Origin of the sequence: Bradyrhizobium elkanii USDA 76 (genome assembly GCF_023278185.1) — a bacterium.
Taxonomy (GTDB): Bacteria; Pseudomonadota; Alphaproteobacteria; order Rhizobiales; family Xanthobacteraceae; genus Bradyrhizobium; species Bradyrhizobium elkanii.
In genome coordinates this window covers 4,680,638-4,900,922 of sequence record NZ_CP066356.1, presented here as the reverse complement: position 1 = coordinate 4,900,922, position 220,285 = coordinate 4,680,638, and the positions used below count along the sequence as shown (strand labels likewise).

Here is a 220,285-nt window from a genome sequence, read left to right as displayed (position 1 = left end):
CGCCATTGGCATCCCGGCGCGGCGAGCCATCCGCGGCATAGACCGGGCAGTGCGCGCCGAGCCAGGTGGCGTGCCGCCCGCCCGAGGCAAACGACCAGACCCCGGTGACGCGGTAACCCCCCTCGCACTCGATCGCCCTGACCTTCGGGCCGGGGCCCCAGGCCAGCACGGCACGCGGGTCGGCAAACACCTCCTGCGCGACCGGCAGGTCGAGATAGGCCGCCGACATCGCACAGCCGCCGGCCTGGCTCAGGCACCACGCCGTCGAGGCATCCGCCTTGGCGATGGTCTCGATGGCATGGAAGAAGGTGACGGGATCGGTTTCGATCCCGTTGGTTGAACGCGGCAGCAGCAGGCGGAACAGCCGCGCCTCATGCAGCCGGTCGAGCAGGTCGGGCGGCAGGCGGCGCGTCGTTTCGATATCGTTGGAGGCGGCCGCCACCGCGTCCCTGATCGCCTCGGCGCGGGCGATCACGTCGCGATCACCGGTAAGGTCGGCAGAAGTCACATTCATGTTCGCCTCCCTCAGGCGCGCCGGATCGTTGCGGAGGCCGCGACGTCAGCCGTCGCGTTGAGCTCCTTGTCGATCTGCTCGATCGATTTGCCACGGGTCTCGAGCCCGAAGAACAAATAGACGGCACCCGCCATCAGGAACCAGCAGCCGAGATAGACAAAGGCGGTCGGGATCTGGGTCAGTGGCACGTCGGGCTTGAGATAGTTGTTCGAACCGACGATCAGCGCCAGCCCGACCGGCCCGATGATCTTGCCGATGCCGCCGAAGCCATAGGCCGAGCCCATCCCCGTGGTGCGCAGATGCGACGGCCAGACCTCCGCCGCGTAGGGACCGACGATCGCAAAGCCGCCATCGGCGAAGAAGAACACGGCGGCCAGCAGCAGCCAGAACGCCGACATGCCGAACAAAGTCGCGTCGTAGTGGTAGCCGGCAATGATCGTCAGCGCGCCGGCGCCGAAGCCGAGCAGGCCGCCGGCAACGCGCCGCCCCAGCAGCTCCGAGAAATAGGAGAACGAGATGCGGCCGAGGAAACCGGTGACGCTGAGCAGGATCATCATCTTGGCGGCTTCCTGCGGCGTCACCTTCAGCAGCAGCACGAACAGCGCGGGCGCCCATAGCGTGATGCCGTAGACGCCGGTCTGCGCGCCGGCATTGCCAAGCCAGGAGACGATCAGGCTGCGCGGATATTTGAACAGGTCGAACCAGCTCGTCGTAACGATCGGACCGGCGTCGGCCGCGCTCGGCAACGGCAGTTCGGAGGGCTGAACCTGTAGCGCCCAGGCCAGCGACTTGCGGGCTTCGTCATAGCGTCCTTGCCGGCACAGCCAGCGCGGCGACTCCGGGACCCAGATCCGAACCAGCAGCACCAGGACCGACGGCAGCACGCCGATCGCAAACAACAGCCGCCACTGATCGGTTCCCATGACGGCTCCCAGCACCGCGCCGAGGCCGACGCCGAGCGGGATCACGCAGGTGACGAGGCCCCCGACCCAGCCGCGCTTGTGCGAGGGCATGAACTCCTGCACCAGCGGCAGGTCGACACAATAAAGTCCGCCGACGCCGGTGCCGACGAAGAAGCGCAGAATCGCCAGATAGACCCAGCCATTGTCGGGCGTGAAATAGAGCAGGCCGGTCGCGATCGAGAAGTTCAGCACCGTACCGATGAAGACGATACGCCGCCCGACCCGGTCGGCGAGCCAGCCCCAGAGATAGGCGCCGAGGATGGCGCCGATGCCGGAGCTCATCAGCACGGTGGCCGACTGGCCGAAGGTGAGTTTCCAGGGCCCGATCAGGAATGCGAGCACGAAGCCGATCAGGAAGTAGTCGAAGAATTCCAGCGCATCGCCGATGATGGCCGCCGCAAGGATCTTGATCTGGTTGCCGGTCAGAGTCGTCCGGCGATCGAGAATCTCGAACATGGCGCGTCTCCCCATGGCGCCTGTTCATTATTGTTCGGAGCGTGCGTCGCGCCAGCGCATCGCCCATAGGCTGAGGCTATCCTCGCGCCAGCGCGAACGACAAGCCCGCGCCGACGCGGGGCTCATCTGCATTGGCGCGATAAGCGGTTCGGCTTACTGCTGCGCACAAATGGTGGTGCGAAAGCCCGATGGGGGCCGCCGGAGCCGTTGACTTCTGCAATGTCGATCGCCCACGTTTGCGTGGACGAAGCGGGGAGCAGCCGGGTGGACGAAAAGCGCAAGCATCCGCGAACCGAGGTCAATGAACCCGGCTATGTCTCGTCGGGCGGTTCGGTCATGCATTGCACGATCGTGAACATCTCGCCGGAGGGGGCGGCCATCGAGGTCGAGAATCCGGCCTTCGTCCCGCACAGATTCCGCCTGGTGATGGCCCGCGACGCCTCGGTCGTGTATGAGTGCCAAGTGATCTGGAGCAAGAAGACGCGAATTGGAGTGAGTTTCGTGGCGACCGCCTGAGCGCGGCAATCTCGATTGGGGACGCCCATGAACCAGCGTGCCAAGGGGACCCGGGTTCATTGCTGGAACAGCAGGTGATCCGCCGATGACGCCGGAACCCGCAACGATCTGCCTTGGCTGCTGGCAAAACCTGCATATGCCGATCCCGTTGCGCGGCCCCTTGTCGGCGCCGTTTCGTCTGTTCGGCGTCGGGCCGAGCCGCATGAACCCGAACACATGCACGATCTGCGAGATGGCCTTCTCGAAAATCATGAAGGCGCGCGCCGTGACCATCGACGCCACCATCCTGTTCGCCGATCTGCGCGGCTACACCACGCTGACGCAGACCATCGCGCAGGACGGGCTGACCTCGCTGCTCGACGCGTTCTACGACGACTGCGCCGCCGCGATCTGGCGCTATGACGGCATCCTCAACAAGACCATCGGCGACGCCGTGTTCGCGATCTTCAATTTCCCGGTGCGGCGCGACGATCATGCCGTGCAGGCCTTGCTCGCGGCACGCCAGATCCAGCGCAGCTTTCGCGACAGGCACGACGCGCTGGTGCGGGCGATCGGCGCCGGCGACATCGAGATCGGCATCGGAATTGTTTCCTGCGTGAATTGGCTTTCGCGTGAATTGACGCGGCGCAAAAAAGACGGCTCCAGCGTGCAACTGCGCGCCGAAGCCGTCGGGGATGGTCGTTTGCCGATTACGAACGGCGCCTCAACGCGGGCTAGTCACGTTCGTTCCAGGCCCCATCAAGAATCGTTCGGGGCCGCCATTAGCGCCACATGCCGCGCATCCGGGCACCGATGTCGATCGGCGGCGCGCGGTTGGCCGGGGATGCTTGCGCGGCCGCGGCGCGCGGCCAGGTGGTCCGCTCGAACATCGGCAGCAGTCGTTCCGGGATGAAGCGGGTGCGCGAGGCGTACATGTGGCGGTCGCCCTTGGCGGCCTGGCCGTGAACGAAGAAGCGCTGCGGAACCAGCAGATGCAGATCGTCCTTGGCGCGGGTCATCGCGACATAGAGCAGGCGGCGCTCCTCCTCGAGTTCGGCCGACGTGCCGGCGCCGAGGTCGGAGGGCATACAGCCGTCGACGACATTGAGCACATAGACGGATTTCCATTCCTGCCCCTTGGCGGAATGGATCGTCGACAGGATCAGATAATCCTCATCGAGCAGCGGCACGCCAGCCTGGTCGCTGGTCGCATCGGGAGGATCGAGCGTGAGTTCGGTAAGAAAACGTTCGCGTGACGGGTAGCCGGCGGCGATCTGCTCGAGCTGAATGAGATCGGCGCGGCGCACCTCGCTGTCCTCGTGGATGCGATCGAGATGCGGTTCGTACCAGAGGCGGGCGCGTTCGATGTCGACGGGCCATTCCGAGTAGCGGAGGTTCTCGATGGCCTCCACGAACAGCCGCCAGTCCGCACCGGCGCGGGGCGGAGCGGGCAGCGCGACGAGCGCAGCAATCGGATCGGCGGCCTCGGTCATGCGGTCGAGCACCCGCTGCGCCGAGGCCGGGCCGACGCCGGGCAACAGATGCAGGATGCGAAAACCTGCAACCCGGTCGCGTGGATTGGCGGCGAAGCGCAGCAGCGCCAGCATGTCCTTGACATGCGCGGCGTCGAGGAATTTGAGGCCGCCGAATTTCACGAACGGAATGTTGCGGCGGGTCAGTTCGACCTCCAGCGGCCCGCTGTGCGAGGAGGTGCGGAACAGCACCGCCTGGTGCTTCAGCAGGGTGCCTTCCTCGCGATTGGCCAGCACCTGCTCGACGATGTAACGGGCCTGATCGGCCTCGTCGCGGATCGTGACGAGCAGCGGCTTGCGCGTCGAGGTCCGGTCGGTCCACAGGTTCTTGGTGAAGCGTTCCTTGGCGAGCGAGATCACGCCATTGGCGGCCGAGAGGATCGGCTGTGTCGAGCGATAGTTGCGGTCGAGCGTGACGATCTCGGCGGCCGGGCTGAACTGGGCCGGGAAGTCGAGGATATTGCGCACGGTGGCGGCGCGGAACGAATAGATCGACTGCGCGTCGTCGCCGACCACGGTGAGCCCGCGTCCTGTGGGCTTGAGTGCGAGCAGGATCGAGGACTGCAGGCGGTTGGTGTCCTGATATTCGTCGACCATCACATGGTCGAAGCGGCCGCCGATCTCCTCGGCCAGCGCGGCGTCCGTCACCATCTGCGCCCAGTAGAGCAGGAGGTCGTCGTAATCGAGCACGTTCTGCCGCTGCTTGGCTTCGACATAGGCGCCGAACAGCTGTTTCAATTCACTGGCCCAGCCGGAGCACCACGGGAAGAACTGGCCGAGCACGGCCTCGATCGGCATCTCCGCGTTCACGCAGCGCGAATAGATCGCAAGGCAGGTGCCCTTGGTGGGGAACCGGCTTTCGGTGCGGGAGAAACCGAGGTCGTGGCGGACCAGATTGATCAGGTCGGCGGAATCCTCACGGTCATGGATCGTGAAGGCCGGGTCGAGGCCGATACGCTCGGCGAATTCGCGCAGCAGCCGCGCGCCGATGCCGTGGAACGTGCCGGCCCAGCTCAGCGCATCGGTCATGACCGAGGCGCGATCGCCGAGCACGCGGCGCGCAATGCGCTCGACGCGGCCGGCCATCTCGGCGGCGGCGCGCCGCGAAAAGGTCATCAACAGGATACGGCGCGCATCGGCGCCGGCGACGATCAGATGCGCGACGCGATGGGCGAGCGTGTTGGTCTTGCCGGACCCCGCGCCCGCGATCACCAACAGCGGCGCGCCGACGATGCAATCCTTGCCGACCCCGTGCTCGACAGCACGGCGCTGCTCGGCATTGAGCGCATCGAGATAGGCTGTGTTGGCAAGATCAGTCACGAATCACCCCCACGAAACGCTAACAGACATTGCGATTCATTGGGGCCGACGCACCGAGGCGGATGCAGAGAAATTAGATTGACATTAACGCAGCGCGGCGCACAACCCCGCCATGGGTGACGTATCCAAATCCGACACGCCGCTGAAGGCGACGTTCAAGGTGCGGCTGAACGGCGAGACGGTGACGCTCGCGACCGTCGGCCAGGCCTATCGCTTCATCAGCAATCTCAGCGCCGTCGAATGGATGGAGTTCCGCTCGCTGCATGACGAGGCGCTGGTTGCGCTCGAGAGAGCGGCCGGGAACGCCATGCTGACAGTGCAAGCGACCAACGCGTTGCGGATGCTGTTCGTCCGCGCGAAATTGCTTTGAAAAGAAATGGGCCGCCCTGGTGTTCCCTTGGCCCTCCAAGGCGGCCCGAGAGTACGGCTGAAGTGCATTGCGCGCCCGGCCGTCGCGTGTACCGCCGTTACCTTGTTTGCGGCCATAACGAACAGGGCCTTACGCAACATCAGTCGATTCGGCTGTAGCCGCCGCACCACAATCAGGAGCCAACGTCGTCGACCAGGCGGTCGTACACGAGCGCGGACCGGAGGTTCATGGTTGCGATCTTCAGATAACCCGGCTCGCGCATGGCGTTGTTGAACATCATGATCGCCGTCTTCCAGTAGCCGCGCTCACGCTGATCCAGGTTCAGCGCGGACAGGTAGTCCGCAGCGTCGCCAACCGTTGCGAGCGTTCGCCCGTCCTTCAGCGTAATCGGGAACGCAAGCGGCGACCGCTTCTCCAGCTCCAGCACGTCAGGCTCCCCCAGGACCAAGCAGCAATAGGACAACGCAGCAATAACAGGAACAGACCTAGCTGCGCCGCTATATCAAAGCCTTAAGGGGACGTCCGGCCCGGTTGGGGCGGACGGTTCAGAAAGAATCCGCCAGCGCGATCTCCGCCTTCAGCGCATCGATGCGCCGTTCGGCTTCCTCGGACGTCAGGTCGCGCGCGTACTGGTTCGGCTGATAGGCCTCCTCGGCAAGGCTCCTCAAGCGCAGCGCCTGGGCACGGGTCATCAGCCCGCCAAGGCGCTCAGCAACCCCACCATATCTTACCGCTGCCACGCTCATTGCTTGCCTCGTTTGCTGGATCGTGACTTGACAATATGTTCTATTTTTGTTCTAAAACGCCATGGACAACAAAATCAATGAAATTCGGCGTAAGATCAGCACATTGCGAGCTGAGATGACCCTGATCGAGGCGTCGATCCGGGATCAGGTCAACCGCGACCTCGATTGCAGTGAAGCGTCGTACCGGCTGATGGCGATGCGAGCCGAAGTGGCCGAGCTCATCGTCCGGTGGAAGGCCGCCGGCGGCGGCGAGCGTCTCCCCACGGTACGCGAGCGGCTCAGCCGGAGCTTCGAGGATCGCGCCGGTGCGAAGGTCAAGGTGGACAAGGCGAAGAAGCCCGGGGCCAGTCACAGCAACGCTCGGGTGTGATCGGGCCGTTCGACCAAAGAAGGGAGCCTCGAACACCGGCTCAGGCCCAAATCAGGTTTCAAGGCTGGAACCCGAGCCGCAGGATCTGCATTTTCTTGTGGTGAGAGCCAACACGATAGCATCGCCCAGCGCCATGATCGCCGATCCGACCGCGCCACCGCGGGCATCGATGAATGACGATCGCAGTCCGCTGCTGACGCTGATCTCCTGCATCAGCTGCATCAGGACGATGCGGCTCGAGAGCAGCCATCCGGGTAGCGAGGGCAGGGATATCCTTCAGTACCGCTGCGAGCAATGCAGCCGCATCGAGCGGGTGCAATTGGTGCGGCGAAGCTGGCCGGCGGAACGCTAAAGCGTGATGAGATCAGGTTGAACCATCATCGCGCTTTAGCTCCTTGTTTGAGCATGATCTCCGCGCAAACGCGTCCCGCGTTTGTCGCGAGGGAAAACCGCTTCGCACTTTTCCGGATCATGCTTTAGCCCTTCCATTTGAACTAGGAGCGGGCTTTCGCCTTTGGTCTGGCCGCGACGTCACGCGCGATGGCATCGAACTCGCCCGAAGCGTCGGCGGACGGGCCGCTCGTCGCGCTGTCGACCCCATGCCCCGTCAACTTCGCGAGTTCGCGGCTGAGGTCGTGGATGTGGTACGGCTTGCGCAGCACCGGAAAGTCGGACCTCACGTCGCGCGCGCTCTCGCTGTAGCCTGTCGTCAGCAGGATCGGCAGCTCGGGCTTTCTGTCCCGGATCGTGCGCGCCAGCTTCAGTCCATCAATCCTGCCGGGCATGACGATGTCGCTGAACACCACATCGATCCCGTTGGCGTCGATTTCCGACAAGGCTGCCTCCGCGTTCGAGGCCCAGCGCACGGTGTAGCCGAGCTGTTCGAGCAGGCCCGTGCTCGCATCGGCGACGGCAGGATTGTCCTCGATCAGCAGGATCGTGGCCGAGCCGGGCGCGCGGTGCCCCGTAGCCGTGCGCTGTGCGGGCGCGGTCCCCCGCGGGAGATAGATGCTGACCGTCGTGCCCTTGCCGAGCGCGCTTGTAATCTCGACCCGGCCATCCGCCTGGTGCGCGAAGCCATGAACCTGGGACAGCCCAAGGCCGGTCCCTTTGCCGACCGGCTTGGTGGTGAAGAAGGGATCAAAGACCCTGTTCATGACATCGTCGGGAATGCCTTCGCCGGTGTCGGTAACGCTGACGACCACCTGGGCGGCTTCCGGGACATTGCGCGCCTCGATGGTCAGCTTGCCGCCGCCGGCCATCGCATCCCGCGCATTGACCACGAGGTTGATCAGCGCGGTCTCGAATTCTGTCGGATCGACGAAGATCGGCCAGAGATCCGCTCTGATCTCCATGTTCAGCTTGATCGCGCCGCCAAGCGCGCTGGTCAGGACCTCGCGCACCGCGGCGATCCTGTCAGCGACGTTGATGATCTGCGGATTGACGCTTTGCCGACGCGCGAAGGTGAGGAGCTGCCTGGTCAGGGATGCGGCACGCTCGGATGCGGTTTCGATCGCGCCGAGTGCAAGCCTGCCCCGTTCGCTCGTTACCTCGCGCTTGATCCGGTGCAGATTGCCGGAGATGATCATCAGCAGGTTGTTGAAGTCGTGCGCGACTCCGCCCGTCAACTGACCCAGCGCATCCATCTTCTGCGATTCCGCCAGCTGACGCTGCACCTGTTCGAGCCTCTGTTGCGCGTCGCGCCGCTCGGAAATGTCCCGGGTGATCTTGGCGAAGCCGACCAGGCTGCCGTCGCTGTCGCGGATCGGATCGATCACGACGCTCGCCCAGAAGAACGAACCGTCCTTGCGGACTCGCCAGCCTTCCTCCTCATAGTGCCCGGTCTCTTGCGCGATCTTGAGTGCGCGGGCCGGCTTGCCGGCGGCCTGGTCGGCCGGCGTATAGAACCGCGCGAAGTTCTGGCCGATGATCTCGCCGGGCGAATAGCCCTTGATGCGCTCGCCGCCGGCGTTCCAATTGGCGACGATGCCGGCCGGCGTCAGCATGTAGAGCGCATAGTCGGTGACATTGCTCACCAGCAGACGGAACTGGCTTTCGCTGGCCTCGAGATCCGCGCGCGCCCGATGCCGCTCGGCGATGTCGCGGATGACCATCACGTAGCCGACGAGCTTGCGCTTCTCATGGATCGGATCGATGACCACAGCGGCGTAGAATTGCGATCCGTCCTTGCGGAGACACCAGCCTTCGGCCGCTGAGTGCTTTTCCTTCCGCGCCATCTGCAGCGCTTTCGCCGGAACGCCGGATGCGCGGTCTTCGGCAGGATAGAAGACCGAGAAGTGCTTGCCGAGGATCGCCTTGGCCGGATAGCCGGTGATGCGCTCAGCACCCTTGTTCCAGTTGATCACCCGTCCATCGGGCGCGAGCATGCAAATGGCGTAGTCGACCACGCCGCCAGCCGGCGGCCGAAAATCGCGCCGGCTCGCAACGATTCCCCGTTCGAGCTGTTCTGATTTCTTAACCATCACCGATCCTGCCCCCGCCGAAACGCGCGGGGGAAGCCAATGTTCCATGCGGACACGAGGATCGCGGGGTAATCCGACCGGCTTGGGTCGGCCTTCAGAAAAGTCCCGCCGGCGGTTGGAACTTTTGGTTCCAGTCGCGATTAAGGTACTCGGTTTGCGTCAGAAATTGCGGCTTTGGCGTTTTCCCGCTTGAATAGATCAAGGGCAGTCATTCTTATGGTCGCACTGGCCTTTCCGAGTCTCTGGATTCGCGGCCAGCGCGTAGGGGAAATTACATGACCGATCTCGGTTCGCCGCCTCGTCCCCGTGCTGATACACGCCACGCCCAATCATCCAACGGAAGCCTCGATTCCTCGCACGACCTGCTGCAATCGCTGCAGGCGATGCGCGCCGGCGACTTCTCGGTTCGGATGCGCGGCGACTATCTCGGCATCGACGGCAAGATCGCGGACGCCTTCAACGAAATCGCAGCCGCCAACGAGCGCATGGCGCAGCAATTGGCGCGCGTCGGCCAGGTCGTCGGCCGCGAGGGACAGACCCGCCAGCGCGTCAATTTCGGCCTCGCCAGCGGCGCCTGGGCCGATATGGAGAGTTCGGTCAACACGCTGATCGACGATCTGCTGTGGCCGACCCGCGAAGTCACCCGCGCGGTCGCCGCGGTGGCGCAGGGCGACCTGCTGCAGACCGTGCAACTCGACGTCGAGGGCCGGCCGCTGCGCGGCGAATTCCTGCAGTCGGCGAACATCGTCAACACGATGATCAAGCAGCTCTCGGTGTTCACCTCGGAGGTCACGCGCGTGGCGCGCGAAGTCGGCACCGAGGGCAAGCTCGGCGGCCAGGCCCAGGTGCCGGAAGTGACCGGCGTCTGGAAGGACCTGACCGAGAGCGTCAACTCGATGGCCAACAACCTGACCGGCCAGGTCCGCAACATCGCCGAGGTGACGATCGCGGTCGCCAACGGCGACTTGTCCAAGAAGATCACGGTCGACGTTCGCGGCGAGATCCTGCAGCTGAAGGAAGCCATCAACACGATGGTCGACCAGCTGCGTTCGTTCGCGTCGGAAGTGACGCGCGTGGCGCGCGAGGTCGGCACCGACGGCAAGCTCGGCGGCCAGGCGATCGTGCCCGGCGTCGCCGGCACCTGGAAGGACCTCACCGACTCCGTGAACGCGATGTGCGGCAACCTGACCGCCCAGGTGCGCAACATCGCCAACGTGACCACGGCCGTGGCGCGCGGCGACCTGTCGCGCAAGATCACGGTCGACGTCAGCGGCGAGATTTTGGAGCTGAAGGACACCATCAACACGATGGTGGACCAGCTCAACTCGTTCGCGTCGGAAGTGACGCGCGTAGCGCGCGAGGTCGGCACCGAAGGCAAGCTCGGCGGCCAGGCCCAGGTGCCCGGCGTTGCCGGCACCTGGAAGGACCTGACCGACAACGTCAACTTCATGGCGTCGAACCTGACCGCGCAGGTCCGCAACATCGCCGACGTCGCGACCGCGATCGCCGGCGGCGACCTCTCGAAGAAGATCACGGTCAACGTGTCGGGCGAGATCCTTCAGCTGAAGGAAACGCTCAACACCATGGTCGACCAGCTCAACGCCTTCGCGTCGGAAGTGACGCGCGTGGCGCGCGAGGTCGGCACCGAAGGCAAGCTCGGCGGCCAGGCCAACGTGCTCGGCGTCGCCGGCACCTGGAAGGATCTGACCGACAACGTCAACTTCATGGCGTCGAACCTGACCGCGCAAGTCCGCAACATCGCCGCCGTGACGACGGCGGTCGCGGGCGGCGACCTCTCCAAGAAGATCACGGTGGACGTGCGCGGCGAAATCCTCGAGCTGAAGGACACCATCAACACGATGGTGGACCAGCTCAACGCCTTCGCGGGCGAGGTGACGCGCGTGGCGCGCGAGGTCGGCACCGAAGGCAAGCTCGGCGGCCAGGCCGAGGTGCGCGGCGTCGCCGGCACCTGGAAGGATCTCACCGACAGCGTCAACTCGATGGCCTCGAACCTGACCGCGCAGGTCCGCAACATCGCCGAGGTCGCGACCGCGGTGGCGAAGGGCGACCTGTCGAAGAAGATCACGGTGAACGTGTCGGGCGAAATCCTTCAGCTGAAGGAAACGCTGAATACGATGGTGGACCAGCTCAACGCCTTCGCCGGCGAGGTGACGCGCGTGGCGCGCGAGGTCGGTACCGACGGCAAGCTCGGCGGCCAGGCCGAGGTGCCCGGCGTCGCCGGCACCTGGAAGGACCTGACGGACAGCGTCAACTCGATGGCCGGCAATCTCACGGCGCAGGTCCGCAACATCGCTGAAGTCGCGACCGCGATCGCCGGCGGCGACCTGTCGCGCAAGATCACGGTCGACGTGCGCGGCGAGATCCTTCAACTGAAGCAAACGCTGAACACGATGGTCGACCAGCTCAACCGCTTCGCGGGCGAGGTGACGCGCGTGGCGCGCGAGGTCGGCACCGACGGCAGCCTCGGCGGCCAGGCCAACGTGCCCGGCGTCGCCGGCACCTGGAAAGACTTGACCGACAACGTCAACTCGATGGCCGGCAACCTAACCGCGCAGGTCCGCAACATCGCCGAGGTGACCACCGCCGTGGCCCGCGGCGACCTGTCGCGCAAGATCACCGTCGACGTGAAGGGCGAAATCCTCGAGCTCAAGAACACCATCAACACGATGGTGGACCAGCTCAACGCGTTTGCGGGCGAGGTGACGCGCGTGGCGCGCGAGGTCGGTACCGAGGGCAAGCTCGGCGGCCAGGCCGAAGTGCCCGGCGTCGCCGGCACCTGGAAGGATTTGACCGACAACGTCAACTTCATGGCGTCGAACCTGACTGCGCAGGTCCGCAACATCGCCGAGGTCGCGAGCGCGATCGCCGGCGGCGACCTCTCCAAGAAAATCACGGTGGACGTGCGCGGCGAGATCCTGCTGCTCAAGGACACCCTGAACACGATGGTCGAGCAGCTGCGCTCGTTCGCCGCCGAAGTGACGCGCGTGGCGCGCGAGGTCGGCACCGAGGGACGGCTCGGCGGCCAGGCCGTGGTGCCCGGCGTCGGCGGCACCTGGAAGGACCTCACCGACAACGTCAACCTGCTGGCCGCGAACCTGACCACCCAGGTGCGCAACATCGCCGAAGTCACCACCGCGGTGGCGCGCGGCGACCTGTCGCGCAAGATCACGGTCGACGTGAAGGGCGAAATCCTCGAGCTCAAGAACACCATCAACACCATGGTCGACCAGCTCAACGCCTTCGCCGGCGAGGTGACGCGCGTGGCACGCGAGGTCGGCACCGAAGGCAAGCTCGGCGGCCAGGCCGAGGTGCGCGGCGTTGCCGGCACCTGGAAGGATCTCACCGACACCGTCAACGTCATGGCGGTCAACCTGACCGAGCAGGTGCGCGGCATCGTCAAGGTGGTGACCGCGGTCGCCAATGGCGATCTGAAGCAGAACCTGACGGTGAAGTCGAAGGGCGAGGTGGCCGCGCTCGCCGACACCATCAACAACATGACCGAGACGCTTGCGACCTTCGCCGAACAGGTCACCAGCGTGGCGCGCGAGGTCGGCGTCGAGGGACGGCTCGGCGGTCAGGCCAACGTGCCCGGCGCGGCCGGCACCTGGAAGGATCTCACCGGCAACGTCAACCTGCTCGCGGCCAACCTGACCTCGCAGGTGCGCGCGATCGCGGAAGTGGCCACCGCCGTGACCAAGGGCGACCTGACGCGCTCGATCCAGGTCGACGTCCGCGGCGAAGTCGCGGAGCTGAAGGACAACATCAACACGATGATCGGCAACCTCCGTCTCACCACGGAGCGCAACACCGAACAGGACTGGCTGAAGACCAATCTGGCGCGCTTCACCAACATGCTGCAGGGCCAGCGCGATCTTGCGACCGTCGGCCGGCTGCTGCTGACCGAGCTTGCGCCGCTGATCAACGCGCATATGGGCGTGATCTACCAGGTCGACAATCCCGAGACCGCGCAGTTGCGTCTGTTGTCGGCCTATGCCAGCGACAGCAGCAATCCGCATCCGCAGATCGTCCAGTTCGGCGAGGGATTGATCGGCCAATGCGCGCTCGACAAGCGCCAGCGCCTCGTCTCCGAGATTCCCGGCGATGCGGTGCCGATCAATTCGGCCTTGATGCGGATCATGCCGAAGAACCTCGTCGTGTTTCCGGTGCAATTCGAGAACCAGGTCAAAGCGGTGATCGAGCTGTCCTCGATCTCCTCGTTCACGACCTCGCAGATCACCTTCCTCGAACAGTTGACCGACAGCATCGGCATCGTGCTCAACAGCATCGAGGCGACGATGCAGACCGAGGCGCTGCTCAAGCAGTCGCAACAGCTCGCCGGCGAGTTGCAGACCCAGCAGAAAGAATTGCAGCAGACCAACGATCAGCTGGAGCAGAAGGCCCAGCAGCTTGCCGAACGCAACGTCGACGTCGAGCGCAAGAACCAGGAAATCGAGCAGGCGCGGCGCGCGCTGGAAGAGAAGGCGACCGAGCTGTCGCTGACTTCGAAGTACAAATCCGAATTCCTCGCCAACATGTCGCACGAGTTGCGGACGCCGCTGAACTCGATCCTGATCCTGGGCCAGCAGCTCACCGAAAATCCCGACGGCAATCTGACCGGCAAGCAGGTCGAGTTTGCCCGCACCATTCACGGCGCCGGCACCGACCTGCTGAACCTGATCAGCGACATCCTCGATCTCTCCAAGATCGAGTCCGGCACGGTGACGGTCGAGGCCGAGGAAATCCTGACATCGAGCCTGCTCGAGACCGTCGGACGGCCGTTCCGGCACGAGGCGGAGAACCGGCATCTGTCGTTCAGCATCGATGTCGACGCCAATCTTGCGCGCAGCATGGTTACCGACTCCAAGCGGCTGCAGCAGGTGCTCAAGAACCTGTTGTCGAATGCGTTCAAGTTCACCGCGGAAGGCGGCGTCAGCCTGACCGTGTCGGCCGCGCTCGGCGGCTGGAGTGTGGAGCACCCGATCCTCAATGCGGCGCCTGCGGTCGTTGCGTTCGAGGTGTCGGATACCGGCATCGGCATTCCACAGGACAAGCAGAAGCTGATCTTCGAGGCGTTCCAGCAAGCCGACGCCGGCACCAGCCGCAAATATGGCGGCACCGGTCTTGGACTGGCGATCAGCCGTGAGCTCGCGGGTCTGCTCGGCGGCGAGATCCATCTGCGCAGCGCGCCGGGCAAGGGCTCGACCTTCACGCTCTATCTGCCGCTGAAATATGCCGGACCGTCGGTGGCGCTGCGTCAGCAGGCTCAGCCGCTCCCGATGCCGCACACGCCGGCACCGGCGCTGCAGGCGTCTGGCGCGCAAGAGCGTGTGATCGAGCAGCTTCCGGACGACCGGCTCGATCTCGAGCCCGGCGACACCATCCTGCTGATCGTCGAGGACGATCCGCATTACGCGCGGGTGCTGATCGATCTGGCGCGCGACAAGGGCTTCAAGGTGCTGGTCGCAAGCCGCGGTGCCGAAGCGCTGGATCTCGCCAAGCAGTTCCAGCCGAGCGCGGTGTCGCTCGACGTCTTCCTGCCCGACATGCTGGGTTGGACGGTGCTGAGCCAGCTCAAGCACAATCCGCTGACCCGTCACATTCCGGTTCAGATCATCACGCTCGACGAGGACCGACAGCACGCGCTGGCGCGCGGCGCCTTCTCCTTCGTCAACAAGCCGACGACGACGGAAGGCGTCAGCGCGGCGCTGTCGCAGATCAAGGAATACGCCAGACCGCGCCGCAAGCGCCTGCTGATTGTGGAGGACAATGCGGCGGAGCAGCTCAGCATTACCGAACTGCTCGGGCACGAGGATATCGAGATCGTGACCACCGGCACCGGGGCAGGGGCACTCTCGACATTGCGCGAAAATCCGTGCGACTGCGTCGTGCTCGACCTGCGCCTGCCCGACATGAGCGGTTTCGAAGTGCTGGATCAGATCCGCAAGGACGAGGCGCTCTCCAATATTCCCGTTGTCGTGTTTACGGGCCGGGAACTTTCGGCCGAAGAAGACGCGGAACTGCACACGATGGCGCGCAGCATCGTCGTCAAGGGCGTGGAATCGCCGGAGCGCCTGCTCGACGAAACGTCACTGTTCCTGCACCGTGTGATCACGGAATTGCCGGTCGAAAAACAGAGGATGCTGGAGAAGCTCAATAGTTCCGACGAGGATCTTATTGGCAAGACCGCACTGCTGGTCGATGACGATGCCCGCAACATCTTCGCGCTCTCGAGCGTGTTGGAGCGGCGAGGTATGAAGGTGTTGACTGCGACAACCGGTCACGAGGCCATCTCGCTGGTCGAATCCAATCCCAAGATTGCCATCGTGCTGATGGACATCATGATGCCGCAGATGGACGGTTACCAGACCATCGGCGCCATCCGGCAAAACTCCGCCTTCGCGCGGCTGCCGATCATCGCGCTGACCGCGAAGGCGATGAAAGGCGATCGAGAGAAATGCCTGGAGGCAGGCGCGTCCGACTATCTGGCGAAACCCGTGAACACCGAGCAACTGCTGCTGGCGATCCGCATGTGGCTGCACCGCTGATCGGCGATCGAACATGATGGACCACGAAAAGGTAAACATCCTTCTGGTCGATGACCAGCCGGCGAAGCTGCTGGCCTATGAGGTCATCCTGAAGGAGCTCGGCGAGACGCTCGTCGCCGCGTCGTCGGGCCGCGAGGCGCTGGAGTTCCTGCTCAAGAACGAAGTCGCGGTCATCCTGGTCGACGTCTGCATGCCGGAGCTCGACGGCTTCGAGCTCGCGGCGATGATCCGCGAACATCCGCGCTTCCAGAAGACCGCGATGATCTTCATCTCGGCGATCCAGGTCAGCGATATCGACCGGCTTCGCGGCTACGAGATGGGCGCGGTCGATTACGTGCCGGTGCCTGTCGTGCCCGAGGTGCTGCGGGCAAAGATCCGCGTGTTCGCCGAGCTCTACCGCAAGACACGACAGCTCGAACGCCTCAACGCAGAGCTCGAGGATCGCGTGCGCGCGCGCACCGCCGAGCTCGAGCAATCGACCACGCGGCTGGTCGAGAGCGAGGCGCGCCGCAGCATGGCGATTGCAGCCGGCAAGATGGGTTCGTGGGACTGGGATTGGGTCAACGGCGACTGGATGTGGGACGAGGGGCAATACAAGATCTTCGGCGTCGACCCGAAGTCCTTCAAGCTCACCTCCGACAATATACAGGCGCTGTTTCATCCCGACGACGTCGAACACCTCCGGCAAGCCTGGACCGGCTTCGGCAAGGGCCAGACGTCCTACGAAACCGAATTCCGCGTCATGCGGCCGGACGGCGAGGTGCGCTGGTGCGTCGGCACAGCCGCGGCCACCAGCGACCGCAACGGCAAGGTGGTCCGGGTGAGCGGCGTCACCGTCGACATCACCGATCGCAAGAAGGCCGAGGAGCGGCAGAGCCTGTTGACCCGCGAGGTCGATCATCGCGCCAAGAACGCGCTCGCGCTGGCGCAGTCGATCGTGCGGCTGACGCGCGCCCAGAACGTGACCGCCTATGTGCGGGCGGTCGAGGGCCGCATCACGGCGCTGGCGCGCGTTCACACCGTGCTGTCGCTGTCGAGCTGGCAGGGCGCCGAAATCCGGCGGCTGGTCGCCGAGGAGATCGCGCCGTATTCGGAGGCCGGGCAGATCCAGATCGATGGCGCGGAGGTGCAGTTGCAGCCCGCGACCGCGCAGACCCTGGCCTTGGCGCTGCATGAGCTCGTCACCAACTCCGCCAAATATGGCAGCCTGTCGGTGCTGTCGGGCCGGCTCGCGATCACCTGGGAATTGCACGACGACACGCTGATCCTGGTCTGGGTGGAATCCGGCGGACCTCCCGTGACCAAGCCGAAGCAGAAAGGTTTCGGCACGAGAAGCGTCATCGCCAGCATCGAGACCCAGCTCGGCGGCCGCGCCGACTTCGATTGGCGCGTCGAGGGCCTGGTGTGCCGGCTCACGGTTCCGCTCAAGGCGATTGTCGGGGAGACGCCGGCGTTCCGCGAACCGTCGGCAGCCGAACGCAAGCCCTTGGTCAGTTCCAGAGCCGTGTAGCGCCTCCCGGCCGAACAGGAACCAAGCGCCGGACGCTGCGGTTAACGAAGCTTGACCGCTCCGTTCGTGGCTTGAGGTGCTGCCGTGGATGCCCAAACCCGTGAGCGCGGGCCGTCCGCGGAGAAGCCGCGGCAGCCTGAGCACAATCCCGAGCAAGAAACGCGACCCGACCGCGAATCCTCTCCGCAGCAGGACACCGGGCGCAAGCCATCGATGCGTGATCGGCTGCGCGAGCACTGGCTGCTTGCCACAGTCAGCGCCTGTCTGCTCCTGCTCGCGATCGTCGGTGGTGTGAGCTATTGGCTCAATGTGCGTCACTATGAATCGACCGATGACGCGTTCGTGGCCGCGCGCAGCTTTGCGGTGGCGGCAAAGGTCGGCGGCTACGTCGTCGAGGTCCCCGTCACCGACAACCAGCACGTCAATGCCGGCGACCTCCTCGCGAGGATCGATGAGCGCGACTACAAGATCGCCGTCGATCAGGCCAGCGCGCAGGTCGCGGTCGCAGAGGCCAATATCGCCAATGTCGAGGCCCAGATCGACAGCCAGCACGAGCAGATCAAGGAAGCCAAGGCGCAGCAGCAGCAGGCCGAGGCGCAATTGAAGTTCGCGCGGGAGGAGGCGGAGCGCGCCCAGAACCTCGTCGAGAAGGGCGCGGGCACGGTGCAGCGGCAGCAGCAGACGCGCTCGGATCTCGACGCCCAGCAGGCCAATGCCAGCCGCGCCAGGACGGCGGTGACTGCCGCCGAGCTCGGCGTCAAGACGCTCGAGGCTCAACTCAAGAGCAGCAAGGCATCGCTGGAGCAGGCGCAGGCACAGCTCGATCAGGCCAAATTGAACCTGCAATATACAAGCATCGTTGCGGCGCAGTCCGGGCGCGTCGTCAAGCTGAGCGGCGCCGTCGGCACCTATGTGGCGCCGGCCCAGAGCGTCATGATGTTCGTTCCTGACGAGGTCTGGATCACCGCCAACTACAAGGAAACGCAGCTGACGGACATGCGCCCGGGCCAGCCGGTCGAGATCAGGATCGATGCGTATCCGGGGCGCAAGCTCACCGGCCGCGTGGCGTCGGTTCAGCCGGGCTCGGGCACGGCATTCAGCCTGCTGCCGGCGGAGAACGCGACCGGCAATTTCGTCAAGGTCGTGCAGCGCGTTCCCGTGAAGATCGTGATCGACGATTGGCCGAATGACGTTCCGATCGGGCCGGGCATGTCGGTCGTGCCCTGGACCAGGGTGCGATGAGCGACGTTGCGGCAGGCGGCGGCGCGGCCTGGTCGCCGGAGCGTTCGGCTGCCGGCGGACATAATCCCTATCTGATTGCCTTCGTCGTCTCGATCGCGACGTTCATGGAGGTGCTGGACACCACGATCGCCAATGTGGCCTTGCGCCATATCGCGGGCGGCCTGGCGGTCGGCATCGACGAGAGCACCTATGTCATCACCAGTTATCTGGTCGCCAACGCGATCGTGCTGTCGATCTCGGGCTGGCTCTCGACCGTGATCGGCCGCAAGCGCTTCTACATGATCTGCGTCGGCACCTTCGCATTTGCGTCCCTGCTGTGCGGACTTGCCTGGAGCCTGGAGGCGCTGGTTCTGTTCCGGATCATCCAGGGCCTTGGCGGCGGCGGGATGGCGACGAGCGAGCAGGCGATCCTCGCCGACTCCTTTCCGCCGGCCAAGCGTGGCCAGGCGTTCGCGATCTACGGCGTCGCGGTGGTGGTCGCTCCCGTGGTCGGGCCGACGCTCGGTGGCTGGATCACCGATACCTATAGCTGGCACTGGATCTTTCTGATCAACGTGCCGATGGGCTTGCTCTCGCTGTTCCTGGTCGGGACGCTGGTCAAGGAGCCGTCCGGCGCCGAGCAGGAGCGCAAGCAACTCCTCAAGGACGGCTTGCGCGTCGACTACATCGGCTTCGTGCTGGTCGCGATCGGGCTCGGTTCGCTCGAATTCGTGCTCGACGAAGGCCAGCGCAAGGACTGGTTCGGGTCCAATATGATCGTTGGCTTCGCGCTGGCCTCGGCGTTTTGTCTGATCGCGCTGATCCCCTGGGAGCTGACGCGCAAGGAGCCGATCGTCGATCTCCGCCTGCTGGGACGCCGCCAGTTCGGATCGTGCTTCCTGGTGATGCTGTGCACCGGCGCGGTCCTGATCTCGTCGACGCAGCTCCTGCCGCAGCTGTTGCAGACCGAGTTGAACTATACTGCACTGCTGGCAGGGCTCGCACTTTCGCCCGGCGGCATCGTCACGCTGATCTTGATGCCGGTGGTGGGCCATCTCGTCAGTCGCGTCCAGCCGAAATATCTGATCGCGATCGGCGGCTGCATCGTCGCATTCTCGATGTGGCACCTGACGGGATTGAACGGCGACATCACCTATGGCTATGCCGCGCTCGCACGCATCTTCCTCTCCGCCGGGCTTCCGTTCCTGTTTCTGCCCGTCACGACGGCCTCATATGACGGCGTGCCGCCGGACAAGACCAACCAGGCCTCGGCGCTGATCAACGTCGCGCGCAATATCGGCGGGTCGATGGGCGTCGCACTCGCCCAGACCGCGCTGGCGCAACGCCAGCAATTCCACCAGAGCCGGCTGATCGAGCATGCCGCGCCGTCGGATCTCGGGTATCGGCAGACCATCGACACGATGACGCGATTCTTTCAGGCACAGGGGTCGAACGCGTCGGACGCCGCGTCCCAGGCGGTCGCCTGGGTCGGCCAGATCCTGCAGCGGCAGGTCGACCTGCTCGCCTATATCGACGTGTTCTGGATGCTCTCGATCATCGGCCTCGTGATGATCCCGCTGGCGCTAATCATCAAACCGGTCGATCTGACGGCGCCGCCCAAGGGACATTAAAGCAGACGAAATTGTGAACGCGGGAGCGGCCGAACGGCGCTATGAACGGCGTGGCCGAAGGAAATCGCGCGAGGAGCTTATGCCCAGGACGAGTCTTGCCGGTGCTGGTCTGTCGGCCGTCTTCCTCGCGGCGGTCAGCATCACGCGGTCGGGCGCCGAGCCCGTGCTGAAAGGCGCGGAAGCCTTCGGCGACTGGCAACGCGACAAGCCGGGCACGGTGCGCCTGATCACGCCGCAGGACTTACCCAAGCCCGGGGCAACGGCGTCGAGCAGCAAGTTTCCGCGCGTCATGCCGAGACCCGCATCGGCCGCGCCGCAGGTGCCGGCAGGGTTCAAGATCGAACTGTTTGCGAGCGGGCTCAGCGGTCCGCGGATCATCCGGACCGCGCCCAATGGCGATATCTTCGTGGTGGAAACCGGCTCTAGCCGCATTCGTATCCTACGCAGCCCCGATGGCGCCACCAGGCCTGCGACCAACGAAGTCTACGCAACCGGATTGAACCAGCCGTTCGGCATCGCGTTCTTCCCGAGCGGTGACAATCCGCAATGGCTCTATGTCGCCAACACCGACAGCGTCGTGCGCTTTGCCTATCGTAACGGCGATCTCAAGGCGTCGGGAAAGCCCGAGACGATCGTCGCCCGGCTGCCGCCGGGCTACGCCCATTCCACGCGTGATATCGTGTTCACGCCGGACGACAAGCGGATGCTGGTATCGGTCGGCTCCGCCGGCAACGCAGGCGAGGGGCTGGGCCGCCCGCCGAAAGGGATCGAGGCCTGGAGCCGCGACCATGCGCTCGGCGCTGCCTGGGGCGACGAGACCGACCGCGCCGCCGTGCTCGCCTTCGATCCTGATGGCAAGAACCAGAAGCTGTTTGCCACGGGGATCCGCAACTGTGTCGGACTTGCGGTCCAGCCCGGAAGCGGTACGCCGTGGTGTTCGACCAACGAGCGCGATGGTCGCGGCGACAATCTTGTGCCCGACTATGTGACACGGGTCCGCGAAGGCGCGTTCTATGGCTGGCCCTGGTATTACATCGGAAGCAACGAAGACCCCGCGCATGCCGGCGCGCGGCCCGACCTGAAGGACAGGGTGACAGTCCCTGACGTGCTGTTGCAGGCCCACTCGGCGTCGCTTGGCCTGACCTTCTACACCGGCAGCAGTTTTCCGCCGGAATATCGTGGCGATGCTTTTGCCGCCGAACACGGCTCGTGGAATCGGTCGAAGCGCACCGGCTACAAGGTCATCCGCATCAGGCTGAAGGACGGCGTGCCAACCGGCGAGTACGAGGATTTCGTCACCGGCTTCGTCATCGGCGACAATGAGGTCTGGGGCCGTCCGGTCGGCGTGACGGTCGCGCGCGACGGCGCGCTGCTGGTCTCCGAAGACGGCAACGGCACGATCTGGCGCGTCAGCCGCGACTAACGCTGCAAGCGGCGCGCTAGCCGAGCCCGTCCTTGAGGCCATATTGCTCGTAGATGGTCAGGGGATCGGTGTCGGGAAACAGCCGGCACTTGGCCTGCGCAAGATGCAGCGTGACGGCGCCGGCCTCACATCTGGCGGTGAGGATCTTTCGGACATCCTCCATATGCGCGCGCGGCTGATGCTTTGACGGCAACTGTTCGAGCGCCACCAGCGCTGTGGCCAGGGCCTCCGTGACCACCCATTCGTCGTGTCCGGTAATTCCCTTTCGCGGCATCGCCACACCCTCCGTAGCACCGGCTGCGACATTGTAGCGCGAGATGGGTGGGGGATGTCATCAGCCAACATGGGCAGGGCAGCGGGGAACCGGTTCGCGTGGCCCTGCCACGATGCGCCGCAGGGAACCGGCGTGGCGGCGCGCGGAAGCAATGATTAGAACCACGAGGCTCGCTTCTTGGTCCTCGGTCAGTCCACGCCCAAATGTTCGCTCCCTATCTCTCGGCTTGGAGTCTTGTCGCCGACGGCGACCCGATCGTGACGCACGCCGCACGGTTGCTGCCGGTGCGCCGGCACGGGGAGCCGGCCATGCTCAAGCTCTCGCACGAGCCGGACGAACGCCTCGGTGCCGTCGTGATGGAGTGGTGGGACGGCGAAGGTGCGGCGCGGGTTCTTGCCCGTGACGGCAACGCCCTTCTGCTCGAAAGGGCGATGGGTTCGGCTTCGCTCGGCGAGATGGCGCGAACCGGCCGGGACGACGAGGCCTGCAGGATTCTCTGTGCAACGGCCGATCGGCTTCACGCCGACAGAGCGAAGCCGCGGCCGGATCTGACGCCGCTGACGCACTGGTTTCGTGAGTTGTGGCCCGCGGCGAGGGCGCATGGCGGCGTCCTGAACCGGTCGGCGCAAGTTGCCGAAGCTCTGCTGGGCAATCAGCGTGAGATCGTGGTCCTGCATGGCGACCTGCACCACGACAATGTGCTCGACTTCGGCGCGCGTAGCTGGCTCGCGATCGATCCGAAGCACCTCGTCGGCGAGCGCGGCTTCGACTTCGCCAACATCTTCACCAATCCGGATCTTGCGGATCCGACACGGCCGGTCGCAACCGAACCCGGACGCTTTGCCCGGCGGCTCGACATTGTCATTGAAGCCGCGCGGCTGGATCGCCGGCGCCTGCTGTCATGGATTGTGGCCTGGACCGGCTTGTCAGCGGCCTGGTTTCTGGGGGACGGCGATCCACTCGCCGAAATCGACCTTACGATCGCACGACTAGCGGCCGCCGAGCTCGATGGGATGGCGTAGAGCGCGCAGCGATTACGCCGCCGCGGCGCTGGCTCCGCTCAGCGACACGCTCAGAATCCGCCACTTCGAGATATCGAAGAAGTAGGCGGCCTTGATGCGCGCGGAAGCGGGGTCCGGCGCCTGAATCGCCGTGTGGAATTGCCGCGTCCCATCGCTCAGCGAAATCCGGAATGTCTGCATTGGTCGAACCTCCACGCGCGGATGCTGCGGCACGGAGCGTTAACATCCGGTTGCTGTTGATGGCGTGCGTGACACGCGCGCTTTTCACTCAGGTGAAGCCGGCGGCAGTCGCACCATCGTGTCTTCCGCGCCAACGATGCGTCCGTCCTGCGCGCGCAGCTCGAGCCGTCGCACCGGCAGCCCGTTCTTGCGGTCGACCAGCAGCACATGCGCCTCGTCGGGCTCAAAGAAGAAATCCTCACCCCACTGGCGGAGCGCAACGAGGAGCGGGAAGAGCCCACGTCCCTTTTCGGTCAGCACATATTCCTGGTAGGGGCTGCCGTCGCTTGCGGGCACCGTCTCCATGATGCCGTGCGCCAGAAGATTGCGGAGCCGGGCCGAGAGGATGTTCTTGGCAAGCCCGAGGCTCTTCTGAAACTCGCCGAAGCGGCGCAGCCCGTCGAACGCATCGCGGACAATCAGCAGCGACCACCAGTCGCCGATCGCATCCAGCGGCCGGGCGACACCGCACATCGAGTCCCTGTGGCTCACTCGCTTGGCCATCGTGATCCTCAATACATTCCCTGGGGTGATCGGCGCTCAGTGGCGCGGCCGGAAAACCGCCCGGATCATTCGTTCGATATATTGGTTGCAAAGTAAAACCTCAAGCGTTAGGAACTGGTTTTAAATTGAAACCATGCAAGGTCAAAGCCGTGATCCAAGCTGATGCCACGTTCCCCGGCACTTTTCCGTTCTCGCCGCATTTCAGCGCGGCGCCGGGCTTTCAGATGCATTATGTCGACGAAGGTTCGCGGGACGGCGAGGTGGTGCTTTGCCTGCACGGCGAACCAAGCTGGGGCTATCTGTTCCGCCACCTGGTGCCGGGCCTCAGTGCGACGCACCGGGTGGTCGTTCCGGATCACATGGGTTTTGGCAAGAGCGCGACGCCGGCGCATCGCAGCTATTGGCTGCAGGACCATGTCGACAATCTCGAAGCGCTGGTCCGCGCGCTCGATCTCACCAACATCACGCTGGTCATGCATGATTTCGGCGGCCCGGTCGGCATGGGGTTGGCGGCTCGGCATCCGGACCGGATTCGCCGCATCGTCTCCGCCAATGGGCCAACGCCGTTCGGGCAGAGCGATCTGTTCGATCGCGTCGCCGCCAACGCCCGGGTCTCACCGTGGTTTCAATGGATCGCAAAGGCCGAGGCGAGCGGCGACCTCGAGCCGGTTCTCGGACAGCTCGGCTTCAACATCCTGAGCACGCTGAAGCTCAACGGATTCGAGAACAACGCCGTCATCACGGACGCCTGGCTCGCCGCCTACGGCGCGCACTTCGCCCGTCCGGCGGACTGCCTCGGCGCGATCGGTTGGGCCAAGGGCTTTGCGACCGGCGCGCATCAATTCCAGACGCCCGATCCCGCCGCCGACCGTCTGATTCGCAGCAAACCTGCGCTCGCGATCTGGGGCGAAGCGGACCGTACGCTGCGCGCAGAGCACTTCCTGCCGCTGTTCTCCGCAATCTTCCCGACGGCACCGGTCAGGCGCCTCGCCGGTGTCGGGCATTACTGTTTCGAGGATGCGCCTGAGGAAATCGCCAGCCTGATTACGGAGTTCATCCGGCAGACGTGACTGCACGTCACATCGTGCATTCCGCCGAGATCGCCGCCTCAAGTGCCGGCACCCAGGCCTTGTAGGCGGCCGCGGTGAAGTGAATGCCGTCGCCCATCTTCGCGCCGGGCGGCAGATGCGGGTCGATGAACCGAACACCACGCGCAACTGCGGCGGCTTCGATCGCGCGGTTGGTCCGTTCGTCAGCTGCGACGGCGATGACCACCAATGGCCGCGTCGACAGCGGCTTGACGGTCTCGATGAGGTCCGTGAAGTCGCGTTGCGCCGTTGGCGATCCGGCGTCGTTCGCGCCCACCGCGAGGACGAGCAAGAATGCGCCCTGGTCCTGCAGCATGCGCCCGGCGAGCTGCTTTGCCTCCGGGATGGTCTGACCGCCAACGCCGGCATTGATGACCGGACGTCCGCAGAGCAGCCGGGGCAGCGGAGCCATTTCGGTGATGCTATCGCCCAGCACGACGATCGGCGCCGGTGCGTCGGTGAGCGCGGCTCGTATCATGAATTCGCGCACCGCGGCATGATCGTGAAAGGCGTGCTGAGATACTTCACCGAAGCGGTTGCGCATCCTCTGCAGCTCCGCAAAGGAAGCGACAAAACCAATCAGAAAAGTAACGGCCAAAACCCAAGGTAGTGCGCGACGCATTGCCCGTCAGAGCTACCATCGCGGCTCCAGCCCGAGCAATATTCAGAAACAACCGCACAACGCCGGAGCGATCACTTTATGCGGATCACGTCCTGCGGGAGGTTACCGGATACGGCGGCGCGCAACCCGTTACCATCGTCGCGGCCATCTGGTGATTGGCTGTCGCGCAGCCGCTTCAGTCTCAGCTCTGAGCCCGGCCGAGTGCGCGGTGCTGAATCGCTCGGTATCGACGCCGTGACGCCGGCCTGATCGAGGGTGCCACTGTCCCAGGAAAAGACGCCGCCGGTCTCACAAATACACGCCCGGCGGCGTTTTCTTCCTGGACTGGGACACTGAAATCCCCAGCACCGTCAAACGTGCAGAGATGATGCCATCGCGGTTCGCGCGGGACGGCTCAGTACGCATGCCGCATCGCTGGATTCCTTGACCTAGATCAAGCCCCATCCATCGAAAACAGCGTCACATGCGCGCCCCCTGTCATTTCAATAGGAGGGTAGCATGGCAGTAGTCGTGCAGTATGTGGTCAAGCCGAATCCAGGCGGCGACCTCGCAGGAATACTCGAATTGGCAAAGGAGAGCGCCGGGCTTTGGCGCAAGCACGGTGGCAAACCAAGGTTCTGGTCTGTCGCCGTCGGTGAAGCCGGCAATTTCGTTTTCTCAGTGAATTTCGAGACGTTTTCGGCTTACGGCGCGGCGGTTGACAAACTAAACGCCGATCCAGCCTTCCACACCTGGCAAGCGAAAAGATTGAAAGCGGGCCTGACCACCCTCGTGCGCGCGAACATGGCGATCGAGATTGAACTTTGAGTGAGCAGTACGCGAAAATTACGCCGCTGGGCTCGAAATGGTTTGTCCCGGCGGCGTAATTTCAGCTGGTCCGCAATGCCCAGCGTCATAACAATAGTGGGATTAACGGCCGCATCGACGCCGCTATCAATACGGCTGTGCGTTCTCGCCCCGCGGGCCGGATCTATTGGGCAGCGATGCTGCTGAAGCTCGGCCTGTTCGGCTTGATGCTTTGTCTTGCGGCGTCCAACCGATTCTGGCTCGTTCCGGCCTTGGCGAAAGCGCCAGCCATCGGCCAGTCCGAGTTCGTGCTCGGGAGGCTTTGCCGTCACATTGCCGCCGAGCGAATCCTCGGCCTTCTCGTCGTGGGAATTGTCAGTCTGCTGGGGACATTGTCCCCGGCGGTTCAAGGCTCGTGAGCCATCCCAGCATATCTAGAGCCGGTCCGATCGACCCACAGCCGTCCGGCGCTCTCTTTTTGCTCCCACGATACATTGATTTGACGCAACGGAGAGGCCAAGACTGAACGTCTTCGCTAAGAATTCCACATTGTGCTTGCGTTGGAGACGATAGAAATCCACCGCGAGAAGCGACTGATTTAGATCAACGGCCGCGCGCGGTGCCGGGGCAGGATGATTCCAGTAAATCCAGTCAGGAGACGCCGATGATGGAATATTGGATGTATGGCTACGGTCCTGGCCATTGGCTGTGGTTCATCGTGATGATCGCGGTGGTTATTTACCCGGTGGGCCGTATTCTCAGCCGCATTGGCTTCTCACCGCTATGGTCGATCGTGATGTTCATCCCGCTGGTCAATCTGATTGCGCTTTGGATTCTTGCATTCACAGAATGGCCAGGCGGAAGAGCAGAGTAGGCCCGCGGATACGCAACTCTGAGGCGCCGGTTTGATGGGAGAATACCTTGCATTTCGGGCGTGGTCTATCGCGCGAGTTGCTGGCGGCCGGCATGCGCCGCATCGTGAGGGAATACAATGCTCTGGTCAGGCGATGCGAGATGCTTGTCGGTTTCGGGGCACGCCAGGCGGGAGACTAGGTCGCGGATGACGTTGAGCCGCGCAGCCCGTTTGTCGTCGGCGCGGACCACGATCCATGGCGATTCCCGGCTTGACGTCGCCGCCAGCATCCGATCACGCGCGACGGTGTAGTCCTTCCAGTGCTTCAGCGCGACAGCATCGATCGGGCTCGTCTTCCATTGCTTCAGCGGATCGGTCTTGCGATCTCGCAGTCGCGTCTTTTGCTCGTCTTTGCTGATGTCCAGATAATATTTCATGATCTGAATTCCGGAGCCGATCAGCATATGCTCGAAGGGCAGCACCGCACCGAGGAAGTCCTCGTACTCCTGGTCGGTGCAGAATCCCATCACATGCTCGACCCCGGCGCGGCTGTACCAGCTTCGGTTGAACAGGATCATTTCCTGCGCGGAAGGAAGATAAGGTACGTATCTCTGGAAGTACCACGACGCACGATCATGGTCGGATGGCTTTCCGAGTGCCACGACGCGGGTCTCGCGTGGACTCAGATGCTGGACGATGCGTTTGATCGTGCCGTCCTTGCCGGCAGCGTCCCGCCCCTCGAAAATGACCAGGACCCTGTGGCCGTGCTTGATGATGTGTCGCTGAACCTTGACGAGTTCGACCTGCAGGCCGTGCAGCGCGGCGCGATAGGTCTTGCCGCTTGCGTGATGTGCGGTTCGCGTTTTGGATGATTTCGGCATTTGCTGACAGCTGATGGCGCAGCTTGGAGGATAGCTTGCGCAGGACGTCGTGTCAGTCCTTGGTCGAGACGCCAACCGTCTCCTTCTTGCACGTATGGTGAGGGACCACGGTCTTCGGTCCGCCCTGATAATGATGGCCGTTCTTTTCGGTGTCGGAGCTGGTCTGCGCAATCGCGGGCAACGCGATGAGCGACATGGCGGTCGCAGCGGCAATGATCTTGCGTGTTGTCATGTTTGCTTCTCCATCGTGACATGTGAGCGACGAGATGTCGGGTCGCGACCTTGCGTCGACCCGATTTGGAGCATGCACTACCCTGACCGCGGCCCTTGTCGCTGTGAAGAAATTCCACATCCTGAACGCGTCGAGGACGATAGAAATCTGCCCCGGGGTTTCGCTTCCAGGGTTGACTTGCATCAATCGATAGGCGGCGAAAATCGGCAGTCATAACAACCGCTCAATTGATCAGTGGAAGGAAGACCATGAAACCTCTGACACTGGCTGCTGCATTACTGCTTGCAACGGTGAGCTCTTCGTCTTGGGCGCAATCGCCCGCCGATCACGAAGCTCACCATCCCGACCAAAAGGAGCCGCCGGCCGCCACACAGCCCGCGCCGCCCGCCGGCCAGCCCGGGATGATGGGTCAGGGCATGATGGGTGGGCCGCAAGGCATGATGGGCGGCAGGGGCATGATGATGGGCGGCGACATGCCCATGGCGAACATGATGCAGATGATGGGGATGATGGGGCAGTCGGGCGCTGAAACCGGCTGCGCCGGTATGACCGGCATGGCGACCATCGACCGGATCGAAGGTCGGATCGCTTTCCTGCGTACCGAACTCAAGATCACCGATGCTCAGTCGCCTGCGTGGAATGCCTTCGCCGATGCGCTGCGGGCCAACGCAAAGAGCCTCGGCGAGGTGCGGTCGTCGATGATGCAGGGCGGCGCAACGCAGCACCTGACTGATCGCCTCACCGTGCAGGAGAAATGGCTGGCCGCGCGCCTCGAAGGAACCCGCGCCATCAAATCCGCCCTGACAAACCTGGTCGGCACTCTGTCCGATGACCAGAAGAAGACGGCCGATGAGCTCCTCGCGCCGCACATGGGTATGGGCATGATGGCCGGCATGCAGCCCGGGCAGATGGGCGCCGATCAGATGCAGCCGGGAATGACGACACAAGGGCAGGGGCGGTAGGGCTCCGGCTTCCCGTGATGGAGGCTGCCGTGAGCCACGCCTTTCTCCCTGAGCCCATCCGCGAACGTGGGTCGCAGCTTGGTCCTGTGGTCAAGCCGCTGGCAGGGGCCAGCGAACTGGGCGCCGGTGCTGCTCCGACGGTCGCAATCGGCGTGTGGCCCGGGAACTGGTCATCCAGCTCGCTGGTTCCGGATGACATCCTGGCCTATCAACGCGACGTCTGGGAGCGAACTATCCTGTTCTGGGACACGCTTCGGCAGCGCGCCGACAACATGATCGCGCACGAGCGGGCAGGGAAGCCGCCGCTGCTCGATTTCAACTACGTACTCATCCTCGGCGACGGCCGGTTCGATGGCGCCTGGCTGGTGCAGAATTTCGAGAACCTGAAGCCGAAAGAGGTGTGGGAAAAATACGCCAACCTGTTTACTCACCTGGACGAGGAGCGAGAGCGGTTTCTCAAGTTCGAGCGCTGGTGGAACGGCTTCTATTTCCTGAGCCGTGAGGAGATACTGGCGATTGTCGAGAACCTGTTCATCGGCAACACCTTGGAGCAGGGCAAGCTCAGGATTTGTCCCAACTGCGTCGTTGATCTGCGCCGGATCCGCAATCCGCTCATCATCTTCGCTTCCTACGGCGACAACATCACGCCGCCCCATCAGGCGCTCGGGTGGATCCCGACCGTCTACGGCGGCACCGACGATCTGAAGCGGGCGGGCCGGCGCATCGTCTATCTCATCAATCCCCATATCGGACATCTCGGCATCTTCGTGTCCGCGAGCGTCGCGGGCCTTGAGCATCGCGTAATCCTTGACAACCTGAGGAAGATCGAAGCCCTTCCGCCGGGCTTCTATGAAATGAAGATCGACAACCCGACCGGCGATCCGGATTGCGGACATGACGCCTATTCGGTCCGCTTCGAGGAGCGACGGGGCGAAGATCTGAAATTTCCGGAGAGCCGTCCCAATCCCTGGCTGCGGGCATGGGCTCCCATTGCGGCGTCGATCGCGCGGGATCGTCATGCAGTCGCTGACGTCAATCCGCTCAAGAATGGCGAGATCGAAGCATTCGACGCTGTGCGCGATCTCATCCCACGGGCTCGTGAGCTGCGCGATCAAGGCTACGAATTCTGGTTCGAAGCGCTGTACGGACGAGGCGCGGCCGCCGAGCCTGCACCCGTTAGTCCGCCATCTCCAACGATTTCTGAACCCGCATGCGGGAGTATGAGATGAGCGCAAATGTAAAGGAGCTTCCTGCGCGGCGCCCGGGGGCCGCGACGCAGCAGATGGTCCAGAGGAGCCACATAGAGCTACGGATCGGGGGCATGGAATGCGCCCATTGTCCGCCGGCGATCGAGAAAGCTATTGCCGCGATCCCCGGGGTTATCTCGGTCAGCATCAATCCGAGCACCAAGATGGCGAGAATTGACTACGGCTCTGCGCGGACTGAGGTCGCCGACATCCTGCACGCCGTCCGTTCCTTCGGCTATGCGGTCGGTACCGCCACAATGCGTGTGCCGATCGAGAACATGCACTGCGGCTCCTGCCTCACACATATCGAGCTTGCGCTGCAAAAGGTGCCGGGCGTTGTGTCGGCGCACGCGGGGCTCTTACCCAGCGCGGCAGATATCGAGTATGAGCCCGAGAAGGTGGACATCCCGAAGATTCGCAAGGCAATCGAATCGAGCGGATATCACGTAGCAGAGCCGAAGATCGAACCGGGCGCGGAAATCCTTGATCCTGCCGAAGCGGCCAATGATCAAGAATATCGCAAATTGATGCGGAAGTTCTGGTTCGCAGCCGCAATTTCGGTGCCGGTGATGGCGTTGAGCTATCCGGATCTGGTTACGGGATTGCGCGACTGGATGCCGATGGGGAGTACCACGCGTCGGATCGTCTGGGGTCTTCTGGGGGTAATTAGCCTACCGGTGATGGTCTGGGCGGGTTCGCAATTCTTCACGGGCATGTGGGACGCCCTCAAGCACCGCGCCGCAAATATGCATACGCTGATCGCGATCGGTATCAGCGCCGCCTTTGCCTATTCGGTCGTCACCGTGGCGTGGCCGCAATTCTTCCCGCGCATGGCGCTGGCCGAAGTGTTCTGGGACGTGACGGACGTTGTCATCGCGTTGGTCGTCCTCGGCCTTGCGCTTGAGATCAAGGCAAAGGGCCGGACCTCTCAGGCGATAAAGAAGCTGATCGGTTTGAAGGCCAAGACGGCGCGGGTCGTTCGCGATGGCGGGGAGAGGGACATTCCGGTGGAAGAGGTGCTGGTCGATGATGTCGTGGTAGTCCGGCCGGGTGAAAAGATCGCCGTCGACGGCGAGGTGACAGGCGGAACGAGCGCGGTCGACGAATCCATGATCACTGGCGAATCGATTCCGGTCGAGAAGCAGGTCGGCGACGAAGTGATCGGCGGTACACTGAACAAGACTGGCAGTTTCAAATTCAAAGCGACTAAGGTGGGCAAGGACACCGCGCTCGCAACCATCATTCGCATGGTCAAGGATGCGCAGGGCTCGAAAGCCCCGATCCAGCGCGTGGTCGACACGGTCTCCGCCTACTTTGTGCCGGCAGTCATGATCCTCGCAATTCTGGCGTTCATCGCCTGGTACAATTTCGGTCCGGAGCCGCGTTTGGTTTATGCGACCATCGTGTTCGTGACCACCCTGATCATCGCCTGCCCATGCGCGCTCGGCTTGGCGACGCCGACGTCTCTCACGGTCGGCATCGGCAAGGGGGCGGAAAACGGAATCCTGATCCGCTCCGGTGATGCCTTGCAGGCATCAGAGAAGCTCAACGCTATCATTCTGGACAAGACCGGCACGATCACCAAGGGCGAACCCGCTCTGACAGACGTCGTTGTAACTCAGGGCAACGCCGAAACAGAGGTTCTGCGCCTCACGGCTTCGCTGGAACGGGGCTCCGAACACCCGCTCGGCGAGGCAATCGTGAAGGGCGCAGAAGCGCGCAGCCTGAAGCTGTCGGAGACCGAAGAATTTGCGGCTATTCCGGGCCACGGCGTCAGCGGCCGGATTGACGGACGGGAGGTTCTGTTCGGCAACGCCAAGCTGATGCGCGACCGAGGGATTGCGATCGACACACTGCAAACAGACTGGGAGCGGCTCGCCGAAGAGGGCAAGACGCCGATGTATGTGGGCATCGATGGCAAGGCTGTTGGACTGGTTGCTGTCGCGGACACGGTCAAGCCCGACTCGAAAGCCGCCATTGATGCGCTGAAGGCGCTCGGAATCGAGGTCGTCATGCTGACCGGCGACAATGAGCGCACGGGGCGGGCGATTGCTCGCCTGGTCGGCGTCGAGCGGGTGCTCGCCGAGGTGCTGCCCAACGACAAGGCGCACGAAGTCCAGAAGCTCCAACTCGAAGGCAAAGCCGTCGGAATGGTAGGCGATGGCGTCAACGATGCGCCCGCGCTTGCGCAGGCCGACGTTGGCTTCGCGATCGGCACTGGCACGGACGTAGCTATCGAGGCGAGCGACGTCACGCTGATCAAGGGCAGCCTCGTGGGAGTGGTAACCGCAATCGAGATCAGCCGCGCAACCATGCGCAACGTTCGCCAAAACCTCTGGGGAGCCTTCGGCTACAATTCGCTAGGGATTCCGGTCGCAATGGGGGTGCTCTACCCATTCATAGGTCTCTTGCTGTCGCCATTGATTGCGGCCGCTGCCATGGCGTTCAGCTCGTTGACTGTCATCACCAACGCCAACCGGCTCCGCCTGTTTCAGCCCCGAAGGATTGCATCATGACCCCTGATCGTTGGATGGTGACCGTCACCGGACTCGCGCTGATCGGGTTTATCGTCTGGTTCTTCTGGCTCAAACGGTCGATCGGTTTTCACGCCAGCGAGACCAGCAGTGGGTATCAGGAGGCAATGATCTTGGTAAAGGGTGGGTACACGCCCGACACCATCGTCGTTCAAAGCGGGCGACCAGTCCGTTTGAACTTCCGCAGGGAGGAAACGGCGTCCTGTTCGGACAAGGTGATTTTCGCCGACTTTCAAAAAAGTACCGTGCTCCCGACCGGGCAGACCGTCGCGGTCGAGTTGCTGCCCAAATCCCCCGGGGAGTTCGGCTTTGGGTGTCCGATGGGAATGTTTCGGGGCAAGCTTATCGTCGAATAGCGGCCAGCGTGCCGCGGGAAAGGGCAATTCTTGATTTGCGTCAACAAGCCGGCCGGTCGGCAATCTAGTCTAACTTAGGAGCTTGCCAAATGTCGGTGCAGGATCAGTCCGGTCATCACAATGGGGCACGGCAGGCCATGTCCATGAAGTCCAAGGCCGGTTTGGTGCTGGCCGGATTTCTGGCGATCGCCGGCGTGCTTCTCTTCACTGAGCACAGAGCGCATGTGCTCGGTCTTCTCGTCTGGCTCCCGCTGCTCGCTTGTCCGCTTATGCATGTGTTCATGCATGGAGGTCATAGCCATCGCGGCGGCCAAAGCCAACAGAACAACCGGGGAGGGGCGTCATGAACGATGCAGCACCTGCCTACGGCTTGTGGAGCCTCGTGGTCGTCAATTCCGCGATCTTCATCTTTTTCGCATATACCTTCTTCAAGCCCCAAACGGCCAGGGACTGGCGCTCTTTCGGCGCCTTCAGTGCATTCTTGGTGGCCCTGTTCGCTGAGATGTATGGCTTTCCACTGACGATCTATTTTCTGTCCGGCTGGCTGCAGTCTCGATTTCCCGACATCGACTGGTTCTCGCATGATGCCGGTCACCTCCTGGAGATGATCTTTGGCTGGAAAGCCAATCCGCACGCGGGACCGTTCCATATCCTGAGCTTTATCTTCATCGGGGGTGGGTTCATTCTGATCTCAGTCGCTTGGAAAGCGCTCTACGAGGCTCAACAGACGCGCTCGCTTGCTACGACAGGGCCATACAGCTATGTGCGCCATCCGCAGTATGTCGGATTCATCTTGGTGATGTTCGGCTTTCTGCTCCAGTGGCCGACGATTCTGACGCTGGCGATGTTTCCTGTGCTGACCATAATGTATGTCCGGCTGGCAAGAAGCGAGGAAGAGGATTCACGGGCCGAATTTGGTGTCGCTTACGACAAATATGCAGCTGACGTGCCCGGGTTCATTCCGAAGCTGAGCCGGCTGCTCAGTCAGGAATCGAGGGGAGGGTATCACCATGGCTAGTAGGCCAGCTTTGGTTGCCCTTCTTGCATCGTTTGCGTTTGTCGGTTCAGTGATGGGCCCAGCCAGCACCCATGCTGTTGCAGCGGAGTCCGAGCTATCGAAAACGGTCGGTGGCCTCACCGTCTATCTCGGCGTCGTCCCGGCCGAAATAGTCAAGGGCCTTCCCGCGAGCAGTACCACTGAGCGGCCGATGCACGGCCGAATTCCCAAGGGACCACACGAATATCACCTTGTAGCTGCCGTCTTCGATGCGACGGGTGGCACGCGGATATCGGACGCCATCGTGACGGCGCAGGTGTCTGGTCTCGGATTATCCGGCAGCAAGATGAAGCTCGAGCCGATGCAGATTTCCGGCACGACGACCTATGGCGGCTTCGTCGACCTGCCCGGACTTGACATCTACACGGTGAAGCTGACGGTTGAACGCGGCGGCGCAGCTCCGGCCGTTCTGCAATTCAAGTACGACCATCGCCGTTAGCGGCCGGACGCGCTCCTGTTTTCCTTAGCTCGACTCACGGCGTGTCCCGGCGTGGTGTTAATGCTGTTTGACGGAAGATCAATCCGTTCCGCCAAGATTATGGCCGGCCTCTATGTGAGGGAATCGTACTTTGTCCTGGAGCTGAATGCTTGCTCCGCTGTCTCCCGCAACGTTGCGAGCAGGTAAAATGGCGACAGCAGCGATCACGATCGCGGCCGCAATCGATATCATGAAGGCACGCATCGACGCTCCCTAAGGCCTGATGCGATTGAACAGGAATGCAAGCAACCCGAGGGTCGCCGCAGCGGCGAGATTCCACAAGACCAGACCGGTCACGAATGTCAAAGGCGTTGTGACGGCAGTGCCGAGGTCGATATCGACGTGCAGGCCGTACTTCATGGCTAGCGTTCTGATCTGAGGATAGACGGCGACGGCGGCAAAGCAAACTACGTAGACGATGCTGATCCATGCCATGCCGACTTTGATGAGATGCCGTGTGTTGAGCATGAGCTGTCTCCCTCGAAAAGGCGCTCGCGCCCAGCGCCCCATGAAGACCGATCGCACGGTCTCACACTTTCAATGGGCGTTCTTCGCGAACATTCCGAAATAGACCGCGGTCGCCATCGCCGCCGGGCAGGCGAGGAGCAGGACGATGATCAAGGCCGTCTGCCACGAGAAGCCAAACACCAGCGGCACGACGCCGCTCAGCGCCAGCATGACCGGCAAGCACAGCCAAGCCGCACGGTAGGCTGCGGGTTGCCGGTCCGATTTCAGGTCGATCCTTGATCCCGGGGGCCTTTTGGCAGCACTGCCACTCATTTTGAACCTCCCTCTCACGCCAACGTCACCTTGGCCCTCTTCAGCAGCGCCGAGTTGACGATCACCGATAGCGAACTCAGCGCCATGGCCGCTGCGGCGACGATTGGATTGAGGAAGCCAAGAGCCGCGATCGGAATGCCGATGGAGTTGTAGACAAAAGCCCAGAACAGGTTCTGCTTGATCTTGCGGAGCGTAAGGCGCGACAGACGAATCGCGATTACCACTTCGCGAACGTCATCCTTCATCAGGATGATCCCGCCTGTTTCCTTGGCGACGTCCGAGCCCGAGCCGATCGCGATCCCAATGTCGGCCGTAGCCAGCGCGGGAGCATCGTTGACGCCGTCGCCGACCATGGCTACCATCTTCCCCTCGCGCTGCAGGCGCTTGATGATCTCGGCCTTGTCGCCCGGTAGCACCTCAGCGATGACGCGATCAATGCCGAGCTGACGGGCGATCGCCTTCGCCGTGCGCTCGTTATCCCCGGTGAGCAGGACAATCTCGATCTGTTCGCTTTGCAGCGAGTCAATTGCCTCGCGGGCTTCCGGTTTGAGCGTGTCAGCGACGGCAACGATGCCCATCGGCATGCCGTCGACGCCGACGATCATGGCCGTCTTGCCTTCCTGCTCGAGCAGTTGCATCTGTGCGTCAGCATTCGCAACATCGATCGACTGGCCATGAAAGAAGTGCCTGTTGCCAAGCAGCACTTGATGGCGGTCCACCTGACCGCGGATCCCCTGGCCGGCAACCGCTTCGAAGCCGGCCACCTGCGGCAGAGAGATTGCGCGATGCTTGGCGGCGCGCACGATCGCTTCGCCAAGGGGGTGCTCGGAGCCGACTTCGACGGCGGCCCCCAGTCGCAAGACCTCTGTTTCGGTAGAACCGTCGAGCGGCACGATGTCCGTCACATTCGGTTCGCCTTTGGTCAGCGTGCCTGTCTTGTCGAAAACCACCACGTTGAGTTTGCGGGCCCTTTCCAGCACTTCGGCGCCCCGGATCAGAATGCCGGCTTCGGCTGCCTTGCCGACACCGACCATGAGAGCTGCCGGCGTAGCCACGCCCAGCGCGCACGGACAGGAGATGATGAGCACCGCAATGAAGGCCAGCAGCGCTTGTGGGAAGTTGCCGGCCAGCCACCATCCTGCGAAAGCGATAAACGCGACAATTACGACGGCGGGGACGAAATAGGCGGTGGCCTGATCGGCAATGCGCTGAACCTGCGCCGTGCTCGCCTGCGCCTCCTCAACCAGCTTTATGATCTGCGATAGCGCTGTGTCCTTGCCTACCCGGGTAGCGCAACACCGGAGCATGCCGCTGCGATTGAGCGTGCCGCCGATGACCTTGCTGCCGGGACACTTCTCGACCGGCATTGATTCCCCGGTGAGCATGGATTCGTCGACCGATGACGCGCCTTCGAGCACGTCGCCGTCAGTCGGGATGCGGTCGCCGGGGCGCACGACAAGAACCTCGCCAGCCATGATCGATTCCGCCGGCACCTCGACTTCGGTGTCGCCGCGCACGACATGGGCGACGGCACGGCGCAGGTCCATGAGCTTGCGCACGGCAGCGGAGGACCTCTTCTTGATGATCTCCTCCATATACTTGCCGAGGAGCACGAAGGCGATGATAACCGCCGAGACCTCGAAGTAGACCTCGCGCTCCTCCACCTTTACCGGCAAGATATTGGGCGCAAATACAACGGCCACGCTGTAGGCGTACGCCACGGTAGTGCCGAGCGCGATCAGGAAGTCCATGTTGATCTTGCGACTTCGGATCGCTTGCCAGGATCCGACGTAGAAGCTCCATCCGCCAATGAACTGCACGGGCGTCACAAGGATGAACAGCCAAACGCCCCACGTGAACCAAGGGAGTGCCGGAATTGGCGCCCAGGTCAGGAGCGTCGCCCCGGCGGCGAGCGCAATGAAAGCCCCGGCGCGCAGGATCGCGAGTGCCAGAACGCCTGTGAGCGCGATGGTCACGCGCCTGCGCATTGAGGAGAGTTCGCGCTCGGGGTCCTCGAAGGTGCGCTGGCAAGCGGCGCTGCAAAAATAATACGTCCGCCCGCTGCGCTCCGCGGTGAGGGCGGTGGCCTTGTCGACCATCATCCCGCAGATGGGATCCTTGGCGAGTCCGGACGTGGCCGCTGGGGCAACGCTTGCCGGATGTCTGTGGGAGTAGCTTTGCACAGTCATCATCGCCTCACCACATCATGAACTCTTTGGTGATGGCGCCCGTGCGGCGCACGCCGCGCATGCGCTGATTTCTTGGCCCGCTCTAGAGCCAGCTTCGGTGCTTAAAAGAAATTTATTCGATCGGCGGCAAGTAAATTTGCGATAGATCAAAGATTTCGACGCCGTTTACCGTGAACTTTCAAAAGGAAATTTGGAACGACTCACCACGGTGGCGAGGCGGGTGCGACGGATAGTTATCGCCGTGAGGCGGTTCAATGAACGCTGTGGTCCACCCCCATGTTTGAACTTGTCATTTCGCGGCTGGACGTTGCTGACGAAGTTGAAGTCGTCGAGCGTAAGGGCCTCGGCCATCCGGATACTATCTGCGATGCCCTTGCCGAGACGTTGTCCCGCAACCTCTGTCGAGAGTACCGGAGCGGGTTCGGCCGCGTGCTGCACCACAACGTCGACAAGGCGTTGTTATGCGCCGGCAAGGCCGTTCCGGCCTTCGGCGGCGGCCGCGTGGTCGAACCGATCAGGATATTGCTGGCCGGGCGGGCGATCTCGGACGAGGCCATACCTGTCGCGCAGATCGCGGTCGAAGGCTCCAAGTCGTGGTTGAAGGCAAATGTTCACGCGCTGGATGCGGATCATGATGTCCGGATTGAGGCTCTGGTTCGGCAGGGGTCGCAGGACCTGCAGGCACTGTTCTCACGCCGCGGTGCGGAAGGCCTTCCGCTCGCCAACGATACCTCGTTCGGGGTCGGGCACGCTCCGTTAAGTGCGGTCGAACGGCTTGTATTGGCCGTTGACCAGGAACTGCACGGCCGCGCCCGCACGCACGACCATCCAGCCTGGGGCGAGGACATCAAGATCATGGCTGTGCGAAAAGGTGCGCGGCTCAAGCTCACGGTCGCCTGCGCCATGGTCGGACGCTATCTTGCCGGTGTCGACGACTATCTCGAGCAGAAGGCTGCCCTCGCGGCGCGGGTTCGCGATTGGGCTGGCGACCGTGGGTTTGCAGAGTGCGAGGTCATCGTCAATGCGGCGGACGACATTGAATCCGGAAGCGTCTATCTCACGGTGACCGGCACGTCGGCGGAAGGCGGGGATGATGGCCAGGTCGGACGCGGCAATCGCGTCAACGGACTGATCACGCCGTGCCGGCCGATGAGCCTGGAGGCCGCTGCAGGCAAGAACCCCGTCAGCCATGTCGGCAAGATCTACAACGTCTTGGCGGCGCGGACGGCCGAAAAGCTGGTCTCCCTGGTTCCGGAGGTTAAGGAAGCGCGGTGTCTGTTCGTCAGCAGGATCGGCGCGCCGGTAGACAACCCGGCCCTCGTTCATCTCCATCTGGCGACGCGGGAGAGCGTCCCGCTGGAGCAGGTGCGAGGGCGGACCGAAGAAGTGGTCGCCGCCCAGCTTGACCGAGTTCCTGAGCTCATCCACGAGTTGGTTGCCGGAACGATCGGGGTCTTCTGAGCCCCACGCTCTGCCGATTTTCCGCGGCGCACCGTACGACCGAGGCCAAAGGCACTCTGAGGTAAATCAATACGGCACGGCCGTAGGCGTCGGACATTAGCTCCGAAGGGAGAGCCCATGAGCCAACCTGTCTTCACCGCCGAGGCCCTCACCAAGACCTACGTCTCCGGCGAGGTGAAGGTGCATGCTCTCAACAAGGTAGACCTCGAGATCGCGGAGAAAGAGGTGGTGGTGCTGCTCGGGCCTTCGGGCAGCGGCAAGACGACCCTGCTCAATATCATGGGCGGGCTCGATCATCCGACCGGCGGCAGGCTATTCTTCCGCGACCAGGAACTGACCCGCCTCAACGACCGCGACCTTACAAGCTATCGGCGCCGATATGTCGGGTTCGTGTTCCAGTTCTACAATTTGGTGCCAAGTCTCACCGCGTATGAGAATGTTGCGCTGGTCACCGAGATTTCCGACCGCCCGATGCGCCCCGACGAGGCGCTCTCCCTGGTCGGGCTCGAAGCGCGGATGCACAACTTTCCCGCCCAGCTCTCCGGTGGCGAGCAGCAGCGGGTCGCGATCGCGCGCGCGATCGCCAAGCGTCCCGCGGTGCTGCTCTGCGACGAGCCGACGGGTGCGCTGGACTCGAAAACGGGTATCCGGGTGATCGAGGCGTTGCTCGGCATCAACCGTCAGCTCGGCACCACGACAGTGATCATTACCCACAATGCGAGCATCCAGGAGGTGGCGGACCGCGTGCTGTTCTTTGCCGACGGCCGCATCTCCAGGATCCTGCAGAATGAAACGCGCCAGGAGGCGGCGACATTGAGCTGGTGAGACGATGTCTGCGCTGGATGTCAAACTCTTTCGGGATGTGCGGCGGCTCTGGGCGCAGGTGCTGGCGATTGCGCTGGTCATCGGCGGCGGTGTTGCGACACTGGTGCTGGCGGTTGGCTCGCATCGCTCGCTCGAAGATACGCGTATCGCCTATTACGAACGTTATGCGTTCGCGGACGTCTTTGCGGTGGTGAAGCGCGCGCCTAAGGCACTGGTCGGTCAAATTGCGCAAATCCCGGGCGTCGCCGCTGTCGATGCGCGCATTGCCAGGCTCGCATTGCTTGATATCCCGGGCTTTGCCGAACCCGCTACCGGACAATTCGTTTCGCTGCCGGACGTCGGCGAACCCATGCTCAACCGGCTTTACGTTCGGGCCGGACGCCTGCCCGAACCCGGGCGAGCCGAAGAAGTCGTCGTCAACGAGAGTTTTGCGCAAGCGCACGGGTTCGCACCGGGCGGCCGATTTTCTGCAATTCTCAATGGCAAGAAACGCGAACTCGTCATTGTCGGCACCGCGCTGTCGCCCGAGTTCATCTACACCGTCGGGCCAGGCGACCTGATGCCGGATGACCGCCGCTATGCCATTGTCTGGATGTCGGAGAAGGCTCTCGCGAGCGTGTATGATCTCGACGGAGCGTTCTCTTCCGTCTCCGTGAAGCTGCAACGCAGCGCATCGGAGCGCGAAGTCATCTCGCGGCTCGACGCGTTGCTCGACGGCTATGGCGGGCAGGCGGCCTATGGCCGCAAGGATCAGACGTCCCATGCCTGGCTCGACCATGAGCTCGACATGCTCAACAACATGAGCCGCACGCTGCCACCGATTTTCCTGCTGGTCTCAGCGTTTCTGGTCAATCTTACGCTCAGTCGGCTCGTGGCGCTGGAGCGTGAGCAGATCGGGCTCATGAAGGCCTTGGGTTATCGCGATGGGGCCGTGGTGCTGCACTACCTCAAATTCGTTGCGCTCATCGTCCTGACCGGAATTGCCATCGGAAGCATCGTGGGGACATGGCTGGGGTTGCGGGTCACCGCGCTCTTTGGAGACTTTTTCCATTTTCCCTTCTTGGTATTCGCGAGAGCACCCGATCTCTATGTGGTTGCCGGCGTGCTCAGCGCGGCGGCAGCCTTCGTCGGCGCAATCCGTGCCCTGCGCGATGTGGTGCGCTTGCCTCCGGCGGTTGCGATGCAGCCGCCCGCACCCGCGAGCTTTCACCGACTCGTGCCCGCGTCAGTCTCTCTTGAAGGAGTTGTTTCTCAGCCGGCGCTGATGATGCTGCGCAACATCTCACGACATCCAATTCGCTCAGCTTTCACGGCGTTGGGAATGTCGCTCGCGACCGCGATCCTGGTGGTCTCGCTTTTTCTCCGCGACACGATGGAGCAATTGATCGATGTGACCTATTTCCTCGCCGATCGACAGGACGCGACGGTGAGCTTCATCGAGAAGCGGAACGAGAACGTGGTCACACAGATGGCCCGACTTCCGGGCGTTCTGGCCACTGAGCCGTTTCGTGAGGTGCCAGTCCGGATCCGGCATGGCAACATTGAGCGCCGTATCATGATCAGTGGACGTCCGCCTGATGCGGACCTCCGTCGCATCATTGATGTTGATCTGCGGCCAGTCGTGCTTCCGTCGACAGGGCTTGCCATCTCCGGATGGCTGGGAAAAATCCTGGGGGTTCAGGCGGGGGATTGGGTTGAGGTCGATCTGCTGGAAGGCGCGCGGCGAACGGTAACGCTCCCGGTCCTTGCCCTGGTGGAGGACTATTTTGGCATCAGGGGCATGATGGACCTGGACGCGCTGACGCGCCTGATGCGCGATCCTCCGGTCGTCAGCAGCGTCAACCTCAGTCTCGACGACAACAAGAGGGAAGGGTTCTACGCAGCCGTCAAGGCGATGCCGACCGTCAGCGGCGTGGCGCTCCAGCGCACTTCGCTGGCGAATTTCCGCGACGCGGTTGCGCTGATCATCACGACAATGGCCAGCATCTACACCGGGCTGGCGGCAGTCATTGCTTTCGGCGTTGTCTACAACAACGCCCGGATTGCGCTTTCGGAACGGGCCCGTGAACTCGCGAGCCTCAGGGTGCTCGGTTTTACCCGAGGCGAAGTGCTGCGGATTCTTCTGCTCGAACTTGCGATCCTGACCTTGATCGCCCAGCCGTCTGGATGGGTCATGGGCTATGGCCTCGGGTGGATGATGAAAACCAATCTGGCCGGTGAAATCATGCGCGTGCGCGGTGTCATCGAGCACTCCACCTACGTTGCCGCCAGCGCGATCGTCATTCTTGCCGCGGTCGCCTCGGCCTTCATCATCCGGGACCGCGTCAACAAACTGGACCTCGTCGCGGTCCTCAAGACGCGAGACTAGCCATGCCGGCAAAATGGGCCAAACGCATCATCGGCGTCGCGCTCCTGGCCGCGATCGCAGGGGGATTGGCGTGGTTCGCCTGGCCCCGGCCGGCTCTCGTCGATCTCGCGACCGTCGCGAAAGGCCCAATCGAAGTCACAGCGGACGATGACGGCAAGACCCACGTGCGCCACGTTTACACGGTCTCGGCACCCATCGCGGGAAAGGTCCTGAGGATTTCGCATCCGCTCGGAGAGCAGGGACCTTCGCTTCACGTCGGCGACGAGGTCGTCGCCAACAAGACCGTCGTCGCCCTGATGCAGCCGACGCTGCCGGGCTTCATCGACGTGCGCTCGCGCGACCAGCTTCAGGCCGAGGTCTTGGCCGCGGATGCCGCCATCCAACAGCAGGAAGCCGAGGTGCAGCGGATCGAAGCCGCGCTGGACTTTTCCCGGACCGAATTCCAACGGGCGCAGACGCTGTTGCGGACGCAGTCCACCTCGGCCCAGGCCTTCGACAAGGCGAAATTCGACGTGGCCACGAACGAGGCTGCCTTGGCGAGCGCCAAGGCTCAGGTCGACATGCGTCGCGCGGTGCGGACCAGCCTGGCGGCCCGGTTGATGGACCCGGCCAATGCCGCCCCGTCGGCGGAGCCGACGTGCTGCGTCCGGGTGCTCGCGCCGGCGAGTGGAAGGGTGCTGAAGATCGTCCAGGACAGCGAGGCGACAGTCCCGCCCGGAGCACCACTGGTCGAAATCGGCAACCCTCTCGATCTGGAGATCGTGGCGGACCTGCTCTCGACGGATGCAGTCCAGATCAAGGTGGGCGCGCCTGTCCGGATCGACGGCTGGGGCGGCCCCCCGATCAAGGGCAAGGTCGTGCGCGTGGACCCCGCCGGCTTTCTGAAGGTGTCGGCGCTAGGCATCGAGGAGCAGCGCGTCCGGGTAACGATCGACTTCGCGGATGCGCCGGAGGTGTCGTCCCAGCTTGGCCACGACTATCGTGTGGTCGTCCATGTAACCACGTGGAGCGCCGCCGACGCCCTGACCGTCCCGGTAACCGCGTTGTTCAGGAAAGGCGACCAGTGGGCCGTTTTTGTCGACGAGAACGGCCGTGCCAAAACGGTGCCGGTGAGCATCGGCCACCGGAACAACCGGGGGGCGGAGATTCTCTCCGGGCTCGCTGCGGGGAACCGGGTCGTGCTGCACCCAAGCGACCGGATTGCTGACGGAGGAAAGATTGCGGAGCGAGTGCGACGGTAACGATAGTGGCTTGAGGGTGGCAGCTCGCAGCGAACCTCGACGATCAGGTAGAGCCCGTCGCCGTCAGCATATTGCCGGGCTTCGTTTCGCGTTCGACGTCGAGCGGCTTGAGTTTTCCAGCCACGTGTTCCTCCAATCAAAACCATCCTCCGAACCTATGGTCCCAAGCTACGGTCTGCGCCTTGATTGTGAGGAACGACGGCGAACTGAGGAATACAGTCTGCCGAAGAAAGCGCTGATTTTACTGGGGATTCCGAACGGTGGAGAACAATGGAGAACACTATATTGGCGGAAGGGGTGGGATTCGAACCCACGGTACCCTTGCGGGCACGCCGGTTTTCAAGACCGGTGCCTTAAACCACTCGGCCACCCTTCCGGATCGATCGGATCAGGCCCTTAGCGTAGGGCAGCGCCGAACGCAACGCGAACTTGGCAGCGAAACCCGGGCCGGCCGGTCATTCGCCCGGTCCCTGCTGAAGGGGCAGGTAATCCGGGCCGATTTTACGAATCGCATTCGGCACGTTGTTGTCATCGCAAATGGGACGGCAATGGGCACTCAACTGCAACTCCGGAGCGAGTGCAACGAGGGTCACACATGCGGCAGCCCCGCGCCAACGCAGGCGAGGCCGATAATCAGCAGCGCGCCTGCGCACGCTTGCAAGATGACTGAACGATGCCGCCTTGCATAAAGGGCGAGCACGGATCCCACGATCGTGCTCGCGATACCGAACTCCACGATCATTGATTTAAATCGCTGAACTTTGGCAATTGGCTTTGACGAAGAAAAAATGAAATATCTCAGACACTACACGACGCCACGTCGGTGCGGGCATCGGTTTTCGGCTTAACGTTAAGGCGGCGAACCGTGGATTTGCGGATACACCGCCAACCCGCTGTTACTGTCGGGGTGATCTGCACCGCACTATTTTTGTCGATCGCGCCTGCTGCTTCGAAACCCGCGGGGCAGCCGCGGCGATTGTCATTCCGAACTAATCCTAACCAACAAACTGGCAGGCAAATGGCGTGCGCAAAAGTAGTAGCGCGCCGCAGCATTGCGGTTCGTGGTGGATAGAAATTGGGAAAAAGGCGCAATGTAACGTCGTGGGCGGAGGGTGGCCGCTACAGCCTCCGAAGCCGCGTCAGTCCCAGGTCAATCCGCCTTCCAGCTGGGCGCACCGGACGGGGAGGGAGATCTTATGAAGTCAGCGCTCTTGGCATTATCGCTCGTTGGTCAGCCGCCCGTACAAATTTCAGACAGTGTTCCCAACTTCGATATCAAGGCGCTTTGCGCGGACGTTTCCGTTGACGATAAGGCGTCGGGACTTCCCCAGGACGCAAGTAAGTGCGTGAGTGACGAGACGGTTGCGCGGCAGCAGCTAAACTCGATCTGGCTAACCGTCCCGGCAGGACCGCGTGAAAGTTGCGAACTCTTGGCGGGGGCAGGGCAAGTACAAAGCTATGTCGAACTCCTCGTTTGCCTGAAAATGATCGACTGGGACTCGCCATCGACGGTGCCCTCTCAGAGGCCCAAGCAAGGTTCGAAAGCGCTAGGCAATTGAGCGCCATTCGATGAATTGCGGTTGAAAGAGGCCGCCGATTGAGGCGGCCGGAAACGCTTCAATTGCGGTCGAAGATCAAAGTCGCACCGCCGGTCGCTGGCCTGCTCGACCAGCCACTTCCGGATCGTCTGCCCGGCTGGGCAGCGGCCTGGATCTGAATTGGCAAAAATGGCGCGCCGGGCCGTGAACCGGCATCGACGGGCCCGGTCTCGGCATCAAGTGCCCGTGAAATGTGAGGCGGTTCACACTCGATCATCGCGAGTTGGCCTAATGCACGAGCGGGTGGCAGCTCGGTGTCGGAGAATCGTGATGCCGTTTTTCAGCAGCCAAAGCTTGCCGTCGGCAGCCGCCGCTTCAGTGCTCAGTATTCTCGTCGTGGGAGCGGTTGCCTTTTCGGCTGTTGGTTATGTGGAGTGGTCATCGGGCGTTAATCTGACCCATTTCATGGGCCGGACTGCCGCGGATGCTTCAACGCCGGTTCTACCGCTCAAGGGGCGAACAGGTTGCGAGCAGGGCAATAGGCCGCTGCCCGCGCTTTCTCTACCGCTCGAATGACGCCGACCTAAAGCGACAGCGCCCAATCTCCCAAGGCGACTAAACCGCCAGACGGGCAGGCAGGGCAATCGCGCCAGCTTGCTGTGCGAGGAAAAGACGCCGCCGGTCTCAAAAATACACGCCCGGCGGCGTTTCCTTCCTGAACTGGGACAGTGAAATCCCCAGCGTCAATTTAACTGCATGGGTCGTGCCGCCAGGGGCCTCAGCGCCTGCTGGCGACGTGCATCGGCGAATTTGTGCCTGGCTCGGGCGCCCCCATAGCTGCCCATACGGCAATGCCGATGGCCAGCGCTAACAGCACGGTCTTTGTAACAATCTTGTTGCCAGACATCTCGAGACGCCTCTCATGCGTCAGCGCGGCAAATCTCAAAAATTACGCCGCCGGGCCCGAAATGGTTTGTCCCGGCGGCGCCCTGTCATTCCCAGCGCTAGGGCCCTGAAATTCCCAACGTCACTTGCTTAGCAGGTACCTGGAGTGACGGCTGTTGCCTAACTCACACAAGGTCCAAAAGAGGAGCCGACGCTCAGGGCCGGCGCGCCAGCTCCTCCGAAACGTGACCGTGCTGCGTCCCCAACGGTCCCGTCCCTCAGAGAAGCCTGCGCCGATCACGTTGCTGATTTGCTAACGGGTCCCATTTCCGGATGCGCCCTGTGGGGTACCCCCTGAGACCTCGCCAGGCACGCTACGACATCGAGTACAATTCAGACAGCCGCGGATGTACCGGCGCTCTGCTGAACCGAGGCGGCCTGCTCACTGGCGCCCGCGCCCCCAGCAGACGGAATGACGGCCTCAGCAACCCACGCTGGGGCCGTTTTCGGTTGCGGCCCGCTGCTCAAAATTGGCAGCGCAATTGGCACCCAACTCAACGGGACGGGCAGGGATGATTGAGGGCTGGTCGGTTCCGTCGTTTCAAGAAACCCCGGGCCGGCCCGTCACTCGCCCGGCCCATGAGCTGAAAGAGACCCATGCTCGCAACACTGTTGACCGCGAGGGCCCACGTTGGCCATCATGACGCCCATGAAGCGTGTCCTCTTTCTCTGCACCGGCAATTATTATCGCAGTCGATACGCAGAGGAATTGTTCAATCATCTTGCAAGAGCCGAACAACTGGCGTGGCGCGCGTCCTCCAGAGGCGCGGCCGAGCGGGGTTCGCCCGACAATGTCGGGCCCATGTCAGTCTTCGCCGATGATCGTCTTCGCGCCAGCGGCATCGTTCCGGAGGGCGCAGCGCGCTTTCCGCAGCCCTGTTCGTCGGCCGACTTCGACGACGCCGACCTCGTGATCGCGCTCAAGGAGACCGAGCACCGTCCGCTGATCGAGCGCCGGTTCCCCAAGGTCGCCGACAGGGTGACCTACTGGCATGTGGACGATATCGACTTTGCTCATCCGTCAGTCGCGTTGACCATGATCGACGATCACATCCGCGCGCTGGTTTCAGCGCTCAGGTCATCGGTTCGCGCTTCAGGAATATCTCCAGCGCAAACGTAGCCGGGCGCGCGAGCATGCCGCTGATGCGTTCGAGGTCGTCGATGGCGACGATCTCGAGGCGGCCTTCGGTCACCGTCAATTGGTCGATGGGCACCTCGCGCGCGAGGAACACCTCGCCGCGAAGCGTGCCGTTTGGCGTTGCATGATCGGGACCGGAATAGCGGCCGATCAACTCGAAACGCTCGGGCGGCAAGTAGTAGCCAATCTCCTCGTGGATCTCGCGCACCACGCATTCGAGGAAGGTCTCGGCGCCTTCGCGCCGTCCACCAAAAAGGCTGATCTTTCCCCGATCGGAAACGTGCGGGAGGTCGTCACGCAATTGCATCAGCAGCCGGCCATCTGTGCTGACGAGAAGGGCGGACGTTCCCTCCCTGACACTGCCGGTCATCCGTGTTTCCTCTCTTCTTCACCGATCCAGATCATCTCGCCGTTAGCCCAGCTGCCGCCATCGGCCGCCGGCTCAAGCTGGAAAGTCCGGGTAATGCTGTCAAGACAACCAAGGCCAACGTGGCCAGAATCGACAATCGCTGGTAAAATTATGCATTGTGCAGACAGTGATTTGGGGCGTCTCGCAACGACTGGGACTTCCCCTCTGGCCACAGGGCATCATCGAGCCAAGGGCATTGTTTGATGGCTGACTACGTCTTCGAGGGCTTCAAGTGGGGCTCCAGCGCACTTGGAACCCCTTCCGGCGAGATTGATTGGAGCTTCGCCGCAGCGAACTTCACTGGCCAATTCATTCAGTTCGACAGCTTCCTGACCGGAATGTTCCAGACCGAGATCAGGGAGGCATTCGACCGGTGGGAATCGGCGGCCAATATCGACTTTCATGAAGTCTCTGACGCCGCCGGGAATCAAATACGCCTTGGACTGAGCCACATCGACGGTCTGAACAACGTCGTCGGCGAGGAGCAGAGCTCCTATACGGGCGGTTCGGAGATTGCAGCTGATATTACGTTCGACATGGATGAGGGTTGGCATCTCGTCAATGGTGAGCTTGTCAGCAATGGCGGAGTCTCTTTCTACGTCGTAGCGCTGCACGAGATCGGACATAGCCTCGGACTGGACCACTACAATGTCAGTCCGGCGATCATGAATGCGGTCATCAATCCCGCAGTCACAGATCTCACTCAATCGGACATCGACGGCGTGCGAGCCCTTTATGGCGTGGTTCCCGGCATCGCCGTTTCGACTGCCGCCCAGCTCGCCGACGGACGGCTGGATTTCCTGCAATACAACTCGTCCGGCCATCTCGCCGGTTCATCCCTGACGCAGCAGGCATTCTGGAAGGTCGTCGGCAACGTAGATTTTGCGTCGAACGGAAATCCTGCCGTCGTTACCCAGTCCAATGGCCAAATTGATTTGCTTAACTTCAGTGCAGGGCAACTATCGAGCTCTTTGCTGATGACGGGGAGCTATTGGGACGTAAAAGGCGCCGGTCTGTTCAGCGGAGCCGCGAACGCCGAATTCGTCACTCAGTCGTCGAGCGGACAGATTGATTTCCTGGGTTTCAATAGTTCGGGCAAGCTCACCACGAGTGCGCTAACGAACCTGGCATTCTGGAATGTCGTCGCGGTTGCAGATGTCAATGGAGACGGGCACGCCGACATCGTGACGCAGTCTTCGTCGGGCCAGATCGATCTTCTCTACTTCGACAACTTCAAGTTCGTTGCAAGCAATTTGCTGCCGGGCAACTACGACCCGGTTCTCGATGTTACCGATATGAAGAACAGCTCGGCGGTTTTTCTGACTGAGAGCGCATCGGGAACAACGACCGAGCTGGTATTCGACGGCAACCACATCACAAGTACACATCAACTGGATGCGGTCGGCCTTTCACTTGTTCATGCCTCAGGTGCGGCCGGCCACTTGTTCCCCTGAGAGTTGGTGGGCGACGACGGAAGGCGGCCCTTGGGCGCGCCTCAAAAACGTTCAGCCGAAAGCGAACGCCAGCAGGCTCGAGCACAGCAGCACCAGGCTCGCTGCGGTCAGGGTCAGAAACCCGTCGGAGACCAAATCGTGATTACGCATGATACACCTGCCTTCAATCGATGCTCATCCGAATTGATTAAAGCTTTCCGAACATTCACTCCTGGAAAGAGGTGACGCGTCCTTCCGCCTTCAACGGACTGTCAGGCCCGGTACCGATAGCCTTCCACGGCGTGCGCCAAGAAGATCGCCGCACTCACCAGGCCCATCACCGCTGTAACCGTCTCGATCATCGCAAACTTCCTTTGCGCCCCACGCGGATGAGAAAACGATTGCAGCCTTGCACAGTCAAAAAGATTCAATTGTTGGAATCCAAGATGCCCCCCGACTGATGATTTGCTGCAACAGTGTGTCTGATAGCGGGACAGGCGAGGGCGTTTGGCGGGGGCGAAGGTCAGTAGAACGACGGAGGAGGCGCAACAGACCATTCACCAAGACGCCACCGCCGACCGGCTCTCCCCATTTCCGCCGTGTTCCGGTTGCGATATCGTCACGCTCTGGTGCGGAGGTGGGCCGCACAGCGACGGAAAGGACTTCGACGCCTCGGAGTAGGCGCAGGTCCGGCAGAATGGTACTTGGGGCAGATGGGGACTAGACGGCTAGATTCGATGATCCGGACGGCGCGCGGCGCCGTTGCGGTGGCGACGTGCCTCGTCCTCGCCAATTGTGCCTCCTCGAACAAGTTCGCCAGCCGGGTCGACCCCAAATACGGGGTGTCGTCGAGCCCGCGCGTGGTGGCGCTGGGTGATCCCGTGCCGAAAGGCGGCGGCACCTATCGCATCGGCAAGCCTTATGTGGTCGCCGGCCGCACCTATGTGCCGGAGGAGAACGCGAACTATCGCGCGGAGGGCATGGCGTCCTGGTACGGCGACGATTTCCATGGCCGCCTGACCGCCAATGGCGAGGTGTTCGACATGGGCTCGCTCACGGCCGCCCATCCGACCTTGCCGATGCCGAGCTACGCCCGCGTCACCAACCTGAGCAATGGCCGATCGCTCGTCGTTCGGGTCAATGACCGCGGCCCCTACCACGGCAATCGCCTCATAGACGTCTCGAACAAAGCCGCAGAACTACTTGAATTCAAAGGCAATGGCGTGGCGCGCGTCCGCGTCGAATATGTCGGCCGGGCGCCGCTCGAAGGGTCCGACGACCGCCAGCTGATGGCGACCTTGCGCACCGGTACTCCAGCGCCGTCCCCGTCGATGGTCCGGGTTGCCTCCGCACGGCCGTTCGTGCCTGAGATGTCGTCCTCCTCGGGCCGGATCCGTGGCGACGTTCCGTTGCCGGAGGGACGGCCCTACAGCCTCGGCAACACCCAGGCCGATTACGCCTCGGTGAGCGCCACTTCCGAAATGTCGGCCTCGAGCCGCTCGCACCGCCGCGCCCTGAACAACCCGCGTGAAGTCTCGTATGAGGGTGACGCGCGCTATGCCGCGAGCCCGAGCCCGGCGGCCGCCTATGTCCCGATCGACGCGCGGGGGCCGGCCGAAGTCCTGAGCGGACGCGGCCTCTACTGAGCCATGCGGCTATAGATCAGGCTGTTGGCCCGATCATTTCAGAAACGCGGTCAGCGCCTTGTTGACCTCGTCGGGGCGCTCCTGCTGAATCCAGTGGCCGGCGCCCTCGATGATCAGCTTCTGCCTGAGGTTCGGCAGCACGCGCTCCATGTCCGCGACCCGCTTGGCGCCGATCAGCCCGGTGATCACCGAATCATTCGAGCCGGCGATGAACAGCGACGGCTGATGGATCTGCGCGTCCTGCCAGGGCGCGGTCAGCTCCCAGTTGCGGTCGAGATTGCGGTACCAGTTCAGGCCGCCGCGGAAGCCGGAGTGCCGATAGCCTTCGGCGAATTCGGCAATGTCGGCCTCGGTCAGCCAGGCCGGCAACGGCATTCCTGCCGGCAGCTTGCCGAGGAAGCCCCTGGCCTCGTCGACGAACATCGAGCTTGGATCGGAGACGCCACGCCCGAGCACCAGCCGCATGGTGTGGGGGATGTCGCGCTCGAACTCGGCCTCGGCCACGCCTGATGGCTGGAAGTACTGCCAATAGAAATTGGTGATGCCGCTGTCGCGCAGGGTTTCGAGCGGGCGACCACGGCCGCGGAACGGCGGCGGCACGCTGAGGCCGGCGACTTTCGTGAAGATGTCGGGACGGAACAGGGCCGCGTGCCAGGCCACCGGCGCGCCCCAGTCATGGCCGACGATCATCGCGCGTGTCTCGCCGAGCGCGGCGACCAGCGCCACCATGTCTCCGACCGTATCGAAGATCGTGTAGGCGCCGACCTCGGCCGGCGCGCCGGAGTGGCCGAAGCCGCGCATGTCGGGCGCGACGACCCGAAAGCCTGCTGCGGCCAGCGCCGCGATCTGGTGCCGCCATGAATAGGACAGTTCCGGCCAGCCATGACAGAGCACGACCAGCGGGCCTTGCCCGGCCTCGCGCACGAACATGTCGATGCCGTTGGCGGAAATGGTGCGGGAGGATGACATTCGCGTTTCCGCCTTGTTTGCCGGTTCTGCTGACGTTAGCTGGTTTCAAGGATACGGACGTTCAACGCAGGCGGCAATCCAGCTTGCCGTGCACAAGCGCAAAAACCTCAGTTGTTTGCGATACTTCCAGCTGTTAGAACGCAGTCTTTCAGGACATCGCCGATGGCAGCCCCAACCGCAGTTCCCCGCACGTTGTCAGCTCGCGCCGGGCGCTGCTGGCGCGGCCTGGTCGCGGCCGCGGTCGCGCTGGCGATCGGTTGCGGCGGAATGGTCTATGCCGCCAACAACAGCGTCCAGGGCGCCAAGAAGGAAGAGGGCGGGTTCGACGGCGATGCGCCGACCGCGATCCTGGTCGAGGCCTCAAGCGGCAGTGTGCTGTTCGAGAAGAACGCCGACGAGTTGCGCGCACCCTCCAGCATGATGAAGCTGATGACGGCCGAGGTGGTGTTCGACGCCATCAAGAAGGGCGACATCAAGCTCACGGACGAGTACCGGATCAGCGAGAACGCCTGGCGGCGGGGCGGGGCGCCGTCCGGCACCTCGACGATGTTCGCGGCGATCAACAGCAAGGTCTCGGTCGACGATCTCCTGCATGGCGCGATCATCCCGAGCGGCAATGATGCCTGCATCGCGCTCGCCGAGGGCATTGCCGGCAATGAGCATACCTTCGCGACCGACTTCATGACCAAGCGCGCCCGCGAGCTCGGCATGACCAAGTCGACCTTCGGCAATTCCAACGGGCTGCCCGATCCGGCCAACAAGATGACGGTGCGGGAACTCGCAACGCTGGCGCGCCACATCATCCTGACCTATCCGGACAGGTACAAACTGTTCGGCGAGAAGGAATTCACCTGGAACAAGATCCGCCAGCAAAACCGCAATCCGCTGCTGAACGCCTTGCCCGGCGCCGACGGGTTGAAGACCGGCTACACCAAGGAAGGCGGCTACGGCATGGTCGGCTCGGCGGTGCAGAACGACACGCGGCTGATCGTCGTGGTCAATGGCCTCGAGGATTCCGAAGACCGCGCGACCGAAGCCAAGAAGATGCTGGAATGGGGGTTCCGCAGCTTCGAGACCCGGACCCTGATCGCGGCCAACCAGCCGGTCGGCTATGCGCGGGTGTTCGGCGGCGAGAGCCGCTCGGTCAAGCTGGTCAGCCCCGATCCGATCAAGGTGATGGTGTCGAAGAACGGCAACGACAAACTGCTGGCACGCATCATCTATAGCGGCCCGGTCAAGGCGCCGATCACCGCCGGCCAGAAGATCGGGGTGGTGCGGGTGTGGCGCGGCGCCAATGTCGCAATGGAAACTCCGGTCTTCGCAGCGGACGCCGTCGGCACCGGATCGACGATGCGCCGCGCGCTCGACGGCGCCCAGGAGCTGGTCATCGGGATGTTCCGCGCAGGGGTCGAGAAGCTCTGACATGGCGGAAGCAGCAGTCCAACGGCCGAGCTTGCGCGGTCGCTTCATCACCTTTGAGGGCGGCGAGGGGTCGGGGAAATCGACCCAGATCCGCAAGCTTGCCGAACGGCTCGATGCCGCCAAGCTGCGCGCGATCGTGACCCGCGAGCCCGGCGGCTCGCCAGGGGCGGAGATCATCCGCCACCTCGTGCTGTCGGGGATGGGCAAGCTGCTCGGGCCGGAGGCCGAGACGCTGCTGTTTGCCGCCGCGCGCGACGATCATGTCCGCACGGTGATCCTGCCGGCGCTCAATCAGGGCATCTGGGTGCTGTGCGACCGCTTCTTCGATTCCACGCGGGCCTATCAGGGCCAGCTCGGGCAGGTGTCGCCCGAACTCGTCAACGCCATGCAGCGCGTGACCATCGGCGATCTCAAGCCCGATCTGACCTTCATCCTCGATGTGCCGGTCGAGGTCGGACTGCAACGCGCCGCCGCGCGCCGCGGCAACGCCACCGCCGATCGCTTCGAAGCCGAAGGCATCAAGTTCCACCAGGATTTGCGCGACGCGTACCGCCGGATCGCGGCCGAAGATCCGGCGCGCTGCGTCCTGATCGACGCCACGGCCGATCCGGACACGGTCTCGGCCAGGATATGGGCCGCGCTGCGCGAACATCTGCGCGCAGCGCTTGCGGCGGACAGTCCCGCATGAGTGCGCGCAAGGTCGAACAGGAGAGCGCCGCTCGCCATCCGCGCGAAACGCCGGATTTGTTCGGGCATCGCGAGGCGGAGACCGCCTTGCTCGATGCCTATCGCAGCGGGCGAATTCCGCACGCCTGGCTGATCGGCGGCGCGCAGGGCATCGGCAAGGCGACGCTGGCCCACCGCATGGCGCGGTTCGTGCTGGCGTTTCGCAATCCGAAATCGTCCCAGGTGCAGCAGGCGCCGACGCTGCGGGTCGACCCGGCCGACCCCGTGGCGCGGCAGATCACGGCAGGCGCCCATGGCGGGCTCCTTGTACTCGAGCGCGGCGTCAACGACCGCGGCGTGATGCGGACCGTCATCACGGTCGACGAGACGCGCGAGACCATCTCGTTCTTCGGCTCGACCGCTGCGGTCGACGGCTGGCGCGTCTGCATTGTCGATACCGTCGACGAGCTCAATCCGAACGCCGCGAACGCATTGCTGAAGATCCTCGAGGAGCCGCCGCAGCAATCGCTGTTCCTTCTGGTCAGCCACGCACCGTCACGAGTGCTGCCGACCATTCTGTCCCGCTGCCGCAAATTGCTGCTGCGGCCGCTGGAGACGGACGATGTGGTGCGCGCGGCCGCGGCCGCAACCGATATCGAATCGGACGATCCGGCGCTACTGGAAGCCGCCGCAGCATCCGAAGGCAGCGTCGGGCGGGCGCTGTCGCTGCTCGGCGGCGATGCGCTGAAACTGCAGCAACGCACGGCCGCGCTGCTCGCGACGCTTCCGAGCGTCGATCCGCGCGAGCTGCATGCGCTGGGCGAAGCGCTCGGCACCAGCGACCGTGTCGCGCTCGCCGCTTTCATCGACGGCATCGATCGCTGGATGAGCGAGCGCATGCGCACGGGCGATGCCAATGCCAACCTGCCGCGCCTTGCACGGCTGGCGGAGGTATGGGAAAAGATCGTCCGCGCCGCGCGCGATACCGAAGCCTACAATCTGGAGCGCAAGCCGCTGGTTTTCTCGGTGTTTTCGATGCTCGCGGATGCGACCCGATAGACACCGCGTCTGACAACACATCCGTCTGACAACACTCCCGACAATCTCGTTTCGATCTGCAAAGGATTCCGTGGTGGCGACCGCTAAGAAGACATCGTCGAAAAAAGCCAAGAAGACGAAAAAGGCATCGCCCGCTCGCGCGACCAGCAAAGCCACGGCGAAATCGCGCGCGGCCAAGAAGGCCGGGCGCGTCGCCAAGAAAGCAAAGAAGGCCGCCAAGTCCAAGTTCAAGTCCAGGACCGGAGCCAAGGGCGCCAGCAAATCGGCGGCGAAGAAGGTCGTCAAGAAGGCCGCGAAGAAGACGGCCAAGAGCACGGCCAGGAAGGCCGCAGCGAAGGCCACCAAGGCTCCGCCGAAGAAAGCAGCCGCAGCAGCCGTCGCACCCGCGGCAAAGAATCCCGCTCTGCCGACGGCTTCCGTTGCCGAGAAGGCGCCGACGCCGGCAAAAGCTCGCGCGCCGAAACAGCCCAAACCCGCAGCGGCTCCTGCGACCGCATCCGTCGCGGTGTCCGCCGCGGATCGCGGCAACATGTTCTACATCACGACCGCGATCGCTTATCCGAACGGTCAGCCGCATATCGGCCACGCCTATGAGGCGATCGCGACCGACGCATTGGCGCGCTTCCAGCGGCTCGACGGCAAGGACGTGTTCTTTCTGACCGGCACCGACGAGCACGGACAGAAGATGATCCAGACCGCGGCCAGCGAGGGAATGACGCCCTACGATCTCGCGACCCGCAACGCGGCGCGCTTCAAGGAGATGGACGAGCGCCTCAACGTCTCGTTCGACCGCTTCATCCGCACCTCGGAGCCGGCGCATCACCGGTCCGTGCAGGAAATCTGGCGCCGCATGCAGGACAACGGCGACATCTATATCGACACCTATGCCGGCTGGTATTCGGTGCGCGACGAGGCCTATTACGCCGAGGAGGAGACCGTCGTCGGCGAGGACAATGTCCGCCGCGGCCCGCAGGGCACGCCGGTCGAATGGGTCGAGGAGAAGAGCTATTTCTTCAAGCTGTCGGCCTACCAGGACAAGCTGTTGCACCTCTACGAGAGCCAACCCGATTTCATCGGCCCGGACTCGCGCCGCAACGAGGTGATGAGTTTTGTACGGGGCGGGCTCAAGGACCTCTCGATCTCGCGCACGACGTTCGACTGGGGCGTCAAGGTCCCGGAGGATCCCGAGCACGTGATGTATGTCTGGGTCGACGCGCTGACCAACTACATCACCGGTGTCGGCTATCCCGATGAGAACGACAAGCATTGGCGCTACTGGCCCGCCGACGTCCACATCATCGGCAAGGACATCATCCGCTTCCACGCGGTGTACTGGCCGGCCTTCCTGATGTCGGCGGGCATTCCGGTGCAGAAGCGAGTCTATGCGCACGGCTTCCTGTTCAACAGGGGTGAGAAGATGTCGAAGTCGGTCGGCAATGTGGTCGATCCCTTCAATCTCGCCGAGCAGTACGGCGTCGACCAGATGCGCTACTTCTTCTTGCGCGAGGTGCCGTTCGGCCAGGACGGCAACTACAATCACGAGGCCATCGTCGCGCGCATCAACGCCGACCTCGCCAATGATTTCGGCAATCTGGCGCAGCGTTCATTGTCGATGATCGCCAAACAACTCGGCGGCGTGCTGCCGGAGCCGGGCGAATTCAGCGACAACGACAAGGCGATCCTGGCGCAGGCCGACGCCATGCTGGAGACGTCGCGCACCGCGATGGCGATGCAGCAGATCCATCAATGGCTCAATACGGTCTGGGCGGTGGTCGCCGAGGCCAACCGCTACTTTGCCGGCGAGGCGCCGTGGGCTTTGGCCAAGACTGATCCGGCGCGCCAGAAGACGGTGCTGTATGTCACCGCCGAAGTCGTGCGTCAGATCGCGATCATGGCGCAGGCCGTGATGCCGGAGTCCTGTGGCAAGATGCTCGACAGCCTCGGTATCGCTGCTGACGCCCGCGGCTTTGCCGCGGTCGCCGAGCGGATCAGGCCAGGTACGGTTTTGCCGGCGCCTGTCGGCGTCTTTCCGCGCTATGTGGAACCGAAGACCGAGTGAGTGGTTCGAAATTCATGCTGGTCGACAGTCACTGCCATCTGGATTTTCCCGACTTTGCCGACGATCTCGACGGGATCGTCGGCCGCGCGGAGGCGGCCGGCATCGGCCGCATGGTCACGATCTCGACCCGGGTGAGGCGGCTCGGCGGCCTGCTCGCGATCACCGAGCGCTTCCCCGACGTCTACTGCTCGGTCGGCACCCATCCACATCATGCCGATGAAGAGGATGGCATCCCGGCCAGCGAACTGATCGAGCTGACCAAGCATCCGAAGGTCGTGGCGCTCGGCGAGGCCGGGCTCGACTATTTCTACGAGCATGGGTCGCGCGAGGCCCAGGAGCGCGGCTTTCGCGCCCACATCGCGGCGGCCCGCGAAACGGGGCTGCCGCTGGTCATCCATACCCGGGAGGCCGACGAGGATTGCGGCCGCATCCTGGAGGACGAGGTCGCGAAGGGCCCGTTCAAGGCCGTCCTGCACTGCTACACCGGCGGCCGCGAGCTCGCGATGAAGGCGATCGCGCTCGGGCTGTCGATCTCGTTCACGGGCATACTGACCTTCAAGAAGTCGGACGCGCTGCGCGCGCTGGCAGCCGAGCTGCCGGCCGACCGCATCATGGTCGAGACCGACGCACCGTATCTTGCGCCCGGCAAATTCCGCGGCAAGCGCAACGAGCCGTCCTATGTCGTCGAGGTCGCCAAGGTGCTCGCGGAAACCCGCGGCGTCTCCCTGGAGGAGATCTCGCGGCAGACCACCGAAAACTTCTTCCGGCTGTTCTCCAAGGTGCCGGCGCCGAAGGTTGCTGCATGACGCTGACACTGACCATTCTGGGCTGCGGCTCGTCCGCCGGCGTGCCGCGCCCGGCACTCGGCTGGGGCGCCTGCGATCCCGGCAATCCCAAGAACCGCCGCCGCCGCTGCTCGATCATGGCCGAGCGCACCATGGAGCACGGCACCACGCGGGTCGTGATCGACACCTCGCCCGATCTGCGTGAGCAGCTGATCGACAGCAATGTCGAGCACATCGACGCGGTGTTCCTGACGCATGAGCATGCCGACCAGACCCACGGCATCGACGATTTGCGCTCGGTCGTGCTGCATCAGCGCCGCCGCATCCCGGTCTACTTCAACCAGTCGACCGCCAAGGACATGATGGCGCGATTTTCTTATTGCTTCATCGCGCCGGAAGGCAGCGACTATCCGCCGATCCTGACACGGCATTCGATCGAGGCCGGCGAGAGCCATACGGTCCAGGGGAAGGGAGGCCCGCTGAAGCTCGGGGCCTTCCTGGTGCAGCATGGCAAGATCCCGGCGCTCGGCTACCGCATTGGCGGCGCCGCCTACACGCCGGATCTGCACGACATCCCCCAGGAGAGCTGGCCGGCGCTCGAAGATCTCGATCTCTGGATCGTCGACGGATTGCGCTACGCGCAGCATCCCAGCCATTTCAGCGTTGCGGACGCGCTGTCGTGGATCGAGCGCTTCAAGCCGAAGCGCGCGGTCATCACCAACATGCATTCCGACCTCGACTACGAGGTGCTGCGGCAGAGCCTGCCGGCCAGCGTCATCCCGGCCTATGACGGCATGCGGCTGACGCTCGACCGGGCAGGCTGAAAACCCAATTGATCCAGAGCGAGGCGCCACATACTCGCTGTCGTCCCTGCCTAGTGCGCAATTGCGCACGGGAGCAGGGACCCATAACCACAGGGCATCGTTGTTGAAGTAAGCTGTCGCTCCAGCTTTGCAATACAATCGGCATTCGTGGTTATGGGTCCCGGGTCAAGCCCGGGACGACAGCGGGTATGTGGCGCTGTCAGGCCGAGATCGCCTTGGCCGATCCGACCTGGTTACGCAGCAGGAATTTCTGGATCTTGCCGGTCGAGGTCTTCGGGATCACCCCGAACACCACCGATTTCGGCGTCTTGAACCCCGACATGTGCTCGCGGCAATAGGCGATGATCTCGGCCTCGGTCGCCTTGGCGCCGTCCTTCAGCTCGATGAAGGCGCAGGGTACTTCGCCCCATTTCGGGTCGGGCTTTGCCACCACGGCCGCGAACAGCACCGCCGGGTGCTTGTAGAGGATGTCCTCGACCTCGACCGAGGAGACGTTCTCGCCGCCGGAGATGATGATGTCCTTGGAGCGGTCCTTGATGATGACGTAGCCGTGCTCGTCGAGCACGCCGAGATCGCCGGTGTGAAACCAGCCGCCGGCGAAAGCTTCCTGCGTCGCCTTCGCGTTCTTCAAATAGCCTTTCATCACGATGTTGCCGCGGAACATGACCTCGCCGATGGTCTCGCCGTCGCGCGGCACCTCGCGCATGGTCTCGGGATCGAGCACCGTGACGCCTTCCTGCAGCGGATAGGACACGCCCTGACGCCGCTTCAGCTGTGCGCGCGCGTCAGCCGACAGCTCGTCCCAGCCCGGCTGCTCGGCGCAGACGGAGGCGGGGCCATAGACCTCGGTCAGCCCGTAGACGTGGGTCAGCTTGATGCCGATGCGCTCGCCACCTTCGAGCACTGCAACCGGCGGCGCCGCGCCGGCGATCAGGCCGACGACGGGCTTTGCCTTGCCGCCCTTCGGCGCATCGGGCGCGTTGATCAGCGTGTTGTAGACGATCGGCGCACCGCACATGTGGGTGACGCCGTGCCTCGGGATCAGTTCGAAGATCTTGGCCGGGTCGACCTTGCGCAGGCAGACATTGACGCCGGCGGTCGCCGCGATGGTCCAGGGGAAGCACCAGCCGTTGCAATGAAACATCGGCAGCGTCCAGAGATAGACCGGATGCTGGCCGAGATTGCCGGCGAGGATGTTGCTGACGGCGTTAAGGTAGGCGCCGCGGTGATGGGTCACGACGCCCTTGGGATTGCCCGTCGTGCCCGACGTGTAGCTCAGCGCGATCGCATCCCATTCGTCGGCCGGCGGCCGCTCCACAAAGGCAGGATCGCCCGCCGCGACCGCCGCCTCATACTCGATCTCGCCGATCCGCTTGCCGCCGCTGAAGGCGGCGTCATCGACGTCGATCACGAACGGCTTTGCGCCCTTCATCAGGGTCAAGGCTTCCGCGATCACGCCGGAAAATTCGGGATCGACCAGAATGATCCTGGCGCCGCCATGCTCGAGCTGGAACGCGATCGACGCCGCGTCGAGGCGGATGTTGAGCGCGTTGAGCACCGCGCCGGTCATCGGCACCGCGAAGTGCAATTCGTTCATCGCCGGGATGTTCGGCAGCATCGCCGCGACCGTGTCGCCATGGCCGATGCCATGGCCCGCGAGATAGGACGCAAAGCGTTTGCAGCGTTCGTAAGTCTCTTTCCAGGTGAAGCTGCGGCCCTCATAGACCGCGCTGATATGGTCGGGATAGACGGCGGCCGAGCGCGCCAGGAAGCTCAGCGGCGAAAGTGGCACGTAGTTGGCCGGCGTCTTGTCCAACCCGATCGAGTACTGGTTTTGAGCTGCGCTCATGGCTCTATCCAATCCGCTAGGTTCTCAAAGGAATCCAATCGATATCCAGGGGAAGATGGCGACGATGATCAGGCCGATCAACAGCGCCAGCATGTAACCCCAGATCGGCCGGATACCCTCGGCCGGATCGACGCGCCCGATGGCGCAGGCGGCATAATAGCCGACCCCGAACGGCGGCGCGAACAGCCCGATGCCCATGGCCAGGATGATGATCATGGCGTAGTGCACCTCGTGGACGCCGACCTGGTGCGCGATCGGAAACAGCAGCGGCCCGAACAGCACGATCGCCGGGATGCCCTCGAGCACGCTGCCGAGGATCACGAAGGCCAGGATCGAGACCGCAATGAAGGTCGCCGGACCGCCGGGCAGCCCGGTCATCGCCGCCGCCAGCGCCCGCGAGAAGCCGGACTGGGTCAGGCCCCAGGCCATGCCGGTCGCGGTGCCGATGATGAACAGGATCGCCCCCGACAGGCACGCCGTGTCGATCAGCATCGGCAACAGCCGCCGCCAGTTGAACTTGCGGTAGATCAGGAGGCCGATGGCGAAGGCGTAGACGATGCCGATGGTCGACACTTCGGTGGCGGTGGCGATGCCTTCGACCACGGCGTAGCGGATCACGAAGGGCAGGGCCAATGCGGGCAGGGCGAACACGAACGCCTTGCCGATCTCGCGGCCGGTGGCGCGCTGGACGTGGCTGCGGTCTTCGCCGCGGTAGCGCCACCACACCAGCCCCGACAGCGTGATCGCCAGCACCACGCCCGGCAGCAGGCCGCCGGTGAACAGCGCTGAGATCGAGACGCCGGTCACCGAGCCGATCGTGATCAGCACGAGGCTCGGCGGAATGGTCTCGGTCTGCGCGCCGGTGGCGGCGAGCAGGGCGACCAGATCGCCCGGCTTGGCGCCGCGCTGCTTCATTTCCGGGAACAGCACGGGCGCGACGGCGGCCATGTCCGCGGCCTTCGATCCGGAGATGCCGGACACCAGATACATGGCGCCGACCAGCACGTAATGCAGGCCGCCGCGGACATGGCCGAGCAGGCTCGCCAGGAACGCGACCATGGCCCGCGCCATGCCGGTCATCTCGATCAGGAGGCCGAGGAAGACGAACAGCGGCACCGACAGCAGGATCAGATGGCTCATGCCCTCGTCCATCCGGCCGACCAGCACCATCAGGGGCGTCCGCGTGGTCAACGCCAGATAGCCGAAGATCGCCATGCCGAAAGCAAAGCCGATCGGCACGCCGGCGAACACGCAGAAGCCGACCACGCCGACGAAGAAGATGATCAGATTGAGATTGCCGAGCGGCCGCAGCATCGGCTGCGCCAGCCAGAACGCGCCAATCAGCGCAGCCACGGTCAGCGCGGCCAGCAGGAAGGTCTTGAAATCGCCGACCCGGGCCAGCCGCAGCAGCGCGAACAGCGCCATCAGGCAGGTGCCGACCGGCAGCGCCGCCGCGCGCCAGGTGTTGGATATCTGCAGCGCCGGCGTCGTGATGAAGCTTTCCTCGTAGGCATATTCATAGGCCGGCCGCACGATCAGGATCAGGAACGCCAGCGCGGCGCAGGTTGCGACGACGTCGAGATAGGCCCAGAGCCGCGGTCCCGCGCTTGCGACCAGCGCCGTCATCCGCATGTGCTCGCCGCGGCGGAACGCCACCGCCGAGCCCAGCATCGCGAGCCACAGGAACAGGATCGACGCCAGTTCGTCGGACCAGATCAGCGGCGCATGCAGCACGTAGCGCGACACCACGCCGGCGAACAGGATCACGACCTCGGCGACGACAAGGATCGCCGCCGGGATTTCGACCAGCATCCCGAGCGCCGCGTCGATGGAACCGAGAACGGAGCGGCGGCGAGGGGGCTGCGACGCCGCCTCGCCGGCCACGGCCGGCGTCATCTCGACATGAGCCATGGCAAGCCTCCTGCTTGACCGATCAGGACAGTTTGCCGACGGACTTCTCGAGCAGATCCCAGGCCTTCTCGCCGTACTTGCCCTTCCACTCGGCGTAGAAGCCGGCGGCGCGGAGCTTGTCGCGGAACGGCCCGACCTCGGGCTGGTTGAAGACCAGCCCCTTGCCCGTGAGCTCCTGCTTCACGGTGGCGTTCAGCTTCTCGGTATCCTCGCGCTCCTTGACGGCCGCCGCGTTGACGTTCTTGGCGACGATGGTCTTGATATCGTCCGGCAGCGCCGCCCAGGCTCTGCGGTTCATCAGGAACCAGAAGCCGTCCCACATGTGGTTGGTCATCGAGCAGTACTTCTGCACCTCGTACAGCTTCGCCGCCGAGATCAGCGCCAGCGGGTTTTCCTGGCCCTCGACGATCTTGGTCTGCAGCGCCGAATAGACCTCGCTGAAATTGATCGAGGCGGGCGATGCATCGAACGCCTTGAACATCGAGGTCCATAGCGGCGACACCGGCACGCGGATCTTGAAGCCCTTGAGATCGTCGGGACCGGTGATCGGCTTGGTCGACGACGTGGTCTGGCGGAAGCCGTTGTCCCAGATCTTCTCCATGACCTCGAGGCCGGCCTTGTTGATCTCGCCGCGCACATAGGCGCCGAGCTCGCCGTCCATGGCCTTCCAGACCGTGGGATAGTCCGGGAATGCGAACCCGATGCCGTTGATCGAGGCGGCCGGCACCAGGGTTGCCAGGATCAGGCCGGACAGGGTGAAGAACTCGACGCCGCCGGAGCGCACCTGGCTCAGCATGTCGGTATCGGAACCGAGCTGGCTGTTCGGGAATACCTGGAGGTCAAACCGGCCGTTGGTCTCGGTCTTGATCGCCGCGGCCATCTCCCGGGCGCGCGCCACGAACGGATGCGACTCCGGCAGGTTGTTGGCGAACTTGTAAGAGAACTCGGCCGACTGGGCGCGCGCGACATAGGGCGCGCCAATCCCGCCGAGGACGGCGGAAGCGGCGGAGACCTTCAGCAGCGTGCGTCGTGAAAAGCTCATTGGTTGCTCCCTTGAGAGGCTTGTTGTTGTTCTGAGATGCCATCCTATACGGACCTGATGCCGCGGGGTCACCAGCGATCTCTGCACAGCTGGGGCTTATTGCAGCGTCCGTACGCGGCGGCAATATCGGCTTTCAGACGAGATGCGCGCGCGTGGATCGTTGCGGCATCAGCGCGGGCTGGACGACCGGCTTGGGCACATCAGCAAACACGCCAACTTGCGGACTGGTGCGAAGATTTCCCACTAAATATCTGATCTAATTGCATATATAAATATTCCATAATATACCTTATGCGAATTACGGATATGGGCGTGGCTACGATCACCGGCGGCCATCCCATTGCTCCGCTCACCTTCGCCACAAGGCCGAGAATCAGGAACCTTGTTACCGTCTCGCAGATTGACGGCCCAAGTCCTACCTTCCAGCCGTCGAGCGATGAGCCGTATCAGCCAGGCACGCTCCGGGCTCGCAAGCTTGGTGCGCGCGCTTGGCTTGCTCGGCATCACCATGATTGCGTCGGCTCCCGCGGAGGCAATCGTGCTGCGTCCAGGCGCGCAATTGCCAACCGCGGTGCCCCTGAACGGCTGCCTCGCAGCTACGCATCGCCAGCGTCAGCTCAGCACCAGGAAGCAGGTATTGCCACCCCTGCTCCGACCGCCCTGATACCAGTACCTCGCATCGGCGCGTTGTCGCTTCAGTCGTCGAGGGTCCACATCCGGAGGATATCGGCCGTGGATGCCACCTCGATCTGGATGCTGAAGCGTTCGGCATAAAGCTGCAGCAGCGCGTCATGACTTTGATCGGAAGAGCTGCACAGCGCGTCCTCGGCCACGATCACCCGATAGCCGATATCGATCGCGGCCAACACGGTGGCGAGCACGCACACGTCGGTCTCGCCGCCCGACACGATGGCCGTATCGATCCCGTGCGCGTCCAGATGAGCTTGCAGGCGCCCATTGCCGAACGCGTTGTAGGTCGGCCGGTCGACGATGGCGGCCGGCGGCACACAGGCGGCGAGCGCCGGCACGAGTTCGATCAACTCCGGATCGAGCCGCTCACGGGTCACGCATTCCCATTTCTCGTAATAGGCCCGCCAAATCCCTTGCGCGTCGTGCTTCGAGCGCGGCGGAATAAAGCGGGTGAACACGGTACGTTCAGGCGCATGCTGCGCCAGCTCGACGATGCATGGCAGCACGCGGTCCATCCAGGGCGTCGCCCAGGGCGCTCCCGGCTCGAACAGTCGCTGCATGTCGATGCAAAGGTGCGCCGCGCGCGGACCCGGCGGGCTGAGAAGCTGTCCCATCGCTCACTCCTGCGCGCGCCGACCGGATGCCGTCACACGCAGGTTCAGCCGCCCAGGACGCAAGAGGCCCCGCCGAAGCGGGGCCCGGAACGCGGTCCCGCTCACCATTTCTGGCGGCCGTACCAGTCGTTCACTTCCTTGGCGGCTTGATCCTTGGCATAGCCGTAGCGCTGCTGCAGACGGCCCTCGAGCTGGTCCTGCTTGCCGGCGATCACATCGAGATCGTCATCGGTGAGCTTGCCCCACTGCTCCTTGACCTTGCCCTTGACCTGCTTCCAGTTGCCTTCGACACGATTCCAATCCATTGCGTTTCTCCCTTGAACGATGAGATCGACCAACGGGCCGGCCGAGGCTTCGTTCCGAAGCCGCGTTGCGGCAAGACTTCGCAATCCAGACTTCGCAATCCGACCAAGCTCCATCGTAGCGCGCTTGAATGCGCGACGGCCGACGAGGCGCTTTGCCGCGCATCGATCAAGGATAGGAACTTGCTTTTCGCACTCGTGTTGGCACTCCGAACTGTTCACCCAACACACGGAGCGACCAATGCCGGACAAGGATCTCAGCGCCCTCTTCCTCGATACCCTCAAGGACATTTACTACGCGGAAAAGCAGATCCTGAAGGCGTTGCCGCGGATGGCCAAGGCCGCCGAGTCCGACGACCTGCGCGCGGCCTTCGAGAAGCATCATGACGAGACCGAAGGACAGATCGAGCGGCTCGAGCAGATCTTCGACCTGATGGGCAAGCCGGCGCGCGGCAAGAAGTGCGACGCCATCGAGGGGATCATCGACGAGGGCAAGGAGATCATGGAGGAGTATGCCGACACGCCGGCGCTCGACGCGGGCCTGCTCTCGGCAGCCCAGGCGGTCGAGCATTACGAGATCGCCCGCTACGGCACCTTGAAGGCGTGGGCTACGAAGCTCAGCATGAAGGATGCGGTCAAGCTCATCGACCAGACCCTGGCCGAGGAAAAGAAGACGGATGAAGCGCTCACCAAGCTCGCCGTCAGCGGCATCAACGCCGAAGCCGCCTGACGAGACGCGCGATGAAGCGACGTCCGCTTTGTACACTCCCTCGCATTTGCTGGTAGATTGGACGCCGATTCAGCATCTGGGAGCCCGATGGCCCGACGCACCGGCAGCGCCGATCTTCCGCTCCATGGCGGCCGCGTGCCGCCATGGCTGGCGGCGCGCATGGCGACGCTGGGCGGCATCATCACCGAGGCCATCGTCCACCATTACGGCCGCGATGCCTTTTTGCAGCGACTTTCGCATCCATTCTGGTTTCAGTCGTTCGGCGCCGCGATGGGCATGGACTGGCACTCGTCCGGCATCACCACCAGCGTGATCGGCGCGCTGAAGCGAGGTCTGGCGCCGCTGCAAGGCGAGCTCGGAATCCACGTCTGCGGCGGCCGCGGCAAGCATTCGCGCCGCACGCCCGATGAACTGTCCGCCCTCGGCGACCGCGTCGGATTCGACGGTGCCGCCCTGACCCGCGCGAGCCGGCTGGTGGCCAAGGTCGACAGCGCCGCGGTGCAGGACGGCTTCGAGCTCTACCTGCACGGCTTCTTCGTCACCGACGACGGCAAATGGACCGTCGTCCAGCAAGGCATGAACGGCGACAAGCGGCAGGCCCGCCGCTATCACTGGCACTCCGAGGGCCTGCGCAGCTTCGTCGACGAGCCGCATAGCGCGATCGACGGACCGACGCAGGGCGAGATCGTCAATCTCACCGATCACCGCGCCGAAAGCTCACGCCAGGCGCAGCTTGATCTGCTCGCCGCGCTGGGGCCGGACGGCATCACGCGCGAATATGCCGAGCTGACGCAGAGCGCAGCTGCGCAGCCGGACCTCCTGCACCTGATCATGCCCGCGCATCACGACGTGCGCTCGAGCGACGTGTTCGTGCGCCGCCTGCACGGCACCTTGGCCGCGGCTATCGATCGCGGGCCGCTGGATTTTCCCGAGCTGCTGCTGACGCCCGGCGTCGGCGCCCGCACGGTGCAGTCGCTCGCGATGGTCGCCGAGGTCGTTCACGGGACGCCCTACCGCTTCCGCGACCCGGCACGCTTCTCGCTCGCCCATGGCGGCAAGGACCGTCATCCCTTCCCGGTGCCGATCAAGGTCTATGACGAGACCATCCGCGTGCTGAAATCGGCCGTGCAGCAGGCAAGGCTCGGCCGCGACGAGGAGATGCAGGCCTTGAAGCGGCTCGACGATCAGGCCCGCAGGCTGGAACGAACCGCCACCGGCCCCTCCTTCGAGGCGTTTGTCGCGAACGAGCGGGCCCGTTCTCCTGCGCTCGACGGCCGCTCGGTGTTCGGCTGGGAAGCCGACCTCGCCCAGCGCAACGGAATCACCAAGCCTTGAAGCGAGGGCTGATCACCGCTCGATCCATCGTCAGGTCCTTCGAGGTGACCACCGAGAACGGCAAGTAGCACCACGGCCGGCCGACGCCTACGCTTCGTTCCCGTTGGTCGCCTGCGTCCTGGCCGCGGCGACAAAGTTAGGAACGCCGTTCCGGGCCGCATCGTTAGGCCGTTGACGCAACCAGCCACATGGAGAGGCGAGCATGAAGGTTTGCGACGCGATGACACCTGACGTCCAGCTGTGCACCCCCGACGATACGCTCCGCGATGCCGCAGAAGCGATGGCCGCGCTCGGTGTCGGCCTGCTGCCGGTTGCCGATGGCGAGCGCCTGGTCGGCATGATCACGGACCGCGACATCGCGCTTCGCGGCATCGGAATGGGTCGCGGCCCCGACTCGCGGGTCGGCGACGTCATGACGGCCGAGGTGAAGTATTGTTTCGAGGATCAGGAGCTCGAGGACATCGCGCAGAACATGGGTGCGATCCAGGTTCGGCGCCTGCCGGTGCTGAGCCGGGACAAGCGCCTGGTCGGAATCATCGCGCTCGGGGATATCGCCCTGATCCAGGCCAGCGATGGCACCGGCATGGCGCTCAGCCAGATCTCGCGCCCGACCACCCAGCACGCGCAACTCTAGACTTACACGGCTCCGCTTCGCGCGCTGGCTCGCAAAGGCCTGGCTCTCGAAGCGGAGCGTCAGGTGCGCCAATGGCCGACTATGTCCCTTGGATCGTGATTGCCGCCGGGGTCATCGCCCTGATCGTCACGGCGCTGCTCTGGCGCGCCCACTACGTCAGCTCCGATTGACCGAACGGCGAGCCCGCGCCGTCAAGCCGCCATCTTGCGGCAGGATTCCGCGCACGCACGGCACATCGCCACGCATTCGTCCATGCCGCCGACGCGATCGCAATCCTCGGCGCATTCACCGCAGATCTCCGCGCATTCCCGGCAGGTGTGCTTGTGATGCGGGGTGTTGATCAGCATGAAATGGGCCGCCGTCCGGCACATTTCCGCACAGGCCATCATCAATCGGAAATGCGCCGGCTCGACATGCTTGCCGCCGGTGACGAGACAATGGTTCATGGCCGTGCCGAGACAGGTCCTATAGCAGGACAGACAGGTCTCGACGCATCGGTTCATTTCCTCAGAGAATGCCATGTCGGTACCTCACGCCTGCGCCAGCAGCTGGCGCAGGTAGCAGAGCCCGTCAAGGGTCAGCCTCGACTCGCGGACCTCGCCCTGCGCGATCTCGGCTTCGAGGAAGGTCTCGAGCTCGGGAAGCGCGCGGTCGAACCTGTCCGCGATGCCCATCAGCTCGCAGGTTTGCTTGATCCGCTCGATCGGTTTTTCCAGCACGTTGATCTCAACCATTTTGGCATAAGTCCGGGTCATGCCATTGGTTCCTATGCTCATTGCCGGGTGCGCTGCTGCGGGGTCTGCGCCGGTTACGACGCCCTGCCGACCGTGTCGGCCATGGTTGCGCCACGCGCTCCGAGCGGCTTGCGGAGGCCCTCGGTCGAATCGAGCATCGTCTGATGCTCGATCTCTGAATTCAGCTCTGCCCCGCACAGCACGATGATGGCGGACATCCACATCCACGTCATCAGACCGATGGCCGCCCCCAGCGAGCCGTAGGTCGCGTTGTAATCGCCGAAGTTCGCCAGATACCAGGAGAGCAGCACCGAACCGGCCAGCCACAGCACGGCCGCTGCAACGGCGCCGACGCTGAGCCACTGCCAGCGCGGCCTAGTTCGGCTCGGGCCATAGCGGTAAAGCACCGCAAGCGCGGTGAGGAGCAGGAGCACCAGGATCGGCCACCGTCCGAGCCGAATGACGAGTTCGGCCGTCGTGCCCAGTCCAACCTGCCGCAGCAGCAGCGGGACGACGACCACCGCTCCGACCATCAGCATGATGGAAATCAGCCCGGCGATCGTGAACGCGAGGGACATCAGGTTGAGTTTGACGAAGCCGCGGTTTTCCTTCTCGTCATAGACAACGTTGAGCGCATCGAAGATCGCCTTCATGCCGGCATTGGCGCTCCAGATCGCGATCAGCAGGCCGCCGGCAAAGGTCAGGCCAAGCGTCGAGGTCCCCTTCGCGAGCACGCGGGCGATCTGGTCCTGGACGATGGCAAACGAGCCTTCCGGCAGCATCAGCGCCAGGCTCTGCAGGTTCGATGAGATCGTGGAGGGATCGGCGAACAGGCCGTAGCTCGAGACCAGCGCCGTGATGGCCGGGAAGATCGCCAGCAAGCCGTAGAACACGACGCCGGCCGCGGTGGCCAGCAGGCGGTCCTCGCCGATCTGCTGATAGGTGCGCAGCAGAATGTCCTTCCAGCCGGCAGCCGGAATCTCAAGTGGCGTGTCGGCAAGCCGTCCGCGATCCAGGGTTTCCGCCAGCGTGGGTTCGACGCCCTGCTCCCGATCGGACGGCCGCTCCGATCGGGACAGTTGGCGAGAGATCGCCAAGGTCGCCAGAGCTGCTGCGCCGGCGAGCATCAGGTCGTTCGTCCAATTGCGCGGCGCCATCGCTAGTCCTGGATCGCGTCGCGCTGACGCCGGGCGCGCGATGCAGCAAGCCAGCCGACAAGCATGATTGCAGCCCCGGCGGCCAGTGCCCGGGTGGTGGGATCTACGCTCCCCCCTGCTCCCGTCCGATTGGAAGCGATCAGCCGCGCCACGACGGGCACCGCGATCGCGCGCTTGAGCATGTCGGCCTGTCGGCCCGGGCGCGGCACGGCCGGCGCAGGACGCGCGAGCAGCACGCGGCCCATGACCAGCCCCAGGATCCCGAGGAGGACAAAGGCGCCGCCGATCGCGGCATATGCGATCCAGATGCCGTAATGCACTTCAAGGGCGTGGAAAGCCGCGCCAACCCCGATCCCGATCGCGATCAGAAGCGAGACCGCACCCGCCAGCATGAAGCTGCATGCAAATGCGTAGCCAGTCACCAAGCGCGTCATCCATTGTCGCAAGTCCGCGAGGTAGGAGCGGAAGATCAGGCTCAGCGAAGACGGCCGGGTATTGACGCGCATGACCAGGTCCATTGCAAGTCGGCATCCGACAACCCGGCGGGAAGATCGACGTTCCTCCCCCCGGCAACGCGCGACAGCTCGCGCCACGCGAGACAGCGCGGACCGAGCGCTAACTGACCGGAGGGAGATTTGCGCGTGGTGGCATGGAGCTCGGGAATGGCTTGGCAACCATGAGCGCCCCGCGTTCGTCGGTTTCGAGCGCGATTTTCTGGGCAAGCATCACGTCGCCCGCCACCAGCGAGCCGACGGGCCGGAAGCACCAGCCCAGCACGATGCGATCGCCGCCGTCCATCTCGTAGACGTTGGTCGAGGTGCCGTAGCAAATCCGGTATCGCTTGCCGGACTCCGAGCCGATGACGTCGAAGCGATTATACTTTTCGAATTGCGCCCGCTGCTCGGGTGACAGCCAAACGGACAGCAGCGCAAGTCCGCGCGCCTCAATTCGCTCATACGCTTTCCAGCGATCCCAGATCGCGGCCAGCGTCGCACGCAGCGTGCTGGCGGCTCCTTGGAGCGCGGACCGCAGGGGCATCTCGCGCAGACGGGCGAGCATGGCGTCAACCGCCGACCAGCCTCGGATAGAACAGGGTTTCCTCGGCGGTCGGGTCAAGCGCGCGGACCAACCTCACCTCTCCGGTCGCCTGCCGAATTGCTGCAGTGTAGCCGTCCGACGTGAGCTGGGCGAAGCGGGCATTCGCCCAGGCCAGCTGCTCGCTGTTGTCGGGATCGAATTGCTGCCTCGTGTCGCCGGAGTGATCCATCACCAAGATCGTTGCCATCATCGTCTCCCTTGAAGGACATACACAACTGCATCAGACAATCGGCACGGCCGTCGTCGGCCTGCCGCCCATCCACTCCGGCAGCGCGGCCCCGTCGCGGTGACGGCCGCCCGCGCCGGCCGCGGCCCACGCGGCGACCGCACCGAACAGCAGCGCCGCCGCAACCGAGAATGCCAAAATCACCGCGCTGCGCCGCGACCGCTGGATGGCGGTCCTGGCATCGCCCATCACGCTGTCGACGCGTTTCTCCGCCTCCGCAGCAGGCAGACCGGTCGCGGCCGCGACCTGCTGGATCAGGTAGCTGCGATCGTCGGCGCTGACGCCGCTGCGGCCGGAGCTCGTCAGCAGGATGCGGCCCGCCTCCGCCCGCTCATAGCCGATATCGATATTGGCCGGACGCCGCGGCGACCGGTACAGACGGTCGAGCTCGGCGCTCAGCAACGGCTCCGCGGCCGTCGCAGATGGCCGGTTCTGGACCACCGGACGCCCGCTCGACAGGCCAACCAGCCCGACGATCGTAGCACCGAGGATGATGGCGAGCGCCCAGGCGGTCAGTCCGTGAAGCCCGTCGCAGCTGTCGATCTCGTCGGATGGCGTTGCGCCGATCACGCGCTGGGCCCGGCCGGCGATGTAGCCGCCGACGCCGAAGCTCACCAGTGCCTGCAGGATCAGATACAGCCCCGACAGCAACGCGAGCGCGGCTGATGCGTCGCGCCACGACGGCGAGCTTGAACTCACGCCCAATCCGACCGCCGCGCCGAAGCCGATCAAAATCACCGACAGCGCCGCCGCGGCCAACGCGCCGGCGATGACCGGGCTCCATTGCAGCCGAAGCCCGGTCCTGTTGGCGGCGGACACGGCAAGCCCTCGCTCGTTATCCATGGCGCGCCTACCGCAATCCGAAGAACGACAATATCGCCAAAATGACCACGATCAGTCCGACCAGATAAATCAACTGGTTCATGAAAACCTCCTCCGTCCTTCTCGTCCTGACAATCGGGTGGAGAAGCCAAGGTTCCTACGCGGACGAACCGGCGCGATGCGATAAGCCAACAAAAAAGGGCCCCGCCGAAGCGAGGCCCTCATTGGTCATCGCGATCTGCTTATCGCGACGTGCGACCAGCACCGTTAGTCGTCGTCCCAGTCATGACCACGGATCACGAAGCCGCGGTCGCGGTAGTAGTCGCGATGATGGTTGTACCAGCCGTGGTGCCAGCCCCGGTCATGCCGGTATACGTCGACGCGCGGGCCACCATAATATCGATCGCCGTAGTAGCCGTGGTCGCGGCCGACATAGATGCCCACACCCTGCGCGCTCGCAACGGTCGGTGCCGCTGTCGAGAGTGCCGCAACTGCGGCAAGAGCGTAAGTAAGCTTCGTCATGGCATCCTCCTTTCCAGTACGCCGTGATAACGACCGGCGTCCGCGCATGTTGCAGGAACAGGATCGGAACTTTCCTGAACGTTCCTTCACCATCATGGCGGCTGGACGTGACCGGCGGGCGAGATCGAGGAGCCGTCGATGCGCTCTACTCGATCGCTGTGGCCGCACTTCCACCTGTTCGACAGCTGACGCCGGTCGGTGCGTCAGCTCCGACGTCGGAACCTTGCCGCGTCTCAGCCGTGCCGCTTGGTGTGCAGATAGTCGGCCGAAAACAGCGCCGTGTCCTTGAGCTGCTTCAGGTCGTTGATCGTCAGTATGCGGTCGCGCAGCACGATCAGGCCGGAGCCGCGCAGCTCCTGCAGCGTCCTGTTGACATGGACCACCGACAGGCCGGTGGCATCGGCGAGATCCATCTGCGTGATCGGAAACAGGCAGGAATCGCCGTCGATCATTCCAACCGGCAGCAGGCGCTCATAGAGTTCGCACAACAGATGCGCGACCCGCTCCAGCGCCACGCGCCGCCCGATATTGACCGTCCATTCCCGCTGGATCGCGCTGCTCACCATGGTTTCGCACCAGAGCGCTTCCTCCAGCGAACGGTCGCTCGCCAGCAGCTGCTCGAACACCGGACGCTTGATGTCGGCGTAGGTAACCGGGGTCAGTGCGCCGATCGAATGATCCATCACCGACAGCAGATAAACGCAGGCGTCGCAGCTGTCGCCCGGCAGGACAAAATTGACGATCTGGCGACGACCGTCGGCCAGCGTCTTGTAGCGGCAGAGCCAGCCCGACAGGATGATCCTGACGCTGTCGACCGGATCGCCCTCGGTGGCGAGGTCTTCGCCCGGGCGGGCGCGGTGCAGCCCGTCCTGGATCGCCTGTTGCAGCAACGCGATTCCCCGTTCGGACAATTGCCGCATGGCGTTGAGCCGCCGGATCACCGGCTGCGCCAAATTCCCCTCGAGCACCGGGGGATGCATCTAGCTCCCCATGCTCGGCGTATGGATCGCTTGCGGGCTCATCGGTATGGCGATCGTGCAGTGAAGTCCCGACGGATTGAACTCAAGCGTGCCCTTGCCCTTGAACTCGAACGCCAGCGTCCGCTCCAGGAGATCGGATCCAAATCCCCTGCGGCGCGGCGGCGTCACCTCAGGCCCGCTGCGTTCGCGCCAGTTGAACACCAGTTGCCGTGGCTCGGCCGCATCATCGATGCGCCATGTAACGTCGATGCGCCCGGCGCGTTGGCTCAGCGCGCCATATTTCAAGGCGTTGGTTGCGAGTTCGTGGATTGCCAGTGCGAAGGTCTCCGCGGCCTTGGGTTGCAGGCGGATCCCGGGACCGGAGACTCTCAGTTGCTCGCCCTCCCGCGCGTTGTAAGCCAGCAATTCCTCGACCACGAGATATTCCAGATCGACGCCGCCTTCCGGATCGCGGGTCACCAGCGACTGGGTCCGCGCGAAGGCGTTGAGCCGGCCGTCGAGATGCGATGCATAGTCCTCGACGTTCGCGCTGGTCTCGGCCGAGCGGCGCGCGATCGAGCGGACCACGCCGAGCGTGTTGCGGACGCGATGCTGCAGCTCGGCGAGCAGCAGCCGCTGCCGCTCCTCAGCCCGGGTGATCGCGGTGACGTCGATGAAGCTGATCACGACGCCGGCGATGAAATTGTCGATGCTGCGGTACGGCAGGATGCGCACGATATAGCGCGTGCCGCTGTCGGGCGCGGTCAGCTCGCGCTCGGCGCTGGCCAGCGTCCGCTGCACGCGGCGGACATCATCATAGAGCTCCTCGATCGGGATGCGCGCCTTGATATGCGCGATCGGGCGGCCGACATCGGTCTCGACCAGATGCAGCAAATGCGTGATCGCCGGCGTGAAGTTCATCACCTTGAGATCGTTGTCGAGGAACACGGTTGCGATCCGGGTGCTCTCGAGGAAATTCTTCAGGTCGCTGGTGGCCTGGGTGAGTTCCTGCACGCGGTGCGCCAGCTCGCCATTGACGGTGGTCAGCTCCCCATTGACCGACTGCAATTCCTCGCGCGAGGTCTCCAGCTCCTCGTTGAGCGACTGGTATTCTTCGTTGGAGGACTTCAGCTTCTCATTGGTGTTTTCGAGTTCCTCGATGGTGGCCTGTAGCCGCTCGCGGGTGGCGAGCAGCTCGCTTTCCAGCCGCTCGACATGCTCGGTCCCGATCAGAATGCTGGGATTGCTCTCGGCCTGCTCCACGGGACGGATCGGGCCATCCTTGAACAGCACGACGAAATTGCGATGGCCGGCAGGGCCGTCCTGGATCGGCTCGACGGTGATGTCGACCAGCACGCGATGCCCGTTGACGCCGAGCCGCACCTGCTCGGCATGCGCCGGTTCATTGGTTTCAGCGGCACGGCTGAGCACGGTGCGCAATTCAAGCCTGAGGTCGCGATGCACGAGTTGCAGCAAATCGAGCGTCGCCGTCCCTGCGGTCGGCTCGACGTAGCGGCCGGTGCGGCCGGAGAAATGCAGGATGTGATAGTGGCCGTCGGTAATGACGTAGGCGGGCGCGTAGCGCTCGGCAATGCGCTGGGCGCGGCGCTCGAGGCCGACATCCGGGCCAACGGAACGTATCGGCGGGATGTCGATCGCGACCCGTCCGGCCGCCGTCGTGATGGGGAATTCCGGCGGCAGCCGCGTCCCGGTCTCGAGCCGGCGGAGGTGGCGGGAATAGACATCGATACGCTCCGGGATGTCCTCTGGCGGCAGCACAAAATCGGCGATCGCCGCGGCCGAACTGCCTTCGTCGTGGGGGTTGGACTGGCCGTCGCCAATGCGTTCGGCGATCGCGAGGCCGCCATGATCCTTCAAGGTCCCGACCCCCAGCGTGCCATCGCCGCCCGTGCCGGCCAGCACCACGCCGATCGATTGCTCGGCGCGGTCCTCCGCCAGCGAGACCAGGAAACTGTCGATGGTCGCCCGGTCGCCGCGCGCCTGCTCGGCGCGCCGGACGGCGAAACGGCCGCTCTGGATCGTGGTGATCATGTCAGAGGGGCAAAGATGGATCACGCCGCCCTCGACGACCTGACCGTCCGTGATCTCGGACACCCGCGCGCCTTCCGATCGTTGCAGCGCGTCGCGCAGCCGGGCATACTCGATGACATCGTGGTCCTGCAGCACGAGCACGACGGCTTGATCCGGATTGAGCCGCAGCCGGGAAAAGAACCGCTCGATGCTATCGAGAGCGCCGGCGGATGCCCCCACGCCTACGATCAGCGGCGCCTTACTCTCGCGCTCTCCATCTCCGCCCTGGGGCTGGCCGACGTCATCCATGGTCGCAGCGGCTCTCAATTCTCCGACGGGCATTCTCGCCCGTGCCCGTTGATACCAGAGTTTGATCCTATCCCGATGGGATAAGTAGGAAATCTCCTACCTGCAGGGAAGCGCGATGTGGCCGCCGCTTGTCCTCCAGAGCGCGACGGATCATGTTTGCTTGGCGGCGGCCGACCCGACGATAGACCTTTCCAGTGAGTTCGCGCCGCTACCCCGGCCGAACCGCCGATGGCGATGATGTCTCGATGGGACATGGAACCTGCCCTTTCCAACATTGTTTGCAACAAGGCGAGCATTCGTCCTACGTTCCAATTTTGCGATGACGACATGCCGGGCGCGGCCGGAGTTGATATGTTTGATTTTTCTGCACGTTTGACCGAGGGCCCATTGCTGACAGGACGCCGCGTCCTGATCGTCGAAGACGAGTATTTCCTTGCCGACGACATGCGCAGCGCGCTGCGCGCGCTCGGTGCCGATATCGCCGGTCCGGCCGCTGACATCGCCGATGCGCTTCGCATCCTGCACGACGGCGGCGTGATCGATGGTGCGGTGCTCGATGTGAACATCCGCCAGCAGATGATCTATCCGGTCGCGCGCGAGCTCCAGGCGCGCGGCGTGCCGATCGTGTTCACCTCGGGATACGACAAGATCGTACTCGGCACCGAATTCGCGGACGTCCCGTTGTGGGAGAAGCCGTTCGACCATCGCACCATGGCCCAGGGGCTCGCGGGCATGATCCTGCGCGCGATCCCATGAACCAGGCTTGACCGCCTGTCTCAACGACGCTGCCGGACACGAATAATCCGCTCGAGCATTTGCAAATGTTAGTGCGGAGGTTTGCAGCGACCGCCACGATACTCCAGTCGCGATATCGGACGGGGTGCGTGATGACCGACATCGAAAGACGTATCGAGCAACTTGAGCAGACGGCCGCAGAACGCGCGCTGGTCGCCGACCTCTCAACCGTCACGGAAACCCGCATCCGTAACGCCCAATTGGCGGACGAGTTACGCCTCGTGGTCGCGCAGCTCAGGACGTTGAGATCGGCTGACGTTCATATTGCCTGATTTGTCTCGGCTCACGATCTCCGGCGAACCGGCGGCGTGACCCATCCACCCGGCGCATCTTCCTCAGGAAGGACAACGATGCTGCACCATTCAACAGATCGGATCGCGGAATGCCTGCAACTGGCCGACGAAGCCGACCATCGGGCCTCGACAGCCAGCGTCGAAACGACGCGCAAGGATTATGAGTTGCTGGCGCGATCCTGGCGACGGTTGGCGCTGAGTTACGAATTGTCCGCGCATCTCGAGCGCTTCATCCAAGCCCGCTCGTCGACGTTACCGACCCATCAGCATACTGCACATGCCCGGATCCCACCAGCGAAACCTTACTTGCAGTTGTCGCGGTGAGCTTTGATCTCCGTGCGCGCGCTCGCCGAATTATGCACCGATTGCCGCAGCTCGGCGAGTTGCTCGTCTCGTTGATCCGTAAGCGATTTCCTTTGTTCGCGCAAAGTTTGACTTTCTTCTATGGCGAGCTCAGCGCGGGCGAACAGCGGATCAATCATCAAGCTACATTACCCGGGGGTCGTGTCATCTGCCCTATCATAGGATAAGTTAGGATCGGGTTGGCGTAATAGACGGCACGACAGTCGTATCCGTTCATAAGAACCGGCGAGCTGTTTTTGCAAGAGTTCGTTGCCAGCTTGAATTCGTCGCTTCATGGCCTCGAACCTGGCGAGCTGAAACCAGTAGTCGTCCCACATGCTTTGCCTCCGCCAAGAGCACTGAGCGGAGAACCCAACGCCGATCAAGATCATGGGTTCCCGTAGCGGATTTCCTCTTGGGGGAACGGCTCTTGCGTCTTGCGGCCGACGAACGTGTCGGCCGACGGATTCTCGCGCAATATTCTGAGCGAACGCTGGATCACCTCGTGCGTCTGAGCAACGAGTTCTTCGCGCCAAGCTTGGTAAGCGTTGGGCACATCAGCCATGGCCGCGCTCCCTCGCTGTGCAGGCGGGAGCGCGCTCGGTCTCTCAGCCACCGACGCCTACGGGCAGAGCCTCGGCCGGTGATAAGAAGACAATAAACCTCGGCCAGGAAAGTTGCCAACAAAAGTGCCGCGCCGGGAACCTCAGCGCAATACATCCGGTGTCGTCCCTGCGAAAGTGTTCGCAGGGACGACGTGTAGAAAGAGCAGCGAGCTCTCACGGGGGGCCGTCTACCCCATCAACCACCGCTGCGCATCCCGGCGCGCGCATCGATCTGCGTTCAGCTCGCCGGCTATCCGGCGAAGCTCATCTGCTTGCACAGCATCCCAAGAGCTTCCGCACACCCGCGCGGCTTGGTCACCACGGGGAGATGCGCATACTTCTCGGGCAGCGTGCTGGCGTCGTAGCCGGTGTACAGGGTGACCGGTGTACCCATCGCAATCAGGGTATCGATCAACTTGTAGGACGAAGTTCCATTGACGTTGATGTCGATCAGCGCGCCAGAGGCTACGGAAGCGTGCGGGCGGGCTTCGTCGATCGAAGCGAACGGCCCGACGACGTGATAGCCGGCCTGTCGTGCCAGCGTGGCGCAGTCATCGGCAATGAAATACTCGTCTTCCACGATCAAGATCGTACGCATAGCAGTACCTCTGCCAGTTGCGCGGATGATCGAGGTGTTAACGTTGTTCCGCCGGTTGGGTTTCCCGACGCGGCGTTCAGGACAGCGGCCATGACCTATTTCAGCGAGCGGGGAATTTCGACGCCAAGGTGGGACTGGTCCCGTTTTCCAGGCACACGCCGTCAGCTACCGGCCACCAACAACCCAAGGTACAGCCAGAGTACAATTGTCACGGTAATCGTTGCGGCGAAAAAGTAGCGGTCGATGAGATTCATCAACTGCACCCTTCGGCTGACTATGGCGGATATCGAATCGCGGTCGAACATCAGTCACTTGCCGCTTGTCATCTCTCTGCCTGGTTCCGGCATTTACATATGAGAGATCAATGATCTCGCTCGGAGATGCCTCGTTTGCCGATGCCGAAGACCAAACCAGTCGCCGTCACCGCCAGGCTGCAGGGGGTGCGCCGCTCCAGGCGGCAAACGAAGGAACGAGGGGCGGCGCCTGCGGTTGGAGCCAGCGAACGCGATGCATCAGCCAAGAACCGCCGCCGATATCGCTGCCTGGCGTCCCGCCCGGCCTCGCCAAGGGTCGAGCACGATCATTGCCGGCGGGATCAACCTGACGTTGTTGTGATAGTTTTGGGGAGGAGTTGGCTCCATGAAAGCAACGATTGAACAAAGAACGACCGCCGGCAATCTCGACCTGCTCGACCGCTACTGGCGCGCCGCCAATTACCTTTCGGTCGGCCAGATCTACCTTCTCGACAATCCGCTGCTCGGCGAGCCGCTGCGCAAGGAACACATCAAGCCCCGCCTGCTCGGCCATTGGGGTACCACGCCGGGCTTGAATTTCGTCTATGCCCATCTCAACCGGGTCATCCGCGCGCTCGATCTCAACGTCATCTACATTTGCGGTCCCGGACATGGCGGTCCGGGCATGGTGGCGAACACATATCTCGAAGGCACCTACAGCGAGATCTATCCCGATGTCGGCCGAGACACCGACGGTCTGCGCAAGCTGTTCCGGCAGTTTTCCTTCCCCGGCGGTATTCCAAGCCACGCGGCACCGGAAACGCCCGGCTCCATTCATGAGGGTGGCGAACTCGGCTATTCGCTGGTCCACGCCTATGGCGCGGCGTTCGACAATCCGGATCTGATCGTGGCCTGCGTCGTCGGCGATGGCGAGGCGGAAACCGGTCCGCTGGCTGCATCGTGGCACTCGAACAAGTTCTTAAATCCCGCGCGTGACGGCGCGGTGCTGCCGATCCTGCACCTCAACGGCTACAAGATCGCCAATCCGACGGTGCTCGGGCGGATGGGCGACGAGGAAATCCGCAACCTCTTTCGCGGCTACGGACATGAGCCGCTTTTCGTCGAGGGCGACGATCCGATGCCGATGCATCGCGCCATGGCCGCTGCCCTGGATGAGGCGCTTGCAGCCATTCACAAGATCCAAACCGAGGCGCGCGGCAGCAAGCGGTCGGGGCGGCCGCGCTGGCCGATGATCGTGCTGCGCAGTCCAAAGGGCTGGACCGGTCCGAAGGAGGTCGACGGGCTCAAAGTCGAGGGCTTTTGGCGCGCGCACCAGGTGCCGATCGCGCAAGTCCGCGACAACCCCGCGCATCTCAGGCTGCTTGAAGACTGGATGCGCAGCTACCATCCCGAGGAGCTGTTCGACAAGGATGGTGCGCTGATCCCGGAGCTCCAAGCCCTCGCCCCGACCGCAAACCGTCGGATGGGCGCCAATCCACATGCCAATGGCGGCCTTCTGAAACGTGAGCTCCGGCTGCCGGACTACCGCGCATTTGCCGTCGACGTAAAGCAGCCGGGTCAGACGGTCGCCGCAGCGACGCACGAGCTTGGAAAATACCTGCGCGATGTCCTCAAGCTGAATGCCGATGCCGGCAATTTCCGCATCATGGGGCCTGACGAAACCGCCTCGAACCGGCTGGATGCCGTGTTCGAAGCCACGGACCGGGTCTGGATGGAGCCGACCGAGCCGTATGATGTCCATCTCGCTCAAGACGGCCGTGTCATGGAAGTCCTCAGCGAGCACCTCTGCCAGGGCTGGCTGGAGGGCTATCTATTGACCGGACGCCACGGCTTCTTCTCCTGCTATGAAGCGTTCATCCACATCGTGGATTCGATGTTCAACCAGCACGCAAAATGGCTGAAGGTCTCGCGTCAATTGCCGTGGCGGCGTTCGATCGCCTCGCTCAATTATCTGCTGACATCGCATGTCTGGCGCCAGGATCACAACGGCTTCAGCCACCAGGATCCCGGCTTTGTCGATCTGGTCACCAACAAGAAAGCCGACATCGTCCGGGTCTATTTCCCGCCCGACGCCAACACGCTGCTATGGGTCGCCGATCACTGCCTGCGGACCTACGATCGGATCAATGTCATTGTCGCGGGCAAACAACCGTCCGCGCAGTGGCTTTCGATGCAGGACGCCGCCACTCATTGCGATGCCGGCATTGGCATCTGGACGTGGGCCGGAACCGAGGATCCCACCAGCGAGCCCGATGTCGTGATGGCCTGCGCCGGTGACGTGCCAACGCTGGAGACGCTCGCCGCCGTTGATCTTCTGCACAAGGCCCTCCCCGACCTCAAGATCCGCGTGGTCAACGTCGTCGACCTGATGACGCTGCAGCCGAGGCAACAGCACCCTCATGGCCTCAGCGATCGCGACTTCGACAGCCTGTTCACGCGCGATCGCCCCGTCATCTTCGCCTACCACGGCTACCCTTATCTGATCCACCGGCTCACCTATGGCCGGGCCAATCACGACAACATGCACGTGCGCGGCTTTGTCGAGGAAGGCACGACGACCACACCTTTCGACATGGTCGTTCTCAATGGACTAGACCGCTACCATCTCGCGATCGAGGCGATCGAGCGCGTGCCGGGGCTCGCCACCAAGGCCGCACAGATCAAGCAAGGATACCGGGATGCCTTGATCGCGCATGCGCGATATGTGCGCGAGCATGGCGAGGACATGCCGGAGGTTCGAGACTGGGTCTGGCCGAACGGCTCGGACGGCAGAGCACCTGCCAAATCCGGCGGTTGAGCCATGCCGACGTCCGATGCGGTCCTGATCGTCAACTCCGGCTCGTCGAGCATCAAGTTCGGCCTTTTCGATGCTTCGCGTACCGATCCCACGCTGCTCTGCAAGGCACAGATCGATGAGCACGAGGGCGCGTCGCGATTGGTCTTCACCGATCCGGCCGGCCGCGCGTCGTTCGCGTTGGAGCAAGTCGAACCAGATACGCCGCCCGATCGGCTGTTTGCCGCAGTCCTGGCTCGGATCGAACATCATCTCGGCGAGCGGCTGCGTGCCGTCGGGCATCGCGTCGTTCACGGCGGCCGCGAGTTTCCGCGTCCGGTCGAAATCAATCGGACGGTGCTTGCCGCCCTCGACGCCCTCACCCCGCTGGCGCCGCTGCATCAGCCTCGCTGCCTGACGCCAATCCGGGCAATCGGCGCGATCCGGCCGGAACTGATGCAGGTCGCCTGCTTCGACACGTCGTTCCATCATGGCCTCGCGCCGCCCGTCAATCGGCTTGCGATCCCGAGACATCTCGAACGCGCCGGCATTCGGCGATACGGCTTTCACGGTCTCTCCTTCGAATATATCGCGGGCCGCCTCGCCGACATCTCGCCGGAGCTTTCCTCGAAGCGCACCGTGGTGGCGCATCTCGGCAACGGCGCAAGCCTCTGCGCCATGCGGAACGGCCGCAGCATCGACACCACGATGGGGCTGACGCCTCTCGACGGCCTGGTCATGGGGACTCGTTGCGGCACGATCGATCCGGGCGTTCTGCTTTACCTCCAGCAGCAGAACGGCATGTCGGTCGACGACCTTGAGCAGCTGCTTTATCACCAATCGGGGCTGCTCGGCGTTTCAGGCCTGTCCTCCGACATGCGTGTCCTGCTCGCAAGCCAGGAGCCCGCCGCGAAGGAAGCGGTTGACCTCTTCACGTTCCGCATCGCGCAACAAGTCGCCGCGATGGCTGGCACGCTGGGCGGATTGGAATGCCTGGTGTTCACAGGCGGTATCGGCGAGCACGCGAGCGAGATTCGCGAGCAGGTCTGCGAACGGCTCCGATGGCTGGGTGTCCAGCTCGATCCATCCGCCAACGCTGCGGCACAGCTGCACATTGCTTGCGAGGATAGTTCAGTGGATGTGCTCGTCATAGCAACCAACGAGGAAGCAACCATCGCTCGCCACTGCGCAGCCTTGATCCCGGGAACCTAGGATCGACGAGAGGCCGATTCACATATGCAAATGCGAACGCCGGCGACGGGCGCATGCTATTTGTTGCCTGCTAGATCTCGACAACGGTGCAGGCGGATGACCCCACTGTCGGCTCCCAGGCCCTGAAAGGTGCTGGGGTCGTCTCCGCACCGCAAAGGCCCTGACGCTCGGCCCGGCGTCAGGGCCTTCGCCATTCCGAAGCCTGGAAGGGCTCCTGAACGACACGTATCAGCGCCCCTTGAAGCGCGGCCTCCGCCGTCCGAGGAACGCCGCGACGCCTTCCTTGTGATCCTCGGTCAGGCTGGCCAGCGCGAACTGGTCGAGGTCCATGTGGCTGGCGAGATCGTCGAGCGCATGTGCCAGCCGGTTGACCGTCAGCTTGGTCATCGCGACCGAGATCGGCGGCTGGGCGGCGATCTTGGCCGCGAGCGCCATCGCGGCTTCATATGACCTTCCGGGATCGGTCACCTGCTCCACCAAGCCCCATTCGTAGGCCTCATCGGCCGAGATCCGGTCGTCGGCCAGGATCACCGCCTGCTTGGTGCGCGCCGGTCCCATCAGATGCAGCATGCGCGGCACGCTCTGCCAGCTCATGTTCATGCCGAGCGCGATTTCCGGCACCCGCATATGCGCGTCGCGCGCCATGACGCGGAAATCCAGCGCGACCGCGAGTGCCACGCCGCCGCCGACGCAAAACCCCTCGATCGCGCCGATCGTGACCTGCTCCATGTCCTGCCAGGCGCGCGTCAGCCGCGGCCCGAGCTTCAGGTGCCGGCGCAGCGCGCCCATGTCCATGGTCTGGCGCGAACGCCCTTCGGCATCCTTGAGGTCGAAGCCGGCGCTGAACGATTTGGCGCCGCCGGTCAGCACCACCACCGAGGTCTCGCCATCGTCCTCGAAACTGCGCGCCGCGTCGGTCAGCTGCCGCAGCGCCTCCGGCGACAGCGCGTTGATACCGTCGCCGCGGTCGAACCGCACCACCGCGATCCGTCCCTCCGGTCCGAGCCCCTTCTCGATCGTCACATCATCAACCACGCATACCTCCCCGCTCGCATTCTTGTGTACTGCCTGCCTCGACATAGCACGACGGTTTCGCCTATTCTGTGGGCATGAGCGAACATGATCATCACCACCACGATCACGACCATTCCGAACTGTCGGAGACCGAACTGCGCGTCCGTGCGCTGGAATCGATCCTGACCGAGAAGGGCTATGTCGAGGCTGCCGCGCTCGACGCCATCGTGCAGGCCTACGAGACCAAGATCGGCCCGCATAACGGCGCCCGCGTCGTCGCCAAGGCCTGGACCGATCCCGCCTTCAAGAAGGCGTTGCTCGAGGACGCCAGCAAGGCTGTCGGCACCCTCGGCCATGTCAGCCGGGTCGGCGACCATCTGGTCGCGATCGAGAACACGCCTGGCCGCCACAACATGGTCGTCTGCACATTGTGCTCCTGCTACCCTTGGGAAATGCTGGGGCTGCCGCCGGTCTGGTACAAGGCCTCGCCGTATCGTTCGCGCGCCGTCAAGGATCCGCGCGGCGTGCTCGCCGATTTCGGCGTCAGCCTGCCGAAGGAGACGGAAATCCGGGTCTGGGATTCGACCGCGGAGACGCGCTTTCTGGTGCTGCCGATGCGGCCCGAAGGCACCGAGGGCTTGAGCGAAGACCAGCTCGCCGAGCTGGTGACGCGCGATTCCATGATCGGCACCGGCTTTCCCAAGAAACCGGGAGCGCCGTCATGAACGGCGTCCACGACATGGGCGGCATGGATGGGTTCGGCAAGGTCGAGCCCGAGCCGAACGAGCCGATGTTCCATGAGGAGTGGGAATCCCGGGTGCTCGCCATGGTCCGCGCGATGGGCGCGGCCGGCGCCTTCAACATCGACGCCTCGCGCTTCTATCGCGAGACCCTGCCCCCGCAGGTCTATCTGTCGAGCTCCTACTACAGGAAATGGCTGCTCGGGCTGGAAGCCCTGCTGCTCGACAAGGGCTTCATCTCGAACGACGACGTCGCCGCTGGGCATGCCGTCGCGCCGGCGAAAGCGCTCAAGCACGGCAAGTTCTCGGTGGCCGACATCGAGCGCATCATGGTGCGCGGCAAGTTCGGCCGCGCCGCGCCGGGACCTGCGAAATTCAAGGCCGGCGATCGGGTGCGGGCGAAGAACATCCATCCCGCCACCCACACGCGGCTGCCGCGCTACGTGCGCGGTCACGTCGGGGTGGTCGAGCGCGATCATGGCTGTCACGTATTTCCCGATACGGTCGCCAACGACGCCGGCGAACATCCGCAATGGCTGTACACCGTCGTGTTCGACGGACGCGAGCTGTGGGGACCGGACTCCGATCCGACCATCAAGGTCTCGATCGACGCGTTCGAGCCCTATCTGGAGGCTGTCTGATGGATGCAGGCGCCGCTGCGCGCGCGACCAGCGCCGTCTCCAGCATCCCCCGCGATCAGGACGGCCCGGTATTCCGCGCCCCCTGGGAAGCGCAGGCATTCGCCATGGCGTTGAGCCTGCATGACCGCGGCGTGTTCACCTGGACCGAATGGGCTGCCGCGCTCGCCGACCAGATCAAGCGCGCGCAGGCTGCCGGCGATCCCGACACCGGCGAGACCTATTACCAGCATTGGCTGGCAACCCTCGAGCACCTCGTGGCCGCCAAGGGCGTCACGACGCATGAGACACTGCACCGCTACCGCGACGCCTGGGACCGCGCCGCCGACCGCACCCCGCACGGCAAGCCGATCGAGCTGACGGCGGCGGATTTTAGGTAGCCTCGAATGCCATGATCACCTGCATGCGCATGCGCGGGTGATGACATCGCGTGGTGGGGCGCCTTGAATCGCGAACTCATCCTCATCGTCGTCCGGGCGAAGGCCGGGACCCATGACCCCAAATGCAAATTGTTACGCGATGCTGGAACGACGAGTCCTACCTACAATGCCTGCCGCGGCGTATGGGTCGCGGCCTTCGCCGGGACGACGACGGGGACAGAACCGCGCGCACGGATTCCAGAGACGGGACTGCTGGAGCCGAGAAGCCGCAGCGTACCGGATCGCCCCTGCCATATTTCTGTATAATGGAAAAGTATCGCTGAGTTGCCCGACGTGTCAAGTTGCCGTGTCGAACGCCGGCAGCCGCCGGCTCCTTTGCATGGGGTTGTTTTCGATATTTTGGCAGCGCGCCCCTGCGGACGGCGATCTGCCCACGGTCACGGGCCACCCCGCGCAACATATTCGCGCCAGCCCTTGGCCCGCAGGCTGCAGGCCGGGCATTCGCCGCAGCCATAGCCCCAATCGTGCTGCGCGCCGCGTTCGCCGAGATAGCAGGTGTGCGAGTGCTCGCGGATCAGGTCGACCAGCCCTGCTCCGCCGAGTTCGTGCGCAAGCCGCCAGGTCGCGGCCTTGTCGAGCCACATCAGCGGCGTGTGCAGCTCGAAATCCCTGGCCATGCCGAGATTGAGCGCGGACTGCAATGCCTTGATGGTCTCGTCGCGGCAATCCGGATAGCCGGAATAGTCAGTCTCGCACATGCCGCCGATGATGTGGCGGATGCCGCGCCGATAGGCCAGCGCCCCCGCGAAGGTGAGGAACACGAGGTTGCGGCCGGGCACGAAGGTGTTCGGCAAGCCGTCCGCGCCCATTTCGATTGCGACGTCGCGGGTCAGCGCGGTGTCGGAAATCTCCGACAGCGTCGGGATATCAAGCGTGTGGCTGTCGCCGAGTTTCGCAGACCATTCCGGCCGAACGCGCTTGATCCCGGCCAGCAGTTGGTCCCGGCAATCGAGCTCGATCGCGTGGCGCTGGCCGTAGGTGAAGCCGAGCATCTCGACGCGGGCAAAGCGCGACAAGGCCCAGGCAAGGCACGTGGTGGAATCCTGGCCGCCGGAAAACAGCACCAGCGCGGTGTCGGAAGCGTTCTGATCGGTCATGGAACGCGATTTAGCACCTGGCGGCGCCGTAGCCAATCCGTGGACAGTGCCGTGTTTCCGGCGTGTTTTGCTGGGATCGACAGGGCCGATTTGGCATAACGGCCATACCTCTCATACAGCGGTGCTCCATGACCCCTTCCCGCGACATTTCCCGCCTGATCGAGATCATGGCTGCGCTGCGCACGCCGGTGACCGGCTGCCCTTGGGACCTCGTGCAGAATTTCGAGACCATCGCGCCCTACACGATCGAGGAGGCCTATGAGGTTGCGGATGCGATCGCGCGCGGCGATCTCGACGATTTGCGCGAGGAACTCGGCGACCTGCTGTTGCAGGTGGTCTATCACGCCAGGATGGCTGAGGAGCAGAACGCGTTCGCGTTCGGCGATGTGGTCGAGGCGATCACCAGCAAGATGATCCGCCGTCACCCGCACGTCTTCGCGGACAAGGACGGCAACATCCAGCCGGCCGGCGTCAAGAGCGCCTGGGAACGGATCAAGGCCGAGGAGAAGGCCGAGCGCGCCGCGCGGCGGCCGCCCGAGGAGACCGCGCACAAATCGCTGCTGGCGAGCGTGAAGGCGGGCCTGCCTGCCCTGACGCGCGCAATGGAGCTGCAGCGCAAGGCATCCACCGTCGGCTTCGACTGGAACGACCCGCGCGCCGTGCTCGCCAAGATCCGCGAGGAGGCCGACGAGATCGAGGCCGCGCTCGACCGCAACGACAAGGCGGAGATCGCGGAGGAAACCGGCGACCTGATGTTCGCGCTGGTCAACCTCGCCCGCCACGTCGACGCCGATCCGGAAACCGCGCTGCGTGCGACCAACGTCAAGTTCGAGCGGCGCTTTGCCTATATCGAGAAGGCGCTGGCGGCGAAGGGGCGTTCGCTCGATAGCGCATCGCTGGAGGAGATGGACGCGTTGTGGAACGAAGCAAAGACCGCCGTCGTCCCGGCGAAAGCCGGGACCCATACCGCGTGATCTAACGGATAGTCGACGGTACTAATACCAGGCGATGAGGAACTGCGACCGGCTCAATCACGACGGCTTGTGGTTATGGGTCCCGGCCTTCGCCGGGACGACGGTGAGTTTGTGGACGCAGCGCAGCGCTCTGCCCACGCAGTCTCCTACAACAACGTCCCGCGCAGGATCACCGCGGCAACGCCGAAATAGATCACGAGGCCGGTGACGTCGACCAGTGTCGCGACGAATGGCGCGGACGCGCTGGCCGGGTCGAAGCCGATGCGCTTGAGGATGAACGGCAGCATCGAGCCGCACAGCGATCCGAACGTGACGATGCCGATCAGTGCGGCACCGACGGTCGCGGCGACGAGCGCCCAATGCGGGCCGTAATCGAACAGGCCGAGCGTCTGCCACAGCGTGATCCTTATGATGCCGATCAGGCCCAGGATGGTGCCGAGCACGATACCTGTAGGCAGTTCGCGCACGGCGACACGCCACCAGTCGCGCAGCCGCACCTCGTGCAGCGCCAGCGAGCGGATCAGGAGCGAGGTTGCCTGTGAGCCGGAATTGCCGCCTGAGCTCATGATCAACGGGATGAAGAGCGTCAGGACGATCGCCCTCTCGAGCTCGCTCTGGTACGACTGCATCGCGGTCGCGGTCAGCATTTCCGACAGGAACAGCGCGCACAGCCAGCCGGCGCGCTTCTTGATCATCTCGCCGAAACCGATCCGCAGATACGGCTCGTCGATCGCTTCCATGCCGCCGAACTTCTGGGCGTCCTCGGTCGATTCCTCGACGATCGCGTCGATGACGTCGTCGACCGTGACGATGCCGAGGATATGGCCGGGACCGTCGACGACCGCGACGGCGAGCAGATCGTAGCGCGAGATCAGCCGCGCGGCCTCCATGCGGTCGGCCTCGGGTGCGATCATCAGCGGCTTCCGCGCCGGCGCCGCGGTCAGCACATTGGCGTGCGGATCGGCCGAGATCAGGCGGCGCAGCGGCACGGCCTGGATCAGGGTCTTCTTGACCGGGTCGATCACGAAGATCGAGTAGACGGTCTCGCGGGTGCGCTCGACCATCCGGATGTGATGCAGGACCTCGGCGATGGTCCAGCTCGAGGGCACGCTGACGAATTCGGTCGTCATGATGCTGCCGGCGCTGCGCTCGGGATAGGCCAATAGCCCGGAGATAACGTTGCGGGTCTCCGGATTGAGCCCGTTCAACAGCGTGGTGCGCAGCGGCTCGACCAGCTCCTTGAAGATATCGGCGGCACGGTCGTCGGAGACGCCCGACAGCAGCGAGACCGCGGTGTCTTTCGGCAGCTCGGCGAGGATCTCGCAGGTGTTGTCGAGCCCGGGCAGGTCGAGCACCTCGATCGCCTTCTCGGCCGGCAGCGAGCGCAGCAGCTTGGCGGCATCCGCGGGCTCCCGGGCGTTGAGCGCCTCGACGATTTCGGGCGCCCGCTCCTGGGCAAGATCACCGTTCTGGCCGGCGAGCCTCGCTTTCGTGATGGTTTCGCTGGTGTCCTGCATCGATCCGCCTCGGCTTTGCGTTCTGCAGCGCAATGAACCAAGGCGGCACGGATTTCAAACAGAAAGTGCGACGCCGCGTCGCAGGCGCATCGGCGCCCGCAACGTCACGGCATCGTCATATTTCGGAAGATTGCAGGGACCGGATGCGAGGGCTTACGCCTCGTGGGGAACGGCCGCGAACCGGCTCATCACGATGTCGCGCTTGGTCTCGTCGACGCGCACCGTCATGTCGAAGCGCTCGCCATGCAGCTCCTTGTTCAGGACCTCGGCATTGCGGTGCAGCCAGCTGATGCCGGCGCCATCGGAGGCGTCGATCGAGAGATTGAGCGTCGAGCGCCTGGCCGCGAGGCGATCCTCGATGGCGGCGAGCAGCGCATCGATCCCCTCGCCTGTTGCGGCCGAAACCAGGAAGCATGGCCGCTCCGGCGGACGGCGCGCGGCGATATTGCGCAAATTGTCCCGCTCCACGGGATCGAAGCGGTCGATCTTGTTCCAGACCTCAATGATACGCTGGCCGCCGTCGGCGTCGGGGTCGATGCCGAGCTGGCGCAACACCGCCTCGACGTCGCGCTCCTGCGCCTCCGCATCCTCGTGGGAGATGTCGCGGACATGCAGGATGATATCGGCTTCCAGCACCTCTTCCAGCGTGGCGCGGAACGCGGCCACCAGCTGGGTCGGCAGATTGGAGATGAAGCCGACCGTGTCCGACAGCATCGCCTTGCCGCCATGCGGCAGGTTGAGCGCGCGCAGGGTCGGGTCGAGCGTCGCAAACAGCATGTCCGCGGCCTGCACGTCGGCGCGGGTCAGGCGGTTGAACAGCGTCGATTTGCCGGCATTGGTGTAGCCGACCAGCGCCACCACGCGATACGGCACGCGCTGGCGGCCGGCGCGATGCAGCCGCCGCGTCGCCTGCACCTTCTTCAACTCGCCCTCGAGCTTGGTGATGCGCTCGCTGATCAGGCGGCGGTCAGCCTCGATCTGAGTTTCGCCGGGGCCACCCATGAAGCCGAAGCCGCCGCGCTGGCGCTCGAGATGGGTCCAGGACCGCACCAGGCGGCTGCGCTGGTAGTTGAGATGGGCGAGCTCGACCTGCAGCGCGCCTTCCTTGGTCTTGGCGCGGCGGCCGAAGATTTCCAGGATCAGGCCGGTGCGGTCGAGCACCTTGGTGCTCCAGGCCTTCTCGAGATTGCGCTGCTGGATCGGCGACAGCGCGCAATCCATCACCACGAGCTCGACCTCGTTACTGGCGACGAGCCCGTTGATCTCCTCGACCTTGCCCTTGCCGAGATAGGTGGCGGGCCGGATCTGGCTGATCGGCGCGATGACGGAGTCCACCACAGTGAGGTCGATCGCACCGGCGAGGCCGGCGGCTTCCTCGATCCGCGCTTCATAGTCGCGGACAGAGGAATCCGTTTGCGCATCGCCGTCGCCACGGCGCGTGCGCAGGTACGGGCCGATGACGATCACCCGCCCGGTGCTGCCGCTCCCTGCCGACCCGGGCCTAGACTTGGTCCGGTCGGCGCCCCCTTCACGATTGAAGGGTTCCAATCAGTTCACTCTCAAGCCGGTGCGTCCTCACCACCTTCGAACAGCTGAATCGGAGCTCCGGGCATGATGGTCGAGATCGCGTGCTTGTAGACAAGCTGCGAGTGGCCGTCGCGCCGCAGCAGCAAGCAGAAATTGTCGAACCATGTGACAATGCCCTGCAGCTTTACTCCGTTGACCAGAAATATCGTCAGTGGCGTCTTGGTTTTACGAACGTGATTAAGGAAGGTGTCTTGTAGATTTTGTGCGCGGTCTGCCGCCATTGTTTTTGTCCCGCAAGCTTGTGCTTCTTTTTATTGAACCGGTTGCTGCTCTCTGACGGAGCCTCCTCCGGCTGCCCACCTGCCACGAGATCCCCCTCCGGCAGGCATAGCGGTAGGATTAGAGGCTACGCGCGGTTTTTAGGCAAGCCAGTTCGCGGTGCAGTCGGTAGGAACACGGTGGCAATTCTAAGAAAGTGCGGGGAAAGAGACGAATATTCTCGTGGAGAGTGGATAAATCCCCGGTTGTACCGGCCCTCCCCTCGCCCCGCCGATCGATCCAAACTGCTCCCGAGAGCCATCTACCGGCTCCCCGGCGGTGACCGCCGGGGTTCGCTCCGAGCCGCCGGCGGTCTGCCGGCCTGCCGCGCCGGGGTCAGCCGACCCCGAGCGCCTTCAGCTTGCGGTGCAGCGCCGAGCGCTCCATGCCGACGAACTCCGCGGTTCGCGAGATATTGCCGGAGAAGCGGCTGATCTGGGCGATCAGATAGTCGCGCTCGAACACCTCGCGCGCCTCGCGCAACGGCAACCCCATGATGTGCTCGCCATTGTTGGAGGTCGGCATCGCCGGCACCATCGAGCCGACGTCCTGCGGCAGCATGTCGGCGGTGATGATCGCCTCCGGCCCGCCGCCGGCCAGGATCATCACGCGCTCGACATTGTTGCGGAGCTGGCGGACGTTGCCCGGCCAGACATGCGACTGCAGCACGGCCATCGCGTCCTGCCCGATCTGCCGCTTCGGCAGGCCGGTGGCGGCCGAGATCTGGTCCATGAAATAGTCGATCAGCTCGGGGATGTCCTCGCGACGCTCCGACAGCGGCGGCACCCGGATCGGCACCACCGAGAGGCGATGATAGAGGTCCTCGCGGAAACGGCCTGCGGCGATCTCCTCCTCGAGATTGCGCGCGGTCGAGGAGATGATGCGGACGTCGACATGGACCTTGCTGGTGCCGCCCTGGCGCTGGAAGGTCTGATCGACCAGCACGCGCAGAATCTTGTTCTGGGTCTCGCGCGGCATGTCCGCGATCTCGTCGATGAACAGCGTGCCGCCATGCGCCTCCTCGAGGGCGCCGGCCTTGCGCTGCTGTTCGCCGTTCGATCCCTCGATGCCGAACAGCTCGATCTCCATCCGCTCCGGCGTGATCGCGGCCGCATTGATCACCACGAACGGCCCTTCGGCGCGCCCGGAGGCATGGTGCAGCGTGCGCGCGGCAAGCTCCTTGCCGGCGCCGGAAGGACCGACGATCAGGATGCGGCTGTTGGCCTTGGCGGCGCGGTCGATGGTCTGGCGCAGCTGGTTCATGCAGGCCGAGCGGCCGGTCAGGACGCTCGCCGCAGGCGCCAGTTGCTTGAGCTCCTTCACCTCGCGGCGGAGCCGCGAGGTTTCCAGCGCCCGGGTCGCGACCAGGATCAGCCGGTCCGACTTGAACGGCTTCTCGATGAAGTCGTAGGCGCCGCGCTTGATCGCGGCGACCGCGGTCTCGATGTTGCCGTGGCCCGAGATCATCACGACGGGCAGATCGGCATTGTCCTTCTTGATCTGCTCGAGCAGCTGCAGGCCATCGAGCTTGGAGCCCTGCAGCCAGATGTCGAGGAAGACCAGGTTGGGCCGGCGGTTGGCGATCTCGGCAAGCGCCGAATCGCTGTCGCGCGCGGTGCGCGTGGAAAAGCCCTCATCGTCCAGAATCCCCGCAACGAGGTCGCGAATGTCAGCTTCGTCGTCGACAATCAGAATGTCACTTGCCATGGGTTACACCTGCGTTGTCAGTCGCTCGTCGCGGCTTTGAATTTTGGCTGTTGCGCATTTGGCTCTTGATTATTTGGCCCTTGATCAGCGGGATCTTGGATCGGTTCTTGGATTTTTGGTTCATTGTTGGTCGCTTGTGCCGGGCTGTTGGTCGGCTCCTCCGGCGGATTTTTTTCACTGTCCGGTTCGGTCTTGTCCGGTTTGACGTCCGGTTTTTGGTCCTTGCTTGCGGGCTTGCTCTCCGGCTTGGCCGCCTGGCCCGTGACGGCAAAGCGCAGCCGCATCCAGGCGCCGCGCTGGCCGTCGCGGAAATCGGAGGCATCCTTGAGCTCGATGCGGCCGCCATGGTCCTCCAGAACGCGGCCGACGATCGCCAGGCCGAGGCCGGTGCCCTTCGCCCGCGTCGTGACATAGGGCTCGAGCAGGCGCGCACGGGCGACCTTGGGCAGGCCGATGCCGTTATCGACGACGTCGATCAGGATGTCGTCGTTCTCGCGCTGCGCCACGACGTCGATGCGGCCCTTGCCGAGTTCCTCGCGCGGCACCTGCTCGATCGCCTCGGTGGCGTTCTTGATGATGTTGGTCAGCGCCTGCGAGATCAGCCGGCGGTCGAACTGCGCCGGCAGCGGCGACTGCTTGATGTCGGCCTCGATGTCGAGATCGGGATGGGCGACCTTCATCAGGAACACCGCTTGACGCACCACGTCGGCGACGTCCTCGCCTTCCATCACCGGCTTCGGCATCCGCGCGAAGCGCGAGAACTCGTCGACCATCCGCCTGATGTCGTCGACCTGGCGAACGATGGTATCGGTGCACTGCTCGAAGATCGACTTGTCCTTCTCCTCGGTGATGGTCTTGCCGAACTTGCGGCGGATGCGCTCGGCGGAGAGCTGGATCGGGGTCAGCGGATTCTTGATCTCGTGGGCGATGCGGCGGGCGACGTCACCCCAGGCCGAGGTGCGCTGCGCCGACACCAATTCGGTGATGTCGTCGAGCGTGATGATGTAGCTGTCGCGCGACTGGCTGGTCTGCTCGGCCGAGACGCGGACCGACAGATTGCGCTCATGGCCGTCGCGCAGGATCGTGACCTGCCCCTGCACCAGGCGCTGGGTTCCCTCGCGCGCGGTCTTCATCATCTCGTCGAGCTCGGGCAGCACGTCCGAGAGCGGATGGCCGAGCGTCTCCGACTCGGCGTGGCCGATCAGCTTTTCCGCCGAGCGGTTGAGGACGCCGATGGTGCCTGACGCGTCGACCCCGATGATGCCGGCCGAGGCCGACGACAGCACCGCTTCGATGAAACGGCGGCGGCTGTCGATGGTTTCGCTGGCATCGACCAGCTCGTTGCGCTGGGTGCGCAGCTCCTGCGTCATCTTGTTGAAGATTTCGCCGAGCAGCGCGAGGTCGCTTTCCGACTTGTTGACGGGCACCTGGACATTGAGATTGCCGGTCGAGACCTCGCTCGCCGCGCCCATCAGCTGGCGGATCGGCGACACCAGCCCGTTGGCGAAGTTGAGCCCGATCAGCACCGAGGCCATCAGGATGGTCAGCGCGATCACCGCGAACATCAGCGCGAACGCGACCTGGATGCCGAGCCTGCGGGTCTCGAGCTGGGCATATTCGGCCGCGCTGGTCTGGGTCTGCTTGAGCTGGGCAACCACCGCCGGATCGAGCAGCCGCGCCACATACAGGAACATGTCGTCATAGGCCCGCAGGCGGACCACGGAGGCGACGTAGTTTTCCGGAAAGACCGAGATCTTCGGCTCGGTCTCGTTGATGTCCTTCAGGATATCGGGCGGCGGCGCCTCATAGTTCAGGCGAACGCCGGTTTCGGCGCTGGCGACGATCTTGCCGTCCTTGTCCATCAGGACCGCGACCGGAAGATTGCGCGACTCGGCGCCGGCCGTCATCAGCTGCAGGAACGTCATGCGATCCTGGTCGTAGAGCGGCCGCGCATGGGCGAGGTCATTGGCCATCGCCAGCGTGTCGCCGTTGATGAGCTGGGCGTGCTCCTGCATGTAGGCGCTGGCGATGGTCAGCGAATTCTGGATCACCTGCTTGGTGGGCCCCGAGAACAGCCGGTCGAGGCCGCGCTCGATGGTGACGTTGGCCACGATCGACACCAGCACGGCGGGCAGCACCGCGATCACCGAGAACAGGCCGACGATCTGGACATGCAGCCGCGCCGCGGCCCGGCCGCGCCGCCTCGCTTGCACCATCTGCCAGACTTCCCGGACGATGATGCCGACCAGCAGCAGGATGGTGCCGGCATTGATCATCAGGAAGGAGCGGACCACCTCGGACGTGGGCTCGATCGGGGTCAGGCCGGTCAGCACCACGAAGGTGAGGAAGGCGGACAGCAGCGCGATGGCCACGGCAAACGGCGCCAGCCAGCGCCGCAGCGGGAAGCCCCGCGCCTCTGCATTGGGCTCGGCCGGGGGCGCGTGTAATGTTGAAGCGGTGGTCTCTGCGCTGGTCATACCGGCAATTGAGCTGAGAGCGATCGCCCGCGGGAATTGCGAACTGATGCAATCATATCACAATGTTGCCGAATTGCGACATTTCCGCGGCGCAAACCCCTGGTGCGGCGCCGTGTCCCCAAAACCATTTGTGACTACTCAATAACGGCAGCGGGGCCCGCGCCGGCCCCGTCAACCTCTACCCGCCGCTCCGGTAGACCTGGATGTCGAGGTCGCGGATCTTCTTGCGCAGCGTATTGCGGTTCAATCCGAGCAGGTCGGCGGCCCGGATCTGGTTGCCGCGGGTCGCCGCCAGGGCGGCGGTCAGCAGCGGGATCTCGATCTCCTTGAGGATGCGGTGGTAGAGGCCCGGCGGCGGCACGCCGTTCGGGAAGCCGGAGAAGTGCGAGGACAGATAGGCCTCGACCGCGCCGCCGAGATTGTCGACGCCGACGGTCGCCGTGCTGCCCGAGGTCACCGCCGGCGGCGCCAGCTCGCCGTCGATGACGGAAGCGGTGATGACGTCCTGCGGATAGAGCGCGGCGAGCCGCCGGGCGAGGTTTTCCAGCTCGCGGACGTTGCCCGGCCAGCGGTGCTGCTTGAGCCGCTCCAGCGCCTGGGCGTCGAGCTTCTTCGGCGGCAGGCCGTCCTTCTCGGCGAGCGAGAAGAAGTGCCTGATCAGGTCGGGCAGATCCTCGATGCGCTCGCGCAGCGGCGGCAGCCGCAGCGGCACCACATTGAGGCGGAAGAACAGGTCTTCGCGGAACAGGCCCTGCTGGATCAGGATGCGCAGGTCCTTGTTGGAGGCGGCGACGATGCGCACGTCGGTCTTGATCGGAGTGCGGCCGCCGACCGTGGTGTATTCGCCCTGCTGCAGCACGCGGAGCAGCCGGGTCTGCGCCTCCATCGGCATGTCGCCGATCTCGTCGAGGAACAGCGTGCCGCCCTCGGCCTGCTCGAAGCGGCCGGAGGCGCGGGTGTTGGCGCCTGTGAAGGCGCCACGCTCATGGCCGAACAGCTCCGATTCGATCAGGTCGCGCGGGATCGCCGCCATGTTGACCGCGACGAACGGGCCGTTGCGGCGCCGCCCATAGTCGTGCAGCGCACGCGCGACCAGCTCCTTGCCGGTGCCTGATTCGCCCGAGATCATCACGGTGAGATCGGTCTGCATCAGCCGCGCCAGCACGCGGTAGATTTCCTGCATCGCCGGCGAGCGGCCGACCAGCGGGATCGAATCGAACTCGCTGTCGTCGGCGGGACTGGCGACCCGCTCCTTCGGCTCGGCCAGCGCGCGGCCGACGATGGTGATCAGCTCCTTCAGGTCGAACGGCTTCGGCAGATATTCGTAGGCGCCGCGCTCGGAGGCGCGGATCGCGGTCATGAAGGTGTTCTGCGCACTCATCACGATGACCGGCAAATTCGGCCGCATCTTCTTGATCCGCGGCAAGAGATCGAACGCGTTCTCGTCGGGCATCACGACGTCGGTGATGACGAGATCGCCCTCGCCCTGGCTGACCCAGCGCCACAGCGTGGCGGCGTTGCCGGTCAGGCGCACCTCATAGCCGGCGCGCGACAGCGCCTGGTTCAGAACGGTCCGGATGGCGGTGTCGTCGTCGGCGACAAGTATGCTACCTGCAGGCATTGGTGTTCCTCATCGTGCATCCTGAGAGGCAGGCGAGGACGTACCCGGAACGTCATCGCGGTTGCTCTGGTCGAGTTGCTTGGCGGCGCTGTACATCGGCATCAGCACACGGAAAGTGGTTTTGCGCGGCTGCGACTCGCATTCGATGATGCCGCCGTGATCGCCGACGATCTTGGCGACCAGCGCGAGGCCGAGCCCGCTGCCGGTCTGCTTGGTGGTGACGAAGGGATCGAACAGGTTCGGCAGCAGGTCTTCCGGGACGCCAGAGCCGTTGTCCTTGACGCAGAATTCCAGCGGCAGCGAGACCCGCGATTTCTTGCCCGGCACCGACAGCCGCACCCCCGGCCGGAACGCCGTGGTGAGCTGGATCTCCGCATCGGTGCCGAGATCGGCGACCGCTTCGGCCGCGTTCTTGACGAGGTTGAGGAACACCTGGATCAGCTGGTCCTGGTTGGCCAGCACCGGCGGCAACGACGGATCGTAGTCCTCGATGAAGCGGACATTGCGGGCAAAGCCGGACTGCGCCAGGCGCTTCACATGATCGAGCACGGAATGGATGTTGACCGGGCCGCGCGCCACCGGGCGGTCGTCGCCGAACACTTCCATGCGGTCGACCAGCGTCACGATGCGGTCCGCCTCGTCGCAGATCAACCGCGTCAAGAGCCGGTCCTCGGAGGACGCCTGCTGCTCCAAAAGCTGCGCCGCGCCGCGGATGCCCGACAGCGGGTTCTTGATCTCGTGGGCGAGCATCGCCGCCAGCGCGATCACCGAGCGCGCCGCGCTGCGATGGGTGAGCTGCCGATCCATCTTGTCGGCGATGGTGCGCTCCTGCAGCATCACCACGATATGCCCGGGCCGCTCGGTCAGCGGCGCGACGTGCAGATCGACCTGGCGATCGCCGCCGATCCGCGGCGTGCCGAGATCGACCTTGTATTCGTTGACCGGCGAGCCGCTCGTCCGCACCTGCTCGATCAGCGCCAGCAGCGGGCTGCCGAACGGCACCAACTCCTTCAGCGACTGCCGGCGCAGGAACTGGGTCGAGATCTCGAAGAATGATTCGGCCGCGATATTGGCGTCGACGATCCGCCCGTCGGGCGCGACCAGCAGCACCGGATTGGGCAGCGCATTGAGGATGGCCTCGCCGTCAGTCGGCACCGGCCGGCGGAATTCCATGGCTGACGTCATGCGGCAGCACTCCAGGCAAAATCGTCGTAGGCGTCGGCGAGCGAGCGATGCACGCTGGACGGCTCTTCTGCGGTCAGGATCGCCTGCCGCCAGGCCTTCAATGTCGCGGCCGGCGCGCAGCTATAGGCCGCGGCAGCCTCCAGCGCCCAGCCGAGATGCTTGCGTGCATGCTTGAGCCCGATGCGCAGGCCATAGTGGCTGCAAACCTCGTCATAGAGCGCGCGAATATGCGTGAGCTGCTCGGCGAGCGACGGCGCGGCCTCGGCGATCCCGGTCTCCAGGCGGCGGCCGATCTGTCCCGGCAGCCAGGGCTGCCCCTGCGCGCCGCGGCCGATCATGACGGCGTCGGCACCCGACATCTCGAGCGCGCTGACAGCCTTGTCGAACGAGGTGATGTCGCCATTGACCACGACCGGGACGGTGACGGCGTCCTTGACGGCGCGCACGGCGTTCCAGTTCGCCTCGCCCTTGTAGAACTGGCAGCGGGTCCGGCCATGCACGGTGATCATCTGCACGCCGGCGGCCTCGGCGCGGCGCGCCAGTTCCGGCGCATTGAGCGAGCGGTCATCCCAGCCGAGCCGCATCTTCAGCGTCACCGGCACCTTGACCGCCGACAGCGTCGCATCGATCAAGGTCACCGCATGGTCGAGGTCGCGCATCAGGGCGGAGCCGGACTGGCCGCCGGTCACGTGGCGGGCCGGACAGCCCATGTTGATATCGATGACGTCGGCGCCGGCGCCTTCGGCGATCCGCGCGCCCTCCGCCATCCAGTGGGTCTCGCAGCCCGCCAGCTGGACCACATGCGGCCCGACCCCGGCTGCCTCGCAACGCAGCTTCGACATCGGCTTGCCGTTCACCAGATCGTTGCTAGCGGTCATCTCGGAGACCACCAGGCCGGCGCCCAAAGTGGCAGCGAGTCGCCGGAAGGGCGCATCGGTAATGCCGGACATGGGCGCGAGGAGAACCCGGTTGGCGACAGCAATATCGCCGATCTTCAATGGGTTACGAGGAGTACTTTGCACGCCGGTCACAGCCGTCTCGTCGTTCTGTCAACCACGCCATTGCGGCTGACATCGTCTATTCTGCGCACAATTCTTGTGCAGTCAAGGCTCATGCCTACGGTTTAGACATTCCTACCACCAGTACAAGTGCACTGCAACAAGATCTGCTTTTCCCACAGTCATCGGCAAACGCTCTGTTTTTGCGCAGCGGTCATGCTAAGGGCTGTGCGCGGCGATCCTCGCCGTTCCCCTCATCCCCGATTCGCCTGTCACTGGTTCAAAATGCCGAAGCCTGAGCGTACCGCAGCCATCCTTGTCGCAGCCGGCCGTGGACTGCGCGCCGGCGCAGGCGGGCCGAAACAATACCGGACGATCGGCGGACAGACGGTGATCTACCGCGCCATGGAGGCGTTCTCCGGACACCCGGACGTGTTTGCGGTGCAGCCTGTGGTCAATCCTGACGATACCGCGCTTTTCGATGAAGCGGTCGCAGGCCTCCGCCATCGGCCGCCGACGCCGGGCGGCACGACCCGGCAGGCCTCGGTCCATGCCGGGCTCGAGGCGCTTGCAAGCGAGAAGCCCGACATCGTTTTGATCCACGACGCCGCGCGCCCCTTCGTCACCGCAGCCGTGATCTCGCGCGCGATCGCCGCGGCCGGCCGGACCGGCGCTGCGATCCCCGTGATTCCCGTCACCGACACGATCAAGCTCACCGGCGATGCCGGCGACGTCGAGGCGACGCCGGAGCGCGCGCGCCTGCGGATCGCGCAGACACCACAGGCTTTTCGTTTCGACGTAATATTGGAGGCGCATCGTCGCGCAGCGCGCGAGGGCCGCTCCGATTTCACGGACGATGCGGCGCTTGCCGAGTGGGCGGGATTGACGGTTGCGACGTTTGAAGGTGATGCTGCCAACATGAAACTCACCACACCCGAGGACTTCGTGCGCGAGGAAGCGCGGCTCGCAAGCCAGCTCGGCGACATCAGAACCGGCACCGGCTACGACGTGCATGCCTTTGGCGACGGTGACCATGTCATGATCTGCGGCGTGCGCGTGCCGCACACGAAGGGATTCCTGGCCCATTCCGACGGCGATGTCGGGCTGCATGCGCTGGTCGACGCGATCCTCGGCGCGCTGGCCGACGGCGACATCGGCTCGCATTTCCCGCCGAGCGACGCCAAGTGGAAGGGCGCCTCCTCCGACCAGTTCCTGAAATACGCGGTCGAGCGCGTCACCGCGCGTGGCGGACGGATCGCCAATCTCGAAGTGACGTTGATCTGCGAGCGGCCGAAGATCGGGCCGTTGCGCGACACCATGCGGGCGAAGATCGCGGAGATCTCCGGCGTCCACATCTCGCGCGTGGCGGTCAAGGCCACCACCAGCGAGCGGCTCGGCTTCACCGGCCGCGAGGAAGGCATCGCGGCAACCGCGAGCGCCACGGTCCGTCTCCCGTGGGACGATAAAGGTTGGGACGATAAAGGCTGGGACGATAAAGGCAGGAGTGCCTGACATGGGCGGCAGCGACGCTCGTGCCCTCTCCCGCTCGCTGCTCGACCTGTGCCGGATGCGCAAGCTGACCATCGCGACCGCCGAATCCTGCACCGGCGGACTGGTCGCGGGTGCGCTCACCGACATCCCCGGCTCTTCCGACGTGATCGACCGCGGCTTCGTGACCTATTCGAACGAGGCCAAGCGGGTCATGCTCGGCGTCAAGGCCGCCACGCTGGAAACGTTCGGCGCGGTGAGCAAGGAAACCGCGACCGCGATGGCGATCGGCGCGCTGGAAAAGGCCGGCGTCGACCTTGCGGTCTCGATCACCGGCATCGCGGGCCCTGGCGGTGCGACGCCGGGCAAGCCGGTCGGCCTGGTGCATTTCGCCGTCGCGGCGCGCGACGGCCGCATCGTTCATCGTGAACAGCGATTTGGCGCAATCGGCCGTAGTACGGTGCGGCAGCGCTCCGTGGTCGAAGCATTGCGCATGCTGATGGAGCTTGCGCGCCCGCCGCAAGCCGCCAAGCCGCGTCGCGAGGCCGCCAGCCGGTTGCGGCCAAGGGTGGCTCGGTCGCCGCGGAGCCACGCTGCGAAACGCCGCCGGCCGCCGCGCGGATAGGCCGTCTCAAAGTCGAGTCGCCCTCGGCCAACCTTATAGCGGCTTGTGTCAACTGCGGCCCAGTGACGCCCACTTAGAATGGAACTGTGACGCGGCTTCGCCGCTTTATGTTGTTCCAACTCTGCTGTTTCGATTGTTCGTCCAACGGCAAAATCCCACAACAAGGAGAAAATGATGAAGTTGGGAACTTTGGTCGTGGCCGCCATCAGCGCTGGCGCCATGACGCTGTCGACTGTTGCGCCTTCCTCGGCAGCACCGCTCGCTCCCGCGCGATTTCAGCACGAGCCTGTCTCCGTCGAGCATGTGCAGTATCGTCACTGGCACGGTGGTCCGCGCTACGGCTATCGCGGCGGATACGGCTACCACGGTGGTTACTATCGCGATCGTGGTGCTAACGGCGCGGCGATCATCGGCGGGCTTGCGGCCGGCGCGATCATCGGCGGCGCGATCGCGGCGAGCCAGGCCAAGGCCAACAACGACGCCTATTGCTCCCAGCGTTTCCGCACCTACGACCCGGCTTCGGGCACCTACATCGCATCCGGCGGCGTGCGGCGATCCTGCCCGTAAGTCGGCGAACGCTCTCCCGCATCATCCGCCGTGCCCGGCCTCGTGCCGGGCATTTGCGTTCCAGGGAGGCAAACGGGACGGCTTCGCTACGTCGACAGCTGAGGCTTGCCGTAGACCTGATCCGCGCGCTTCTCGAACGCCGCGGCAAAGCGTGAAAACGCAGCGTCGAACATCGAGCCCATCAGCATTGCCAGCATCCGGCTCTTGAATTCGTAGTTCAGGAAGAAGCCGACATCGCATTCGGCTTCCGACTTCGGCTCAAAACTCCAGCGATTCTCCAGATTGCTGAACGGGCCGCGCAGATATTCGACCAGGATCTTCAGGTTAGGGCGGTCGAGCGTCACCCTGCTGGTGAACGTTTCGCGCACCAACTTGAAGGACACCGTCATGTCCGCGACCACGACCTCGGTGCCGTCGTCCTTGGGCGTGCGCTGGCGGATCTTGAGCGCCTGGCACAGCGGCACGAATTCGGGATAGCGCTCGACGTCGGCGACCAGATCGAACATTTGAGGTGCGGTGTGGCGGACCCGCCGCTTGCTTGAGAATCGTGGCATCAGTGGATACTCGCACGGTTTTGCCCGAGTGCGAGGCGCTTCAGATAATCATCCGCCTGCGCCCGATCGGTGAAGCACACCAGCGATTGATCAGGCCGCAAGCCGGCAAGATACTCGATCAGCTTCGGCCGCTGCTGCTGGCGATAGGTCCAGACGTAGCGGAAGAATTCGAGATCGATCTTCTCGGGGCAGCCTTCCGCCATCTCCGGGCGGACCTGGCCATAGCTCCCGGCAATCCGCCTGAAGATACCGAGCATGCAGGTCGACCGCGGCAGGTCGAACCAGATGATCGTATCGGAGAGCTCCCGGCGCAATTCCCCCGCACCGTGCCTCATGTAGTTCCCATCCATGATCCAGCGCGGCTCCCGAGCTGCTTCGGTCATGCGGCGCTCGAATTCGTCCCTGCCCGACTCGATCCAGCCCGGTTTCCAGAACAGCGCATCGATCGACACGGTCGGAATCCCTGTCATCGCGGACAGCCGCCGCGCAAAGGTCGACTTGCCGGATCCCGACGATCCCATCACCAGAACGCGCTGCATTGGTCCAGTCCAAGGTTCGGTCAAGGTTCGGTCAAGGTTCGGTCAAGCAACGGCGCGTGACGGCGCCGGCGTACCGCCGTTTACAAAAATCTAGCGGCCGCGGGCCGTGCGCGCCGCCTGCAGTTTGGCGAAATCCTCGCCGGCGTGATGCGACGAGCGCGTCAGCGGGCTCGCCGACACCATCAAAAAGCCCTTGGTATAGGCGACCCGCTCGTAGCCTGCGAACTCGTCCGGCGTCACATAGCGCATCACGGCGTGATGCTTGCGGGTCGGCTGCAAATACTGGCCGATGGTCAAGAAATCGACTTCGGCCGAGCGCAGATCGTCCATCACCTGCAGCACCTCGTGCCGTTCCTCGCCGAGGCCGACCATGATGCCCGACTTGGTGAAGATGGTCGGGTCGATCTCCTTGACCCGCTGCAGCAGCCGGATCGAATGGAAATAGCGAGCGCCGGGACGGACCGTCAGATAGCGCGACGGCACGGTTTCCAGATTGTGGTTGAAGACGTCGGGCTTGGCCGCGACCACGCGCTCCAGCGCGCCGTCCTTGCGCAGGAAGTCCGGTGTCAGGATCTCGATCGTGGTGGTCGGGCAGCGCGCGCGGATGGCACGGATCGTCTCGGCAAAATGCTCGGCGCCGCCGTCGGCGAGATCGTCGCGGTCGACCGAGGTGACCACGACATGACTGAGCCCGAGCTTGGCGGTTGCCTCCGCGACGTATTCCGGCTCGCTCGCCTCGAGCGCGCCGGGCATGCCGGTCTTGACGTTGCAGAACGCGCAGGCGCGCGTGCAGGTGTCGCCCATGATCATGAAGGTGGCGTGCTTCTTGTCCCAGCACTCACCGATATTGGGGCAGCCCGCCTCTTCGCACACCGTGACGAGGCCGTTCTCCTTCACGATCCGGCGCGTATCCGCATAGCCGCGCGTGTTCGGCGCGCGGACGCGGATCCAGTCCGGCTTCGGCGGCGACACGGCATCCGGCCGGTTCACCTTTTCGGGGTGCCGCGGGCGGAGCTGAGTGGTGGAAATGGTGTCGACGATGGTGACCATGGATGCCTGCAAGTCGCGGGAGCAAAGTCCGGAAAAGTGGAGGCCGGTTTTCCCGCGACGAACCCGGAACGGGTTTGCGCTGGAGATCATGCTCCGAACCAAGGGCTTAGGTAATCGGTGTTGACGCGGCTCGCAACCCGCCCCGCGACCCTAGCAGACCAGCCCATATATTGGCAGTCTTGCGGTCCGTTCCATGCCGATTCCCACCTCAAAATGCCTCAAAAACCCCGATCCACCCGCGCGACCGCGCCGCGTCTCGGCAAGGCGCTGAAACGCTCCTTCTTCGATCGCAGCGTCCACGAGGTCGCCCCCGACCTGATCGGCGCGACCTTCCTGGTCGGCGGCGCCGGCGGCATCATCACCGAGGTCGAGGCCTATCATCACACCGACCCGGCAGCGCATTCCTACCGCGGGCCGACCCCGCGCAACCAGGTGATGTTCGGTCCGCCGGGCTTCTCCTACGTCTACCGCTCCTACGGCATCCATTGGTGCGTCAATTTCGTCTGCGAAGAAGCGGGCTCCGCCAGCGCCGTGCTGATCCGCGCGCTCGAGCCGACCCACGGGCTCGCGGCGATGCGCCGGCGGCGCGGGCTGGAGGACGCGCGCGCGCTGTGCTCGGGGCCCGGCAAGCTCTGCGAGGCGCTCGGCATCACCATCGCGCACAGCGAATTGCCGCTGGACCGCGCCCCGATCGCGCTCCATGCGCGGACCGAAGCGCCCGAAATCATCACCGGGGTGCGGATCGGCATCACCAAGGCCGTCGACCTGCCCTGGCGCTACGGGCTGAAGGGATCGAAATTCCTCAGCAAGCGGTTTTGAGCGCCACGACGTCGTTCGCTACGATGCCTTCTTCAACCGTTCGATCGCCTCGAGGATCTTGGCGCGGCGCTCCGTTGCTGCCGCGCGCTTTTCCTTCTCTTCCTCGACGAGCTCTTCCGGCGCGTTGGCGACGAACTTCTCGTTGGCGAGCTTGGCATCGACCCGCTTGATGTCGGCGTCGGCCTTGCCGAGTTCCTTCTCCAGCCGCGTGCGTTCAGCCGCGAGATCGATCACGCCCTTCAGCGGCAGCGCGACAGCCTCGCCGCGGACAAGGAGCTGCACCGCGCCTTCCGGCGGATGATCGGCGAACGAGATATCCGACAATCGCGCGAGCCGCTTGATGGTGTCGTTCCAGCGCTGCGCGCGGTCCCGCGTCTCGGCGGAGGCGCCCGCGATCACCAGCGGCGTCAGCGTCGACGGCGGGATGTTCATTTCCGCCTTCACCGACCGCATCGCGGTGACGAGATCGACCACCCAGCCGATTTCGGCTTCAGCCGCGGGATCGCTGAACTCGTCGGCGTCGAGCGCGGCAATGACCGGCGGAATGATCGGATCGACCACCGGACCGGCGGTCGCGATCGCGGCCAGCTGCTCGCCAGTCACGCCCGACTTGCGCGGCCAGGACGCCAGCACCAACAGGCCGTCGCGCTTTGCGGTCACTGCCCACAGCTCCTCCGTGATGAAGGGCATGAACGGATGCAGCAGCTTGAGGATCTCGTCGCGGGTCCACGCGATCATGGCGCGGGTCTCGGCCTTGGCCGCACCCTCCTCGCCCATCAGCACGGGTTTTGCGAGCTCAAGGTACCAGTCGCAGAACACGTTCCAGACGAAACGGTAGATCGCGGCCGCGGCATCGTTGAAGCGATGATCCTCGATCGTCTCGGTGACCTCGCGGGTGACGCGCGAGGTTTCGTGCGCGATCCAGCGGTTCAACGTCTCCTTTGCGCCCTTCGGATCGAAACCGTCCGGCTTGACGCACTCGTTCATCTCGGCGAAGCGGCAGGCGTTCCAGAACTTGGTCGCGAAATTGCGGTTGGTCTCGACCAGATGCGGCGACAGGCGGATGTCATGGCCTTGCGCCGCCTCGCGGGTCAGCGCGAAGCGCAGCGCGTCGGCGCCGTATTCGTCGATCACGCCGAGCGGGTCGATGACGTTGCCCTTCGACTTCGACATCTTGGCGCCCTTCTCGTCGCGAACGAGGCGGTGGATGTAGACGGTCGAGAACGGCGCCTCCTTCATGAAATGGAGGCCCATCATCATCATGCGGGCGACCCAGAAGAAGATGATGTCGAAGCCGGTAACCAGCGTGTTGGTCGGGTAGTAGCGCGCGACCTCCGGGGTGTCGTCCGGCCAGCCCAGCGTCGAGAACGGCCACAGCGCCGACGAGAACCAGGTATCGAGCACGTCCTCGTCACGCGTGATGAAGCCCTCGCGCTTGGCGGGGTCGACCGCCATGTCGTGGCCCTGCTCCGGCGTGATGACTTCCTGCTCGACGTAATAGCCGAGCGCGTGGCCGACCGCCTCTTCCTCGGTCTCGGCGACGAACACCTTGCCGTCGGGTCCGTACCACGCCGGGATCTGATGGCCCCACCAGAGCTGGCGCGAGATGCACCAGGGCTGGATGTTCTCCATCCACTCGAAATAGGTCTTTTCCCAGTTCTTCGGCACGAACGTCGTTTCGCCGGAGCGCACCGCCGCGATCGCCGGCTGCGCCAGCGTCTTGGCGTCGACATACCACTGGTCGGTGAGATACGGCTCGATCACGACGCCGGAGCGGTCGCCATGCGGCACCATGTGGGTGTTGGGCTCGATCCGCTCGAGGAAGCCGAACTCTTCCAGCCTTGCAACGATCTTCTTGCGTGCGGCGAAGCGCTCGATGCCGTGAAACTCTTCCGCGAATTCGGTGGCGCCGGCCGGCAGGCCGCGCAGATAGTCCTCGTTGCCGTTGAGGCTGAGGCTGCCCTCCTGGTCGAGCACGCTGATCTGCGGCAGGCCGTGGCGCTTGCCGATCTCGAAGTCGGTGAAGTCGTGTGCCGGCGTCACCTTGACGGCCCCCGAGCCCTTCTCAGGATCGGCAACGTCGTCGCCGACGATCGGAATCTTGCGGCCAACCAGCGGCAGGATGACGTGCCGGCCGATCAGATCGGTGTAGCGCTCGTCGTCCGGATGCACCGCGACCCCGGTGTCACCGAGCATGGTTTCGGGGCGCGTCGTCGCGACCACGATGAACGACTTGGGATCGTCTGGGCTGAAGCTGCGGCCCTCGATCGGATAGCGCAGATACCAGAGATGACCCCTGACCTCGACCTGCTGCACTTCGAGATCGGAGATCGCGGTAAGCAGCTTCGGGTCCCAATTGACCAGGCGCTTGTCCTTGTAGATCAGGCCATCGCGATGCAGCTCGACGAACACCTTGACGACCGCGCGCGACAGGCCCTCGTCCATGGTGAAACGCTCGCGCGACCAGTCGCAGGAGGCGCCGAGACGCTTGAGCTGGTTGACGATGGTGCCGCCGCTCTCGGCCTTCCACTGCCAGACCCGCTCAAGGAATTTGGCGCGGCCCATGTCGCGCCGGCCCGGCTCCTGCCGTTCCATCAGCTGACGCTCGACCACCATCTGGGTGGCGATGCCGGCGTGATCGGTGCCGGGCTGCCACAGCACGTCGCGGCCGCGCATCCGCTCGAAGCGGCACAGGATGTCCTGCAGCGTGTTGTTGAGCGCGTGGCCCATGTGCAGCGAGCCGGTCACGTTCGGCGGCGGGATCACGATGGTGAAAGGCGCGGCGTCCTTGCGTTCAGGTCGGCCGGCCTTGAACGCACCGCTCTCCTCCCAGATTTGGGCCATGCGGTGCTCGATATCGGCGGGCTGGTAGTTTTTCTCGATCATGACAATGCGCTGTGGACCATGGAAAGGGCTAGAAAGCCGCCGGAGCGCACCAAGTCAACCGGACCGGCACGTCAAATCGGCGTTTAGGGCGTTTTCGAGCGACGTGGACACCGGCTCGCGTGAAGAAAACGCGTCAAAACAGCAAGCTGGGGTATCGGTTCTGATTTTGTCAGACCGAAGCTGTGGGACATTTGGTGAGCTGAATGAGGGCTGCCAGGCCCAACGGCGGGAGCCAGCCTCGCGCCGACTGCGGTGCTAGCGCCCGCGGCGGAGCTAACGCCCGCGGGATACTCGCTCGATCTCGGCCTTGACGATCCGCTCGACCAGCCCGGGCAGATTGTCGTCCAGCCAGGACTTCAGCATCGGCCGCAGCATCTCCTTGACCAGATCCTCAAGCGTCCGCGCATTGTTGCTCAGCACGGTGTTGGCCAGCGAGTTGAAGGCCGACTCGACGGCCCGCATCGTGGTTCCCGAGATGATCTGCTGCATGGGCGCGGTCTCGATCGCCGGCGGCTCCCGGGCCGGTTCCGGCGCCCGGCTCCGCGCTTCCGTGAACTCGACGTCGTCCTGCGGCTCGACCTTGCGGAACGACGGCGCGGCCGCCGGGTCCGGCAGTGCCATCTCGTCGGTGAGTTCGAACACGTCGGCTTCGGGCTGGGCTGCGGGCTGCGGCGACGGCCTGATCTCGGCCGCGGGCGTCGCCTCGTCGAGGCTGGCGAGCAGCGAGTCGATGTCGTCCTGACTGTTGCTGGCCGCCGGTGCCGGCGCAGGCGGCGGCGATTTCGGCGCGGGCGCGGCGGCCTTCGCGGCCGATGGCGCTGCGGGCGGCGGGCTCTTCATCGCGGGCTTGGCTGCTGGTGCTGGCTCGACCTTCGGCGCCGGCGCTGCAGCGGCGGCCGCAGGCTTCTCGGCCGCGGCCGGCTTCGCCTCGTCGTCGGCAATGATGCGACGGATCGACGCCAGGATCTCCTCCATCGAGGGCTCTTGGACCTTCGCAGGTTGCGTCATCTCCGACTCCACATCGAAACGATTTTACATCAAGCCCGAGAGGATTCGCCGGTTCCGATGATGCGGGCGGAGATTTTCATTGCTCCCGCCCGACTTGTCCCCAGATCAAGCCCGCCCGAGGCTTTGCGCAAGCTTCGTGTCGCCCAATGCAGCGTGATCACAGGTGGCGTCGCACCTGTCATCACGCTACGCCGGCGCGCCGCGAATCGCCTTGCTGCCCGACAAAACGGTATGTCAGGCCAATTATCGAATGCAAGCAAACGCGCCTGTTTGTGGTCCTGATTAACTCAGAACCACAAACATGACGCGACAAGCGATGATGATGCGAAGGTGTTTAGCGGCCGTCGGGCGTGCGTACGCCGGCCCAGTTGTCACGAACCTGCTGGTAATGCACGCTCGGATCGTAGACGTTGGTCGAAAGACCCATCACCTGCGGCGACAAGCGGCCAACTGCGCTCAGCACGTTATAGGACGCGACGACGCGGTCGTGCTGCGCGGTGACCAGCGCGTTGCGGGCGTTGACGAGCGCCTGCTGCGCGTTGAGCACGTCGAGCGTGGTGCGCTGACCGGCCTTGGCCTCTTCGCGCACGCCGTTCAGGGCGATCTCCGACGCGGTCACCTGCGCCTGTGCCGATGCCACCTGCGACTTGCCGGCGACCAGCTGGCCCCATGCGGTGACGACGTTGGCGCGCGCCTGATCGCGGGTCTGTTCGAGAACGAGGCGCTGCTGCGCCAGCGATTCCTTGGACTGGCGGATCAGCGAGTATTCCGCACCGCCCTGGTAGAGCGGCACCGACAGCTGGACCGCCGTTCCCGCGCTGAATGCGCGCTGGCTGATCATGGTCTGCTCGTATTGCTGCTGCACGGACGTTTGCAGGTTGACCGACGGGAACAGCGCACCTTCGCTGACCTTGACCTGCAGGAAGTTGACGTCGACGCCGTACATCGCCGAGGTGACGTTCGGATTCTGGGTCAGGCTGAGTTCGACGGCGGCTGCAAGCGTCGTTGGCAGGAAGCGGTCGACCGGCGAGCCCGGCGCGAGATTCTGCGGCTCGTTGCCGATGATGCGGCGGAAATTCGATCGCGTCGTCGTCAGGTTCGATTCGGCAGTGAGCTGCTGGGTTTTGCCAGCCGCAAGCTGCGCTTCGGATTGCGCGACGTCGGTCCGCGTCACTTCGCCGACATTGAAGCGATCCTGGGTCTGCTTCAGCGTCTGTTCCAGCACGCGCGTGTTGCTGCGCTGAACTTCGACGATGGCGGAGTCGCGGAGATAATCCATGTAGATCGTGGCCGCGCTCAGGATCACGGTTTGCTCGAGCACACGCAGGGCCTCGCGGGCCGCCGAGACCTGGCTTTCCGCCGCGCGCACCCTGGGCGCGTTCTGCGCGTTGAACAGCGACTGGTTGACCGTGAGGCCTGCGCTGCGTGGCGCGTTGGCGCCATGGATTTGGGTGCGGACAAGATTGTTCGCGTCGCCGCCCTGTGTCGTCAGCGTATCGGTGTATTGGTACCCCGCGCTTGCCGTCAGTGCGACTTTCGGGCGGTAGCCCGACAGTGCCTGCGGAACGTTCTCGTCAGTTGACCGCACCTGCGCGCGTTGCGCGTTCAGCTGGGGATTGTTCTGGTAGGACCGCACCAAAGCGGCCTCGATTGTATCGGCGAGTGCGGGCACAGGGCCCATCTCCGCCAACAGAAGGACGGCAGTCGCAGCCGCGGTGACAACCTTCACCCCACGCATCCCCGGAAATCCAATCATTGTAGTCGCCGTCTCCACACGCAAATCAGTCCGGCGGTCGCTTCAGTCGAAGTGAGTCCCGCCTCACCTTAGTCCGCAGCTAGGGCCAACGGAACTACCCCGCAACGGAACACGGTCGAAACTCTTCACATGGGGCAAACGGGCCACACTTCTGATTCGGAACGGGATTTTATCAGCCGGTGCGCCGCGATAGCGTCAGAACACGAAGGCGGGAACTCGCTCGAATCCCGGCAAAACGGGGGCCGAGGCGTCGAACAGCTCGCGATGGCCGAAATCCCCGTGGGAGTGCGTCACCAGGGTGGCGCGCGGCGGCGGCAACAGGCCGAACACCCCGACCAGCCGGCCCCCCTCCTTGAGCTGGCCGAACAGCCCGGTCGGGACGATTTCCGTCGCACCATTGAGGATAATGACGTCAAACGGGGCGCCCGCGGCATTGCCGTCGGCGGCCGCAGCCGTTTTGACGGTGATATTCTCGATCCCGAGCTGGGCGAAGGCTGTGGTCGCCTTTTCGGCAAGCGCCGGATCGCTTTCGGTCGCGCTGACGTCTGCGGCAAAGCGCGCCACGACGGCGGCGGCGTAGCCGGTCGCGCAGCCGACCACCAGGACGCGGTCGGTGGACTTGATCTCGGCGGCCTGGAGCATCCGGGCGAGCAGCGCCGGCGTGATCAGGCAGCGCCGCGTCGCACCGCCCTCGGCAACATCGAGGTCGAGGTCGAGATAGGCCAGCGCCTGCTTGTCGGCCGGCACGAAGACCTCGCGCGGCACGGTCAGCATGGCATCGAGAATACGATCATCGGTCACGTCGCTCGGACGCACCTGACCATCGACCATATACTGGCGCGCGGTCGAAAAACCGGTCATTGGCGGAGACCCTGCAAGTCGCGGCATTGCCGCTGGAGAAGCTAGAACAGGGCCATCTTTTGGAACAAGCTCCGCCAAAACGCAACACGCCGCTGGCGCGCAAACGCGCTTCCAAAACGCGCTCCACGGCGCGGTCTATTCGATCGTGACGGCGAGTCGGCCGATCAGGCGGGCCACTTCATCGAGATGCTCGGAATCATGCTCCTCGACGGCCCTCGCGAGCCGGCGAACGCACTCATCATCGCTGATGTCGGGGGCATCGTTCGGAACCAGCGTCGGCTGCGGCATCGACAGGTCGATCAGGTTAATGGCCATCAAAATCACCTCTCAGGACCCGGCGAGAGCAAGTGTCGACGGCTATTGAGTCGATTTGACGACGTTTTCGGCCTGTCCGCTGCGGACCACGGGCTTGTGATTGTTGATGGGGCCAGACCGAACTGGCTCCCCGGGCTGGATTCGAACCAGCGACCATTCGATTAACAGTCGAATGCTCTACCGCTGAGCTACCGAGGAATAGGCGAACATCTGTTCGCGAGCGGGCAGCGTATAACAAAGCCTTTCGGCCTTGCAAAGAACCAAATGGCTCCTCCGGCGAAACTTTAGCGCGCACGGTAAGCCTCTGCGATACAAGGGCTTACCCATCTCCCGGCGTGGTACATGCCCAGCCCGCCGGCCCGGCCGCCGCTCCTGCGGGCGCCTGGAAACACCGCCAGCGCGGCGGTCGCGCCGCGCCCGTGATTCTGTCAGGGGCGCCATAGCCCAGTTCCTCGCGCAAACGGGGCGGGCTATCGCCCGGCAATGGCGACGATGAACAGCGCGGTCGCGGCCAGCGAGGCGATGGTCCGCACGTGGTTCCAGAAGGTCCAGTCAGTGAGATAGCGCGCCCAGACCGATGTCGCCGACGTGCCCACCGGGTCGGTAGCCGCAAGCTGATCGTTCAGAGGAACGTTGAAGACGACCGTGACGACGAACATGCCGACCACATAGAGGCCGCCGCCGCAAATCATCGCAATCGCGCCCGGCTCTTGCCATCTGAGCCCGCCGAGCACGACCAGCACGGCGCAGGACAGCGTGGTGCCGAGGAACACCGGCATGAACGGCGAGCGGACGATATCGACATTGATCGCGTTCATCGCCGAGATGCCGGCAGCCTGATCGATCCGGCCGAGCGCGGTCATGACGAAAGCCGAGAACGCGAAATAGAGCCCGGCGAGCAAGCCGCAGCCGAGCGCGGAAAACCACAGCAAGCCCGAGGTCAGGATCTGGCGCATCGTTCCGCCTCCAAATGCGAGATATACTCGTATTTGTGAAACGCGATAAACTCTCGTATTAGAGCCGTCAACCCCGATCGCAGGGAAGAGAGAGATGTCGAGACGAAAGGCCGCGCCCGCGGAAGTCCCCCTGCCCGGGCTGGCGCGGCTTGCCCCGACTCAGCAGCGCAGCCGCGAGCGCTTCGAGCGCATCCTCGCCTGCGCGGCCGAGATCATGGCGGAAAAGGGCAGCGAGGCCTTCCGCATGAGCGACATTGTGGCGCGCAGCGGCGTCGCATTCGGCTCGCTCTATCAATATTTCCCGGACAAGGCCGCAATCATCGGCACCCTGGCCGAACGCCATAACGCGGTCGGGCGCGATTGCGTCAGGCGCGATCTGGCCGCGGTGGCGACCGCGCGCGACCTGCACCCGGCGCTTTGCCGGATCGTCGACAGCTACTACGAGATGTTCATGCGCGAGCCTGTCATGCGCGACATCTGGCAGGCGACGCAGGCCGACCGCGCCCTGCAGAAGCTTGATGCGGACGACATGGCCGTGCTCTCCGGCCTGTTGTCCGACGCGATCAGGCGGATTGCGCCCGACATGCCGACTGCCGCCCTCGCCACCTTTTCAGCACTGACCATGACGCTGATAGCCGCCGCCGTGCGTCACGCGATCGCGCTGCCACCGCGGAAGGCGCGGCAGGCGCTGACGCAGTTCAAGACCATGCTGCCGCACGACCTCGCCGGGCTGACATAACTGCGCGCAAACGTCGGGAATTTCCTCCGGCCCGAGGCGATCAACAGCGGGCGGAGGCGATTTGCGCTGTTGGGCGCTGCCCGCAGCGCGCAACGCTGCCCACTGGAGAAACCATGTCGGCAAGAGTCGAGGATCGAGGCGGCCTGCGTCCCGCGATGCACGCCCTCATTGTCACGGCTCCCTAAAATTCCTGCGATATTTGACGGCTATGAGTCTTGCCGGGAATTCCGGGCAGAGTTTTTCGCAAGATGTGATCTGTCTCACATGAGGTGCGGCCACGCCGACCTAGGTTCCCGAAGGGGTCACCAACGGTTTATTAACCAACACGGGCGCCATCGTTCTTTTCATAAAATTCGAACGAATCGCTCAATCCGGACCGAAGACAGTTTTGCGACCATGGCGCTCTCGAACCTCGGAGAGCGCGATGAGCGAAGTCGAATTTGATCTGCTGCTGGACGCCGTGCGAACGGCGATCGCGCCCATTGCTCAGGAGGATCTTGTGGCTCAGCCCTCGCCCCGCATTCAGCCGCCACCGCGCGCGGCCAATGACAACCAGGCGCCGTGGCCGCTGATTCCGTTTCCTGAAGGTTGGTACGCCGCGAGCTAATGCGGCTTCTCATTGGCTGGCTGCAAGCCATTGATGAGATGAGTGGAGGCCACGACCAGAATTGAACTGGTGTACACGGTTTTGCAGACCGTTGCGTAACCACTCCGCCACGTGGCCCCGACGCGGGCGGATTGATACAGACCCACAAGGGCTTAGGCAAGGCGGCCAAGTCGCCTTTTCGCAGATTTCCGAAACTCCCGTTCCGTGTGATTTCCGAAACTGTCGTGCCCGGTCTGTTCTGGCTAGGCTCCCGGCATAGCCAGAATACCGGATCGAAACCCCGCCACGGCTGAGTACCAGTTCCCTTCGTCATGCCGCGGCGGCTCGAAGAGCGCAGCGAAGCCCTCATAGTGAACGACGCCGCCGAGCGCATGCTGGCGTTTGCGCAATTCGAGGACGGCCCACACCCACTGCGACTTTCATGAAGCAGTTGAGCAAGCATGACGCCAAGCGCATGGCCAAGCAGCGAGATGAGAAACCAAGATTTATGTCGCCGGCTGTGGCGATTAGTGAGCGGGTAACCCTGGCTTAGGATCTACACCCGCAAGGGTTGCTACAAACCGACGCAACGTTAGAAGTTGCAGCTCGCACTGCGACTGCGACGATTGGAATTCGTATCACAGGTTGAGCATGGGCCCGATCCATAGGCGGCGGCCAGATCTGAAGGCGCTCACAGGGCTTCGTGGATTGGCTGCAGCAATAGTTGCCCTGGCGCACTTCAAGATGCCGATGCCGTATTATCTGAATTGGCCCAATGCGGCCGTCGATCTGTTTTTTTGCTTGAGCGGCTTCACGCTCGCCTATGCCTATCCCCGGAACTCGTTTCAGTTCTCGAATTTTATGGTGGCTCGCATAGCGAGGCTCTATCCATTGTATCTGCTAACGCTCGTCATCACAGGAGCGATGTGGCTGTTCCTCGCTCCGGCCAACTATCTGCGTGAGGCGGCCGTATTCGATCTGGTCCTGCAACTGCCCCTGCTCAATTCATGGCCGATCATAGGATCCGGGGTGCATTGGAATACTCCGGCGTGGTCGATCTCCGTCGAATGGTTTTGCTACATTCTGCTGTTTCCAATACTGCTGCAGTTAAGAGCCCCACGCTCGGTAGCAGCGAAGCTGCTGTGCATCATGGGCTTGTCGACCGCAGCCCACCTCATGTTCACGAACTATTTCGACGTACGCACGCTGGCGGTCCAGCTCTATGTCCCCGAAAGCCAATGGAGCTATTGGGTAAATCTGTGTCGGGGGGTTTGTGGATTCACCGCCGGGTGGATTGTGTTCGCAAGCTTTGAGAAGCGGGACGGGCTCTATGTCTTCTGCACAAGATATTCAGCGGCGATCTGGGCTGGTTTCGTTGTCATTTTGACACTGGGTTACTATGGCCTCGTGGCGTCGCAGGCCGTTTTGTTTCTCTTGCCACTCATCGTGCTTGCCGCGACAGCTCAAACCTCGGCCTCATCTCGCCTTTTGGCGTCCCATGTTCTGCATTTTTTGGGGCTGATCTCGTACTCGGTCTATATGGTGCATCTCATCGTTTTCGCGGTATTCGTCCGCTTCGCGCCCGACCATTGGCCAGTGCTGACCTATACCGTCCTCATCGTAACGACGCTTGTCGTCTCGACCGTCACCTACTTCAAGATCGAGGTGCCCGCGCGCGACGCCATCCGGAGGCTCGCTCACCGCCGATCGACAGCGCCTGAAGGGACGGAATTTCCCGAGCCAGCGGCAGTCCACCCAACTGCGGTCCGGTTCCCACAATCAGGTTGCTAGTGAGAAATACCCCGCCAGCGCCAAAGGCATTTGGCTTGGTAGACCGTCCGCAACCGCCAGTTGGCTCCGATAGGCAGCCAAGCCGGATGGCTAACGCCGGCGCCTCCGGAAATCCCGCTTCTTTGGTTTTGGCGCCAATTCCGGCATTTTGGCCTGCACTTCCCGGAACCTGGCCAGCATGCGCTCGAAACTACCTGACAACGTCGCGGCAATGTCCGGCCGCTTCTCCAGCCCTGCCAGCAGGATCGCGGCCGCCTCGATGGTGGCCAGGCCGTCGCGGCGCGGTTCCCGGCGGAGTTGGCCGTAGAGCGAGGGCCGTTTCGGCCCGAGAATCACTCGCTGGCACTTCAGCATCCAGGCATTGCGCCACCACAGCGCCTTGGCCTGACTCCAGGTACCGTCGAGCAGCACGATGCCCTCGATGTCGGAGAGGATCGCGCGCTGATGCGGCTCGAGTTCGCCCTTGCGGTTGATCGCAACGATCTCGGCATCGGTATCGAGATCCTCGACCTTGGCCGAGCCAAGATAGAGCACCGCCCAGCGCGACGGATCGGGCACCGGCCGGCCGAGCGCCTTGGCAAGGCTCGGCCAGGACAGCCCGATCCGGACCACGGCGTTCTCGAAATGCCGCGCCAACAGTCGCGCGGTGCCGAGCGCCCTGTCCTGCTCCTGCGGATGGATCAGGATCAGGAGCTGGATGCGGCTCTCGATCGGCGTAACGCTGTCGCAGATGCACAGCGGCAGCGGCTTGCCGCAATGCGGGCACTCCTCGATCTCGGCGACAATATCGGTTTTTGCTTCGGTCGGTTCGGACATCGCTCCGCTATACGCTTGCAACCGCGCAATTCAAACTATTCCGCGGGTGCGTGCACGCCTGACGGCTCGCGGCGCTGGCGCAGCCGGTCGATCAGCAGATAGATCACCGGGGTGGTGTAGAGCGTCAGGATCTGCGACACGAACAGGCCGCCGATGATGGTGATGCCGAGCGGCCGGCGCAGCTCGGTGCCCGGGCCGGTCGCAATGACCAGCGGAATGCCGGCGAACAGCGCGGCCATCGTCGTCATCAGGATGGGACGGAAGCGCGCGCGGCAGGCCTCGAAGATCGCGTCCCGCGACGACAGGCCCTGATGCCGCTCGGCTTCGAGCGCGAAGTCGACCATCATGATGCCGTTCTTCTTGACGATGCCGATCAAGAGGATGATGCCGACGAAGGCGATCACCGTCAGCGGCGTGTTGGTCACCTGCAAGGCGAGCAAGGCGCCGAGGCCGGCCGACGGCAGCGTCGAGATGATCGTGATCGGATGCGCCAGGCTCTCATAGAGCACGCCGAGCACGATATACATCGCGACCAGCGCGCCGAGGATCAGCAGCGGCTGCCGCCCGCTGGTCTTGTTGAAATCGCCGGCATTGCCGTCGAAGCTGCCGCGAATGCCCTCGGGCATGTGCAGCTCGTCGACCGCCTGCTGGATGTTCGTCGTCGCGACCTCCAGCGGCACGTCCGGCAGCAGGTTGAACGACACCGTGGTCGAGGGGAAGCCGCCGGAGTGATAGACGGCGAGCGCCGACAGGCCGCGCTGGTAGTGCACCAGCGCCGACAGCGGCACCTGCACGTCATTGGCGCCGGCAACATAGATGCGCTCGAGGTTCGACGGATCGCTCTGGAATTTCGGATCGATCTCGAGCACCACCACGTACTGGTTGCGCTGGGTGTAGATGTACGAGATCTGCCGCTGCGAGAAGGCATTGTTGAGCGCGTTGTCGATGTCCTGCACGCGGACGCCGAGGCTGGAGGCGGTCTTGCGGTCGATCACGAGGTTGAGCTGCAGGCCACCGGGATCGCGGTCGGAGGAGACGTCCGTGATTCCCTCCACCGTCTCCATGCGCTTGGCCACGATCGGCGCCCATTTCTGCAACAGCTCGAGGTCGGTCGAGGCGAGCGTGTACTGGTAGTCGGAATCGCTCTGCCGGCCGCCGGTGCGGATGTCCTGGGCGGCGAACATGAACAGGCGGATGCCCGGCACCATGAACAGGTTGCGGCGCAGCCGGTCGATCACCTGCGCGGTCGACAGGCCGCCCCGCTCCTCCGGCGGCTTCAGGCTGATGAACATGGTGCCGCGGTTGGAGGTGGCGCCGCCCGGACCGCCGCCGGAGCCGACCGACGAGCCGATGCCGGCGACCGCGGGGTCGGCCATCACGATGTCGGCGAGCCGCTGCTGCAGCTGAAGCATCGCCTGGAACGAGATATCCGCCGACGCCCGCGTCGAGCCGATCACAAAGCCGCTGTCGTCGGTCGGAAAATAGCCCTTCGGCGTCTTGATGTAGAGCGTCACCGTCAGCGCGACGGTGGCGAAGAACACCACCAGGGTCAGGAAGGGATAGCCGAGCACGATCCGCAGCGTCGATGCGTAGAACGCCACGACACGGGACAGCGTGCCTTCGATGACGCGGTCGTACCAGGTGGCGTGATCCGAGGTCGCCTCCCTGATGTAATGCGCGCAGATCATCGGCGTGATGGTCAGCGACACCACGGTCGAGACCGCGATCGCGAACACCAGCGTCAGCGAGAATTCGCGCAGCAGCCGCCCGACGATGCCATCCATGAAGATCAGCGGCGTGAAGGCCGCGATCAGCGACAGCGAGATCGACAGCACCGTGAAGCCGATCTGCTTGGCGCCTTCGACCGCGGCCGGATACGGCGCCATGCCCTGCTCGAGATTGCGGTACATGTTCTCGATCATCACGATGGCGTCGTCGACCACGAAGCCGACGGAGATCGCCAGCGCCATCAGCGACAGATTGTCGATCGAGAAGCCGGCGAGCCACATCCCGGCGCAGGTGCCGGCCAGCGCCAGCGGCACCGACACGCCGGCGGCGATCGTCGGCACCACCCGGCGCAGGAACACGAACACCACGATCATCACAAGCACAGCGGTCGCCAGCAGCGTGAACTGCATGTCCTCGACGCTGGCGCGGATCGTTCCGGTGCGATCGACCAGGGTCGAGATCTCGACGCCCGCCGGAATCCATTTCTTCAGTTCCGGCAGCATCCTGCGAACGCCGTCGACGGTGTCGATGACGTTGGCGTCGCCCTGCTTGGTGATCTGGATCAGCACCGCCGGCTGCTTGTTGAACCAGGCGATCGAGCGCGAGTTGCGCACGGAATCCTCGACCTCGGCGACGTCGGCGAGGCGGACGTAATTGCCGTTCGAGCTCTTGATGACGACGTCGCGGAATTCGGCCGCGGTGCGCATCTGCTTGTTGATCGAGAGCGTCTCGCTCAGCCGGCCGCCATTGAAGATGCCGACCGGCCCCAGCGGGTTGGCATTGATGATCGCGAGCCGGACGTCGTCGGTCGCGATTCCGGCGTTCGCCAGCGACACCGGGTTGAGCGCGATGCGCACCGCCGGCTGGTCGGCGCCGCTGACGGTCACCTCGCCCACTCCCGGCACCTGCGAGATGCGCTGCGCCAGCACCGTGTCGGCGACGTCGTACATCGCGCTGGTCGAGATCGTCTTCGAGGTCAGCGCCAGCACGAATACCGGCGACGCGGCCGGGTTGGCCTTGCGGAACCTGGGCAGCGACGGCAGGTCGCTCGGCAAATCGGCGAGCGAGGCGTTGATCGCGGCCTGCACGTCGCGCGCGGCGCGGTCGATGTTGCGGCCGATCGAGAACTGCACCTGGATGCTGGTGGTGCCGAGCGAGCTCGTCGAGGTGATCTGGTCGACGCCCGAAATAGTGCCGAGCTTGCGCTCCAGCGGTGCGGCAACGGTCGCGGCCATCACCGAGGGATCGGCCCCCGGCCGGCTCGCCGACACCCGGATGGTCGGGAAATCGACATTCGGGACCGACGACACCGGCAGGAAATGGTAGGCGACGATCCCGACCAGGAACAGCCCGATCGCAAGCAGGGTGGTGCCCACCGGCCGGCGGATGAAGGGCTCCGAGATCGAGATCACTGCATGCCCTCGGTGGCGCCCGCGATCGGCGGGCCGCTGGGACCCGGCTCCGGCACGGCCCGCTCGATCCGGCGGTTGAGGCGGTCGAGCGCCAGATAGATCACCGGCGTGGTGTAGAGCGTCAGCAACTGGCTCAGCAGCAGGCCGCCGATGATCGAAATGCCGAGCGGGAAGCGCAGTTCGGCGCCGGTGCCGCTTTCGATCGCGAGCGGCAGCGCGCCGAACAGCGCCGCCAGCGTCGTCATCATGATCGGGCGGAAGCGCAGCAGGCAGGCCTGCACGATGGCGTCATAGGACGACATGCCCTGGTGACGCTCGGCCTCCAGCGCGAAGTCGATCATCATGATCGCGTTCTTCTTGACGATGCCCATCAACAGGATGATGCCGATCAGGCCGATCACCGAGAGGTCCTGCCCGCACAGCATCAAGGCGAGGATGGCGCCGACGCCGGCTGAAGGCAGCGTCGACAGGATGGTGATCGGGTGGATGTAGCTCTCATAGAGCACGCCGAGCACGATGTAGATCGTGATGATCGCCGCCAGGATCAGCCAGGGCTGCCCGGCGAGCGAGCGCGCGAATTCGGCGGCGTCGCCGGAATAGATCCCGACGATGCTGCCGGGCATCCCGATCCTGCTCTCGATGGCTTTTACGGCCGCGACCGCGTCGCCCAGCGCCTCGCCCGGCGCCAGGTTGAAGCTGAGCGAGACCGACGGGAATTGCGCCTGGTGCGAGATCGCGAGCGGCGCCGTGGTCCGGACCAGCGTCGCCACCGCCGACAGCGGCACCTGCGCGCCGTTGGCGCCGGGCAGATAGAGCTTGTCGAGGATCGACGGGTCGCGCTGATACATCGGCAGCGCTTCGAGCACGACGCGGTACTGGTTGGCCTGGCCGTAGATCGTCGAGATCTGCCGCTGCGCGAAGGCATCGTTCAGCGTGTCGGTGACGCCCTGCAGACTGACGCCGAGCTGGCCGGCACGCTGGCGGTTGACGTCGAGCGCCGCGCGCAGGCCACCCTCCTGCGCCTCCGAGGAGACATCGCGGAAGATCGGGTCGCGCCGCATCTCGGCGACGAGCTTTTGCGCCCATTGCGAGACCTCGGCGGCGTCGGTCGCGGTGAGCGTGTACTGGTATTGCGAGCGGCTCGACTGGGTCGAGATCTGCACGTCCTGCACCGGCTGGAAGTACACCGTCATGCCGGGCACCGCCGCGACTTTCTGCTTGAGGCGCTCGATCACCTTGACGACGCCCTCGCGCCGCTCGTCGAGCGGCTTCAGCGTCATCACCAGACGGCCGACATTGGTGGTCGGATTGACCGAGCCCGAGCCGATCACCGAGACCACGCCAACCACATCAGGATCGGCCTTGATGATGTTTGAGACCGCGCTCTGACGCCGCTGCATCTCGGCGAACGAGACGTCGGGTCCGGCCTCGGTCACCGCCGTGATCGACGAGGTGTCCTGCAGCGGCAGAAAACCCTTCGGCGCCAACACATACATGATCAGCGTCAACGCGATGGTCGCGAACGTCACCAGCAGCGTCGCGCGCTGGCGCCGCAGCACCCAGAGCAGCGTTCGATGGTAGAACTCCACCATGCGGTCGATGAAACGGCTGACCGCGGCCAGGCCCGGGACCGCCATCTCCTCATGGATGTTCTTGAGCAGCCGCGAGCACATCATCGGCGTCAGCGTCAGCGAGACGATCGCCGAGGTCACCACCGCGATCGTCAAGGTGAGCGCGAATTCGCGGAACATGCGACCAACCAGGCCGGACATGAACAGCAGCGGGATGAACACCGCGATCAGCGACACCGTCAGCGAGATCACGGTGAAGCCGATCTCGCTGGCACCCTTCAGCGAGGCCTCCATCACCGTCTCGCCGCCTTCCATGTGGCGGACGATGTTCTCGATCATGACGATGGCGTCGTCGACCACAAACCCGGTTCCGATGGTCAGCGCCATCAGCGACAGGTTGTCGAGGCTGAAGCCCGCGAAATACATGATGCCGAAGCTCGTGATCAGCGACAGCGGCAGCGCGACGCCGGCGATCAGGGTCGCGCGCAGCGACCGCAGGAACAGGAGCACCACCAGTGTCACCAGCACGACACTCAGGATCAGCGTGAACTGCACGTCGCGCACCGAGGCGCGAATCGTCACGGTACGGTCGGAGACGATGGTCAGCTTGACGCCGGCCGGGACCGCCCGCTGCAGCCGCGGGATTTCGCCGCGGATCTGCTTGACGACGTCGATGACATTGGCGCCCGGCTGGCGCTGGATGTCGATGATGACGGCCGGCGTGCCCTGGTACCAGCCGCCGGTGCGGTCGTTCTCCAGCCCATCGACGATCTGGGCAACGTCGCCGATCGTGACCGGCGAGCCGTTGCGATAGGCGATGATGATCGGCCGGTAGGCGTCGGCGGCGGCGATCTGGTCGTTGGCGGCGATGGTGTAGGATTGCTGGGCGCCGTCGAGCGATCCCTTCGGCCCAGACACGTTGGCGCCGGCGATCGCGTTGCGCAGATCCTCCATCGCAATGCCATAGGCCGCAAGCCGGGCCAGATCGGCCTGCACGCGCACCGCCGGCTTCAGGCCGCCGAGGATCGAGACCCGGCCGACGCCGGAAATCTGGCTCAGCCGTTGGCCGAGGATGGTGTCGGCGAGATCGCTCATCGCCCGCAGCGAGATCGTCTCCGAGGTCAGCGCGAGCGTCATGACCGGCGCGTCCGCCGGGTTCACCTTGGCGTAGACCGGCGGATACGGCAGCGTCTTCGGCAAGATGCCGGCGGCGGCGTTGATCGCGGCCTGCACATCCTGCGTGGCGCCGTCGATGTCGCGGTTGAGGTCGAACTGCAGCGAGATCTGGCTGACGCCGAACGAGCTCGTCGAGTTCATCGACGACAGTGACGGGATCTGCCCGAGTTGCCGCTCCAGTGGCGCCGTGATCAGCGAGGCCACCACGTCGGGGCTCGCGCCGGGCAGTTGCGTCGTCACCTGCACGGTCGGGAAGTCGACCTGCGGCAGCGCCGAGACCGGCAGCGCCCAATAGCCGAGCGCACCGCCGATCATCAGGGCGATGCCGAGCAGCGAGGTGGCGATCGGCCGGCGGATGAACGGTTCGGAGACGCTCATGGCTGCGTGCTCGCTGTAAGAACGGACATTACGAAGTCTGGATGCCGGTCATGGCTGCGCCTTCGGCGCGCCGCCCGACTGTTCGCCCCCTGCTGCCGGCGCGGGCGCCGGTCCGGTCTGCCCCTTCTGATCGCCTTCGCTATGTTCGTGCCGGCCGCGATGCTCGCCGTCCTTGCCTTGCCAGTCCTTCTTGCCGTCCTTGCCCTGCCCTTCGCCTTGACCAGCGCCTTGCGCCCCGCGCTTGCCGTCAGGGTTGCGGCTGCGCTTGCGCGGCGCGAGATCGGCGGCCGGCGGCCCGTCATCCTTGCCGACCACGACCTTCGCGCCATCGGCGAGATTGGCAAAGCCCGTCGTCACGACCCGGTCCGACGTGGTCAGGCCGCTGGCGATGACGGCCTCATGCTCGTTCTGCTGGGTGACCGTGACCGGCTTGGCGGTGACGATGTCGCCCTCGCCGATCACGTAGCTGAAGGTGCCGGCCGGACCGCGCTGTACCGCCGAGGTCGGCACCACGATCGCCTGCGGCAGGGTCTCGACCTTGAGCCGCACATTGACGAACTGGCCGGGCCAGAGCTGGTAGCTGGTGTTGGGGAATTCGGCCTTCAGCTTCAGCGTGCCGGTGGTCGGATCGACCTGGTTGTCGATGCCGGTCAGCTTGCCGGTATCGATCACGGTGACGCCGTCATTGCCGAACACATCGACCGCGAGCTGGCCCTTCGCCGCCGCGGCGTTGACGCGCATGATCTGCTGCTGCGGCAGGCTGAACCACACGGCGATCGGCTGCAGCTGGGTCAGGATCACGAGCCCGGTGGTGTCGGAGGCGTGGATGATGTTGCCTTGGTCGACCTGGCGCAAGCCGGCGCGCCCGGAGATCGGCGCCACGATCTTGGTGTAGCCCAGCGTGGCTCGCATGTTGTCGATCTGGGCCTGATCGGCCTTGATGATGGCCTGCTGCTGCGCCACCAGCGCGCGTTGTGTATCGGCCTGCTGCTTGGAGCCCGCGTTGCTGGCGGCGAGCTGCTCGTAGCGGGCAAGGTCTATCTTCTGATTGGCGAGCAGCGCTTCGTCCTTGGCCTTCGTGGCCACCGCCTGGTCGTATTGCGCCTGATAGATCGCAGGATCGATCTCGCCGAGCACGTCACCCTTCTTGACGTCCTGCCCCTCGACGAAATTCACCGCGATCAGCTTGCCGTCGACCTGGGAACGCACGGTAACCGTGTTCAACGCCCTCACTGAGCCGACGCCGTCGAGATAGACCGGCACGTCCTGCACATGCGGCGTGGCCGCAAGCACCGGCACCGGCAGGTCGGGCCGCCCGCCCGCGCCGCGCCCGCCGCCTCCATTTTGCTTGGGCTGGAAGGCGAGCCAGCCGAGATAGCCGAGCCCGCCCAGAATCACGAGCGTGATCAGCAGGGACACCATGCGCCCGAGCAGGCGCGAGAGAAGGCTCCGCTTGCGCGGCGCCGTGCGTTTCTCGTCGTCCGTCGAGTCGGGCTTAAAGAGCATCGACCGGTCTTTCCATCTTCGGTTCCCAGCCGCCCCCCAAGGCCTGATACAGGCTCACGATCGCCAATAGCCGGGCCAGTTGGGCCTGCGAATAGGCATCTTCCGCCTGGAACAAAGTCAGCTGCGTGTTTAGCACAGTTACGATATCGGCGGTGCCGGCCTTGAGCTGCTGCTCGGCGAGGTCGAAGGCGCGCCGCGACGACGACAGCACGTCCCGCTGCAGCTGCAGTCGCCGCGTGGTCTCGCGGATCGCGACCAGCGCGTTGTCGACGTCGGTGAACGACTGCACCACCGTCTTGCGGTAGGTCTGCAGCAACTCGTCCTGCTTCGCCTTGGTGTATTCGAAATTGCCGAGGATCCGGCCGCCGTCGAAAATCGGCTGGGTCATGCTGCCGACCAAGTTGAAAAAGGCGGCATGCGGCTGGAACAGCGAGACCAGCGCCTGGCTCTGGTAGCCGCCCGTTCCGGTCAGCTGGATGCTCGGGAAGAACTGCGCCCGCGCGCTGCCGACATTGGCGGTGGCGGATGAGAGCTGCGCTTCCTGCCGGCGGATATCGGGACGCTGGGTCAGCAATTCAGACGGCAGGCCCGGCGTGACGCGCGGGATCGCAACGGCGTTGAGCGAGCCGCCGGAGACGCGCACGCTTTCCGGCGGCCGCGACACCAGCACCGCGAGCGCGTTGATATTCTGGGCGAGCGTCTGCCGCAGCGGCGGCACCAGCGCGCGCTGGTTGGCGAGCACGCTCTCCTGCTGCGCGACGTCGAGATCGGAGCCGGTGCCGGCCTTGAAGCGCTCCTTGATCGCATTGAGGATGCGCTCGGCGCTGGCGATGTTGCTCTGCGCGGTGCGAAGCCGGTCCTGCGTCGCCAGCACGGTGAAATAAGCATTGGCGACGCTCGCCAGCGCGGTCAGCGCCACCACCTCGCGGTCGAACCGGTTGGCGACGGCGGTCTCCTCCGCCGCCTGCGCGGCGTCGCGGTTCTGGCCCCAGAAGTCGAGCTGATAGCTGGCGCTCAGCGAGGCGTTGTAGTTCACCACCTCGCGCCCGCCATTGGTGAGGCCGCTGGCGCTGGAGCCGGAGGTGCGCGAGTAGGTTTCCGATCCGTTGAGATTGAGGGTCGGCAGCAGCGCCGCGCCGGCCTGCCGCGCCAGCGCGTCGGCCTGGCGGAAGCGTGCAACCGCAGCCGCGATGTCGAGGTTGACGGTCTGCGCCTCCTCCATCAGCTGCGTCAGCTCCCTGGAGCGGAAGCCCCGCCACCAATCGAGCGTCGGAAGCGCATCGCCCGGCCGGCCGAGCCGCGCGGCCTTGTAGCCCTGTGGCACGTCGAGCGCCGGATCAGGGATGTCCTGGGTCAGAATGCAGCCGGCAGAACCAACGGCCAGGCCGAGCGCAACGAGCGAGCGTCCCGCGAGCCGGCGCGCGCGGACGGCGAGGCCGAACCGGCCTCCAGGCACCATCACGGACACGGGCTGGGTCACACCCATTCTCCGCCGAAGCCAGACTTCGCCTGTGGCGCACGAATGACGCGTTCAGCGATGGTCTGGGTGACGTTCACGGGGGTATGCTTCCAATGGAACCTGCCTGTCCCATCCTACCCTTGGGACAATGGGGCGGACAGCCCCGTCACGATTGCGTGGCGTCGCATCGCAAGCGATTCGTGGCTACCTTGAATGCCGACTTTTCCCTATTTTTTACGGCATTTCCGCGCGTTTCGGACCCGTGCCGGAAGTCACGATTCTTACAAAGATTTCATGGGGATTTTTCGGCTCCTGTTGCATTTGATCCCAAGATGTGCCGGCGCGGCGCCAAACTCGCGCCACCGCGCACCGCGCCGTCAGGCCTTGATTGGCCGAGAGCGCGCACCTCGTGCGAAACCGCGGACCACAGGATGATTCTGCTGGCCAACCCGACCGCCGCACAACGGCGTTCTCCCCGAGCCCGTCCCATCCGCGCGTGCGACGTCAAACCCGTTGAACCCGTGTCTTGCCGCAGTGCAAAAGCCCTTCCCTTTTTCGATCAGCACACTAGGTTCGCCAAGCAAGACACAGACCGGCAAAGAAATTCCCCGACATGATATTCAACAAAGACGTCATCGAAGCGATCGGCAACACCCCCCTCATCAAGCTGAAACGCGCGTCCGAACTGACCGGCTGCACCATTCTCGGCAAGGCCGAATTCATGAACCCGGGCCAGTCGGTGAAGGATCGTGCCGGCAAATGGATGATCCTGGAGGCCGAGAGGCGCGGCGCGCTGAAGCCCGGCGGCCTCGTGGTCGAGTCGACCGCAGGCAATACCGGGATCGGGCTCGCGGTCGTAGCGAGTGCGCGCGGCTACCGCACCCTGATCGTCATTCCGGAGACGCAGAGCCAGGAAAAGAAGGACATGCTGCGGCTGTGCGGTGCCGAACTCGTCGAGGCGCCGGCGCTGCCCTTCGCCAATCCGAACAACTATCAGCATCTCGGCAAGCGTCTTGCCGAGCAGCTGCGCAAGACCGAACCGAACGGCGTGCTGTTCGCCGACCAGTGGAACAACCTCGACAATCCCAAGGCGCATTACGACTCGACCGGACCGGAAATCTGGCAGCAGACCGACGGCAAGGTCGACGGATTCATCTGTTCGGTCGGCACCGGCGGCACGCTTGCCGGCGTCAGCCGCTACCTGAAGGAAAAGAACCCGGCCATCGTCACCGCCTGCGCCGATCCGCACGGCTTCGGGATGTACGAACTGTTCAAGAATGGACAGGTCAAATCGACGCCGGGCGACTCGATCACTGAAGGCATCGGGCTCGGACGCGTCACGCCTGTGGTCGAGACGGCGAAGGTCGACACCGCGTTCCTGATCTCCGACGAGGAAGCCGTGACCATCATCTATGACCTTCTGGAGCACGAAGGCCTGTGCCTCGGCGGCTCGACCGGCGTCAACATCGCCGGCGCGATCCAGCTCGCCAAGCAGCTCGGCCCCGGCAAGACCATCGTCACAATTCTCTGCGATTCCGGCAACCGCTATCAGTCCAAGCTGTTCAACCCGGCCTTCATGCGCTCGAAGAATCTGCCGGTCCCGGAATGGCTGGAAAAGCGCAGCAACATCGAGCTGCCGCTGGTCTGAGGGAGCGAATGGCGTCCCGCAGACGTCATTGCGAGGAGCTATTGCGACGAAGCAATCCATGCTTCCGATGCGGAAGATTGGATTGCTTCGCGGAGCCTGTCATCCGGCGGCGCTTTGCGTCGACTGGGTGGCTCGCAATGACCGCAGAAATCACCGCAATATCTGGCTCAGGAACAGCTTCGACCGCGCATGCTGCGGGTTGGCGAAGAATTCCTGCGGCGTGTTCGATTCGATGATCTGGCCCGCGTCCATGAACACGACGCGGTTGGCGACCTCGCGGGCAAAGCCCATTTCATGGGTGACGACCAGCATGGTCATGCCCTCCTTGGCAAGATCGACCATGGTGTCGAGCACTTCCTTGACCATCTCCGGGTCGAGCGCCGAGGTCGGCTCGTCGAACAGCATCACCTTCGGATTCATGGTCAGTGCACGGGCAATCGCAACGCGCTGCTGCTGACCGCCCGACATCTGGCCTGGAAACTTGTTGGCCTGATGCGGGATCTTGACCCGCTCGAGGAACTTCATCGCGGTGGCCTCGGCATCCTTCTTCGGGATGTTGCGCACCCAGATCGGCGCCAGCGTGCAATTGTCGAGCACGGTGAGATGCGGGAACAGGTTGAAGCTCTGGAACACCATGCCGACCTCGCGGCGGACCTCGTCGACACGGCGAAGGCTCGGGCCGAGGTCGATACCGTCGACCACGATCTCGCCCTCCTGGAACTCCTCCAGCGCGTTGATGCAGCGGATCAGGGTCGACTTGCCCGAACCGGACGGGCCGCAGATCACGATGCGCTCGCCCTTGCCGACCTCCAGGTTGATGTCGCGCAGCACGTGGAAGTCGCCGTACCATTTGTTGAGAGCAGAAATGTTGACGATCGGGGTTGTGGACATGGTGACCTTGTTCAGTGGCGGCGGTGAGCGTTGAGCCGGTTTTCGACGAACAGCGAGTAGCGCGACATTCCAAAGCAGAACACGAAGTAGATCATTCCAGCGAAAGCGAAGCCGGTAAAGGCCGTGGTCGGCGTCGACCAGGTCGGATCGGAGAACGTCGCATGCAACGACCCCAGGAGGTCGAACAGCGCGACGATCGAAACCAGCGAGGTGTCCTTGAACAGCGCGATGAAGCTGTTGACGAGACCCGGAATGACGTGGCGCAGCGCCTGCGGCATCACGATCAGCGACGTGGTCTTCCACCAGGACAGACCGAGCGCGCTCGCCGCCTCGCCCTGCCCGCGCGGGATCGCGGCAAGGCCGCCGCGCACCACCTCGGCCTGGTAGGCGCCGGCAAACAGCGCGATGCCGATCAGCGCGCGGACCAGCCCGTCGACGTTGAAATTGCCCGGCAGGAACAGCGGCAGCATGTAGGTTGCGAAGAACAGCACCGTGATCAGCGGCACGCCGCGCCAGAACTCGATGAAGGCGATCGAGAAGATCCGGATCAGCGGAATGGTCGAGCGGCGGCCCAGCGCCAGCGCGATCCCGATCGGCATCGAGGTAACGATGCCGGTGACCGACACCACCAGCGTCACCAGAAGGCCGCCCCACAGCCTGGTGTCGACGATGGGCAGTCCGCCGCGGTCGAGCCCCATCAGCTTGATCACGATCGCGATGCCGGCAAAGCTTGCGAGACTCCCCAGCAGCGCCCGTTGTCCGGTTCGCATGCCGCCGCCGAGGAAAAACAGGATCAGCGAGACGATCGCCGTAGTGAGCAGGAAGTCGAACCACAACGGCTGGCTCGACATCTGGAGCTGCTCGCGCAGCGAGGTCAGCGGAAAGATCAGCCAGCCGATCAGGCTGCCGACGAGCACGATGATCTTGCCGACGGCCCACAGCAGCGGCCCGATCGCCGAATTCCGGCTGAGATTGACCAGCACCTGCCCCGCATTGACGATGCTGTCGTCGAACAGCTGCAACAGGCTCGCGACCCAGCTGACGCCGAAACCGGCTAGTCCGCCGCCGCGCAGCAGGAAGAAGGCGACCGCCGGAAACGCGAAGAAGAACAGGCCCGCATTCAGGCCCTTCGTCGGCAGGCGCGGAATAAGGAGTGGCAGCAACAGGACGGCCGCGAGGACGAAGGTCAGGTTGACGCGCCAGCGCTCGGCTTCCGGATAGAAGCCATAGATCAGCTGGGTGAGCTTGGCCTGGATGTAGGGCCAGCAGGCGCCGACCTGACGGCCGGCGGTCTCGGCGAGGCATGCATTGCGGTCCTTGCCGCTCCAGACCGCATCGACCAGCAGGAACCTGAATGCGGGAACGATCGTGTACCAGAGCAGCCCCAGCGCCAGGATCGTCAGCAGGATGTTGGTCGGCGAATTCAAGAGCCGCGTGCGGATGAAACCGACGAGGCCGGTGGTCTTCACCGGCGCCCGGCGTTCGGGCACCAGGTCCTGCCTAACAAAGGATGACGCGGTGACGTCGGTCATGCCCCAAGGCTCCGGTTGATGCGCCAGCCATAGACGCTCATGATCGCGCTGGTGACCAGCGAAATCAGCAGGTACACGCCCATGGTGATGGCGATGATCTCGATCGCCTGGCCGGTCTGGCTCAGCGTCGTGCCGGCAAATACCGAGACCAGGTCGGGATAGCCGATCGCGACCGCCAGCGACGAATTCTTGGTCAGGTTGAGATACTGGTTGGTCAGCGGCGGAACGATGACGCGCATCGCCTGGGGTACGACGATCAGCCGCAAGGTGGTGCCGCGCGACAGGCCGAGCGACGAGCCGGCTTCCATCTGTCCCTTATGGACCGACAGAATTCCGGCGCGGACGATCTCGGCGATGAAGGCCGCCGTATAGGTCGATAGCGCGACCACCAGCGCAACCAGCTCCGGAATGACCCGTGCGCCGCCGGCGAAGTTGAAGCCCTTGAGTTGCGGCAGCTCGAAGGTCATGGGCAAGCCGAACACCAGCGTCGTCACCAGCGGCAATCCGGCCAGCAGGCCGAGCACATAGGGCCAGATCCGGATCGCCTGCCCGCGTTGAAACAGCGCCCGCCTTGCGTAGCCGCGCAGCGCCAGCGCGCCTGCGATGGCGATCGCGAGCGCGATCAGAAACGGATCAAGCCCGGCCTCGCCGATCGGCCGCGGGATCACCAGCCCGCGATTGGAGAGGAAGAAGGCGTTGAACAGCGAGATGCTCTGGCGCGGCCCCGGCAGCGCCGCCAGCACCGCAAGGTACCAGAACAATAGCTGGAACAGCAGCGGCAGATTGCGGACGATCTCGACATAGATCTCGCCGAGCCGCGCCAGCAGCCAGTTCGGCGACAGCCGGCACAGCGCCACGATGAAGCCGATGATGGTGGCGAAGACGATGCCAATGCCCGCAACCAGCAGCGTGTTGAACAGGCCGACAAAGAACACCCGCGTGTAGGTGTCCGATCCCGAATACGGGATCAGGTTCAGGCTGACATCGAAGCCCGCATTGTTTTTGAGAAAGCCGAACCCGGAGGCAATGCGCTGCGTCTCCAGGTTGGCGCGGGCATTGGCCACGATCTCATAGGCGACCCAGGCCAACACCGCCGCGAACACGATCTGCACGGCAAGGCCAGTCCAGCCGGACTGGCCGCCGAGCGCGCGCTTCAGGCGGAAGATGAACTGCGGCGGTGGTTTTCGGGGCTCGGTCGTCATCGCCGCAGCCGCCTCGTCGCCGATCAGCGGATCGGAGGCGCGTACTGGATGCCGCCCTTGTTCCAGAGATTGTTGAGCCCGCGTGCGATCTGCAGCTTCGATCCGGCGCCGACGTTGCGATCGTACATCTCGCCGTAATTGCCGACGGCCTTGATGATGCGGGAGAACCAGTCCTTGGTCAGGCCGAGCTGCTCACCGAGATTGCCGTCGGTGCCGAAGGCGCGCTTGAGGTCGGGCTTGTCCGACTTGGCCATCTCGTCGACGTTCTTCTGGGTGACGCCGAGTTCCTCGGCATTGATCTGGGCGAACAGCGCCCACTTCACGATGTCGAACCACTGGTCGTCGCCATGGCGAACCATCGGGCCGAGCGGCTCCTTGGAGATGATCTCGGGCAGCACGACGTGGTCGGCCGGGTTGGCGAGTTTCAGCCGCTGCGCATAGAGCTGGGACACGTCGGAGGTGAACACGTCGCAGCGGCCGGTCTCGTAGGCCTTCACGGTCTCGTCGGCGCCGGCGAACGCGATCACCTCGTACTTCATGTTGTTGCCCTTGAAGTAGTCGGCGAGGTTCTGCTCGGTCGTGGTGCCGGTCTGCACGCAGACCGACGCGCTGTTCAACTCCAGCGCCGAGTTCACTTTCAGCGACTTCTTCACCAGAAAGCCCTGCCCGTCATAATAGGTCACGCCGGTGAAGTTGGCGCCGAGCGAGGTATCGCGCGACAGCGTCCAGGTGGTGTTGCGCGACAGCACGTCGATCTCGCCCGACTGCAGCGCGGTGAAGCGGTCCTTGGCCGACAGCGGCACGAACTTGACCTTGGACGGATCGTCGAAGATCGCCGCCGCGAGGCCACGGCAGATGTCGACGTCGATGCCGGTCCAGTTCCCCTTGTCGTCCGGCGACGAGAAGCCCGGCAGGCCGCCGCTGACGCCGCAGGACAGCTGGCCTCGGTCCTTGACCGTCTTGAGGGTTTGCGCCGAGGCGGCCTGGACCGACAGGGCGGCGGCAGCGGCAAGGGTGACAGCCAAGGATACGCGTTTCATGGGCGGGGCCTTTCAGGGTCGTCCGGTGGACGTTTGCTTTGTGATCGCCTCGCGTTCACGGGCCATCCCAATGATCCCTTGCAGCAAAAATGCCGCTTTGACCGGCAGTTTGACCTGCAAACCGGTCGGGCAACGGATCGTAGGTCGCGGCAGGCCCCTCAACGTGCGGCGACTGGTAGTTGCGCCGCATCACATAGCGACTGACGAGCCGGGTCAAGGGGTTGACGCATGTCTTCTGCCTCTTGTTAGTAACACCTCCCTGCCCGGCCCTGTCTTCCCGACGCGGCACGGCTGCGGCAACAAGTCTAAAGTCTAACGGCAGCGCTCCATGACCTCCTCCGACGGCTCCACGCCCTCCCACCCGCAACAGGCCGCGACCCGTCTGGTCACGGCCGGCCGCGACACCAAGGCCCAGAAGGGCTTTGTCAATCCGCCGGTGTTTCACGGCTCGACCGTGCTCTATCCGACCGCGGAGGACCTCCACGCCCATCGCGCCGAATTTACCTATGGGCGCCATGGCAGCCCGACCACGCGGGCGCTGCAGGACGTGCTGATGGCACTGGAAGGCCCGCAATGCGCCGGCGTCGGCCTTGCCCCGTCGGGACTGGCGGCGATCAGCACCACGCTGCTTGCCGTGCTGAAGGCCGGCGAACACCTCCTGGTGTGCGACAATGCCTATCGGCCGACCCGCAATTTCTGCGACAACATGCTCAAGCGCTACGGCATCGAGACCAGCTATTTCGATCCGCTGGTCGACGCCGGCATCGAGACGCTGTTCAAGCCGAACACCCGCGCGGTGCTGATCGAAGCGCCCGGCTCGCAGACGTTCGAGATGCCGGACGTGCGGGCGATATCGGCCGTGGCGCACGCCCGCGGCGCGCTCATGATCGACGACAACACCTGGGCGACGCCGCTCTATCACCGCTCGCTCGAACAGGGCGTCGACATCAGCATGCAGGCCGCCACCAAATATATCGGCGGCCACTCCGACATCATGTTCGGCACCATCGCAGCCAATGCGAAAGCCTGGCCGCTGATCCAGGAGGCGATCCGCCTGCTCGGCGTCTGCGCCGGCCCCGACGACGTCTATCTCGCGCTGCGCGGGGTTCGCACGCTATCGGTGCGGCTTGCGCAGCACCACCGCTCCGGACTCGAGATCGCGCGCTGGCTCAGCGCGCGGCCCGAGGTCGATCGCGTGCTGCACCCTGCCCTCGACACCGATCCCGGGCACGCGATCTGGAAACGCGACTTCACCGGCGCCTCCGGGCTGTTCAGCATCGTGCTGAAGCCGGTGCCGCAGACCGCGGTCGATGCAATGCTGAACGCGCTCACCCTGTTCGGCATGGGCTTTTCCTGGGGCGGCTTCGAAAGCCTCGCGATCCCGTTCGACTGCAGCGACTATCGCACCGCGACCAAATGGTCGCCGGGCGGGCCGACGCTGCGGCTGCATATCGGGCTCGAGAATCTCGACGACCTCAAGGCCGATCTCGACCGTGGATTTGCCGCGCTGAAGGCCGCGCTCTGATCCGTACGCGCGGGCTTGCGCGTAGGCGACATTAACCACGGCCGACCGGCCGTGACGCCGCGTTGCGGCCCCCACGTCGCACACGTTGCGCGCGCACGATCTCCGGGATTCTGCGGAGATGCGACAGCATCGATAACTCGCCGTTCACCATCCCCACCAATCCCTTAATTGTCCGGACCTTCCATCAAGTTCCCTTATACTTTTGCGGCCGTAGTGATGCTCCCGGGAAGGGCTGTCAGTGCCGCAAGGACGCGATTGCCCTGTGTGAAGGGCATTCAGACAATCGCATGAAAACGGCACGCATCGTGGTCCTCGGCATCGCCGGCGTCGCAGGCCTCGCGGCCATGTATCTGGCGAGCGTTGGCGATCGCAAACCGGCGCCGGTCGCGCCGCCCGTCGCGCAACTGCCGACCGTCGAAGTGCTGGTCGCAAAGTCCGACATCGGACTCGGTCAATCGGTCAAGGCCGAAGACATCCAGTGGCAGCGCTGGCCGGCTGAAACTGCAAGCAGCGCGTTCATCCGTCACGACGCCAACGCCAATGCCATGAATGACGTTATCGGTTCGATCGCACGCGCGCCCTTCATCGTCGGCGAGCCGATCCGCGAGCAAAAGCTGGTCAAGGCCAATGGAAGCGGCTTCATGGCCGCGATCCTGCCCTCCGGCATGCGCGCGATCTCCACCGAAATCTCGCCGGAGACCGGCGCCGGCGGCTTCATTCTGCCGAACGACCGCGTCGATGTGATCCTGTCGCGTCGCGACAAGAATCCCGATCAGCAAGGCGGCCGCGATATCGTCACCACTGAAATCCTGCTGTCCAACGTCCGCGTGCTGGCGATCGACCAGGCGCCGAAGGAGAAGGACGGCAACAACTCCCTCGTCGGCAAGACCGTGACCCTCGAGCTCAAGCCCGAGCAGGCCGAGACGCTGGCGCGCGCCCGGCAGAGCGGCACGCTGGCGCTGGCGCTGCGCAGCATCGCCGACGTCAACGAGCAGACCGACGAGACCAGAGACCATGCCCCGAAGCGGGGCGAGAGCATCAAGGTGGTGCGCTTCGGCATCCCGAGCTCTCTGACGACACAGAAGTGATGGGGGCTTCGATATGACGACGGGTGCGAAACAAATGGCGACGTCGACCACGCTGGTCCGCGCGCTGTCATTGTCGGCGATCACTGCGCTGATGCTGATCCCTGCCCTTGCCAGCGCGACCGATCCCGACAAGAACGCAGATGTCGCGGTGACGAGCAGCATCGCCGCCAAGACGCGTTCCGTCTCGCTCGGCGTTGGCAAGTCGGTAGTGGTCGATCTGCCGCGCGAGGCCAAGGACGTTCTCGTCGCCGATCCCAAGATCGCCAACGCCGTGATCCGCTCGGCGCAGCGCGCCTATATCATCGGCGCGGCGGTCGGCCAGACCAACGTGGTGTTCTTCGACGCCGACGGCAACCAGGTCGCCTCCTACGACATCGCGATCAAGCGCGACCTCAACGGCATGCGCGCCGCGCTGAAGCAGATGCTGCCCGGCGTCCAGATCGAGGGCGTCGGCGACAGCGTCGTCCTGACCGGCACGGTGGCAAGCCCGGTCGAGGCCCAGCAGGCCGGCGACATCGCCGCCAAACTGGTCGGCAGCGCCGACAAGGTCGTCAATTCCATCGTGGTCCGCGGCCGCGACCAGGTGATGCTGAAAGTCACCGTCGCCGAGGTCCGCCGGGACGTCGTCAAGCAGCTCGGCGTCGACCTCAGCGCCAACATGAACTACGGAACCGCCGCGGTGGTCTTCAACAACGCCAACGCCTTCACCGCCAATAACGGTGCGCTCGCCCCCAACAACGGGCTGACGGGCGCAGCCCTGAACAAGCTCGGCGTGCCGACGGTCACGGCGACGCTGCGCGCGATGGAGAGCGCGGGCGTGGTCAAGACGCTGGCCGAACCCAACCTCACCGCGATCTCCGGCGAGTCGGCGACCTTCATTTCGGGCGGCGAGTTTCCGATTCCGACCGGCGTTACCTGCCAGACGACGACGTCGGGCACGATCGGCAATTGCGTTCAGACCGTCAGCTTCAAGAAATTCGGCATCTCGCTCAACTTCACTCCGGTGGTGCTGACCGAGGGCCGGATCAGCCTCAAGGTGATGACCGAGGTCTCCGAAGTCTCGATGGAAAACGCCCTGACCGGCGGCCAGAACGGCACGACCATTCCCTCGATCAAGACCCGCCGCGCCGACACCACGCTGGAGGTGCCCTCCGGCGGCTCGATCGCGATGGCCGGCTTGATCCAGGAGCAAACCAAGCAGGCCATCAACGGCATGCCTGGCGTCGACCAGATCCCGATCCTCGGCCAGCTCTTCAGGAGCCAGGACTTCGTCAACAACGAGACCGAGCTCATGGTCATCGTGACGCCCTACGTGGTGCGCGCTGTTGCACAGAAGGAGCTGTCCCGTCCCGACGACGGATTTGCCCCGGCTTCCGACGCGCAGTCGGCGCTGCTGGCGCGCGTCAATCGCATCTACGGCGTTGCCGCCCGCGGCGAGCCGATCGGCGCCACGCCGGTCAATTTCGGCTTCATCATCGACTGAGGCGCGGACCTGAAGGGGTTGGGGGATCCTATGATGACACGCAACACACAAGCCGGTCGTGCCAGGACGCTGTCGCTGTTCGGCGCCCTCGTCGTCAGCGCGATCGCGCTCGGCGGCTGCAATCTGACGAGCGATGTCGTCACCGGCACGGTGCCGGACGACTACCGGCAGCGGCATCCGATCGCCGTCACCGAAGGCGAGCAATCGATCGTCGTCTTCGTCGGCCGTGCCCGCGGCAACCTCACCGAAACGCAGCGCGACGACGTCATGGGGCTGGCGCGCACCTGGCGCCGCGAAGGCACCGGCGCGATTGCGATCGACGTGCCGGCCGACAGCTCGAACGCGCGCTCGGCACAGGCGGTGTATCAGGAGATCCGCGGCCTGCTGGCGTCGATGGGCGTGCCCGCCCATGCCATCACCAAGCGCCCCTATCTCGACGATCCGCGCGCGCTTCCGACCATTCGGCTGAGTTATCCGAAGATGGCCGCCGTCGCCGGTCCCTGCGGAGTGTGGCCGAGCGACCTCGGTCCCTCGATCTACAATCCGAGCTACAACCAGAACAAGCAGTACGACAATTTCGGCTGCGCCACGCAGCGTAACCTTGCCGCGATGGTCGCCAATCCGTCCGACCTCGAACAGCCGCGAACCGAGACCGCAGCCTATACGCCGCGCCGTTCGATCGCGTTCGACAAATACCGCAAGGGTGAGTCGACCGCGACCGCCTACCCCGAAGCCGAGAAAGCCAAGCTGAGCGACGCCGCGAAATGACCGAACAGCAAGACGAGCCGCAGCACGCCAACGACTACATCGCGCCGGCGCCGCGGATTTCCGTGCAGGCGTTCTGCGCCAGCGTCGCGACCGCCGCGAACGCGCGCGCGGCTGCCGACGACCGCCGGCTCGCCAAGGCTCATCTCTCCGTCCATATGGGCGGCATCGCCGCAGCGATCGACGCCTACCACAAGGCGCCGACGCCCAACGTCATCATGCTGGAGACCGAGCCGGATCACGATTTCCTCGCAGGTCTCGACGAGCTCGCCACGGTCTGCGATCCCGGCACCCGCGTCGTGGTGCTCGGCACGCCCGGCGAGACTGCGCCGTATCGCGAATTGGTCCGGCGCGGCGTCAACGACTACGTCATCGGGCCGGTCAAGGTGCTCGACATCGTGCGCTCGATCTGCAGCCTGTTCTCGGCCTCCGAAGCGGTCTCGGTCGGCCGCCTGATCGCGGTCGCGGGCGCCAAGGGCGGCGTCGGCGCCTCGACCATTGCCCACAATGTCGCCTGGACCATCGCGCGCGACCTCGGGCTGGACTCGGTCGTCGTCGATCTCGACCTCGCCTTCGGTACCGCCGGCCTGGACTACAATCAGGACCCGGTGCAGGGCATTGCCAACGCCGTGTTCTCGCCCGAACGTCCGGACTCTGCCTTCATGGAGCGCCTGCTCGCAAAGTGCGGCGATCATCTCAGCCTGCTGGCGGCGCCGGCCACCCTCGACCAGGTCTACGATTTCGGCGCCGAGGCGTTCGATGCCATCTTCGATACGATGCGCATGACGACGTCCTGCATCGTGCTCGACGTGCCGCATCAATGGACCGCCTGGACCAAACGCGTGCTCGTCGGTGCCGACGATATCCTGATCGTGGCCGAGCCCGACCTCGCCAACATGCGCAACACCAAGAACATGATGAACCTGTTGAGGACCGCGCGTCCGAACGACCGCCCGCCGCTCTACTGCCTGAACCAGGTCGGCATGTCGAAGCGCCCCGAGATCGAGGTCAAGGATTTCGCCAAGACGATCGAGAGCCAGCCGATCGCGGCCATCCCGTTCGACTGCAGGCTGTTCGGTGAAGCCGCCAACAATGGCCAGATGATCGCGGAGGTCTCCGCGCGTCACCGCACCACAAGGACTTTCCTGCAGATCGCGCAGCGCCTTACCGGCCGTCCCGATCTCGCCGAAGCCCGCGAGTCGTTCCTGTCGCCGATCCTCAAGAAGCTGCAGTCACGGCGAAACGACGGGCGCCGGGCCGCCGGCTAGCGTCCCGCTAGCGCCCTAGTCGCGGCGACTGGCTGCGACCGGGATCTTGTCGGGGTCGGCGCGGCTCGCATCCCTGCGCGCCAACAGCCGCTTCAGCGCGGCGACGTTGGCTGAGCCCTGCTCCGCCGGCAAATCGGCTTTCATGATGGTTTCCGCCTCGGACTGACGGCCCTGCAAGCCAACCACGACAGCGAGATTGGTTCGCACCCGCATGTCGCCGGGGGCGCGCTCCCGGGCACGGCGCAGCGTCTCCTCGGCCTTCGGCAGGTCCTTCGACAGCAGGTAGGACAGCCCGATATTGGAGAGCACTGACGGATCGTCCGGCACGATCTTCAGCGCACTCGCATAATACTGCCGCGCCTCGTCGTGGCGATCGAGCTGGTCGAGCACGGCGCCCTGCGCCGACAGGATGCGCCAGTCCGGATCTTCCGGGGTATGCGCGCGCCCGAGCACGTCGAATGCCTGCTGGAAATTGCCGTTGTCGGCGAGCGCCCGTCCGTAACCTGCGAGCAGCGCCTTGTTGCTGGGTTGCGCCAGCACCGCCTGCTCCATGACGGCGACCGCCTGGGCCCGCTGGCCGGTGGCGCGCAGCGCCCGGGCGTATTTCAGCGCGGCGTCGGTGTCTTTCGGATTGGCGCGGACGCGCTCGTGGTAGGTCGCGATGTCGCGCCGCGGATCGGCCGGGGCCGGCGTGGCCTCCGCCGTCTCGCCCAATGAGCCCGTGATGTCAGACGGGCCGGAGGTTTGACAGGCAGACAACCCGATCAACAGGATCGCGGCAGAAACCGTACCCGCGAGACGGCGCGCGCGGCCTGAGGGTCGGGGTAATTTCTCAAACATAAAGCGAGACTCGGAACGGCGAAGGTTCCGGGATGCTCACAGCTTAACCCTAAGGTCCGGTTAAGGATGCCATCATGTCGCCGTCATCCGGCCCAGATCCGGTGCCGGACGCCTGGCGAGAAAGCAGCCAAAAGGCAGATTCAGTCGACGAACTGGGCGCCGAACTCGTGCCCGATCTGCCACGCCAGCCGGCACTGACGCGGACTACCGGTCGACAGGATGATGGTGAATTCCGGCGGGATCTCCAGATATTCGGCGATCACCTTGACGCCGCCGGCCGAAATATCGGTGATCATGCAGTCGCGTGGCAACGACCCTGTGCCCAGCTGAATTTTGGCGACGCTCCGGCACGGGCGGCGTTCGCTCTTGCGGCGATTCATAAACATTCTGATCCCCAAGCCTTTCTGGGCAACTTCCTGGCCTATCGTCATACCCGGGAAAGATTGGAAACTGCCTAGCGGAACCCATCGCAATTGAGCGGTCGCGTTCGAGATTCGTTTACCCGGAGGCGCCCTCGCCGGGCCCCACAAGCCTTTATCAATCAAAGATTGTATAGTTTAGGAATGACGCTACAGGTCGCATAAGGCCATCCCGATGGGCCGATCCACTCAGCAGCGCGCGTCGCTCCCGCCTGGGTTCGCACGAGAACAAAAAGGGGTTGATCGCCAGTCGATAGACGATACGTATATCCTTTCGACTCGAATTCGCCGGGATGCCAGGAAGTATGGGAAGCATTGTTCTGCTCGATCTGATGGGGGGCGTGGCGCTCCTGCTGTGGGGCCTTCACATGGTCCATAGCGGGATTCTGCGCGCTTTCGGGCCGGATTTGCGGTTGCTGCTCGCCCGGGCGCTGCGCAATCGCTTTACCGCCCTTGGCGCCGGTCTCGGCCTGACCGCCCTGCTCCAGAGCTCGACCGCGACTGCCCTGATCACCAGTTCCTTCGCCGCCGAAGAGATCGTCAGCCTGGTGCCGGCGCTCGCGATCATGCTCGGCGCCAATATCGGCACCACGCTGATCGTGCAGGTGCTGTCGTTCAACGTCGCCGCCATCGCGCCGGTTCTGTTCATTGTCGGCCTCGTCGCGTTCCGCAGCGGACCGCGCTCCCGGATCAAGGATCTCGGCCGTGTCTCGATCGGCCTCGGCCTGATGCTGCTGGCCCTGCATATCCTGCTCGATACGATGGCGCCCGCCGAGAATGCTCCGGGCGTGCGCGTGTTCCTTGCCGCGATCACCGGCGATCCCGTGCTCTGCATCCTGATCGGCGCCGTCGTCACCTGGCTGGTCCATTCCAGCGTCGCCAGCGTGCTGCTGGTGATGTCGCTGGCCTTTTCCCAGTTCATCTCGCCCTATGCCGCATTCGCGCTGGTGCTCGGCGCCAACCTCGGAAGCGCCATCAATCCGTTGCTGGAGGGCGCGCGGCGCGACAATCCGGCGAGCTACCGCCTGCCGGTCGGCAACCTCGTCAACCGCGTCGTCGGCATCCTGCTGGTGGCGCCGTTCCTGCGCCCGATCACCGAGATCATCTACGCCTGGCAACCTGATCTCGCCAAGGCGACGGCGCTGTTCCACATTGCCTTCAACGTTGCGACCGCGCTGCTGTTCATCGGCCTGCTCGACCACATGGCGGGGCTGCTCGAGCGTCTGTTGCCGAAGCGAGCGCAGCAGACCGATCCATCGCGGCCGCGCTATCTCGACGAGAGCGCGCTGGAGACGCCTTCACTGGCGCTGGCCGATGCCGCGCGCGAGGTGCTGCATATGGGCGATCACACCGAGGCCATGCTGCGCAAGGTGATGGCGGCGATGCTGACCAACGATCGCGCCCTGGTCGACCAGGTGTCGAAGATGGACAACACCGTCGACCGGCTGAACGAGGCGATCAAGCTTTACGTCACGAAGCTCACCCGCGGCAGCCTGGACGAGCGCGAGGGCCAGCGCGCCATGGAGATCGTCGCGTTCGCGATCAATCTTGAACATATCGGCGACATCGTCGACAAGAACCTGAGCGAACTCGCGACCAAGAAGATCAAGCATCGCCTGCAATTCTCCGCCGAAGGCGCTGAGGAACTGTCGGCGTTCCACAAGCGCACGATCGACTCGCTGCGGATCGCGTTCGGCGTGTTCATGTCGGGCGATGCCAACGAGGCGCGCAAGCTGCTCACCGAGAAGGCGGCGCTGCGCGCGGCCGAATTGGCCGCCGTCGAGCGTCATCTGGAGCGCCTGCGCGAAGGCCGGCCCGAAACCATCGAGACCACTTCGCTGCATCTCGACGTGCTGCGCGACCTTCGCCGCATCCATTCGCATATCTGCTCGGTCGCCTATCCCGTGCTCGATGCCGCCGGCGAGACCGCCGCCGATCGCGAGAGCACGATGGCGACGACCGACGTTGCGGCGCCCGTGCCTTCGAGCTCTCCGGGCTCCTGACCCCGGCAAGGCCAAGGCACGCCACGGCGCCATGGCCTGATGCGATCTGCGCTCGCTATGTCGGCGGCCGATGTTCGGAGCCGGAACGCCGCTGGGGAAGCGCCGAGACGGCGGCGAGTTGGTTGATGCTGTCACGCTGGCGATCGAAGGCCCCAAGCAGGTCGCCTTGCAGCAGCCGGCCGCCCGACAGCTTCATCCGAAGCGGATCGACGTTGCGGCCGTTGATCCGCACCTCGTAATAGAGATGTGGTCCGGTCGAGAGCCCGGTCGATCCGACAAAGGCAATCGTCTCGCCCTGACGGACGCGGTCACCGATCTTCAGCCCGGACGGGAAGCTCGCGACGTGGGCATAGGTCGTCTCATAGCCGCGGTCGTGCCGCACGCGGATATATTTCCCGTACCCGCGTTCGTACCCCTCGGTCTCGACGACGCCGGCGCCCGCGGCCGCGATGGGCGATCCATAGGGCGCCGCATAATCGACGCCCTCATGGAAGCGGCGGTCGCCAAGGATCGGATGAATGCGCCAGCCAAAGCCGTCGCCGAGGCGCCCGCTCACGACCGGCTTGCGCAACAGGAATTTGGTGATGGACTGGCCGGTCTCGTCATAGAAATCGGAGCTGCCATCGTCCGGCGCCGTGAAGCGATAGTACCGCCGGGTCTGTCCGCCCGCCGTCAGGTCAATGAAAACCAACTCCGGCTGACCGATGTCGTTCGGCGCATAGATGATCTCGGCCACATCGGCGTCGCCGAGTGGCTCGTCGAGGTCGAAATCGCGACCACAGAGCCGCATCAGTTCAGCGACGATCCCCTGATCGACGTGATTGGAGCGCGCAAGCGCGTTAAGGCCGTCACGCAGCGTTTCGCCCGGAACGGAATGCGTATCGATCGACTCACGCAGCGGGCTCTCGCTCCGCGCGGCGATGTCGGGCTGTTCCGGCACGATCGCCTGGTACTGGCCGCCATCGGTGCGACCGACGGCCGACACATTGGAGCCGGCCCGTTCGATCGACACTTTCGCGACATGGCCGGGCGGCGAACCGGCGTCTTCGCCTTGTTCGATGACCGTGATTTTCTCGCCACCCGACAGCGTCTCTCGAGCGTCAGGCGACGGGAAAGCGGCGAGGATCGCCGGCGCGTCCTCCGCGGCCGCCGCCAGCGCCCGCAGAATGGCGGCCAGCGTGTCGCCGCTTCTCGCGATGATGACATGTCGCCGGTGACGCGCCGACGAAGGAGATTTCGGAAGGCTGGTGACGTTGACAGCTTCACCTATCGGAGCCGGCGGATGCGGCACGTCCTCACCGTCAGCATAGGCGCTGGTGCCGCCCGGCAGTGGGCGCCGCGATGGACCTGTCCGTATGATGGCTGGCAGCTCCGACAGCAGGTCGCGTTGCGCACCCGGTCGGGCGTCGTCCTTTTCGTCTCCCCGCGCTTCCTGATGTGGTTCGAGATCGATCTCCGCGAGCCGCGCTGACACGCGGGTGAATCGACGGACCGCGCCGGCATCGCTCAGCTGCTCAATCTTGAGCGCAGCGGAATTGCCCTGCGAGCCGAGCCTGCGGTCGAGACGATCGCCGCGCCGCGCCTCGTCAACCACCTGCCCTGCAAAGCGCGGAAGTGACACGACCGGTGCGGCAGCGAATCGCGCGTGATCGCCAAACGCCCCGCGAAGCGCGCCAGCCAGAAGAGCGACGGCGGCGGATCCGATCAGAATCGTCCCCGCCATCCAGCGGAAACTGACGGCGCGCCGGTCAGGCAACTTGCCTTCGCCGGTCAGCGGCGGCTCGCCAAGCGACGGAACATTGCGGACGACCGACAGATAACCACCCGCTTTCGTCGCTTCGTCACGGCTGGTCATCAACGCCCCTCATCCCCTGGGGCACGGTCTCGAGATGCCGCCACGCCCACGGCAAGCCGTAGATGCCATACGCCTTGGGGCGAATGTTTGACCTTGGTTCAGATTCGGTCGCAATTGATGCCGCTCTGACGACGACGGCAATCAGCTATCGAGCGTCTTCGACCCGCGGCCGCGGTTCTTCACGATCAGCATGATGTTGCGGATATAGATCAGCGTGGCGAGACCCTGCCCGATGATGATGACAGGCTCGCGCTTGGCGAGCCCATAGATCAGCGTCATCAGGCCGCCGCCCATCGAAAAGAACCAGAACGCCATCGGCACCACGCTCTGGCCGGCGCGCTCGCTGGAGATCCACTGCACGAGGAAGCGCGCGGTGAAGAACAGTTGCGCGATCAGGCCGAACGCCAGCCAGAAGTCGAACTTGGCGATGAACACGTCGTAGAGATAGGCGCTCAACGCCTGACCGTACTGAATCAGCATCACTTCACCTCGGTCACGCCCGGCACGCCGGCGACATCGGGCACTTCAGCGACCACTTCTGTGACGACCGGCGTCGGCTTCTTGCGGCGGATCAGCCACCACACGCCGGCGAGATCCATGATCCCGATCCAGAGCCGGTCGAAAAATCCATAATTCGACACACCGGAATGGCGCGGCCGGTCGACGACGTCGACATAGGCAATCGTCAGCCCCTCGCGGCGGACTAGAGCCGGAAGAAACCGATGCAGCCCGTCGAAATAGGGCATCGCCAGAAACACCTCGCGCGGAAACGCCTTCAGGCCGCATCCGGTGTCGCGGGTGCCGTCGCGCAGGATGATGCCGCGCACCGTGTTGGCGATGCGCGATTGCAGCTTCTTGAAGCCGGTGTCCTTGCGCCCGACGCGCTGGCCCGCGGCAAGGCCGACGCGGCCATTGCCGCTCTCGACCGCCGCGATCAGGTCCGGCAGGAAGGCCGGATTGTTCTGCCCGTCACCGTCGAGCGTCGCCACGATCGCGCCGCGCGCGGCGCGCACGCCGCTGCGCACGGCCGCCGACTGGCCCGACGAGACTGCGTGGCGGAGCTGCCGGAGATTGCGCCGCTCGGCCATGACCGCGCTCAGCCGCGCGCCGGTGGCATCCGTCGAACCGTCATTGACGTAGATGATCTCGTAAGCCCAGCGTCCGTCGAGCGCGGCCGCGATCTCGGCGATCAACGGCGTGATATTGTCCGCCTCGTTGCGCACGGGCACGACGATGGAAACGGCGACCGGCGTCTGGTCGGGAGCAGGCAAATCGGCACTCGTGGTTGGTGTTGTCGGCGATGGAACCAGCCCGATCCGACCGTCGGGCGACCGCTTTTATGGGGCGAAGGCGCTCCTCGCAACCCTTTTGAGACGCCCGTCCGACGGTCCCGACAGCGCCACCACGGTGCCGTCGCGATGAATGGCAAAACCAAGGCGGCGGGCGGCAAACCAGTAGCGCACGACCATTGCGCCGATCACCCCGACCAGCGCCCCGGCCACCACGTCGCTCGGATGATGCGCCAGCAGCACGAGCCGGGTCGCGGCGATGACCAGCGCATAGACCAGCATCGCGAACCGTGCACGCGGCCACACCGCGGACACGGCAAAGGCCAGTGCGAACGCCGTGATCGAATGTCCCGAAGGAAAGCTCGAATAGGCCTCGGTGCCGGCGAAATGCTGGAAGTTGAAGGCATTGGCGTTGCCGCCGACAAAGGGCCGCCCGCGGCCGACGATCCACTTGATCAATTCACCGACAACGACCGAGAGCACGACCGACAGAAACAGGTATTGCAGCCTCGTTCCGAGGCCGAGCAAGGTGGCGCGCGGCACGCCGCGCAGCGCAGGCGCCACCAACGCGACCGCGATCAGCAGCAGACCAAGCGCGCACAGCACATACTCGTCCTTGCCGAAATCGGTGAGCGTCTTCACCCACCACAGACTCGGCGTGCCGCGTGGCGGCATCAGACTGATCTCGGTGACATCGAACACATACATCAGCGTGATGATCACGGCGCCGACGATGACGACGAGCAAAAGTCCGTGGCGCGCGGAGCGGCGCGCCGCCTCTGCGCGGCGCGAATGCGACGGCGCCCGCACGAGCTGGGCAAGGGACAGCCAAACCAGCGTCAGCAGTCGTCCGAAATAGTTGGCGGATTCCGGGGTGGCGGGCGGCGCCGGCATGTCATTCCGTCCCTTCGGAACGGAAGATCGCGATCGAGACCGCCTTGCCTTGCGAGATGTTGTAGCCCTCGACGCGCACCGGCGCGTTGTAGCGCAGACCGATCGCCTCGGCGCGCTGCACGAAGGCGCGCTCCGAGCGCTGTTCGACCAGCGCGAAGCGGCAGGAGCCCTGCCTGAGGAAATCCGCGGCGCCCGATCCGTCGGTGAGCAGCGTAGAGGTATCGGTCATGAAGACGAGGCTCGGCTCGTGGAAGCCGGCGGCTGCCGCCTTCGGGCCGACGCAGGTCACGTTGCGCAAGGCGCGTGCGACCTCCTGGCTCGGAAATACGGTGGTGAGCCGCGGCAGCACCACGCCATAGGTGCCGGCTGCCATCAGCGCCGCGGCAATCACCGCATTGAGCAGCGAGCGCTCGGCGCGGCTGTCCTCGAACAACCACCACGCGATCAGGCCGAACACCATCGCGACGGCGAACAACGGCCAGGCCGGAAACACCGGCTGATGGATCGCCTTGATGGCGCCGACGATCACCAGCACCGCGCCGAATGCGGGGATCGCGAACCACCAGGCGGCGCCCCGCAACAGCCAGGGCGAGCGCGACAGCACGCGCCGCTCCAGCGCGCCGACGGTCAGGATCGCGATCGCCGGATAGAGCGGCAGCACGTAATGCGGCAGCTTGGTCAGCACGGCCTCGAACACGATCCAGGACGGGATCAGCCAGGCCAGCAGGAACTGCGCGCCGGGCTCGCGCCGCGCGCGCCAAACCGCAGGCGCCGCCATGCCGGCCAGCGGTGCACCGGGCCAGAACGTGATCCAGAACAGCAGCAGATAGATTCCAGGCGGCGCACCATGGGATTCCTGTGCACCGAGCTTGCTCAGCATGTCGCCGCCGACCGAATCGGCAAAGAAGGTGTCGCCGGCGCGCAGGAAGATCAGCACGAACCACGGCAGCACCAGCACCAGGGTCCACATCAGGCCCCAGACCGGGCGCATGCGCCAGAACCAGGCCGCCGATCGATCGAGGATCGCAAGCCCGGCCATTGCAAGGCCGACGAACATCAGGATCAGGGGCCCCTTGAGCAGGATGCCGACCGCCAGCGCCGTCCAGAAGACCGCGGGCGGGCCCCATGACGGGTGTGCGGGGTCCTCGCCGCGCTGCCACGACAGATAGACCCGCGCCATCGCGCCCATCGCCGCGGTGACCGTCAGCAGCAGCATCGCGTCGGTCTTGGCGAGCCGCGCTTCGACCCCGAGCAACACGCAGCTTGCCATCATGAGGGCGGCCAGCACCGCCCCCTGCCGCGTCACGAAGGCCAGCGCCGTCCAATAGGTCAGCAAAACGGCGCCGATGGCGCCGATCAGGGACGGCAGGCGGTAGACCCAGATGCGGACCTGGGCGCGCGGCACCCCGAGCGCGGAGACGGTCTTCAGCGCAGCCGCCTGCATCCAGTAGATGCCAACCGGTTTCTTGTAACGGACGTCGTCCTGGAAGCGGATGTCGACGAAATCGCCGCTCTCGACCATCTGCTTGGTCGCCTGGGCAAAGCGGACCTCGTCACGGTCGATCGGCGGGATGGTAAAGAAGCCCGGCAGGAACAGCACCAGGCAGGTCAGCGTCAGGAACAGGATCGAACGCCATTGGCTGGCCGTTGCGAACTCGAACGCCATGAACAGCCTGCGGCTCGAATGCGCAGGTTTTACAGACTGTTGCCCTGCTCCGAAGCGCCGGGGTTGGAGGCCATCCACCATGGGTTTCGCATACGATGAAACCGCAGCGCAAACAACTGTGCTGTTCCGCTTTCCGACCGTGCCGGTCCGCTTTCCCGCGCGATCATTGCACGCGGATCACAACGGTATCCGCGGCACCCGTGGCATCGATCACGGTGAGCCGGGCGAAGCCCGGCCCCGGCGGGTCGATCAGGCGCTGGCGCCGGCTGTCGATGTCCCCGGCTGAGACACCATTCACGAGCACCGTCAGCGGCAGCACCCCGCCGGCGACCTTGACCGGCAGCGCGGCATTGCGGCCGCCCTCGGATTGATCGACGTCGATGCGCGAGCCGTTCAGCGGAAACTGGATATGCGGAGCCTGGTCGCTGCCGCTGCGGACCAGTTCGCCGAGCGGCCGGAAGCGGCGCAGCGGCGGCGGCAGTTTCGCGTTGGAGGCGACCAGAACGCCGCGTGGCGGCTTCGGCAATGCCGCCGGGATCTTGCCGGTACGCGCAAAGGCATCGAACAGGATCGGCGCAGCGGCGGTGCGGCCGACCAGCCCCGGCACCGGCGCGCCGTCCGGACGGCCGACCCAGACGCCGATCGTGACGCGGCCGTCGAAGCCGACCGACCAGGCATCGCGATAGCCGTAGCTGGTGCCGGTCTTGAACGCGATCCGGTTGTGCACGCCGTTCTCCGGCGGCGGCGTGCCGAGCAGGACGTTGCCGACCTGCCAGGCCGCAGCCTGATCCATCAGCCGCATTGTGTCGCGGCCGTCATCGGCCTGCACGATCTCGCGCAGCGGCTTGGTGGCGCCGAGCCGCGCCAGGCCGGAATAGAGCTGGGCGAGATCCTGCAGCGTGACGCCGACACCGCCGAGACCCATCGCAAGGCCCGGTGCCTCGTCCTTCGGCAGCACGAGACTGGTGCCGGCCTGCTTCAGCCGCGACGACAGCCGGCTGGCACCGACGCGGTCGAGCAACGCGATCGCCGGCACGTTCAGCGACAATTGCAGCGCCTTGCGGATCGGCACCGTGCCCTGGAACGTCATGTCGAAATTTTCTGGCGCGTAGGTGCCGAAGCGGATCGGCCGGTCCTCGATCAGACTGTCGGGATGGACAAAGCCATCCTCGAAGGCAAGGCCATAGATGAACGGCTTCAAGGTCGAGCCCGGCGAGCGCACGGCGCGCGTCATGTCGACCTGGCCGGCCCGCCGCTCGTCGAAATAATCCGCCGAGCCGACGCGCGCGAGCACGTCGCCCGTCTCATTGTCGACCACGACGATCGCAACCGAGACGTCGGGCCCCTGCGCGATGGCGCGGTCGCGCGCCAGGGCCTCCAGGTTCCGTTGCAGCGTGGCGTCGAGCGTCAGCTTGATGACGGGCGTATCCTTCATCGTCGCGATCGCCTGATCGGACGAATGCGGCGCCAGGATCGGAATCTGCTTGCGCATCTTCGGCACCGCCGTCGCCGTGGCCTGCGCGGCATCGTCCTTCGACACCACGCCATCCTCGACCATGCGCTCGAGCACGCGGTCGCGGGCGGCGTGGGCCGCGTCCGGATAACGGTCGAGCCGCCGCCGCTCCGGCGATTGCGGCAGCGCCACCAGCAGCGCGGCTTCGGCGAGCGACAGCCGCTTCGGCTCCTTGCCGAAATAGGCGATCGAGGCGGCGCGGATGCCCTCGAGATTGCCGCCGAACGGCGCCAGCGCAAGATAGAGATCGAGGATCTGGTCTTTCGAAAGCTGCCGCTCCAGTTCGACCGCGCGCACCATCTGCCGCAGCTTTGCGTAGACCGAGCGCTGGTGGCGCGGCTCGATCAGCCGCGCCAGCTGCATCGTGATCGTCGAACCGCCCGAGACGATATGGCCGCTTGTGAGAAGCTGGAATGCGGCGCGCGACAGCGCCAACGGATCGATGCCGTGATGCTCAAAGAAGCGCTTGTCCTCATAGGCGAACAAGAGCTTCAGATAGGTGGGATCGACTGACGTCTTCGCGTCGACCGGCAGCCGCCAGCGCCCATCCGCCATCGCATAGGCGCGGAGCAGCTTGCCGTTGCGATCGATCACCGTGGTCGAGACCTGCTGGGCCTTGTCGAGCGGCAGCGGTCCGAGCGACACGACCCAGGCGGCGAATGCGCCGGCTGCGCTCAGCGTTGCGACGGCACAGATCGCAAGGACCGTCTTGATCCGTCGCCAGCGCGATCTGCGTACCGGTGCTGTCTTCAACGTTCCGCTCATTTCGCCGGCTTCACCTCAACGGCGCCGGTGCCGCTGCGGCCGTAGCGCGAGGGATTGTACATGTCCTCGACATAGGCCTGCGGCAGCACATATTTGCCCGGCGACACCGCGCGCACGACATAGGCGACCGTGAACACCGACTTGTCGTTGGCGCCCCGGTCGATCGCCGCCGTGAAGCGGTCATCGCGGAACTCGGTGTTCTTCGGCTCGACGCCGTCCTCGATCCACGCGAGCGTGCCGGAATCCCCCGATGACACCAGGTTCGGGTTGTCGATCTCGAGCCCGGCCGGCAGATAGTCGGCCACCATGACGTGCCCAAACTCCGGTTTTGCTTCCGTGACCTTCAGGACAACCGCGAAGCGGTCATTCTGTTTCGCCTTGCTGACATCGGCAGGCTTGCCGTCGAGCGTGAAATAGCTGCGCTCGATCTTGAAGCCGTTGGAGGCCGCCGGCTCCGGCGTGACCGGCGAGCCCGACACCGAGATCACCGCCTGCACCGGTGCGTCGCCGGTATTGGTGATCCTGAGTGGCTGGCCGGCCATCTCCTCGGCCTTGTAGCTGCGATAGACCGCGGTCTTGACCGGCTGGCCGTTGATGTCGAGGGCCAGCGTCTCCTTGGCGAGCGCCCGCGCCGCCAGCACCATCCACGCATTTTCCTGCGTCGAGGTGTAGGGCGACAGTCCGCGCGCCGCCTCGACCCGCAGCACGGCCTGCGTCAGCGTGGTGCGTGGCGCATTGCCCTCGCCCGCGAGCGAGACCAGCGCCGCCGCGTCGCGCAGCGCCGAGCCGTAGTCGACCCGGCCGAACTCGATCACGGGTTTCGGGTTCAGCGCATCGAGCGCGGCACCATAGACCCGCTCGGCCCTCGCCTTGTCGCCCACCAGCGCCAGCGCCGCGGCAAGCTGCGCCTTGGAGATCGGCGTCGCCAGATTGTTCAGCTTGGTGTCGGCGAGATAGCGCAGATCACCGATCGGCGCCGCGCCGTTGCGCGCGAGCACATAGAGGCCGTAAGCCAGATCGCGGCCGCCGTCCTTCTCCGGCTCGTTGGCGTTGACCACCGAGTTCCTGACGCGGTCGAGCGCGTTCTTGAACAGCACGTCCGGCACCGCAAAGCCCTTTTCGCGGGCCCGGGTCAGGAAGTCAGTGACGTAGGCATCGAGCCAGGCATCGTCGCCGCCCGCCGACCACAGGCCAAACGAGCCGTTGGACCCTTGTCGAGCGAGGAGCCGCTCGATCGCGTCGCGGATGCGCTGGTCGACCGCGGTGTCCATCGCGAGATGGGCGCCGGCGGCGAGATCGTTGACATAGAGCAGCGGCAGCGCGCGGCTCGTGATCTGCTCGGAGCAGCCATAGGGATAGCGATCGAGCGCCTTCAGAATGCTCGCGGCATCGAGCGCCGTCGACAGGCTCGCCGAGACCGACACGCTGCCGGTGCCCGGCACGAGATCGGAGAACATGTCCGAGGTCAGCGTCAGGCTTTCGCCCTTCGCCAGCGTGCGGATCGAACGGCGCGCCAGGACCTGCGTTGCCGGCTTGACGTCAAGCGCATAATGCCGCGCCAGCGTCAGCCCGTTCGGCCCGGAGATGTCGACGTCGAACTCGGCACGTCCGGCGCTGCCGGCCTCAAGACCCAGCGACAGCGAGGAGCGCTGCTTGGCGGCGAGCTTCATCGTCGTGGTCGAATTACCCGAAACCTTGATCGGGCCGCTCGCCTTGACGCTGATGGCATAGCTGCCGGCTGCACCTTCGACATTGTCGATATCCATGCTGATGGTGCCCTTGTCACCGGTCAGCAGGAAGCGCGGCAATGTCGCGGTCACCACCACGGGATCGCGCACGATCACGTCAACATTGGCGCGGCCAACCTTGGTTGCGCTCCACGCCACCGCCATCACCCGCGCGGTGCCGGCGAATTCAGGGATGTCGAAGCTCACCTCGGCAGTGCCGTCAGGCCCGACCGTGACGATGCCGGAATAGAGCGCGAGCGGCTTCTGCGTCGGCGGCGAGCCCTGCAGCTCGGCGCCGGCAGAGTCGCCGCCGCTGCGGATCTGGCCGCGGGTGCCCTGCATGCCGTCGATCAGCTGGCCGTAGAGGTCGCGGATCTCGGCGGTCAGGCGGCGCTGGCCAAGGTAGTAGTCGTCCGGCGCCGGCGGCTTGTAATTGGTCAAATTGAGAATGCCGACATCGACCGCGGCCAGCACCACCTTAGCATCCTCGCCGGGATTGAGCCCGCCGAGCTTGACCGGGATCTTCAGTGTCGAGCCCGGCCGCACCAACGCGGGCGGCGTCAGCTCGACGGCCAGCGTGCGCGCCTTCTTGTCGATCCCGAACCATTTCAGTCCGATCGCGCGGCCGGGCATGCGCCCGGCGGCGGCATCGAGCGGACGGCGCAACGTCGTCATGACATACGCACCGGTGCCCCAGTCCTTGCCGACGGGGAGCTTGACCTGCTGGGTGCCCTCCTTGACGTCGACGCTTTGGGTGGTCAGCAGGCGGTCGCCAAGCACGTAGACCGTCAGCTTGCCTGCTGTGCGCGCATTGACCGACACGGTCATCGTGTCGCCCGAGGCATATTCCGGCTTGTCGATCGAGGTTTCCAGCAGATCGGGTGTGTCGGCGCTGCCGTCGGAATACCAGCCGACGTCGAACTGCACCGAGGTGACGGGGCCGTCGGCGTCGGTCGATTTCACGTCGAGCCGGTAGCGGCCGGGCTGCGGCTGGAAGGTCAGGCGCATCGGCCTGTCGGCGGCAAGATTGACGTCGCCATCGGCAACGCGGCGGGTCGACTTGACCGGCTCATACTGCCAGGACGAATTCTGCCGGTACCACTGGTAGCGCGACTCGAGCTTCAACAGCTCGTAGCGCAGCCCGTTGCGCGGCAGCTGCTTGCCGTCGGGCGCGACGAACACGACGTCGAACTCGGCCTTGTCGCCCTCGGCCACGCTCTTGTCGCCGAACAGCGGCTTCACGCCGATCAGCGAGGCCGCCGGGGCCACCGGCAGTACGATCTTGCGCTCCACCGAGCGTCCGCCGGTCTCCGCCATGCGGATGTAGATCTGGGCCTCCTGTGGCCGCGTCGAGGTCGGCACCTTCTCGAGCTTCACCGGGAATGTCGCGGCGCCGTTGGCATCGGCCTCCGGCAGGTCCTCGATCGGGGTCCGCTCGTTGCTCGCGGTCTGCTCGTCGTCGACACCGAACTGATAGCCGGCATAACCGGGCCGGCCGTTCGCCGCGGGCGCCACCAGCATGTCGCCCTCGAGCTGCAGGCCCGAGGCCGGCGCGCCGTAGAGGAAGTGACCCGAGACCTGAAGTTCCACTGGAACTTCAGCTTTGATCACCTTCTCCTTGCTGGTCAGATCGAATTCGACCCGTTCGGGGATGTAATCCTCGACCATGAAGGTGGTCTCGCCGACCGACGAGCCCTTCGGATCGGTGAAGACACGGGCGCGCCAAGTGCCGGTCGGCACCGCCGAATTGAGCGCCACCGCCAGCATCCGGCCGCCGGCGCCCTGGTCGGGCAGCACGGCGCGGCGGAATTCGACGCCGTCGGGGCGCTCGATCACCATGGTCAGCGGCGTCCCGGTCAGGGCGTTGCCCTGCCCGTCGCGCAGCAGCGCGGTCAGATAGACGGTCTCGTTGGAGCGGTAGACGCCACGCTCGGCGTAGACGAAGGCGTCCGCGCCGGCCGGGATCGCCCGGCCCGCGACGCCGCGGTCGGTGAGGTCGAACGCATTGGTCTTCAGGCTCAGGAAGGCGTAATCGGCCTTCTCGCCCATGACCGTCAGCAACGCCGGCGACAACCCGCCCTCGCCGCGGGCCAGGCCTTGCTCGAACAGCACATGGCCGGCGGCATCGGTCTTGCGGGTGGCCAGGATCTCGTTGTTGCGGGCGACCAGCTTCACGTCGGCGTTGGCGACCGGTTCGGTCGAAGCCAGCGAGTTGACGAAGACGTGGATACCGTCATTGCCGGAGAAGGCCGACAGGCCCATGTCCGAAACGATGAACCATTGCGTCGCCAGCGTGCCGTCGTCGTCGGTACCCGGCCCCTTGGCCGCGGCGGTCATGACATAGACACCGGGCTGCAGATCGCCGAGCGCCTGGTCGACCGGAAACGCCGTGACGACGTCCTGGTTCAGCGTGGTCGCTGTCGCAAGCTCGCCGGACCATACCTTGACGCCGCGCTGGTCGCCGAGATCGGAGAGCTGGTAGCGGCTCAGCGTGCTCTGGAAGTCGCTGTCGATCACCGTGTTGATCAGGTTGCGGTCGCCGATCCGGAAGACGTCGACCTTGACCGCCGGCGTGTTGACGCTGACCACCGGGATACCGCGCTGTCCGGTCCGCGGCAGCACATAGGCCCGCCCGGTGAACCGCACGAACGGCTTGCGGTCGCGGACATAGATGTTGAACTCGGCCGATTTCGGCAGGGTCTCCTTGACAGTCGACGGCAGGCCGGCACGCAGATTGATGTTGTAGCGCTCGCCGTGCTTCAGCCCGTCGACGCAGAGCTGCTGGCCTTCCGCCGACAAGGCCGGCTTGTCGGTGCCGGCGAGCGCGAGATACGGCGCGAAGTCGACGCGCTTGGCGAGCTCCTCCGAGAACTGGAAGCAGGCCCGCGGCGAGGCCGCGTCGGAATCGACGGTATAATCGAGCAGCCGGAAACCGTGCTCGTCGCGCATCTTCTCGTACTGGCCGCGGACATCGGCGACCTCGCGCATGTCGAGCGACAGCCGCAAGCTGTCCAGCGCCGGGCGCCATAGCTTGCGCTCGGCAAGCGCTTTGCCGAGCACGGCCAGCGCGTCCGCCTCCTCGCCCGCATTGCCGGCGCGCTGATAGGCGATGTAGGCGGCAGTCGAGGCGCGCTCCATCAGGAACGTCTGTTCGCTTGAGCTCGCCGACCGGATCTGGAAGATCGTCCTGGCGAGGCGCAGCCAGTTGGCGCCGTCCTCCGGCGTGGTCGCCGCGATCTGGCCGAGGATCGTGAGCCCGCCGCGGAAATCATTGCGCTTGAAGGCGGCGTCGGCGTCGGTGCGCAGGGTCGCGGCCGATTTGTTGACCGCGCCGGCCTCGCTCTTGATCTGGGCTTCCAGCTTGATCGCGGAATCGGCGAGATCGTCGCGCTTGAAGGCCTTGTCCGCGGCCTGGGCGCCCACCAGGGCGAACGCCAGCATGGCGCATATCGTGGCGGCACGAACCAATCCGATCATGATGGAGCTCCTGAACGCCCCGCGGTCGAACGCCGCGTTGGGGCCAAAAGTGCGCGAAAAGGTGACGGAGTGAAGGCGCGGACATGAACGGACGAAAACGTCGCAGATCGCATTGCCGACATTCCTTTGACCAGCCCCCGGCGGCAGCGTCGTGCGGCCCGGCAGGCTGGACAGGCCAACGCAGGGCGGGTCCCTGCTCGCCTTTGTCGCTCGACCACAAAAATCGGTTCGGACGGACTTGGCGGAAAGGCGGATTTTTCATATTGGCGGTGCTACAAGGCCGCCACGGTCCCGTAGCTCAACTGGATAGAGTAGCGGATTTCTACTCCGCGGGTTGCAGGTTCGAATCCTGCCGGGATCGCCAGACTTCAGAGGCCAAAATTCCTTGGATTTCAAAGTCCTTTAGCTGGTTTGCGGTGCAAAGCTAATTCACGTTTTGTGTAGAACAGATGCGGATCAATGCAGCTGTTTGCAGCCAAATGCTGCACCGAATCCCCGGAAAAATTCCCGAACCAATTTCGCACAGCGAAACGACGCCGCGCTTGGTGTGCCACAAACCACTTGCGTCTGTACACCATTAGTGTACAAATAATCCGGCGTTGGGATTGGCCCGACGCGAAAGGAAAATGGAGTCCTACAATGGGTTTGTTCAACCGCGATCCGCTCAAGCAGATGACCGCTCTCCGCGATCAGGCCGAGCGCCTCGGTGTGCAGTATCTCGAAGGTCATGCAGTCAAGGGCACGATCACCCGCCAGATGGTGTTTACCGTCGCCAAGGCGCTGAACTTTCACCCCGACCAGCTGATCGAGATGATCCCGGATCGCCGCCGCGCCGGTCGCCACGCCAAGGCGATGGACGGCCTGCGTAAGGCCAACCTCGCCGGGGGTCGCGGCCCGACCTTCGCGGATTACGAGCAATTCGAGCAGCAGAACTGACGAGACAGCGGCTCCCGGAAACGGGAGCCGCATTTCCCTCGCCAATTCGGAGATCTGCACCCATGAGCATTTATGACCTGATGCGTCAGCGCTGCGGCCTCTCGCAGGCCGAGGCCGCCGAATTCCAGGACGTCCGCCTCGATACGATCAAGTCCTGGTGCAGCGGCCGGCGCCCTGCCCCGCAGCGCGCCGTCGACGAGCTGCGAGATCTCTATCGCCGTATCCGCGAGGCCGGCGAGGCCTACGCGCACCAGGTCAACCGCCGCGGGCCGCGCGTCGATGACGCCGGCGCGCGCTACCAGGTCGCCGAGCCGATCGACGACGCAGACGCAATCGCCAGCGGATGGCCCAGCAAGGCCGCCTGCCTCGCAGCGCTCGGCATCGCGATCGCGACCCTGCCGGCCGACGTCGCGCTCGAGCTCGTCCCGCACAAGACTGGCGGCATCGGTATTCCGCGCGCGCCCAAAGGGGCAGTTTCGCACTAACAGGGAGAAACGAAAAAGGCCCGCGAGCGGGACATGCTCGCGGGCCTCGACGCGCCGGAGATCCGGGAAGGCCAACCAGAACCAGCCAGCGCGAGCGTCCTGACGCTTGGAGCCGCCAGGACGAACTAATCTCGCGGATGGTGCGCCTGGCTGCTGACGTGCAACCGGGCTCGGCCGGCAGGCGCCACGATGAGCTCCGGCCCGCGATCGCCAACAGCCGCCTCGGCCTTGAACAGCACAGCGCGGACGGCGCAATCCTTGGCCTCGAGCAGCTTGCGTAAGGCCGTCGCGCTCTCGGCATTTGCCGGCAGAGACGCCGCGAGCTCGCGCGCGAGATCTCCGAAGGGCTTGCTGACCGCCTGCAGGTGCGGCGGCAAATGCTCATAGGCAAAAAACTGCAGTAGCGAATGCATGAGGATCTCCTCGGGTCAGCCGGGGAACCGCCCGGCGCGGGATCTCAGATCAGGCCCCACCAAACGCCGAGGCAAAGCCACGCGACGACGACGATCGCCGCGAGGACGAGCACGGACCATGCGACCAGCTCGAGCAGCTGACGCAGCCTGAATTCCGCAGCCCAGAGCGCCAACAGGACGACGGCGACAATCGCCAGCGCGATCGCCGCATTGTTGAAAACGCCCTGCAGCGCAGCGGCGTCGTAAGCGAGCTGGATCTCGTTCATTTTGCCTCCGATGGATCGACGATGATGAAGCCGGCGAGCGATCGCGCATGCAGGCGCGTCAGGCCGCCGCCGGAGTTGGAATCGTGGACGAGCCAGATCGCGGCCTCGAGTTGCTCGACCAGGACGAAAACGTGATGCCGGCGCACGGCCGCCATGCGCGGCGCCGGCCGGGCTCGCGGGAAAGCGAACCAGGCCGCCGCCAGGTTGAGCCGCGGAATAATGCGGCCGAATAGATACAGGCTGGCGCCGCAGCCGCAGAACGCATGCGGGCAGCCGTGCGGCCGCGCGCCGAGGACCTGCGGCGCCGGCCAGGCGCGCGCCAGGCGTGGCCGCGCCTCGGTCGCGGCGCTCGAGCAGATCAGCGCGAGCGCGACGACGACAACGATGCGAAACATCAGTGCTTGACGTGAATGTCGACGAAGTTGGTCACGATCCAGCCGACGCCGCCGCTCAGACCGAGAGCAACCCAATAGAGCCAACGGCTAGCGTTTCGCACGCCGGTCGCCTGCACTCGCACATTCTGGACGGCCTGGACGGTCGGCTTCATATCGGCGATGTCCTTCGTCGCCGTCGCGACCTGCGCGCCCATCGCCGTCATGTCGGCTCGCAGGTCGTCAACCTTCCGGTGGAGATCCTTGCGGCCCTCCGAGGCCTTCTCTTCCATCCGCTGCCAGGTCTGCAGTAGCGTCGAGACGGTCGACTCGAGGCCGCCGATCTTGGCGGCCATTTGGAGCAAGGCAGCATTTACGCTGGCCGTGTCGTCGCCGCTCATTTCGCCTTCTTTCGCTTGAACAGGCCGAACCGAGGCGCCGGCCTTTCCGCCGGTGCCGTGCTCTCGCAGGCCACGCCCTCGACGCGACCGATGCCTTCGCGCACGTCCTGGTATTGGCAGACAGCGCGGCGTAGGCAGCCGTTGACCTTTGCCAGCGCCGCGCGGTCGGTTTTCCAGAGCCGCTCGATCTCGCCGGCATTGAGGTCGCGATCCGGCGTATCGACCGGCGTCCGCTCGCAGGCGGCGACGTCGGCCGGCAGCGCCGGAATGTTCGGCGCGTCCGGAGGCGGAGACTGCAGTCTGTCGACGCTACCGGACCCCACGCACCCGGCGAGAAGCATCGCGAGGAAAACACTTGTTAGGATTGGCCGGCGTTGCATCGATTGCCCCCTGGTTGGATTTGAGTTTCTCCTCGGCCGCCGCGGCACGCATGGCATCGCGCTGCTGCAGACCGTTGGCGAAAGCGAGCTGGCGATCCTTTTCGGCGAGGCGCGCCTGCAGCTGCGCGTTCTGCTCAGCGACCTGCGCCGCTTCGCATTTGGCGTCCGCCGAGCTGAAGCCGGCGTTGTAGAGATGCGCGCCGGCAGCGACCGCAGCGCCGCCGGCGAGCACGGCCAGGACGCCGGCGAACAGCGCGCCGGCGGCGAATTGCGAGAGCTTGACGCCGGCAACGCCGGCCAGGCGCATGAGGATTGCGACGACCAAGCTCATGCGTGTTTCCCCCCGCGGTAGTCGGCCATACGGCGCTGCTCGAGCGTGTCGGCAACGAACCAGACCAGGACGCCGACGCCGGCGACGACGATCAGGGCAGCGACGCCGATCGCGATCGCCTGGATCGCGCCGGGCGTCAGGCCGAGGCCGCCGACCGCGTCCTTTGCGGCCGAGACCTGCGTCGCCCGATCGGTCACCCACGCAAGCAGGCCAGCGCCGCCGAGGCCGCTCGAGCCGCCGAAGATCTTGCCGGCCCAGCGCTTGGCGCGGTCGGTCAGCGCGATCGTCTGCGAGCCCTGCTCGCGCAGATCCTCGACGGTCGCCCCTGCCCGCGTCTCCGCGACACGGCGCGGCGCCTGTGGCTTGGCGAGCTCGGCGAGCAACTGGTCGTCGATCGCAGGCGTCAGCGGCAGGCCGTGCTCATTCCGATAGGCCAGGATCATGCCCTCGGTCCGGCCCTGCGGCGTCTGCTCGCCGTCGACCTGGCCGACATCGAAATAGCCGAGCTCGCGCAGCCTGGCCTGGACGTGTGCGACCTGGTCGGGATCTACCGGCGCAGGCACGGTCGGCAGCTTCGCCGCCTCGAGCGGATGCGCGGCCATCAGCCCTCGCTCGAACAGTGCCGCCTCGTCGTCACGCCGATCGCGCACGCCGCGCTCATTCGGCCACAGCCGTTTCATCGACCGGATAAGGCCGGGGATCTTGGCGAGCTCGCCGGAGCCGATCGCCGCCTTGATCTGCCGCATCTCGGTCCAGCGCGGGCCGGGCTTGTTGAAGCCGGAAGCGTCGCGATTGTAGCCAATCGACAGGATGACCCCGGCACAATCCGGCGAGAGCTCGTCAAAGCCCGGCAGCAGCCGGCGGCAGATCGCGAGATAGCGCGGCACGTCGTGATTGGAGAACACGTCGAGCGCGACGTCCCAAGGGATGTCGATCAGCCCGCGCGTCTTGCGGCAATATGCGGCCGCCTTGTCGCCGCGCAGGCCGGCGGCGCCGACCAGCGCCTTGAGCATGGCGTCACTTACGCGCCCGCTCCAATCGGCGCGGATCTGCGCAGCGGACTGCGTGCCGAAATCGTAACCGATCGCGCCGGTCGGTCCCGAGTTGTCGCTCGGATGCTCGAGGACGGTCCGGTAATGCTTGTTATAGAAGGCCTGACTTGTGACCTCGGCCGCGACGATCAGATCGAACGCGGCCCGCGAAATTCCATGCAGATCGAGCATTGCTTGCCCCAAATGTGTGAGATGGAAACTGGAACGAGGCCCGATCAGTCGATCAGCCCGGCCGCGTCGAGCTCGGCGGACACCCGCTTGAGCCAGCTGCGGACAAAGCCGCGCATGACCGGCGATTTGCCCTCATCCTGGACGAAATCGGAGAAGGAGACGCCGGCGCTGTCGACGAGCTCAGCGGCGCGATCGTTCAGCTTGCCGATGTTGATGACCGGCAGCGCCCTGGTCTCGACCGGAAGGCCGAGGAATTCCGCGTCCGTGATGTGATTAATGACCAGCGAATGCCGCGCGCCATCGACCAGGCCAGCGATCGCGCGGATCTCGTCGAACGAGGCCTGCGTCGAGCCGATCACGTGCAGGACCGTGATCCGCAGCTTGCCGGCCTTGACGTTGTCGAGGAAGCCGATCTCGCCGAGCAATTCGAGCGTCGGCGTCAGCTGGCTCGCGCGGATATCCAGCAGCGTCAGCTGGTCGGGCTTGAGCCGATCGAATACCCGCATCTGGCCGTCCGACTTGGTCAGGTCGACGACCTCGGCGAACTGCGGAAAGAAACGCTTGAGGATGCCGCCCGGAGCCTCGGTATCGAACGCCTTGACGTTCTGCACCTTGCCGGGACGGTCACGCAGGTAGTCGAGCAGCACGCGCGACAGAAACGTTTTTCCGACGCCGCCCTTGTCGGCGCCGACGATGATGACTTGCGGAATCATGTGAGGCCCTCACGGTTGAGTGCGCGGAGATACGTTCCTCTCGCCGCGCGGTTGAAAAGTCGGGAATGTGCGGAAACGGCATTGCGCCGCGCGGCGGCCTCTCAGGCACGCGCCGCACGGCGTCTCAGACGCTATGACGATTTAAGGCTAGAAACTGCGAAGGCGAACTAACGCCCGCACCCTGTCAATGGTCCGGCGTATATGTCGGATCGATCAGCTCTTTCGCGCATCGAATGCGATGGCCGTCGTGGACGATAGACCAACCCGCAGGACATTGAGGAATGCTTGGCTTGGCATCTCTACTGGAGCTCGACGCGACCGCCGATCGATCCTCGGCCCGAACCGCGACGGAGCTGAGGAGCAAAATTACGAGTGCAACGCGCTTCATGGTCACTACCTTTAGCGAGCGCGCCGGATCTGCGCGTTGCTGTCCCGCACGTCCTTCGCGGCCGGATTGGCTTTCAGATACTCGACGGCAGCATTGTGTGCGAACAGCAGATCCTGCTGCTGCGCGCGCTCCCAACGATCGGCCACTTTCTTGAACCGCTGGATCTCAGTAATGGCGTAGAGGACGCGGAGCTGCCCGACGATGAACTGCATATATTGGCCGGTCACCATGTCGACGCGGTTGGTCTGCGCGTAGACCGACCAGTAACCGACGTCGTACTTATCGAGCTCAGCCCGCAACGCTGTGATGCCGTCATCGAACATCTGCCGCGCGATCTTGCTGCCTGTCGCCCGATAATAGTCCCAGATGCCGAACAGTGCCCACATGTGGCCGTTGAGGACGTGGCTCGGATTGCCAGCAGACGGATATTCCTCGTACCAGACGCCCTTGCGCATGCGCGAGGCGATACCGCCTTGCTGGACCGGCCTGCGGAGCCAGGCGAGCGCCTTGGTCGCCGCATCGAGATAAGCCGGGTCGTGATCGAACTGGTATTCCCGCAGCATCACCGAGATCGAGAAACTCTGCGTCAGAGCCGAGATCCAGGGCGCCTTCTGGTCGCGCTCCGGAAAATCCGTGGTCCACTCGAAACGGCCGTCCCTTTGATTGGCAAGCAGCCAGCGCGCGAGCTCATGGAATTTTTCCAGCGCCTGCGCGTCGTTGAACATCATTGCAGCGTTGCGGTTCTCCAATGCGCAAAGCGCATGCAGCGAAATGTTCATTTTCTCAAGGTTGCAGATCACGCCGGTCATAGTCTCCGACGAGATCCGCGGCGGGTGGATGTAGTAGACGCCGAGATGCTCACCGTGCAGGTCGACGAGCGCCGGCGTCATGTTCTCCGCCGGATTCTGCGGATAGCCGAAGCGCTTGAGGTAGTTCCGATACCAGGCCTCACCGCCCATGTTCTCGATGAAGGCTCGGACCTTGACGCTGGTCTCGTTTAGCTGCTGCTGGCTGAAATCCGGATCAGTTTTCCACAGCACTCGGCGCGCCGTCTCGACGACGAGCCGATCGCTGACGACCTGCGAAGGCTGCGGCATTGTCGCCGCCTGGACAGCGGCGCCAGCGACGAGCAGAACAACCAAAAGAAAAAAGCTTGTTATTCTTGGCATTTCAAAATTTCGAGCATTTCACACCCTACGCGGGTACCGGAGCGACGAGGCACCCTACCCGCGCAACCGTGGGGTTGTAGTCTATTTCCGGACGTTTCCAACCGGAAAATAGTCGCATGTGGACATTACGGGTTCGGATCGGCGTTGAAGATGTTGAACGCCTGCAGTGTCTGAATGATCGTCGCGATCGCCCCCCGAAACTCCGAGGTCCCAGCCGTCGCCGGATCGAACGCCGTGATCGCCGTGAACGGCCCGAGATCGATGTTCGGCAGATTCTGCGCACCGCTGGTGAACGGCCGCTCATTGAACCGGCCGCGGACGAGCGAGCCCGTGACGTTCAGGGTGGCCTGCGTGTCCGTCGTACGCAGGCCCTCGACCGTCGCCTGGATCGAGGTATCGAGCAACATCAGCTGACTTACCGGCGCATCTCCCGCCGTGTAGTTGATGGCGCAATCCCTCACCCGCAGCGCCGGCGTCGCGTTGGCGCTCGGCCGCGAGGTGCCTGCGTCCCGATTGGTAACGAGGATCGGAATTTTTTCGTCGGTCGTCGCGCCGGCCAGGCCGCAATCCTGAAACCGGACGCGTTCGATCACGGTGTCATCAGCGAGATAGCCGGAGATGCCGTTTTTGCCGGCATTGGCGATCCTGAGGTCGCGGATGATGCCGGCAAAATCGACCAGCTCGATCCCCGACGCCGTCACCGTGTCGATATCGCAGGAATGCACCAGGGTATTCTTCCCGAACCGCTCTAGATGCATGCCGACGGTGCCGTTGCGGACCTTGATGTCGTGGATGATCATGCCCTCGACGTATTCATTGTTGGCATAGTCATCGCTGTTGACGACGCCACTGACCGCATAGCCGCAGCTGTCGACAGTGATGTCGTGAATCACGCCGCCGCGCCGCTGCATCAGAGGCGATATCTTCCATTTGCCGGCGCCGAGCTCGGTGTCGAAATCGACCGTCGTAAAGGTCGCGGTCGCCTCCCAGAGATCCTTTTGCGGGAACCGGCGCACCCGAAAGCCCGGCGTCGCATTGAGGCCGTTGGTGTAGAGCACGCCGCCGAACTTGCCGGCGTAATTGTCATAGGTGATCTTGACGCCATGCAGCGGCGCCCCGGCGACGTGGAAAGAGTGGATCTGAACATAATCGGCCTCGATCACGTACCAGATATGCTGGCTCAGCGCCCGCAAATGGCGATGCGAATGGCAGATGAACTTGCAGGCCGCGACGAGGCCGCAGAAGCCCCAATCGTCGCAGTCAAAGCCGGTCCATTCGTGCACGCGATCCCAGTCGACGTTGTCGGTCCCGGACCATGCGGCGAACGAGAACATATGCGCGCCCTGGTTCCCGGCGACAACCCAGCGCGGACCAAGTCCGCGGCCATCGACGTCGCGGATGGTCGTGCTGCAGTTGAGCGCATAGATCCCGACGCCGGAAAAGCCCTGATAGTCACCGCCGAGCACGGTCAGCTTACCGCACCCCTCCGCCGTGATAGCTGAAACGCCGATAAAGGCGCCGCTCTCCGGATTGTATGTCGCGTCCGGGTGCGCCGGATCGAACGGGCCGAGCGTCGCGTCATAGCAGTATTCCGACGGCCGCGTATTCGGATCGAGCGACAGCTCGAGCGCCGCATAGCCTCGATAGGTGCCGCCGATCACAGTCGGCGACGTGTTTGTCGCGTTGAAATAGACCATCTGCGCAAAGCGCTGCTGCTGGCTCAGCTTGAGCTTGCGGAAATCCAGCACTGTGCCGGCCGGCAGGTTGGTAAAGGCCACCTGGCCGTTGACCTTGAGAGACCTGGCCGGCGCCGGCGCCGGCTTGTAGCCGGCCGCGAGCGCGCCCGCCCATGCGTTGAGGGTCGCGGTATCGGTCGCCGCGTCGACCTCGAGGCGGCCGAGATACTCGAGCATGAGGTCCTGCGAGCGGGCATATTCCCAATAGCCGCCATGCACCGCATCCGTGCTGCCGTCCGGCATGAACCTGTCGGCGCTGCGGAAGCTCGCGCCGTGCGCCGGTGCCGCCGCGACGCGCACAAAGATCGCCGGCGGCGCATCGCCGATATCGTTGTAGCCGGAGACGATCAGGTATTTCCGGTTGACGATGAAATTCGAGAGTTTCGCCAAGGCGACCGAGGGAGCGGTCGGGACATCGCCGGCGCCGACCGTCGCGGCCAGGTCGGCAGCCTGGACGGCGAGGTCCCGCGCGGCCTCGGCCGCGGTCTTTGCGGCAACGGCACCAGCAGCAGCCGTCTCGGCCGCGATCTGGATCGCCGAGCTCGCCTGGTCGGACAGCAGACGAAACGTTGCGGTCGCATTGTCGATATAGCCGGCCAGCAGCATGTTCGCCTTGATGCCGCCGACCGCCGGATCGTTGCCGCTGTTGGTCTTGACGCGCAGCTGCGGGCCGCCGTTGAAGGCGACCGTGACCGCGTTGCTGGTATTGTCCGCGACGGCATTGACGACGACGAGCGCATTCTGCGACGCGATCGGCTTGTCGTTCGTGGCGACGATCGCGTTTGCCGAGCTCTCGTCGGCGGCCGCGATCGCGCGATAGAACGAATACGGCAGGTCGGCGACACGGACCCACGTCCCGACGCCGGTCGCGCCGATCTTTTGATAGACGCCGTTATTGTTGGCAACGGGATCGAGCACCACCCATGCCATCTGGTTTGCGTTGTAGCCCAGCGCAGCCAGCGCCAGCGCCCTGGTCGCGAACACGATGCCACCGCCGGCCTGCATCGCCGCCGTCAACGCATCCAGGTTGCCTAGCACGCTCTCGCGCGTGAAACGGCGCAGCGATTTGGTGTTGCCGTCCGTCTGCAGACCGAGAAAGTCTGAGATGACGGCGCCGACCGGAACGTTCGGCGCGCGAATGCCTGTCGATTGCTGCATTGAAAATGCCCCCGTTAGCTGGCCTTGAAGCGGATATCGATCACGAGCGGATTGACGTTGTTTCTGGCCGCACTCGTGAGATCGAAATTGACGATGTTGACCGTGCCGGCTCCGATTCCGCCGGTGACGCGCAAAATGGTGCCCGTACCAAAATCGACGCCAAATCCCGAAACCCTGGCCGCCGGCGTGATGCCGGCAGGAAGGCCGACCTTCACCGTACCGTCAGCCGCCCCTTTGTTCGTGATCGTGATCTCGGCGTGAAGGTCGAAATATCCGTCCGGATGTTTCTTATAGGTGCCGGTCGCCGTGGCCGTCGTGAAATCGCCCGTGTCGCTTGTCAGGCTCGGCGTATAATCGGTCGGCGCCGCTGCGACGCTGACGTTATCGACGTTGCCGAGGCCGACGTCGCCCTTAACCAGCGCCAGCGCCGTCTTGAGGGCCGCAGCACTGATCGAGCCGGTCAAGCCGGCGACGGCGAGGACCGCATCTGTCGGCGTCAGCAGCTCTTTCCAGTCCGCGAGCGTCGCCGGCGAATTGGTCGACAAGGCAAACGACTTGTTCAGGTCCGACCTGATCGCGATGTCGCCCTTTTGCGCGGCGAGTGCCAACATTGCGGCCTGCGAGGCGACCGTAAAGACGTCAGTGATCGCGAGCGCCGGCAGGACCGCCGTATCGAGCAAGCCGCTGCCGTCGAGCACGGGCACATTGCCGGCGGCCGTTCCGACATTCTTGGTCGCGGCCGTGCCATAGGTCGCGAGCGTCGCGGTGTGTGACCCCGTGATCGAATAGAGCTCGGTATCGTTCGCGTTGAGCTTCTGGAACGCAGTCCGGAGAGCATCGCCGGTGCCGTCATTGGCCACGGCGCCGACATTCACGACTTGCTGTGCCATCAGAAAAAGTCCGCTGTGAAGATTGCAGAATCCGCCTTGACGGTATTGTCGTCGGCGGTCGGGGTTTGCGCGATCGCCTCATGCAGCGTTGCCTCGACGATCGGCGAATCCGCGCTGGACTGGCCGAACGAGCTGACGGCCCGCGCCTTGACGTCGATCACGTCGCCGACCGCAAAGCCGACGATGTATGCGATGCTCTGATAGGCCGGGATCGTGATCGTCGAGAACGCACCGCCGCCATGCAGGCGATAGGAAATCACGTAGGTCGCGGGCACCGCGATCGCGCCCGTGCCGGCGGTAACCGTCACGTTAAACGTCAGCGCGGCGTCGGACACGGCGACCGATGGCACCGCCGGCACCAGGCCGGAGACGTCCTCGACCTCGCCGACGCGACCGTCCCATGCCGGCGGGATCTCAGCGTCGGTGAGTTCGTCAATGATCGGCGCAGCGTCGATCAGCGTCAGGTTGGCCGTCAGGTTGTCGCCGCGCTCGATATTCTTGACCAGGACGTCTATCGTCGGCCCCTTCAAGGTCGTCCCGAACAGGGCCAGATCGCCAGGCGCGATCGCCGAGACGTCGCCGACCAGGTCCAGGACCGAGAGCTCGCCGGCGACGGTCAGGACCGTGCGACGGATCGACGATCCATCAGCATGACGCACGACCAGGGCATAGGCCCTGCCCTCCTGCATCTCGACCTCGGTGTCGAGCTGGACGCGCTGGCCGACGACGGACCGGATGCGCGCAGCGACCTGGTCGCGGTCCAGAATGTCATGATTGAGCGCCGCGAGATTGCCGCGCGCCAGGACGAGCGACTCGAAATCCTGGCTGACCGTGTAGCTGTGCGGCCGATGGATCAGCTCATATTGCCGTCGGCGCGTCGCCCGCCAGATCTGATCCGGATCTGTGACCCCCGGCAGCTCGAGATCCTCGGTGACCTCGACCTGGTCCGCATTGACGCCCGGAAACGGGACGATGCGCTCGGCCTGGTTCCAGCCGTTGGTCGCATCGATGAACTTGACGCGATGGCCGTCGGGAAACAGCGCATAAGACGTCTTACCCTGGAAATTCCAGGAATTGCGCGGGCTGATCGCCGCAGTATAGGCCGCTTGCGGCCGGTCGATCGTCACGCCCCATTTTGCGCCGTCATCATGCGGCGTCGCCCGGCCGGCCGCCGCGATGTCGCGCAGGACATCGAGGCGCGTAGCGTCGTAATCGTGCACGCGGTTGTAGGTCAGCCCCTTGGCGGCACAGAATTCGTGCCAGTCGGCCAGGCCGGCGAGATCGATCTCGGAATCCGCTTTCGGGCGAACGTTGGCAGGCCCCTGCAACGCATGCCGGAACAGCGACGCCGGATTTGACGTCTCCCGCTCGATCCAGGCCCCGGTCGCGCTATCCCAATCCTTGCAGACCAGCGCGGCAACGGCGTTGTAGTTGTTTACGATGCCATTGAGCTGGTTGCTGGCGCGGATGCGCAGCGCGACCTTGGCGAGTGGCTCGTCGTAGTTGAACGGGCTTTCCGGCCGGAACGCGCGCAGCGCGGTCCAATCGGAACGGGCGATCTTGTCGCTCTGGTCGTCATAATCCTGCGACAGCCTCGTGAGCTCGATCTCGTATTGACCGCGCTCGGGAAACGTCCAGCGGATGCTGCGCCTGATAGGCTGCCTGGTCTTTGCCAGGATCGAGATCGTCTGGACGGTCGTCCAATCAGTGGCGCCGATCTTGCGTTGCCGCAGCAGGAAATCGACCTCGATCAGCGAATTCCGCCCCTTATTATCGATATAGACAAGACCCTGCGAAAAGGTGATGTCGATCGAGGCCTCGGTCACGTCCCGTGCCGTGAAGCGCGACGACGGCCCGCCATCGCCGCGCATGTTGATCGAGAGCTGCTCCTCGATAACCTGTTGCGGATAGAGCGTAAGCGGCTCGTCGCCCGGAAGGCCTTGCCGGATCTCCATCTGGACGTCGGCAAAGTTATCCTTCGGCGTATCGCCGAGCTGGTGACTGTACAGGTTGAGCGGGCCATGGCCGAACAGGAACGCCGCGATCACGTACTGGTCGTCGTCAATGATCTCAGTGTAGGGCGGCGCCGCATAGACCGGCGCATAGCGATGCCGGCCGAGGATCGAGGGAATGACGCCGCCGGGATTTGACGTGTTCTGCAGGCCCGTGATCGCGTTGAGGGAGGTGCCGCTGCCCTGGTCGCCGAGGGACGCCGCCGGCACAAGGGCGTTGAGCAGCAGCGTCCCGGCCAGGGCAAACCCAGCGGTCGCTAGCGAGCCGACCGTCGCAAGTGTCGACGCCGTCGCAGCCGCGGCGCCGTAGCCAGTGAAACTGGCCGGCAGCAAGGCGCCGGCGATCGTAGGCGCGTAGAACTGGCCAAGCGATACCGCCGCGACTAGAACGGCAACGGTCAGGACGCTGCGCAGCGTGTCGCTTTGCTGCGGCACCAGCCGAATGATGACCGTCGCCCCCTCCCGCGGCCGGACGAGGCGCCAGAGATCCGGCGGGATCACATGCTCGCCGATCGACACGCGGACCATGCGCTGCGCCGGCAATGACGGGAACGCCATGGCGATCATATCGGCGACCGACGTCCGCGGCGCGACCGTCAAGGTCTGGCGGCCCTTGCCGACGTCCAGATAGGGCAGGACAAGTGCGCGGCTCATGCGAGCGCCTCATGACGGTGCAACGCGACCAGGCGCCCGCGCCAGCGACCGGAGGAGAAGGTCTCCCGATAGACTCCGGTCTCGTCGACCACGTGCAGCATGCAGCCAGGCGCCAGCACAAGGCCGACGTGATCGGCGATCCGGCCGCGCCTGAAAACCACCATGTCGAATTCACGCTCAGCCCCCGGCGAGACCTCGCGCCAGGGCGACGCCGATCGACCGCACTCGACGAGGCGCGCGATCTCGACGCGCTCCGGTGCGTCGACCGACTCGCCAGCATAGCTCGCCAGCTCGAGGCCGAGGACCTCGCGATAGACCAGCCAGAGCAGGCCATAGCAGTCGACGCCCGCGCGTGAGCGGCCTGCCTGGACGCGCGGAATGCCGATATAGTTGTTCGACCAGGCCGTCATCGGAACTGCCCCGGAAACCGCTGCTTGGTCATGCGCTGCGCCGGATACGGCTCGGTCTCGATCGGCTCGCGCGAGACCGACAGCGAAACGCTCTGCGCGTCATAGGTCGCGCCGGTCGCCTTCATCAGGTAGGTTTCCTCGACGAAATCAGGATCTGACGACGTGACCAGACTAAGGACGACGTCCGCCTGCGTCCCCGGCGTCACACTGCGGGCGGTCGCCGCCATGTCCTCGGCGACATTGTCGAAGGTCAGCAACGTCGCCGGCGGACTGGATTCCTGATCGTCCGGCCACGCCATCGCCATCAGGACGAATTCGTATTCTCGCGTCTGGCCGTCCGGCCCCTTGCTGATGGTGCCGTACCTCAGCGGATCTTCCGAGAGCCGCTGCGTTGGATCGCTCGACAGATAGACCGTCTCGCCGCCGTCGTTCGGCGTCAGCGCGACCAGCACGATCGGCACGTCGTCGGTCGCCTCGGCGTTGAACGCCTGGCGAAATGACAGGGACAATTGCGGCATCAGGGCAGCTCGACGATCTCGAATTGCGGAAAGAACTTCCCTCCCCGCTTCGACCATGTCGGCTGGTTGGCGCTGAAAACGCACAAAATCCAGGACTCGACCCTGATCGGAACGCCGTTTTCATCCTGCAGCACCGCGCCGAGCTCGGTGGACAGCAGGTAATTGTTGAAATGCGGATCTCGATACAAAAACGGCAGGGTGCCGTAACGCAGATCCTCGTCCCAAAAGCGATCGAACCGCGCGCGCTGGTTGGCGTCGAAATAGTGCGCCAGGGCGATGGTGCGCAGCGGCGCGCCGCGCCGGCGCATCTTCGGCGGCCCGACGTCGACAGGCGTGACAATCCGCGCACTGCGCGGACCGGCGCTGATCCCGTCGAGCGGGCAGCACGGCAGGTCATCCGGCCAGATCGCAGTCATCGCCGCACCCCTCTCGGCTTCGCACCAAACCCGCCGGACAGCGCGCGCTGCGTCGCAGATCCCGACCGGCCGAGATTGGCCGCGATCTGGTCATCCAGGACGAGGTCGATCCGGCGATTCCCTCGGCCGTCGACCGACTGCTGCGCCGTGACCGTCATGGTCGGCGAGACGTTGTTATTGACGCTGATCGCGACGCTCCCGCCGCCGCCCGATCGCAAGGCCGAATTTGGAATGACCTGCGCGCCGCGCGGCAGGTTGACGAGCTCCGGGCCGCGCTCGCCGACCCAGGCCATGCCGCCCGGCGCGCTGTCGGTGCCCTCGGCAAAGCCGGGAATGAAGCTCTTGAACAGCGCCGCAGCAGGCGAGAGGCCGCCACCGATCGGCGCGTTGAAGAACGACGAAAACACGGAATTGATCGCCGCCTTTTCCAGCGTCTTGACGAGGCTCGACAGCACATCGTTCAGGTTTTTCCCCTCCACAACGGCGTCCGCGAAGGCGCTGGAGAGCGCGCTACCGACCTCGGCACTGGCCTTATTGATGTCCGCCAGTTTCTGGCGGGCCTGGTCGTAACTCGCGGCGGCCTGCTTGATGCCCTCCGAGGCCGCGAGAAAGGCCGTCTTGTGCTCGCTCGTCAGATTGATCCCGGCCGCCTCGAGCGCCTGCTGCGCCGACATGCTGGCGCGCAGTTTCTCATAGGCATCAATCTGCTGCTGCGTCACCTCGCCGTCATCGCGCATGATGGCCGTCAACGCCTGAAACTCGGCGCGCAGCTGCTGCCGCGCCGCATTGTTCTGGAACGTCGCCGCCGTGTCGGCATTCAACGTCGCAATGTGCTTGTTGATCTGGTCGATCGACGTATCGAACTGGTCGCGGGAATCGCTTTCCTGCTTGCGGACCGGCAAGACGCCGGTGCCGGTCTTTTCGTCGGCCACGGCCGGCCGCGCCGCCGGCGTCGGCACGCCCGCCGGAAAATTCAGTGCTGACCAGATTTTGGCGGCCCGCTCGCTCTCGTCGGCGGCCTCCTTCGCCTTGGCGCGGATATCCTCGAGGCCGGCAATGATGCCCTCGTCCGCGTTCGGCTTGGCACGCAAGCGATCGAGCACACGATCGACCTGCTCGAGGTCCTGCGGCAACCCGGCCGCATCCTTGGCGGCGATCGACAGCGCGTCGGCGTAGGCATCGAATTTGCCCTGCCCGCTGCCGGGCTGGATATTCTGCGACTTGAGGATCTCGGCGACGAGGTTTTGCGCCTTGTTGATCAGATCGTCGAGCCAACCGGCGATGTCGGCCGTGACTGCCTTGAACTGGTAGGACAGCTGATCGGTCGACTTTTTCCACTCCCGATCGAAGATCTGCGCCTTGGCGATCGTTTGCGCGTCGATGACGGCACCGGCCGCGTTCGCGCTCGAGGCGACGTCCTCGAAGGCCTTGGAGCCGCCGCGCAGCGCCTCGACCCAGTCCGACGACAGGCCGAGCATTTGCGCCGCCTTGGTCTTTTCCGGGATCGAATCGAACCGACCGAGCAGATCGCCGGCGATCTTCAGCAGACCGTTGAGGTCGGTCACCGCGCCGTTCCGATCGCGATACTTGATATTGTTCGCGTCGAGGATCTTGGTCAGCGAATTTTCGTTGTTCTGCGCATCCGCCAGCAGATCAGCGACCTTTTTGAGGTCGGCGTCCGCATCCTTGCCGCTGACGCCGCCCTGCGTCGCCCCATAGCGGATCTGCTGGAAACGCTCGACCGTCACGCCGACATATTCGGCATTCTTGCCGATCTGCGCGACCTGCGCATTGACGGTTTCCAGCACCGCGAGCAGCGCGGTCGCCGCCGCGGTCGCCCCGGCGATCGACGTCCCGATCGTGGCGAACGACCCGAGACCCGGATTGAGGCTCGAGAACGCATTTTCGATGCGCGAGACCGCAGCATCGGCCATATCGCCCGCCTGGTTGAGGTCGGCGGCGAATTGGTCGAGCCGCGCTCCGAGCACGGCGACAAGGTCAGTCATCCTCGAAACGACCCTCTAGGAGTGCGTCAAACAGGTCATCGGACGGCGCGTCGATCTTTTCCTCCGCGCCATTGGCGCGATTGAAGCCCTCGACGCACATGCGGAATTGCCAGAACGAGCAGCGATCGACCTGATCGGGCGAAAAGCCGATCGCGGCGCCCGTGCCATAGATCAGTCCGAAATCGATTGGTCCGCCTTGCGGCTCGCTGGCGTCTTTTTTTTTCCGCCGTCCTCTGATGCGCCAGGCGGCCCGGCCAGGCCGGCCATCAGGATCACCAGCGCCGGCTTCATGTGCTGCAGCGGCGGCGTGCTGTCGAAATGCTGCGTCAGCTCGAGATGCGCGTCACGCGGCGACATGCCGCCGCCGATCAGGCCGATGCGGATGATATCGCGGACGTCGTCCGGCCAAGCGTTGTTCGCCTTCACCGCGTTGAGCAGATCCATCGGACCTACAAGAGGCGCCCCAATCGCCAGGCGCCGCCGGTTGACGTTCTCCTGCAGCGTCCGCCACTGGCCAATGCCAAAGGCGAATACCTGCTCGCCACTGCCCCAGACGAGTTCGAGCTTAGCGTCTGCGCTCATTTCAGCCCCTTCGGCGCCGAGATCGCGCCGCGATGGCCGACGTTCACACTCACGCCGGCGTTGGAATAATTGTCTTTGAGGATGGCCCGCGTGCGGTTGTTCTCGGCGATCGTCTCCTCGAACGTCTCACGGAACTGCTCGAGGCCGCCGGCGCGATAGAGCCGGACGCTGGAATAGAAGAATGGCCGAGGATCTTGCTTCTCGGTTCCAAACTCCTCGGCCAGCGCGTAATCGAACGAATGGCCGGCCGGCGTGCGCTTGGTCGTCAGTGGACCGCCGGCGAGCACCAGCACCGTCAGCTTTGTGTCGGTCGAAACATCTTTCTTCCTGACCGACTGCTTGAGATGTCCGGTCACGTTGTGCGGGATCGCGCGCTGGATATTGTCGACGAGCTCATCGCCCTGCGCGAGCAGCATGTCATGGAAACTGCCCTTCATCTGTTGGGCCAGTTCCTGCATGCGGGCCTTGAAATTCCGCGCTGTCGTATTTGTGCCCATCGGCGTCAATCCCTGAAATGGGTACGGGCCTTGCTCCGCACAGGCGGCCCGTATGCCTGCCGTTCCCGCGGCGCCGGCGGGAGACCAATTCACCGGCGCGCGTCGCGGATGACGGCCTGCGTTACGACTGCAGGACCGTTTCGCCGTCGCTGTCGAGCGACACGTCGAAAGTGACACGGCTGCCACGCTGGCCGGTCACGTTGAGCTTGGTGCACTTGTAGGGACCGATCCAAGTGCGGTTTTTGAGGCGAATGCGAACGTTCTTGGTCGCACCGGATTCAAACCAGCTGTTCCAGACGTCGAAATCCTCGTCAGCGACCACGCCGGCACCGGCGATCGCCGCCGACAACGAAACCGTGTCGCGCTCGAGCCAAGACGGCGCATCCGGATCGTCACAGTCCGGAACGTTGGTATCATTCGTCGCTGCCGTCCGATTGAAGCTGCGGGAGTTGAGCCCGCAAGGCGCGGAAAAGCCTTCGGTCGGCGTCACGCCGTCGCCGAGCTCCACCAGGAACGAACCAAACTTGATTGTCGAGGCTTGCGTCATAAGCCGATCCTTTCGAGACGAGATTCTGAGGAAAGATGCGAGGAGTTAGTCGGTCAGGACATGGAACGTCAGCGCGGCGTGAAACGTGTTGCCGTCCGGATCATCTATGTACTGGGAATTGTCGATCTCGCAGGTGTTGACGCTGACCTCGCCGTCCGAGATGTCGGCGTCGTCGAGCAGTGCGGTAATCTGCTTGCCGAGCGAGCGGATCTCCAGCTTGGAGCGCTCCCGCGACCAGGCATGCACCGTCACGAAATACTCGGCTCCCTGCAGGCATTCAAAACGCTGGTTGATGACCTGGACGTCACCGATCGAGACGTAAGGAAATTTCGCAGCTGGCGGCACCGGGCAATAAATCCGGTCTGCCGCGGCTGTCGCTCCTGCTTTGAGCAGGCCGACAATCCGCGTCTGCAGCCAGCCCGACTGGTCGACGATCGCGCTCATGGTGCTTTGCCAGTCTGCAGCAGGAATTCGAGGTAGCGATTTTTGCCGTACTCGACGTCGATCGGCCCCGACAGGATCGCGTAAACCGTCTGCTTGTCGGGATCTGCGGCGCTGCGGACGTCCCGCGCCCGCCAGTCGGGCGTAACCTGGCGCGACAGGCTCGAGGACCGCACCCTCAGCACGAACGTTGCCTGACCGACCAGGCGCGCGGCCAGGACGGTTTCGCCGCCTAGCTTTGGCATCAGCTCGGCTGCGAGGCGAAATTGCTCGACGAAATCGCCCTCGAGCCCACCGGCACCGTCGTCGACGTCGGCCCGCCGGTCAAAGGCGAGCCGAAAACGCAGGACACCCGCGGTCATATCGCGCTGCCCTACGCCGAGGCGCCGACAATCTTGATCTTGTAATCGACGCTACCGCCGGCGCTGTTGGCGACCTTGAGAATATCGGCGGTCGCCGGCGTCACCGGCCAGCCGGCCGGGCTGACGAGGATCACCTTCTCGCCGGGCTTGAGGACGATCCCGTCAGACGCATCGGCAAACGGCCCGACAAAAGCATTCGCGCCAGAAGCCCCGATCGTCAGGTTTGAGAGCGAGGCGGCCGGGTTCTCAATCTCGATCGCCTTGACCTTGACGAAATTGACGGTCGCGCCAAAGGCATCGGTGATGCCGCCGGCCAGGTCGAGGTTTTCGCTGCTCGAGGCCGCCAGCGTGCGCGTGTCGCAGAATGCGATATCGGCCTTGCCCGTTCCGGTACCGCTGCCGAGCAGGATATCCGGCGACGCGGTCACCGTGTCGACGACGTCGCGCTGATCGAGCGACTTTTTGCTTTCATAGCCGATGCCGGCGCGAATTGTGGTCTTAAGCGAGCTCATTGCAGTTTGCTCCGGAGGTTTGAGGCCTGGTTAGACATACCCACGCAACGGCGCGAGCATATTGGTGATGAAATCTGGCAAAGTCGCCGCGCTCTCGCGCTGCGCGACCTCGAACATCTCTCGGTTCTCGTAAAACGCGCCGATCTGCAGCTTGAGCCAGACATGAATCGGTTGCGGCATCGTCTCCGGCACCGCCAGTGTCTCACCCTGCGCCGCGGCGGGCGCGGGATATCCGCAGGTGTAGCGGATACGGACGGCATCGGGCTGCCATCGCGCCGCAGGCCAGCATTTGCCCGGCGCAGGGATAATGGATTGCGAACTCCGTCCGCCCTTCCCGATGACGCGAAAATCTGTGTTCTCGATCAGCGTATGCGCCTCGCCGGCCTCATCGTCATAGGTGACGCTGTCGATGGATATCAATGGCGGATGCGGCAACTTGATCGCGGAATGACTGTCGCGCCATGAGCGACGACCGTCATGATCGAAACGCCGATACGGCTCATTGCCCGTATCCAGATAGAAGCTCGGCAGCTGCAATTCCCACGTCTGCGGGCGCAGCGCTCGCCCCAGCGTGCCGCCGGCAGCCGGATCGAGCAATCCGACGGCAGCAACAATCATCGCGCTGATCAGGGCATCATCGTCGCTGTAGTCAACGCGCAGATGCCGCTTCACATCCTCGAGCGCGAGTACATCGTCGGTCGGCGGGGTGATCAGGATGCGATGCATGGGAGCCAGGTTCCGCTAACGATAAATGCCCGGCGCGCAACAAGCGCGCCGGGTCGCAATGGGAGGTCTTAGACCGGCGGATTCGGCGCCGGCCGACGAAGCGGCCGGAGCACCCAATTCGCAGTGATGAAGATGTTGCCGGCATCGTTGGCTGCCGGGGTGATCGTGGCGCGGACATAGCGCTTGATGCCGACATAACCAATCTTGCGCATCTTGTTGTCATCGGCAGCCGCCGTGAAGCTGGCAGTCGATTCCAGGCCGTTCAGATAGTCGTCCGACACAGCAGCCGCGTCAGACAGATTGGCCGCCTCGCCGTCCTCGATCAGGACCGTAAAGGTCGCATCACTGTCGGTATTGGTACCGACGTCGATCGCCAGCATGCAGCCGTCATAACCCTTCAGATCGACGATCTGGGACACGATCGGCGTATTGTCAGTGCGCGCCGCCTGCGGCGAGATCGCGCGCTTGAGGTCGAGATTGTCCATGATGTCGCGCATCAATGAACCCTTTCTAGATGGACGTTGCGGGAAACCGACGGCCCGTCAGCGGGCCGCCGGCCAGAATTCGGAGCCCCATGCAGGGAAAGCTTCGCGCTGGGATCAGGCGGTGCCGAACTTGATCAGCTTGATCGCCTCGAAGTTCACCAAGCCGCCACCCGTGCGCTTGTGGGTGTAGAACTTGATGAACGGCTTCTGCGTGAAGGGATCGCGCAAGACGCGGATGCCGATGCGATCGACGACCGTATATGCTTCCTTCAGGTTACCGAAGGCGATCGAGAAGCTGTTGGACGCCTTGTCGGGCATGTCCTCCATGCGAGCGACCGGATAGCCGAGGATCATCTCCGGCGTGCCAGCCTGCAACGACGGCTGCCAGAGATAATCACCCTGGCTGTTCTTGAACTTGCGGATCTCGGCGATCAGCTTACGCTTGATGCACCAGACCGCGCCCTGCAGATAGCCATTCTTGAGCAGTCCCTGGACGTCGATCAGGGCGTCGGCCTTGTTCGCTGCCGCCCAGTCGCCGTCGACGCCGGTCTTGAGATAGCCCACGCTGCCCCACGCCACGCCACTGCCGGTATCCTCGGCCGTATCATAGCCGAGCACAAAGCCGCGGATCTTGTTGGCAGCGCCGGTGACGAATTCCTTGTTCTCGAAACGCGAGAACTTGTCACTGACCTTGCCGCCGAGCCAAGCCTCAACGTCGACAGCGGCGTCATCCAGCAGATTCTGAGTGGCCTTCGGCTCGGTGTCGATATCGAACACCGGGATCGAGTACTTGCCGACCTGCGGCGTCTTGGTATCGCCCGACGTGGTGCGCTCGCCGGCATAACCAGCGCCGGCCTCGTCGGTGTCTTCGATCCCCTCCAGCTTGTCGGTCGAGATCGTCTGCTGGTTGGCGAACTGGCGAACCGGACTGGTCTCATAGATCCGCTTGACGATCCGGCCGGAGGTGTCCGGCGTAACGAAGTATCCGCCATCCGGGTCCGAACCGACAGCAAGGGTCTTGTGTTCTTCGGCTGACAGGAGCTTGTCGCCCTTGCGGAGGTACTTCTCGCTTGCCGCCTTGTAGGCAACATAGCTGGTCTCATCGAGGGGCTGAACACCGCGCTCGCCACGGGTCTCGAGGAGCCGGTTAAATTCCTTCACTTCGAGCTGCAGGCGCCCGTTCTCGTCATTCTTGAGACCGAGGCGGTTGAGCTTCTTCTCGATCTCGTCGACATGCTTGATCTCGGCCTCGACCTTGGCGTCGAGCGCGGCCTTGGCCTCGACGGCCTTGTCGAGCGAGTCGCTGACCTTCTGCAGCTTGTCGGCCGTGACAACGTCGGCATAGCCTTTCTTGATGCCGCTGATTTCCTCCTGGTGCGTTTTCTTGAACGCCTCGAAGGCCTCACCGATGCGGTCAAAGACAGCCTTCAGCTCGGTCGGCACGCCGGCGAGCGAGCCGAACTCGGCGGTATAGCTCGTCCAACCGTGGCTCGTCGCTGCCGCGGCGGGATGGACATCGAAGCCGAGCACAAGCACGGCGGCAACCGTGACAAGCGCCAGCATGCCGACGGCAAAGGCGCCGCGGCCAAGAACAAACTGTTTCATGGGTGGATTACTTCCCTGTGAGAGTTGAGATCAGGCGGTCGATCGACGCGCCTACTTCCTGCCCATCGTCGCCAGCATCCCGCATGGACTCGATGGATTTGAACCCACCGGCGGCAATTGCTGCCGCCTGGGCTCGCGAGAAACCGCCTGCGTCCCGCAGGAAGCTCTCGAATTCACGAATGGATGCACATTTGACCTGCGTCACCCGCGCTTTCGGGTTGGCCGGCATGGTCACGATCGACACTTCCATCAGGTCGACCTTTTTGAGCGTACGGCGCGGCTCCTCCGGTCGGGTCCGCACGCTCCACTCTTTCGGCACATAGCCGATCGACAAGCCATTGATGGCTGGCCGCGGCTGCATCTTCATCAGCGTATAGAGCTCCTGGCCGCGCGGCGTTGGCGCCAGCTTGCCCTCGACGACGAGCCCCTTGCTGTCTTCCTGCATCGAGGTCCAGACACCAACCGGGACGTTGTCGCCGCCACCGAGGAACGACCCATGCTGCGACAGCATCGCCGGCCAGTCATTCTGCGATTTGGCACGCGATAGAGTGTCCGAGAAGGCGCCAGGCGCGATCACATCGCCATAGCTGTCGACGTTGCCAAAGATCGCGCCATATCCCGAAAACGTCATGTCGTTTTCGGAGCCGGCGAACTTCACCTCGGCGAGTTGGCACGCGAGCACGTTCTGCACCATCATGCATCCCCTTGCGGATTGTCGGCCGAGTCGGCCTGGTTTGGCTTTTTGGTCGCCTGCGCGGGCTCCGGCTTGCCGCTGCCCCACGCAACCGGATTCATGTCGTCGAGCTCGCGCACCTCGTTGACCTCGGCATAGGCCGCAGCGCCGCCGAGGCCGAGCATCTGGGCGAAAGCCTTCTGGCGATCGGCGAACGACCCGCGCATCAGAGCATTTAGGTTGAACTTGGCCTTGACGCCGGCGAGATAGTCTCTTTCGCCGATCAGAAATTTGTTGATCGAGGTCTCGATCCGCCGGCACCATGGCAGCAGCGTATGCACGACGTGCGCGATAAAAAACTGCTCGGCGCTGGCAAAGGTCGGCGAGGTGTTGCCGGCGTGACCGACCATGATCGGCATCACGCGAAAAATGCGGCAGATCTCCTCGATCTGCAATTTGCGAGACTCGAGGGTCTGAGCGTCGACGCCCGTCATCGTCTCCTGCAGATACTTTGCAGCCCGATCAAGGATCAGCGGACCGCCCTCCTGATCGGCCTGATATTCGCGGATGAACTCGCGGAGCTCCTTGTACTGCTCGACACCCAGCGAGCCCTCGACCGAGTATGTCCCGCTGGTGCGCAGGCCATTCTTGTAAAGCTGCGCCTGGTCAGACTCGATCGCGATGGACAAGCCGACAGCCTCGCGGGCGACCCGGAGCAGATCCATACCAGCCCAGCCGTTCCACGACGGCCCCCGCACATGCCAGACGGCCTCTTGCGGGAAATCCATGGTCTGACCATTCGGCCGTCGCAGCTTATAGGTCAGCGTCCGATCGTCATTGAGCTTGATGGTGTAGGTGCCAGGCTCAAACGGGATCAGCTCGACGACGCGACCACGCACGATATTGCGGAAGGCGACAAAGTTGCCGGTCAGACCCGCATGAAAGACGAGGGTCTCGAAGAATTCGAACGTCGTCTGCAGGTCGTTCGGAGACAGCGCGAAGAGCAGATAAAGCGGATGGTCGACCGCCAGATCCTTGCCGCCCCCGGCGCGATCGCGAAACAGATCGCACGGTGACTGCGCAACGCCCTCGGCGATGACGCGAAGGCAGGCGAACACGGTCGCGACCTCGAGCGCCGTGACGACGTTGACGGTCCGGCCGGATTTCGACGGCCCCCGGCCGTAGATCTCGCGGAACAGCCTGAGGGTACCGTCAGGATCGCCGCCATTCTTTCGGAACGGCGCAATAATGCGCTGCAAAAGCCCCATGCGTTGCCCTTACGACTTCTGCCAGAATGATTTCGGTTCAGACTGCGGATTCCAGCTCATCAGGATCGCGGCCTGAAACAACGCGATCAGCGGGTCGATCTTGGCGCGGCCCGACACGGCTTTTGTCACCATCACGGAATTTCCGCGCTGCTCTACCTTCGCGTTACCCATCACGAAGGCCATCAGCAGCGTCCCGGCGTGCCAGAACGTGCCATCGGACAGCTTGCGTTCGAGTCCATACATCGCGGGCGCCAGCGCGGGCCCCTGCAGCAGCCGGCGGATCATCTCGTCGGTCACGCCGACGCCGGTCAGCGCCTCAATGATCGCTGCAGCATTGTTCGGATCGATGCCGATCGCGTTCTTTTTCGGCAGCTTACCCGACGCCATGATGGTCGCGACGATCGCTGCCAGCTCCTCGACGTCCTGCGGCACCGGGCAGATCGACAGCTCGTCGGCCTCCTCGAAATCCTTAAGTTGCGCCGCGATATCCTTGCGGACTTCGAGCACCTTCGGATTCGCCCACGCCTTGAACCAGCCGAGCCATTCGCGGGTAACCCTGTCGCGGCCAATTGCGGCCAGTGCGAGCAGGTCGTCGAGGCCGCCACCATCGATTCCGAGGGTGATGACATCGCAGCGCTCAATGAGCGCCTCGAGTGTGATGGTCTCGTCAACGGCGCCTTCCCAGTAGTCCGCGCCGCGCCAACCCTCATTGTTGATGCCCTGGCCGATCTCGACGTTGAGATGCTGCGAAGCCCAGATCCGGATCGCCTCATCGCCCTTATCGCGCTCGCCTTCCCAATCGGCGATCAATTCGGGCAGCGACGAACCTGAACGGCCGAGGTTCGGCATGACCCACGGCCAATAAGCTGGGTCCATCCAGCGCGGCTCAACACCCTGCGCCCGCTCCTCGCGCGTCAGCGTGGCGACCTCAGGCGGAAACTCATACAGCAGCGGCAACATCGGCCGGATGACCTTGCCGCGATATTTCCCGTCACGAACATTACGCGCCAATTTCAGCTCCGACTTGAAGATGCCGGCCGGGATGCCGTCGCTTTGCGTCGTCGTCATCACGAGCAGGCCTTCGGGTGTCTTGTCGAGACCGCCGCGGATCTGGCGCAGCACCTTCGCGCCATTTGGCTTGTTACCGAGCAGATGGACCTCGTCGAGCAGCACAAAAAACAGGCCCATCGCGCCGGTCAGGATGTTCACGTCGAAGGTTTTGACCTGCGCCTCGGCCTTGGTGACCAGGTCCTCGATCGACATGTCATGATCGTGCGTGCGGAACCGCCGCTTGAGGTCCGGCGATTCCTCGATCATGCCGACAGCTTGCTCATAGGCACGCAACGAGATCGCCTGCGTCGGACCGATGAACAGTGCTTTACCGCGCGGCCGATAGTTCATCAGCATCGCGACTAGCAGCAGCGCCGCGGAATTCGTGGTCTTGGACGAACCCTTGACCACCATGAGCAGGATGTCGCGGATATACCGCGTCTGACTTGCCGGGTCCCAGCTGCCGAACGCGGCGCGGACGAGCTCGCGGAACCATTCGCCCGACGCCGTCCGCATTTTCGGCTTGCCCGGTACGTCAGGCAGCTGAATCTCGTCGTAGAACGCCTGCGCCATGTCCGCCTCGGCGGCGAACAGCGGGACGTCCGGCATCAGCGACCGGCCCTCGCGGATCCGATCCTGCCAGTCGACGCAGGACAGGTCCCACATGCCAGCCGCAACGGGCGGCGCAGCGGTGTCGATCGGCGCGAGCATCAGGCGATCCCGACCATCAGCAGTCCGGCCCAGACCAGCTTGCAGCCAACGTGGAGCGCCTGGTCGACGTTGTAGCCGATCCGACCGCTGCACTTGGTCCAGTCGATCGCGGCATGCACGGCGAGCTCGAGCAAAGCCAGCGGCCAAGACCCGGTCGCGAGCTGCACGGCGCCGGCATGGATGATCGCGTGCGAAAGCAACGCGCCAGGCCAGATGACCTCGCCGGGGACGAGATCGAGGCGCTGGTTTTTGGCGCGCGACAACCAGTCGCCCTGCAGCGGATAATCCGCGACGGCGTGACCGACCAGCATCCAAAACAGCGCGACCATCAGTGCGACGTTCCCGCTTGCTGGCGACGCATCATCAGCTCACCCATCGCCGTGCCGACATCGGGTTTCTGTGCGGCGGCGAGCGCCGCGGCTTTCTTGCCGAGCTTCTCTGCCTTGGCTGGCTTCTCGTCCGACTTGTCACCGGCGGGAGCGCCGCGCGGCCGCCCCGCCTGGCCGAAGTTCATCAGATCGTTGCGGTCGAGCAGATGGCCGAACATCCGGATCGCAGAGACGTTGCCCTTCTGGACGCCATCCCACGCCCGCATCAGCAACGAAGCGTCCAATCGGTCGCGGGCGACATCGCGATATTTCAGCTCGGAAAAATAATGCTTCCGCAGCGTCGGCATCGTGACGCGAAGCGCAGCCGCGATCCGTTCATTGCTCCAGCCGCAGGCAAGCAACATGTTGACGCGATTCCGATTTTCCTGCGTCGGCACATGCTGCGGCCGTCCCCGGCCACCATGGTTAGTCGGGACGGGATCGCCGAACAGGTCAAAATTATCGGTCACGACGAAAAAAAATCCGCCAATGAGAGAGGCGCCGGTCCGCGCGGAGGGAATTGCTTGAGGATTTACCCACCCCCCACCCCTTGAGCCTCTCGGTCAGATCAGTCCCAGACGCCGCGCATATGCAGGCTTGCCTGCTCCTCGCGCTGCTTGTCCTTGTCGTGGCATGCCTTGCACAGGGTCTGCAGGTTGCCCTCGTCCCAGAACAGCGCCTCATTGCCACGGTGCGGCTTGATGTGATCGCACACCAGCAGCGCTGTGTTGTGCTCAGCCCTACCGCAGCCCTTGCGTTGGCAGGTGTAGAGATCGCGCAGGAAGATGCGCAGGCGCAGCGCTCGCCAGCGTGCAAGCTTGTACCAGGCTTTCCATGGTGGCTGAGGCATTCATCTAAAAGGAAGGCCGACCACCTTGCGATGGCCGGCCTGAAGTCTAGGGAGGAAACGCCCAAGGAGGGCAGCGATAGCGCGAGGCGCTACCGCACACCCTATGCAAATGGAAACGCCGACCGCATTGCTGCGGTCGGCGTATGGGCCACGGCTACATGGCTGCCCTCCAATGCGAGAGGCGAAGTTCGCTCGCACCTATGCACGCAAAAGCCCGGCACGTTGCCGTGCCGGGCTCAATGTTGCGGCTCCAGACGGTAGCGGCCCCGCCTTCCCGCTCGATTGCCATTTCAGAGGCTACACTCTGATACGACAAAGCCCGGCGCGATGGCTGGGCTTCGTGGGTGCGCTTCGCGCGTCGATCTGGAATCACCCAGATCGCGAGGCATCAAGCGTTCCGCTTGACGTTGAACCGTTAGGCCGCGATGGCGATCCCTAAGCCGGCTCAACCTGCGTTTCGGAAAGATCGACCGAAACGCCGCCCATCAACGACGCAATGAAGGCATTGAGTCGCCCCCTTGAGTCAATTCCTCGTTTTACCTCGGCGGCGAACGCGAATAGCGGGCTATCGCCGTCAACGATATAGATCATGTCACCAGGCTTGTAGTTCCCACGACGGCCGCGCCCGATACGCACGCCGTTCTCGTCGTTCACGATGTCGCGCAGGACGGCCATGTCCACTACCCTCATCGACGCGAACGTATATTCGTCGACCAGGTGAACTTCCCGCATAAAGTCAGAGCGCTCGATAACTCTGCCACCGCCAGAAACTGTGACCCGCAGGAATTCACCGAGATCCGGAACACCATGGCGCATCGCTGCGCTGTTCAGCTCGAAATCAGGAATGAAGATCAGACCCGGCAGAAACGGCTTTTCCACGCGCTTGCCGAGGTGAGGCTTTGCCGCGACTTTGCCTGTGCGGCGATCGATGAACCGAACAATAGTCGGTGACCACGCGCTGACATCAAGCATACGGAGCCGCTCAATCACACGAGCGTCGCAGCCCGGCGAGCACTGCCGCAAATACCAGCGGTTCGGAACAGGGACCTCGGACCTCGGGCCCGCGACCGTGACGTAACCGACGAATTGCCCCTTTTCGTAGTGCATGTTCATTCGCTCTCCCTTGACCATTTGCCATCGCGCAGCGGCGGAAACTCACGCGGCACGCGGAAGCCCGACCTCGCCTTGCGCAACCTGAAATTCGGATTTGACGACGACACCCCGTGCACGTTCGGATCGAACGGCTCGAGGAAGATGCGCTCTGCCTGCGGCTCGACACCGAGCCACAGCTTGAACCGATCGCGCCAGGCAGCAAACTGCGGCGAGCCCGGCTCGACGATCAGCCAACTGTCGCGGTCAACGCCGAAATGTTTCGACATGGCGACGAGATCGGGTTGCGGCGGCATCGCTGTCCAATAGCCCCAGCCGAGCGTCTGGTCTTGCACCAGCGGCAGATCACGGCGTTCGGCGATCGACACAGCGACCTGCAATCCGCTCAGCTCGTCGCCCTGGACGAGACGCCGGGTCGGCTGCGCCGGCTTTTCCGCTGGCTTGCCTGCGTTCGGGAACTCGTCGAAGCCGCGCGTCCGCACCCAGAGATGGAAATTCGGAACGTGGTTGCGCCGGAGATCGCGAAGCATCTTGAGGAAATGCGGGATCGCCGCACGGCACAGCGCGCGATCGGGCGGCGACAACTTGCCGAATTCGGCCAGCGCAAGGTCGCGTCGCAGCTTCACCGGCCACGCATCCCACGCCTCGGCGAAATGCTCGGGCTCCGCTTCCCCTTCACCGTCCTGAGACGGCTCACGCCCGCCCCCCATGGGGGCTTGGGGGGAATCTTCAGGTTCAGGTTCAGAGATTAGGCCCTCGCACGATTGCGAGGGTCGGCCGAGTCCCAACCGAGTCCCAGCATGAGGGTCTGACCCTCGCAACTTGCTAGGGTCAGATGCCGTTGAAACAGCGTCGTTTTCCGCGTCGACAATTTCGCCGGCCGCGCGTGCCTCGATCACGTCGACGTCGGCCTCGAACAACAGGCGGATTTTATCCGTCGTTCGCCTGCCGCGCTGCTGCCCGTTGCGGACGCCGTATTCGTCGATCCACTGCGCCTCGCGCGAGATCGCGCCAACCATCTCGAGCCACGCCAGCCGGCGCCGGATGGTGTCCGGCGACATTTCGAGATCCTCGGCCAGCGACGGGATGCCGACCCAGCAACAGCCCTCGCCGTCGACATAGATCGTTAGGTTCTTAAGAACATCTTTCGCCCCTGGATTTCGCAGCCGTAAATGCCGCGCCCAGCTGTGCGCCTCGTCGGCGGCGATGCGGCGGGGTCGCCGTTTCGCGGTCGTCATAGCTTCATTTCCTGATCAAAGAGGGTCGGATAACGCGACGCAACAGCACTGAAATTCACGCTGCAGGCACCTGCAGAATGCGGTCTGCGATCTGCTCGCCGGTCATGCGCGACGGCGCGCCGACCTCGACCGCGCGAGCCAGTCGGCCCAGCCATTCCCGCCGAAACAGGCCGCTCGGCGCCAGCTCACCCAGCTCTTTCCCCTTGAATGCGAGCCAGCAGATCGCATCGGCAAGCCGCACAGCTTCCGGGTTTTCCTCGGCCAAAGCCCTAAGCACCGTGTCGAGCGGCCTACTCACACCTCGAGTCTCGCGTCACACGGCGGCGTTGTGCCGGGATCGAGATCGACGCGATCGCCATCCCGCCAAAATTCTTTCCAGAAGCTGCCGCGACCATGCTCGTCGAAACGCTTGAGCGAGGCGCGGACCACGCCGCAGCGCGAGCATTCCGTTTCGGACTTGAACGGCGACAACTCGACGCGCTCGCCCCAACGATGCCGGGTCGACAGCGGCCTAATCTTCGCAATTTGCGAAGTTTCCTCGATCGTCATTTGGCACCATCTGCTGGCTGGTCAGATGGACCCGACGCGCTTTCCCACTTCTGCCGATGTTCCTTCGCGTCCTCGACGAGGCCATGCATCGCAATGATGCCGCAGGTTAGGAGCCCCTCGACCGCCTGCACCTGATCGGCCCAACCGGTGAAGCCCATGCGGGCGTCATTTAGCCTGCCGCGCAGGTCAACCATGTCGCGGCGGAGATCGGCGAGGATGAATTCCAGCGGCCTAGACAGGTCGATTTTAGAGATCGGATTGGCGCGGTGCCGCAGGGCGAGCTGCTGCCGGCCGGTCTCAGTAAATCGTTTGCACGTGGGACAGGTCTCAATCTCGCTCATTCCGCCGCCTCCAGAAATGCCGGCGCGGCGTCATCCTGCATGATGGCGTAGACGTTCGCCGCCATCTGGTTGACCTCGACGGCGTTGCCAATCTGCTTGACCTGCTCGGTCTTGGTGCCGGTGAACTCGTAACGCTTGCCGCGGCGCCCGAAACCCATCGCGGCCGCCAGCTCATGCGGCTCAAGCATCCGGAACAGGATGTCATGCCCGGTCGTCTCGACCAGGTTGATATGACCGGCCGCACAGATCACTGGCGCTGGCAGCGCGAGATCGTGCACACGCGGCGCCTGCCCGGCCCGCTCGCCGAACTGCGCGGTGATGAAGGCCAGCTCGCCGCGTTTGGCCGTGGTCAGCGTCGCCAGCGGGTCGGTCTCGACGTCGCGCGCCCGGTTGGACACGTCCGAATGCGTCACCGGCATCACCATGCCGAACCGCGCCTTGGCCGTCGCGACCGGCAATGGATCATCGGCGCTCCGACAGGTCTCGCCGGAGCCGGAACCGTAATAGGGCGAGATCAGCACATGCGAGTGCTTTGCGACCTGCGTCGGCACCGGCTCCGCCGTCGATCGCGGCTCGCCGCCGCCGTGGCGCGACAGCACGAACGGCTCGACGACATAACCGCCGCCGTCGCAATTGGCTGTCGGCGCAGGCTCCGCGAGCGAATGCGCGCGGCTGTCGCCGTAGCCATCGCCATGGCGGTTGAGCAGGAACGGCTCGACCAGACCGATCCGGGCGACGCCGGTCGAGGCCGGCGCCGGCTCGTCGACCGATTGCTGGTCTCGCCGGAAATGCTGCTTGATGATGATCGGTTGCGCCAGGCCGAGATGCGTTCCGTTCGCCGCGATCGTCGGCGCCGGCGACGCCACAGATCTGCCGTCGGCGTTGTTGCGCAGGGTCACCAGCATCGGCGCGGCATCGCCCGCGCCGCCCGTCACCTCGCCGTCGCGGATCTTGCGCAGCCACTCCACATAGACCATGACGCGCTTGCGGTTGCGCCGCTGCAGATCCGCGCGCGACGAATGCCGCCGCGCCAGGCAGAAGCGCAGCGCATGCATCAGCGAGCGCTGCAGCTCGACGACGAGCATCCAGATCAGCACGCCCGGCCAATCGAACTTGATGGCGCCGGCCAGGATGCGCGCGATGGTTTTCGGCGCCAGCGGACGCGGCCGAGCGAAGATCGAGCGGCCCTTGATCGACCAGTCGATGATGTCGCGCGCCGGCCGCCACGGCTTCAGCCCCTTCGCCTCGGCCCGCGACCGCTTCGCATGCGTCGCGACCGGTAGCAGCAGCGGTCGGCCGTCAAACCGGAAGAAGCCGAAATAACGCTCGCGCGTGGTGAAGCCGCCGAAATCGGCCGCGTTCAGCTTGCGCCACTCGATCGAGGTCGCCCCTAAGCTGCGGATGGTCTCGATCCACGCGCGGTAATATTCGCCCTCGCGTTCCTTGATCGGCCGCTGCGTCTCAGGATCGACCGGCCCCCACTTCACATAGGCCCAGACGTTCTCGACGATCATGCGACTGACGCGCAGCTCAGTCAGCCAGGGGATGATGTGCCACGGGTCGGAACGCAGCTGGTCGGAGGTCGGCCGCCCACCCCGCGCCGGCGAATGATGCGTGCAGCTCGGCGACGCCATCAGCAGGTCGACATAGCCCTCCGGAACGACCTTTTGCGGCCGGGCCGTCGCGATATCCTGGCAATAGTGGATCGCGGCCGGGTGGTTGCGCCAGTGCGTCTCGATTGCGACAGGCCAATGGTTCAGGCAGCGCAGATCGATATCGAGGCCGAGGCGATTAAATGCCTCCTCGGCGCCCTCCGACGAGCCGCCAGAACCGCAGAACAGGTCGACGACGATTTTCCGCTGCGTCATCGCTTCCTCGGCGCGGGCGGCATGGCAGAGCCGGACATCGGCAAGGTCGGCGGAATGAAATTGCCGCGCGGCTGGTGACCACGCGGCAGGCCGCGATGCAGCCAGCCGAGCGCATAGCCGAACATGAACAGGCCGAAGGCGACGACAAAGGCCGCAGCGATCTCGAGCTGCGTCATTGCTGCTGCTCCCGCGGAGCCGACGGCCGCCTCAGTCGAGCAGGCACATTGGTCGGATTGCGGTTGCGATCGAACCGCTCGCCCTCGGCGATCGCCAATGCGACGCCGCGAACGAGGTCTCGCCGATAGCCCGCCGGCTTCCACCATTCGCGCGTCCAAGGCCATTCGCGCGGCACAGTTGGCGATTCCGTGCCGGCATGCAGGATGAACGCAGCGCCGGCTCGGCCCAGCGTGCCGCGATCGTATCCGTCGTCGTGCTCAGTCGACCAACCCTCGCGCTCGATCTGGCGAAAGCGCTCCGCGATAACGGCCTGCATAAATGGCGAAAGCGGCCGACGGATATGCAGCGCCTCAAACAGCCGGCGCAGCAAGTACGACCTGCAGATCGAGATTACGGTCATGATCAGAGCGAACGTGATGTTCTGCCCTATTGAGACCGTGGCGCCGAGCAGCGGCAGAAAATAGAACTGCGCGGCCAGGCTGACACCAAAGCCGACCAGGACGTTGATCGCACTCTCCGCAAGAGACGCCAGTTTCGTTTGCTTCACTGCCCCATCACTCCCCTGATGCGCGCCTCGTTCTGCTGCAGCCAGCGCAGCGTGTTCGCGGCGGCCTCGAGGCCGTCGCATTGATATTGAGCCTGCGATGCGGTCAGCTTGGCCCGCGCGCTACTGCCTCGCGCGTTGATCTCGGCGCCGACCGTGCTGATCTGCCGCGTCAGCGAGACGCAGACGCCGCCGACATGGGTCTGCGGCATCGGACCAACGCGCTGCGCGTTCTGGTCGAGCCAGCGCAGCGTCTTGAGCGCCGCCTCGATCCCCTCTCGCCGCATGCTCACCTTGGTGCGCGCGCCGCTGCGCACGTCCCGCAGCTCAGCCTCGACCGCCGAGATCTGCCGGGTCAGGGACACCCTGTCGCTCATGCCCGCGCCTCGATCGCTGCCGGCGCCGACCCGACGAGCTGTGCCAGGAAGGCGCGGCCCTCGTCAGTCACCATGATCTTGGTTGTCGTGGCGTGCGCGTAGCCGGCGCCGATCGCCTGGCGCATGATCGACCACGGGCATTCGGTGCCGGCGTCGATCGCGAGCAACGCCTCGCGCAGCTCGAGCTCGTCCTCGGTCAGCGGTAGCCGGGTTTGCAGGCGATCGTCGACGACCTCGGCCGGCGCCCGATCTATGCGCGCGAGGTCCATCTCGGTCTGTGCGATCGGCGCACGGCGCAGGAATGCTGGGATATCAAGCCCGTCATCCTCAGAATTCGCTCCAGGTCGGTTCGCTGGCGACACAGCTGCGTCGGCGCGGGCCGCGGGCGCGGCGGCATCCGACACGACTTCCCCATGCTCGGCCGGGGCAACACCGGCGGAGAGGGCTGGAGGCTCGGCAGCACGCGTCACGTCGCTGCCGTTCGCAATCTGTGAGGACGCGCCGCCATGACTCGGCGCGTCCTCGGCGGTCGCTTCTATACCTGCCGTATCTTCCGGCTTGTCGACCGCATTCTCCGGCGCATCAAAGCCCCAGCAAGTCCAGCCAGGGCGCGAGCGCCGCGCGTTGAATTCCACCTTTGGCGTGGTCGGCCAGTGAAATTCGATGATCTCATGCAGATTGTCTGGCTTCGCGGAATGCTCGCCGACCGGCGCCGAGAAGTTGCTGCGGAAATGCGCCGTGGCCGGCGCGTCAACCTTGCCGCGCACGCCGACGAGCACGATCTCATGCTCGCCGGTGAACCAGTAACCAGAGCCACGCGCTGCACCCGACCGCACCTTGTTCCAGACCAGATGCGTGACATAGCGGAAGCCCTGCAGCTCGAGCGTCCGGATCGCGATCGCCAGATGTGGGATGGTGGTCCATTTGAACAGGACGCAGTCATCGGCAAGGCAGGCGAACCGCTCGGCACAGCGCGCGACGATCTCCTCCGGGGTGTGCGCGTCCTCTGCCGTCTCATAGTGCATCGACGGATGGCGCTCGGTGCCGGTCTCGCGAGACCAGGTTGCGTGGTCCCACTCGAAATCCTCGATCGCGACGCCGAAATTCTTTTCCGGCAACGCCTGCAGCCGACGGCCGGTTTCCTGCTCGCGTGCGTCGCGGCGCTCCCGCTTGGCCCGCACCTTCTCGCGGCGAATTTCCTTGATCACCGGCGCCAGCGCTTTCTTGACCTCCGGCGTCAGCTTGCCCTCGGCATCGCGAGGCAGCGCCGCCACGATCTCGGCCTGGCGCTCGGTCGGCTGCGCCGCGATCTCGGCCGCGGCGGCCACGGACACCTTGCCATGCTCGACCGCGTCGACGATCTCCGGCACGGCATGGGCCAGGACCGACCGCGCGCGATCGATGCCGGCGACGTCGGTCGACATCACGGCCGCAGCCTGCTCGCGGCTAATGTTCGCAATATGCGAAGTTTTCTCGCTCGGCCGTCCCTGCCGCAAGCTCACCAGCTTAGCGGCGACGATCCGCCGATCGTCGTCGGTCAGATGCCGCCGGTTGAGGTTTTTCGACAGCACGTAGCTGAGGAGATCGCCGCCGTAATAATCGGGGTTGATCTCCTGATACAGCCAGATGTCGTCATGGTTGGCGAGATCGGCGGCCGTCAGGATGCGGCCGGCGTGCCCCTCCCATCCCTCGCCGAGCGGCTCGCCCTTGGTCACGATCCAGACCAGGCACCGATAACGGTTGCGGCCGTCGAGGATCTGCATGACGCCGTCGACATCGACGAGGTCGATCTGCTCGCGCAGGCCGTTGACGCGCACGTCCTCGGCCATTTCATAGAATTCCTGCCCCTCGATCAGCGGGAACAGGTTCGCATAAGGATGGATCGCGAGCGGCGTCATTGCGCACCGCCCTCCTCGCCCTCAGCGATCGGCACCAAAGCGACGCCGTCGCCGCACGGCACGGCGGTCGCGTAGGTCCCCTGCAGCTCGTCGAGATGCAGCTCGATCGCGTCATCGACGACGGCCGTGACCTTCTCGCCGTTCGCCGCGCAATAGGCCGCCAACCGCGCCGCGATATGTGGCCGGACCGAGATCAGGATTCCCTCGCGACCAAAGCCGGCGACCGAGACCCAGCCGTTCCTTGTCACGGCCGACAGCTCGCCCCGTTCGACCAAGCTATCCATCAGCCGGTTGGCGTTGTTTTTGCTGCAGCCCATCACGCCGGCCAGCTGGCTGCGCGACGGCATCGCGCCGTGACGCCCGACAAATTCGGTGATCGCTCTCAGCGCGTCGAGCATGCGTGCGGTCAGCCCCATACCATTGGATGCGGGAACGTCGGTCAAAACGGCACCTCCTGCGGAAACGGAATGTCGTGAACTCGCATCAGCTCGAGCACGATCTGCTCGAGCGAAGGGATCGCCGAGCGCGGCCGGCGGTTCTTCATGTTCTGCTTGTGGGTGCACCAGGCGAGATTGTCGTCGCGGTTATCGAGCGTCTGGCCGTTGCCGTGGTCGACGTGGTGACCGCGCATGAACCGCTCGGAGCGCGGATCGCGCACGATCTTGATCTCGCGGTGCATCCGCAGCGTGGCGCGGTCCGGCCCGACGTTGCGCTTGGCGTAGAGCTGCCACGGCGTGCGCGAGCCCCATGACACGTTCCAGGTGTTTTTCGAGAGCCAGTCGTAATCGACCGCATCGACCAGCGACCAGACATTGTCCCGCGCCGAAAGGATGATGCGCCGCCATGGCGTCAGCCCGGAATCGAGCAGCCGCTCGATCGAGACCGTCTCGCTGGGCCGGACACTGGCAAACGAGCCGTGCATCAGGCCGCGCCCCGCTTCTTCATGAAGTTTTCGAACAGCGGCGGGACGTAGTCCTCGGCGAACGCCTTGCCGTCCTCGGTGCGCCAGATCCGCATCGGCGCGCCGCCCACGCTGGCGATCACCTCGCCATTGACCGGCACCAGCATCTGGAATGCCTCGATCACCTCGTCGCGGGACATGCCGTCCCTGACCAGGCGCGACACCTGCGCGTGCAACGGGGTTTCAGCCGCCATGCCGATGGCGTGCATGTATGTCCCATCGATCGCCTCGGCCTCGGCAATCTCATCCGGGTCTTTCTGTCGGCGCTTGATGATACGCCTCACGGCCTTGGGGTCGTAACCCTTGGACTTCAGCTCGGCGAACAGGACGCGCTGATCATCCTTGATGGTCGCGATCTCCTCGACGAGGCGCTCGATCCGTTCGATGTAGGATTTCAGCTCCTCGCGGGCCTCGGTGCGGATCTCGCTCATCGGCGCGGCACCCGCACGACCTTGCAGGGCACTGCGCGCCAGCCGTTACGGTTGGTCGTGCGGTCCTCGAGGTTGAGCATCTTGACCAGCGGCAGCGCGCCATCGAGATCGGCGAAGGTCGTCGGCCCCTCGTAATAGTGGCGGGCCTGAATGCTGAAGCCGTGCACCGGATGCCATGGCGCCCAGACCTCGTCCTGCGCGATGATGATCGCCTCGGCCTCGGACAGCGGAATGTTGCAGGCGATCGCGGTCGCCTCGCTCAGCAGCGCATGGATGCGCTCGGCTGCGGTCAGCTGCTCGCTCATCGCTTCACCCACCGGAAGCCGACGCCGACGTCGCGTGGCCAATCGCGCAGCGGCCAGCAGATCACCGAGATCAGCCCGGCGATGCCGAGGCCGAGAAAAACGCCCATCAGCGTGTAGAGCTGCGGGTCCGACAAACGCTCCGTGACCATGGAAAATTCCCCTTCCCCTAATCCGCCATGCCGCGCTGCATGGACTCGATCTGCTTGCGCAGCTCGGCCTCGGCCTTGACCAGTTTCGAAAGCTCGAGCTGCTTTTTCAGACCGACCCACCAAGCCGGCCGCGCCTCGCCCATGATCGCGTCGAGGATCTTGTCGCCGACGTCGGACTGCAGCAGCTTGGCTTGGAAAGCGCTGCCGAGATCCCGGTCACCGGCGAGGCAGCGCTCGCAATGGCGGATCTCGGCGCCGGTTCGGATCGCGAGCTCGGCCGCGGTCTGGTGCGGGAAAAGCCCGCGGAAAACCTGCATTGCCGGAGCGATCGTCCGGCCAACTGGCCGGTTTCGTCCGGCCAGCTGGCCGGCTCGCTTTTTTGCGTTCCCGGTCGGAACCTGTGTAGCCTCTCGCCCCATGTTGCCCCTGTGCGAAAAACCGTTAGTGACGCTTGCGACGCGGCGCCGGCCGGATGCCCCAGAGCTCCGGCGACGCAACCAGGCCGCGCTCGGCGAGCTCGGCCTCGAAAATCAGAAATGTCGGAGAAGGCAGACGGCCGCGCGCGATCGCATTGGAGATCGCCGGCGGCTTGCAACCAGCGATTTCCGCAGCCTTGAACGTCCCGCCGACCGCGTCGACGACCTCGGCTGCCGTACCCAATTTCTTGAAGCGCGAATCATTCATGACGCTCGGACCATACTTCACAGATTGTGAATGTCCAAACAGTTCACGTTGGGTAAATGGTAAATGTTGACGGATTCAGCGACATTGCCGGCCGGAATGGCGGCAGCATCAACAGACCAAAATCCTGAGAGCAATGAGGCGGTTGCGCACCGCTTGAAGCGGACGCGCGAGGCCATGAAGCTAAACCAGGCGGCTTGGTGTCGCCTGGTCGGGATCGATGCGCCGCAGTGGAATAACTACGAGACGGGCGGACGGCGCATCACGATCGACGCCGCCCTCAAGGTCTGCAAGGCAACAGGCGTCGGCCTCAACTGGATCTACCGCGGCATGGCATCTGACTTGCCGGTCAACCTTGCGACGGCGATCCAGGCGCAGGAACGAGCCGCACGCAAGCGCACATAGCCGCCGCACGTAGCGCGGCCGCATTTTGCGCGACGAACGGCACGCCGAGCGCCGCGGCGGCGTAGCAGCAGCCGAAAACCGCCTCGAGCGTCGACGGCAGCGTGAGCTCGAGCGCTGGCGGCACCACAAACAGGTTGTGCGCGATCGCCGCCAGCACGCCGACCAGGACGCCGTAGCGGCGGCCAAAGATCAGCGAGCAACTCGCCGCCAGCATCCCGAAAATCAGCACCTCGACCGCCTGGACGCCGAGCAAAGCAACCAGCGCGATCGCGACCGGGACAAGCAATAGGAATGAGGCGATCGTCCAGAACAACGCCGGCCCCGCATGATAGGGCGCCGCGAGCGCCAGCACCTGCCGCTCCCAAAGCGGGCGAGGCCCCGGCGCGGTGATGTAGCCCTCGAGCAGCACTGCGAGCTCGTCGACGACCTGACGCGCGTCCTCGGTAGAATCAGGCAACTGGATCGCGAGCTGCAGGGCAAGGTGACGGTTCGCGTCCGACGACCTCGGACGGCTCGACATAAGTGTCTTCATTGTTGTTTTTTCCATGGGCATTCACACGTCGTGAATAACGACGCTGTACAAATTCACATTTTGTGATTATTCCATGTCACCGGCATTTGCGCCGGTGACGCGAATGTTTCTAGTGGGACAATCAGCAGGATGCCTATTCCGCAAATTTACGGGTGTGAATTGAGCGACAAGGTCGCCGCCGCACCTATGCAACCGGAGCAAATCAGAGGCGCGGCGGCTCAACCCGTTGCATCAGCGCCACGCCTCACACGCAAAACGGGTAAACGTTCCATCGCGGGACGATCCGGCGAAAAGCCTTATGACCGGGTTCCCCTCAAGCTGCTCGAATTCAGCCCCTTCGAGCGGCATCCGCGCGGCGGCTGGCGGTTTGGCGCCAAAACGATCAGCACCGCCGTCGCAGACCGCCTGATCGCCAGCGGCCGCGCAGAAATCGTCGACGGGCTGCTGCGATCAAAGCTACCGAGAGGCAGTTGGCCGAAACTGCTGCGCCACGGGCCAGAGCTGGCGATGTCCGAACGCATCGAACGGTACCGGCATAACATCCGCGCGATCCGCGCCTCGGGCTGTAGCGTGCCATCCGCCCTGATCAACAGCCTCGACCGCAGGAAGATCCGCAAATGGTTCGAGGATAGCGAACAGACCAGCGCCCGTCTGCGCGATCTTATCCGCACGCTCGCCAAACTGCCGGCCGATACCACTATTCCGGTGCAACTGCCATGAGCGGGACCGCGCTGTATCAGAGAACCATCGCATTCAATTACGGCACACCCGGTCGCGGCGAGATCATGCGCGAGGTCTGGACGCCGACGCCGTGGATGCTCGACGTCTATGTCGGAGACCGCTACGCCCGCGAGGACGAGATCCTGCGCTGGTGTTACGCCGAGCTCGGCGAGATGTCCTCGCCGATCCACGGCCGCGCCGGCTGCTGGCATCGCGGCAGCGCGACGATCTTTGGCTGGACATGGTTCGGCTTTGCCGACGAGGCCACCATGCAGCGTTTTGCCGCGCGCTGGCCGACGCCTGACGGCGTCAAACATCCGGAGGCCGCATGACCGCCGCCCTTCCGCAGGCGCTTGACGCGCACTTTTCCGCCTTCGCGACCATCGGCGTTCCACAGCTGGCGCGACTGCTGCCGATGGACCGGACCACGATCGCGCGGCATATTGCCGACGAAACCCTGCCCTCCCGTATCAAGGGCAAGGGTCGCAAGAAGCCTCGCCGCGTCTTTACCCGTTCGGACGTCGAGGCGTTTCTCGAGGCGCTCGAGGAGACCCCGCCGCCATGTCTGTCTATCAGCCCGCCAAGAGCCGTTTCTGGCACTTCGATTTCCAGATCAAAGGTTATCGCTTTTCCGGCTCAACCGAATGCGAGAGCGAGAGTGACGCGCGTGCAGCTGAGGCGGAAGAAAAAACCCGCGCCCGCGAGCTCGTCGCCGGCTGGATCGCCGCCGGCCGAGGACCGCTGACGCTCGAGCGCGCCTGCGATCGCTGGTGGGACGAGCACGGCCAGCACCTGGCCGACCTCAAGATCAAATCCGCCCTCGATCGCATTGTTGAGATCATCGGCGGCAAGACGCTGCTGCAGGACATTATCGACGACACTGTCGCGACGCTCGTCGCTGAACGCAGGAAGGACCGCCGGCGCGATCGCACTGTCGTCGACAACGGCAAAGCCAAGATCCTCTATCGCCAGATCACGCCGTCGACCGTCAATCGCACGCTGGATCTGCTGCGCCGTGTCATGCGCCGCGCGAAAGAGAACTGGAATGCGATCTTGCCGAAGGAACCGACCTGGAAAAAGCATCGGCTGAAACAGAAGAAACGTCCGGTCCGCGAGCTACTGCCCAGCGAGGAGACCGCGATCGACCAGGTCGAGAGCCTGGACTATGCCGAGCTGCGGCGGTTCGCGATTATCACCGGACTGCGTCGGCAAAATCTGCTGCTGACCTGGACGCAGGTCAATTTCGAGCTCGGCACCATCAGCGTCATGACCAAAGGCGACACGCCGCGGATCATTCCGCTGTCGCGCGAGGCCTATGCGATCCTCTGGCGCCGGCGCGGCCACCATCCGGAATTTGTTTTCACCTACAAGGCACAACGCACCTGGAAAAACCGCACCAGGAAGGGCCGCAAGCTCGGCGATATCGTCAAGGGACAGCGCTACCCGATCACGGCAACCGGCTTCGCCTCAAACAAGAAACGGAACTGGACCAAGGCCGGCGTTGACGCGCGCATCCACGATTTGCGCCATACGACAGGCATGCGCACGCTGCGCGCGACCGGCAATCTGCGCATCGTGCAGAAACAGCTCGGTCACTCGACCATTGCCATCACGTCCGAATTCTACACCGACGCGACGCTCGAGGATCTGCGCGCCGCGATGGAAGCGACCGCCGCCCACCAGCCGGCAGCGCCGGCAGCTCCCAAAGCGGCCGAGAACAAGGGCGGCAACGAATGAGCCTCGCGCTGCGGCCGATCGGCATCCGCGACTATTCCATCATTGAGGACGGCCAGCGGATCGGCCGCATCCGCTATGCGAGCGAGCGGTCGCCCGGCGTCTGGCTTTGGCATGTCCAGGTCCATATCACCGGCGGCCTGCCGGTCGGCAGCGCCGGCAACCTCGAGGCGGCGAAAGCCGAATTCAAATCAGCATGGTCGGCCTTCAAGGCCAGGCAGACGCCGGAAAAGCTGGCCGCAGCCTACGCCGCGATGAACATCCGCAAATCCTAGAAGCGATCGGCGACGCGACGGAAGGCGGGATGATCCGGGTTTTTCGACTTGATCCAGTGATCGCAGCGGCCCGGCTTGTAGGACCGCTCGAGCTGCTTGGAGACGATACCCTCGAGACCATGCAGACAGGCATGGCGGAACAGGTCCGGCCCGATCTCGCCAGCCTCATAGGGCGCGAGCTGGATGCCGTCGACCCGCCGCGTCAACAGGCGCTGCAGGTTGGCCTTCCGCATCGACAGCGGCAGCCTGGTCAGGTCATCCCCCTCGAGCGCGAGGACGTCGAAGGCGTAGAGCTGGACCTCGTCGTCATGCTTGCGCGAGACCAAGGCATCGAAATCGCTGTAACTGCGGACGTCGAGGACGACCGCCTCGCCGTCGAGCACGAACTGCTTAGGCTTGAGGCGGCGCGCGGCCTCGACAATCCAGGGATAGCGATCGGTCCAGTCGGCGCCGTTCATGGTGAACAGCCGCACGCGATCGGCCTCGCGGACGACGCGCATCCGGAACCCATCGAATTTGATTTCGTGAATCCACCGCGGCCCCGCCGGCACCGCCTTTGCGGTCACCGGCCGTGCAAACTCAAACCGCTTTGCCATGTCGGGCAGATAGGTATTTTTGCCCGAAATGCGAATCCGGAACCAGCAGCGGAGCGGCGCCGTCGCCGCCCCGCCAGGCGCCGGTTTAGGCCGGACGGCGCGCTGCTGCCGCCGCCTTACTGCCGCGATGCGTCACCTCATTGAGGACGTCACTGACGCGCCCCGAATTGATGACATAGGCCGCCGCGATCTCATGGATCAGCTGGCCGCTCCAGCGGCGCAGCCAGACGTCAACGGCCTCCTCAAACGTGAATTTAGTTTTTCGCGGATTGTTGTCTTGCTGGATACGATCGACCACACTAGGGTCCTTTCGTGGTTAGGCGCCGCGCGAGCGGAGCCGGATGAAGATCACGAAAAGCCGGGTCCCGCCCTCGACAAGTGGAGGCCCGGTTTTTTTCATGAGCGGTTGGGAAGCGACGACCGCCGGCGCCAACATAAGCGCCTAATGGCGCCCTGTATTCGTTGATTAAACTATCCCCACCTTATCGGCGTTTCCGAGTATGAACGGCATCACGATGTGGCGAGAAAGACATCCCGACGCGCAGCGAGATACGTGCACCGAACGTGCCAACAATGGCGAAGCAAGGGCAGACTGTTTCCCGCATCTTTTGAAGCTATAGGCCGATGACGGCTCGACGCCTTTGCCGTCGCGCGGTTATCCACGATATTCGCCACCGGAGCCCCAGGATCGATATGAAACCCTTTTTGATCTCGACCGCCCTCGTATTGGCAGCGACGTCCGCCGGCGCGCAAAGTTCACTATCCGACGCGGAACGCGCGGCCATCCAGAAGGCGCGCGAGTTTTGCATTGAGGCACTCGGCGGCCGGGACCGGCTGAACCGCCGCATATTTTTCGGAGACACCGCGACGACGAACGCCCTGCACGCCGAGGTAAATGAGTGCGCGATGCGTCAGCTGCCCCGCTACTTGCCGCCCGCGAGCCGTTGAGAGCCCCGCCCATGAGCGAACTGACCCCCGCCCCTTCCCCGGACACGTCCGGGACCGATTTAGCGCACCAGCGGCCCGCGCTGGCGGCCGGCGGCCAGCTTGCCGGCGCCCCGCTCGGCCTTGTCGGCGAGCGGCCGAGCGAGCAGACCTGGCGCGCGGATTATCTCGACGAGGAAGCGCTGCGGCTCGAGGTCCGCGCCGAGATCTTACGGGCCGACGCTGCACGCTATCGGGCGATCGCGACGATGATCCGCGCGCGGCGATCCCCGGAAAAATCCCCGAACCGGACCGAGGCCGACCGCTAAGCCCTTGCTGAGTAGCGGATATTTCCTCCGCGACCGAAATGTTTCTACTCCGCGGGTTGCAGGTTCGAATCCTGCCGGGATCGCCAGATGGCTTTTCCTGCTAATGATTTCAATAGCTTATCAGAAATTTTTCCAACCTCGGACTTGGGTTAGGCAATTTTCGATTATCGGACACATCGAATCCGGTTTGCAGTTTCGCCATAGCTGCAACAGCCAGTTTCTTGCGTGCGGCCTCGCGGCAATAGCGCTCAATCTCTCGGATGTCGGTGCGTCCGGTGATGGACATGATTTCGAGCGCCGTGAAATATGCTCGAAGGGTCAGATGCCATCTTCGCCAGTCGGCACACCCATGTGCCAGGTCTCTATTGGGAATTCACCGTACTTGGATGCAACGAGGCGTGCGTGCATGACGGGACCCGAGATCTTGGCGCCGATGGCCTCGATGATCTGCAGAACTTCGATCGGGCGAACGAGGTGGCCGCGCAGGATCAGACCTCCATCGTCTCGCCTGACCACGGGGTAGCGAAACAAATGCTCACTGTGAAAATCGGATAGCTTTTCAATCAGAGCTTCCGTGTGTTCAATCTCTATCACTAGGCCGAGGCTCTTTGCCCTTTCGTAAGCCTCCTGAATGCGGTGATGTAGCTTGAAAACGTCAGCATACGGGATGTCGCGCGAGAGAAGATAGGCTTTGAGCATCAGCTCGAGGCCATGGCTCATCAAAAAGTACGTTGGCGGGATTGTGTCCACTGCAGATTCGTCGCGAATGAGAGTATCCGCGGCGCGTAGATAGGCTACAGCCTCGTGCCAAAACTGGTTCGCCAAGATCCCAAGAGGCACACGATTGTTCATTGCGGCCGCACTAAATTATCCTCCGCTCACCGGCCATACAACTTCAAGGTAGAGCCGTGGGCCTCGATGGCTACCTCGACGCCTCCCAAAGTTGTTTTAGCCATCTCCTTATCGTTCTGCCGTTCTTTGTAACGGTCATAGTAGTCGGCGGCTTCCGCAGTGTATCCGCCCCTCTTTGCACAGTCATCGTTCAGCCGAACTAGTTCTCGTTCGAATGTCGCAAAGGCCGCCAGCTCCCTATCAGACAACCAGCCGCCCTTCACCGGCAAGTATTCGTTGATGACCGTCGACAGGCTTCTAGTCTCCAGTCGTTCTATAGCTCCGAAGTTGTTCGTCTCCGTGAACCACTGCGTAATGAGCGCTGAATGAGCCATCTCCGCCTCACGAGCCTCTCGGCTCTGCGTCGCCAGGACCTTTGCGGTCAGATCGCTAGCTTTTAGCGTCGCGAATTCCCGGACAACTCGGCTAAACAGGAAAAAGAAATCAGCCCTTATCATTCCTACCCATGGCTTGACGATTACGGCGCGCTCTTCAGGCGTAACCTTCAGCTCGCTCAATTGCGCATCGATGTCGTCGAGCACTGATTGCTTGTCTTTCGCTGATGGCGTTCCCAACCGGTTGCCCCAAGCTATAGTCAAGTAACTCGCTCGCGCGGAAATCTCGGCCAGTCGTCTAACGGTAGCCAGTGTAGCCACCGGTTTGTCGAAGTTTGGCCTCTACACCGAGAGTCTTGATGAATTCCACCTGCGGCAGGAAGACGATAAGCGAGCCCACGAGAAAGAACGTTCCGAGCGTGAGCGCCGAGCCCTTCTGGTTGTTGAACGCCTGATAGACGGCACCTAACATGGCGAACATCGACATGGCCGCTACGAAGTACGAGAAAATGTCCCTGACCTTGTCCATCCCGGCACCAACAAAAGCCGAGACTTTGTCTCGGCCATTGGTCCAAGAATACCAGCTTTTGATCTCCTCTAGGTTGCGAGGCACTGTTTTACACAGGGTAGTACTGCGCGACCAAAGGCTAATCCCCACCAGCGAGACACTCGCTATAGTTGCGGCGGGAATAGAGGGAAAGATGGCCGATAAAATTGAAATGCGGACGGAAAATCTTGATGGGCCGCAGAACGCGTTGGTTATTTTGCACCTGTGGACCGCTCTTAGACAGGCTGTGGTCGAGATGCACGCGCTGAACGGCTCACAGGCTGTCTTTGACTTTCAGCAGAAACTTATTCTTGGTGCAAAGAACGGTGAAGTCACCGGACTCCCTCTTGAACAAGAGAAGGCAGTCGTGGACACGGTCGTCAGGCTTTTTGAGGGACTCGTTTCCTTCGATGGATAGGCTGAACTTAGACGCGATCAAAATGAACTCGCTCATTTTCTAGCCCCCCTCTTCAAGCCAGAACCCGCCTCGCCTTCGCGTCCTTCACCGCAGCGACAACGCGCGTTGGCAATTCAGCCTTTAACTGGGAAATCTGCGTTTTCAGGCGAGCCAGCCCCGCAGCGTCTGCCCCGCGAGCGTCAATGCTGACGCTGACCGGCGCCGACACTCCGCCGCCCACGCAGCGATTACGCAGCACGTCGTTCGGAATGATCTGCGCTCCTCGAGGCACATTCATCAGTTCGGGGCCGTTCTTGCCAACCAGTGACAGCCCGCCAAGCGCGGAGTCGGTTCCTGAAGCGAATGCTGGCCTTGCTGCCGCCAATCCCCAACAGGCCCAGCAACCCACCGCCGCTCGAGCCACCAAACGCCGATGACCACAAATTGTCGGCAGGCATCTGAGCGAGTTTGTCAGCAATCTTGCTGGGGATCCACCCACACGGGCCAACGGGCAATTTGCTTTTGGACAGCCAGCTCATGGGAGGCTGGTTTCTCGGCCTCGGCGCCGCCGCTGCTTTCCGGCGGTCGATCCCGGATTAATCAAATGGGAACCTTCCAGGTGCAGAATAATTAACCGAAGTTAATCTTGGAGGCTGAGGAATGTCGGACGAAGACATCGCCCTGCGAGCCGTCAGTGCGGCCCAAGAGATCCTTGAGGAATATCTTGAACCGCGTCCGCGCTCCAATGAGCGGCTGATCCTTGATCGATTGGTTGAGATACTTGAGCAACCCAGCCTGATCGTTGCCGTCAATCGAAGTAAGCGAAGTCACGGCTGACCTTAACTGCTGCCCGAAGGTTAGGCAGTCGCCAAAAATCGCTATGGGACTCAACGGCACCAAATTGCCTAACCTTGGCGCTAACCAATTGTTCTATCTACATTCTGTTAATCCTGCTGCCGGGATCGCCACCCCACTCCCCGTTCAATGAAACCGTTTTCCAGAAGCCGCGAAGCCGGCCGGAAACAAACCCGGCGTAGTGTCTTGGGCGTTGGACCAAGGGGATTAGGTCATGTGGGATTTCATCAACGAGTTGTATCGGGATTTCTGCCTGGCTCGCCTGCAGGAAATGCGGAAGCTCGAGCATCATATCTGATCGGGCGGAGCATTGACGGCGATCAGCCGCTCTCGCCGCACGGCTAGGCATCCCGACAGTCGGACCTTCGCCAGCGCACAAGTCGCCAACACCAGTCCATCGCGGGACGCCAGTCGCCGTATGACTACGGGGGCGCTCGAACCTTGGCGCCGGTTTTGCAGACACAAACATGACTGGGATTGCGGGCCCAGATTGGAACAGGGCGCTGCCGGGACAATGCATTTCGAGCCCGGCGGCGTAATTTTTCGGGACAGGCTCACCGCCGTGATCCGAACGGCCTGGCGGCAGTGCCAGGACCGGCCCCGTTGCTTCGCCCCGTTGCATCTCCTGCCTGGAAATCGACCTTGCGCGAGCACGCTCGTTCGACGTCGATAGATCCACCGTCGAGGTGTGTGGGCCGGGACGACGATGAGTAAGTGTCGCCGTTGGTTGATCGTCGTCTTCCTGGCCCGTCGCTCGCGAACGTCGACCGTCGGCAGCAATCAAACCAATCTCTAAGGTTCTCTTAACCACAAGCGAAGGCCGCACGCGGGGTCGTAGGCCGATTGCGCGCCGATCCGCGTTGTCCAGCACCATGCGTACGACAAGCCGTTTGATCGCCTCGGCTCTGTGTGGTGCGGCGGTTCTCGCTGCGCCGCTCGCAGCCGCCAATGCGCAGCAGGTGCAGGCCGGAACGCTTGAGTGTCGCGGCGGCCCCGATACCGGGTTCGTCGTGGGTCCGGTGACCAACCTCAATTGCGTGCTGCACGTCGATAGCGCGCCGGACAGTCATTATGTCGCGGCCATCCGCAATCTCGGTGTTCAGATCGGAGATCAAGAAGTCGCCATGGCCTGGAAGGTGATGGCGCCCGTGCCGTGGCTTGGAAGCGACGATCTCGCCGGCGGCTACGCCCACGCAGACGGCGCCGGCGTCAACGTACTCGCCGGCGGCTCGAATAAGCCGATCACGTTGCATCCGAACGAGCAGAACGTCCCCTCAACGCCGCCCCTGAAAATCGAGAACCTCGAGATTCGGCCGGTGGATCGCTGACCCTGAGCGCAGCCAGGCGATGGCCGGCGCGGTTGCCAGAATGCACAACGCCGTCCGCTTGAAATAGATGCGGACGGCGCTGGCCCTAGCCCCAGGAAGGTGATGCAAAATCCTGACAGCTGCAACTCTGCACACTTTGTGCCAGCGGCGCATGTCCCAAATTGGCTATCACGCGGCATGGCCCAAATGGGCCATTTGGAAACACAGAAACAAAGATAGGTTAGGCAGCGAGGCGCCGGCGACGGTGTCTCACGACCAAAGTGTCTACTTGGCCTCAGCGTGGCCCACGCGCTGAGGCCTTTCTTTTTGATGTTCGCCCTGTGCCGTGAAATCACTCGCCGTCTTTATCATTCAGCGCACGAAAACGATTCCGTAGTTCTCCGTGCGTGAACAAAGTTCCGGCGGCGATTGAGAGAGCGATCGCTTTCTGTTCGTGCGTTGCAGGTTCCAACACTTGTCGTGAGCGCCGGCAGCGCGCTTCGCAATTTCTTAATCCAAGAATGCTTCTCTCGAAGATTGTGAGTGCCCGCCTCGGTCGTCGATATTTTCAGGACCGCGATGGACGATTCCGAGATCGACTTTTTCTTCGATGAACATTCGCACGACTTAAACATCAAGCGAGCGTTGCGGACGCACGGCGTGCAGCGATCACGCCACTGAGAGTCTCACTTTGGTTTGCTCGGCCGATGAGCCATTCCCATATACACCCCACCGGCCTTCAATTCCGTCAGCATCTGGTCGATCCGCTTGCGCCGTGTTGCAGTTCGCACGCTGCGGCCGATCCAGCGCAGATAGTCGTTGCGCTGATACGGCGGGCGCGCCTTGAACGCCTGCATCAGTCCGGTCGCATCAAGCTCGCGACGGATGCTCGCCGGCATCGCCGCGCGCGGTCGCTTCAGCGTCACGCCGCCCTCCGATCGCCGGATCAGGACCGCCGCTTTGCTTCGACGTAACGCTTGAAGTTATCCAGGATCGCCTGCCAGCCGCCGCGCTGCTGCTCGACCGAATGGGTATCCTCGCTGTCGAAGCTGACCTGCACCTTGACGCCGCCAGTCTCCGGCGTGAATGCGACCTGCGCGCTGCGATCGCCGAACGAATATTCGAGCAGCCGGGGCTCCTCGACCCTGGTGTAGGTGCCGGCGAAATCGAACCCCATGCTGCCGTCCTTGGCTTCCATTCGCGACGAGAAGGCGCCGCCGGTGCGCAGGTCGACGGTCGCGGCGGTCGTGTGCCAATCGTCAGAAGCCGCGTTCCACTGCTTGATGTCGTCAGGCGTCGTGTAGGCGCGCCAGACATCCGCGATCGGCGCGGCAACGGTCGTTTCGACGGCAATCCTCATATCTATTCCCTCGTTGCGATGGGGTGAAGCTGGCGCGCCTCCCGGGCGGCGCCGGACCGCGGCCATTCTATTAGGGCCATGGACGCCTTCGTCAAATGGCAATGCCCGGGCCACCGGGAACATGAGGCGATCCGGGACGCCATTCAACCAACCAAATGGTGCGTGGTCGTCACAAGAATTTCGTCAGGAATGACCGTGTATGGAAGACGGGTCGAATGCCCGGAGAGCGCGTCATGCGGAACCTCAACACTGTCCTGAGCAAGCTGAACGACCGCCTGCTGCGGCTGGAGGGCGAACTGTTCGTGCTGCGATCGATCGCGCGCGCCGCCCTCACCGCCGGCGACGAGTCCGCCGTCCGCACCCGCAAGCTGCTCGAAGGCGCAAAGCTCGCGCTGTCAGACGAAGCCGAACGGCCGCTGGACGCCGCGACCGGAAAATATGTCGCGGCCGCGATCGCCATGGTCGAAGAACTGCTCGAGAATCCGCGTGAGGCGGCGCCGCTGTTCAGGGTGATCGACGGCGGCAGGCGGGACGATTAGCGCGCTTGCACCGAGCCTAGCCGGCGCCCTGCACAGCCCGGTCATACGCCTCGATCGTCACCTTTGCCCTGACAGCAACATCAGCGGCGGTCATGCCCGGCTTGTAGAGGCTGCTGCCGAGACCGAAGGCGCGAATGCCCGCCTTCACATACTCAGCGAAATTCTGGTCCGAGACGCCGCCGACCGCAGCGATCATCACATCCGGTGGCAACACGGCGCGGATCGCGATGATGCCGGCGGCGCCGAGCACGCTGGCCGGGAAGAATTTCAGGCTCGACGCCCCCGCGCGCGCAGCGAGCAGCGCTTCCGTCGGCGAGAACACGCCGGGCATCGTGATCATCGCATGGTCCCGCGCGCGCGCCAGCACCTCGACATCGACATTCGGCGACACCATGAGGCGGCCGCCGACGTCATGCAGGCGGTCGACGTCTGCGGCAGTCAGCACCGTGCCGGCGCCGATCAGAACATCGGCCGGCGCGCGCTTCGCCGCGATCTCGATCGAGCGGAACGGCTCGGGCGAGTTCAGCGGAATCTCGATCGCGGTCATGCCGGCGTCGAGCAGCGCGCCGACGATGCCCGGCACCTCGTCCGGCTTGACGCCGCGCAGGATCGCGACCAGCGGGCGCTTCATCGGCGGAAACGGAATGCTCATGCGTTGATCCCTCAGTTCTTCCAGATCGCCGCCGCCGCGCCGACGAGGCCACGGCGAACCGCCTCCTCCGCATCCACGGCATCGAGCGGAATCGAAAGGCATTCGAGCGCCATCTGATAGAGCCGCTGCAACCGGCCCGAGGCAATCAGCGTCACCGGCGCTCCCTGCTTTGTCTCCGCAAGGCCGGCGGCGAGCTCGACGCCGATCAGCGTACCCGAGATCGTCTCACGCGCGGCCTGTGCGCTGCCGCCGAACAGCAGCTGTCGCGATCGCACGCGAAACAGCAGATTAGCGCTGAGCGCCGGCGCCGCGAACGCCTCCGCGACAGCCGCGCGGAACGCATCGCCGTCAACCGCCTCCTCGGCGCCGGCGACGGCGTGCGACAGGATGGTGTCGCGCGCGACCGCGCTGAACAACTCTCCGGTCATGAAGGTCGCAAAGCGCTCGACCGTTCCACCGCGGACCCGCACCCATTTGGAATGCGTTCCCGGCATGCAGACGAGCGCCTCGCCCGGCGCGTTCAAGCCGAGCGCACCCAGCAGCTGGGTCTCCTCGCCCCGCATGACGTCGGGCGCGGCGGTATCGCGCTGCGCGATCCCAGGCAGGATACGGATATCGCGCGCCTGCCCGCCGACCCCGACGGCGCCCTTGAGGATGTCCGAGAGATGCGCCGGCGTATCGATATAGCCGGCCTCGACCCAGCCCTGCCGCGCGCCCGCCATGCCGCAGATCACGACCGGCAGATCGGCCTGCACACCCAGCGCATCGAGATGCGATTGCAGCACGGCTGCAAAGCCGGTCCTGGCGGCCGCGGTCATGCCTTCATCGCTGCGCCGCTCGCCGAGCACCTTGCCACCGGCGCCCATCAGCCAGAGCCGGAAGCTGCTGGTGCCCCAGTCGACCGCGACATAGGAAATCCCGCTCATCGCGCCCTGTTCCACGCTCTCAGTGTCCGGCGCGCCGACGGCGCCGCTGCCCGGACGCGATAAAGGCGATCATCGCGCCACGCAAGGCGGTCCGTTGGCGTGACGCCGCGAGGCCTCGCTGGCATCAGATGCGCGGGATCGATTACCGCGCGCCCTTCAGCGTGCAGGAGGTCGTGCAGGTCGTCACGTTGCCGCGGTCACATTTGATGCAGGCGTTGACGCACTGATCCATGACCTTGGGATTGTACTGACTGTAAAGATTGGCCGCACAGCTGTTGGTCGATCCCGTAACCTCCGGGTCGGACCAGCAACCGGACAGTAAAAATGCTGCGGCACTCAAAATGGCGACCTTGCGCATAAGGCCTCCTGCCACGCTCTATCCGAGTAATGTTGCAAGTAACCTTGATAGGTTAGGTTAAATTCCGGTTTCAATTGCGGCCTTATTCTGAAGCAGTATTGCTTATCCACCGGACATTTCCCCAAGGTCCGGGCCCACACCGGCAAGGCCGTCAGGCGACCCCGCCTGGCGGCTTTGTTGCCCGGCAATGCACAAGGAAACCAACAAGATGGCCCGAAAGCCGCGGTGGTCGTTCAAGGAGGACCGACGACTGATGGAACTGGCACGCTCCTCGAAGTCGCTGGAGGAGGTCGTGAAGGCGACCGGCCGCTCGCCGGAGCGGATCAAGAAGATGGCCATGCGCCTCGGCCTGTCGATCAAGCCGCGCGGTACCACCAAGAAATAACTTGGACTGCGCCGCTGCGGCGGCCCGGCCGGCGCGCCTTCCAGCGAAATCGGCAGCGCCTCGCGTGCAGACAACGCGCCAGAAAAAGATCTAGAGCTCCGGCGGAAAATCGTCCTTCGCCCGCACCGGGATCGCCTTGACCTCGCCCTGCGGCTTGGCCTCAGCCTCCGCCTCGGTCGCCCGGGTGCAGGTGGTCAGCACGAAGGCGACCCGGCTGCATTGCCATTCCGGCCCGAGCGCCGCATTGGACACCGGCTCGGGCGACGCCAGCGTCAGGGATAGATACGCCACCAAAACGGCACCCGCCGCGCCTGCGGCAGCCAGCGCCGCGCCCTTTCCGGACCACAGCTTGGACATCATGGCCTTGGTTCCCGCCGATTTCCAGGAGTCGAGGCAGTCCGCCTGTCCGCGTGTGATCGGAATCACAACCGGAATCAAACAGTTCAGCCCGAGTCTTTGGGCTCGATGTGGGATCGATATTGCACTGCCGCAAGACGGGGTCAGCGCGCCGGCTCGATCACATTACAGTTGGTCCGGCCCGACATCAGGCAGTCCTGCATCTTGCTCGCCGCCGTCAGGTCATGCGCGAGCCAGAGGCCGACCGCGAGCATGACCACTGCGACCAGCAGTCCGATCAGCGCGCCCCTTCGGCTGCCTCCGTCGTCGGATTCGCTCATGCCGGCTTCGGTTCCCGATTGCCACGGTCCGCATCATGACGGTTTGCACGGTTGCGTACGATCAATTCTGCAACAGTCGCGCAACGAAATGCACGGCCGCGGCCGTCGGCACCGCAATTCCGTTGCGATCCAAGGGCGACTCGCGAAAGACTACTCGCTGAAGTGGAGCGCGTGTGCGGGGCGTGCCGATGAGCGAACAAGAAGCAACGACGTACGACTATCAGCGTTACAGGCAGTTGCTCTCGGAGGCTGTCGATGAGGGCAGCAGGCTGCGGCTGATCAGCCTGTTGATCACCGAAAAGGCGCGCGACAGGCTGGAAGCCCAGCGAGCCTCGGACCGGAGCGCGATGACCGCCGAGACGGTCGCCAAGGTCCTGGGTAACGGACGACGCGAGCACCTCCAGCGCGGCTGAACTTTTCAACAGCCCTTGTTCAACAGCCCTTGGTGACCAGCCACTCACCACGCGTCCGCGGGGCGAACGATGGCCGCTTGACGCTGGCTCATATCTCCCTTGCTCCACAGCCCTCCGTTCGCCACTGGCAATTTCGTCGCCATTCACTTATTGAAACGCCGAACCAACCCCATCCATCACCCGAACAGAAAGCAGCAAGGCTTCCTCTATGAGTGGCTTCAAGGAACCGGGTTTTGCCGACCGCCAGAAAGCGGCCCTGCAGGCGCGGCAAAACCTCCTCAACAAGTTTCGCTCCCAGCCGGGAGCTGACGATCCCGCTGTGAAGGCACGTGCCGAGGAGCGCGCGGCGATCGCCGACCGCCGCGCCAAGGCCAAGGAAGCCCGTGAGGCCGAAAAGGCCGAGCAGAAGCGCCGCGAGGAAGAGGCCGCAGCCGCCGAGGCCGCCCGCATTGCGCGCGAGAAGGAAGAGGAAACCGCCCGCGAGGAGGCGCTGCTCGCCGAGCAAAAGGCCAAGCGCGATGCCCGCTACGCGGCACGCAAGGAGCGCGGCAAGAAGAAGCGCTAAGCCGCAACCAGGCCCGCCAGAGCGGCGGGCCTGCGGACAGCAGGCGATGACGGCAGTCAGTTCTTCTTCATGCCGTCGTCTTTCTTCATCATCGCGCCGCCGTCCTTCTTCATCGCGTCGTCCTTCTTCATCGCGTCATCCTTGCCCATCTTGTCCTGAGCGAAGGCGGCGGGCGCCAGCGCCAGGCTGAACGAGAGCAGCGCGGCGGAAAGGCCGAGGCGGGTCTTGGTGGTCATGGTGATGATCCCTTGTGTGGTCGAAAGTGAGCGCGACGACTTGCCGCTCTCTGCTCGACGCACTTGCGCCGGCCGTCGTTACCTCCAATAACAAATTCTTGAAGCAGCGCGGCGCGATCATCGACGGATGGTCGCGCGACGGTTGAATAGCTACGGGCCGGCCCGCGGCTGTGTGCGCCGCAGCAACGGCAAGGCTTGAACGTCAGGACTTGAATGTCAGGACTTGAACGTCAGGACTTGAACGTCAGGACTTGCAGCCCCGTATCGGCTCGCACTATCAGGGCGCCTCGAACTATCAGATTAGAGAATATTCAGGCGAAGACCGGCTAAGCTAAGGCTCCGCGCCGGCCTAACAGCCACTCAAGAAGCTCTCAGGGGAGAACCATGCTCACACGCCGCCACGTCCTCGCTTCCGCCCTCGCCGCACCCGCCGTCCTGCGGATGGGCATCGGGACCGCGCATGCCGCAACCACGCTGAAGATCTCCCACCAGTTCCCCGGCGGCACCATCGACAAGGGCGACTTCCGCGACCGGCTGTGCAGGATGTTCGCGGCCGAGGTCGCCAAGCGCTCGGGCGGCGAGCTCACCGCCGAGGTCTACCCGAACTCGTCGCTGATCAAGACCAACGCGCAGTTCTCGGCGATGCGCAAGGGCGCGCTCGATCTCAGCCTGTATCCGATGCCCTATGCCGGCGGCGAATTGCCGGAGACCAATATCGGCCTGATGCCGGGCCTCGTCACCACCTACGATCAAGGCCTGCGCTGGAAGAAGGAGCCAGTCGGCAAGGCGCTGACCGACTTCCTCGCCGACAAGGGCATTCTGCTGATCTCCTGGGTCTGGCAGGCCGGCGGCGTCGCCAGCCGCTCCAGGGCGATCGTGGCGCCTGAGGATGCCAAGGGCCTCAAGGTGCGCGGCGGCTCGCGCGAGATGGACATGGTGCTGCAGACCGCCGGCGCCGCCGTGCTGTCGGTGCCCTCCAACGAGCTCTACGCCGCGATGCAGACCGGCGCCTGCGACGCCGGCATCACCTCCTCCACCAGCCTGATCTCGTTCCGCCTCGAGGAGGTCGCGAAATCGCTGACCTCGGGCGCCGGCGCCTCCTACTGGTTCATGCTGGAGCCGTTGATGATGTCGAAGGCGATCTTCGACAAGCTGCCGAAAAACCAGCAGGACATCATCCTCGCCGTCGGCACCGAGCTCGAGGCGTTCGGCCGCAAGGGCGCGCAGGACGACGATACCGAAGTCGCCAAGGTCTACGAGAAGGCCGGCGCCAAGGTCAGCGCGCTCGATGCAACCATTGTCGGCAAGTGGCGCGACATCGCGCGCGATACCGCGTGGAAGGACTATGGCGCCAAGACCGCTACCGCCGCCAACCTGTTGAAGCTCGCAAGCGACGTCGCCGCATGATGCATGGTCCGGTCGCGGATCAGGCCGAAACCGCAAGCATCGCCGCGGGCAACACGCCCGTGGCCTTGCTTGGGCGCGCGCTGTCCATCTGCAACAACATCATCGTGGTGTTCGCAGCCCTTGCCCTGGTCGCGGCCTGCGTGATCCTGAGCTACAGCGTGCTCGGCCGCGCCCTGTTCCACAGCCCGAACTACTGGCAGGACGAGGCGGCCGTGTTCCTCCTGGTCGGCGCCACCTTCATGACCTCGGCCTATGTGCAGAGCCAGCGCGGCCATGTCAGCATCGAGGCGTTCGTCGGGCTGCTCTCGGCGCGCGCCAACGCGATCAGGCTGTGGCTGGTCGACGTCGCGAGCTTCGCGTTCTGCGCCTTCTTCGCCTGGAAGTCCTGGACCCTGGCGCATGAAGCCTATGTCGACGGCCAGGTGTCCAACTCGATGTGGTCGCCGCCGCTCGCCATCCCCTACGTGCTGATGGCGCTGGGCATGACGCTGCTCTGCGTGCAGATCCTCCTGCAAATCATCATTCCGCTGACGGGTGGCGCGCGCCGATGACCGTGTTTGGTATTGGTATCTCCTACGGACTTGCCACCCTGTTTGCGATGTTCTCCGGCATGCCGATCGCATTCGCGCTAGGTGCCGTCGCGGTCGTGTTCATGGCGATCTACATGCCGGCGGCCTCGCTCGATACGGTGACGCAGAACGTCTACGAGGAGATGGCCTCGATCACGCTGCTGTCGATCCCGCTGTTCATCCTGAAGGGCGCGGCGATCGGCAAATCGCGCGCCGGCCAGGATCTCTATTCGGCGCTGCATGCCTGGCTGCACCGCGTGCCCGGCGGCCTCGGCGTCGCCAATGTGTTCGCCTGCGCCCTGTTCGCGGCGATGGCCGGCTCCTCGCCCGCGACCTGCTCGGCGATCGGTTCGGCCGGCATTCCGGAGATGCGCAAGCGCGGCTATTCCGGCGGCTTTGCCGCGGGGATCATCGCCGCCGGCGGCACGCTCGGCATCCTGCTGCCGCCCTCGATCACGATGATCCTGTTCGCGGTCGCAGCCGAGAAATCGCTGGGACGGCTGTTTCTCGCCGGCATCGGCCCCGGCCTGCTGCTGGTGACGCTGTTCGGCCTCTACGCCGTGTTCCGTTTCCGCAAGGAATACGCCATGGCCCGCGCCGTCTATGACGCGACCGGCAAGGACGCGGCGATCCTGCAGCATGACGAATTCACCATGGCCGAGCGCTTCAGCGCGCTGCCGCGCGTGATCCCGTTCGTGCTGCTGCTGACCGGCGTGATGATTGCGCTCTATGGCGGCTATGCCACGCCATCGGAAACCGCCGGCCTCGGCGGCCTCCTGGCGCTCGGGCTGATCGCCGTGATCTACAGCGTGTGGACGCCCAGCGACCTGTCGCCGATCCTGAAATCGACCATCCGCGAGTCCACCATGCTGATGCTGATCATCGGCATGTCGCTGCTCTATTCCTACGTGATGAGCTACCTGCACATCTCGCAGTCGGCGGCGGAAGCGATCGTCGCCATGCACCTGCCGCGCTGGGAGCTGTTGTTTGCGATCCTCGTGATGGTGATCGTGCTCGGCTTCTTCCTGCCGCCGGTCTCGATCATCCTGATGACCGCGCCGATCATCCTGCCGCCGCTGCGCGCGGCGGAGTTCGACATCATCTGGTTCGGCGTCGTCATGACCATCGTGATGGAGATGGGCCTGATCCATCCGCCGGTCGGGCTCAACATCTTCGTCATCCGCAACGTCGCGCCCGACATCCCGCTTAGCGAGGTGATCTGGGGCACGCTGCCGTTCGTGCTGCTGATGATGTTCGCAGTGCTGTTGCTCTGCTTCTTTCCGGAGATATCGACCTGGCTGCCGAACCTGATCATGGGGCCGGACGGCGGGCGCTAGACCGTTTTTGCGCAGAGGGGACGCGGCAAGACCGGAGCTTCAGGCGGCCTCCTGCTCCCGAGCCGCCAGCGCCTTCTCGATGCGGCGGACCAGCACCGCCGTCGGACGCCCGTCGCGCTGCAGCCGGCGGAGCTCGTTCCACAGCCTGATGATTTCGCGGTCTCGCTCGGCGTCCATGGCGGCACTCTCCCGGAGCGCGCCAATATGAACGAAACGAGAACGAAACTCAAGGCCTCGAAATGCCGTCAAGACGCGGTCACTCGTGCAGGAACCAGAGCGACGCGGCGCGATTGGTTCCTTCATGAAAATGGCCAAGACAATTCGCAAGCAGGCGCAGACCGCGGAGCGGGTCGCATCGACGACGGCCGACGCAATTGTCGCCAACCAGATGCGCTCCCTCGCCCGCGCCTTCAGGAGCCAGGCCGATATCCTGAAGAAGAAAGAGAAGAAAAAGAAGAAGTGATACGCGCCTGCGCCCGCGGCTCACGGATAGCCATCACCCGGTTTGTCGACCTCGACCATATCGATCCGCGACGTGGATCTGCCCTTGCGTAGCTCCTCGTACGACGTCTGCGCGCTCAGGCAGAACAGCGTCCTGCGGTCCGCGCCCCCGAGCGCGCAGGCAAGCGCGCGGCGGCCGGACACCGTGATGCGCTCGCGCTCCACACCAGTGCGATCGATCCGGACAAAAGCATCTTCCGTGAATGACGCGACCCAAGTCGCCCCGTCGGCATCGAGGCAGATGCCGTCGGGATCGCTGATGCTGCCGAACCGCCCGCGCAGGCTCAGGCCGCCGTCCGGCGCGATGTCGTAATCGGCGAGACCTCCGCCATCCATCTCGGCAACGACGAGCCGGCGATGGTCGGAGGAGACCGCAATGCCGTTGGGAAACGGCAAGCCTTCCGCGACGACACGCGCACTGCCGTCGGGCGTCACGAGGATGATCCGGCCGACGGCACCGCGGTGCTCCGGCGGCGGCAGGTCGAAGCCGAGATCGCCGACATAGGCGCGTCCCTGGCCGTCGATGATCATGTCGTCGATCGTGCCGGTCGCGACCTCGGAGAGATCGGCATAGAGCGACAGCGCTCCATCGGAAAGCCGCAGCAGCCGCTTCCTGAACATCGTCAGCACGACGATGTCGCCATCAGGCAGTACGCCGAGCCCACACGGCGTGTCGTCGGTCAGCGCAGCATGCTCCTGCAACTCGCCCGATGGGCTGATGCTCAGAAGCGTCCGCGCCATGCAATCGACGAACCAGAGCCGCCCTCGATGCCAGCGCGGGCCTTCGAAATAGCGGCCGCCGTCGAGGACGGTTCTGAGGCGAGCCGTCATGACGCACCGGCTCGAGAAAAGTGATGTTGCAGTGACATCGGCAGCCCCCACGTGCGCTCGCTACGACGATACAACTCACGCGGAACCGGTCAAAGCACGGTGCGGCCTGTCCATCTTCGTCCGTGAAAACCCGGTTCCCGCGGGTTCCACACGCCATATTCCATATTTCGCCGCGTTTTCCCTGTTGAGTTGCAGCTGCATTAAGACTCGAGAATCGAGGGTAGTGATAATCTGCGGCGGTTGTGCCGCCGTATGACGCGTTCTGTTGTGCCTCATGGTTTCTCAGGGGGGACCAGGGAATGAACCGTTGCCTACGTCCGCTGGCGTGCTTCGCCACCGCCGCCGCGCTCGCGCTGCTTCCGGTCCAGGCGACCGCCAAGCCGCATCACCAGCACCAGGCCAAGAGCGGCCACGGGGACAAGAAGGCGCATGGCGGCAAGGCCGCGCGCGAGAGTGCCTCCGGCAAGCGGCGGCACGCCAGACATGGCGCCGATAAACGAAAATCCGCGAAGGCCAAATCCGCTCCCTCCAAATCCGCCGAGAAGGCGCCCGAACCGGAGAAACCCGCCGGGCCGCAATTGTCGGGCGATCTCGCCACGGTCAGGGACGCGATCCTTGCCGCGCGCAGAGGCAAGACCAGCGACGCGACCGAGATCCAGGCCAGGATCACCGACCCGGTCGGGCGCAAACTCGTCGAGTGGTATCTGCTGCGCCACTCGGAATCGAGCGCACCGTTCAGCCGCTATGCGGCATTCGTCACCGCCAACCCGGACTGGCCAAGCGTCACGCTGTTGCGCAAGCGCGCCGAAGCGCGGATGTGGCAGGAGCGCAGCGATCCGGCCACGGTGCACGGCTTCACCCTCGATCAGCCGATCAGCGCCAAGGGCAAGTTCGCGCTCGCCCGCACGCTGCTCGGCGAAGGCGACCGCGACGGCGCCACCCGGCTGGTGGGCGAAGCATGGCGCTCGGAGGAGCTGTCCGATCGCACCGAGAGCGACGCCTATGATGCGTTCAAGGACCTGCTGACGCGCGACGACCATCGCGCGCGCATGGACAAGCGGATCGGCGCCAAGGATCTCGCCGGCGCAAGGCGCGCGGCACAGCGGCTCGGCAGCGACGATCTGGCGATCGTGAAAGCCTGCGGCGCGGTCCGCGGACAATCCAGCAAGGCAGAGGACACACTCAACGATGTACCGGCCGATGCCCGCCGCGATCTCGGCTACACGCTGTGCCGAATTCAGTGGCTGCTTGCGAAGAACAAGGTCGACGAAGCGGCACGCGTGACGATCGCGGCAGCCCCCGAGACGATGGCGCAACAGGACACCGACCAGTGGTGGCGTGAGCGCCGCATCCTCTCCCGCAAGCTGCTCGACCAGGGCGAGTACCAGGCGGCCTATGACGTGATCCGGCCCGCGGCGGCGCCGGACAATCCCTATTACCGCTCCGATATGCACTTCATGCGCGGCTGGATCGCGCTGCGCTATCTCAACGACGCCACGACCGCCGCGGCACATTTCGCGCATATCGACGAGGGCCAGACCAACCCGACCGTGCTGGCGCGCGCCGCCTATTGGCGCGGCCGCGCCGCCGAGGCACTCGGCAATTCCGCGGCGATGCGGGCCGACTACCAGGCCGCCGCGCGCTACCCGACGGCCTATTACGGTCAGCTCGCGCTGGCCAGGCTCGGCCGTGATGGTGGCGTCGAGCTGCGCGCGCCCTCGCCGGCCGCCAGTGCCGGCAGCATGGCGGCGGACGAGCGGGTCCGCGCCGCCGATATGCTCTATGCGATCGGCGAGCCCGACATCGTGCTCTATTTCGCCGCCGACCTCGCCGAGGAAAGCACGGATGTCGGGATGCTCGAAGCGCTCGGCGAACTGACCGGCCGCCGCAACGATGCCCGCGCCATGCTGCAGATCGGCAAGATCGCACTCGCGCGCGGCTTTGCCTTCGACCATTACGCTTTCCCCGTGATCGGCATTCCCAAGCACACGCCGATTGCGCCCGATATCGGGCGCAGCATGACCTACTCGATCGCGCGCACCGAAAGCGCGTTCGACCAGCGCGACAAGTCGGCGGCCAACGCCGTCGGCCTGATGCAGGTGACGCCCGAAGCCGGCCGCGACACCGCCAAGCGTTTCGGCGTCAGCTATGACTGGAGCCGGATGGTGTCCGATCCCGTCTACAACACCCAGATGGGCGCAGCCGAGCTCAGCGCGTTGCTGTCGGAATATCGTAACTGCCACATCATGACCTTTGCCGGCTACAACGCCGGCCGCGGCCGCGTTCGCGACTGGATCAAGGCCTATGGCGACCCGCGCGATCCCAAGGTCGATCCGGTCGACTGGGTGGAGCGGATCCCGATCTCGGAGACGCGCAACTACGTCCAGCGCGTGATGGAGAATTTCGCGGTCTACCAGGTGCGGTTCGAGGATGCCGACACGGCGGTGGCCAAGAACGGCGAGCGGGTCGTGACGCAGGAGAGCAACGCGGCGCCGGCGCAGTGAGACAATGCGGCCGCAATAGTGCAACGTCGTCCCGGCGAAAGCCGGGACCTATAACCACCGCTGTCAGTTGTTCGCAAATCGTCGAGCCGATTGCCCTTTGCATCGGCCGCGGCGTATGGGTCCCGGCCCCCGTGCGCAATTGCGCCCTAGGCCGGGACGACGCGGAGCGAGCGCGGTTCAATCCACCTTCACATTGGCGGCCTTGATCATCGGCCACCATTTGGCGATTTCCGCCTTCTGCCAGGCGCCGAGCGCTTCCGGCGTGAGCTGGTCCTTCGGCGGCATCTGCAAGCCCAAATTCTCGAGCTGCTTCTGAACGGCCGGATCGGCCATCGCCTCGACTGCAGCGGCGTTGAGCTTGGCCACGATCTGCTTCGGGGTACCCTTCGGCACCCAGAGGCCGGACCACAGCGTCATGTGGAAGCCGGGCAGGCCGGCCTCGTCCACCGTCGGGACGTCGGGCGCGTTCGCCACCCGCTTGGAATCGGTGACCGCATAGGCGCGGATATTGCCGGCGCGGACCTGGTTGATCGAGTTCGAGGTCTGATCGACGATGATGTCGATCTGGCCGGCGACGAGGTCGTTCAGCGCCGGCCCGGTGCCGCGATACGGCACATATTGCAGCTTGATGCCGGAGACGTTCTCGAAATAGAGCCCGGCGATATGGCTGCCGCTGCCGGCGCCGGCGGTGCCCGCGGTCGGCGGCGCCGGCCGCGACTTCAGCCACTCCAGCAATTCCTTCAGCGATTTCGCCGGCACGGCGTTCTTGCTGACGATGATCATCGGGTTGCTCGGCAGCAGCACCACCGGCTCGAGATCGGTGACGAGGTCGTAGCCAAGCTTGTAGATCGCGCCGTTGGCGACATGGGTGCCGAGATGGCCGAATGAGATGGTGTAGCCGTCGGGCGCCGAGCGCACCGCGCGGCCGACGCCGATCGAGCCACCCGCACCGGTCACGTTCTCGATCAGCAACACTTCGCCCAGCGACTGCTTCATGCGCTCGCCGAGGATGCGCGCCATCGCATCCGAGGGGCCGCCGGCGGCAAACGGCACCACGATGGTGATCGGGTGCGCGGGATAGGTTTCCGCGGAAACGGTCCCCGTCAACGCCAACATGGCCAACACGGCCAGAACCAGCCTCCGCATCACGTTCTCCCTCAGTGTTCTTTGTCGTATCATTTTTGAAGGGCCACCTTTCGACAAGATGGCCCTTCGGATGAGGCGTCAGAACTGCGAGAAGTCGATCGGCTTGTGCCGGTCGAGCGTACGGGTGATCGGCGGCAGCGGGTATTTCAGGCCGCTGGCGCAGTTGAACAGCATCACACGGTCGGTCTTGCTGACACGGCCGTCGGCGAGGCTCTCCTTGTAGGCGGCATAGGTCGCGGCGCCCTCGGGGCACAGCAACAGCCCCTCCTCGCGCGCGACCTCGTTGAGGGCGGCGCTGATCTTGTCGTCGTCGACGGCGATCGCAAAGCCCTTGCTCTCGCGCACCGCGCGCAAAATGAGGAAGTCGCCGATCGCCTGCGGCACGCGGATGCCGGAGGCGATGGTGTGGGCGTCCTCCCAGCGCGCGGCGTGCTCGGTGCCGGCCTCATAGGCCCGCACCATCGGCGCGCAGCCCGAGGCCTGCACCGCGACCATGCGCGGCCGCTTCGAACCGATGAAGCCGATCTTCTCGAGCTCGTCGAACGCCTTCCACATCCCGATCAGGCCGGTGCCGCCGCCGGTCGGATAGAAGATCACGTCGGGCACGTCCCAGCCGAGCTGCTCGGCGAGCTCGAGCCCCATCGTCTTCTTGCCCTCGATCCGGTACGGCTCCTTCAGGGTCGAGGTGTCGAACCAGCCGACTTTCGCTTTTCCCTCGCCGACGATCTTGCCGCAGTCGTCGATATAGCCGTTGACGCGATACACCGTGGCGCCCTGCAGCTCGATCTCGCTGACATTCACCTCCGGCGTGTCCGCCGGGCAGAAGATCGTGGTCTTGATGCCGCAGGAGGTAGCATAGGCCGCCAGCGCCGCGCCGGCATTGCCGTTGGTCGGCATCGCCATGTGCTTGATGCCGAGCGCCTTGCCCATCGACACCGCCATCACGAGGCCGCGCGCCTTGAACGAGCCGGTCGGCAGCCGCCCTTCATCTTTCACAATGATCTCGCCGCCGCCAAGTCTGGCGCCGAGCCGCGGCAGCCGGATCAGCGGCGTCGTGACTTCGCCGAGGCTGACGATGTCCTGGCATTTGCGCACCGGCAGCAGCTCGCGGTAGCGCCACAGATCGGCGGGACGCTGGGCCAGCGCATCCTTCGTCAGCGCCTTCTTCACCCCGGCAAGGTCGTAGCGCACCAGCAGCGGCTTGCCGGCCTTGGAGAGGTTGTGCACCTGGTCGGCCGGATAGTGATCGCCCTCCATCGCGCATTCGAGATGGGTGACGAAAGTCGGGCGTTCGATGGTGAGGTTGTCGTTGTCTTTCACGAGATGCGCTCTTTCTTTTTTCTTTGCGAATTCGTTTTGTCGGACCCGTCACCCTGAGGAGGCCGCGCAGCGGCCGTCTCGAAGGGCGACGAGCCCCGCTGCTCGATCCGGGCCGTGCATCCTTCGAGACGCGCTCCTCAGGATGACGGGACCGTGGCCGCCGTCCGCGGCCTCAGATATTCAGCACGCGCCCGTAGGCATCGAGCACTGCTTCCTTCATCATTTCCGACAAGGTCGGATGCGGGAATACGGTGTGCATCAGTTCCTCTTCCGTGGTCTCCAGATTCATCGCCACCACATAGCCCTGGATCAGCTCGGTGACTTCGGCGCCGATCATGTGGGCGCCGAGCAGCTGCCCGGTCTTCTTGTCGAACACCACCTTGACGAGGCCCTGGTCCTCGCCGAGCGCAATCGCCTTGCCGTTGCCGACGAACGGGAAGCGGCCGACGCGGATCTCGCGGCCGCCTTCCTTGGCCATGGCCTCGGTGAGGCCGACGGAGGCGACCTGCGGGTTGCAGTAGGTGCAGCCCGGGATCATCAGCTTGTCCATCGGATGCGGATGCAGGCCCTTGATCGCCTCGATGCAGATCACGCCCTCATGCTCGGCCTTGTGCGCGAGCATCGGCGGTCCCGCGACGTCGCCGATCGCATAGATGCCGGGAACGTTGGTCTTGCCGAGGCCGTCGATCACGATGCAGCCGCGGTCGGTTTTGACGCCGAGCTTCTCCAGCCCGAGATTCTCGATATTGCCGACCACGCCGACCGCCGAGATCACGCGCTCGAACTCCTTGGTCTGCGGCTGGCCCTTGCCGTCGTCGATGGTCGCAACCACGCTGTCGGCCTTCTTCTCGAGCTTTGTCACCTTGGTCGAGGTGAGGATCTTGATCCCCATCTTCTCAAACCGCTTGCGGGCGAGCCCTGCGATTTCCGCATCCTCGACCGGGAGGATCTGCGGCAGCACCTCGACCACGGTGACATCGGCGCCCATGGTGTGGAAGAACGAGGCGAACTCGATGCCGATCGCGCCGGAGCCGACCACCAGCAGCGATTTCGGCATCCGCTCCGGCACCATCGCCTCGAAATAGGTCCAGACCAGCTTCTTGTCGGGCTCGAGCCCGGGCAGCACGCGCGGCCGCGCGCCGGTCGCCACGATGATGTGCTTGGCCTGATAGGTGCCCTCGCCGCTGGCGCCCTTCGGCGCCTCGACCGCCGACTTCTTCACCGTGATCTTGCCGGGCGCATCGATCGTGGCCTCGCCCCAGATCACCGTGACCTTGTTCTTCTTCATCAGGAAGCCGACGCCGTCATTGAGGCGCTTCGAGACGCCGCGCGAGCGCTGCACCACCGCCTTCGGATCGAACGAGACGTTGTCGGCCGACAGGCCGTAATCCTTGGCATGCTGCATGTAGTGATAGATCTCGGCTGAGCGCAGCAGCGCCTTGGTCGGGATACAGCCCCAGTTCAGGCAGATGCCGCCGAGATAGGATTTCTCGACGATCGCGGTCTTGAAGCCGAGCTGCGCGGCGCGGATCGCGGTCACGTAGCCGCCGGGGCCGGAGCCGATGATGATGACGTCAAAGGATGTGTCGGCCATGGCGGCTCCCGTTCAACTCAACGTGTGGCGCCGCGGGCGCGGCTTCTTGCGATCAACGACCTGACCAGCCATTCGAGCCCGATCGCCAGGGCCATGATGGCCAGGGCCGTCAGCACGATCGGCTGGGCGATGTTCCGCGCCAGCTGTTCGCCGGCGAAGAACGCGGAGTGCAGAAAATCGAACCCGACCGGATTGCAGACCAGCGCGGCCGACAGCAACAACGAGATCCAGGGCCAGCGCGTGCGAGCCGTGCCGGCCATTCATCCGTACTCCCGCCATACCGCACCGAGGAACACGGACCACGCCAGCGCCAGCACCGTGGCGCCGATCATCATGATCCTGAACTGGATCGTCGATATCATGTCGCGGTTGACCGCGACGAGCAACGCGACGGCGACGGCCGCGAGCAGAACGTACGGACCGTAGATCGCGTACATGGCGGATGCCCGTCACACCATCATCATCACGGGGTTTTCGATCAGCTGCTTGAAGGCGCCGATCAGTTCGGCGCCGAGCGCGCCGTCGATCGCGCGGTGATCGCACGACAGGGTCACGCTCATCATGTGCGCGATCTCGATCTTGCCGCCGCGCACCACCGGACGTTCCTCCGAGGTGCCGACCGCGAGGATCGAGGCATGCGGCGGATTGATCACGGCAGTGAAGTGGTTGATGCCGTACATGCCGAGGTTGGAGACCGCGGTGGTGCCGCCCTGATATTCCTCCGGCTTCAGCTTGCGGGCGCGGGCGCGCGCGGCGAAATCCTTCATCTCGGTGGAGATGGTCGAGAGCGTCTTGGTCTCGGCCTTGCGGATGATCGGCGTGATCAGGCCGCCCGGCATCGCCACCGCGACGCCGACGTCGGAATGCTTGTGCTTGAGCATGCCGCCTTCGGTCCAGCT

The 220,285-nt window shown here is 64.3% G+C and carries 231 protein-coding genes, 4 tRNA genes and 1 pseudogene (2 of these 236 cut by a window edge); 86 read left to right on the top strand and 150 right to left on the bottom strand.

The features are described 5' to 3' along the window. Together JEY66_RS23900 and JEY66_RS23895 are read right to left on the bottom strand one after the other, a co-directional pair. Positions 1-514 carry the start of an acyl-CoA dehydrogenase family protein gene (locus JEY66_RS23900; RefSeq protein ID WP_018271636.1) on the bottom strand. 674 nt of this gene lie to the left of the window's left edge, so 514 of the gene's 1,188 nt are visible here — the first part of the coding sequence; its start codon is at positions 512-514; its stop codon lies beyond the left edge, outside the window. Positions 515-525: 11 nt separating this feature from the next. Next, positions 526-1,932 carry an MFS transporter gene (locus tag JEY66_RS23895; protein ID WP_018271637.1) on the bottom strand — a complete coding sequence of 469 codons (1,407 nt, stop codon included), beginning with the start codon at positions 1,930-1,932 and terminating at the stop codon, positions 526-528. A gap of 219 nt (positions 1,933-2,151) precedes the next feature. Here JEY66_RS23895 and JEY66_RS23890 point away from each other — a divergent pair, with 219 nt between their 5' ends. Next, positions 2,152-2,448, top strand: a complete 297-nt coding sequence (locus JEY66_RS23890; protein WP_210291394.1) for a PilZ domain-containing protein — start codon at positions 2,152-2,154, stop codon at positions 2,446-2,448. Between the two features lie 761 nt (positions 2,449-3,209). Here the strand turns inward: JEY66_RS23890 and JEY66_RS23880 are convergent. Continuing rightward, a complete protein-coding gene (locus tag JEY66_RS23880; protein WP_018271639.1) occupies positions 3,210-5,279 on the bottom strand; it encodes an ATP-dependent helicase in 2,070 nt (689 codons plus the stop codon). A gap of 112 nt (positions 5,280-5,391) precedes the next feature. Here JEY66_RS23880 and JEY66_RS23875 point away from each other — a divergent pair, with 112 nt between their 5' ends. Then, positions 5,392-5,649, top strand: coding sequence for a hypothetical protein (locus tag JEY66_RS23875; protein WP_018271640.1), 258 nt, complete (start codon positions 5,392-5,394; stop codon positions 5,647-5,649). A gap of 172 nt (positions 5,650-5,821) precedes the next feature. Here JEY66_RS23875 and JEY66_RS23870 read toward each other — a convergent pair whose 3' ends face one another. Both JEY66_RS23870 and JEY66_RS23865 read right to left on the bottom strand, forming a co-directional pair. Beyond that, positions 5,822-6,076, bottom strand: coding sequence for a hypothetical protein (locus tag JEY66_RS23870; RefSeq protein ID WP_016845793.1), 255 nt, complete (start codon positions 6,074-6,076; stop codon positions 5,822-5,824). 118 nt (positions 6,077-6,194) lie between these two features. Next, complete coding sequence (locus JEY66_RS23865; RefSeq protein ID WP_026192767.1) at positions 6,195-6,395, bottom strand: DUF3072 domain-containing protein; 201 nt, start codon at positions 6,393-6,395, stop codon at positions 6,195-6,197. Between the two features lie 61 nt (positions 6,396-6,456). Here JEY66_RS23865 and JEY66_RS23860 point away from each other — a divergent pair, with 61 nt between their 5' ends. After that, entirely contained in the window at positions 6,457-6,765 is a 309-nt protein-coding gene (locus JEY66_RS23860) for a hypothetical protein (protein ID WP_018271641.1), read from the top strand. Positions 6,766-6,934: 169 nt separating this feature from the next. Then, the gene (locus JEY66_RS23855) at positions 6,935-7,117 is read left to right on the top strand and encodes a hypothetical protein (protein ID WP_225646739.1); all 183 of its coding nucleotides are present in this window, start codon (positions 6,935-6,937) and stop codon (positions 7,115-7,117) included. A gap of 142 nt (positions 7,118-7,259) precedes the next feature. Here the strand turns inward: JEY66_RS23855 and JEY66_RS23850 are convergent, their stop codons facing one another. Next, positions 7,260-9,248: a hybrid sensor histidine kinase/response regulator gene (locus tag JEY66_RS23850; protein WP_018271642.1), complete on the bottom strand. Its 1,989-nt coding sequence runs from the start codon at positions 9,246-9,248 to the stop codon at positions 7,260-7,262. 275 nt (positions 9,249-9,523) lie between these two features. Here JEY66_RS23850 and JEY66_RS23840 point away from each other — a divergent pair, with 275 nt between their 5' ends. From JEY66_RS23840 to JEY66_RS23820, 5 genes are all read left to right on the top strand, one after another. Then, positions 9,524-15,814 (top strand): HAMP domain-containing protein, encoded by a 6,291-nt coding sequence (locus JEY66_RS23840; protein ID WP_018271643.1) that lies wholly within the window; start codon positions 9,524-9,526, stop codon positions 15,812-15,814. Between the two features lie 16 nt (positions 15,815-15,830). Beyond that, positions 15,831-17,324 carry a sensor histidine kinase gene (locus JEY66_RS23835; protein WP_041482851.1) on the top strand — a complete coding sequence of 498 codons (1,494 nt, stop codon included), beginning with the start codon at positions 15,831-15,833 and terminating at the stop codon, positions 17,322-17,324. An 84-nt stretch (positions 17,325-17,408) separates the two neighbouring features. Then, complete coding sequence (locus tag JEY66_RS23830; RefSeq protein WP_018271645.1) at positions 17,409-18,566, top strand: HlyD family secretion protein; 1,158 nt, start codon at positions 17,409-17,411, stop codon at positions 18,564-18,566. Further along, on the top strand, positions 18,563-20,176 hold the full coding sequence (locus tag JEY66_RS23825; RefSeq protein WP_018271646.1) for a DHA2 family efflux MFS transporter permease subunit: 1,614 nt from the start codon (positions 18,563-18,565) through the stop codon (positions 20,174-20,176). Before JEY66_RS23830 ends, JEY66_RS23825 begins: the two co-directional genes overlap by 4 nt. Positions 20,177-20,255: 79 nt before the next feature. Continuing rightward, a complete protein-coding gene (locus tag JEY66_RS23820) occupies positions 20,256-21,599 on the top strand; it encodes a PQQ-dependent sugar dehydrogenase (RefSeq protein ID WP_018271647.1) in 1,344 nt (447 codons plus the stop codon). Between the two features lie 16 nt (positions 21,600-21,615). Here the strand turns inward: JEY66_RS23820 and JEY66_RS23815 are convergent, their stop codons facing one another. Then, on the bottom strand, positions 21,616-21,873 hold the full coding sequence (locus JEY66_RS23815) for a hypothetical protein (protein ID WP_026192768.1): 258 nt from the start codon (positions 21,871-21,873) through the stop codon (positions 21,616-21,618). 203 nt (positions 21,874-22,076) lie between these two features. Here JEY66_RS23815 and JEY66_RS23810 point away from each other — a divergent pair, with 203 nt between their 5' ends. Further along, complete coding sequence (locus tag JEY66_RS23810; RefSeq protein WP_018271648.1) at positions 22,077-22,895, top strand: aminoglycoside phosphotransferase family protein; 819 nt, start codon at positions 22,077-22,079, stop codon at positions 22,893-22,895. Between the two features lie 12 nt (positions 22,896-22,907). On the opposite strand, the gene JEY66_RS23805 is transcribed toward JEY66_RS23810, so the two are convergent. Beyond that, positions 22,908-23,075, bottom strand: coding sequence for a hypothetical protein (locus JEY66_RS23805; protein WP_016847764.1), 168 nt, complete (start codon positions 23,073-23,075; stop codon positions 22,908-22,910). An 84-nt stretch (positions 23,076-23,159) separates the two neighbouring features. Continuing rightward, entirely contained in the window at positions 23,160-23,618 is a 459-nt protein-coding gene (locus JEY66_RS23800) for a winged helix-turn-helix transcriptional regulator (RefSeq protein WP_026192769.1), read from the bottom strand. A 149-nt stretch (positions 23,619-23,767) separates the two neighbouring features. On the opposite strand from JEY66_RS23800, the gene JEY66_RS23795 reads away from it, so the two are divergent. After that, positions 23,768-24,688 (top strand): alpha/beta fold hydrolase, encoded by a 921-nt coding sequence (locus JEY66_RS23795; RefSeq protein ID WP_026192770.1) that lies wholly within the window; start codon positions 23,768-23,770, stop codon positions 24,686-24,688. Between the two features lie 7 nt (positions 24,689-24,695). Here the strand turns inward: JEY66_RS23795 and JEY66_RS23790 are convergent, their stop codons facing one another. Next, positions 24,696-25,250: an SGNH/GDSL hydrolase family protein gene (locus JEY66_RS23790; protein ID WP_018271650.1), complete on the bottom strand. Its 555-nt coding sequence runs from the start codon at positions 25,248-25,250 to the stop codon at positions 24,696-24,698. 576 nt (positions 25,251-25,826) lie between these two features. Between JEY66_RS23790 and JEY66_RS23785 the strand changes: the two genes are divergently transcribed. The 3 genes from JEY66_RS23785 (at position 25,827) to JEY66_RS23775 (ending at position 26,988) form a co-directional block, all read left to right on the top strand. After that, positions 25,827-26,135, top strand: a complete 309-nt coding sequence (locus JEY66_RS23785) for a hypothetical protein (RefSeq protein ID WP_100213607.1) — start codon at positions 25,827-25,829, stop codon at positions 26,133-26,135. A gap of 176 nt (positions 26,136-26,311) precedes the next feature. Continuing rightward, entirely contained in the window at positions 26,312-26,533 is a 222-nt protein-coding gene (locus tag JEY66_RS23780; RefSeq protein ID WP_018271652.1) for a CopD family protein, read from the top strand. 245 nt (positions 26,534-26,778) lie between these two features. After that, positions 26,779-26,988 carry a hypothetical protein gene (locus JEY66_RS23775; protein WP_018271653.1) on the top strand — a complete coding sequence of 70 codons (210 nt, stop codon included), beginning with the start codon at positions 26,779-26,781 and terminating at the stop codon, positions 26,986-26,988. Positions 26,989-27,053: 65 nt separating this feature from the next. Here the strand turns inward: JEY66_RS23775 and ppk2 are convergent, their stop codons facing one another. After that, positions 27,054-27,848 (bottom strand): polyphosphate kinase 2, encoded by a 795-nt coding sequence (ppk2, locus tag JEY66_RS23770; RefSeq protein ID WP_018271654.1) that lies wholly within the window; start codon positions 27,846-27,848, stop codon positions 27,054-27,056. A 52-nt stretch (positions 27,849-27,900) separates the two neighbouring features. Further along, entirely contained in the window at positions 27,901-28,080 is a 180-nt protein-coding gene (locus JEY66_RS23765) for a hypothetical protein (RefSeq protein ID WP_018271655.1), read from the bottom strand. A gap of 248 nt (positions 28,081-28,328) precedes the next feature. On the opposite strand from JEY66_RS23765, the gene JEY66_RS23760 reads away from it, so the two are divergent. From JEY66_RS23760 to JEY66_RS23730, 7 genes are all read left to right on the top strand, one after another. After that, the gene (locus JEY66_RS23760) at positions 28,329-29,042 is read left to right on the top strand and encodes a Spy/CpxP family protein refolding chaperone (RefSeq protein ID WP_018271656.1); all 714 of its coding nucleotides are present in this window, start codon (positions 28,329-28,331) and stop codon (positions 29,040-29,042) included. Between the two features lie 29 nt (positions 29,043-29,071). Beyond that, entirely contained in the window at positions 29,072-30,271 is a 1,200-nt protein-coding gene (locus JEY66_RS23755; protein ID WP_370144027.1) for a DUF3141 domain-containing protein, read from the top strand. Then, positions 30,268-32,805: a heavy metal translocating P-type ATPase gene (locus JEY66_RS23750; protein ID WP_080650369.1), complete on the top strand. Its 2,538-nt coding sequence runs from the start codon at positions 30,268-30,270 to the stop codon at positions 32,803-32,805. The genes JEY66_RS23755 and JEY66_RS23750 overlap by 4 nt, the downstream gene beginning before the upstream one ends. Next, positions 32,802-33,179 carry a cupredoxin domain-containing protein gene (locus JEY66_RS23745; RefSeq protein ID WP_018271659.1) on the top strand — a complete coding sequence of 126 codons (378 nt, stop codon included), beginning with the start codon at positions 32,802-32,804 and terminating at the stop codon, positions 33,177-33,179. Before JEY66_RS23750 ends, JEY66_RS23745 begins: the two co-directional genes overlap by 4 nt. An 89-nt stretch (positions 33,180-33,268) precedes the next feature. Continuing rightward, the gene (locus JEY66_RS23740; RefSeq protein WP_018271660.1) at positions 33,269-33,526 is read left to right on the top strand and encodes a DUF2933 domain-containing protein; all 258 of its coding nucleotides are present in this window, start codon (positions 33,269-33,271) and stop codon (positions 33,524-33,526) included. Continuing rightward, positions 33,523-34,197: a methyltransferase family protein gene (locus tag JEY66_RS23735; RefSeq protein ID WP_018271661.1), complete on the top strand. Its 675-nt coding sequence runs from the start codon at positions 33,523-33,525 to the stop codon at positions 34,195-34,197. The genes JEY66_RS23740 and JEY66_RS23735 overlap by 4 nt, the downstream gene beginning before the upstream one ends. Positions 34,198-34,249: 52 nt before the next feature. Further along, positions 34,250-34,675: a hypothetical protein gene (locus JEY66_RS23730; RefSeq protein WP_018271662.1), complete on the top strand. Its 426-nt coding sequence runs from the start codon at positions 34,250-34,252 to the stop codon at positions 34,673-34,675. Between the two features lie 78 nt (positions 34,676-34,753). Here the strand turns inward: JEY66_RS23730 and JEY66_RS23725 are convergent, their stop codons facing one another. The 4 genes from JEY66_RS23725 to JEY66_RS23710 form a co-directional block, all read right to left on the bottom strand. Further along, positions 34,754-34,918: a hypothetical protein gene (locus tag JEY66_RS23725; RefSeq protein ID WP_157183455.1), complete on the bottom strand. Its 165-nt coding sequence runs from the start codon at positions 34,916-34,918 to the stop codon at positions 34,754-34,756. A 9-nt stretch (positions 34,919-34,927) separates the two neighbouring features. Continuing rightward, positions 34,928-35,182 carry a DUF5676 family membrane protein gene (locus JEY66_RS23720; protein WP_018271663.1) on the bottom strand — a complete coding sequence of 85 codons (255 nt, stop codon included), beginning with the start codon at positions 35,180-35,182 and terminating at the stop codon, positions 34,928-34,930. A gap of 69 nt (positions 35,183-35,251) precedes the next feature. After that, a complete protein-coding gene (locus tag JEY66_RS23715; protein ID WP_141381948.1) occupies positions 35,252-35,494 on the bottom strand; it encodes a hypothetical protein in 243 nt (80 codons plus the stop codon). A 14-nt stretch (positions 35,495-35,508) separates the two neighbouring features. Beyond that, positions 35,509-37,683: a heavy metal translocating P-type ATPase gene (locus tag JEY66_RS23710; RefSeq protein WP_080650427.1), complete on the bottom strand. Its 2,175-nt coding sequence runs from the start codon at positions 37,681-37,683 to the stop codon at positions 35,509-35,511. 276 nt (positions 37,684-37,959) lie between these two features. Between JEY66_RS23710 and JEY66_RS23705 the strand changes: the two genes are divergently transcribed. From JEY66_RS23705 to JEY66_RS23690, 4 genes are all read left to right on the top strand, one after another. Then, entirely contained in the window at positions 37,960-39,144 is a 1,185-nt protein-coding gene (locus JEY66_RS23705; RefSeq protein WP_018271666.1) for a methionine adenosyltransferase, read from the top strand. Between the two features lie 117 nt (positions 39,145-39,261). Next, on the top strand, positions 39,262-39,969 hold the full coding sequence (locus JEY66_RS23700) for an ABC transporter ATP-binding protein (protein ID WP_018271667.1): 708 nt from the start codon (positions 39,262-39,264) through the stop codon (positions 39,967-39,969). A gap of 4 nt (positions 39,970-39,973) precedes the next feature. After that, positions 39,974-42,337: an ABC transporter permease gene (locus JEY66_RS23695; protein ID WP_018271668.1), complete on the top strand. Its 2,364-nt coding sequence runs from the start codon at positions 39,974-39,976 to the stop codon at positions 42,335-42,337. A 2-nt stretch (positions 42,338-42,339) separates the two neighbouring features. Next, entirely contained in the window at positions 42,340-43,578 is a 1,239-nt protein-coding gene (locus JEY66_RS23690) for an efflux RND transporter periplasmic adaptor subunit (RefSeq protein ID WP_018271669.1), read from the top strand. Positions 43,579-43,864: 286 nt separating this feature from the next. Here JEY66_RS23690 and JEY66_RS23685 read toward each other — a convergent pair. Then, positions 43,865-43,954 (bottom strand) — tRNA-Ser (locus JEY66_RS23685). A 213-nt stretch (positions 43,955-44,167) separates the two neighbouring features. After that, a complete protein-coding gene (locus JEY66_RS23680; protein WP_016847759.1) occupies positions 44,168-44,320 on the bottom strand; it encodes a hypothetical protein in 153 nt (50 codons plus the stop codon). A gap of 454 nt (positions 44,321-44,774) precedes the next feature. Here JEY66_RS23680 and JEY66_RS23675 point away from each other — a divergent pair, with 454 nt between their 5' ends. From JEY66_RS23675 to JEY66_RS23665, 3 genes are all read left to right on the top strand, one after another. Next, positions 44,775-45,137, top strand: coding sequence for a hypothetical protein (locus JEY66_RS23675; RefSeq protein WP_018271670.1), 363 nt, complete (start codon positions 44,775-44,777; stop codon positions 45,135-45,137). A gap of 309 nt (positions 45,138-45,446) precedes the next feature. Next, positions 45,447-45,692, top strand: a complete 246-nt coding sequence (locus JEY66_RS23670) for a hypothetical protein (RefSeq protein WP_157183456.1) — start codon at positions 45,447-45,449, stop codon at positions 45,690-45,692. A gap of 1,009 nt (positions 45,693-46,701) precedes the next feature. After that, positions 46,702-47,181, top strand: coding sequence for an arsenate-mycothiol transferase ArsC (locus JEY66_RS23665; protein WP_051110173.1), 480 nt, complete (start codon positions 46,702-46,704; stop codon positions 47,179-47,181). Here the strand turns inward: JEY66_RS23665 and JEY66_RS23660 are convergent. Then, complete coding sequence (locus JEY66_RS23660; protein ID WP_018271674.1) at positions 47,135-47,569, bottom strand: NUDIX domain-containing protein; 435 nt, start codon at positions 47,567-47,569, stop codon at positions 47,135-47,137. The genes JEY66_RS23665 and JEY66_RS23660 overlap by 47 nt on opposite strands. A 242-nt stretch (positions 47,570-47,811) precedes the next feature. On the opposite strand from JEY66_RS23660, the gene JEY66_RS23655 reads away from it, so the two are divergent. Together JEY66_RS23655 and JEY66_RS23650 are read left to right on the top strand one after the other, a co-directional pair. Next, positions 47,812-49,062 (top strand): matrixin family metalloprotease, encoded by a 1,251-nt coding sequence (locus JEY66_RS23655; protein ID WP_018271675.1) that lies wholly within the window; start codon positions 47,812-47,814, stop codon positions 49,060-49,062. Positions 49,063-49,754: 692 nt separating this feature from the next. Continuing rightward, positions 49,755-50,687 (top strand): septal ring lytic transglycosylase RlpA family protein, encoded by a 933-nt coding sequence (locus JEY66_RS23650; protein ID WP_080650370.1) that lies wholly within the window; start codon positions 49,755-49,757, stop codon positions 50,685-50,687. A 33-nt stretch (positions 50,688-50,720) separates the two neighbouring features. On the opposite strand, the gene JEY66_RS23645 is transcribed toward JEY66_RS23650, so the two are convergent. Then, on the bottom strand, positions 50,721-51,656 hold the full coding sequence (locus JEY66_RS23645) for an alpha/beta fold hydrolase (protein ID WP_018271677.1): 936 nt from the start codon (positions 51,654-51,656) through the stop codon (positions 50,721-50,723). A 267-nt stretch (positions 51,657-51,923) separates the two neighbouring features. On the opposite strand from JEY66_RS23645, the gene JEY66_RS23640 reads away from it, so the two are divergent. The 6 genes from JEY66_RS23640 (at position 51,924) to JEY66_RS23615 (ending at position 58,471) form a co-directional block, all read left to right on the top strand. Further along, complete coding sequence (locus tag JEY66_RS23640) at positions 51,924-53,078, top strand: D-alanyl-D-alanine carboxypeptidase family protein (RefSeq protein ID WP_174770987.1); 1,155 nt, start codon at positions 51,924-51,926, stop codon at positions 53,076-53,078. A 1-nt stretch (position 53,079) separates the two neighbouring features. Next, positions 53,080-53,766, top strand: a complete 687-nt coding sequence (gene tmk, locus JEY66_RS23635) for a dTMP kinase (protein ID WP_016845929.1) — start codon at positions 53,080-53,082, stop codon at positions 53,764-53,766. Further along, positions 53,763-54,803 carry a DNA polymerase III subunit delta' gene (locus tag JEY66_RS23630; protein ID WP_018271678.1) on the top strand — a complete coding sequence of 347 codons (1,041 nt, stop codon included), beginning with the start codon at positions 53,763-53,765 and terminating at the stop codon, positions 54,801-54,803. Before tmk ends, JEY66_RS23630 begins: the two co-directional genes overlap by 4 nt. Before the next feature lie 73 nt (positions 54,804-54,876). Then, positions 54,877-56,862, top strand: a complete 1,986-nt coding sequence (gene metG, locus JEY66_RS23625) for a methionine--tRNA ligase (protein WP_018271679.1) — start codon at positions 54,877-54,879, stop codon at positions 56,860-56,862. A 14-nt stretch (positions 56,863-56,876) separates the two neighbouring features. Beyond that, a complete protein-coding gene (locus JEY66_RS23620) occupies positions 56,877-57,668 on the top strand; it encodes a TatD family hydrolase (protein WP_018271680.1) in 792 nt (263 codons plus the stop codon). Continuing rightward, a complete protein-coding gene (locus tag JEY66_RS23615) occupies positions 57,665-58,471 on the top strand; it encodes an MBL fold metallo-hydrolase (RefSeq protein ID WP_018271681.1) in 807 nt (268 codons plus the stop codon). Before JEY66_RS23620 ends, JEY66_RS23615 begins: the two co-directional genes overlap by 4 nt. Positions 58,472-58,670: 199 nt before the next feature. On the opposite strand, the gene JEY66_RS23610 is transcribed toward JEY66_RS23615, so the two are convergent. The 5 genes from JEY66_RS23610 to JEY66_RS23590 form a co-directional block, all read right to left on the bottom strand. Then, a complete protein-coding gene (locus tag JEY66_RS23610) occupies positions 58,671-60,320 on the bottom strand; it encodes an acyl-CoA synthetase (RefSeq protein ID WP_026192778.1) in 1,650 nt (549 codons plus the stop codon). Positions 60,321-60,344: 24 nt separating this feature from the next. Then, positions 60,345-62,231, bottom strand: coding sequence for a TRAP transporter large permease (locus tag JEY66_RS23605; protein WP_018271683.1), 1,887 nt, complete (start codon positions 62,229-62,231; stop codon positions 60,345-60,347). Between the two features lie 22 nt (positions 62,232-62,253). After that, positions 62,254-63,273, bottom strand: coding sequence for a TRAP transporter substrate-binding protein (locus JEY66_RS23600; RefSeq protein WP_018271684.1), 1,020 nt, complete (start codon positions 63,271-63,273; stop codon positions 62,254-62,256). 695 nt (positions 63,274-63,968) lie between these two features. After that, a complete protein-coding gene (locus JEY66_RS23595) occupies positions 63,969-64,577 on the bottom strand; it encodes a cysteine hydrolase family protein (protein ID WP_016845938.1) in 609 nt (202 codons plus the stop codon). A 101-nt stretch (positions 64,578-64,678) separates the two neighbouring features. After that, the gene (locus tag JEY66_RS23590; RefSeq protein WP_016845939.1) at positions 64,679-64,882 is read right to left on the bottom strand and encodes a CsbD family protein; all 204 of its coding nucleotides are present in this window, start codon (positions 64,880-64,882) and stop codon (positions 64,679-64,681) included. A 238-nt stretch (positions 64,883-65,120) separates the two neighbouring features. On the opposite strand from JEY66_RS23590, the gene JEY66_RS23585 reads away from it, so the two are divergent. The 3 genes from JEY66_RS23585 (at position 65,121) to JEY66_RS23575 (ending at position 67,578) form a co-directional block, all read left to right on the top strand. Beyond that, positions 65,121-65,609, top strand: a complete 489-nt coding sequence (locus JEY66_RS23585; protein WP_016845940.1) for a YciE/YciF ferroxidase family protein — start codon at positions 65,121-65,123, stop codon at positions 65,607-65,609. Between the two features lie 87 nt (positions 65,610-65,696). Beyond that, positions 65,697-66,944 carry a DUF763 domain-containing protein gene (locus JEY66_RS23580; protein ID WP_018271685.1) on the top strand — a complete coding sequence of 416 codons (1,248 nt, stop codon included), beginning with the start codon at positions 65,697-65,699 and terminating at the stop codon, positions 66,942-66,944. 202 nt (positions 66,945-67,146) lie between these two features. Then, complete coding sequence (locus JEY66_RS23575) at positions 67,147-67,578, top strand: CBS domain-containing protein (protein WP_016845942.1); 432 nt, start codon at positions 67,147-67,149, stop codon at positions 67,576-67,578. A gap of 191 nt (positions 67,579-67,769) precedes the next feature. Here the strand turns inward: JEY66_RS23575 and JEY66_RS23570 are convergent, their stop codons facing one another. From JEY66_RS23570 to JEY66_RS23525, 10 genes are all read right to left on the bottom strand, one after another. Further along, positions 67,770-68,099, bottom strand: coding sequence for a four-helix bundle copper-binding protein (locus JEY66_RS23570; RefSeq protein WP_026192779.1), 330 nt, complete (start codon positions 68,097-68,099; stop codon positions 67,770-67,772). Between the two features lie 9 nt (positions 68,100-68,108). Next, the gene (locus tag JEY66_RS23565) at positions 68,109-68,333 is read right to left on the bottom strand and encodes a hypothetical protein (protein WP_016845945.1); all 225 of its coding nucleotides are present in this window, start codon (positions 68,331-68,333) and stop codon (positions 68,109-68,111) included. 53 nt (positions 68,334-68,386) lie between these two features. Continuing rightward, positions 68,387-69,469 (bottom strand): YihY/virulence factor BrkB family protein, encoded by a 1,083-nt coding sequence (locus JEY66_RS23560; RefSeq protein WP_016845946.1) that lies wholly within the window; start codon positions 69,467-69,469, stop codon positions 68,387-68,389. Positions 69,470-69,471: 2 nt separating this feature from the next. Continuing rightward, the gene (locus JEY66_RS23555; RefSeq protein ID WP_016845947.1) at positions 69,472-69,987 is read right to left on the bottom strand and encodes a hypothetical protein; all 516 of its coding nucleotides are present in this window, start codon (positions 69,985-69,987) and stop codon (positions 69,472-69,474) included. A gap of 97 nt (positions 69,988-70,084) precedes the next feature. Further along, positions 70,085-70,528, bottom strand: coding sequence for a hypothetical protein (locus JEY66_RS23550; protein ID WP_018271687.1), 444 nt, complete (start codon positions 70,526-70,528; stop codon positions 70,085-70,087). A 4-nt stretch (positions 70,529-70,532) separates the two neighbouring features. Next, positions 70,533-70,754 (bottom strand): hypothetical protein, encoded by a 222-nt coding sequence (locus JEY66_RS23545; RefSeq protein WP_026192781.1) that lies wholly within the window; start codon positions 70,752-70,754, stop codon positions 70,533-70,535. A 33-nt stretch (positions 70,755-70,787) separates the two neighbouring features. Next, the gene (locus JEY66_RS23540; protein ID WP_018271689.1) at positions 70,788-71,636 is read right to left on the bottom strand and encodes a hypothetical protein; all 849 of its coding nucleotides are present in this window, start codon (positions 71,634-71,636) and stop codon (positions 70,788-70,790) included. Positions 71,637-71,882: 246 nt separating this feature from the next. Next, positions 71,883-72,137: a hypothetical protein gene (locus tag JEY66_RS23535; RefSeq protein WP_075968695.1), complete on the bottom strand. Its 255-nt coding sequence runs from the start codon at positions 72,135-72,137 to the stop codon at positions 71,883-71,885. A gap of 233 nt (positions 72,138-72,370) precedes the next feature. After that, positions 72,371-73,117 carry a Crp/Fnr family transcriptional regulator gene (locus tag JEY66_RS23530; protein WP_016840746.1) on the bottom strand — a complete coding sequence of 249 codons (747 nt, stop codon included), beginning with the start codon at positions 73,115-73,117 and terminating at the stop codon, positions 72,371-72,373. Beyond that, positions 73,118-75,436 carry a chemotaxis protein CheB gene (locus JEY66_RS23525; protein WP_018271690.1) on the bottom strand — a complete coding sequence of 773 codons (2,319 nt, stop codon included), beginning with the start codon at positions 75,434-75,436 and terminating at the stop codon, positions 73,118-73,120. Positions 75,437-75,823: 387 nt separating this feature from the next. Here JEY66_RS23525 and JEY66_RS23520 point away from each other — a divergent pair, with 387 nt between their 5' ends. The 3 genes from JEY66_RS23520 (at position 75,824) to JEY66_RS23510 (ending at position 76,848) form a co-directional block, all read left to right on the top strand. Beyond that, positions 75,824-76,192, top strand: coding sequence for a response regulator (locus JEY66_RS23520; RefSeq protein ID WP_018271691.1), 369 nt, complete (start codon positions 75,824-75,826; stop codon positions 76,190-76,192). 131 nt (positions 76,193-76,323) lie between these two features. Then, positions 76,324-76,503 (top strand): hypothetical protein, encoded by a 180-nt coding sequence (locus tag JEY66_RS23515; protein ID WP_240537272.1) that lies wholly within the window; start codon positions 76,324-76,326, stop codon positions 76,501-76,503. A gap of 78 nt (positions 76,504-76,581) precedes the next feature. Continuing rightward, a complete protein-coding gene (locus tag JEY66_RS23510) occupies positions 76,582-76,848 on the top strand; it encodes a hypothetical protein (RefSeq protein ID WP_129965016.1) in 267 nt (88 codons plus the stop codon). On the opposite strand, the gene JEY66_RS23505 is transcribed toward JEY66_RS23510, so the two are convergent. The 4 genes from JEY66_RS23505 to JEY66_RS23490 form a co-directional block, all read right to left on the bottom strand. Continuing rightward, positions 76,827-77,006 (bottom strand): hypothetical protein, encoded by a 180-nt coding sequence (locus JEY66_RS23505; RefSeq protein ID WP_016840737.1) that lies wholly within the window; start codon positions 77,004-77,006, stop codon positions 76,827-76,829. The two genes, JEY66_RS23510 and JEY66_RS23505, sit on opposite strands and share 22 nt — an antisense overlap. Before the next feature lie 248 nt (positions 77,007-77,254). Next, positions 77,255-77,431, bottom strand: a complete 177-nt coding sequence (locus JEY66_RS23500; RefSeq protein ID WP_016840733.1) for a hypothetical protein — start codon at positions 77,429-77,431, stop codon at positions 77,255-77,257. A 290-nt stretch (positions 77,432-77,721) separates the two neighbouring features. Further along, positions 77,722-78,069, bottom strand: coding sequence for a response regulator (locus tag JEY66_RS23495; RefSeq protein WP_016840732.1), 348 nt, complete (start codon positions 78,067-78,069; stop codon positions 77,722-77,724). A 161-nt stretch (positions 78,070-78,230) separates the two neighbouring features. Beyond that, entirely contained in the window at positions 78,231-78,374 is a 144-nt protein-coding gene (locus tag JEY66_RS23490; RefSeq protein ID WP_016840730.1) for a hypothetical protein, read from the bottom strand. Between the two features lie 334 nt (positions 78,375-78,708). On the opposite strand from JEY66_RS23490, the gene JEY66_RS23485 reads away from it, so the two are divergent. After that, positions 78,709-81,120 (top strand): phosphoketolase family protein, encoded by a 2,412-nt coding sequence (locus JEY66_RS23485; protein ID WP_018271693.1) that lies wholly within the window; start codon positions 78,709-78,711, stop codon positions 81,118-81,120. Positions 81,121-81,123: 3 nt separating this feature from the next. Then, positions 81,124-82,308, top strand: a complete 1,185-nt coding sequence (locus tag JEY66_RS23480; RefSeq protein ID WP_018271694.1) for an acetate/propionate family kinase — start codon at positions 81,124-81,126, stop codon at positions 82,306-82,308. Between the two features lie 228 nt (positions 82,309-82,536). Here JEY66_RS23480 and JEY66_RS23475 read toward each other — a convergent pair whose 3' ends face one another. Then, the gene (locus JEY66_RS23475) at positions 82,537-83,343 is read right to left on the bottom strand and encodes an enoyl-CoA hydratase/isomerase family protein (RefSeq protein WP_018271695.1); all 807 of its coding nucleotides are present in this window, start codon (positions 83,341-83,343) and stop codon (positions 82,537-82,539) included. Between the two features lie 74 nt (positions 83,344-83,417). On the opposite strand from JEY66_RS23475, the gene nthA reads away from it, so the two are divergent. Genes nthA through JEY66_RS23460 form a run of 3 tightly spaced genes read left to right on the top strand, consistent with a single transcriptional unit; the run spans position 83,418 to position 85,080 of the window. Then, the gene (gene nthA / locus JEY66_RS23470; protein WP_018271696.1) at positions 83,418-84,047 is read left to right on the top strand and encodes a nitrile hydratase subunit alpha; all 630 of its coding nucleotides are present in this window, start codon (positions 83,418-83,420) and stop codon (positions 84,045-84,047) included. Continuing rightward, a complete protein-coding gene (nthB, locus tag JEY66_RS23465; protein ID WP_016840716.1) occupies positions 84,044-84,703 on the top strand; it encodes a nitrile hydratase subunit beta in 660 nt (219 codons plus the stop codon). The genes nthA and nthB overlap by 4 nt, the downstream gene beginning before the upstream one ends. Further along, positions 84,703-85,080: a nitrile hydratase accessory protein gene (locus JEY66_RS23460; protein WP_016840714.1), complete on the top strand. Its 378-nt coding sequence runs from the start codon at positions 84,703-84,705 to the stop codon at positions 85,078-85,080. Before nthB ends, JEY66_RS23460 begins: the two co-directional genes overlap by 1 nt. A gap of 437 nt (positions 85,081-85,517) precedes the next feature. On the opposite strand, the gene queC is transcribed toward JEY66_RS23460, so the two are convergent. Further along, positions 85,518-86,237, bottom strand: a complete 720-nt coding sequence (queC, locus tag JEY66_RS23455) for a 7-cyano-7-deazaguanine synthase QueC (protein WP_016840712.1) — start codon at positions 86,235-86,237, stop codon at positions 85,518-85,520. 128 nt (positions 86,238-86,365) lie between these two features. Here queC and mazG point away from each other — a divergent pair, with 128 nt between their 5' ends. Next, positions 86,366-87,211 carry a nucleoside triphosphate pyrophosphohydrolase gene (mazG, locus tag JEY66_RS23450; RefSeq protein WP_018271697.1) on the top strand — a complete coding sequence of 282 codons (846 nt, stop codon included), beginning with the start codon at positions 86,366-86,368 and terminating at the stop codon, positions 87,209-87,211. Positions 87,212-87,357: 146 nt separating this feature from the next. Here the strand turns inward: mazG and mgtE are convergent, their stop codons facing one another. The 8 genes from mgtE to dusB form a co-directional block, all read right to left on the bottom strand. Next, on the bottom strand, positions 87,358-88,728 hold the full coding sequence (mgtE, locus tag JEY66_RS23445) for a magnesium transporter (RefSeq protein WP_018271698.1): 1,371 nt from the start codon (positions 88,726-88,728) through the stop codon (positions 87,358-87,360). A 153-nt stretch (positions 88,729-88,881) separates the two neighbouring features. Then, the gene (hflX, locus tag JEY66_RS23440) at positions 88,882-90,276 is read right to left on the bottom strand and encodes a GTPase HflX (RefSeq protein ID WP_026192782.1); all 1,395 of its coding nucleotides are present in this window, start codon (positions 90,274-90,276) and stop codon (positions 88,882-88,884) included. A gap of 11 nt (positions 90,277-90,287) precedes the next feature. Beyond that, the gene (hfq, locus tag JEY66_RS23435; protein WP_006020546.1) at positions 90,288-90,536 is read right to left on the bottom strand and encodes an RNA chaperone Hfq; all 249 of its coding nucleotides are present in this window, start codon (positions 90,534-90,536) and stop codon (positions 90,288-90,290) included. 373 nt (positions 90,537-90,909) lie between these two features. Further along, positions 90,910-92,280 carry a nitrogen assimilation response regulator NtrX gene (ntrX, locus tag JEY66_RS23430; RefSeq protein ID WP_018271700.1) on the bottom strand — a complete coding sequence of 457 codons (1,371 nt, stop codon included), beginning with the start codon at positions 92,278-92,280 and terminating at the stop codon, positions 90,910-90,912. Positions 92,281-92,297: 17 nt separating this feature from the next. Beyond that, positions 92,298-94,757 (bottom strand): sensor histidine kinase NtrY-like, encoded by a 2,460-nt coding sequence (locus tag JEY66_RS23425; protein WP_018271701.1) that lies wholly within the window; start codon positions 94,755-94,757, stop codon positions 92,298-92,300. A gap of 178 nt (positions 94,758-94,935) precedes the next feature. Further along, complete coding sequence (gene ntrC, locus JEY66_RS23420) at positions 94,936-96,378, bottom strand: nitrogen regulation protein NR(I) (RefSeq protein WP_016840705.1); 1,443 nt, start codon at positions 96,376-96,378, stop codon at positions 94,936-94,938. 9 nt (positions 96,379-96,387) lie between these two features. Beyond that, positions 96,388-97,563 carry a two-component system sensor histidine kinase NtrB gene (locus JEY66_RS23415; protein WP_026192783.1) on the bottom strand — a complete coding sequence of 392 codons (1,176 nt, stop codon included), beginning with the start codon at positions 97,561-97,563 and terminating at the stop codon, positions 96,388-96,390. Further along, positions 97,560-98,561, bottom strand: a complete 1,002-nt coding sequence (gene dusB / locus JEY66_RS23410; protein WP_018271703.1) for a tRNA dihydrouridine synthase DusB — start codon at positions 98,559-98,561, stop codon at positions 97,560-97,562. Before dusB ends, JEY66_RS23415 begins: the two co-directional genes overlap by 4 nt. Before the next feature lie 285 nt (positions 98,562-98,846). On the opposite strand from dusB, the gene JEY66_RS23405 reads away from it, so the two are divergent. The 3 genes from JEY66_RS23405 (at position 98,847) to JEY66_RS23395 (ending at position 101,241) form a co-directional block, all read left to right on the top strand. Continuing rightward, positions 98,847-100,073 carry a bifunctional 2-C-methyl-D-erythritol 4-phosphate cytidylyltransferase/2-C-methyl-D-erythritol 2,4-cyclodiphosphate synthase gene (locus JEY66_RS23405; RefSeq protein ID WP_018271704.1) on the top strand — a complete coding sequence of 409 codons (1,227 nt, stop codon included), beginning with the start codon at positions 98,847-98,849 and terminating at the stop codon, positions 100,071-100,073. 1 nt (position 100,074) lies between these two features. Then, positions 100,075-100,674: a CinA family protein gene (locus JEY66_RS23400; protein ID WP_018271705.1), complete on the top strand. Its 600-nt coding sequence runs from the start codon at positions 100,075-100,077 to the stop codon at positions 100,672-100,674. A gap of 171 nt (positions 100,675-100,845) precedes the next feature. Next, a complete protein-coding gene (locus JEY66_RS23395) occupies positions 100,846-101,241 on the top strand; it encodes a BA14K family protein (RefSeq protein ID WP_016843437.1) in 396 nt (131 codons plus the stop codon). Between the two features lie 86 nt (positions 101,242-101,327). Here JEY66_RS23395 and JEY66_RS23390 read toward each other — a convergent pair whose 3' ends face one another. The 3 genes from JEY66_RS23390 to lipA form a co-directional block, all read right to left on the bottom strand. After that, on the bottom strand, positions 101,328-101,795 hold the full coding sequence (locus JEY66_RS23390; RefSeq protein ID WP_026192784.1) for a type II toxin-antitoxin system RatA family toxin: 468 nt from the start codon (positions 101,793-101,795) through the stop codon (positions 101,328-101,330). After that, entirely contained in the window at positions 101,795-102,334 is a 540-nt protein-coding gene (locus tag JEY66_RS23385) for a P-loop NTPase family protein (protein WP_016843439.1), read from the bottom strand. Before JEY66_RS23385 ends, JEY66_RS23390 begins: the two co-directional genes overlap by 1 nt. A gap of 90 nt (positions 102,335-102,424) precedes the next feature. Then, positions 102,425-103,384 (bottom strand): lipoyl synthase, encoded by a 960-nt coding sequence (gene lipA / locus JEY66_RS23380; RefSeq protein ID WP_018271706.1) that lies wholly within the window; start codon positions 103,382-103,384, stop codon positions 102,425-102,427. Between the two features lie 213 nt (positions 103,385-103,597). Here lipA and JEY66_RS23375 point away from each other — a divergent pair, with 213 nt between their 5' ends. After that, a complete protein-coding gene (locus JEY66_RS23375) occupies positions 103,598-104,203 on the top strand; it encodes a DNA-3-methyladenine glycosylase (protein ID WP_016843446.1) in 606 nt (201 codons plus the stop codon). Positions 104,204-104,221: 18 nt separating this feature from the next. On the opposite strand, the gene JEY66_RS23370 is transcribed toward JEY66_RS23375, so the two are convergent. The 7 genes from JEY66_RS23370 to JEY66_RS23340 all read right to left on the bottom strand — a co-directional run bounded on the left by JEY66_RS23370 (position 104,222) and on the right by JEY66_RS23340 (position 111,985). Next, positions 104,222-107,089, bottom strand: a complete 2,868-nt coding sequence (locus JEY66_RS23370) for a valine--tRNA ligase (protein ID WP_018271707.1) — start codon at positions 107,087-107,089, stop codon at positions 104,222-104,224. 273 nt (positions 107,090-107,362) lie between these two features. Then, positions 107,363-108,097, bottom strand: coding sequence for a PopZ family protein (locus JEY66_RS23365; RefSeq protein ID WP_018271708.1), 735 nt, complete (start codon positions 108,095-108,097; stop codon positions 107,363-107,365). Between the two features lie 334 nt (positions 108,098-108,431). Then, complete coding sequence (locus JEY66_RS23360) at positions 108,432-109,835, bottom strand: TolC family outer membrane protein (RefSeq protein WP_026192785.1); 1,404 nt, start codon at positions 109,833-109,835, stop codon at positions 108,432-108,434. Between the two features lie 213 nt (positions 109,836-110,048). Beyond that, positions 110,049-110,714, bottom strand: coding sequence for a protein-L-isoaspartate O-methyltransferase family protein (locus JEY66_RS23355; protein ID WP_018271709.1), 666 nt, complete (start codon positions 110,712-110,714; stop codon positions 110,049-110,051). Positions 110,715-110,849: 135 nt separating this feature from the next. Next, entirely contained in the window at positions 110,850-111,029 is a 180-nt protein-coding gene (locus tag JEY66_RS23350) for a hypothetical protein (protein WP_016842100.1), read from the bottom strand. A gap of 123 nt (positions 111,030-111,152) precedes the next feature. After that, positions 111,153-111,227: transfer RNA gene (locus tag JEY66_RS23345), tRNA-Asn, on the bottom strand. A 272-nt stretch (positions 111,228-111,499) separates the two neighbouring features. Then, positions 111,500-111,985: an anthrone oxygenase family protein gene (locus JEY66_RS23340; protein WP_016842101.1), complete on the bottom strand. Its 486-nt coding sequence runs from the start codon at positions 111,983-111,985 to the stop codon at positions 111,500-111,502. Between the two features lie 94 nt (positions 111,986-112,079). On the opposite strand from JEY66_RS23340, the gene JEY66_RS23335 reads away from it, so the two are divergent. Both JEY66_RS23335 and JEY66_RS23330 read left to right on the top strand, forming a co-directional pair. After that, on the top strand, positions 112,080-112,724 hold the full coding sequence (locus JEY66_RS23335) for a TetR/AcrR family transcriptional regulator (RefSeq protein ID WP_016842102.1): 645 nt from the start codon (positions 112,080-112,082) through the stop codon (positions 112,722-112,724). A gap of 424 nt (positions 112,725-113,148) precedes the next feature. After that, positions 113,149-113,331 carry a hypothetical protein gene (locus JEY66_RS23330; protein ID WP_016842103.1) on the top strand — a complete coding sequence of 61 codons (183 nt, stop codon included), beginning with the start codon at positions 113,149-113,151 and terminating at the stop codon, positions 113,329-113,331. Positions 113,332-113,374: 43 nt separating this feature from the next. Here the strand turns inward: JEY66_RS23330 and JEY66_RS23325 are convergent. Further along, positions 113,375-113,448: transfer RNA gene (locus tag JEY66_RS23325), tRNA-Cys, on the bottom strand. A gap of 513 nt (positions 113,449-113,961) precedes the next feature. On the opposite strand from JEY66_RS23325, the gene JEY66_RS23320 reads away from it, so the two are divergent. After that, positions 113,962-115,101, top strand: coding sequence for an acyltransferase family protein (locus JEY66_RS23320; protein ID WP_016842105.1), 1,140 nt, complete (start codon positions 113,962-113,964; stop codon positions 115,099-115,101). 90 nt (positions 115,102-115,191) lie between these two features. Here JEY66_RS23320 and JEY66_RS23315 read toward each other — a convergent pair whose 3' ends face one another. Genes JEY66_RS23315 through JEY66_RS23295 form a run of 5 tightly spaced genes read right to left on the bottom strand, consistent with a single transcriptional unit; the run spans position 115,192 to position 125,174 of the window. Further along, positions 115,192-115,917 (bottom strand): tRNA-uridine aminocarboxypropyltransferase, encoded by a 726-nt coding sequence (locus tag JEY66_RS23315; protein ID WP_016842106.1) that lies wholly within the window; start codon positions 115,915-115,917, stop codon positions 115,192-115,194. A gap of 35 nt (positions 115,918-115,952) precedes the next feature. Next, positions 115,953-119,057: an efflux RND transporter permease subunit gene (locus JEY66_RS23310; RefSeq protein WP_018271710.1), complete on the bottom strand. Its 3,105-nt coding sequence runs from the start codon at positions 119,055-119,057 to the stop codon at positions 115,953-115,955. Beyond that, a complete protein-coding gene (locus JEY66_RS23305; RefSeq protein WP_018271711.1) occupies positions 119,054-122,182 on the bottom strand; it encodes an efflux RND transporter permease subunit in 3,129 nt (1,042 codons plus the stop codon). Before JEY66_RS23305 ends, JEY66_RS23310 begins: the two co-directional genes overlap by 4 nt. Positions 122,183-122,230: 48 nt before the next feature. Further along, positions 122,231-123,688 carry an efflux RND transporter periplasmic adaptor subunit gene (locus JEY66_RS23300; RefSeq protein ID WP_016842110.1) on the bottom strand — a complete coding sequence of 486 codons (1,458 nt, stop codon included), beginning with the start codon at positions 123,686-123,688 and terminating at the stop codon, positions 122,231-122,233. Next, the gene (locus JEY66_RS23295) at positions 123,678-125,174 is read right to left on the bottom strand and encodes an efflux transporter outer membrane subunit (protein WP_018271712.1); all 1,497 of its coding nucleotides are present in this window, start codon (positions 125,172-125,174) and stop codon (positions 123,678-123,680) included. The genes JEY66_RS23300 and JEY66_RS23295 overlap by 11 nt, the downstream gene beginning before the upstream one ends. A gap of 586 nt (positions 125,175-125,760) precedes the next feature. Here JEY66_RS23295 and JEY66_RS23290 point away from each other — a divergent pair. After that, a complete protein-coding gene (locus JEY66_RS23290) occupies positions 125,761-126,795 on the top strand; it encodes a cysteine synthase A (protein ID WP_016842113.1) in 1,035 nt (344 codons plus the stop codon). A 150-nt stretch (positions 126,796-126,945) separates the two neighbouring features. On the opposite strand, the gene JEY66_RS23285 is transcribed toward JEY66_RS23290, so the two are convergent. The 4 genes from JEY66_RS23285 to JEY66_RS23270 are packed head-to-tail and all read right to left on the bottom strand — an operon-like array spanning position 126,946 to position 131,460. Next, on the bottom strand, positions 126,946-127,686 hold the full coding sequence (locus JEY66_RS23285) for an amino acid ABC transporter ATP-binding protein (protein ID WP_018271713.1): 741 nt from the start codon (positions 127,684-127,686) through the stop codon (positions 126,946-126,948). 11 nt (positions 127,687-127,697) lie between these two features. Then, positions 127,698-129,218, bottom strand: coding sequence for an amino acid ABC transporter permease (locus tag JEY66_RS23280; protein WP_018271714.1), 1,521 nt, complete (start codon positions 129,216-129,218; stop codon positions 127,698-127,700). Then, positions 129,215-130,420, bottom strand: a complete 1,206-nt coding sequence (locus tag JEY66_RS23275) for an amino acid ABC transporter permease (protein WP_016842114.1) — start codon at positions 130,418-130,420, stop codon at positions 129,215-129,217. The genes JEY66_RS23280 and JEY66_RS23275 overlap by 4 nt, the downstream gene beginning before the upstream one ends. Before the next feature lie 23 nt (positions 130,421-130,443). Continuing rightward, on the bottom strand, positions 130,444-131,460 hold the full coding sequence (locus JEY66_RS23270; RefSeq protein ID WP_018271715.1) for an amino acid ABC transporter substrate-binding protein: 1,017 nt from the start codon (positions 131,458-131,460) through the stop codon (positions 130,444-130,446). Between the two features lie 328 nt (positions 131,461-131,788). Between JEY66_RS23270 and metC the strand changes: the two genes are divergently transcribed. From metC to JEY66_RS23245, 5 genes are all read left to right on the top strand, one after another. Further along, positions 131,789-132,985 (top strand): cystathionine beta-lyase, encoded by a 1,197-nt coding sequence (metC, locus tag JEY66_RS23265; RefSeq protein ID WP_018271716.1) that lies wholly within the window; start codon positions 131,789-131,791, stop codon positions 132,983-132,985. 287 nt (positions 132,986-133,272) lie between these two features. Continuing rightward, entirely contained in the window at positions 133,273-134,073 is an 801-nt protein-coding gene (gene cpaB / locus JEY66_RS23260) for a Flp pilus assembly protein CpaB (protein ID WP_016842117.1), read from the top strand. A gap of 34 nt (positions 134,074-134,107) precedes the next feature. Continuing rightward, complete coding sequence (locus JEY66_RS23255) at positions 134,108-135,556, top strand: type II and III secretion system protein family protein (RefSeq protein WP_018271717.1); 1,449 nt, start codon at positions 134,108-134,110, stop codon at positions 135,554-135,556. A gap of 30 nt (positions 135,557-135,586) precedes the next feature. Further along, on the top strand, positions 135,587-136,324 hold the full coding sequence (locus JEY66_RS23250; RefSeq protein WP_018271718.1) for a CpaD family pilus assembly protein: 738 nt from the start codon (positions 135,587-135,589) through the stop codon (positions 136,322-136,324). Beyond that, the gene (locus tag JEY66_RS23245; protein ID WP_018271719.1) at positions 136,321-137,589 is read left to right on the top strand and encodes a CpaE/TadZ family protein; all 1,269 of its coding nucleotides are present in this window, start codon (positions 136,321-136,323) and stop codon (positions 137,587-137,589) included. Before JEY66_RS23250 ends, JEY66_RS23245 begins: the two co-directional genes overlap by 4 nt. A gap of 15 nt (positions 137,590-137,604) precedes the next feature. Here the strand turns inward: JEY66_RS23245 and JEY66_RS23240 are convergent, their stop codons facing one another. Continuing rightward, positions 137,605-138,303, bottom strand: coding sequence for a tetratricopeptide repeat protein (locus tag JEY66_RS23240; protein ID WP_018271720.1), 699 nt, complete (start codon positions 138,301-138,303; stop codon positions 137,605-137,607). Between the two features lie 266 nt (positions 138,304-138,569). Next, positions 138,570-138,815, bottom strand: coding sequence for a PilZ domain-containing protein (locus tag JEY66_RS23235; protein WP_026192789.1), 246 nt, complete (start codon positions 138,813-138,815; stop codon positions 138,570-138,572). 338 nt (positions 138,816-139,153) lie between these two features. Between JEY66_RS23235 and JEY66_RS23230 the strand changes: the two genes are divergently transcribed. Then, positions 139,154-140,851 (top strand): Na/Pi cotransporter family protein, encoded by a 1,698-nt coding sequence (locus JEY66_RS23230; RefSeq protein WP_018271721.1) that lies wholly within the window; start codon positions 139,154-139,156, stop codon positions 140,849-140,851. Positions 140,852-140,906: 55 nt separating this feature from the next. Here JEY66_RS23230 and JEY66_RS23225 read toward each other — a convergent pair whose 3' ends face one another. The 7 genes from JEY66_RS23225 to JEY66_RS23195 form a co-directional block, all read right to left on the bottom strand. Then, on the bottom strand, positions 140,907-142,706 hold the full coding sequence (locus JEY66_RS23225) for a M23 family metallopeptidase (protein ID WP_018271722.1): 1,800 nt from the start codon (positions 142,704-142,706) through the stop codon (positions 140,907-140,909). Between the two features lie 141 nt (positions 142,707-142,847). Beyond that, entirely contained in the window at positions 142,848-143,186 is a 339-nt protein-coding gene (locus JEY66_RS23220) for a lipid-A-disaccharide synthase N-terminal domain-containing protein (RefSeq protein WP_016845896.1), read from the bottom strand. Continuing rightward, positions 143,186-143,977, bottom strand: a complete 792-nt coding sequence (locus JEY66_RS23215; RefSeq protein WP_018271723.1) for a glycosyltransferase family 2 protein — start codon at positions 143,975-143,977, stop codon at positions 143,186-143,188. The genes JEY66_RS23220 and JEY66_RS23215 overlap by 1 nt, the downstream gene beginning before the upstream one ends. A 66-nt stretch (positions 143,978-144,043) precedes the next feature. After that, on the bottom strand, positions 144,044-144,889 hold the full coding sequence (locus tag JEY66_RS23210; RefSeq protein WP_018271724.1) for a phosphatase PAP2 family protein: 846 nt from the start codon (positions 144,887-144,889) through the stop codon (positions 144,044-144,046). Between the two features lies 1 nt (position 144,890). After that, positions 144,891-146,636, bottom strand: a complete 1,746-nt coding sequence (locus JEY66_RS23205; protein ID WP_026192790.1) for an ArnT family glycosyltransferase — start codon at positions 146,634-146,636, stop codon at positions 144,891-144,893. A gap of 82 nt (positions 146,637-146,718) precedes the next feature. Then, positions 146,719-148,833: a penicillin-binding protein 1C gene (gene pbpC / locus JEY66_RS23200; RefSeq protein WP_018271725.1), complete on the bottom strand. Its 2,115-nt coding sequence runs from the start codon at positions 148,831-148,833 to the stop codon at positions 146,719-146,721. Then, a complete protein-coding gene (locus JEY66_RS23195; protein WP_026192791.1) occupies positions 148,830-154,037 on the bottom strand; it encodes an alpha-2-macroglobulin family protein in 5,208 nt (1,735 codons plus the stop codon). The genes pbpC and JEY66_RS23195 overlap by 4 nt, the downstream gene beginning before the upstream one ends. 287 nt (positions 154,038-154,324) lie before the next feature. Between JEY66_RS23195 and JEY66_RS23190 the strand changes: the two genes are divergently transcribed. From JEY66_RS23190 to JEY66_RS23180, 3 genes are all read left to right on the top strand, one after another. Continuing rightward, positions 154,325-154,401: transfer RNA gene (locus tag JEY66_RS23190), tRNA-Arg, on the top strand. A 275-nt stretch (positions 154,402-154,676) separates the two neighbouring features. Continuing rightward, on the top strand, positions 154,677-154,973 hold the full coding sequence (locus tag JEY66_RS23185) for a hypothetical protein (protein WP_018271727.1): 297 nt from the start codon (positions 154,677-154,679) through the stop codon (positions 154,971-154,973). Between the two features lie 62 nt (positions 154,974-155,035). Next, positions 155,036-155,458, top strand: a complete 423-nt coding sequence (locus tag JEY66_RS23180; RefSeq protein ID WP_018271728.1) for a helix-turn-helix domain-containing protein — start codon at positions 155,036-155,038, stop codon at positions 155,456-155,458. 125 nt (positions 155,459-155,583) lie between these two features. On the opposite strand, the gene JEY66_RS23175 is transcribed toward JEY66_RS23180, so the two are convergent. The 48 genes from JEY66_RS23175 to JEY66_RS22940 form a co-directional block, all read right to left on the bottom strand. Beyond that, positions 155,584-155,871, bottom strand: a complete 288-nt coding sequence (locus JEY66_RS23175; protein ID WP_018271729.1) for a hypothetical protein — start codon at positions 155,869-155,871, stop codon at positions 155,584-155,586. Between the two features lie 44 nt (positions 155,872-155,915). Next, entirely contained in the window at positions 155,916-156,137 is a 222-nt protein-coding gene (locus JEY66_RS23170) for a hypothetical protein (protein ID WP_018271730.1), read from the bottom strand. Then, positions 156,134-156,532, bottom strand: a complete 399-nt coding sequence (locus tag JEY66_RS23165) for a hypothetical protein (protein ID WP_018271731.1) — start codon at positions 156,530-156,532, stop codon at positions 156,134-156,136. The genes JEY66_RS23170 and JEY66_RS23165 overlap by 4 nt, the downstream gene beginning before the upstream one ends. Next, the gene (locus tag JEY66_RS23160) at positions 156,532-156,909 is read right to left on the bottom strand and encodes a DUF1515 family protein (protein WP_018271732.1); all 378 of its coding nucleotides are present in this window, start codon (positions 156,907-156,909) and stop codon (positions 156,532-156,534) included. Before JEY66_RS23160 ends, JEY66_RS23165 begins: the two co-directional genes overlap by 1 nt. After that, the gene (locus JEY66_RS23155) at positions 156,906-157,232 is read right to left on the bottom strand and encodes a hypothetical protein (protein WP_018271733.1); all 327 of its coding nucleotides are present in this window, start codon (positions 157,230-157,232) and stop codon (positions 156,906-156,908) included. The genes JEY66_RS23160 and JEY66_RS23155 overlap by 4 nt, the downstream gene beginning before the upstream one ends. After that, positions 157,219-157,620, bottom strand: coding sequence for a hypothetical protein (locus JEY66_RS23150; protein WP_018271734.1), 402 nt, complete (start codon positions 157,618-157,620; stop codon positions 157,219-157,221). The genes JEY66_RS23155 and JEY66_RS23150 overlap by 14 nt, the downstream gene beginning before the upstream one ends. Further along, on the bottom strand, positions 157,617-158,843 hold the full coding sequence (locus JEY66_RS23145; RefSeq protein ID WP_018271735.1) for a lysozyme family protein: 1,227 nt from the start codon (positions 158,841-158,843) through the stop codon (positions 157,617-157,619). The genes JEY66_RS23150 and JEY66_RS23145 overlap by 4 nt, the downstream gene beginning before the upstream one ends. A 44-nt stretch (positions 158,844-158,887) precedes the next feature. After that, positions 158,888-159,556, bottom strand: coding sequence for a P-loop NTPase family protein (locus JEY66_RS23140; protein WP_018271736.1), 669 nt, complete (start codon positions 159,554-159,556; stop codon positions 158,888-158,890). 399 nt (positions 159,557-159,955) lie between these two features. Continuing rightward, positions 159,956-161,041, bottom strand: a complete 1,086-nt coding sequence (locus tag JEY66_RS23135; RefSeq protein ID WP_157183457.1) for a D-glucuronyl C5-epimerase family protein — start codon at positions 161,039-161,041, stop codon at positions 159,956-159,958. Between the two features lie 197 nt (positions 161,042-161,238). After that, positions 161,239-164,007: a hypothetical protein gene (locus JEY66_RS23130; RefSeq protein WP_018271738.1), complete on the bottom strand. Its 2,769-nt coding sequence runs from the start codon at positions 164,005-164,007 to the stop codon at positions 161,239-161,241. Between the two features lie 14 nt (positions 164,008-164,021). Continuing rightward, complete coding sequence (locus tag JEY66_RS23125) at positions 164,022-164,897, bottom strand: hypothetical protein (RefSeq protein ID WP_018271739.1); 876 nt, start codon at positions 164,895-164,897, stop codon at positions 164,022-164,024. Beyond that, positions 164,897-167,563 carry a host specificity factor TipJ family phage tail protein gene (locus JEY66_RS23120; protein WP_018271740.1) on the bottom strand — a complete coding sequence of 889 codons (2,667 nt, stop codon included), beginning with the start codon at positions 167,561-167,563 and terminating at the stop codon, positions 164,897-164,899. The genes JEY66_RS23125 and JEY66_RS23120 overlap by 1 nt, the downstream gene beginning before the upstream one ends. Further along, positions 167,560-167,973, bottom strand: coding sequence for an NlpC/P60 family protein (locus JEY66_RS23115; protein ID WP_018271741.1), 414 nt, complete (start codon positions 167,971-167,973; stop codon positions 167,560-167,562). Before JEY66_RS23115 ends, JEY66_RS23120 begins: the two co-directional genes overlap by 4 nt. After that, the gene (locus JEY66_RS23110) at positions 167,970-168,491 is read right to left on the bottom strand and encodes a hypothetical protein (RefSeq protein WP_018271742.1); all 522 of its coding nucleotides are present in this window, start codon (positions 168,489-168,491) and stop codon (positions 167,970-167,972) included. Before JEY66_RS23110 ends, JEY66_RS23115 begins: the two co-directional genes overlap by 4 nt. Beyond that, positions 168,491-168,907 carry a hypothetical protein gene (locus JEY66_RS23105; RefSeq protein WP_018271743.1) on the bottom strand — a complete coding sequence of 139 codons (417 nt, stop codon included), beginning with the start codon at positions 168,905-168,907 and terminating at the stop codon, positions 168,491-168,493. The genes JEY66_RS23110 and JEY66_RS23105 overlap by 1 nt, the downstream gene beginning before the upstream one ends. Then, on the bottom strand, positions 168,904-170,913 hold the full coding sequence (locus tag JEY66_RS23100; protein WP_018271744.1) for a hypothetical protein: 2,010 nt from the start codon (positions 170,911-170,913) through the stop codon (positions 168,904-168,906). Before JEY66_RS23100 ends, JEY66_RS23105 begins: the two co-directional genes overlap by 4 nt. A gap of 171 nt (positions 170,914-171,084) precedes the next feature. Further along, on the bottom strand, positions 171,085-171,495 hold the full coding sequence (locus JEY66_RS23095) for a GTA-gp10 family protein (protein WP_018271746.1): 411 nt from the start codon (positions 171,493-171,495) through the stop codon (positions 171,085-171,087). Next, positions 171,492-171,992 (bottom strand): HK97-gp10 family putative phage morphogenesis protein, encoded by a 501-nt coding sequence (locus JEY66_RS23090; protein WP_018271747.1) that lies wholly within the window; start codon positions 171,990-171,992, stop codon positions 171,492-171,494. The genes JEY66_RS23095 and JEY66_RS23090 overlap by 4 nt, the downstream gene beginning before the upstream one ends. A gap of 121 nt (positions 171,993-172,113) precedes the next feature. Next, on the bottom strand, positions 172,114-172,539 hold the full coding sequence (locus tag JEY66_RS23085) for a phage tail tube protein (RefSeq protein WP_018271748.1): 426 nt from the start codon (positions 172,537-172,539) through the stop codon (positions 172,114-172,116). A gap of 45 nt (positions 172,540-172,584) precedes the next feature. Further along, a complete protein-coding gene (locus JEY66_RS23080) occupies positions 172,585-172,983 on the bottom strand; it encodes a DUF3168 domain-containing protein (protein ID WP_018271749.1) in 399 nt (132 codons plus the stop codon). Beyond that, positions 172,980-173,342 carry a head-tail adaptor protein gene (locus JEY66_RS23075; RefSeq protein WP_018271750.1) on the bottom strand — a complete coding sequence of 121 codons (363 nt, stop codon included), beginning with the start codon at positions 173,340-173,342 and terminating at the stop codon, positions 172,980-172,982. The genes JEY66_RS23080 and JEY66_RS23075 overlap by 4 nt, the downstream gene beginning before the upstream one ends. 11 nt (positions 173,343-173,353) lie before the next feature. Continuing rightward, positions 173,354-173,854 (bottom strand): hypothetical protein, encoded by a 501-nt coding sequence (locus tag JEY66_RS23070; RefSeq protein ID WP_018271751.1) that lies wholly within the window; start codon positions 173,852-173,854, stop codon positions 173,354-173,356. Between the two features lie 30 nt (positions 173,855-173,884). Then, on the bottom strand, positions 173,885-174,580 hold the full coding sequence (locus JEY66_RS23065) for a head-tail connector protein (protein WP_018271752.1): 696 nt from the start codon (positions 174,578-174,580) through the stop codon (positions 173,885-173,887). Between the two features lie 68 nt (positions 174,581-174,648). Then, positions 174,649-175,077: a hypothetical protein gene (locus JEY66_RS23060; protein WP_018271753.1), complete on the bottom strand. Its 429-nt coding sequence runs from the start codon at positions 175,075-175,077 to the stop codon at positions 174,649-174,651. Positions 175,078-175,179: 102 nt separating this feature from the next. Then, positions 175,180-176,670, bottom strand: a complete 1,491-nt coding sequence (locus JEY66_RS23055) for a phage major capsid protein (RefSeq protein WP_018271754.1) — start codon at positions 176,668-176,670, stop codon at positions 175,180-175,182. A 7-nt stretch (positions 176,671-176,677) separates the two neighbouring features. Further along, positions 176,678-177,367, bottom strand: coding sequence for an HK97 family phage prohead protease (locus JEY66_RS23050; RefSeq protein ID WP_198390634.1), 690 nt, complete (start codon positions 177,365-177,367; stop codon positions 176,678-176,680). Further along, on the bottom strand, positions 177,364-178,611 hold the full coding sequence (locus tag JEY66_RS23045) for a phage portal protein (RefSeq protein WP_018271756.1): 1,248 nt from the start codon (positions 178,609-178,611) through the stop codon (positions 177,364-177,366). The genes JEY66_RS23050 and JEY66_RS23045 overlap by 4 nt, the downstream gene beginning before the upstream one ends. Before the next feature lie 9 nt (positions 178,612-178,620). Next, positions 178,621-180,372 carry a terminase large subunit gene (locus tag JEY66_RS23040; RefSeq protein ID WP_018271757.1) on the bottom strand — a complete coding sequence of 584 codons (1,752 nt, stop codon included), beginning with the start codon at positions 180,370-180,372 and terminating at the stop codon, positions 178,621-178,623. Beyond that, positions 180,372-180,701, bottom strand: coding sequence for a DUF3307 domain-containing protein (locus JEY66_RS23035; protein ID WP_018271758.1), 330 nt, complete (start codon positions 180,699-180,701; stop codon positions 180,372-180,374). Before JEY66_RS23035 ends, JEY66_RS23040 begins: the two co-directional genes overlap by 1 nt. Continuing rightward, positions 180,701-181,210 carry a hypothetical protein gene (locus JEY66_RS23030; RefSeq protein ID WP_018271759.1) on the bottom strand — a complete coding sequence of 170 codons (510 nt, stop codon included), beginning with the start codon at positions 181,208-181,210 and terminating at the stop codon, positions 180,701-180,703. The genes JEY66_RS23035 and JEY66_RS23030 overlap by 1 nt, the downstream gene beginning before the upstream one ends. A gap of 98 nt (positions 181,211-181,308) precedes the next feature. Next, positions 181,309-181,590 carry an HNH endonuclease gene (locus JEY66_RS23025; protein ID WP_018271760.1) on the bottom strand — a complete coding sequence of 94 codons (282 nt, stop codon included), beginning with the start codon at positions 181,588-181,590 and terminating at the stop codon, positions 181,309-181,311. A gap of 435 nt (positions 181,591-182,025) precedes the next feature. Then, positions 182,026-182,703 (bottom strand): transcription termination/antitermination NusG family protein, encoded by a 678-nt coding sequence (locus JEY66_RS23020; protein ID WP_018271761.1) that lies wholly within the window; start codon positions 182,701-182,703, stop codon positions 182,026-182,028. After that, positions 182,700-183,620 carry a hypothetical protein gene (locus JEY66_RS23015; RefSeq protein ID WP_244620807.1) on the bottom strand — a complete coding sequence of 307 codons (921 nt, stop codon included), beginning with the start codon at positions 183,618-183,620 and terminating at the stop codon, positions 182,700-182,702. Before JEY66_RS23015 ends, JEY66_RS23020 begins: the two co-directional genes overlap by 4 nt. 373 nt (positions 183,621-183,993) lie before the next feature. Continuing rightward, entirely contained in the window at positions 183,994-184,203 is a 210-nt protein-coding gene (locus JEY66_RS23010; RefSeq protein WP_026192795.1) for a hypothetical protein, read from the bottom strand. A 29-nt stretch (positions 184,204-184,232) separates the two neighbouring features. Then, positions 184,233-184,487 carry a hypothetical protein gene (locus tag JEY66_RS23005; RefSeq protein WP_018271765.1) on the bottom strand — a complete coding sequence of 85 codons (255 nt, stop codon included), beginning with the start codon at positions 184,485-184,487 and terminating at the stop codon, positions 184,233-184,235. Further along, positions 184,484-184,828 (bottom strand): hypothetical protein, encoded by a 345-nt coding sequence (locus JEY66_RS23000; RefSeq protein ID WP_018271766.1) that lies wholly within the window; start codon positions 184,826-184,828, stop codon positions 184,484-184,486. Before JEY66_RS23000 ends, JEY66_RS23005 begins: the two co-directional genes overlap by 4 nt. Beyond that, positions 184,825-186,696, bottom strand: coding sequence for a DNA cytosine methyltransferase (locus tag JEY66_RS22995; RefSeq protein WP_018271767.1), 1,872 nt, complete (start codon positions 186,694-186,696; stop codon positions 184,825-184,827). Before JEY66_RS22995 ends, JEY66_RS23000 begins: the two co-directional genes overlap by 4 nt. Further along, the gene (locus JEY66_RS22990) at positions 186,693-186,872 is read right to left on the bottom strand and encodes a hypothetical protein (protein ID WP_018271768.1); all 180 of its coding nucleotides are present in this window, start codon (positions 186,870-186,872) and stop codon (positions 186,693-186,695) included. The genes JEY66_RS22995 and JEY66_RS22990 overlap by 4 nt, the downstream gene beginning before the upstream one ends. Beyond that, positions 186,869-187,420 carry a DUF7220 family protein gene (locus tag JEY66_RS22985; protein ID WP_018271769.1) on the bottom strand — a complete coding sequence of 184 codons (552 nt, stop codon included), beginning with the start codon at positions 187,418-187,420 and terminating at the stop codon, positions 186,869-186,871. The genes JEY66_RS22990 and JEY66_RS22985 overlap by 4 nt, the downstream gene beginning before the upstream one ends. Further along, positions 187,417-187,794, bottom strand: coding sequence for a hypothetical protein (locus JEY66_RS22980; protein ID WP_018271770.1), 378 nt, complete (start codon positions 187,792-187,794; stop codon positions 187,417-187,419). Before JEY66_RS22980 ends, JEY66_RS22985 begins: the two co-directional genes overlap by 4 nt. Then, the gene (locus tag JEY66_RS22975) at positions 187,791-189,692 is read right to left on the bottom strand and encodes an MT-A70 family methyltransferase (protein WP_018271771.1); all 1,902 of its coding nucleotides are present in this window, start codon (positions 189,690-189,692) and stop codon (positions 187,791-187,793) included. The genes JEY66_RS22980 and JEY66_RS22975 overlap by 4 nt, the downstream gene beginning before the upstream one ends. Further along, on the bottom strand, positions 189,689-190,135 hold the full coding sequence (locus JEY66_RS22970) for a LexA family transcriptional regulator (RefSeq protein WP_174770983.1): 447 nt from the start codon (positions 190,133-190,135) through the stop codon (positions 189,689-189,691). Before JEY66_RS22970 ends, JEY66_RS22975 begins: the two co-directional genes overlap by 4 nt. Then, positions 190,132-190,614, bottom strand: a complete 483-nt coding sequence (locus JEY66_RS22965; protein WP_018271773.1) for an HNH endonuclease — start codon at positions 190,612-190,614, stop codon at positions 190,132-190,134. The genes JEY66_RS22970 and JEY66_RS22965 overlap by 4 nt, the downstream gene beginning before the upstream one ends. After that, positions 190,614-191,084 carry a DUF2312 domain-containing protein gene (locus tag JEY66_RS22960; RefSeq protein ID WP_018271774.1) on the bottom strand — a complete coding sequence of 157 codons (471 nt, stop codon included), beginning with the start codon at positions 191,082-191,084 and terminating at the stop codon, positions 190,614-190,616. The genes JEY66_RS22965 and JEY66_RS22960 overlap by 1 nt, the downstream gene beginning before the upstream one ends. Further along, positions 191,081-191,389, bottom strand: coding sequence for a hypothetical protein (locus JEY66_RS22955; protein ID WP_041482659.1), 309 nt, complete (start codon positions 191,387-191,389; stop codon positions 191,081-191,083). Before JEY66_RS22955 ends, JEY66_RS22960 begins: the two co-directional genes overlap by 4 nt. After that, positions 191,386-191,538: a hypothetical protein gene (locus JEY66_RS22950; protein WP_018271776.1), complete on the bottom strand. Its 153-nt coding sequence runs from the start codon at positions 191,536-191,538 to the stop codon at positions 191,386-191,388. The genes JEY66_RS22955 and JEY66_RS22950 overlap by 4 nt, the downstream gene beginning before the upstream one ends. Positions 191,539-191,555: 17 nt before the next feature. Then, positions 191,556-191,855: a hypothetical protein gene (locus JEY66_RS22945; RefSeq protein ID WP_018271777.1), complete on the bottom strand. Its 300-nt coding sequence runs from the start codon at positions 191,853-191,855 to the stop codon at positions 191,556-191,558. 124 nt (positions 191,856-191,979) lie between these two features. Then, the gene (locus JEY66_RS22940) at positions 191,980-192,222 is read right to left on the bottom strand and encodes a hypothetical protein (RefSeq protein WP_018271778.1); all 243 of its coding nucleotides are present in this window, start codon (positions 192,220-192,222) and stop codon (positions 191,980-191,982) included. 84 nt (positions 192,223-192,306) lie between these two features. Here JEY66_RS22940 and JEY66_RS22935 point away from each other — a divergent pair, with 84 nt between their 5' ends. Then, positions 192,307-192,624, top strand: a complete 318-nt coding sequence (locus JEY66_RS22935) for a helix-turn-helix domain-containing protein (RefSeq protein WP_248887562.1) — start codon at positions 192,307-192,309, stop codon at positions 192,622-192,624. Here JEY66_RS22935 and JEY66_RS22930 read toward each other — a convergent pair. Then, positions 192,569-193,156 carry a hypothetical protein gene (locus JEY66_RS22930; RefSeq protein WP_026192796.1) on the bottom strand — a complete coding sequence of 196 codons (588 nt, stop codon included), beginning with the start codon at positions 193,154-193,156 and terminating at the stop codon, positions 192,569-192,571. The two genes, JEY66_RS22935 and JEY66_RS22930, sit on opposite strands and share 56 nt — an antisense overlap. Before the next feature lie 159 nt (positions 193,157-193,315). Between JEY66_RS22930 and JEY66_RS22925 the strand changes: the two genes are divergently transcribed. From JEY66_RS22925 to JEY66_RS22910, 5 genes and pseudogenes are all read left to right on the top strand, one after another. Beyond that, complete coding sequence (locus JEY66_RS22925; protein ID WP_018271780.1) at positions 193,316-193,876, top strand: hypothetical protein; 561 nt, start codon at positions 193,316-193,318, stop codon at positions 193,874-193,876. After that, a complete protein-coding gene (locus tag JEY66_RS22920; RefSeq protein WP_018271781.1) occupies positions 193,873-194,208 on the top strand; it encodes a hypothetical protein in 336 nt (111 codons plus the stop codon). Before JEY66_RS22925 ends, JEY66_RS22920 begins: the two co-directional genes overlap by 4 nt. Continuing rightward, positions 194,205-194,405 (top strand): annotated as a pseudogene (locus JEY66_RS45475) (helix-turn-helix transcriptional regulator); the annotation flags it as partial. The gene JEY66_RS22920 and the pseudogene JEY66_RS45475, both read left to right, overlap by 4 nt. A 32-nt stretch (positions 194,406-194,437) precedes the next feature. Continuing rightward, positions 194,438-195,613, top strand: a complete 1,176-nt coding sequence (locus tag JEY66_RS22915; protein ID WP_018271782.1) for a tyrosine-type recombinase/integrase — start codon at positions 194,438-194,440, stop codon at positions 195,611-195,613. Beyond that, on the top strand, positions 195,610-195,885 hold the full coding sequence (locus JEY66_RS22910) for a hypothetical protein (RefSeq protein WP_018271783.1): 276 nt from the start codon (positions 195,610-195,612) through the stop codon (positions 195,883-195,885). The genes JEY66_RS22915 and JEY66_RS22910 overlap by 4 nt, the downstream gene beginning before the upstream one ends. On the opposite strand, the gene JEY66_RS22905 is transcribed toward JEY66_RS22910, so the two are convergent. Next, positions 195,882-196,481: an ATP-dependent DNA ligase gene (locus JEY66_RS22905; RefSeq protein ID WP_018271784.1), complete on the bottom strand. Its 600-nt coding sequence runs from the start codon at positions 196,479-196,481 to the stop codon at positions 195,882-195,884. The two genes, JEY66_RS22910 and JEY66_RS22905, sit on opposite strands and share 4 nt — an antisense overlap. An 85-nt stretch (positions 196,482-196,566) precedes the next feature. Beyond that, on the bottom strand, positions 196,567-196,779 hold the full coding sequence (locus tag JEY66_RS22900) for a hypothetical protein (protein WP_018271785.1): 213 nt from the start codon (positions 196,777-196,779) through the stop codon (positions 196,567-196,569). 395 nt (positions 196,780-197,174) lie between these two features. Here JEY66_RS22900 and JEY66_RS22895 point away from each other — a divergent pair, with 395 nt between their 5' ends. After that, positions 197,175-197,429 (top strand): hypothetical protein, encoded by a 255-nt coding sequence (locus JEY66_RS22895; RefSeq protein WP_018271787.1) that lies wholly within the window; start codon positions 197,175-197,177, stop codon positions 197,427-197,429. 11 nt (positions 197,430-197,440) lie between these two features. After that, entirely contained in the window at positions 197,441-197,734 is a 294-nt protein-coding gene (locus JEY66_RS22890; protein ID WP_018271788.1) for a hypothetical protein, read from the top strand. Positions 197,735-197,843: 109 nt separating this feature from the next. Here the strand turns inward: JEY66_RS22890 and JEY66_RS22885 are convergent, their stop codons facing one another. The 4 genes from JEY66_RS22885 to JEY66_RS22870 form a co-directional block, all read right to left on the bottom strand. Next, complete coding sequence (locus tag JEY66_RS22885; protein WP_157183460.1) at positions 197,844-198,020, bottom strand: hypothetical protein; 177 nt, start codon at positions 198,018-198,020, stop codon at positions 197,844-197,846. A gap of 32 nt (positions 198,021-198,052) precedes the next feature. Continuing rightward, positions 198,053-198,586, bottom strand: a complete 534-nt coding sequence (locus JEY66_RS22880; protein WP_016842518.1) for a hypothetical protein — start codon at positions 198,584-198,586, stop codon at positions 198,053-198,055. 26 nt (positions 198,587-198,612) lie between these two features. After that, positions 198,613-199,167: a hypothetical protein gene (locus JEY66_RS22875; RefSeq protein ID WP_016842517.1), complete on the bottom strand. Its 555-nt coding sequence runs from the start codon at positions 199,165-199,167 to the stop codon at positions 198,613-198,615. A 91-nt stretch (positions 199,168-199,258) separates the two neighbouring features. Then, entirely contained in the window at positions 199,259-199,489 is a 231-nt protein-coding gene (locus JEY66_RS22870; RefSeq protein ID WP_026192797.1) for a hypothetical protein, read from the bottom strand. A gap of 172 nt (positions 199,490-199,661) precedes the next feature. Here JEY66_RS22870 and JEY66_RS22865 point away from each other — a divergent pair, with 172 nt between their 5' ends. Beyond that, positions 199,662-199,925 carry a hypothetical protein gene (locus JEY66_RS22865; RefSeq protein ID WP_125459261.1) on the top strand — a complete coding sequence of 88 codons (264 nt, stop codon included), beginning with the start codon at positions 199,662-199,664 and terminating at the stop codon, positions 199,923-199,925. Positions 199,926-199,977: 52 nt separating this feature from the next. Here the strand turns inward: JEY66_RS22865 and JEY66_RS22860 are convergent, their stop codons facing one another. After that, complete coding sequence (locus tag JEY66_RS22860; RefSeq protein ID WP_125459262.1) at positions 199,978-200,289, bottom strand: hypothetical protein; 312 nt, start codon at positions 200,287-200,289, stop codon at positions 199,978-199,980. Positions 200,290-200,564: 275 nt separating this feature from the next. On the opposite strand from JEY66_RS22860, the gene JEY66_RS22855 reads away from it, so the two are divergent. The 3 genes from JEY66_RS22855 (at position 200,565) to JEY66_RS22845 (ending at position 202,747) form a co-directional block, all read left to right on the top strand. After that, positions 200,565-200,741: a hypothetical protein gene (locus JEY66_RS22855; RefSeq protein ID WP_168388445.1), complete on the top strand. Its 177-nt coding sequence runs from the start codon at positions 200,565-200,567 to the stop codon at positions 200,739-200,741. Positions 200,742-201,649: 908 nt separating this feature from the next. Further along, on the top strand, positions 201,650-202,087 hold the full coding sequence (locus tag JEY66_RS22850) for a DUF992 domain-containing protein (protein WP_018271792.1): 438 nt from the start codon (positions 201,650-201,652) through the stop codon (positions 202,085-202,087). Between the two features lie 522 nt (positions 202,088-202,609). Further along, entirely contained in the window at positions 202,610-202,747 is a 138-nt protein-coding gene (locus JEY66_RS22845) for a hypothetical protein (RefSeq protein ID WP_016842510.1), read from the top strand. Between the two features lie 5 nt (positions 202,748-202,752). On the opposite strand, the gene JEY66_RS22840 is transcribed toward JEY66_RS22845, so the two are convergent. Together JEY66_RS22840 and JEY66_RS22835 are read right to left on the bottom strand one after the other, a co-directional pair. Continuing rightward, complete coding sequence (locus tag JEY66_RS22840) at positions 202,753-202,992, bottom strand: YdeI/OmpD-associated family protein (protein WP_016842509.1); 240 nt, start codon at positions 202,990-202,992, stop codon at positions 202,753-202,755. A 20-nt stretch (positions 202,993-203,012) separates the two neighbouring features. Further along, positions 203,013-203,426 (bottom strand): SRPBCC family protein, encoded by a 414-nt coding sequence (locus tag JEY66_RS22835; RefSeq protein WP_016842508.1) that lies wholly within the window; start codon positions 203,424-203,426, stop codon positions 203,013-203,015. Positions 203,427-203,659: 233 nt separating this feature from the next. On the opposite strand from JEY66_RS22835, the gene JEY66_RS22830 reads away from it, so the two are divergent. Continuing rightward, positions 203,660-203,965, top strand: a complete 306-nt coding sequence (locus JEY66_RS22830; RefSeq protein WP_026192799.1) for a hypothetical protein — start codon at positions 203,660-203,662, stop codon at positions 203,963-203,965. Positions 203,966-203,981: 16 nt separating this feature from the next. Here JEY66_RS22830 and JEY66_RS22825 read toward each other — a convergent pair whose 3' ends face one another. The 3 genes from JEY66_RS22825 to JEY66_RS22815 form a co-directional block, all read right to left on the bottom strand. Beyond that, positions 203,982-204,617, bottom strand: a complete 636-nt coding sequence (locus JEY66_RS22825) for a 2-dehydro-3-deoxy-6-phosphogalactonate aldolase (protein ID WP_018271793.1) — start codon at positions 204,615-204,617, stop codon at positions 203,982-203,984. Between the two features lie 11 nt (positions 204,618-204,628). Next, positions 204,629-205,543, bottom strand: a complete 915-nt coding sequence (locus JEY66_RS22820) for a 2-dehydro-3-deoxygalactonokinase (protein ID WP_018271794.1) — start codon at positions 205,541-205,543, stop codon at positions 204,629-204,631. Positions 205,544-205,685: 142 nt separating this feature from the next. After that, positions 205,686-205,901, bottom strand: a complete 216-nt coding sequence (locus JEY66_RS22815) for a hypothetical protein (protein ID WP_026192800.1) — start codon at positions 205,899-205,901, stop codon at positions 205,686-205,688. A gap of 208 nt (positions 205,902-206,109) precedes the next feature. Between JEY66_RS22815 and JEY66_RS22810 the strand changes: the two genes are divergently transcribed. After that, complete coding sequence (locus JEY66_RS22810; protein WP_167350394.1) at positions 206,110-206,286, top strand: hypothetical protein; 177 nt, start codon at positions 206,110-206,112, stop codon at positions 206,284-206,286. Between the two features lie 90 nt (positions 206,287-206,376). On the opposite strand, the gene JEY66_RS22805 is transcribed toward JEY66_RS22810, so the two are convergent. Together JEY66_RS22805 and JEY66_RS22800 are read right to left on the bottom strand one after the other, a co-directional pair. Further along, positions 206,377-206,646 (bottom strand): hypothetical protein, encoded by a 270-nt coding sequence (locus JEY66_RS22805; RefSeq protein ID WP_174770980.1) that lies wholly within the window; start codon positions 206,644-206,646, stop codon positions 206,377-206,379. A gap of 140 nt (positions 206,647-206,786) precedes the next feature. Continuing rightward, positions 206,787-206,963 carry a hypothetical protein gene (locus JEY66_RS22800; protein ID WP_016842502.1) on the bottom strand — a complete coding sequence of 59 codons (177 nt, stop codon included), beginning with the start codon at positions 206,961-206,963 and terminating at the stop codon, positions 206,787-206,789. 188 nt (positions 206,964-207,151) lie between these two features. Here JEY66_RS22800 and JEY66_RS22795 point away from each other — a divergent pair, with 188 nt between their 5' ends. Beyond that, a complete protein-coding gene (locus JEY66_RS22795; protein ID WP_016842501.1) occupies positions 207,152-207,376 on the top strand; it encodes a hypothetical protein in 225 nt (74 codons plus the stop codon). Positions 207,377-207,584: 208 nt separating this feature from the next. Further along, positions 207,585-207,941 carry a DUF6481 family protein gene (locus JEY66_RS22790; RefSeq protein ID WP_018271797.1) on the top strand — a complete coding sequence of 119 codons (357 nt, stop codon included), beginning with the start codon at positions 207,585-207,587 and terminating at the stop codon, positions 207,939-207,941. Between the two features lie 56 nt (positions 207,942-207,997). Here the strand turns inward: JEY66_RS22790 and JEY66_RS22785 are convergent, their stop codons facing one another. Then, positions 207,998-208,177, bottom strand: coding sequence for a hypothetical protein (locus JEY66_RS22785; RefSeq protein WP_018271798.1), 180 nt, complete (start codon positions 208,175-208,177; stop codon positions 207,998-208,000). A gap of 384 nt (positions 208,178-208,561) precedes the next feature. Here JEY66_RS22785 and dctP point away from each other — a divergent pair, with 384 nt between their 5' ends. From dctP to JEY66_RS22770, 3 genes are read left to right on the top strand one after another with little or no spacing between them, the layout of a single operon-like run. Continuing rightward, complete coding sequence (dctP, locus tag JEY66_RS22780; RefSeq protein ID WP_026192802.1) at positions 208,562-209,584, top strand: TRAP transporter substrate-binding protein DctP; 1,023 nt, start codon at positions 208,562-208,564, stop codon at positions 209,582-209,584. Then, positions 209,581-210,135 carry a TRAP transporter small permease gene (locus tag JEY66_RS22775; protein ID WP_016842495.1) on the top strand — a complete coding sequence of 185 codons (555 nt, stop codon included), beginning with the start codon at positions 209,581-209,583 and terminating at the stop codon, positions 210,133-210,135. The genes dctP and JEY66_RS22775 overlap by 4 nt, the downstream gene beginning before the upstream one ends. Beyond that, positions 210,132-211,490, top strand: a complete 1,359-nt coding sequence (locus JEY66_RS22770) for a TRAP transporter large permease (protein WP_018271800.1) — start codon at positions 210,132-210,134, stop codon at positions 211,488-211,490. Before JEY66_RS22775 ends, JEY66_RS22770 begins: the two co-directional genes overlap by 4 nt. A 39-nt stretch (positions 211,491-211,529) precedes the next feature. Here JEY66_RS22770 and JEY66_RS22765 read toward each other — a convergent pair whose 3' ends face one another. After that, positions 211,530-211,667 (bottom strand): hypothetical protein, encoded by a 138-nt coding sequence (locus JEY66_RS22765; RefSeq protein ID WP_018271801.1) that lies wholly within the window; start codon positions 211,665-211,667, stop codon positions 211,530-211,532. Between the two features lie 130 nt (positions 211,668-211,797). Between JEY66_RS22765 and JEY66_RS22760 the strand changes: the two genes are divergently transcribed. Then, positions 211,798-211,953 (top strand): hypothetical protein, encoded by a 156-nt coding sequence (locus JEY66_RS22760; protein WP_018271802.1) that lies wholly within the window; start codon positions 211,798-211,800, stop codon positions 211,951-211,953. 20 nt (positions 211,954-211,973) lie between these two features. On the opposite strand, the gene JEY66_RS22755 is transcribed toward JEY66_RS22760, so the two are convergent. After that, positions 211,974-212,822 (bottom strand): SMP-30/gluconolactonase/LRE family protein, encoded by an 849-nt coding sequence (locus JEY66_RS22755; RefSeq protein WP_016842492.1) that lies wholly within the window; start codon positions 212,820-212,822, stop codon positions 211,974-211,976. Between the two features lie 299 nt (positions 212,823-213,121). On the opposite strand from JEY66_RS22755, the gene JEY66_RS22750 reads away from it, so the two are divergent. Next, on the top strand, positions 213,122-215,326 hold the full coding sequence (locus tag JEY66_RS22750) for a lytic transglycosylase domain-containing protein (RefSeq protein ID WP_018271803.1): 2,205 nt from the start codon (positions 213,122-213,124) through the stop codon (positions 215,324-215,326). A gap of 177 nt (positions 215,327-215,503) precedes the next feature. On the opposite strand, the gene JEY66_RS22745 is transcribed toward JEY66_RS22750, so the two are convergent. From JEY66_RS22745 to JEY66_RS22720, 6 genes are all read right to left on the bottom strand, one after another. Further along, on the bottom strand, positions 215,504-216,472 hold the full coding sequence (locus JEY66_RS22745; RefSeq protein WP_018271804.1) for a tripartite tricarboxylate transporter substrate binding protein BugD: 969 nt from the start codon (positions 216,470-216,472) through the stop codon (positions 215,504-215,506). A 78-nt stretch (positions 216,473-216,550) separates the two neighbouring features. After that, the gene (locus JEY66_RS22740) at positions 216,551-217,792 is read right to left on the bottom strand and encodes a threonine synthase (protein WP_016842488.1); all 1,242 of its coding nucleotides are present in this window, start codon (positions 217,790-217,792) and stop codon (positions 216,551-216,553) included. Positions 217,793-217,964: 172 nt separating this feature from the next. Continuing rightward, positions 217,965-219,386 (bottom strand): dihydrolipoyl dehydrogenase, encoded by a 1,422-nt coding sequence (lpdA, locus tag JEY66_RS22735; protein WP_016842487.1) that lies wholly within the window; start codon positions 219,384-219,386, stop codon positions 217,965-217,967. Between the two features lie 17 nt (positions 219,387-219,403). Further along, complete coding sequence (locus tag JEY66_RS22730) at positions 219,404-219,646, bottom strand: hypothetical protein (protein ID WP_016842486.1); 243 nt, start codon at positions 219,644-219,646, stop codon at positions 219,404-219,406. Continuing rightward, complete coding sequence (locus tag JEY66_RS22725; RefSeq protein WP_016842485.1) at positions 219,647-219,823, bottom strand: hypothetical protein; 177 nt, start codon at positions 219,821-219,823, stop codon at positions 219,647-219,649. Between the two features lie 12 nt (positions 219,824-219,835). Further along, positions 219,836-220,285: the end of a pyruvate dehydrogenase complex dihydrolipoamide acetyltransferase gene (locus tag JEY66_RS22720; RefSeq protein WP_018271805.1), read on the bottom strand. 918 nt of this gene lie beyond the right edge of the window; only the last 450 of its 1,368 coding nucleotides appear in the window; its start codon lies off the right edge, out of view; the stop codon is at positions 219,836-219,838.

What these genes read in the sequence shown, in the direction of transcription:
- JEY66_RS23895 (WP_018271637.1), bottom strand. Translation starts at nt 1,932, where the DNA reads ATGTTCGAGATTCTCGATCGCCGGACGACTCTGACCGGCAACCAGATC.
- JEY66_RS23890 (WP_210291394.1), top strand. Translation starts at nt 2,152, where the DNA reads ATGTCGATCGCCCACGTTTGCGTGGACGAAGCGGGGAGCAGCCGGGTG.
- JEY66_RS23875 (WP_018271640.1), top strand. Translation starts at nt 5,392, where the DNA reads ATGGGTGACGTATCCAAATCCGACACGCCGCTGAAGGCGACGTTCAAG.
- JEY66_RS23865 (WP_026192767.1), bottom strand. Translation starts at nt 6,395, where the DNA reads ATGAGCGTGGCAGCGGTAAGATATGGTGGGGTTGCTGAGCGCCTTGGC.
- JEY66_RS23860 (WP_018271641.1), top strand. Translation starts at nt 6,457, where the DNA reads ATGGACAACAAAATCAATGAAATTCGGCGTAAGATCAGCACATTGCGA.
- JEY66_RS23855 (WP_225646739.1), top strand. Translation starts at nt 6,935, where the DNA reads ATGAATGACGATCGCAGTCCGCTGCTGACGCTGATCTCCTGCATCAGC.
- JEY66_RS23850 (WP_018271642.1), bottom strand. Translation starts at nt 9,248, where the DNA reads ATGGTTAAGAAATCAGAACAGCTCGAACGGGGAATCGTTGCGAGCCGG.
- JEY66_RS23840 (WP_018271643.1), top strand. Translation starts at nt 9,524, where the DNA reads ATGACCGATCTCGGTTCGCCGCCTCGTCCCCGTGCTGATACACGCCAC.
- JEY66_RS23835 (WP_041482851.1), top strand. Translation starts at nt 15,831, where the DNA reads ATGGACCACGAAAAGGTAAACATCCTTCTGGTCGATGACCAGCCGGCG.
- JEY66_RS23825 (WP_018271646.1), top strand. Translation starts at nt 18,563, where the DNA reads ATGAGCGACGTTGCGGCAGGCGGCGGCGCGGCCTGGTCGCCGGAGCGT.
- JEY66_RS23820 (WP_018271647.1), top strand. Translation starts at nt 20,256, where the DNA reads ATGCCCAGGACGAGTCTTGCCGGTGCTGGTCTGTCGGCCGTCTTCCTC.
- JEY66_RS23815 (WP_026192768.1), bottom strand. Translation starts at nt 21,873, where the DNA reads ATGCCGCGAAAGGGAATTACCGGACACGACGAATGGGTGGTCACGGAG.
- JEY66_RS23810 (WP_018271648.1), top strand. Translation starts at nt 22,077, where the DNA reads ATGTTCGCTCCCTATCTCTCGGCTTGGAGTCTTGTCGCCGACGGCGAC.
- JEY66_RS23805 (WP_016847764.1), bottom strand. Translation starts at nt 23,075, where the DNA reads ATGCAGACATTCCGGATTTCGCTGAGCGATGGGACGCGGCAATTCCAC.
- JEY66_RS23800 (WP_026192769.1), bottom strand. Translation starts at nt 23,618, where the DNA reads ATGGCCAAGCGAGTGAGCCACAGGGACTCGATGTGCGGTGTCGCCCGG.
- JEY66_RS23790 (WP_018271650.1), bottom strand. Translation starts at nt 25,250, where the DNA reads ATGCGCAACCGCTTCGGTGAAGTATCTCAGCACGCCTTTCACGATCAT.
- JEY66_RS23785 (WP_100213607.1), top strand. Translation starts at nt 25,827, where the DNA reads ATGGCAGTAGTCGTGCAGTATGTGGTCAAGCCGAATCCAGGCGGCGAC.
- JEY66_RS23780 (WP_018271652.1), top strand. Translation starts at nt 26,312, where the DNA reads ATGCTGCTGAAGCTCGGCCTGTTCGGCTTGATGCTTTGTCTTGCGGCG.
- JEY66_RS23775 (WP_018271653.1), top strand. Translation starts at nt 26,779, where the DNA reads ATGATGGAATATTGGATGTATGGCTACGGTCCTGGCCATTGGCTGTGG.
- ppk2 (WP_018271654.1), bottom strand. Translation starts at nt 27,848, where the DNA reads ATGCCGAAATCATCCAAAACGCGAACCGCACATCACGCAAGCGGCAAG.
- JEY66_RS23765 (WP_018271655.1), bottom strand. Translation starts at nt 28,080, where the DNA reads ATGACAACACGCAAGATCATTGCCGCTGCGACCGCCATGTCGCTCATC.
- JEY66_RS23760 (WP_018271656.1), top strand. Translation starts at nt 28,329, where the DNA reads ATGAAACCTCTGACACTGGCTGCTGCATTACTGCTTGCAACGGTGAGC.
- JEY66_RS23750 (WP_080650369.1), top strand. Translation starts at nt 30,268, where the DNA reads ATGAGCGCAAATGTAAAGGAGCTTCCTGCGCGGCGCCCGGGGGCCGCG.
- JEY66_RS23745 (WP_018271659.1), top strand. Translation starts at nt 32,802, where the DNA reads ATGACCCCTGATCGTTGGATGGTGACCGTCACCGGACTCGCGCTGATC.
- JEY66_RS23740 (WP_018271660.1), top strand. Translation starts at nt 33,269, where the DNA reads ATGTCGGTGCAGGATCAGTCCGGTCATCACAATGGGGCACGGCAGGCC.
- JEY66_RS23735 (WP_018271661.1), top strand. Translation starts at nt 33,523, where the DNA reads ATGAACGATGCAGCACCTGCCTACGGCTTGTGGAGCCTCGTGGTCGTC.
- JEY66_RS23730 (WP_018271662.1), top strand. Translation starts at nt 34,250, where the DNA reads ATGGGCCCAGCCAGCACCCATGCTGTTGCAGCGGAGTCCGAGCTATCG.
- JEY66_RS23725 (WP_157183455.1), bottom strand. Translation starts at nt 34,918, where the DNA reads ATGCGTGCCTTCATGATATCGATTGCGGCCGCGATCGTGATCGCTGCT.
- JEY66_RS23720 (WP_018271663.1), bottom strand. Translation starts at nt 35,182, where the DNA reads ATGCTCAACACACGGCATCTCATCAAAGTCGGCATGGCATGGATCAGC.
- JEY66_RS23715 (WP_141381948.1), bottom strand. Translation starts at nt 35,494, where the DNA reads ATGAGTGGCAGTGCTGCCAAAAGGCCCCCGGGATCAAGGATCGACCTG.
- JEY66_RS23710 (WP_080650427.1), bottom strand. Translation starts at nt 37,683, where the DNA reads ATGACTGTGCAAAGCTACTCCCACAGACATCCGGCAAGCGTTGCCCCA.
- JEY66_RS23705 (WP_018271666.1), top strand. Translation starts at nt 37,960, where the DNA reads ATGTTTGAACTTGTCATTTCGCGGCTGGACGTTGCTGACGAAGTTGAA.
- JEY66_RS23700 (WP_018271667.1), top strand. Translation starts at nt 39,262, where the DNA reads ATGAGCCAACCTGTCTTCACCGCCGAGGCCCTCACCAAGACCTACGTC.
- JEY66_RS23695 (WP_018271668.1), top strand. Translation starts at nt 39,974, where the DNA reads ATGTCTGCGCTGGATGTCAAACTCTTTCGGGATGTGCGGCGGCTCTGG.
- JEY66_RS23690 (WP_018271669.1), top strand. Translation starts at nt 42,340, where the DNA reads ATGCCGGCAAAATGGGCCAAACGCATCATCGGCGTCGCGCTCCTGGCC.
- JEY66_RS23680 (WP_016847759.1), bottom strand. Translation starts at nt 44,320, where the DNA reads ATGATCGTGGAGTTCGGTATCGCGAGCACGATCGTGGGATCCGTGCTC.
- JEY66_RS23675 (WP_018271670.1), top strand. Translation starts at nt 44,775, where the DNA reads ATGAAGTCAGCGCTCTTGGCATTATCGCTCGTTGGTCAGCCGCCCGTA.
- JEY66_RS23670 (WP_157183456.1), top strand. Translation starts at nt 45,447, where the DNA reads ATGCCGTTTTTCAGCAGCCAAAGCTTGCCGTCGGCAGCCGCCGCTTCA.
- JEY66_RS23665 (WP_051110173.1), top strand. Translation starts at nt 46,702, where the DNA reads ATGACGCCCATGAAGCGTGTCCTCTTTCTCTGCACCGGCAATTATTAT.
- JEY66_RS23660 (WP_018271674.1), bottom strand. Translation starts at nt 47,569, where the DNA reads ATGACCGGCAGTGTCAGGGAGGGAACGTCCGCCCTTCTCGTCAGCACA.
- JEY66_RS23655 (WP_018271675.1), top strand. Translation starts at nt 47,812, where the DNA reads ATGGCTGACTACGTCTTCGAGGGCTTCAAGTGGGGCTCCAGCGCACTT.
- JEY66_RS23650 (WP_080650370.1), top strand. Translation starts at nt 49,755, where the DNA reads ATGGGGACTAGACGGCTAGATTCGATGATCCGGACGGCGCGCGGCGCC.
- JEY66_RS23645 (WP_018271677.1), bottom strand. Translation starts at nt 51,656, where the DNA reads ATGTCATCCTCCCGCACCATTTCCGCCAACGGCATCGACATGTTCGTG.
- JEY66_RS23640 (WP_174770987.1), top strand. Translation starts at nt 51,924, where the DNA reads ATGGTCTATGCCGCCAACAACAGCGTCCAGGGCGCCAAGAAGGAAGAG.
- tmk (WP_016845929.1), top strand. Translation starts at nt 53,080, where the DNA reads ATGGCGGAAGCAGCAGTCCAACGGCCGAGCTTGCGCGGTCGCTTCATC.
- JEY66_RS23630 (WP_018271678.1), top strand. Translation starts at nt 53,763, where the DNA reads ATGAGTGCGCGCAAGGTCGAACAGGAGAGCGCCGCTCGCCATCCGCGC.
- JEY66_RS23620 (WP_018271680.1), top strand. Translation starts at nt 56,877, where the DNA reads ATGCTGGTCGACAGTCACTGCCATCTGGATTTTCCCGACTTTGCCGAC.
- JEY66_RS23615 (WP_018271681.1), top strand. Translation starts at nt 57,665, where the DNA reads ATGACGCTGACACTGACCATTCTGGGCTGCGGCTCGTCCGCCGGCGTG.
- JEY66_RS23610 (WP_026192778.1), bottom strand. Translation starts at nt 60,320, where the DNA reads ATGAGCGCAGCTCAAAACCAGTACTCGATCGGGTTGGACAAGACGCCG.
- JEY66_RS23605 (WP_018271683.1), bottom strand. Translation starts at nt 62,231, where the DNA reads ATGGCTCATGTCGAGATGACGCCGGCCGTGGCCGGCGAGGCGGCGTCG.
- JEY66_RS23600 (WP_018271684.1), bottom strand. Translation starts at nt 63,273, where the DNA reads ATGAGCTTTTCACGACGCACGCTGCTGAAGGTCTCCGCCGCTTCCGCC.
- JEY66_RS23595 (WP_016845938.1), bottom strand. Translation starts at nt 64,577, where the DNA reads ATGGGACAGCTTCTCAGCCCGCCGGGTCCGCGCGCGGCGCACCTTTGC.
- JEY66_RS23590 (WP_016845939.1), bottom strand. Translation starts at nt 64,882, where the DNA reads ATGGATTGGAATCGTGTCGAAGGCAACTGGAAGCAGGTCAAGGGCAAG.
- JEY66_RS23585 (WP_016845940.1), top strand. Translation starts at nt 65,121, where the DNA reads ATGCCGGACAAGGATCTCAGCGCCCTCTTCCTCGATACCCTCAAGGAC.
- JEY66_RS23580 (WP_018271685.1), top strand. Translation starts at nt 65,697, where the DNA reads ATGGCCCGACGCACCGGCAGCGCCGATCTTCCGCTCCATGGCGGCCGC.
- JEY66_RS23575 (WP_016845942.1), top strand. Translation starts at nt 67,147, where the DNA reads ATGAAGGTTTGCGACGCGATGACACCTGACGTCCAGCTGTGCACCCCC.
- JEY66_RS23570 (WP_026192779.1), bottom strand. Translation starts at nt 68,099, where the DNA reads ATGGCATTCTCTGAGGAAATGAACCGATGCGTCGAGACCTGTCTGTCC.
- JEY66_RS23565 (WP_016845945.1), bottom strand. Translation starts at nt 68,333, where the DNA reads ATGACCCGGACTTATGCCAAAATGGTTGAGATCAACGTGCTGGAAAAA.
- JEY66_RS23560 (WP_016845946.1), bottom strand. Translation starts at nt 69,469, where the DNA reads ATGGCGCCGCGCAATTGGACGAACGACCTGATGCTCGCCGGCGCAGCA.
- JEY66_RS23555 (WP_016845947.1), bottom strand. Translation starts at nt 69,987, where the DNA reads ATGGACCTGGTCATGCGCGTCAATACCCGGCCGTCTTCGCTGAGCCTG.
- JEY66_RS23550 (WP_018271687.1), bottom strand. Translation starts at nt 70,528, where the DNA reads ATGCTCGCCCGTCTGCGCGAGATGCCCCTGCGGTCCGCGCTCCAAGGA.
- JEY66_RS23545 (WP_026192781.1), bottom strand. Translation starts at nt 70,754, where the DNA reads ATGGCAACGATCTTGGTGATGGATCACTCCGGCGACACGAGGCAGCAA.
- JEY66_RS23540 (WP_018271689.1), bottom strand. Translation starts at nt 71,636, where the DNA reads ATGGATAACGAGCGAGGGCTTGCCGTGTCCGCCGCCAACAGGACCGGG.
- JEY66_RS23535 (WP_075968695.1), bottom strand. Translation starts at nt 72,137, where the DNA reads ATGACGAAGCTTACTTACGCTCTTGCCGCAGTTGCGGCACTCTCGACA.
- JEY66_RS23530 (WP_016840746.1), bottom strand. Translation starts at nt 73,117, where the DNA reads ATGCATCCCCCGGTGCTCGAGGGGAATTTGGCGCAGCCGGTGATCCGG.
- JEY66_RS23525 (WP_018271690.1), bottom strand. Translation starts at nt 75,436, where the DNA reads ATGGATGACGTCGGCCAGCCCCAGGGCGGAGATGGAGAGCGCGAGAGT.
- JEY66_RS23515 (WP_240537272.1), top strand. Translation starts at nt 76,324, where the DNA reads ATGACCGACATCGAAAGACGTATCGAGCAACTTGAGCAGACGGCCGCA.
- JEY66_RS23510 (WP_129965016.1), top strand. Translation starts at nt 76,582, where the DNA reads ATGCTGCACCATTCAACAGATCGGATCGCGGAATGCCTGCAACTGGCC.
- JEY66_RS23505 (WP_016840737.1), bottom strand. Translation starts at nt 77,006, where the DNA reads ATGATTGATCCGCTGTTCGCCCGCGCTGAGCTCGCCATAGAAGAAAGT.
- JEY66_RS23500 (WP_016840733.1), bottom strand. Translation starts at nt 77,431, where the DNA reads ATGGCTGATGTGCCCAACGCTTACCAAGCTTGGCGCGAAGAACTCGTT.
- JEY66_RS23495 (WP_016840732.1), bottom strand. Translation starts at nt 78,069, where the DNA reads ATGCGTACGATCTTGATCGTGGAAGACGAGTATTTCATTGCCGATGAC.
- JEY66_RS23490 (WP_016840730.1), bottom strand. Translation starts at nt 78,374, where the DNA reads ATGTTCGACCGCGATTCGATATCCGCCATAGTCAGCCGAAGGGTGCAG.
- JEY66_RS23485 (WP_018271693.1), top strand. Translation starts at nt 78,709, where the DNA reads ATGAAAGCAACGATTGAACAAAGAACGACCGCCGGCAATCTCGACCTG.
- JEY66_RS23480 (WP_018271694.1), top strand. Translation starts at nt 81,124, where the DNA reads ATGCCGACGTCCGATGCGGTCCTGATCGTCAACTCCGGCTCGTCGAGC.
- nthA (WP_018271696.1), top strand. Translation starts at nt 83,418, where the DNA reads ATGAGCGAACATGATCATCACCACCACGATCACGACCATTCCGAACTG.
- nthB (WP_016840716.1), top strand. Translation starts at nt 84,044, where the DNA reads ATGAACGGCGTCCACGACATGGGCGGCATGGATGGGTTCGGCAAGGTC.
- JEY66_RS23460 (WP_016840714.1), top strand. Translation starts at nt 84,703, where the DNA reads ATGGATGCAGGCGCCGCTGCGCGCGCGACCAGCGCCGTCTCCAGCATC.
- queC (WP_016840712.1), bottom strand. Translation starts at nt 86,237, where the DNA reads ATGACCGATCAGAACGCTTCCGACACCGCGCTGGTGCTGTTTTCCGGC.
- mazG (WP_018271697.1), top strand. Translation starts at nt 86,366, where the DNA reads ATGACCCCTTCCCGCGACATTTCCCGCCTGATCGAGATCATGGCTGCG.
- mgtE (WP_018271698.1), bottom strand. Translation starts at nt 88,728, where the DNA reads ATGCAGGACACCAGCGAAACCATCACGAAAGCGAGGCTCGCCGGCCAG.
- hfq (WP_006020546.1), bottom strand. Translation starts at nt 90,536, where the DNA reads ATGGCGGCAGACCGCGCACAAAATCTACAAGACACCTTCCTTAATCAC.
- ntrX (WP_018271700.1), bottom strand. Translation starts at nt 92,280, where the DNA reads ATGGCAAGTGACATTCTGATTGTCGACGACGAAGCTGACATTCGCGAC.
- JEY66_RS23425 (WP_018271701.1), bottom strand. Translation starts at nt 94,757, where the DNA reads ATGACCAGCGCAGAGACCACCGCTTCAACATTACACGCGCCCCCGGCC.
- ntrC (WP_016840705.1), bottom strand. Translation starts at nt 96,378, where the DNA reads ATGCCTGCAGGTAGCATACTTGTCGCCGACGACGACACCGCCATCCGG.
- JEY66_RS23415 (WP_026192783.1), bottom strand. Translation starts at nt 97,563, where the DNA reads ATGACGTCAGCCATGGAATTCCGCCGGCCGGTGCCGACTGACGGCGAG.
- JEY66_RS23405 (WP_018271704.1), top strand. Translation starts at nt 98,847, where the DNA reads ATGCCGAAGCCTGAGCGTACCGCAGCCATCCTTGTCGCAGCCGGCCGT.
- JEY66_RS23400 (WP_018271705.1), top strand. Translation starts at nt 100,075, where the DNA reads ATGGGCGGCAGCGACGCTCGTGCCCTCTCCCGCTCGCTGCTCGACCTG.
- JEY66_RS23395 (WP_016843437.1), top strand. Translation starts at nt 100,846, where the DNA reads ATGATGAAGTTGGGAACTTTGGTCGTGGCCGCCATCAGCGCTGGCGCC.
- JEY66_RS23390 (WP_026192784.1), bottom strand. Translation starts at nt 101,795, where the DNA reads ATGCCACGATTCTCAAGCAAGCGGCGGGTCCGCCACACCGCACCTCAA.
- JEY66_RS23385 (WP_016843439.1), bottom strand. Translation starts at nt 102,334, where the DNA reads ATGCAGCGCGTTCTGGTGATGGGATCGTCGGGATCCGGCAAGTCGACC.
- lipA (WP_018271706.1), bottom strand. Translation starts at nt 103,384, where the DNA reads ATGGTCACCATCGTCGACACCATTTCCACCACTCAGCTCCGCCCGCGG.
- JEY66_RS23375 (WP_016843446.1), top strand. Translation starts at nt 103,598, where the DNA reads ATGCCTCAAAAACCCCGATCCACCCGCGCGACCGCGCCGCGTCTCGGC.
- JEY66_RS23370 (WP_018271707.1), bottom strand. Translation starts at nt 107,089, where the DNA reads ATGATCGAGAAAAACTACCAGCCCGCCGATATCGAGCACCGCATGGCC.
- JEY66_RS23365 (WP_018271708.1), bottom strand. Translation starts at nt 108,097, where the DNA reads ATGACGCAACCTGCGAAGGTCCAAGAGCCCTCGATGGAGGAGATCCTG.
- JEY66_RS23360 (WP_026192785.1), bottom strand. Translation starts at nt 109,835, where the DNA reads ATGCGTGGGGTGAAGGTTGTCACCGCGGCTGCGACTGCCGTCCTTCTG.
- JEY66_RS23355 (WP_018271709.1), bottom strand. Translation starts at nt 110,714, where the DNA reads ATGACCGGTTTTTCGACCGCGCGCCAGTATATGGTCGATGGTCAGGTG.
- JEY66_RS23350 (WP_016842100.1), bottom strand. Translation starts at nt 111,029, where the DNA reads ATGGCCATTAACCTGATCGACCTGTCGATGCCGCAGCCGACGCTGGTT.
- JEY66_RS23340 (WP_016842101.1), bottom strand. Translation starts at nt 111,985, where the DNA reads ATGCGCCAGATCCTGACCTCGGGCTTGCTGTGGTTTTCCGCGCTCGGC.
- JEY66_RS23335 (WP_016842102.1), top strand. Translation starts at nt 112,080, where the DNA reads ATGTCGAGACGAAAGGCCGCGCCCGCGGAAGTCCCCCTGCCCGGGCTG.
- JEY66_RS23330 (WP_016842103.1), top strand. Translation starts at nt 113,149, where the DNA reads ATGAGCGAAGTCGAATTTGATCTGCTGCTGGACGCCGTGCGAACGGCG.
- JEY66_RS23320 (WP_016842105.1), top strand. Translation starts at nt 113,962, where the DNA reads ATGGGCCCGATCCATAGGCGGCGGCCAGATCTGAAGGCGCTCACAGGG.
- JEY66_RS23315 (WP_016842106.1), bottom strand. Translation starts at nt 115,917, where the DNA reads ATGTCCGAACCGACCGAAGCAAAAACCGATATTGTCGCCGAGATCGAG.
- JEY66_RS23305 (WP_018271711.1), bottom strand. Translation starts at nt 122,182, where the DNA reads ATGAGCGTCTCCGAACCGTTCATCCGCCGGCCGATCGCCACCTCGCTG.
- JEY66_RS23300 (WP_016842110.1), bottom strand. Translation starts at nt 123,688, where the DNA reads ATGCTCTTTAAGCCCGACTCGACGGACGACGAGAAACGCACGGCGCCG.
- JEY66_RS23295 (WP_018271712.1), bottom strand. Translation starts at nt 125,174, where the DNA reads ATGGGTGTGACCCAGCCCGTGTCCGTGATGGTGCCTGGAGGCCGGTTC.
- JEY66_RS23290 (WP_016842113.1), top strand. Translation starts at nt 125,761, where the DNA reads ATGATATTCAACAAAGACGTCATCGAAGCGATCGGCAACACCCCCCTC.
- JEY66_RS23285 (WP_018271713.1), bottom strand. Translation starts at nt 127,686, where the DNA reads ATGTCCACAACCCCGATCGTCAACATTTCTGCTCTCAACAAATGGTAC.
- JEY66_RS23280 (WP_018271714.1), bottom strand. Translation starts at nt 129,218, where the DNA reads ATGACCGACGTCACCGCGTCATCCTTTGTTAGGCAGGACCTGGTGCCC.
- JEY66_RS23275 (WP_016842114.1), bottom strand. Translation starts at nt 130,420, where the DNA reads ATGACGACCGAGCCCCGAAAACCACCGCCGCAGTTCATCTTCCGCCTG.
- JEY66_RS23270 (WP_018271715.1), bottom strand. Translation starts at nt 131,460, where the DNA reads ATGAAACGCGTATCCTTGGCTGTCACCCTTGCCGCTGCCGCCGCCCTG.
- metC (WP_018271716.1), top strand. Translation starts at nt 131,789, where the DNA reads ATGACCTCCTCCGACGGCTCCACGCCCTCCCACCCGCAACAGGCCGCG.
- cpaB (WP_016842117.1), top strand. Translation starts at nt 133,273, where the DNA reads ATGAAAACGGCACGCATCGTGGTCCTCGGCATCGCCGGCGTCGCAGGC.
- JEY66_RS23255 (WP_018271717.1), top strand. Translation starts at nt 134,108, where the DNA reads ATGGCGACGTCGACCACGCTGGTCCGCGCGCTGTCATTGTCGGCGATC.
- JEY66_RS23250 (WP_018271718.1), top strand. Translation starts at nt 135,587, where the DNA reads ATGATGACACGCAACACACAAGCCGGTCGTGCCAGGACGCTGTCGCTG.
- JEY66_RS23245 (WP_018271719.1), top strand. Translation starts at nt 136,321, where the DNA reads ATGACCGAACAGCAAGACGAGCCGCAGCACGCCAACGACTACATCGCG.
- JEY66_RS23235 (WP_026192789.1), bottom strand. Translation starts at nt 138,815, where the DNA reads ATGTTTATGAATCGCCGCAAGAGCGAACGCCGCCCGTGCCGGAGCGTC.
- JEY66_RS23230 (WP_018271721.1), top strand. Translation starts at nt 139,154, where the DNA reads ATGGGAAGCATTGTTCTGCTCGATCTGATGGGGGGCGTGGCGCTCCTG.
- JEY66_RS23225 (WP_018271722.1), bottom strand. Translation starts at nt 142,706, where the DNA reads ATGACCAGCCGTGACGAAGCGACGAAAGCGGGTGGTTATCTGTCGGTC.
- JEY66_RS23220 (WP_016845896.1), bottom strand. Translation starts at nt 143,186, where the DNA reads ATGCTGATTCAGTACGGTCAGGCGTTGAGCGCCTATCTCTACGACGTG.
- JEY66_RS23210 (WP_018271724.1), bottom strand. Translation starts at nt 144,889, where the DNA reads ATGCCGGCGCCGCCCGCCACCCCGGAATCCGCCAACTATTTCGGACGA.
- JEY66_RS23205 (WP_026192790.1), bottom strand. Translation starts at nt 146,636, where the DNA reads ATGGTGGATGGCCTCCAACCCCGGCGCTTCGGAGCAGGGCAACAGTCT.
- pbpC (WP_018271725.1), bottom strand. Translation starts at nt 148,833, where the DNA reads ATGAGCGGAACGTTGAAGACAGCACCGGTACGCAGATCGCGCTGGCGA.
- JEY66_RS23195 (WP_026192791.1), bottom strand. Translation starts at nt 154,037, where the DNA reads ATGATCGGATTGGTTCGTGCCGCCACGATATGCGCCATGCTGGCGTTC.
- JEY66_RS23185 (WP_018271727.1), top strand. Translation starts at nt 154,677, where the DNA reads ATGGGTTTGTTCAACCGCGATCCGCTCAAGCAGATGACCGCTCTCCGC.
- JEY66_RS23180 (WP_018271728.1), top strand. Translation starts at nt 155,036, where the DNA reads ATGAGCATTTATGACCTGATGCGTCAGCGCTGCGGCCTCTCGCAGGCC.
- JEY66_RS23175 (WP_018271729.1), bottom strand. Translation starts at nt 155,871, where the DNA reads ATGCATTCGCTACTGCAGTTTTTTGCCTATGAGCATTTGCCGCCGCAC.
- JEY66_RS23170 (WP_018271730.1), bottom strand. Translation starts at nt 156,137, where the DNA reads ATGAACGAGATCCAGCTCGCTTACGACGCCGCTGCGCTGCAGGGCGTT.
- JEY66_RS23165 (WP_018271731.1), bottom strand. Translation starts at nt 156,532, where the DNA reads ATGTTTCGCATCGTTGTCGTCGTCGCGCTCGCGCTGATCTGCTCGAGC.
- JEY66_RS23160 (WP_018271732.1), bottom strand. Translation starts at nt 156,909, where the DNA reads ATGAGCGGCGACGACACGGCCAGCGTAAATGCTGCCTTGCTCCAAATG.
- JEY66_RS23150 (WP_018271734.1), bottom strand. Translation starts at nt 157,620, where the DNA reads ATGAGCTTGGTCGTCGCAATCCTCATGCGCCTGGCCGGCGTTGCCGGC.
- JEY66_RS23145 (WP_018271735.1), bottom strand. Translation starts at nt 158,843, where the DNA reads ATGCTCGATCTGCATGGAATTTCGCGGGCCGCGTTCGATCTGATCGTC.
- JEY66_RS23140 (WP_018271736.1), bottom strand. Translation starts at nt 159,556, where the DNA reads ATGATTCCGCAAGTCATCATCGTCGGCGCCGACAAGGGCGGCGTCGGA.
- JEY66_RS23135 (WP_157183457.1), bottom strand. Translation starts at nt 161,041, where the DNA reads ATGCCGCAGCCTTCGCAGGTCGTCAGCGATCGGCTCGTCGTCGAGACG.
- JEY66_RS23130 (WP_018271738.1), bottom strand. Translation starts at nt 164,007, where the DNA reads ATGCAGCAATCGACAGGCATTCGCGCGCCGAACGTTCCGGTCGGCGCC.
- JEY66_RS23125 (WP_018271739.1), bottom strand. Translation starts at nt 164,897, where the DNA reads ATGGCACAGCAAGTCGTGAATGTCGGCGCCGTGGCCAATGACGGCACC.
- JEY66_RS23120 (WP_018271740.1), bottom strand. Translation starts at nt 167,563, where the DNA reads ATGAGCCGCGCACTTGTCCTGCCCTATCTGGACGTCGGCAAGGGCCGC.
- JEY66_RS23115 (WP_018271741.1), bottom strand. Translation starts at nt 167,973, where the DNA reads ATGACGGCCTGGTCGAACAACTATATCGGCATTCCGCGCGTCCAGGCA.
- JEY66_RS23110 (WP_018271742.1), bottom strand. Translation starts at nt 168,491, where the DNA reads ATGCCGCAATTGTCCCTGTCATTTCGCCAGGCGTTCAACGCCGAGGCG.
- JEY66_RS23105 (WP_018271743.1), bottom strand. Translation starts at nt 168,907, where the DNA reads ATGACTGCGATCTGGCCGGATGACCTGCCGTGCTGCCCGCTCGACGGG.
- JEY66_RS23100 (WP_018271744.1), bottom strand. Translation starts at nt 170,913, where the DNA reads ATGACTGACCTTGTCGCCGTGCTCGGAGCGCGGCTCGACCAATTCGCC.
- JEY66_RS23095 (WP_018271746.1), bottom strand. Translation starts at nt 171,495, where the DNA reads ATGAGCGCAGACGCTAAGCTCGAACTCGTCTGGGGCAGTGGCGAGCAG.
- JEY66_RS23090 (WP_018271747.1), bottom strand. Translation starts at nt 171,992, where the DNA reads ATGGGCACAAATACGACAGCGCGGAATTTCAAGGCCCGCATGCAGGAA.
- JEY66_RS23085 (WP_018271748.1), bottom strand. Translation starts at nt 172,539, where the DNA reads ATGACGCAAGCCTCGACAATCAAGTTTGGTTCGTTCCTGGTGGAGCTC.
- JEY66_RS23080 (WP_018271749.1), bottom strand. Translation starts at nt 172,983, where the DNA reads ATGAGCGCGATCGTCGACCAGTCGGGCTGGCTGCAGACGCGGATTGTC.
- JEY66_RS23075 (WP_018271750.1), bottom strand. Translation starts at nt 173,342, where the DNA reads ATGACCGCGGGTGTCCTGCGTTTTCGGCTCGCCTTTGACCGGCGGGCC.
- JEY66_RS23070 (WP_018271751.1), bottom strand. Translation starts at nt 173,854, where the DNA reads ATGAGCTCGCTTAAGACCACAATTCGCGCCGGCATCGGCTATGAAAGC.
- JEY66_RS23065 (WP_018271752.1), bottom strand. Translation starts at nt 174,580, where the DNA reads ATGCATCGCATCCTGATCACCCCGCCGACCGACGATGTACTCGCGCTC.
- JEY66_RS23060 (WP_018271753.1), bottom strand. Translation starts at nt 175,077, where the DNA reads ATGCGCGACATCATGGACAATCTCGACCTCAAGCGCGCGATCTCGCCG.
- JEY66_RS23055 (WP_018271754.1), bottom strand. Translation starts at nt 176,670, where the DNA reads ATGAAACAGTTTGTTCTTGGCCGCGGCGCCTTTGCCGTCGGCATGCTG.
- JEY66_RS23050 (WP_198390634.1), bottom strand. Translation starts at nt 177,367, where the DNA reads ATGATGGTGCAGAACGTGCTCGCGTGCCAACTCGCCGAGGTGAAGTTC.
- JEY66_RS23045 (WP_018271756.1), bottom strand. Translation starts at nt 178,611, where the DNA reads ATGGGGCTTTTGCAGCGCATTATTGCGCCGTTCCGAAAGAATGGCGGC.
- JEY66_RS23040 (WP_018271757.1), bottom strand. Translation starts at nt 180,372, where the DNA reads ATGCTCGCGCCGATCGACACCGCTGCGCCGCCCGTTGCGGCTGGCATG.
- JEY66_RS23035 (WP_018271758.1), bottom strand. Translation starts at nt 180,701, where the DNA reads ATGGTCGCGCTGTTTTGGATGCTGGTCGGTCACGCCGTCGCGGATTAT.
- JEY66_RS23025 (WP_018271760.1), bottom strand. Translation starts at nt 181,590, where the DNA reads ATGCCTCAGCCACCATGGAAAGCCTGGTACAAGCTTGCACGCTGGCGA.
- JEY66_RS23020 (WP_018271761.1), bottom strand. Translation starts at nt 182,703, where the DNA reads ATGAACATGCACTACGAAAAGGGGCAATTCGTCGGTTACGTCACGGTC.
- JEY66_RS23005 (WP_018271765.1), bottom strand. Translation starts at nt 184,487, where the DNA reads ATGACGATCGAGGAAACTTCGCAAATTGCGAAGATTAGGCCGCTGTCG.
- JEY66_RS23000 (WP_018271766.1), bottom strand. Translation starts at nt 184,828, where the DNA reads ATGAGCGAGATTGAGACCTGTCCCACGTGCAAACGATTTACTGAGACC.
- JEY66_RS22995 (WP_018271767.1), bottom strand. Translation starts at nt 186,696, where the DNA reads ATGACGCAGCGGAAAATCGTCGTCGACCTGTTCTGCGGTTCTGGCGGC.
- JEY66_RS22990 (WP_018271768.1), bottom strand. Translation starts at nt 186,872, where the DNA reads ATGACGCAGCTCGAGATCGCTGCGGCCTTTGTCGTCGCCTTCGGCCTG.
- JEY66_RS22980 (WP_018271770.1), bottom strand. Translation starts at nt 187,794, where the DNA reads ATGAGCGACAGGGTGTCCCTGACCCGGCAGATCTCGGCGGTCGAGGCT.
- JEY66_RS22975 (WP_018271771.1), bottom strand. Translation starts at nt 189,692, where the DNA reads ATGACGCCGCTCGCGATCCATCCTTATGCGAACCTGTTCCCGCTGATC.
- JEY66_RS22965 (WP_018271773.1), bottom strand. Translation starts at nt 190,614, where the DNA reads ATGCACGGCTCGTTTGCCAGTGTCCGGCCCAGCGAGACGGTCTCGATC.
- JEY66_RS22960 (WP_018271774.1), bottom strand. Translation starts at nt 191,084, where the DNA reads ATGAGCGAGATCCGCACCGAGGCCCGCGAGGAGCTGAAATCCTACATC.
- JEY66_RS22955 (WP_041482659.1), bottom strand. Translation starts at nt 191,389, where the DNA reads ATGAGCGAGCAGCTGACCGCAGCCGAGCGCATCCATGCGCTGCTGAGC.
- JEY66_RS22950 (WP_018271776.1), bottom strand. Translation starts at nt 191,538, where the DNA reads ATGGTCACGGAGCGTTTGTCGGACCCGCAGCTCTACACGCTGATGGGC.
- JEY66_RS22945 (WP_018271777.1), bottom strand. Translation starts at nt 191,855, where the DNA reads ATGCAGGTTTTCCGCGGGCTTTTCCCGCACCAGACCGCGGCCGAGCTC.
- JEY66_RS22940 (WP_018271778.1), bottom strand. Translation starts at nt 192,222, where the DNA reads ATGAATGATTCGCGCTTCAAGAAATTGGGTACGGCAGCCGAGGTCGTC.
- JEY66_RS22930 (WP_026192796.1), bottom strand. Translation starts at nt 193,156, where the DNA reads ATGAAGACACTTATGTCGAGCCGTCCGAGGTCGTCGGACGCGAACCGT.
- JEY66_RS22920 (WP_018271781.1), top strand. Translation starts at nt 193,873, where the DNA reads ATGAGCGGGACCGCGCTGTATCAGAGAACCATCGCATTCAATTACGGC.
- JEY66_RS22915 (WP_018271782.1), top strand. Translation starts at nt 194,438, where the DNA reads ATGTCTGTCTATCAGCCCGCCAAGAGCCGTTTCTGGCACTTCGATTTC.
- JEY66_RS22910 (WP_018271783.1), top strand. Translation starts at nt 195,610, where the DNA reads ATGAGCCTCGCGCTGCGGCCGATCGGCATCCGCGACTATTCCATCATT.
- JEY66_RS22905 (WP_018271784.1), bottom strand. Translation starts at nt 196,481, where the DNA reads ATGGCAAAGCGGTTTGAGTTTGCACGGCCGGTGACCGCAAAGGCGGTG.
- JEY66_RS22895 (WP_018271787.1), top strand. Translation starts at nt 197,175, where the DNA reads ATGAAACCCTTTTTGATCTCGACCGCCCTCGTATTGGCAGCGACGTCC.
- JEY66_RS22890 (WP_018271788.1), top strand. Translation starts at nt 197,441, where the DNA reads ATGAGCGAACTGACCCCCGCCCCTTCCCCGGACACGTCCGGGACCGAT.
- JEY66_RS22885 (WP_157183460.1), bottom strand. Translation starts at nt 198,020, where the DNA reads ATGTCCATCACCGGACGCACCGACATCCGAGAGATTGAGCGCTATTGC.
- JEY66_RS22880 (WP_016842518.1), bottom strand. Translation starts at nt 198,586, where the DNA reads ATGAACAATCGTGTGCCTCTTGGGATCTTGGCGAACCAGTTTTGGCAC.
- JEY66_RS22870 (WP_026192797.1), bottom strand. Translation starts at nt 199,489, where the DNA reads ATGGACAAGGTCAGGGACATTTTCTCGTACTTCGTAGCGGCCATGTCG.
- JEY66_RS22865 (WP_125459261.1), top strand. Translation starts at nt 199,662, where the DNA reads ATGGCCGATAAAATTGAAATGCGGACGGAAAATCTTGATGGGCCGCAG.
- JEY66_RS22855 (WP_168388445.1), top strand. Translation starts at nt 200,565, where the DNA reads ATGTCGGACGAAGACATCGCCCTGCGAGCCGTCAGTGCGGCCCAAGAG.
- JEY66_RS22835 (WP_016842508.1), bottom strand. Translation starts at nt 203,426, where the DNA reads ATGAGGATTGCCGTCGAAACGACCGTTGCCGCGCCGATCGCGGATGTC.
- JEY66_RS22830 (WP_026192799.1), top strand. Translation starts at nt 203,660, where the DNA reads ATGCGGAACCTCAACACTGTCCTGAGCAAGCTGAACGACCGCCTGCTG.
- JEY66_RS22825 (WP_018271793.1), bottom strand. Translation starts at nt 204,617, where the DNA reads ATGAGCATTCCGTTTCCGCCGATGAAGCGCCCGCTGGTCGCGATCCTG.
- JEY66_RS22820 (WP_018271794.1), bottom strand. Translation starts at nt 205,543, where the DNA reads ATGAGCGGGATTTCCTATGTCGCGGTCGACTGGGGCACCAGCAGCTTC.
- JEY66_RS22815 (WP_026192800.1), bottom strand. Translation starts at nt 205,901, where the DNA reads ATGCGCAAGGTCGCCATTTTGAGTGCCGCAGCATTTTTACTGTCCGGT.
- JEY66_RS22810 (WP_167350394.1), top strand. Translation starts at nt 206,110, where the DNA reads ATGGCCCGAAAGCCGCGGTGGTCGTTCAAGGAGGACCGACGACTGATG.
- JEY66_RS22805 (WP_174770980.1), bottom strand. Translation starts at nt 206,646, where the DNA reads ATGATGTCCAAGCTGTGGTCCGGAAAGGGCGCGGCGCTGGCTGCCGCA.
- JEY66_RS22800 (WP_016842502.1), bottom strand. Translation starts at nt 206,963, where the DNA reads ATGAGCGAATCCGACGACGGAGGCAGCCGAAGGGGCGCGCTGATCGGA.
- JEY66_RS22795 (WP_016842501.1), top strand. Translation starts at nt 207,152, where the DNA reads ATGAGCGAACAAGAAGCAACGACGTACGACTATCAGCGTTACAGGCAG.
- JEY66_RS22790 (WP_018271797.1), top strand. Translation starts at nt 207,585, where the DNA reads ATGAGTGGCTTCAAGGAACCGGGTTTTGCCGACCGCCAGAAAGCGGCC.
- JEY66_RS22785 (WP_018271798.1), bottom strand. Translation starts at nt 208,177, where the DNA reads ATGACCACCAAGACCCGCCTCGGCCTTTCCGCCGCGCTGCTCTCGTTC.
- dctP (WP_026192802.1), top strand. Translation starts at nt 208,562, where the DNA reads ATGCTCACACGCCGCCACGTCCTCGCTTCCGCCCTCGCCGCACCCGCC.
- JEY66_RS22775 (WP_016842495.1), top strand. Translation starts at nt 209,581, where the DNA reads ATGATGCATGGTCCGGTCGCGGATCAGGCCGAAACCGCAAGCATCGCC.
- JEY66_RS22770 (WP_018271800.1), top strand. Translation starts at nt 210,132, where the DNA reads ATGACCGTGTTTGGTATTGGTATCTCCTACGGACTTGCCACCCTGTTT.
- JEY66_RS22765 (WP_018271801.1), bottom strand. Translation starts at nt 211,667, where the DNA reads ATGGACGCCGAGCGAGACCGCGAAATCATCAGGCTGTGGAACGAGCTC.
- JEY66_RS22760 (WP_018271802.1), top strand. Translation starts at nt 211,798, where the DNA reads ATGGCCAAGACAATTCGCAAGCAGGCGCAGACCGCGGAGCGGGTCGCA.
- JEY66_RS22755 (WP_016842492.1), bottom strand. Translation starts at nt 212,822, where the DNA reads ATGACGGCTCGCCTCAGAACCGTCCTCGACGGCGGCCGCTATTTCGAA.
- JEY66_RS22750 (WP_018271803.1), top strand. Translation starts at nt 213,122, where the DNA reads ATGAACCGTTGCCTACGTCCGCTGGCGTGCTTCGCCACCGCCGCCGCG.
- JEY66_RS22745 (WP_018271804.1), bottom strand. Translation starts at nt 216,472, where the DNA reads ATGCGGAGGCTGGTTCTGGCCGTGTTGGCCATGTTGGCGTTGACGGGG.
- lpdA (WP_016842487.1), bottom strand. Translation starts at nt 219,386, where the DNA reads ATGGCCGACACATCCTTTGACGTCATCATCATCGGCTCCGGCCCCGGC.
- JEY66_RS22730 (WP_016842486.1), bottom strand. Translation starts at nt 219,646, where the DNA reads ATGGCCGGCACGGCTCGCACGCGCTGGCCCTGGATCTCGTTGTTGCTG.
- JEY66_RS22725 (WP_016842485.1), bottom strand. Translation starts at nt 219,823, where the DNA reads ATGTACGCGATCTACGGTCCGTACGTTCTGCTCGCGGCCGTCGCCGTC.